Consider the following 230686-nt stretch of genomic DNA (forward strand, 5'->3'; position numbering starts at 1 on the left):
GAAATCACATTGAGACTCTAAATTTTTTGCCTTGCTTAGTAAACTAAGTTCGGCTGTTAGAACTCAATCTGTACGAGTGCCCACACAGATGATTGCTTTATATTGTTAAAGAACGTTGCGATTAAAGCGCTTTGCTTTATCTCGCTAGGGCTGCGCATATTACGCTTCCCTATTTTTTTGTCAATACTTAAATTTAAACTTTATAAAAATTCAAACTCAAGTTTTACTCGACTCACTGATTAACTCTTGCCCCGCTAAGCGTTGCGCTCTGCCGTCTCAGTGGGGTCGCATTATAGGGCGCGGCTGATTTTACGCAAGCGTTATTATCACTAATCTTGCATTTATTTCGCTTTTGTAAGATACACAAAAGAAACTGACATGTTACCCACAAAAGCCTGTGGATAACGTAGCTTTTTTCATTGTTACACTAAACTATCTGCCTCGCTTATGATAAGTTGCCCGCTGTTTTTTTAACTCGTTCATTAGGCATATAACATGATAGATATAATAAATAGTATTAGTGGGCTGCTGTGGGGTCATATCCTTGTCTACTTATTAATAGCAGCTGGACTGTTCTTTACTATTAAACTCAAGTTTATTCAATTTGTGCAATTCCCACACATGATTAAAGTCATGTTCAATTCTCGCCAGTGCGATAAAGATGGTATTTCGTCATTTCAAGCTTTTTGTACTTCCCTCGCCGCCCGTGTTGGGACAGGTAATATGGCAGGTGTTGCTGTTGCACTTTATTTAGGCGGTGCAGGTGCTATTTTCTGGATGTGGCTAATTGCTTTAATAGGCATGGCAACAAGTTTTGCTGAAAGTACGTTGGCGCAGGCTTACAAGATTCGTGACGAACATGGTAATTTTAGAGGCGGCCCAGCTTATTATATGCAATATGGTTTGGGTAAACGCTGGATGGGTATCGTATTTTCTTTGTGCCTGATACTTGCCTTTGGTTTAGTGTTTAATGCAGTGCAATCAAACTCAATCGCTGCAGCTTTTGAAGTAGCCTTTGGTATTCCTAATTATGTTGTTGGCTTAATGTTAGTTGTTGGCTCTGGCATTATTATATTTGGTGGTCTGAAAACAATATCTCGCTTTGCCGAATTAGTTGTGCCATTTATGGCGTTAGCATATTTACTTGTTGCACTTTATGTATGTGCTATAAATGCACAAGAATTGCCCGCTGTATTTATGCGTATTATCAATAGTGCCTTTGGTATTGAACAAGCTGGTGCTGGTGCAATTGGCTATGGTGTAATGCAAGCAATGATCCAAGGTATCAAACGTGGCTTATTCTCAAATGAGGCTGGTATGGGTAGTGCTGCAAATGCAGCTGCCACCGCGACACCAAATCCCCCACACCCGGCTTCGCAAGGTTATGTACAAATGCTCGGTGTATTTATTGATACCGTTGTTATCTGTAGTGCAACAGCTGCTTTGATCCTTCTCTCAGATCAATTAGTTGCAGACTCTGGTGTAACTGGTATTGCATTAACACAAGCGGCACTTGAACAGCATGTGGGTAGTTGGGGTGCTATTTTTGTTGCCATCGCTATTTTATTCTTTGCTTTTACATCGATTGTCGCTAACTACTCGTACGCAGAAACTAACTTGATGTTCTTAGAGCACAATCATGCTCATGGCATGCTTATATTTCGCCTAATTGTGCTTGGCATGGTTATGTTTGGCTCAGTGAGTGAACTTGGCTTAATTTGGACGTTAGCTGATATATCAATGGGCTTAATGGCGATAGTAAATGTTATTGCACTATTTATGCTCTCTGGTGTTGTCTTTTGGCTAGCTAATGATTACACCGCTCAGCGTAAAGCAGGTAAACTACCAACGTTTGATCCTACTCAAAATAAAAAGCTTGATGAATCAATCCCTAAAGGGATTTGGCACAAGTAAAAAATCACACCAAAGTTTAATTTATTTAAACTTTGGTGTGTACCCAAGTCACCTCAAGATGCAGGGTTCAGCGTTTCACAGGGCTTACTATTGAGGCGTTACTTCGCAATAATGGCGGTTCCTTTAAGGGGTAGTTTAAAAGCAACGCTCATATCTTGATCGTGACTTGGGTATATTTCTCCTATCAAAAACACTCATTATTAGTTTTCAAATATTTAAAGACTGATAGTTACCATATCAGTATTACCCAACTCATCTTGTACAATAATTTGTTGATCACCTTGTGCTGTCTCACTAAAAACATGAGTGGTCGTCTCATTTTCTAACGTTTGATAGTGTTGTTTAGCGTTTATATACCAACTTTTACGTCCGCTTCCACCTACCGTTTTCAATATAATACTGGGTGGTTCGCCATTTACCCCAGATTTTCGATAAATGCTCTTGTTTTCTATACCAACAATTCTGAGTGTTGCGCTTGCAGATGGCAATGCACCTATACATTGTTTATCAAGCTTTGGAATGAGGGCTGCTCTGCGTTGGTTTTTAATAAGCCATGGTTCAAGTACTTTTGGCCAAAGCGCTACTTGTTTTGCGCGCTTACCCTTTATATTGCAATCTATTGATACCCGCTGTTGGTTGATTGGATTGAACCAATAGGTAAAAAGACCATTTTGCCATGCATCAGCATCTTCACGATGCCAAGTTGGCGGCACAACCTCATCGATTACCCACGCCTGATGTTTTTGCTGACAAAACATTTTTGTTTGATCAGAATATAATGTGCCTAATGGCCAACAAATATTTTTTGCCGTTACGTTATCCGGTTTTGATATGTTTACTGTATCGAGGTCCAAATTATCAACCACTTTAAATAATAATGGCCCGGCAGTACTGCCACCATAATGACCAGGCATAGGTGTGCCATCAGGTCGACCGACCCATACGCCAATTGTATAGTGCTTATTCACTCCTATTGCCCATGAATCACGGTAACCATAGCTAGTGCCTGTTTTCCAGGCTATTTTTTTAGTTTCATACATAGAGGCCAAAGTATGAATGCTACCTGGGCGGCTAATCCCTGATAAAATAGCTTGGATCACCCACGCACTTGCAGGCGATAATAAACGCCGTGTTGATTTTGGTTGTGCTAACTCATGCTGTAAATAACGTAGTTGGTGCACCTGTCCTTCATTTGCCAATGCACTGTATTGTTGAACTAAGCCTTCTAGTGACGTTCCTCCCCCGCCCAATATGACTGATAAATTAGGCTCATTGTGAGGAATAGACAGTGCTAATCCCGCATTATCTAATTGGCTAACAAAGCGGTTCACGCCATAACGCTGCAATAGGTCAACCGCGGGGATATTTAAAGAACGTTGCAATGCACTAAGCACCGATACTGGCCCATTAAAACCACCACTGAAATTTGCAGGACGATAGTGTGCATTATTTCTAGGAGTGTCTGCTAATAATGAATGCGAATGGATTAAACCATCGTCTAACGCTAAGCCATACAAAAAAGGTTTAAGTGTGGAGCCTGGCGATCGAATAGCTTGGATCATATCTATGTAACCAAAACGTTTTGTATTAGCAAAATCAGCAGTCCCTATATACGCTTTAACCGCCGAAGTACGGTTATCCACGACCAAAATAGCTGCAGAACTTCGCGTTGGTAATTGTGTAATGTAGTTTGTAATTAAGTCATGTAAGTTTTGCTGTAACTCTCCATTAATTGTGCTTTTAATGATCAATTGTTTTGGGTGTTGATTTAATAATCGTCTTGCAAACAAAGGGGCTAATTGCGGTGATTTAAAGCGACTGCTATAAACATGCTCTAATTTTGCATCGTCAATGACGCTTTGCGGCCACACTTTAAACTCTGCAAGACGGTTGAGCACTTTATCACGTGCATGTTGCGCTGCTTGGTTATGTAAGTCGGGGCGATACCGTGTGGGCGCTTGTGGTAATACTGCCAATAATGCAGCTTCTGCGTGTGTTAACGCTTGCGCTGATTTATTTAAATAACTATAACTGGCGGCTTCCACGCCCTCTATTGTGCCACCAAAAGGGGCGTTATTAAGATACAGTTGTAGTATTTGTGGTTTAGTTAAATGCCATTCAAGCTGTAATGTTCGCAATACCTGCTGTAGCTTTCCCCAAATACTACGTGAGTGAGGGTGCAATATTCTCGCAACTTGCATTGACAGTGTTGAACCTCCTGAAATAATTCGCCCTTGTGTAATATTTTGATAAGTAGCGCGTAATACTGAAAATGGATTAACGCCATGATGATACCAAAACCAGCGATCTTCATAGTTTATTAAAGCTTCAATATATAGCGGTGAAACTTGCTGCAACGATATTGGGTAACGCCATATCCCATTATCGTCAGCAAAAGTACGTAATAGTCTATTGTTTTCATCGACCACAACGCGTGCAAATTGTTTTGCACGCGTTTTACTTATCGGTGTAATTGAATTGGTTGTAACCGCCATACTGTAAGTCCCTTGCGGTAGCTTAAGTGGATATAAATAATCCAACAGCAAAGCACTTATTGACAACAACAAAACACACCAAAAAATGAGCGCAGCAGCAGAGCCTGCGATTATTTTTTTTAGGCTAAAGCGACTAATAAAAATTTACAAACCCTCTTTTTCGTTAGCTTAATTCTCACTACTTTGCTGTACTTGGTTGACTGATAGTAATGTCATTCGTCGCCTTACCGACGCCTCGTAGTTCTGGCCTATACATGTCTTCTACAAATGATGATGGCACTTTATATATGCCCGGCGTTACCGCCCTAACTAAATAAAATAATTGTGCTGTACGGCCTTTATATAATTCAAGTGCCACTACAAACCGATCATCTCTGTATTCTTGGTGTTTAACTGGGTTTTGCTGTTGCCATTGTGTAATGCTTTGCCCGTCTATTACTATTTCATCAAGCTTAATTGCATGGGCTAGGTTTTGATTTTCGAGCTCAAAACCAGCAGGTAGTAATTCAACAACCATGGCATCAGGTGTTCTTTGATCGGCATTCACTGTTAAATTAACTAAAAATAGCTCTCCCACCTTCACTTCATTAACTTTTACTTCTTGCCCTTTAACATTAAGCCAACGACGCCCAATAGCTATTCCATTCGTACTTTGCGCAGGGGCTTTTTTACCATAACCGCTGATATTGATCGTCGCTAATAATGGCTCTTCATTTTTAGACATTACTGTAACCGAGTGCTGTAAATTTTCCGCTGTTAAGGCCTGTTTAAATACCGTTTTTTGCTGCAGAGTATGCTCATTGGCTGTCAGCGTGTCTTTCTTTGAGTTAGCACTCCCTAAAATTAGCTGTGCTGACCACAATGTGTTGTTATTTATTTGCAGCGACAAGCCCGCTAAAAATAATGCATTACGCTCTTGTGTGCTGTAATACGTTCGTTGATTTAGTAAATCGGCTAATTTAAAACTAAGTGCAATTGCTTTTTGTTGATGCTGGGCGTGTTGCTGATGTTTGATCATTAAATGAATCATCATCGCTAAATCTCGTATTTGACTTCCATAATCACTTAAGTAGTGTTCTCTTTTCGTGGGTATATTATTTAAAGCGCGAATGAATAGCGCATCACTGCGTTTTTTGTCACCCATATTAGCCAAAGCAATGGCTAGGTGCACTTGTGGTAATCCGCTTTTCGCGTCATCCGCTTGATTTTTAGCAAGACTACGCAGAGTTCCCAATGGCGCTTGGTTCACACGTGATAGAACATATGCTGCATAGGCTTTGTAAGCAAAATTACTATGCTTGGGATCATCGCTCCAAGGTTCATTGTAAAAGCTGCCGCTACGTGCAATATAGCGCTGAAGTCGTGAAAGCGTTTTACTTAAGAGTGTTTCGGGTACATTTACACCCATTTCTCGCGCATTGAGTAAAAAATCTCCCACATACGCAGTTAACCAATATTCTTCTGTTGACTTATTACTCCATAAGCCATAACCGCCATTACTGAGCTGCAAAGTAGCTAAACGGTCAATACCTTGGTTTATCATGGCTAAGCGCTCTTGCTCACTCACACCTTTAATACCCATTAATATTTGTTTCTCTGGGCTGGCAAAGATAAGTGGATAAGCACGGCTACTGGTTTGCTCTAGGCAACCGTAAGGATATTGCATCAGATGTGTTAGCTGATTTTGTAGGTTTATGTCTGCGCGATTAAAAATAGATACGCTGGCCTGCACGGTGTCTAAAATAAGCTCATCAGTTATGCGCTTATCTAGTTCCAGCTTTTCACCCTGTAATAATACTTTTTGAACTTTGGTATGTGTTGCACTATAGCTGGGGCGTGATCCTAATTGCCATTGCCGTTGTACACTTTCTTCAAGCGCATCACCTTTAACCATCACATTAAAATAGGCGTTGCCAATCGGGCTTTCAGCATCAACTTGATACGTTAATGTGGTTTTTTCTCCATTAAGTAGCCTAATATCTTTATCATCAGTAAATGGCTTTACTGCTCCATTTGCTTCAAAGCTAACGGCTAGTGTTTGTTCTACACCACTGAGGTTAGTAACATCTAGGGCAATCGTTGTGCTATCACCCATCGCTAAAAAACGTGGCATTGCAATTTGCGTAACGACTGGTGCTGCAATGGTTACTTCTTGCTCGGCACTACCAAATTCATTATCTGAAAAAGCTAAAACCATTAATTTTAAGCGTCCATTAAAATCCGGGATCGCTAAGTCTACATTTGCTTCACCTTGTTGATTCAAAGCCACTAAGCCGCTGAATAAAGAGACAATATTTACCTCTGATTGTGGGGCCTTTCCACCTCGCGTTAGGTCTGTATCGCCACCAAAACGTAAATTCGCTTTATCTGATTGACTAACTTCGATTACTTTATCGTACACATCTCGTGCATCAACGTTATAGCGACGTTGCCCAAAGAATGCATCAAACGGATCTGGGGTTGCAAAATCCGTTATACTCAGCACTCCAACATCCACAGCAGCCAAGGTAATAAAAGCGTGTTTAGATTTATTATCTGCCGCCTGCTTAACGTTAATTTTAACGGGTAAATTTTTGTTTGGAAGTGCTTTTTCGGCTACATCGAAGGTAATATCAAGTTGCTGTGACTCTCTGTCTAAGGGTAAATGCACTAAACCAAAGCTGCGTTTTGGCGTCAAACTTTGCTCATTGCTGCCCGCTTGCAACACAACAGAACTAATATAAAGGTTGTGTTGTTGCCATTCTTTCGAAAAAGGTATTTCAACGACTGCGCCTTCACTTGAAATAGACACTCGCTTCATCCAAAGTGGCTCATCACCTTCAACCATAATGATAGCTTCGCCTGCTTCTGGCGGAATTACATTCACTTTTATTGTATCACCTACGCTATACGCAGCTTTATCAAGCGCCATCGTTATTTTATCTGGTTGCGCGGCACCACTGCCGGCTTGTGCCGCTTGCCAATCTTCATACCAATTTGTACCCGCGTAAAATTGCATGCTAGAAAACAGGTTATTTGCGGGATCTTTTACTTCTAAACGATAACGTCCCCACTCAACTGGAAACCGTACTTGAGCTGTTTTACCGGCTTCAATATCTATTGACTGAGTAAGCTCAACAAACTCGTTGTCATCCCATTGGTAATGCCACCCTTCACTTTGCGTATATACCCAAAAATAACGGCGATCTTCTCTTATCAGCTTAATATCTAAATTAGTCGCTATATGCTTTTCACCATCAAGTGAGGCATTAACAATCTCAAAGCTGACTTTAGAGTTAGCTTCTGGGTTACGTTCACCAAAGCTACTACGAATGCCGAGCATCGTATTTTCTGGCCATACTAATCCTGAATAAGCCCGCGATACAGGACGCCCCCCTGATTCATACAAGCTACTAATAAACTGAACTCGCAGTGGGCTTTTTAACGTTGAAAAATCAGCGTTATAAACCAGCTTTCCTTGTCCTTTATTATCAAGTTCAACATCCGTTAAATCATTACGGGTATTAAAAGCAGTCTCTTGAATGTTACCAAATTCAAATTCTGGTAATGCTAATACAGGCCTACGCCACTTGGCTATATTTACTTGTGTTGATAAACGATTACCCGAAGCTGGAGCTCCGTATAAGTACTCGCCTAAAACAGGCAGAGTAAGTGTTTGATGTTTGTTAACAACAAGACGCTTTAATTCACTCTGAGGGTTAAAGGTTAATTTTAAACGTTCAGGTAAAAACTCTTCGACTTTAAAATTAAAAATAAATACCGATTTATCTACACTGGATACTTCAAACTGCCAGCTACCCACTTGAGCATCACGAGGAATTGACCATGCTTTATTGTAATAGTTACTTGCATCCCCCGCCCATTTAAACGTTTTAACATGCGTACCATCAGGACTCTTAATGACTGCTGATAAAATACTTGTTGGCGTTAAACGCCCATCTTTATCTCGAAGTAGTGCATTAAAGTCAATGACTTCGCCAGGTCGATATAAGTCTCTTGGAGCGTAAATAAATAATTCTTGCTCTGTGTTAGGCCGCAGGCCAATATCAAATTGAGATAAATCTAGCGCTGGTTTATTTATTTCAATCACAGAATAATGATCGCCCATCTTAGCGCTGATCAGAGATGCTGCATTGAGGTTAGTCACAAAAGAAGCCTGTCCATCAGGGGATGTTAAACTTTGTTGTAGTATTTCGCCTTCATTATTAAGTAGGCTTACTTCAACATCTTGCATTGGTTTGCCAGATTTAAGCGATGAAGTGTGAACGTCAATTTGGTTATTATAAAAACGCGCATGCATGCCAATATCAGTTACGCTAAACCACATCATTTGATGCTGCTCATATCCGCCCGCTTTCACCATGACTGCAAGGTAAATACCTGCAGGTTCTAACGCTTTAATACCATCAATATTAATACTGCGTTTTACACGGGTATTTTTTGGTGCATTTAATTCGTACCTTGCTGTATAAGCTAATTCACCAAATTGTGTGATTCGCTCTATACCCCAATAATAGCGGTGATTTGATATTTCATTCAAAAATGATTGGCTGTCTTTTTCATTGATTTTGTAAAAATTAATATCAACGGCACGCGTATTTACACTCACAACAGGGAGACCATTTCCTAAGCCTTTCGTAAGAAACGCCCCTGTAGTGTCAAAATTAATGCTTGCGGTAAGTTTATTCGTTGTAACTTGGGTACTGTAAGTTTGACTTAAACGTTCCCCATTAGCTGCAACCAATCCTTGATATACCGTAATATCATAGCTCTTTTGTGGCTCTACATACGGGAACCAAATTGTTTTTCCTGAATTAGACAGCACCCAAGCTCCATCCGCCACACCTTCTTTTTTATTACTAATATTAAAGTATTTTTGGTGGTTGTCTGCTGGGTTTAGTGGCACAGATAAAGTAACCGCAATTGAGTTTTTTCCATCTCGGCTTCGTTCTGATACATCAAGCACAGTTAAAGGTGTATTTGCGTAATCTTGTTTTACTTGCGCTAAATTAAAGGAAGGATCGTTTAGTGGTGAATTTTGTGCTTTTGTAGCACTGCTTGTTACACTGCGCGTTGGTTCTGAATCATCATTATTGCAGCCAACTAAAATAAATAGCAGCATTAATGTGAGCGCGTAGGAAACTGAATGACTTACTTTCATAAATATCCTTATAGACCACGATCACATGAATGATGTGGTAATAAAAACTACTCGTTGGTAATTTAAAATCAATGAGATCTAGGATAACAATTTGAAGTAATAACTAAAAGTATTAAGAGATAAGATTAAGATAAATAAGATTTATATAAACTATTTTTAACTTGTAATATTAAGTTAAAGCAATCTATAAAAGATAGATTGGTGCCCGAGGCCGGACTTGAACCGGCACGACTTGTTAGTCGAGGGATTTTAAATCCCTTGTGTCTACCAATTCCACCACTCGGGCATCGAGTTTGCTAATTAAAGCGTGTGGATTAAATTATATGGAGGCGGAACCCGGAGTCGAACCGAGGTAAACGGATTTGCAATCCGGTGCATGGCCACTCTGCCATTCCGCCTAAATGTTTCCAAATAATTTGGAGCGGTACACGAGGCTCGAACTCGTGACCTCGACCTTGGCAAGGTCGCGCTCTACCAACTGAGCTAGTACCGCAAAACTATTTTTATCTTCTTTAAATTACCTTGGTAAAATAATTTAAAGTGGTGCCCGAGGCCGGACTTGAACCGGCACGACTTGTTAGTCGAGGGATTTTAAATCCCTTGTGTCTACCAATTCCACCACTCGGGCATCGAGTTTGCTACTTAAAGCAAGTGGATAAAATTAATATGGAGCGGCACACGAGGCTCGAACTCGTGACCTCGACCTTGGCAAGGTCGCGCTCTACCAACTGAGCTAGTGCCGCATCATATTAATTCTAAATAAATCACATAAACTAATTTATGTAATACAATTTTTATAAGTTACATTTGGCGATATAACTAAACCACAAAGTGGTGCCCGAGGCCGGACTTGAACCGGCACGACTTGTTAGTCGAGGGATTTTAAATCCCTTGTGTCTACCAATTCCACCACTCGGGCATCGAGTTTGCTATTAAAAGCATGTGGAGTGTTGAAATGGAGGCGGAACCCGGAGTCGAACCGAGGTAAACGGATTTGCAATCCGGTGCATGGCCACTCTGCCATTCCGCCCCAACGCTGGGGTAAACCATTAAAATAAACTGGAGCGGCACACGAGGCTCGAACTCGTGACCTCGACCTTGGCAAGGTCGCGCTCTACCAACTGAGCTAGTGCCGCTTTGTTTATCTAAGGGGCTATGCCCTCTCAACACGGACGCATTCTACAGAGATTATTAAACGCGTCAATACAAAAAATGCTAGTTTTGAACTGTTTGCTTGTTTTTTATCTAAAATGGTGCGTTATTATACGTTTAGACTCAATTTTTAGTCAATTCACTCCACGCAGCAATCAAATATTGCAGCATAGAAGTCACCGTTAAAAGAGTTGCGATATAAAGTAAGCCATAACTTAGATACATCATCCAGCTATCGTACTGCCATGTTAAACCAATAATGGCTAACATTTGTGCTGCGGTCTTAAATTTACCCATATTAGATACGGCCACATTATCGCGCTTGCCTTGTTCAGCCATCCATTCGCGTAAAGCTGAAATAACTATTTCTCTACTTATAATAATCAAAGCAGGAATTGTCATATACATTGATTGATAATAGCTAGATAAGGCAACCAATGCGGTGCACACCATTACTTTGTCAGCAACAGGATCTAAGAATGCGCCAAAGGGTGTTGATTGTTCAAGCTTGCGTGCTAAATAACCATCCAAAATATCTGTGATAGATGCGAGCCAAAAAATAAAGGCCGCAGCAAAGAAAGCCCATGAATAGGGCAAATAAAATACCACCAAAAAAATGGGGATAAGGAAAAGTCTAAAGGTTGTGAGTGTGTTTGGAATATTCCACATAACTACTTGGGGATGTCTTTTTTTCTATATTCGCACGAAGGGCTAGCCCTTGTCATGCAAATGGTTAAATATCTTCTCAGCCATGTCAGAGCTGATCCCGGGTACTTGCTTTAATTGATCTATATTAGCAGCTTTTACTCCCTGCATGCCCCCTAAAAATTTTAATAATGTTTGGCGTCGAACTGAGCCGACTCCACCTATTTCTTCTAATAATGATTGAGTGCGTTGTTTTTGGCGCTTATTACGGTGTCCTGCTATTGCAAAACGATGCGATTCATCACGTATATGTTGGATTAAATGCAGTGCGGGTGCATCAGAATCCATCGGAATCGTTTTTCGGCCACCATCAATTAACAAGGTTTCTAGCCCCGGTTTTCGGCTAGTGCCTTTTGCAACACCGACTAGTAGCGGCATTTTTGTATGGGGCCAAGTTGAAAAGTACTGCTCTGCACGCGATAACTGACCTTTACCACCATCAATAAAAATAACATCTGGAATTTTTTCTTCATCTACCAGTTTGTTGTAACGTTTGTTAAGTGCAAACTCCATTGCTGCGTAGTCATCACCACCGGTGATACCCGTCACATTAAAACGCCGATACTCTTTATTGTTTGGCCCTTGCGAATCAAACACAACACAACTGGCGACAGTATTCTCACCCATGGTGTGGCTTATATCAAAGCACTCCATACGATTAATGTCATCTAAGCGCAAAGTAGCTTTGAGCTGTGCATAACGTTTATTAATTGAGTCTTGCGTACTTTGCTTAACGGTGATGCTATTGAGGGCATTTTTATTAGCTAATTGTAGGTATTGTGCTCGCTCTCCCCGAGTTACAACTTTTAAATTAACTTTACGCTCACTTACTTGACTTAATGCATCGCTAAGTACGTCTATTTCGTCAATCGCAAATGGCAGTATAACTTCTTTCGCAATACGCCCTGTTGCACCTGGCGCTAAATAATACTGCCCTAAAAATGAGGTTAAAATCTCTTGTTGCTGGGAGTCTTTTGGAACCTTTGGGAAATAGGTTTTACTACCAAGAACTTTATGATCACGGATCATAAGCAAATGAATACCATTGAGTCCATTTAAATGCGCAAAACCAACCACATCCATTTCAGCGTAATTTCCTGAAATGGATTGTTGTTCCTGCATTTTTCGTAGCAACATTATTTGATCACGTACTTTTGCAGCGAGTTCAAATTGTAATGCTTGGCTTGCGGTTTCCATTTTAGTAATTAAATCAGAAATAACTTCATGGGACTTGCCAGTCAAAAACTTGCGTACATAACTAACTTGCTGGCTGTATTCATCATCTGATACTTTATCTACACATGGCGCAGAACAACGCTTTAGCTGATGTTGCAAACATGGTCGGCTGCGAACACGGTAATAAGCATCTTCACATTGTCGAACAGGAAATATTTTTTGCATTAAGCGCAGACTTTCAGATACAGCGCCGGCACTTGGGAATGGCCCAAAATATTCGCCCTTAACTTTGCGGCTTCCACGATGAAATGCAAGCCTTGGATGCTTGTGTGCTGTCAACAATATATAAGGGTAAGATTTATCGTCACGTAATAAAATGTTATAGCGAGGCTGGTATTTTTTTATTAAATTGTTTTCAAGCAATAACGCTTCGGTTTCAGTATTTGTCAACGTAATATCAATATTACAAATATTACTGACTAAGGCACGCGTTTTACTGTCTGTTACAGTGCTACGAAAATAGCTACTCACGCGTTTTTTTAAATTTTTAGCCTTGCCGACATAAATAACATTGTCGTCACTATCAAGCATCCTGTAAACACCAGGTTCACTTGATAGCGTTTTTAAGAAGTGGGCGTGATCAAATTCGGCCATAAAGCAGATTAGTGAGAGCTGTCTATATCAATCATTTTATGTCGAATAGCTAAGTGAGTTAACTCAACATCGCCACTAACATTAAGTTTTTCAAACATCCTGTAACGATAGCTGTTCACCGTTTTAGAACTTAAGTTAAGACGTTCAGCAATATCTTGTACTTTTTCCCCTTTTGTGATCATTAACATGATCTGCAGCTCTCGTTCAGATAAACACTGGAATGGACTTTCATCAGTACGGCCTGTTACTTGCGCTAACGCAATTTGTTGGGCTATTTCTGGTGCTATATACCGTTGTCCAGCATTAACTGCACGGATGGCATTAACCATTTCATCTGAGCCTGCGCCCTTGGTTAAAAAGCCATGTGCGCCAATTTGCATTACTTTACTTGGGAAAGGGTCTTCACAATTCACTGTAAGTACAATGATTTTTACATCAGGGCAGTAGCGACAGATTTTTTTGGTGGCTTCTAAACCGCCGATGCCTGGCATATTCATGTCCATGAGCACTATATCAGGTGAGTGCTGACGGCAAAACTGCACAGCTTCTTCACCTGTTTTAGCTTCACCAACTACTTTGAACCCACGAACGTCATCAAGAATACGCCTGATACCCGTACGTATAAGCTCATGGTCATCAACTAAAAGTACGTTAATCAATGGAACACCCTCATATAACTAAACAGCATGTCATTGTGACAATTTAATTCGCCACATTAACACAGAAAAGATGAAACGATAACTCAAATATCGTTCCATTCAGCCCACGCTACGTAAAAATACTCACTTGAGTACTCTATGTAACGTGGTGGTAATTAACTTAAGAAGACGCTTTATCGCTAAAACGATCAACCCATAATGCAATAATACCATCACCTGTGACATTACAGGCTGTGCCAAAGCTATCTTGCGCTAAGTATAGGGCAATCATTAACGCGACTGCACCTTCATTAAAGCCAAGCATACTCGTTAATAAACCTAATGCAGCCATTACAGCGCCACCCGGTGCGCCTGGGGCTGCAATCATCACAACACCAAGCATCATAATAAATGGCAACATTCCAAATAGAGATGGCACATCCATATTTGGCGACAAAAACATAACTGCCATTGCACACGTCACAATCGTAATTGTCGAACCTGACAAATGGATAGTCGCACATAAAGGAACTGTGAAGTTAGCGACATCTTCTTTAACATTGTTTGCTTTACTTGCACGTAAAGACACTGGAATCGTCGCAGCGCTAGACATCGTACCTAATGCAGTAAAATAAGCTGGCAGCATGTTTTTAATTAACTCAACTGGGTTACGCTTTAACAAAATACCCGTGCCTATATATAAAACGCTTAACCAAAGCCAATGCATTACTAATGCAGCTACAAGTACTACACCAAACGTTTGCAAGGTATCAACTACTGAACCAGCAACAGTCATTTCGGCAAATACACCCGCAATATAAAAAGGCAGTGCAGGAATAATTACTTTTGCTAATAAAGCGTCTATTACATCGCGACCTTGATCTGATACTTTTCTAAGTGTTTCAAGTTGCAATTGACTCATACCAATACCAAATACAAAAGCAGTCGCAAGTGCGGTCATTACACCCATTAATGGAGGGATTTCTAAATCAATAAAACTGGCAACTTCAGTGGCCACTTCAGCTTCAAAAGTTAAACCGCCATCAAACAACGGAATAATCGCACTCACAGCCACAACAGCCAATGTTCCAGCAATAACAGTAGATCCATATGCAAAACCTACGGTTTTACCTAATAAATGGCCTGAACCTTTAGGTAAGCCGGCAATCCCTGATGCGATAAAAAATAAAATAATTAACGGGATAGTAAAGGTGATCAACTGACCAATTACTTCTTTTACAGTATAAAGGAGTTCTACACCTGTTAATGGTACATATAGACCCACTAAAATACCGGCCACTATACCGGCAATTAACTTTAAGATTAACGTCATCGTGATCACTTCATAAATTTAGATGCATAGGGTTTTATCATGTTTTAAAGGAGATGTGTCATAAAACCGCTCAAAAACAGTTTGTTTGTATAAAATAACATCGTTACACCATTGCAACATTCTTTCCTTATGTGTGTTGATTATAATTTAAAGATTTTTGCTCATTATGATCTAGTGCAACAAATTTCATATTAAGTTCCCTTATTTTTTAGTCACTAAAACAAAGGCTGGTTTTATTTCATTCAAATATAAGCCGAATAGATATATCTTATAGCCAAACTTTACTTTTATTTTTTTCGTTGCACAGTAGAGTGTGGCTATTACGGTTGATTTATTAATATATCAACCCCCGATTGAATAAACAGCACCCAAGGGAACACAATGTCTACAATTTTTGAAGATAATTCACTCACTATCGGTAATACACCATTAGTAAAACTAAATCGTGTAACCACTGGTAATATTTTTGCCAAAATTGAATCACGTAACCCAAGCTTTAGTATTAAATGCCGTATAGGTGCATCAATGATTTGGGAAGCTGAAAAATCAGGTGAATTGACTAAAGATAAAGAACTTATTGAACCAACATCAGGTAATACAGGTATTGCACTTGCGTTTGTGGCAGCATCTCGTGGTTACAAGTTAACGCTGACTATGCCTAATACTATGAGCCTTGAACGCCGTAAGCTATTAAAAGCATTGGGCGCAAACCTTGTGCTAACTGATGGCGCAAAAGGGATGAATGGCGCAATTGAAAAAGCAAAAGAAATCCAAGCAAGTGATCCTACTAAGTTTATTTTGCTACAACAATTTGAAAACCCTGCAAATCCTAAAATTCACTTTGAAACGACTGGCCCTGAAATTTTTGAAGCAACAGACGGTAAAGTTGACTTTTTCGTTGCAGGTGTAGGCACTGGCGGTACAATTACGGGTGTAAGCCGTTATTTAAAACTTGAAAAAGGCCTAAATGTAAAATCAATTGCTGTAGAGCCAACTAACTCACCAGTAATTAGCCAAACCCTAGCAGGTGAAGAAATAAAGCCTGGTCCACATAAAATCCAAGGTATTGGTGCAGGTTTTATCCCTGGGAATTTAGACCTTGAAGTAATTGATGGTGCTGAACTTGTTTCTAACGAAGATGCAATTGCAATGGCCCATCAACTAATGAAAGATGAAGGTATTTTAGTGGGTATTTCATCTGGTGCAGCTGTAGTTGCAGCAAAACGTATTGCGGAATTACCTGAGAATGCTGGCAAAAATGTTGTCGTTATTTTACCAAGCGCAACAGAGCGTTACTTGTCTAGCCCATTATTTGCAGAAGAGTTTTCTGAGCAAGAACTTGTTCAATAAACCAGTTTAATTTTAGAAAAGGTCTAGCCATTGTTAGGCCTTTTTTAATACCTAAAGTAATCCTGATTGATTATTTATAAAGCAATACTTCTCTTAGTACAACGACTGTTGAGTACTGTATTTTAACGGCTGAAACGTTTTTGCTCAGCATCTAAGCTCACATTAAGCGTTAGTAACTCGTTGCGCACCCATTGAGTATCAAGATATTGCTCCAAATGCATTTGCGCAAACTGTAAGAAGCTGCGTGCAGCATATGAAATATGCCGATCTGTACGTATTACAAAATACCAATGACTCGCCAAACTGACATCTGTTACGGTTAAAACTTTGAAACCAGCCTCTTGCGCAGGTAAAACATGACGCGACAATACCCCTATTCCCATTCCCGATGATACCGCGACTCTTATTGCCTCGTTACTTGCCATCTGTACCGTATTACTAAGTACAAGCCCACGTCTTTGCAGTTCGCTTTCAAACAACATTCGTGTGGCAGAGCCAGGCTCACGCAACAAAAACCGGTGCGATGCTAAATCAACAAGAGACAACTGCTCAGCATCCGCTAGAGGGTGATCTATTGGTGCAATAAATTCGAGTGGATTTTTTAAAAACCGAGCGGCCTGTGCATGCTCTAATGAAGGTGGGTGACTAAAAACATAAATATCATCTTCGCCGCGTTCAAAACGTGATAAAACTTCAGATCTATTACCTATTTCCAGCGGTAATTCAACATGTGGATGTAAGTTACTGTAAGGCCCGAGTAACTTAGGTAAGATATATTGAGCTGTATTGACCATCGCAATTTTACATCGCCCACGCTCGCCGCCTTTAATTTCGGACAGTAAATCACTATAGTCGTCAAAATGACCAAACACCTGCTGACATGTTCTAAATAATGCTAAACCCGCTTCTGTAACTTGCAGTTTTTGCTGTTTCATGTAGACCAATGGCTCTCCTACAGCCTCTTGTAAACGCTTTATTTGCAATGAAACTGTCGGCTGCGTTAAGTGTAAACGTCGTGCAGTTTCACTTATTGAGCCCGTTTTTACAACGCTCATAAAAACTTCAAGTAATCGAAATGAAATATGCCTGAGATCCATTATTACGCCTTTAATAAGTAATAAATATTAACCCATAGATAATATACTATACCTTCCTGTCATTCATTTTATTATTTGCTATGCAAAGTTTTCCCTACAATAGTCCTACTTCAAACCCACAGGAGAGAGTTGTGCCAGATATTGTTGTTATGTTTTTTGTTTTAGGATTAGTCGCCGGTGTCTTACGTTCGGATCTTACTATCCCTAAAGCAACATACGAGACACTGAGTTTATTATTAATGCTTACGATTGGCTTGAAAGGTGGCATGGTACTGCATGGTAATTTAAGTTGGCAACTACTCCCCGAGATGGGCTCAGTTATGCTAATTGGCGCACTCATTCCATTAGCTCTTTACCCTATTTTAAAGTATGTAGTTAAGCTATCCGTCGCGAACAGCGCAAGTATTGCAGCCCATTACGGCTCAGTTAGCGCCGGTACTTTTGCGGTAGCCCTTGCCTACGCGGAATCTGCTCAACTCGCTGTTGGGGCTGAGGTAACTCTCTATTTAGTCATGTTAGAGCTTCCTGCAATTATAGTTGGCTTGCTACTTTATAGACGCTTAGACAAACAACATAGCTCTGAAAATACATTATCACTCAAAGCTCTGTGGCATGAGACGCTAACTAATAAGAGCGTTATTCTACTGGTAGGTGGTGTGATAATCGGTATGATGTACGGTACACAGCAGGGCAGCCAAGTAACGGGGTTATTAACAAATAGCTTTAAAGTCGTACTTGCTCTATTTTTGCTAGAAATGGGTTTAACAGCGGCACAAACATTACGTCCTATTCCTTGGCACCATTGGAAGCTGGCTTTTTTTGCCATCGTTACCCCGTTAGTATTAGGTGCCGTGGGTGTGACTGTTGGCACACTTTTAGAGTTAGAGCTTGGTTCGGTGGTTATTCTTGGAAGTTTAGTGGCCAGCGCTTCATATATTGCGGCTCCTGCTGCCATTAAAGCCGCGATACCGAAAGCAGATATTGGCCTTGCTATGCTAAGTTCACTCGGTGTTACCTTCCCGTTTAATGTACTTATCGGTATAGGTTTGTATCACCAGCTTGCCGTGGCGATGCAATAACCCACGTCATTCAGTTTAAAAGAAGCACCTAAGGTGCTTCTTTTGCCTGAAAAAATAAATCTCATGCTCTAGTTTACCTGGCCGATAACAAAATAACACTTGTTTATACCCACTTTAAATTTAATCAATATTATGGATAATATTAATAGAACGACCATGGCACTTAACATCAACTTATACGCTAAACAACGCGTATCGCCACAAATCACAGCCCAACAACCATCAATACAAAATGTAAGTTTGCCAAATAGTCACGTCTCTATTTCTGAGCAGGGAAAAGACAAGCTCAATCAAGAAAATAAACAGATAAATAAAACCGAATTAGGAGAAAGTATAGCCAAGCAGCTATATGACAATGCGCAACATGGCGTTGATAAAAAAGAGGACGAAACGAGTCAAGATCCAACCGATAGAATGATTGCTAAATTAAAAGAGCAAATAGCTGAGACACAAAAAGAGCTACAAAAACTGAGTGACGATGAATCTGAGCAAGCAGTAGAACAAAAGAAAATACTTCAAAATAAAATCATTGATTTAAATGGGCAACTGCTAAGTCTGATGGAAAAAAAACTTAAGAAATCTAAAACAACTTAATTACTAAAACAAGGTGTTAGCTTACAGCCATCATAAAAAAATATAGCCCGCAGGTAATAGAATACCTAACCCAATCCACAGTGATTTAACCCCTAGAGGAGAATATTTACCTTTAACCATAAATAAGCCACTCAAAGCGAGAAAAATCAGTAATCCGGCAAATATGTCAGAAAATATTACCCACGATTCTTTTGTTTCATTTAGGTGTAAGCGATTAAATGCTTGAAATATATGCCTTGCTTCAATGCGTTCATAAGTAATAGAGCTTGTGGCTAAATTCACACTTAGGTTATTACCATTTTTCAAAAACACTTTAAATTCATCTTTTGCAGACCAGTATGAAGCTTTTACTTCGACATTAGCTTCAACATGAGATAGCACCTGTAAAATTAACTCACTATCGTTTTCTTCATGCCACTGTGTGCCCGCTGCATCAATGTGTGTCACATCGACTCTATAATTGGGGTTCCAATCATCTTTATGGTTTACAGCGATCCCCGATACTGAAAAAATAAGAATCAAGCCAACACAAAAATAGCCTACATCACGGTGCAGACTACGATTTAATTTATACCAATTTGTGGTACTACTCAAGGATGTCTACCGCACTTGGATTTAATTGATAAATAGCCATTGGTTCCGTAACACTGCTTGGATCAAAGTCGTCACCAGCTTTTTGAGCTCTGTGTGCCATAACAATTTTTGTACGCTCCAGGGTCAGTTCAATTTTTTTAAGTTCCCCCGTTGCAATTGCTTTGCGGCCTTTAGCAGTCATAGGAAACACCATGTCACCATCGTTGACTTTAATCCGTAAATTTTGAAAGCGCTGATCTGATGCCAATGACATCCAGCAACCTCTTTTTTCGCAAACACCTACAATTGTTCCTTCTATAGTAACGGGCGTGGCTAAATAATCATCCGGATCATTCATTATCGTTGAAATCTTGGTAATATTGCCCGCGTTGACCTCTCCACCAAAGTGAAGCGTGCCTGCTGATACGTTAAACGCAAATCCACTGAATAAAAGCACAGCACAAAAAATCGTTTTAGCCTTTTCAATCCAAATTTTCATTTAAAATTCCTTATCGACTTAAAATTTATAAACTAGCTAAAGTAATAAACACTTTATGCGCTTTACATATACAGAACCCACCGCACTTTAATGCAAATAAAAACCATTTTCAATAAATTAACGATAGAATAATTACTCAGCGCTTTTATTTTTAAAAAGTTTACCGTTTTCTTCCCATTCAATTGCCCACTCATGAACCCTATAAAGTTTAATTTTTGCAGTTGTCATTGCAACACCAAACGCAACGGGAACTAAAAGGTAATATAAAGGGCCCAAACCGAGTAGTATACATCCAATGATGTACACAAGTGCGCCAATAACACCGACTGATATACGGTGTTTAACTTTGTAAGTTCTACCCACGAAACGAGCAAAATAGCCTATAATCAAAGGGGATAAAAATAGCATAATCAGTAACAAACCTCCCATTTCCATAAATAAAAAATAAACCGCAATAGCCGGCAATGAGCCTGATAAAGCGCCTAAAAAAGCTAATTTTGGATTTGCATGCTCGTTAATCTCTGTAAAAGCAGCCTCCATTTCTTCAATCGAAAATCTCATTATTAAAATTACCTAATCATTCTTGACGAGTAAAAAACACTTATTATTTCATGAGTTATTTTTATAGACAATTTTTTATGTCCCTTTAAAAAAAGCTTTTTTAACCACTAGACCAACTCTGGCCATTTAATTGCCATGCTGTTTTTACTATTTTTGCAGCTGAGTTCTTCATTGCCTTGATAGTTTTTGCATCCCCAAAACTGCCCTTTAGCACTGCTGCGTAGCACCATTTCAGCGTCGCATTTATCACACGTTGGCACTAAGTGATTACAGCGTGTATTTACACATAGTTTAAAACCCGTATAGCGACTTCGAGTCATGGGACTTTGACATTGTTCGCAGGGTTTTTCTGTATGTTCACAACGTGGATAGTGCGAACATGAATAAAACACACCAAACCGCCCTGTTTGTTTTTTTAATACACCGCCATTACAGCGCATACAGTTCATATCCTCGCCGTGGAGTTGATCCACCTCAGTGCTAAATTCATGCTGTTCTATGTCATGTTCAGCTATTAATTCAGTAACAAAACAGCTGGCATTGGCCATATCGGCGATAATATACGCACGATGTTTGGCTCGCGTTAGTGCTACGTAAAATAACCGCCGTTCTTCTGCATAAGTAAACGCTTCTTTCGCTGGTAATAAAGCCTCTAAAATTGCAGGTGTGGCTTTTTCACTCGGAAATCCATGCTTGCCTTTTTGTAACCCGATAATGATCACGTAATCAGCTTCTTTGCCTTTTGAGGCATGAAAAGTCTGCGATTGAATCTTTAACAATGGGTATTTAGCGTACATGGTTTGAATATCTGTTTTACTTGGCAGTTGGAACCAAAATCGCGCTAAAAAATACACCGTTGTAGGTTTGCATGCTTTAGTATGAATTGCATTAAGCACCTCATCAATCGCGCCATTTACAAGCTCAGGTATATCACTGTGATAATTACTTTTAAAAACAGCTGGCGCGTTACTTCCTCGCTTTAATAATGACACCGCTGACTGTGAAACGTGCGTTAAAGAAGTAATCGTTTTATTAAGCTGCGCTGGGTTTTTACTAATAAAGGCAGAGGCAACCTCGCCTATTTTATTATTAAAACGAAACGTGGTATCCAAAGTGGTTTGCGAGGTAAAACCAAAGTAGTTAGCAAACTCAGTGGTTAGCTTAATATCAGCCCCACTAAAACGATAAATTGCTTGCCAGTCATCGCCTACCGCAAATACCGAGCTACCTTTGAGGCTATCGCGCAATGCTTTAACTAATCGGGCTCTTGCCTCAGATATATCCTGAAATTCATCAACCATAATATAACGCCAAGGCGATTTAAACTTACCTGCCTCTACATACTCAATTGCTTTGATAATCATATCTTCAAAGTCTATTTCGCCGCGCTGCTGCAAGTGAGCATTGTAGTGAGTGAGAATCGGCTTTAATAACGCTAGTGCCTGCGTTGTTTGCTTGACATCAAGCGAACGTTTAAGCACTTTCACTTCATCCGTAGCACTTAAATATGCGCCTTTATATAAGCTGAGTAATTGAGCAAATAATCCCGCTAATACAGTGACTCTCCCCGTCTCTTTTAAACTTTCAAGCAGTGATTCAACTGGCAGCATCTGAGTGTGCACGTTAACACTTTTTAGTGCCTGCTCAAGTTCACTTAACAACGCACCTTGTTTATGTTGCCCATAGGTCAGCGCTATACAGTGAGTGTTATTACTGGCATGGGTGGTGTTTTTCCAGTCCATTGCGTTGTGATATTGGGCTTTATCAATATACGAGGCGGTATTACCGGCCTCATCAATGCCATAATACTCAATGTATATATCGTACTCAGGTAAATAAAAGTCCGGCTTATATTGTCTACGATCAATAGTTTTAACCGCCACTTTGTAAGGCGCTTCGTATTGATAATCTATACCGTGATAAAAAAGCCAATTAGCAATGTAAAGCTCACCAAAGCTTTTTACTTTGTCACCTTTGAGGCTGCGGATATCATTATCATTTAAGTAGCTGTAATAATCACCTAAGGTTTTGAAATCAAATTCATTCTTTTCAACGTAATAATATTTACTAAAATAATCTAACACCAACTTACGGTACGTTGCACTCTTTTCAATCAGTGATTCAAAACATTGTTGCACCCATTTAGCTTTGGCTTTTTCGTCTTCAGCAAATACACTCATGCTAGGTTTAGCCTGTTCAACCTGTGAGATAATCATTAGGCCAACACTATGAAACGTCGCCGCTTTTATTTTATCCGTAGCAAGTTTTTGTTGAATACGTTCATCCATTTCATCTGCGGCTTTTCGGCCATACGCCAAAAGTAAAATATCACTGTAACGCGCCTGCTGGCTTTGCACTAAAAAACCAGCGCGCCCTATCATCACGCTGGTTTTACCTGTGCCAGCACCAGCCAATAACAAATTGTTATCGTCATCAATCACACAAGCATGTCTTTGTCTTAGCGTTAACGGGTTTGCTTCAATACAGTCAAAAAACTCGTGGTATAATTTAAGTTGTTTGGTCACGTATTTTTGTTGCAAATAGTATGTAAGGGCATCATCCCAATGAGCATATTGCTCTAATACCTTTATTTTTTTATTGACTAATTCAAGGGCTGGACTGTTTTTAACCCACGGTAGCCATCGGCTGTGCTCTTGCAGCGCAAGCTGCTTAATGCGACTCACATGAGACTGGCGCAAATATCGCTGATTAACCAGTTTGGTTACTTTATTTAAAAAGGCATCAAGCTTTACTGTATTCGCATTAACCCAATATTGTTCACACTGTGCACGTATTGCCCTATGAGTGCCATACGCACGCATTGAAAAAGTGTAGCTGTGTTGCGCTGTAGTAAAGCGAACGGTTTGACCCAAAATGCCATACGCAAACGACAGCGGTGCAACCAGCTCATTCCAACTAATATGGATGATAGAGTTACCTTGACGAATAACGAGTGTATGTTGATCAAAGGCTAAGGAAGCTTGTTTCGAAAATAAACGCCCAAGCAGGCTAAATGCAATAGAATCCATTAACTGCTGAATTCCTAATTTAAAAGAGTCAATTGCTGGTATTTTAAGTTAATCAGCAAAGTAAGTGTAAAAATAACGGTATTTATTTTGTCTGCTTTAGCGTGGATTCACCGATACAGTTTTTTATGAGGGTTTAAAAAGAACATTTTCTTCCAACCTTGGTTTTGAGTGGTCATCAACCAAGGATATGGTAATAAAGATAAAATAGAGTAATGCACATGAGGTTGCTTACCTGCGGCATTGCCTGTATCTCCCAAACTGCCAATGACTTCGTTGACCGAAACATAATCGCCAGCACTGACCGAGTAATCCTCTAAATGGGCAAAGTAATGAATTCTCCATTTAGGCCCAAGTAATGCCACCACTTTTCCACCACGTTTTAATTCACCAGAGTACACCACGACTCCGCTCACGGCTGCAACCACTGGCGTGTGTTTTTTACCAAAAATATCTATCCCTTTGTGTACGCCAGATCTCCCCCATGGTTCATACCAAAAGGTAGTGTGATTCCAGTCATTCGCCGTAGCACCTTGCACTGGAGTAACTATTTTTTCAGGTATTAATAAACCTATGGTTAATAAAATAATTAAAACAACTATAAAAATTTTTATTCCTTTCAAACTTCACTCCAGACGGCTTCTGTCAGTAACTTCATCATATGAACCTATACTAACGTAAAACACAAACTATTCAGCTTTTATATAAAATTTTAACCCCCTGTTTCTATTAGCTTATAAATACAAGTAAATTATATATTTGCACTTCAAACAGATTTAGCTACCTTTAATGTAACTGTATAAAAAAGAGTATGTTATGGACGTACGTTCAATAAAGTTCTTAATGACCTCCATTTTTGGAGGGCTGATTGTATTACTTTCGGCACTTACATTTTTAATTTTTTACTTAAACGCGGAGTTAAAAGAAATTGAAAGTGCCACTGAGAACCGCTATTTAGCTTATCAAGCTGCAGATGAGCTCCGCCAAAGCTCAGATGAACTAACTCGTTTAGGCCGAACATACACAATCACGGGGGATGAAAAATACGAAAAAATGTATTTTGATGTACTTGCTATTCGTAACGGGGATAAACCTCGGCCAGTCAATTATCATACAATTTATTGGGATCTCGTTCTTGATTATGGTAATAAACCCAAGCCCGATGGCTCAAGGGATAACCTTATTAACCGAATGAAAGAGCTTGGATTTTCTAAAGTCGAGTTGTCTTTATTAGAAGAAGCTAAAAAAAATTCAGATGGTTTAGTTCAGTTAGAAGTTGAGGCAATGAATGCGGTTAAAGGAAAATTCAAAGACTCAAACGGTCAGTTTACTCAGTTAAGGGAACCTGATCTAAACTTTGCCTCACAACTTGTCCACTCAGACGAATATCATGAATTCAAAGCAAACATAATGAAACCAGTTGATAAATTCTTTACTCAACTTGAAAGCAGAACCAGTCAGCGATTAAAGAAAATTGAAGATGAAGTACGCTCTTTACTTATTGTTGCGGTTTGTGTGGTGATTTTCTCTTTATCATTTTGTATGGGAGGGCTCTACATTGCGCGTCGTCGCGTGACAAAACCAATCATAGAACTAGGTATTGCGTTTAATGCAATTGGTGAGAGTAATAATTTAACAACCACAGTCCAAGAGCAAGGTGTGTCTGAAGTAAAAGAAGTTGCATCTATAGTAAACAGAATGCTTAGCAGTTTTAGATCAACCATACAAGCTATAGCTGTAGCAAGCACTCAAATGACCTCGGTAGCTAAGGAAGTATCGCAGTTTGTAAAAGATAACCGCAACATAGCACACGAACAAAGCGCTAAATTGGAAAGTATTGCCACCGCAGCGGAACAAATGACAGCCACTTTAAATGATGTAACCCAAAACACAGTAAGCACTGCAGATTATACTAATACAGCTGAAGACGAGGCACGTAAAGGCCTTGAAGTCATGACCCAAACAAATAAAAGTTTCGCTGAACTCTCTGAACGCTTTGAGTCAACGGCACAGATTATCGCTGATTTAACCGAGCAAAGCGGACAAGTTTCTAGCGTAGTTGAAGTTATCAAGGCAATAGCCGAACAAACTAATTTACTTGCTTTAAATGCAGCTATTGAAGCAGCCCGCGCAGGCGAACAAGGGCGAGGATTTGCAGTTGTTGCTGACGAAGTGCGATCTCTTGCTCAAAGAACACAAGAATCCACCGCAGAAATAGCCAACATTATCGAACAGCTTCAAACAAAGGCTAATACTGCAAATGGTGCTATTGATATAAGTAAAAACCAAGTTAAAGCCACTGAGTCTCAAGTATCAGATTCACAAGATGTTTTACAGGTTATTTTTAATACTGTGTCAAAAATTAGGGATCTTAGCAATGGGGTAGCAAGTGCATCTCAAGAGCAGCTTTCAGTAACTGAGAATATAAATGCAAATATAAACGAAATGAGTCAACTATCACAAGATTCTGCTCATAAACTCGATAACTTTATGACCATTGTAAAACAAATGGAAAAAACAGGAAAAGAACTACACGCAAGTGCCTCACAATTTAAAGCTTAAATGATTTATAAGCCCTGAGTTTATCGGCTCAATGCAGCAAGTAAATTTTGCTTCCTAAAAGTTATAAATAACGCCGGCAAGTAAACTTGCCGGCCTTGAAAATATAAAATAGAAATACCTAAATTATTTTTTCTCTAATCGTTTTTGCAGATTTAACGCTGCATCAGCTGCTAGTAAGCGCATAAATTCTGAGCCATTAGCCTGTTCACCTTGCCCACCACCAATCATAATTTCAGGTACTAAGCGACTGTTGCCTAGACTTTTAAATAATGCTGTTTGAATTTTAACTTCTGCTTTTAATGTTTCATCAAATACATATTTAGGATCAAGTGCCGCAGACTTCGCTCTTTGACGCGCTTCAGCAAGTACATCCATACCTAATGCTTCTAAACGTTGTTGTTTTAAAATCTCAGCCTGCTCTTTAGCAAGTTCGGCCTTAACCGCTACACGTTGCTGCGCTGAAATAATTGCATTTGCTTTTACACGCTCAGCATCAATTTGCTCTTTGATCTTTAGCTTCTCTGATTCTGCGCGCTGCTTAGCAATTGCTTGCTCACCTAAAGCCACTTCAGTTCGTGCTTGCTGCTCTGCTTTTTTAAGGTTTTGTCGCGCAAGTGCTTCATCTGCCGCCGCTTGCTTTTGTGCCTCAAGACGTGCGTTTACTTTACTTTCGTAATCAATATCGATGATACTCGCATCTACAACTGTAATCCCATACGCACCTAAAATAGGTGCATTACGCAATGCGTTACCTTCAGCATCTTTACGAATATTAATAGTTACTCGTTGTTGTTTGCTTAGGTTATTAAGATCATCTGTTTTATCACGCTCGCCTGTACTTATTATTTGCTCAGTCACAAAAATACCATTTGTAAGCTGATCAGAAAAATCTTGGCTTAATTGACCATTACCGCCAGAGTAATGCTGCTCTACTGACATCATACGCGCCGACGCTTTTACATTTTCAGTGGTTGCACGCATTAATAAATTTGAGATGAGCGTTTCTTGCGAACCAAATTCTTCATGTATTTTAAGTAGTCCGCGAAGAGTACCTGACTCACCCGCAGGTACATTACCAGGCAGTCTAAAACGTGAGACTCCTCTTGCGCCACCAGTTGTAGTATCCAAAAAGCGAATAGGAATTAACGGCACAATAGCACTGGCAGTTGCGGTGCTGTCGCCTGTAAAGTTAATTGAAATAACTTTTTTATACGCCGAAGTAGTACCAAACGCTTTTAAATAAGGGCCAGCTTGATCAATCACCGTTAAATTACCGGTAAAGGCTGATTGATGAACCAACCGTTCATCTGCTTCATTCCACGAAATAACTTGTGAGGTCAATGTTGCAATCACTACGAGTACGATGACAATGGCACTAATTAAAATTACGCTACGACGACCAAAGCGCCCCATAAAAGATCCTTTATTTGCTTGTGTAGCGGGTTGTTGCTGGCTATCCATTTTTATTACTCTCCATATTTAATTTCTTTTTAACAAAATAAATGATTTCTTGCTCGCTTAATTGCGCACAAAAACTTCCTGAACGGTGTAACTCAATAAATGTGGTCAGGATATCTTCTTTGCTCTTGCGTGCTTTATCTTCGTTTTCTTGCGTTTGATTTTTTTCGGTAAGTTGAGTTATCAAGTCATCTACTATCGTATCTTTATCAAATAACACATTGTATTCTTTAGATTTACTGACTCGTGTTCTATGTATGTTACTGTAAATAACATAAAGCGACGAGCACAATATAACAATAAGTATACTTATCCCAATGATATACAGAATCATAAAATCTACTTATATAATTTGAATTGTTGATTTTTATAACAACTATAAAACGCTGTTTACAGATGTTAAGTTAATAATTTTACAGGATAACGCAGAAAAAAACAGAATAAAAAATATTGCATCAGCTGTAGCTATACGTAACTTACCCCACAATGTAGAATTCAGCATTGGTTTAACAGCTATTTGTACGAGTTATTGCGCAAACTCGAAACAATACTCGGCGGCTTCTATTTGTTGAGTATTATAAAAATCATTGGGGAGTTGAAAATGCCTTTGGGTGTGTTCTAAATTGAGTGCCTTAATATTTGCCATAAGTGCTTGGCGTTTTTCAATCCACTGACTTGAAAATCTTGGGTTATTAATAAAGTGAGATACAGCTCTAAATTCAAAGTAAATGGTTCTGCGTATTGCTGAACTCTCCTGCCTTCCCGAACAGTGGGCGGTATTTACATGATGAATAACCACATCCCCTGCTTTGGCAGTCACATTCACGCTTTGTAGTCTAGAATCTGATAGCTGGCGTTTTATATCGCAAACACACAATTGGCTACAATGAGAACCAGGAACTACTTTTAACGCTCCTTGCTCTGCTATCGCATCGTCTAAATATATTCCAAGTGTGATAATAGGTTCTTGCGTTTTTACGGCCATATCACGGTGCCAGTCGAAACCAAGTGAGTCTAATGAATTTTTAATAACGATAGACTCATAACTAGGTAAAACCGGTTCGCCAACAATAGCCTCAACATAACTCATTAGTTTGGTGTGTGCTAATAAACAAGCAAACCGAGGCTGAAACTGAAAAAGTGAATTAATACGGTAAACAAAAGGCTCGCCTGCTTGTTGCATAATGGCAACATTATTAAGCGACCTCCCAGCTAAATGTTGTGACTTTACATCGTCAGTCAAGTGTTGGCAAAAATGCCCAAGCGCAATAACTTCACTCGGTTCTATCACTTGTTTTATTAGCACAAACCCCTGCTGTTTTAACTGTTCTGATACTAATTTAGTTTCCATCTTTCAAACCTCCTTATTCGTTATATTGTTGTGGTCAACTAATACAGCACAGTAGCTTATCTAAATTCAGGCCTAATTAAGGACTGTGTAGTATTTTTTAACAACACAAGACTCCCAACAATATATTTAGCAGGCAGTTTGGTGGACTCAGATCGCACAAAAAAGTAGATAATGAGTGGAAAAAATCACCGACTGCATAGTTAATCCATAATTTTGTTTAAATAATTTAAAAATACCAGTTAGCGTAGACTAACTGGTATTTTTTTGTGGCTAAATGATCACTGTTAACGTTATTTTATAGCTTCAGCTTTTTTCTTCGTAAAACAAATAACCCTAACAAAGTTAAAGTTAGAAAATTAAGTAAACCACCTGAATTTTTAGCTTCGGGTTCTGTTACATCAGGTTTTGGCGCAACAACTACAGGTGGAGTCGTATTTGCTGTAAATACAACTTCGCTTTGTTTGGTGGCAGTCTGGCCGTGTTCATCAGTGACTTTTAGTTCAACAGCATAAGTGCCATCTTGTATGAAGTCATGTTCAAATTTGCCAAGCTCACTCACGACATCGGCATCTATCGTCCATTCGTATGTCAACTGAGATCCATCTAAATCACTACTCAGCCCAGCATCAAAGTTACACACATATATTTCGCACGCCTCGCTAAAATTAGCTTCTGGTTTAATGAGTTCTTGCACTTGAGCATTTATTTCAATGCTTTGTGTAGTACCAAACTTATTAGTGAGTTGATAGGTGACTTTGTTCTCGCCCAGTTGAGGCATTACAGCCGTAAATTGCTCTTCATTGTAGCTATTATCAGCAAATTGCCATAAATATGAGTAACCACCAAATTTGTTGCCTGCTTTAAACTCACATTTTGCGCCTTCACATGTTGCTGTCGCTCGGAGTGTTGGTAAGCTCGCATCTAAATTAAATGCTGATACGGGCCCTACTTGCCCTGTTATATCTTTCCCTTGAAAATACAGTGTGATTTTTCCATCAATTAAGTCTGATTGATTAAATGTAGCAATAACATTTTCTGTTTTAGCGTCGGCGTTGCCATCTAAAAATGTCGCTAAACGGGTATTTCCTGCACTTGGGTATTCGTTAAGACTGTATTTTACTGTTGCAATGTTATCTGCGACTAAATCACCATTGAGCTTACTAAAGCGCTCTTCTGTTACGCCAACTTTAACTTCAATGTCACCACCAACACTGCCAACGACCTCAATAGATTCAATATCAGGCCCTTGGGTTAATAAGTATGGGGCTTCCACTACTTTTGCCGCATATAAAAGCGCTTTTAGATTATCGGGTTTTAGTGTTTCTTGGTAATAATCACATGACTGAAAAAAGTCAGTACCTAACTCAAATGTAATATGCGCAATACCCAGCTCTCCGTACGCCAAGCTATCCGACGTACCATCTGTAGCATATAAGCCTATCGATTGTTGTGGTAAGTAATTATTGAAATATGCAAGCTTTTTACCAAGCGATTCAAGCCCAGCTTGGTTTGGAGCTGGTTTATCAATATTTCCCCAAGGCCAAAGTATGAGGCGGCTGTAACTGTGAATATCAAGGTATAGGCCTTGTGTATCACTTGGCGCAGCATCATCGTCATTTGTGCCTCTCACATCAGGATATAACTTGCGTATATAATCTTCTATCGCAGCCACTTCAGGTTCAGACGCGCCGCCTTTACCGCGATATGTTGCTTGGCAAGCTTGCCCGCTAGATCCCCCTTCAACCGTATTCCAACCAAATGAATAATTACGATTGAGATCAACACCCACATTCCCCGATGGGCAATGGTTTTCGTTGTGATTTTTGCGTTGTAAGTAGCCTGCCTCAGCAATTTTTCGACCATCAGGGTTACTTTGAAATAATATATGAATTTGATGACGCTCTAAAATCCATGCGATATCCGGATTTGTTTTCGCATCATTAAGTAGCATTTTAGCAAAGTCGAGAGTGAGGCCTGCTGTCGCATATTCTCTGGCATGTAATGCGCTTTGAATAAATAACACGGGTGGATTATCAAGGTTTTTATTACCTATTTTTAATACTTTTAGATCGTAACCTGAGCCACCATTTATTTTTTGCCAACTATCACCAATGTCTACCCATTGCGTTATATCTGGATATTGCTGCGTTAACTGCTCGACGCTGGCAAGTGTTTCTTCAACTGTTGCATAACATGCAAACCCTGGGATCCCCGATGTTTGTACACTTTGAGATACATGCTGTTCCTGCATTTTTTTTACTTTACTGTGCCATAAAGCATCTGCTGGTGTCAGTTTAATACCCTTGCTTTGTAAGCGTAAAACATCCTGATTTGATAACTGTAATAAAATGCCATTTCGTTCATCAGATAAAAGTGCATGATGAAAGCTTATGCGCGTTTTTATTTCTTGTTGTTCATTATCAAACGTCGCTAAATAAACTGGATCTTGTACTCCAGCCAGCGATAAAGTACTTGCTAATAAAAGAGGGGCTACAAATAGCATTCTGAATAACCAATGTTGTTAGTATTATTTTAACTAAAATATAACATTTAAGTTAAAACTTAAATGTTTAGTTCCCAAATAAATGTTAAATGAGCTTTTTAAGCTTTAACTTCCTCTATGTATTCTAACCATTCTATCTATACTTTAATTAAACATCATATTTGCAGCCATCACTAACAATAATACTGCAAAGATTTTTTTGATCATTGGTACAGGTAGATGATGTGTTGCTTTGGCACCTAGAGGCGCCGTAAACCAAGACGTGCAAATAATACCGAATAAAGCAGGTAAATATACAAACCCAGCAAACCCATCTTCTAAAGCAAAATGACTACTGCCTGAGCTGATATAACCTATCGATCCAAATAATGCGATGACAATACCGCAGGCAGAAGCACATCCTATCGCTTTTTTCATATCGAGTGAGAAAAACGTCAATAGTGGCACTAGAAGTGCGCCACCGCCAATCCCAATCATGGCTGACAAGCCGCCTGTAATCGTTGTAAAAAAGGTTAACAGGCCTTTGTTAGGCATTTTACGCTCAACAGGGGAATCACTTTTACTGCTTAAAAACATCTTCAACGCAATCAGTGTCACGCTCACTGCAAACACAATACGCACGGTTGCCTCTGGTAATAATGCGGCTAAAAAACCACTGATAAGCGCGCCAAAAGCAACCCCTGTCATTATCCAAGGGGCAAGTTCCCAAGGTACATTACCATTTTTATGATGCGCTATTGCCGACGACGTTGAGGTGAATAATATTGACGCCAATGATGTTGCAATTGCAACGATAACAACCTGTTCAGCAGGTAAAATAGCTAAATAAAGTAAAATACTGCTTAATATTGGGACAATGACAAGCCCACCGCCAATGCCTAACAGCCCTGCTAAAAAACCTACGCCGCTGCCTAATATCGCGCAGTATAAAATTAACAACATCAATTCACTCATTCTATTCTTCTCTTATTATATTTAGGGGCTACTACATGACATAATTGCAGTGTTTTACGCAGTAACATAATTGCTCAATTGCAAAGGACTTAAGCTAAATTAAGGTTAACTTTTAAGCTCATTACATACGCCGCGAGTATATCAATATAACCACGCCCCGCTCACTCTTTTGACTAAAATGAGCCCTGAATATTCTTCATGTTTTACATGAAATAAATACACATTAAACATCTAGAAGTCTAGAAGTTCAGAAATCCTTGTGAGATTTTTAGCGTTTTATCCAATTCGATGAATCGCTATTAAGTAACATCGCAAAATTATAATAAGCAATGAATATGGCTCATGTTTTATGTGAAATAAAACCGTTTTTCTTCATGTACCGATCCACGTATAAATTACACAACGCTTAGCGCTAGACAACATACAGCCCCCCCTTCATTGGGCGTAAACAAAAAGGCTGTGACGGTTACTAACTAATTAAATCATAAAAATTGATTGGAAAGTCCAGCAAGCGTAACCCATAAACTCATTTTAAATCAGACAATTGGATACTAGATCACCATGAACAAAGACTTCACATTTACTATTAAGAGCATTTGTCTTGATGAAGATTATCACCCATCAGACAATACCCGTATCACCACTAACTTTGCTAATTTGGCCAGAGGTAGTCACCGCCAAGCTAACTTACGCAACGCTTTAAAGATGATTGACAACAGTTTTAATGCCTTAGCAAATTGGGATAACCCTAAAGGCGATCGCTATTCTGTTGAACTTGAAATTATTTCTGTTGATATGGACATTGAAGGCAGTGGCCAAACTTTCCCATCAATTGAAGTATTGAAAACGAATATTGTTGACCATAAAACAAATAAACGCATTGAAGGCATTGTAGGAAATAACTTTTCTTCTTATGTACGCGATTATGATTTTAGCGTATTGCTACAAGAACATAATAAAGATCAACCACAATTTAGCATTCCAGATAATTTTGGCGAATTGCATGGCAAGCTCTTTCAATACTTTGTAAATTCAGCTATTTACAAACAAAACTTTAGTAAACCGCCGGTTATCTGCCTAAGTGTATCGGATAATAAAACGTATCATCAGACTGAAAATCAGCACCCAGTATTAGGTGTTGAGTATCAACCAAATGAGTCGTCTTTAACTGAGCAATATTTCAAAAAAATGGGCCTGCAAGTTCGCTATTTTATGCCTGCAAACAGTGTAGCGCCTTTGGCATTTTATTTCTTTGGTGATTTGCTTAATGACTACACGAGTCTTGAGCTTATCAGTACCATAAGCACAATGGGCACCTTTCAAAAAATCTACCGCCCTGAAATATATAATGCCAATGCAGCTGCAGGAAAAGCGTATCGACCAAACCTAAAGAACTTAGATCATTCATTAACACAAATTGTTTATGATCGAGAAGAGCGCAGCAAACTCGCTAATGAGCAAGGAAAGTTTGCCGAAGAAAAATTTATCAAACCATACCAAACTGTGCTTGAACAGTGGTCTGCTAGCTACGCTTAATTGCTAGGTTGAAAATCAATCCAAATTTACGGCATTATTTATTATGAAAACACAGACTAATAACACACTATTACCCACTTCAACCGCAGGCAGTTTACCTAAACCTGCTTGGCTTGCAGAGCCAGAAACGCTTTGGTCACCTTGGAAATTACAAGGCGATGAATTAATTGCAGGCAAACAGGATGCGCTACGTTTGTCATTACAAGATCAACAACATGCAGGTATTGATATTGTGAGTGATGGCGAACAAACACGCCAACACTTTGTAACCACCTTTATTGAGCACCTCAACGGTGTTGACTTTGAAAAACGTAAAACCGTTAAAATTCGCGATCGCTATGATGCTAGTGTACCAACAGTTGTAGGCCCTGTTAGTCGCCAAAAGCCTGTATTTGTTGAAGATGCCAAGTTTTTACGCAAGCAAACCAATCAGCCAATTAAATGGGCCCTGCCAGGGCCTATGACGATGATAGATACACTCTACGATGACCACTATAAAAGTCGAGAAAAGCTTGCATGGGAATTTGCTAAAATTCTCAACCAAGAAGCCAAAGAATTAGAAGCGGCAGGTGTAGATATTATCCAATTTGATGAGCCTGCATTTAATGTATTTTTTGATGAAGTCAATGAATGGGGTATCGCCTGTTTAGAAAGAGCGATTGAAGGCCTAAAATGCGAAACAGCAGTCCATATTTGTTACGGTTATGGCATTAAAGCTAACACTGATTGGAAAAAAACCTTGGGCTCTGAGTGGCGACAATATGAAGAGGCTTTTCCAAAACTACAAAAGTCTAATATCGATATTATCTCACTAGAGTGTCACAACTCTCATGTACCAATTGAGTTGCTTGAACTCATTCGCGGTAAAAAAGTAATGGTAGGCGCGATTGACGTTGCAACCAATACCATTGAAACACCAGAAGAAGTAGCAGCCACCCTGCGCAAAGCACTTAAATATGTTGATGCCGACAAGCTCTACCCTTGTACTAACTGCGGCATGGCCCCGCTACCTCATCACGTAGCAAAAGGGAAACTAGATGCCTTAAGTGCAGGTGCAGAGATAGTCAGAAAAGAGCTTTCAGCTTAGACGCAATGATAATAGAGTTGCCTTTAGGTTTGTTCTGATCCAACGCCAGTAAATGCTCTATTTATTTAAAACGAAGCCTCATTTTTACGAGGCTTCTAAACTTACTTTGAAATAAAAATAGCCACTGCTTGGCTAAAATTAATAGCAACACAATATAGAACAGCATTTCTTCTAGCCGAATTAAGTTATTATTTTATCCCAATTACTCCAACCCCCCAGTGATATTAGCGCGTGTTGACCTTTGTTGATTGAAATTTATTCAATCTAGGGGCGATTTAATCGCGGCGCGAGGTGTGTAACCTAGACTATGCGCTTTTATGTGTAAATTCCTTCTGCTGTTTTGTTGGTTTCGCACCACTGAGCCCTACCGACTCCTGAAGAGTATGATTAGCATCATTTCATCATTCAAACCTATAAACTCCATTGCCCGTGTGCCATAATCTAAATAATTCATGAATTTAGTAACTTGGCGGCATTTAAACCGTTTCAAGCTAACTTAAAGGGTTTTTAAATGGCTTATCAAGAGCAAAATCAAGCAACTATTTACTGGCACGATTATGATACTAAAAAATTAACCATCTGTTTTATAACACTATAATAAAAAACAAAAAATAATTTATACACATATTTATACACACCACCTTCTATCTGTTTCATAATCCATTTGCTTATTCTACTATCGGCTCCAGTTTACTTTTCAAGCTGCTCGCTGTTGATTTATGCCCTGTAAATTCTCCTTTTGTTATTGGTGGCCCTGCTCCCTGATCTTTATGACCGTGTGTTTCTAAGCTTTGGTTTATGTCTTTAACCAGGCTTATTAAATCAAGGAGGACTTTAGCTACATTCACTGAGCTGTCACCCAACCAAACTGTTTTTCCTTCGACCTTTGCTAGTTCTGTCGCTTTTGCATACAGGGTTTTTAAGGTTTCTAAATTCATATTTTCAGTGGCGTGGGCGCTGAACTCTTTTTGTGTTTTTAAGTTCATGTTTTCGGTTGCTTCAATATCAACCTGTTTTTTACTGCCGAGTAGTAAGCCCTCTAAAGCTACAATTAAGGCTTTTTCGCCGACCACGGTTTTTAAGGCGCCCATTACCTCTGTGATTTGGTTGCCGTCTATTTTTATTGTGTCATGGCTGGTTATATTGGTGCTGCGTTCGTGGTAGTTTTGTTCGCTTTTGCGTGCTGTTGTTTTGCTCGTGTCACTGGTTTGGGTTATATCGCCGTCAGTGGTTAAGTGCCAATTGCCGTCACGCCCTTGTAGTTTACTGCGGTTATTTTGTTGCGAGGTTACGTCGGTGCGTTTGTGTTCTGGCACGAGACTTTGCCATGGTAATAAGTTGGTGATCACAGGATGGCTATTTAGTCCATCGATGTACTGTATTAAACACTGCATGCCTGGCATAGGTTCGTTTAATAAACCATGATCGGATGCTTGCCCTGTGCCGAGTGTTACTTGCTGAAATACGGGCACGGCTAATGGCTCGCCTGTAAGCGGATTTAATAGCTGTACATCGGCGGCTTTTAGTGGCCTAAATGGCGTACTGATTGAAGCGGCATCACTTGGTAGGTCGTATATTTTTTCTATACGCGCCAATTGCGGCAGGTGTTTACGCTCATTGAGCTCAGGAAAATAGCGCTGTATTAGGCGTTTAATGGCGTGTTTGACCATCGTATGTGCATCCTGTCGTTGATTAAGGTTACTTCTGTTATATGTCGCCCGTTTAGTTTTATGCCTGGTCTTAATTTTGGTATGGCGATTAGTTCGCCTGTGGTTGAGCTTTTGGCGGTTATTGTGTGCTCTGGAAAGTCGTTAATGATTGCCTGCGGCCAGCGGGAATCGTGCCAACTGCCTACAAATATTTTGCCGTCTGGGCGCTGCTGAAATATAAAATCATTAATGCCCCATACTTTTCCTATTTGCCGGAGTGCTTCAATGCCTGTACCGCTGTGATAAAACGCAGGCGTCACGTGATTTAGGTATTCAGCATTTTTAGGAGTTACAAACTCAATGCCGAGTTTTGTTAGCTCATCAAGCACCGCTTTGATTGTTGCGTGACGAACCGCCAACGGTGCAGCGAAACTTAACGCGCCTATTAGTTCGCGGCAGGTTAAGTACCATCGGCCGTTTGCTTGGTGCTTTGATTCTATGACACCGAGAAAATACGGGATCATATTATCTAGCGTGTACCCTAAGTGCAGTTCAACCAATCCGCTGGGCGCTTGCTCTGTGACCACTTCAAACTTTGCGCGACCGGTACTGGCAATATCAAGCTGCACAGTTTTAGTTACCACGTTGGTAACGGGCTGCCCCCCAATTTTTAAGGTATTTGATAACCGTGCGGTCATGGTCCTTCGACCTCGTTGAACTTATTTTGTACTTCGTCGTTACTGGTTGTGGCTTGCGCGGTGGCATTTTGATTTGCTTCGCCATCTAGCTGCTGTTGCTCGCGCTCGGATACAGATTGCACTTCTACGAGCTTAAATGCCACTTGCCAGCCGCGCTTATCTTCAATCTCCGTGGTTTTTAATTCACCATCAAATTTGGCTTTACGTATTTTGTAGGCTTGTGCGAGTGCATTATTAATTGTGTAAATAATACGGGCGCCGTTTTCGTCTAGCGCTTTTGCTTTGCTGATCAATAATGCTAGATCACTTTCTTGCTCAAAAGGAATTTTTGTATTTACGGTGAGTGTACCGGGCTTTACGCCTTGATCACTGCTCAGTGCAAAGCTACCAAACCCTGACATGTCGCCGCCGGCTAATTTGATGCCTGCATTTACGCGGGTTTCAAAGCCTGGCACATTCCAACCGTCTAGCGCGATGGTCATAACACCCCTTTAATTTTATTAAGTTCGCCCTGTTCGCCAACGAATAAACACAGTGCCCAATAACGCTCATCACCGCCTTTACTCGCCACTGAATCAGCTAACTTTTTAGCTGTGCTGGCTGTCATTAATTGCATATCTACCCCGCTACGTTGGGCAGTAAATTGCGCTTGATTTAGTCGCTCGTCGCGGGCTGTTTTTAACTCTGCGGTTTTGGTGAGTGCATCATCAATCGTGGTAATTAATTGCTTGCCGCTGTCATTTACTGTCGCGAGTTCGTCAGCTATTTGCTGATCACGCATTGGTAATAGGTTTTGCAGGGTGTTTATTTGCCACTCTAAGCTTTGGCCGTCATACATTGAGAGCTTGCTTTGCTCTAACGTGCTGTGACTTTTGGCGTATTGCGTGCAGGCTATAAACTCAGGGATTGGGCAATATTCGTTTATTAATTCCAGCTTACTGGCAAGTGTTGCGGGATCGGTTGCACTCACTGATAACAATAAACCATTATAGTTTGTGGGTTTATCAGTGCGCGACGCGTCTTTAATGGCTAATGCAAGCAGCTGCGCGCCCACTTGCATGGAGCAAGGGGCGGCAGTGTGGTGATAGCACAGCGCTAATTTATGCATTATCAGGCAATGGGTAACGTGCTTTTATTTCAGTTACCTTATCTTTCCACACATTGAATGACTCCGGCGTGCCATCAAATTGCGCTGCCATAAATAAAGGATCTGATTCACGTTTATAAGCGACTGCGCGCTTTTCAATATTTTGACTTAACTCAAATTGCTGCTGATTTAATACAGAGTTGATTTGTTCTTGGTCCATACCTAGCGCTTGCATGTATTCGCTGCTTGTATTGCTGTGGCTTACGCCTTTGAAAATGTATAAAAACATAGTTTTACCTTCTTAATTGTTAGTTATGCCCGCGCTAACGCGCGGCGTTCAAGCTTCAATAACCAATTACGCAAAGAAAGCGGGACGAAATCCGAGGCTGCTGAACGTAATCGAGCGACTATTAATTACGGCTAGCACGCCCAAGCCAGCATTCGAGCCACTGTCCCAGCTGCCACCACGCATCGGGAAACGATTACCATAATTTCGGCAGTAGATTGCGCCTGCTACGGTTGTGGTTGATTCAGACTCAATAAGCAAGCGACGTAAAATTTCAACCTTTTGATACGTTTCTGATTTTGTAATTGCTGCGAAATGATTGTTTAATAAATGTGGGTTGTCGTCATTGTCGTCACCGACTGGGCCATTGCGGTTTGTAATTGCACTGTTAAGCACTGGAGATCCAGCGCTGCCAGCGCCTTCTGTGTTTGCAACTGGCGAATCAAAGTACGCTGAATGCTTGATCCAGTTTTCTTCAATCACCGCTGGGTTATTATCGAGCGTAGTAATGATCTGCCCTTCGTCTAGCATCATTTGGTCTAGCCACTCCAATGCATTACCTACCAAATCTTGAATGCCCCATTCTGTGTGATCATGCGACCATGTTGCTGGGCCTTTGCCTGTGTCGGTTCTGGCAAGTCCTGATGTATCGCCTGGTATGCCGCTATCGCTACGGCGTGCGGTTTCTAATTTGTTTTCGTGGCTGCGGCCGTAGTTTGTATTGCCGCGTGGTACTGTGTCGTTAGCAAGTGACCATAGCGCGATTGCAGCCCATTCATGAATGCTCATCATGTGCCAGCCTGCACCTTTATTGTTGCACAACGCTTTTGCTACATCGTAGTTAACTGATGTACGAGGTTGTACACCGCCAACTACGGAACAGCCGCCATTCGCGCCTGATGATGCTAGGTATTTTGCAATGAGCACCTCACCCATTTGCTCGCCATTACGTTGGAACATGGTTGGCGTACCTGTGCCTAGCATTAAGTCAACGCCAAGGCGATCAAGTATTGCTTGGTTAATGTCTTCGTAGTTAAAACGCGGGATGCGCACCATGACATTTGGGTTGCCCTGTTCGTCTATTACTACTGTGTTACGACCGCCTGATGCGTCTTCGATTGCTTTGCGGTAGCCGTCTGATGCAACGATTGCCAGTTGCGCCGAGTTTGCAGCAACTTGCTGATCAAGTGCGGCCTTTTTACTGTTGTAGTCGCTGGCTAGCGCGGCTGTTTTTGCATCAATTTCGGCGGCTTTATTTTCTACCGCTGTAACCACACGGTCTGCCGCTGTTACGATTTCGTTGATTTGTTCAATGCTCATCATAGTTCCTTAGTAAATACTGTAAAATCTGACATTAAGAAAAAGTTACGCAACGTGCGGTACATGTTATTTACCTGCGCGGTTGCTGTGGTTAGCGATAGCGCGTTTAGCGCATCAATTTGCGGGCTGTAATCAAACATCCATGATTGTGCAGGGATTGTGATACGAGCCAGTGCCGCCGCTGCTGCAAACTTAAGAACAAACGATCGGTTATGTACGTTATTCACGCCTTGTCGTTTACGCTGTAATGGTAAGTAATCGACGGCTAATAATGTGCCGTCTTTTGTTACTAGACCTATCCAGTTGTAGTCGAAGTCGCCAACGTCCTGCTCAAGAATTACTGCCCAGGCGACGGTATTTGCATCCACATAGCCTTTTGCATCAATATCGCGTCTGTGTGCGATTTGTAGCGCACTGGGCATTTTTTCGTTCGGGTTACGCTGTGCACTTTCGTTTAGATTTGGTACGTTTGCTAATACCAGCTCTTTTACATCTAGCCCTTTATCCTCTAACGCGCGGGTTGTAATATAACGTTTGCCGGCGTTGGTCATAATGCCGGTGATCGCTTGGGTCATAATGGCTCCTTGGCGATACTGACACCGCCCTCTTTACTTAAAAATCCATAGTGATGATGTGCGGCAATTACATGCTGTACATCGGTGGTGATTGCTTGGTGGTCTGTATTACTAACAAGGTTGTCGCACCCTAAAAATTGATACAGCTGCTCCAGTGGTAATGTATGTTTTACGTTGTGTGTAATGGCATGCAGTGGCGCGTGGCTACTTTCATTTTGCAAATCAGTAAAACCGTGACTGTATTGCTGCTGGGCTTTATTTTTTGCTGCTAAATGCAGTGGGTGATCAATGTGGCAGCTATCCCACTGCACATGCGTTAGCCCCAAACTTAGCGATACATCCGCTTTGTTATGCACGGTTAATTCATAGCGGCGACATGTGCGGCCATAAAGTTGTATTAACTCTGGGAGTAAGTCGGTATTCCCCGCCAATGTTGAATCAGTCATATCAATGGCGATAATGTCCCAATCACGGCCGTCGAGTCGTTCGCGAACATTAAGTACTTCTAACCCAAGGCGCTCAAAAATGCTTTTAACGGAGGCGACTTCGCCGGCATCAATAGTATTCACCAATGCATGTTGTACGCGCTTACGGTATAAATCTATTGGCTCGTCGTCTAAGCGGTTCGTTAAGCGCTCCCATGCAAGGAACCCGAGTACGGGCTCTTCATTTTTCGATTCGTCTTTTTGGTTTACAGCCCATAAAACGTAGTTACGCGATTGCTCCCAATAGCCGGTGGCCGCTTTTACAAGTTTTTCGGCGTAGCCTTTGTTTAACCAGGTGGCGATTTCATTAGCCATTTGCCACCTCATTAACGGTTAATGATGTAAGCACAGGTAGCCAGTTCGCGGCGGTTATGTCGTCAATATCAAATTTAATTGATTTAAGTTCACTAAATTGTTCATGGCACTCTGCTATTAATTGGCTAATGCTGAATACCGTTTGATGCGCGACGCGTGTTGGCGCATACGCTGCATTTTGACGAAAAGCGGCGTGTATAAACGTGGTTAAATCGCTTTGAATAGCAGGGCTATTATCATGGAGTTTATACGTGGCGGTGATATTAAACCCCGTGGTCGCCATGGCGTAGACCATAAAGTCGTCCCCTAGTCCGTGGTGGCCTGCGGTACGAACATGCTGATTGATGGCACTAAGTAATGCCGTTGGTACGGGGCCAACGTCTAAATAAATATACGCATTGGCGGTGCCTGGACCACGCGGGGCGTTTACTTCAATAACGATGTTATCGATTGGTACTGCAAAGCTGGCAATAATTTGCTTGTATACAGCGTTAATATGCCAGCGCGCGGCGGTGCCAAATACATTGCGGATACGCAAACGATAATGCTCGGTGCTTTCATCGTCAGAACCTGGCTTAATTAACCAATCGTCATGGTTTGTTACTGTGATCCCGTCTTGTTGTTCTTTAAAGTAACGATAGGCATGCGCGGGTAAGTTAAAAGCTGCGCCTGTATCGAGAGCTTCAGCGTGTGCATACGCGGTGCTTTGGCCGTCGCTAAAATAAACATCTTGCATCAGAGTAAGCGTGTACGCTGTATCGCCGAGCATATCAGTCACCACTTGCGTACCGGCAACAACAGAGCTTTCTCCTTGGGTATTGAGTCGCGTAAACGTGAGTATGCCTTGTGCTTTTACGCCCGCTTGAATAAATACATTACGCGCGGGGCCATGGCGCTCAATCAATGCGGTTCGGCTGGCGGTCATAATAAATAAGTCAGGCATTAGCTGCGTTGCTATCCAATTAAATAACTGCACAACGGGTTTAGTGATCAGCGCTTCAACGGTTCGCCAGAACGGGCCAAACGGTGAGTTGTTAGCAACTTGGATGTTTTGTTCTTTTAGCTGTACTTGCCACTGTATTTGCGCGGTCTGCTCATCCAGTGGCAACCCCGCTTTTTGCATCAGTGTTTTAAAGTCCACTTTGTAGGCTCCCGTATTGGCGCGTTTGTGCGGTGATGTTTAGTGTTCCGTCGTCATTGCGGTACACATTTATTGTGCCCGGCTTGATACGGTCGTCTTGCTCGGTGAGTAATTCAATGTCCGTTAAAATCGGCGCTATGCCGTTTTTATTACGCAGGCCAATAAGCTTTACCAGTAAGCCGCTTTCTAAAATTCGGTGCTTTATGTCTTGGCCTATTACATCGGCTTTTTTTAATGTGCGTGGGCTTAACGAGTCATTGAGTACAAAGTCGTTATCTTCAATCGCTAAATCAATATGAAGTGCAATATCAAAGTTCATTAGCCTGCGAGCTCCATCATTTGTTCAAAGCTTTGCGCTATGTCGTCTGACTTAATCGTTAAGCTGTCAATGTGCACACTCTTACGGTTATCGCTGTCGCTTGAACTACTGCTGTTATGTGTATTGCTTGTTAGGTTTTGTAAAAACGCAGACTTTTGCACTTTGGCTTTATAGCTATTGCTTTGCTGTTGCTGCTCAGTACTCAATTGGTCCACTTTGTAAGCACTGGCGTTAGCTACGTTGGTAATTGCCTGATCTGTTTTTACCTCTGGCAATGGCTGTAATGGCGCTGCGCCTTGATTAACACGGGTAAGTTGCACGTGTTTACGACTGTAAACACGTGAATTGGCCGCGTTAGTAAAATTGTTAGCTGTGCTGGCAACGGTATTTTGTGGCGCAGATTGCGGTGCGAACAGTGTTGATTGTGCAATATGGCCAGCATAGTTATCGGTGGCTAGGTTGTTTTGTAATACCGAGTTAATTCCGCTGTTATTGATATTGGCCGTTTTAGCGCTTGTTGAATAAGCGGCATCGTTTGCAAACATGGTGACTGCGTTGGTTGGAGCATTCGCTACAACTGAATTTACGGCGCGGTTATTTAACGCGCTGGTTTGAGTAAGCGCGTTATGTGATTGGTTTGTAGCAATGCTATTTTGCAATGTTGAGTTAGCTGCATTGCTCATTGCTGTGCTTGTTGAATACACCGCATCGTTAACAGCCGAGTTAATGGCGCTGTTATTTAACGCGCTGGTTTGAGTAAGCGCGCTATCTGTTTGGTTTGTAACAAGGCTATTTTGCAATGTTGGGTTAGCTGCATTGCTCATTGTTGTGCTTGTTGAATACACAGCATCGTTAACAGCCGAGTTAATGGCGCTGTTATTTAACGCGCTGATTTGAGTAAGCGTGCTATCTGTTTGGTTTGTAACAAGGCTATTTTGCAATGTTGAGTTAGCTGCATTGCTCATTGCTGTGCTTGTTGAATACACAACATCGTTAACAGCTGAGTTAACACCGCTGTTATTGATATTGCCCGTTTTAACGCTTGTTGAATAAGCAGCATCGTTTGCAGCCATGGTTACTGCGTTGATTTGAGCATTCGCTACAACTGAATTTACGGCGTTGTTATTTAACGCGCTGGTTTGTGCGTTCGTGTTACTTGTTTGGTTTGTAGCAATGCTATTTTGCAATGTTGGATTAGTTGCATTGCTCATTACTGTGCTTGTTGAATACACTGCATCGTTAACAGCCGAGTTAATAACGCTGTTATTGATGTTGGCCGTTTTAGCGCTTGTAGAATAAACAGCATCGTTTGCGGCTGTGGTTACTGCGTTGGTGTGTGCATTTGCTACAACTGAATTTATGGCACTGTTATTTAACCCGTTGGTTTGTGCCCGCGCGCTATTTGTTTGCTCAATAACCTGACTGTTTTGTAATGCTGAGTTGATAGCGTTATTCGTTTGGCTTTCGTTCAACTGCGTTCGCGTTACAAACGTGGCGTCGTTCATAGCAGCATAGTGAGTGCTGGCTGTATTATCTGGTACTTGCGCGGCTTTATTGATCACGGCTTGGCCATAGTCGCGGCTGAACGCTTGATCTGCATTTTGCATAACTAAATTACTAGGCTGAGCACGGTTAATGTTTTCGTGTGTTGAGGTTGCCTCTGTTTTTATTTTTGCCTCGGTATCGTCAATCAAGCCGAGTTTTTCAAGCACCCATTTAACACTATCAATTACCCCATTAAAGGCCGCTTTCACACTATCAAATACCGCCATTAATACTTTTCCCCACGCGGTATTTTGAAACGCAGCCACTAAATCATCCCAGTAATAAATAAGCGCCCCAACTGCTGCGATGAGCGCAATAACACCTGCTACCACCCACGTAATTGGGTTTGCCCAAAGTGCCGCATTAAATAGCCACGTAGCCGCTTGACCTGCGAGCATAACCGCTTTAAATGTGCCCATGGCAATGGCCGCCGCGCCCATCGTGGCAATCAGTGATAAAAAGCCCAATACACGCAGTGCGATTAACGCCCCCTGCCATAGTTTTGTTAATACGGTTAAGCCACCTGTTAGCGCGGCACTTGAAACAAGCGCCATTTTATACAGGCCCATCGTAAAAATAATGATGCCATGAACCGTGATCAGCGCGACGATAACCACAACGAGCGTTGCAATAACGCTTGATAAAAACGGGAATCGTTCAGTCAGTGACACAATGCCCGCAAAGCCGGCGGCGAGCATTTCAACGAACGGCTCAACCACTGGCAACAAACGCTGTCCTAGTGCTATGGATGCAGCATTAAATGATCCACTTAATTTGTTCCATGGCGTTCTCATATCGTCTGCCATTTTTGCAACGTTTGCCATACCGCTTACGCTGCCTAAGTCTTGAACCTGATTGTTTAGCCCATCAATATCAGTTATTAATAATTTAATTAATGATGATGCTTCAGCAGAACCGAACGCGGTTGCTATTGCATCGATATCCGCTTGCTTGGTTAATCCATTTGTTTTTTCATTTATTTTTTGAAGTATATCTACCATCGGTAATAGCTTTCCTGAGCTATCGGTAAAATCCAAGCCGAGTGCTTTTTGCGCTTTACCTGCTCCAGCTTCAAATGCTTTATATTTTGTTGCTGATTCGCTACCACTCATAGTCGATTGCAAACGCCCCATTACTGCGATTTGTTCTGCCAGTGGCGCAGACGATGAGGCTCCCAAAGCACTGAACGCGGAAGCCATTTCTTTACCGTCAGTTTTATAATCTGTTACTGCCTTAGCGGTAATGCCTGCTATATCTTCCGCCCACTTTACTTTGCCCATTTTATCGGCTGTTGATTTAAATACGCCGTACATCGTTCCCATGTAGTCGGTCACTGTTGCGGCATCAGCTTTGGTGGCTTTCGCTAGGGTGTTTGATATTTCGGTTACTTTTGATAGTTCGTCGCCTGTAATTCCTGACATTGCTGATTGAATGTCGTAAGCACTGCGAACAAAGTCGGATGCGTTGCCGCCAAAGTTAGCGGTAAACTCTAATGAAGTTTTGTTTAATTTCTGTAATGATTCGTCAACTACGCCAAGCGATTTCACCTCACCTAATGCGGCGGCCTGATCAATTGCAGGGGCAAGTGATTTAGCCAGGGCGTAACCACCGCCAACGGCTGTGGCTGCGCCGCGCATCATTTGGTCTTGTGCAGCGGCGGTTTGCTGGCTCAGCTGATTAATTTTAGCCATCACTTTATTAACCGGACCCGTCACTTTGTCGATGATCCCGATTGAATAAGTAAGCTTGTCTAATTTGCTGAGTGTTGCCATTAATTACTCGCCGCCTAATGCTGTACAAATGCCGTTATTTACGGCGGTTACAAAGTTTTCTTGCTGTGATTTTTCTAGGTAAAGCGCCTGTGCCAAGCTCTCGTCAGTGACTGGTACATTGCCAAAATATTTAGCGTGGTATGCCAGTAACTGATCAAGCCTGCTTTTGCCTATTTGCTTGGCTCGGCTTTCGATTTTTTTACCATAAAATTAAACTCGGGTTGGTATTCTTCAACAATGGCACCCACTAAAAACAAGGCGGCACCCGGTTGCTGTACCAGCTCTTTGAGCTTTTTAGCGTCGGCTTCAACCACGGTGTTTAGCAAAAAGTTAGTTGCCGGCTGCACCTTATTGTTCGGCTGAGTCGAGTTAATGTATTTGTTGTAGTCAGCGCCATTGACGTTAAATGTAATGTCGCCAACGGGTGTTTCTAATGCAATGTGTTTCTCAAACGCCATGATCAATACTCTCTTTAATATCTGCTTGCTCTAGCAGTGTGTAGGTAAAATAAGGGCCATACTTGGCTGCTGATTGCTCACACAAAGCAATAAATTCATCAAAGTCATTTGGGTTTGCAAACACCTGGCAACCGGCAGACCATTTATCAACGTGCGTTGATGTGACCTTGCTGTTTGCGCGGTGGCAATTAATGCCAAAGTAACCTTGTTGTAGTACTGCTTGGGGTGTGACGTCCGTGTCTAACTCGGTGTCGTGGTTGTGGTCTCGTAGAACAACAACCGGTTTATGTTGTACAAGGGCGCGGTATTTGCCCTGGTGATAACCCAATGTCCACAGGCTTTTATGCTGCCCTGCAATGAGCACCGCTGTGCCATCTACGTTCATTGGGTGTTTACGCCAGTAAATACCGGCATCTGTTGTGGCTTTAAACTGCTTTAACTGCCATTCGCCCCCTTGCTGATACAACACACACATTGCGTCATTAAACGTATTAGCACGGGTGTTTGCATGGCGAATACCTATAATGTTTAGGTTTAGTTCACCTTCAAACACCTTATGCCCACACGCTTGCAGTGTGCTTAATAGTATTGCTGGGGTTATGTTGCGAATGGCTTTAGTCATTACAGGTCTCTCACTTCATCAGCGGTTAGGTACGGCACGCCGTTAATTTTGACAAAATCAGGGCTGGTGATCGGACACTTGATTGAAGTGGTGTCTTCTTCACCGCCATCAGCTTTAATGTTTAAAATCTCATCTAGCTGCGGCAAACAACCAAAGGCTTCAACGTTCTTTTTGCCTGCGGCTACTTCGGCATTAAATGCCACATCAAACGGTTCAATGCCTTTCCAACTGCCAGCTTGCTCTGCTTGGGCTTGCACTAATAACCAGTTTTCGTGATCGAGTTTTAGCGTTACTTCGCCTTCAACGTCGCCATCAATAAACCCTTTTGGAATACCACGCACTTTTTTAACGGTGCGCCCATCCGTAATTTTGCACGTGGCTTCCATAACGTGAACCATCGAGCCCCCGATAAAAATATCGAAGTCTTTACCGCCTAATACCTTTTGCATGTTCGCGCTCCTACTCTGCGTTATCTAACATGATCCCAACAATAATGGTGTTGGGTGAATCGATTGGCTTAACCTTAAGCACAACTTGCAACGTGGTCGCATCCATAAACGTGAGGTTAATACTGTCGTCTTTTGGGGCGTGAATTAAACCAGGGAACTTGTCAGCGCCAATGTTGACTGAGCGCGCCATATCACGCAGTGGTTTACCCATAATGCGTTTACCAAATTCAATACCAGTGCTGCTATTGTTTAAGCGGCGGTTTTTAACATTTTGAATACCGATGATGCGAACAGAGCGCGCGGCTTTATCGACAATGCGCCCTATTTCAATTTTTTGAAAATCACCGCCTTCAGCGTCCAGCATGTTTACATCGCCAAAATACACGCCGTCAAAATCAGGGTAAAATTGCGTACAACTAAAACGCTGTGCATCCAGTGCCGCAGTGGTTGAGTTAGTAAGTGGTTTGCCTGCCTTATCGTTTGGCAATGGCATGAGCGACATTGCGCCGGTTAATACACGCATTGGGCTATCAGCAATCGTGACAGAGCTTTTACATAAACGCCCTGTTACGCCGCCGAGTTCATCACCAAATAACAGCGGGATCACTGCAACGCGTTCGCCTACTACACCATCCGTTAAGGGCTGTAATGCAGTGACTAAATCTGACCAAGTTTGCTCAGGCGTTAAACCTGGTGCGGCTACTAAAAAGCGCACGTAACGCGATTGGCCTGACAGGATTTCAAGCGCTTTTGCTTGAAAGCTTTCGATTTCGGCTTTACCTGTGACGGGTGTACAAATAACAATGATTTCAGGGCTGATGTCTTGATCCATTGCTTCATCAATTAAGGCCATTACATTGTCACCCGCACCATGCGCGATGGCATAGCCAGTAACAAGGTCGTCGCCGTTGCGTTGCCATGCTTTCACTTGGATTTTTAATGGTGAGTCGGCGGCGCCAAACAAATCATCAAAATCACTTTGTGCATTAATGGGTAAAATGCTGCCATTGTTTTTGGGCGCTTGGCCTAAAAACAATACGCTGCGCTCTACCTGTTTTGTAGCGCCACTGCCTGTTTGAATAGCGGCAACGGATACTTTACCTTGTGCCATGGTCGTTCCTTTTGCTTTGCGCTACGCCACGTGCATAGCTTTGTTTAAAATAAAATTCATTTGCTCTTTTTGTTCGCTAACGGTTTGCCCTAAAAAAGAGCGGGCAGGCAAATCAATTTGCCATGAGCTCTTACCTGATCTGCCCTTTAATTCGCGCAGTAAAAACCCAGCTTGATTAATACTTAAATTCTCTGTTATCCATTTAATGCTGGGGCGTTTGCTGCCCTTGCCTTTACCGCGCGGTATTGTGTAACCCTCGGCTATTAATGCCCGGGCTAAATTACGCGTGGCTGGCCCTTCTTTATTCTGTGCGGCTAAACCTTTGGGTTTACCTGCATCTAGGCTGACACCCTCTTGATGAGCGCGGGCTATTTTGCCGCTGTTGCCACCTCTAAAATAAACCCCTGCGCTATTGGCGCCGTAACGTACTTTCATGTTGCGTTTTAGCTTGGTGAGCATTTTCTTTTTTTTGCCGTTGGCTCTGCCTTGCCATGTTTTGCCTACCAGATCACGCTGCCCAGTAATGCGCTCTTTACTGCTTTTGTTTGCTGCACGTATTGCACTGCGCAATAGGTTGCGGCGTTTATTGGGCTTAAGCTGTAAAAACGCTAATTGGTCTTTACTGCGCCCTTCGTCAAATTTGACGTTAAGCACGGCTTACATGACCCTCAAGTGTGAACGCTTCAGCTATCCACAAGCTTTGCTCACCAAAGTCGTAACGGTTGTCGTTTAATTCAAACGGGCCGTTGGGTGTGTGTATTAGCTCGATGTCTTCACACAATTGGTTTATTGTTAGCTCAACTTCGTTGCTGTTGTCATCGTTTACGTCGGCGCTAAATTCAATATCGGTGCTGTCATAACGCCCGCCGTTGTTTTGCAGCCAAAATGAGGCAAAAGCACAAATGAGCGCAGCCGGCGCAAAGCATGGGTTGATACTGATCACCCCTGAGTAATAAAACCGCGCGGCTAATACGCCATTGCCGTTAATGGTTTTGCTGCTTGGCTCTATGCGGCCGCCTTCTATCCAGCTATCAAACTGGGTATCTAGCGCAAGCTTATGCCCTTGATATTCGGCGCTGGCTAAATGCTGTTTAAGCGTTGCTATTTTACTCTGGCTCATATCAGCGCTACCGATAAGTTAGGACTCAGTGCTTGCAGTAAACGCATGGCGTTTAGGCTTTCGCGTTGCCAGTGATCATAATTATCAATGGCCGTTTGGCTTTGTGCTGTTGCGTTGTCTCGGTGCGTACTGCCCAGCTTTGATACCAATAAATGCGCCTTAGCTTTGCTATACACCGCATCGTGATAAAACATGACTTGTTGTGCGTTTAGTGGGGTGCCGTTGGTGAGCTGAACATCTTCTAATTCTTGGTTAATTTCACCCTGTGCACGCTTTAGCTTTTCAACAAGCAGCGCACTTTTGCTGGCGTATTCTTGGGCAACGCCGTAGTGCTCAATAAAATACGCGGTGCTCAATGCTGGGTAATAGCCATTGCCTGGCACTTCAATATTGCTGCTTTGTAAATCTGCTTGTGGCATACCGCTTAAGTTCATATTGCACCTGTAAAAACACACATTAAATTGGGTGTGGGCGCCACTTAGTCACAGGACGTCAAACAACGAATGCTGACGAAGTGCTAAGTTGCCCACCGGCGTTGGAGCTGTTATTCGCTAACGATCCCTTTTAACTGTTTCGTTAGCTTATCGACTAAACCTTTAACCCCTGCTTTGTCGTTAATCGCTTGAGCGTGCTCTGCAAATAACAGTGCATTACCGTAGTTATGCTGGGCTGCATCAACCTTGGCAGCAATGGCGAACAATTTACCGCCCACGACTTCAAGGCCGTTCCAATCTTGATTTTTTACGGTATTGATCAGGCCGCGCAGTACGTAGCTAATATCAAACAAGCCTTGCTGCTTTGATTCTGTTAAGTAGTAATTTGCATCGTCATAGAGTTGGTCGATAACGAACGCAGGCCAATGCTTGGTATTAAATACCGTTGGCAGTGGTTGCTTTTGCTCAACCATAAATGGCAGGAGCTCTAACACAGCATCCCAGCGTTTAAGATCAACCAACCAAATAAACACCCATGCTAAAACCGTGTTCGGGTGGCACTGGCCGCTTAGTCGATATTGATTGATGTACCCTAGATAATCTTGGCGCTCTAACGCTTCTGATTTGTATGTCGCTTTGTCTGCAATATCAGTAAATGTTTTTAGTTGAGCTAAGTCAGATTCGATGGCCGCTGCATAAAGCTGGTACTCGGTTTGCTTAGTGATAGTGGTTGGCGCATTGGTTTCAGTGGCTGTTGCCGCGACCGTGGGCGCTTTTTTGTCAGTGCTTGTTGGTACGCTGCTTGCTGCTTTGGCTAATGATTTTTTGACTAAGCTCATTTAAAAACACTCTTTAATTTGGTGAAAAAAAGCCGCCCCAAAACAAGGGATACAGGGCGGCTAACTGCTGCTAAATAATCAGGCTGCTATGCCCACGCGTCGCCGGCGGCATTTGGTAACTTGATGCTGGTAGACTCGAAGTACATGACTTTTTCAAGGTCTTCGACGTAGTAGCAATCGTTGCGTGATAGGTAGTCTTCAACGCGCTTTTTCTTGGCGTTGTTTTCTACACTGGTACGCGTTGAGCCCGTTTGCACGTAGTGACTTAAATTGTCAAAACTGGTGACTAAAATGCCGCGAGCGGGGAAAAACGGGATTTTGTAAGTCATCAAACCGCCGTAGGTATCAATCACCTGTTGTAATTCAATCTTGGTTTTTTCACTTGGGGTATGTGCTTGCTTGGCGTACAGCTTATTTTTATCTTGCGCTAAAAGCTCGTCGCCAATAATAGCCACCATGTTTGCACGCTTATGCTCTGGAATACCTTGCAATGCATCGTGCACCGCTTGGTCTAAGTTCTCGTAATCGCCACCGGCACCAATGCGAATTTCGCCAGCGGTTGCGCCTTCACTAATTGCACGCTCGGGTGCATCGCGGCGAATTAACTGCAACCAACCAATGTTTACATCGTTCATCATTGGGTAGGCTGTAATATCAGTTGTCTCGGCTACGTGTGTACCATTCCAACCAATTTTAATAATGTCGAGTGCGATTGCTTGGCGAACGTGGTTACGATAGCGATTATGAAAATCAGGGAACTTAGACCACTGATCCATTTTCACCCATGTAATATGAATATCGCATTCTGTTGGGTAACAACGGTATTCACGTTTATCGAGCTTTGATACATCGCGGGTTTTACGCTCTTTAGTGTCGTCAGTTTCAACGCCTGCACGACCTGTCACGCCACCGTCTACACTCATGATCACCGATTGACCAACAAGGTCATCAACCGGCACAGTGTTGATCATCTGTAAAAATTCAGCGGACTCGTAAACGGCGTCGTATAAACGCTGCTCGGTTGTCGGCTCTACATTAAATTGCTCGCTCATTGAGGTAACGCCATAATTAACGGCCATGCCTGCCATAATGGCGACGAATAAATCTCTTGTTCTAGTCTTCATCTGCTTTCCTGCGTTTTGCTAAGTTGATTTAGGGTGAGTGCGTTTACAGCAATTGACTGTATTTGCCTTCTTCGCCTTCGGGTTCATCGTCGGCGTCAGTGGTATCACCCGCAGGTGCTTTTAATGCTTTTTCAAACTTATCGGTTAGCTCAGTAAGCAGCTTCTTAGTTGAAGATAACTCGTCTTTAACTTGGCTTAGCTCTGTGCTTTGCTCGCCTTCTGGCGGCGTTTCTTCGTCTTCCACTTGTGTGGTTGAAAACGAATCAAGCTTTGTTGTTAAGCCATCGAGCTTTTTACCAAACTCGGCAAGCGGTGTGCCGAGCGCGTCTTTTAACGCGGTCGCTAATTCTTCTGGTTTCATGTCGGACTCTTCCTGATTGAATGATAATAATCGTTTAAAAAAGGGTTTTTTAGGTGGTGTGTCGATTGGCTCACATGACCCTAAATCAACGGTTAATAAGGCGACGTCCGTGTCATCTGCTTTGCTCTTACTACTGAAATGGATACGGTCGGTATAGCAACTGGCTGGGTAGTCGGTCACGGCTAAACCAGTTAGGTAGGTTTTGCCAGAGCCCATAAAGTCGCGGCTAATTTCGATACTAAAGTAAACGGCTTGGTCTGCTTTGTTCAGCTCAACAAACCCTTGATTGGGGGCAAGCACGGCGTATAAACACACAACGCCTTCTTCGTTTTCATAGGCTTGTACGCTTACTACATCGCCCAACATGCCGGGAATATCTACGTTATGTAAGTTTTTAGCGGCCCAGCCTGACCAATTAAATTCGTGATCAATATTAATGCGGGCGCCGTATTTGCGCGGGTTGTAGGTTTCTACTATGTCGGCTACGTCTTGCTCTGATATTTCACGGCCGTCAACGGTCATGCCTACAGCGGCAATCGATAACGGTTTAGTACGTAGTTGACCTGGCATAAACAACCCTTTTTAAATGTGTTTAAGTTAAGCGTTTTGCTTTAAAGTAATTGCAGTTTGCACCCTCTTTCACATCCTTTCCAACGGTTTAACTTTTTGAAATTCCTATATTTAGCTTTTAGGAATGGCTAGGTTTTTGACTGACAGATTAAGCGCTTTATAACGAATACACTGCCGCTATGGATTAATAAACGCGGTGCAATATGAAGGCGAACTACGGACCAGACATCCGCAAAAAAGCACAAGACTTGTATGTTGTTGAGGGCTACACGGTGGACGAAATCGCCGAGCTTAACGAGATGCCAAGTGCGCGTAGCGTTCGCCGTTGGGCTGAGGCGGGAAAGTGGGAGGATATGTGCCCAAGCTATAACGCCGAGATGGCGTTTAGCAAACGCATTAATGTACTGGCCGATAAAGACAATAAAACCGACGCCGACTATAAAGAGTTAGATTTTTGTACGCGCCAATTATGCGCGCTTAATAAAAGCAAACTGGCCCCCGCCCCTAAACAACGCGCCAGTAATGACGATACGACTAGCAATAATAGCGGCGGCAATCATAACGGCAATGATAAAAAATCGAAGAAGAAAAAGAAGAACGATTGCTCAGACATTACCATTGAAATGCTCAATGCGCTTAAAGACACATTACTTTACTCGCACCAAAAACATTGGTTTGATAACCAAGACCACCGCGCCCGCTTTATACTAAAACCCCGCCAAATTGGCGCAACCTTCTATTTTGCATTCGAAGCCTTTTATGATGCGATAGTAAATGGCCGCAATAAAATATTTATATCCGCGAGCCGCGACCAAGCCGAAGTATTTAAAGCCAATATTGTAGCGCTGTGCCGTGAGCATTTTAATATTGAACTAACTGGCTCGCCTATGGTGCTAAATTTAGCCGGCGGAAAAACGGTTAAGCTGATATTTAAGTCAACCAATGCACGTACTGCACAATCAGAATCCGGCGACTTATACATAGATGAAGTGTTTTGGATACCTAAATACAAAACACTGCGCGGCCTTGCACAAGCCATGGCCACGCATAAGCATTTGCGTATTACCTACTTTAGTACGCCAAGTGTTACCAGCCACGAAGCGTATGATCATTGGAACGGTAAATGGTTTCGTAAAACCAAAGCCTGTAACGATCCTGAATTTGCTATTGATGTTAGCCATAAAAATTTAAAGCATGGCTTGCTGTGTGAAGACGGTATTTGGCGCCAAATGCTCACTGTGCACGATGTGGTAAATTCAGGCTTTGACCGCATTGATATTAGTGTACTTGAAAACGAATACTCGCTAGATGAGTTTAATAACTTGTTTATGTGTAAGTTTATTGATGATGCACACAGCGCGTTTAACTTAAAACAACTGATGAACTGTGTGGGTGATTCAACCAAGTGGACCGACTTTGATTTAGAGTATGAGCGCCCCTATGGTTTAAAACCTGTCGTTATTGGGTTTGATCCTGCCCGCTTTGGCGACAAAGCCAGTGTTGCCGTACTCAGCGCCCCGATGAAACCCGGCGAAAAATTCCGCCTGCTTGAAGCAATCGATTTAAGCGGTAATGACTTTGAAGCCATGGCCGCTGAAATAAAGCTCCTCACCGAAAAATACAACGTGGTACATATTGGCGTAGATACCACAGGCATTGGTTACGGGGTGTGGGAGCTTATCACTAAGTTTTACCCTAATGCAGAGCCTATCCACTACAACCCGATTATTAAAAACCGCATGGTGATCAAGGCAATCAACGTTATTCAAAACCGCCGTCTTGAGTTTGACCAGGACGCGGTAAATATTGCCAGCTCATTTATTAATATTCGCCGCAAAGTGGTTGGCGATCAAATTACCTATGCCACAAACCGCACCGCCACCACAGGCCATGCCGATATTGCGTGGGCAATTATGCACGCCATGTTATTTGAACCACTCGACGGCAACGCCCTTAACCGTCAAACCTCTGTAGGAATTGCAGCTTAATGACCAAACCACGATTACAAGTAAGTAACGGCCAAGCGCCTAACTACAATCAACGCACCGCAATGACCGATTCATTTAGCTTTGGTGATCCTGAGCCCTGTTTAGACAACCGGCTGACCGATTACGTTGGCGTGTTTAGTGACAGTAACGGCATTTATGCACCGCCCATTAGTTTGCACGGCTTAGTTAAGTTGCTGCGAGTAAATGCCCAGCATGGGCCCATACTCTACTTTAAGCGCAACATGATCTTAAAGTGGTATAAGCCAAACCCGCTATTGAGCCACCAAGCCCTTAGTAAGTTTGCGTTTGATTTACTGTGGAGCGGTAACGCCTATTTGCAGATTATTAAAAACGCCTTTGGGCAGGTTATTAAACTGCGCCATTTACCTGCCCTCACTATGCGTTATACCGATAAACGCGGGGTGTATGCGCAATTAAGTAATCAAAGCCACGAGCCTATTTATTTTAATGCGGGTGAAGTAATACACGTAAAAGAGTATGACCCCGCCCAAGGTATTTACGGCATGCCGCAATATTACGGCGGTATTCAATCGGCTTTACTCAATGAAGATGCCACGCTATTTCGCCGCCGCTATTACAAGAACGGCGCACACATGGGGTTTATATTTTCAATGGCTGACCCGTTCATGAGCCTAGAAGATGAAAACGCACTTAAAAAAGCCATTCAAGACAGTAAAGGCGTGGGTAACTTTAGGAGTTTATTTTTAAACTTTAGGGGACAAAAAGCCGATGCTGAAAAGTCATTAAAAATAACCCCAGTGGGCGACATATCAACCAAAGACGAATTTGAGCGCATTAAAAAAATTACCCTAAACGACATGCTCAGTATGCACCGTGCGCAAGAAGCACTCAGCGGCCAATCATCTGGCGACAGCCCCGGCTTTGGTGATTTAGACAAAATCACCCGCGCCTATTACAACAATGAAGTTGTGCCACTCCAACAAGATGTATTAGGGATCAACAACTACTTGCCTACTGCACAGCACATTGATTTTAAAGAGCCTGAATATTCAGACCTAAACCCAACAACCAAGGAAAGCGCATGAGCTGGATTGATGTTATCGAATTTATTAAACAATGGGGGCGTTTATTTATGTTGAGCTTTTTAGCAGCCGCAATCCAAATGTATTTGAGCAAGCGGCAGTTTACGTTTTTTCATTATTTTATGAGTGTGCTGATTGCGATATTTGCAGCCTATCTATCAGCCATGTTTTGCGAGTGGCGCGGGTTTGATGAAAACCTAAAAACAGGCGTGATTGGGGTAACCGCCTACGCGGCCCCGCACTTGCTTGAAGGGTTCGACAAGCTAATTAAAGCCTTTAGCAAAGACCCAAAAGCATTTATTAAATTGATCAGGGGGATAAAATAATGGGATGGCTTAAAACACTGGTTTCATTTATCACAGACCCAATAGCCGATTTAACCGGCGGCTATGTTGAGCGTAAACGCATTGCGGCAGAAATGGCCGCTGATGTAGCACGCGCTGAAAACAATTTCAAAATTGCCCAGTTTAATGCTAAAGCAAAGCGCTGCATGCAAGCCGAGCAAAACGACGCTGATTATGACCTACTGGTGCTGAAGAACCGCGACAAAACCATTATGGATGAAGTGATCATTCTATTCTTTTTGGGGTTGTTTGTGTGCCATTTTATACCTGCCATGCAACCGTATATGCAAAAAGGCTGGCAAGCCATGGGCTATAACGGCGCGCCCTGGTACTTTGAATTTGTGATTGTAGGTATTGCCGTTTCAACCCTTGGGTTAATGCGATTGTTTAGAGCATTTTGGGGTGGTCGAGAAAGGAAGAAAAAGCGCTATTGACTAGCGCTAAGTTTTTCTCGGTCAACTAGTGATTATAATAAGCAACTTATATCCATCAATATAAACAATGACTTAATTAAATCTAATGTTGAGAGACCTAGTTAAGTTTTATTATGTTGTCTTTTTCAGTTCTTCAAATAAATCTAAGTCTCTAATTTCTAGATAATCTAAACTAACAACATCGAAGTTGATGAAATTTGAACCTTGTTCGTGAGGCTTTGAATACAAAAAAATAAAAGCTCTTTTATCATCAGATTTTGAAATTTTTGTTAACCGCTTAATCACAAGGTTTTTGACTGGATAATTTTCTATTTGATTTTCAGACACAAAGAAAGATGGGGCTATTAAATTGTTATTGTTTGACAATTCACTTTTGAACCCAATACGATATGTTTTTTTCTCTTTTATGTGTTGAATATAAGCTACTCCCCAGTAAATTCTATATTCATCTGGTAATGCTGATATCTGCTGTTTGTAAACCCCTTTAAACAGTTCACTATAACTGATATCTTTACCATCTATATTTACATAATGCTCTGATAACAGCTTATCTTTTCTATAACGAATAAACTTCGTAACCAAAGATCTTACTGCATAATAATCAGAGCCTGCTTTAAGCTCACTCTCTCCATGCACCCTAGGTTTACGTCTACTTATAGCTCTATTTTTATTAGGGTTTCGTTTTCCATTTTCTTTTTTTGCAAACTGGTTTAATGGCCTATGTAGATTAAAGATATCGGGCTTTTGATCACTTTTTACAACCATTGAGGCACTTGATTCATATTCTGTACCAGCACTAGCTGATGGTTTTTTTCCTATAGTAGCATCGCATTTTTCTGAGTGGTTATACCCTCTAAAGTGAGGAGATTGCCTCATATCCTGTTTTTCAGCATCCATATTCACACAGGTAACTTTTGCATCACAATATTCACTAGGACATTCAAAAGCTGATTTACTAGAAATTACTTTTGCCCAATAAAGATCATAGGCAAGTTCAGCATCAATTATATCGTCATACTCTATGCAATAGGCTTCTTCTAATGATGCCAATTTAATTCCCCTAACTTTTTACTTATTAGATTACATAACCTGACTGTAGAATTAGTCTAACTCTCAAATTCAACTAAAAAAAGGGCTACTAAAATCAATTTCAATTTCAATTTCAATTTCCATTTCAATTTCAATTTCAAGTATCTTATTTATTTGCTTTATAACATGAAACAAATTCATTTCTTAAATCACAGCATGATTCTTCATGAACAGCTATAGTTTCCCAACCACACGAATCACAATACACTGTCTGCAAATTACACTTTAAGCATGATGAAATGGAAAATAATGAGATTTTACCATTGACCTCAAGCCCAAAACCACTCTCCCAACACAATAAACCGGGTACTTCTTTTCCATATTCATATTCACTCAAACATTGTGTGCAGATTTCAGGAAAATGGCCATATGTGTGTTCATTTATAGCACTTCGATATGCCGACTCCCAATCTATATGCTCTAAGGTTATTTGTTTAGGGAATTCTTTAACTCTTTGAATAGCAGATTTTGTAAAACCACTTGCTGAAACTAAAATACCAAAATCAGCACTCGTATCTTTGAACATACTGAGAAAAGACTCAACAGCCTTCAAGTCGATTGGTCTTGAATGGTTTTTGCACTCAATCATTGTTTTAAATTTATCATTTTCAACAAGGATATCGATTTGCCTTGTACCATCTGTGAATTTGCTATCAAGATTTGTATCTGGAATAACTTTTGTATTTATTGAATAACGTTCATTATGGAATATCTTAGAAATTAGCCACTCGTATTGTCGCCCTTTATCAATCCCATCTTTTAATAACATCTTTAACCCTTAAAACTTATCTGAGGATACTTTCCTTATTTTTATGTAGAAATCTCCCCATATCGTGAATTTGTATAAATAACAAACTAACTAATTTTTTACTAGCTTTAAATTTTATATAAAGAAGTCCAATTTGATTTTTTTGTTGTCACTTTATTGTCAAACATTGTCACTTTTTGACAATACGATCTTTTTAAAATCACTTACAGATCCTTTTGCTGGGCTGGCTGGCGATTAATGGCGTGTCACTGGGGTTGTCAATTTGACGCGTTTTTTACACGAAAGCGGAAGGCGAGGAGGAGTGAATTTTTCGCCCTTTTGGTTCTCAGCAGCTGGCCTTACGAGTCAACTAAATATAATGCTTTGTGCTTTAGAGCGGGACTAACCCGCTAATTAAATTAATGATGGATGAAGTCGTAAGGAATACTGAGGTTGATAGTAAAGCCTACAGTCAATTAAACTATTTATAGGCATTTATTGTTCAATTCTACTATATGTTGCGTCTGAATTTATATGTGGCTTGTAGTCATAATGATATGTAATTATTTCACGCGCCACAGCAGGAAACTCTATAGCTTCATCTTTCTTTCCCATAAAACAAATTGCTGCTACTTTGCAGATATCTTTCTGTCGTCTTTGGATGTACACATCTGGTGGTTCAGAAATATTGCATTCACCTTCATCAGCCCAATCACCCTCAAGGCTTATTTTTTTTACATACACGTCAAAGCCCTTTTTAAAACCAAGAGCCTCACGAACTTTTAGTAAGCATATACCTTCCACTATCAGATATTTCGATTTTTCATTAATAGCTTGACTAAGGCTATCTAACTTTATACTGCCAAAGTAAGAACCCTTATTCGGGACCAAGTAATCATCAACATGAATAACATTGTACTTTAATTTCTTTGCTAGCTCTGTTGCCAAATAACTCTTTCCTGAGCCATCCTTTCCATCAATCCAAATTATTGTAACTGCCGATAAATATCTAATATGCTTAATTAGATCTTCCATGCCTTACTCACTCATAAATATTGCTGCATAATGCTCCCTGCCACTAACTACCTTAGACACACTTAAAGTGAAGAGCCTGACTTACTATCTAATAATTTTCTTCTTCTAAATCAAGATTAATATTAATGTGTTTTGACTTATCAGGGTTAAATAAACCATCAGCAATATATTCATAATAGTCTGGCTGCCAATGGATTTGACCAATTTTAACTCTTTCGCCCCATTCATCCCATTTTTTCTTATTATCTGATGCCTCATAAGCTTCACTAAAACTAATACCGTGAACTTCTTTAAATCGCTTGTTAAATTCGATATTCAATAATCGCGCTTTATCATCTTCGAGTTTTCTAATTCGTTCATCTTTTGCACCAGAGTCTTTAACCGCTATATAAATAATTAAAACAATAAATCCACAAACAACAGCTTCAATAATCCAACCCATATTTAGTCCTTTGAATTAATATAAATTATGCTCATATTTTACAGCTGCTTTATGGTTTGTCACAAACTAAATCACTGTATATAATAACAGTGTATTTTATTAACGATTGGTAGTTATTATGGCGCGGGTTACTTGTCCAAATTGTGAAGTTAAAGCAATAATTACGTCTCGTGAAAAGCAAAGCGCGCATGTGGTTAATTTATATTGTTCGTGTACTAACACTAAAGAGTGCGGGGCTACGTTCCGCATTACCCAGTCGTTTGATCACTTCTTAAATCCTCCGGTTAAAAGCACCCAAGAACTGGCCGCAGCACTTATTAAAAATTTACCGCGTGAACAACAATTAGAATTAGTTGGTTTGTAAATTAGCGTTGATATAAAAAAGGGCCACATCCAATGTAGACCCTTTTTTAAGATTTGAAGTTTTTAACTATAAAATAGTCACTTTTAAAGTTAGTCCCTTTTGTGGGGTTTACAACTAATTCTGAATTATTTCTTTTCCTGCATTTTTTCATACACCGTGATAAACGCTTTGATTATTTCATCCATATTTTCAACTGTTTTAAGCTCGCAAGTCTGCTCTGATTTTGTTATCTTTTTTTCCTCATCAGCCTTAGTTGGTGTATAACTTGTCGTAGTTTTACAAACTTGAACTGGTTTTGCTAACTCCACTAAAAACCGAATTTTTTCCGTTTCATAGAATGGTTTTAATTCTTTTTCCAACAATGTAAAAGATTCAGAAAGCGTAATACCTACTTGCCTAGAAAACTCAGCCTTATTTAACTCATTTTTTATTATTTGAAGTGTTTCATCTTTTTTAGCTAAAAGTTCCGAATTACCACTTTTTATTTCCGGAAAAGCAATCTTAGCGATTTCAAGGTAAGTCGCTAAATTCACTTCATCATCTTCCAGTAAAGCTATTGTTGAGCCTTTCAGCTCGGTATTTATGGCTTTCAAGTTATCATTTACTTTGCTTATAAGCTCTGGTGATATTCTAGCTTTCGTCTCTTTATCTATATTTAACTGACCATTTAATGCATTCTGGCAAAGCGCGAATACGCTATCTCTAAATAATTGAACTGTCTGAGTTCTTCTATATAGCTGTGTGATATTTTGGGATATAGACTTTGATAAGCTTGCTGCAATATCTGCTTTATCTTCTACTTTTGCCTCAAACAAAGCTGTGAATGCTTCTGATATTGTATTCGCGGCCTCCGGTGGGGGCTCAACGCAAACTTGACCACTTTTTAAATTGAGAATAGCAACCCTTCGGTTTGCATCTGTGGCCGATATAGCAAAGCCACTTTGTTTATCCTCATCAAGCTCTAGCTTATTGGTCAGCATTGGGTTTTCTCTTGGAGGTGTGAAATAAGAACAACCCGCCAAACTTAAAGCTAAAACAGTAATAAATATACGCTTCATAATAATCCCTTAACAGTGACGTTTTTTAGAATAATAGTCTGTATTTGCAACAGTGCAATTTTTTAAGGTATAAACTAAGCCATCATACCCAATGCCCACCAGTCGTTATCGCTAACTGCTGATGCGCTACCTTCGTTTACTAAAGTTGCTAGGTCCCAATCGCCAATGGTGATCAGGCCGTTATTGTTTTGTGTTGAAATGAGTGTTGTGCGCCCGTCTATCTCTGCATACTTATAAACTTGCGCTATAAATTCTCGGGCTTTGTTCCAATCTTCATCAGTGACTAACCAACGGCCATCTTTTAGGCTGTTAGTTTTGGCTGTTGCCTCAATCGCTAAACGTTTTTCATGCTTAAGTTGCGCTGCGTCGTCTAATACTTGTAATTGGCCGTCTCTAACTTGGTAAATTTGGCCGTTTGTCACGATCCTTTTACCGTTATTTAGATCCTTTATTAGATCATCAAGAGCATTTTTTGAAGAACCCACCATATCGAGTAACAACTCGGCGCTAGAGCCCACGGCTATAGGCGTACAGTTATTACCACTAGACCTAGACCAAGATAGGTCGGCTGCGCCGACGTTGGTGCTAGCCTTAGCTGCAATTTTCTCTGCTGTGCCCTTGAGTTGTCTTGTCCATTCGATAAGGCGCGTTTTTAAGCTGGTTGCATCCGTTACGTTATGCACGTTATTAAACAAACGTGTAAGTACGGCTTTGTAATCAATGTTGGTGACAACGCCTTTAATGCGGCGTACTGCTTCGGCGTAGTCGTTGCCCATTGGGGTATCTTCGTACATTGATTTGAAATTAGCGGCGCGGCCAATACACATGCCACCCTGTAGTTTTACGTAGTCTTTCCAGTTGGCGGTATCTGCAGCATGGCGAATAGGTTCTATTACTTCGTCTTTTACAGCGGTGCGCATGCGGCGCAATTCGCGGTAAACGGTGACGCTTGGCGAACCCTGAAACTGAAATTGTCGAATATTCCACGTGCTCGCCCACGCTAAAACGGGGTTAGCCTGCTCTTGCAGGTTCTCGCCTGTTTCAGCGTCAACGTGATCGGTCAGCATATAGCCATCAATATTTTTACTGATGTATTTAGCAATGTAGGCCGCTGCACTGCCCTTGCTTTTATCGAGCTTTACAGCGTCAAAGCGTGGGCTAAAAGTACGGTAAAATTTGGTAGGCGCTTTATGGTTTTTCGCCTTAAAATTTTTAGGTTCTCTGTTCTCAGCTTTAGCTTTTTCGGCTTCTTCTTTATTGCGCTGTATAGCTACTTCGTTAGCCTTCTTTTTAGCAAAGCCCCATGCGCTGCGCTTTTGTTTATACAGTTTAAATACGTGGGTTTTCTCAGTATGAGCACGATATTTAACACAGGCCTCAACGGTTTTGATGTGTGTACCGTGGGTATTTATATCTACAAATTTGTTGAATACTTTTGCTCGAGTAAGCTCTGGGCCATAACGATCGTAAAGCTCGGTTTTGTCTTCTTGGATAAAGTACCAACGCAAAATAGCGTTGATTTCTTGAAGCTTATTTTTTGGCATAAATAACATCATGTGCCAATGCGGGCAACCGTCGGCGTGTGGCTCAACTACGCGCACACCAAAGTATTTAAGGCCACGGCGATTAAGCTTAGAACGGGCACGCGCCCATGTTGTAGTTAAATAATTTTGTGCATCTTTAGGCGTTGAGCCATCCCACGTATTTGCATTAGCATGAAAACGTGCTGGGCATGTAATGGTGTAAAACATAGCAACATAGCCCATTTCGTCGGCTAGTTCCTCGGTTTCACGGATGCGGAGCATTAGCTCATTACGGCGGTTTGCTGGGTTTGCCATGCCGCTTTTTACGGCTTCAATTAGGTCAATTACATCGCCGTTGTCGGCTTGTAGTTCCATCATTTCTAAGAATTGACGGCCGCTGGCTTGAGCAAAGCTAAATTCACGCTGTGCTTGTTTTGATGAATATGGGCTAATACCACGGCGTTTAGGCTTTTTGCTTTTTTTGTCGTGGTAAAGGTCTTTACCCACTTGACCGGTGGCTATTTCAAGCAGCTCTAAAAACTGTTTGCGCAGGGTTTTTAATTGCCGTGCCCACCACTTGTCGCAGTGCATTTTAAGCAAGGCAATTTCAAAGCACGCTGGCGGTAGGTCGTCTTCATGCATGTTATAAAACGGCACATTCACACCAAACGATTTAGCATGATCGGCTACTGCTTCATACGTAAGGCGTACTATTTTTTCATAGCTTAGGCGCTGGTGTTCTTCGCTTACATCAAGGGCTATTTGCACACATTCCATCGCAAGCGTGCCTGCGTGTTTTTTGGTTTTTTCAATACTGCTTAAAATATGCCATGGTAATGGCATATTTTGAGTAATACTAAACAGCACGCCAAAGCGTGGTTTTAATCTGACAATAACGCGACGTAGCCATTTATTTGCACGAACCTGGCTACCCGCCTTTTTTTGGTTATAACGATCAATGTACTTACGAGCCATGCGACTTTGCAAAGGCACAGGAACGCTTTGTAAACCACGCGCTAAAAAGTTGTGGTCGTCAATATCGCTAATAGACGAAATTAAGCCCTTAGCTATACCAGATAGTCTAAGGGCATCAAGATCGAGCGGTCTAGGGTTAGCCATTTATTAGTTAAGCTCGATTAACTCAGGTTCGCCATGTACTTGTGCCGCATCAAGTGCCATAGCCATTTGGTCGTACACTGGCGCGTATACGTCATGTACATCAACAATCATTTTCACGATTGGCATCAAGTCAGTAAGGCAATTTTCACACTCCATCAGCGTGCAAACCGTTGGTCGTTTGTTTAAATTACGAATAGTAAAGTTGGCTTGTTCGATAGAGTGCTCAATAATATTTCTTACTAAATTCTGTTTTTTGAATAGATCTTGGTCTTTGATGGTGTTCATTTTTAGTATTCCTTGGGAGTTAAATTACAAATAGGTTTGGTGTGAGGTTTTCTTTTGCCGTTTTGCAAAATACAAAGTGGGCGTATTCAATTGAATCAGTTTTCCATGGGCATTCAGGGTTAAAGCCCGGGCGCTTGTGATGAACAAACACAGATTGCAGCGGCATGCTTTGCCACATTTCAAAGCGCTTTTGTGTGCCCAACCAATTAAGGCGTTGCAGCATGATCACTAAACCGTGTGGTTTAACATACGTAAGCGCGTTATTTAAAAACTCTTGAGAGATACTAAACGGTGGATTAGTGATCACAGTGTCGTATTGCTCTTGGCCTTCACAACTTAAAAAGTCGTGCCCTTTATTACTGGCGCGGCTATCTGTACGAATATCCCAACTTTCAACATTAAAATAACCATGCGTATTTAATACAGCTGGGTAGCTCATTTCATATTTATCGCAACCGCCGGCACTTGGGTCGAGTATGTCATTACCTAAATCAAGTGGCGTTTTAGCATGTGGGCTTGCAGGATTTACAGCGTCTAAAAATTCACTGATCAACCAATGAGGCGTTACGTAATAATCATCTTTGTTACTTACTGTGCCACGATTTCTTGAACTCATGATCAACCCCTAGTGTGCTTGCGCTGGTTGTTGCGGTTTTTTAGTAACGCTAAAGTCTCGTTTTTGTAAAAAGCGAGCTGGTGACATTGCATTAGCATCTACAAATGCGGTTACTATTTCTTGAAGTTGCAAAACTGCTTGGTGAATTTGAATGCGCTGTTCTTTATTAAACTCGTGATAACTTTTTTCGGTATCCGCTTTAGTTAACCCTGCCGAGTAACACACGATCACTTGCTGCTTTTTAGTTAAATGTGTATACACGTATTCAGCTGTGTGGCGATCGCTGCCCAGTAAGGCTTTAATCTTTGCAAGACCATCAGGCATAGGTTTAGCATCTACCGATTTCAGTGATACTTTTTTAGATTGCTCGCCTACTTCAGTGCTAACGCGATTTTTTAAAATTTCGATTGCTGCATTTGCCATAACTTATTCACCTCACTCTAATTTATTTAAAAACCCTCTTTGTTCTGGTATGTTGCAAGTGCGAAATATTCACAAACCAAAACAAAGAGGAAAACCTTATGTTTGATCACCAATCTGTTTCACTAATTGATAATGCAAAATTTATTAAAACAGCCAAAAAGGTACTAACAACCCTGCAAGATAAATTCCCTGAAGCAGTTCTCTTCGAACAAAAAAAAGCAGTAATTGGTACGCTTACTTTTTTAACCTTTGAAAAATACGTAGCGCTTGCGGCTGATAACGAACACTATGTAATTACTCAAAACGGCGTTGAATTTTTAAAAGAACTAGAATTAGATACTTCAATTCAAACTACCGTTGGCCTTGCAGACTAAATAGCCAACTCAGCATCAAGCAGCCCTTTTATAAAACGATTTAATGTGGCTGCTTTATCTTCGTTGCCTTTTAATGCTTTTGAATATTTGATGGCATTCACAATAGCCACGGCTTGTTCCGTCACTGGTAAATCAACAAATTTACTGAGTGGTTTAGGTTGTTTTTTAATAACGTTAAAATAAGCAGCAATAGCTAATCCTAATGTCCGACCAGAAAACCCCTCTTCGTAAGGTAATAAACCTTCAAAGATTGCTTCTAATTTTTTAATTCTTAGCTGAGTAACAGCCATTACTTGAATTTCTTCTAATCGTGCATTCAAACACTCGACTTGCTCATTATCATCAGCGGCGTTTTTAATTCGCTTTTCTACAGATTCAATATCTTTCATTATGAAATCTGGCATTTCATAATCGTCGCTTAAAACAACGTCCAATAATGGGTCTTTTTCAGTAGTCATTGCCTTACCCCTAGTTATTTACTTGCTGTTGGTACTGGGTTCTAAACGCTATTAGCTCGTTAATGCGGTAATAGTTGCTTTTGCCGAACTGCACAGGTTTTGGAAAGCTGTCTAGTTTATTAAGCTTCCAAAACTTGGCATGGGCACAACCCATAACTTCCATTGCTTCGCGGGTGTTTACTAGGCGGTCTTTTTGCTCTTCAAGCTCCGTGCGCAATTGAATGTTTTCTTGCAGTAATGCAAACAACACCGCTTTTGCGTCTGGGTGAATATCTAATAATATGATTTGTTGTTCAGTGCTCATGCTGCACACTCCTGTACCTGTTTATTTAAAATCCCTCTTTGTTCTGGTAAGTTGTAAGTGCGAAAAACCACCAACCAAAACAAAGAGGAAAAACTCATGTCAAACCGAATTTTGAGCGACTGCATAAAAGCGCTAACAAGCCGTGATACACCCATTAAAGGGATTGATGACGCACTTGAAGAGTCAAAAGCAAAAAGCTTATTTAAAGCACTCCACAAAAAAGGCTTTGTCTTTGATGAAGATGAAGTGCTCGCGCTGGCTATCGAAAACAACTGGCCTGAAAAACACGCCAAAAAGCTAGCGAAACTTGCGCAGCACATTGGTGATGGTCGCTCTGTTAAAATGCTTCGCAAAATAAGCTGGGGTGAAACCGCCGCAGAAAAAATCATAAATAATCACCGGGGTAATTAAGATCCCATTTTGAATCGTGCCAACGAACGGCTAAATCAGTCATTTGTAGTGGCGTGAATTTTAAGTGGAATGCCTCACCATTGGCGTTTAGCAGCGCTTTAAACTCTACAGCTGCTAGCGCCGCTTGCTCTGCTATTGTTAACTCACTGTCAGGTTTTAAGCTCAGCTCGTTTGGTATATCAGATGCCAACCACTCATCTATAAAGCCAAGTAAATGCTTTAAAAATCCATCTATACCGCCAAAACGGGCAGCGTATTCAGGGTCATACCTTGCTTCCCAATACTCAGCAACGGCCTGGCAAAGCTTGTCGGTAAGTGTAAACGCGTCGAACTGGCGCAGCATGTCTGTAAGCACGCTAATATCCATTACATCAATTGGGTCTACTTCAATTTCATTACTCATGCTGCATCTTCCTTTTTGCTTTTTTGATGATCGGCTAGTAAATCGTTTACCGATACTTCACCGTTAGTTAGTTCTGAAATACGCGGAATGTATTTCGCTGGCGCTTGCTTATTGGTGTTAACCCAGTGCCAAACATGACCCTGCTTTAAACCAAAAGACTTTGCAGTCTCTGTTTGACCGCCGATTATTTCTACAGCTCTTTCGATTGCACTCATACCAACACCAAATGTTAATTTAATTTGTATTCTACAAATTTATACAAATATAATTTGTTTGTCAATACGCATTTAATTTGTAATTATTAATAAAACTTGTATTTAAGCAATGTTCTTTGCTGAATACCCTTTAAATTACTAGGATGTAACGCGTATGAGTCTTGGAAAAAGAGTAAAAGAAGAAAGAAAGAAACTTGGTTATACACAGATAAAACTTTCAGAGGTTTCAGGAATTACACAGCAAACACTTCAAAAAATTGAAGATGGCACAACTAAAAACCCTCGCAATATTGAAGCACTAGCTAAAGCGCTCCAATCTGCTCCTGAATATTTACGCTTTGGCATTAGCGATAACATTAATAACAACGTTTCGCCAGGACCAACAATTAAAGCCACCGCCCCACTTATCAGCTGGGTGCAAGCCGGTGCATGGTCAGAAATAAGTGAGATTAAAGCGTATGACGCAGAGCGTTATATGTGCCCGGTTAATTGCAGTGATCTAACCTTTGTCTTAAAGGTGCAAGGTATTAGCATGGAGCCAAAGTTTGATGAAGGTGATTTGATTTTTGTAGACCCTGAAGCCGAATGCATCCACGGTTCATACGTAGTAGCCCGCCTAGACGACGACAACCAAGCTACATTTAAACAGCTAATAATCGAAGGTGGCCACAAATTCCTAAAAGCCGCCAACCCCAACTGGCCAGAACAACTAATCCCCATTAATGGTAATTGCACGTTGGTTGGTAAGGTAATATTTACGGGTAAGTCACTTTAGAACAAATAATAACAATAAATTTAAGGGACTAATGATGTTTTTTGAAAATGAAGAAATCTCTCAACAATTAACTCAGGCAAGAGCCGCGTTAACATTTAAAGACTACGGCGAGTTTAAAAATACATTCAACCTACCTGGCGTTAATAAACTATTTTTTAAAATGCTTCAAGATATTATTACCACTATAACTTGTATCCAAGAAAACCCCTCTCATTGGGATAAACGATTTCAACTTAGCATTGAAGCTTTTGGCTCAAAATTTATAGAAACGTTAAACCTCATATCAGGAGAACTAATAAATAATGGAAAACTAAACAATATTAGAGAGTCTTACTTAACACACATAGAAAATTTATATTTACACTGTTTGTATTTCACCTATGAAGCAGACTTTAATTCTGATAGTAATAATAGATTAAAACACACAGCTCTTTATCCTGTTATGTATAATGTAGAAAGCATATTAAATGACGGTTTTTTGAGCAGCGATTCTAGAGATAACATCAATAAAACCTTATCTTTTGCACCCTATAATTTACTTAAAAAACTATATCACTCTGCTGATATGAAAAATCTCGTTAACTTTGATGAAAAGCATAATGATGTTAATATATTAATGACAAAAATTGATAATAAATCTAATGAAGTAGACAAAAAAATATCTGACTTTCAAACTGAATTAGAAGAAAAAGAGACAATAGTTACAAGTCTCAAAGAAACGTTAGATAAACATGAAACTGCTTTTAACTTTGTAGGTTTATATGACGGATTTAATAAACTGTTAAAAACAAAAATTTTAGAATCTAGGATACTGTTAGGCTCATTGGTTACAATGGGTATCATTATGATAGTTCCATTATTATGCACTATTTTTGGCTGGCTACCTGAAAATATACTAAAAGACGAAGAAGCAATTTCTCACTTGTTGAAACTAGTTCCATTTATTTCGTTAGAAGTGTTACTGATTTATTTTTTTAGAGTAATACTCCAAAGCTATAAATCAGTAAAAGCCCAAATACTTCAAATTGAGCTAAGACAAACCCTTTGTCAGTTTATTCAAAACTATGCTGATTACTCTAAAGACATTAAAAAAGATGATCCCGCTGTTTTAGAAAAGTTCGAAAATCTTATATTTAGCGGGATTATCAGCGATGCTGAAAACCTCCCGAGCACATTTGATGGCATGGATCAGATAGGTAAACTATTTAGCACACTTAAAGGTAAGGGATAGCATGGAAAAGCTCATTAAAAGAATTTGTATAACCGCTGCAATAGCTGCATTAATCGCTATAGGTACTTTCATCTATCATTTTGGGTTAGGTTTCGCATCTAATATTGGTAACTGGGGTGCAGTTGGTGACTTTTTTGGCGGTGTATTAAATCCCACATTCGCCCTACTCAGCTTAATTTTAATTGCTTATACATTAATGCAAAATAAAAAAGCGCTAGAGCAAAGTGAAAAGGCAATCGAACAAGGCACCAAAGCAATAGAGCAAAATGAAAAAGCACTTCAAGTGAGTAATAAAGAGCTGGAACTTACTCGTGACGAACTTGCTAATTCAGCAACAGCATTAGAAGAACAAGCGAAATTACTCGCAGTACAAAGCTTTGAAACTACCTTTTTTAATATGTTGGAGTTGCATAATAATATACTTAAAAGCATAGAACACAATCCTAATAAATCTTGGGGATTATTTTATAAAGAATTCGGGAAAGGAACAAATGCTCACACTGAAAATATTGATTCATCAGGCAGTAGAGCTATATATTCATTAACAAAACAACTTGGTAGCCTTATTTCTAACGCCAGAACAGGTAACAATGCATTACAGGTATTTGATATCATTTTTGCATATGAAAACCAATCCTTTGGAAGCTTTTTTAGAAACCTTTACCAAGTATTAAAGTTAATACAAAGCAACACGAATGACTACGAAACTCACAAGAAATATAGCAATATTCTTAGAGCTCAGCTTTCTAATCAAGAGTTATCATTACTATTTTTTAATTGTTTAAGCTCAGAAGTTGACGGCGGGCAATTTAGAAATCTAGTTATTTACTTTAAACTTTTGGAACATTTAAATATTAAATACGATAATTATCGTAATAAATTCAATATAACAAGCCCAGATATAACTGTGACCATTGAACTTGTTGAAAAGTACCTCGTCATTGATGAGTCCGGAAAACTAAGTACCTCTGCATTTGGTGAAAACCCTCAACTTATTCAATATTGCAAGGGCAAGGGGTATTTAAATTAAAATGGTGAGTCAAGCTCTTAAAATAGGCTTTAGCTTCAATATCAACAATAAAAATATTTATTAAAGTATTTAACAACTAAAGAAGTTAATAAAAGATGGTTTTAAGTAAAACAAAGAGCTCTTTTTATAGAAGGCTATTAATCGCTAGCTTGATTGAGCGTGGGTTTAATACTATTCCTAAAATAATGAGTGAAATAGAAATTCCTCGGCGAACAGCGCAAGATACAATCTCTGCGCTGGAGGAATTAGATATCGAGTGTATTTTTATAGGTGCTCCCAAGAACGGCTACTATGAAATTCGATCTTGGGGGGCTATTGATAAAAGCTGGGTAATGAACAATACCATTAAGCTAATGGAAACACTTAGCTATTAACTTTAGAGCATTCAATATCGTTTAGTAACCTGACTAAAGCACGGCCTAATGCAGCAGCCATATTTACTGGTACGGCATTGCCTATTTGTTTATATACTGCTGATAGTGGGCCTTGAAACTCCCAATTATCTGGAAATGTTTGGATTCGTGCATATTCCCTAGATTGTAGAGGTCGGGTTTCTAATGGATGACATCTTTCAGTTTGCTTTTGGGCTGGTGCAGTGGTTAAGGTTAAGCTAGGCTCAGATAAAGATAACCTTCTTGCCATTCCTGTTTTACCACCACCTAAAAAGTAACTTGCCTTCATGTACTCTCTTTGAAGTTCATCTGGTAAGTCTCTCCAATAGCCACCCGGTGGCACATGATCCATAATTTCTTTTTTACGTTCGGGGTATGTTTGTCCTGGTGACTTTTGAACATCAGCACTAAATAACTCACCTTTATAGAATGCGTCTTTTAATGCTAATATTTTTTTATACGGCGAAGGCCAGCTAAAGTCAGCTTTATCAATAAGGTCTTTTCTAATACCCACTAAAATAAGACGCTCTCGCTTTTGTGGTACTTTGTAGAAGATCGCTTTTAAAACTTTCGGTTCTACAAGTACGTAGCCAAGCTCATCAATTACATTTTTGATTACATCGAGCGTTCTACCATCTTCATGCTTTAAAAGCGCTTTAACATTTTCTGCCATGAACACTTTTGGATTTACTTCTTTTATTGCTCTGGCCATCTCAAAAAACAACGTACCCCTTGTATCTTCAAACCCTAAACTTTTACCAGCATAAGAGAAAGCTTGACAAGGAAAGCCTCCCGTTAAAACATCAACTGGCTCTTTAATTTTTGTAAAATCTACTTGTGATATGTCGCCTTCAACAACATTCCAATTTGGTCTGTTGTGCCGTAAAGTGCTGCATGCGTGTTTATCTAACTCATTAAGTAACACGCTATTAAAACCAGCTGCTTCCATGCCTAAAGCCAAACCACCGCCTCCGGCAAAAAGCTCTATCAAATTATAGTTACGTAAAGGCTTAATTTTCTCTTCTTCATCCCACTTAGATTCAAGAAAACTTTTGATTTCTTTGAAATGTAATACTTGTTCTATCGGAATTAAATTAGTTTTAGGACAAGGGACTAGTTCACCTTTATTGATTTTTGATTCGATAGAACGTTTAGGCAGAGAAAGTATATCTGCTAACAACTCTGCACTAAAACTATTTGGGGATTTTTCTAAATTAAGCATGCACTTTACCGCTATTAAAACTACTGTGTAAGTATACAGAAAAATGTATCTAGGGCCAGATAAAACTGACCTTATTTATATTTCAATACTAAAAATAATAACTAGTTCTTAAAGTTAAGATTGCAAAAGGCCAGATAAGTTTCTGGCCTTTTATGACTTGTTTTGCACCGTACCTTAGTAAAATTAAAAAGAGTAAAGGCCAACATGCGGCTATTTTACAAGATTTAAGTCATCAAAGCCTTGGTATTTTTTGAATGAAAGTAAATAAATACTTTTCAGTAAATCTGGGGATAAGGCTTTGAGTTCATCAAAAACGGTATTACTTGCGGCAGTGATTTCGCCAGTTTCAATTACATCACTGATTACTTTAGGTATTTGTTCGCACAAGTTTTTGAATGCGTTACTTTCGCCAGTGACTATTTCATAAAATTTGTCGATAGAAGTACGTCTAATGTTTTTATTAGAGACTTGCTCGCTATCCAAACTTATCTTCCATGTTATATCTTGGCTATTTTTCGCTATAATTTCGACTAAGTAACATGTCGACTCATCATCTCTGAGAATTTTGTTTTGCATTTTAATGTAAGTTTTTTGAGCTGATGATGAATTCATTGTGTTGTGCTTATTTTTCATCTCTACAAAAAACTTTTTATCTTCATTTATTGCATCAAAGCCTTTATCAGGTATCACCCAACCATCAAAAAATTTAAATATATTTTGATGAAAATAGCCGATGTGGTTTGTATTAGATTTGTCTATCTGTCTGAGTGATTCTGATTCGATTATTTCTTCAATTGATTTGTTATAAATTTTAGAGTCGAATGTCAACTTGATAGGATCAACCAAGTTTTTATTGAATTCCTTTAGATTGATTGTGAACCTGTATTTCTCTATCGTTTCTTTGACATGATTAAACAGATCTTCATCTGATATAAATGATAAGCCATATTTTTTATTCATTTTTCATTCCTTTAGGTGTTTAATCATCACTTGAAATTTATCTTATTTATTATTGTATTTAATCACTTATCAACACGAAAGTGAAAGGATTAATCAATAACTTCATAGGGTAATAATTGAAGCTGAAATATCAGCCAGTTACTCTGACTCAATTCTTTACTAACTCAACTTTAATTGCATCTTCAATAAATTGGCAATAAAGCTCATACCCTTCTGCCTGTTCTTTAATCCAATCATGTTTATTATAAACCGCCATTACTCCACGCATTGTGTGGCCTAGCATTTTTTCAGTTACGTGTGGCGCTACGCCATTTTCACTAAGCAATGTTGATATTGATCGGCGGGCATCGTGAGGTAGAAACTTAGGCATTTTGTATTTTTCAAATAGGTGATCCCACATTCGGCAGCAATAGCGGTTAATGCTGTGGGTGGTCATTGGTTTGTTTGGTTTACTGCCCGGTATTAAATACCCGCTGCGACCATATACCATGGCAAGGGTGTCTAAGATGCCTTTCATTTTGGTTGATATTGGCCGGCGGATGGCTTTATTTGTTTTTGAGTTTTCGGGCGGTACTGTCCAAATGTTATTTTCAAAATCAAAATGCTCCCACTTGGCTAAACGAACCTCTGATTGCCGTGCACCTGTTATATAAATTAGCTGCAAACATGCTTTGGTTGCTGGCGTGGCTTTTGAGCTTTCGATTTGAATCCACAGCTTTGCAATTTCGTCAAAGCGCATGACTCGCTGACCTACCGATGATTGCTCGCCAATATCGTTTACGTTTAAGGTTAACACTGGGTTGAATGGTTTTATATCACCGCGTTTTTCAGCCCAGCCGATTATGGATTTTATGCGTACTAATATTGTGCCTGCAGTTTTTGCACTACCCTGCGCTTTTACATCATCAAAATATTTTATCCAATCTTTGATGGTCATTAAATCAAGTGGTTTGGCTTCATCATTTACAAATGGCAAAACCCATTTGCTGACTTGATGTGTATAAAGTATTTGTGTTTTTTCTTTTAGGTCCGGTACTTTTTTTTCAACCCAATCGGCTGCAATCTTTGCCATTGTGGGTAAACCTTTAGCTTCATTGCGCATAAGTTTTAGTTCTATGCGCGGGTCTTTACCTTGGCTGAGCCAGTTTTGAAAATGAGGTATGTAGTCTTGTGCTTGTTTAATGGTTAAACCAGGATAACGGCCAAGCGAGATAATGACCTGCCTGCCATCAACACGACAACGGTATTGCCATGTGATTGTGCCTTTAGCTGATACCCTTACACTTAAACTATCTCTGTGCGATAATACGCAAGGTGTTTGATTTTTATCTAGCAGCTTTCTTAATTTGGTGTCGCTGATCGCCATTTAATTTTTTATACACAGTTAGCAAAAAATTTATACACGATACTATACACACAATGCGCAGATTGCAACATACTCGAAAATACAATAACAAATGAAAGCGCAGTAAAAACCCGCATAAATAAAGGGCTAAGAGACAGAATGAGCGAACCAACATATTACGAAAACCAACCTACGATATACTGGCACGATTATGAGACCTGGGGAGCGAGTCCGCAAAAGGATAAGCCTAGCCAGTTTGCAGGGATTCGGACCGATCTTGATTTAAACATTATTGGTGAGCCGTTGATTGAATATTGCAAACCGGTGGCTGATTATTTACCGCACCCTGAGGCGTGTTTGATCACAGGCATTACCCCGCAAGTGGCGATGCAAAAAGGTTTAGTTGAAGCTGAGTTTATTGCCAAGATCCATGCTGAATTTAGTGTGCCTAATACCTGCGTAGCTGGCTATAACAGCATTCGTTTTGATGACGAAGTAAGCCGTTACAGCTTTTACCGTAATTTTTACGACCCCTATGAGCGTGAATACAAAAACAATAATAGCCGCTGGGATATTATTGATTTAGTGCGCGCTTGTTATGCGCTTCGCCCTGAAGGTATTGAATGGCCGCTCAAAGAAGATGGCAGCCCAAGTTTTAAGCTGGAACATTTAACCGTTGCCAATGGCATTGAACACGCCGCTGCACATGACGCGTTAAGCGATGTAACCGCCACTATTGCCCTAGCTAAACTAATAAAAGACAAGCAGCCTAAACTGTATAACTTCTTTTTTGGATTACGTGGTAAAAAAGCCTTAGCTGAATTAGTAGATGTGTTTAACATGACGCCACTGGTACATACCTCGTCACGTATACCTGCTACACAAGGGTGTACAAGCTGGATTGCACCAATGAGCTTTCATCCAACCAATAAAAACGCGGTAGTATGCTTTAACCTAACGGAAGATCCGCAAGTGTTACTGGATTTATCAGTTGAAGAGCTGCGTACGCGTCTTTATACCAAGCGCAGTGATCTTGCAGAGGATGAACGACCCGTTGGTTTAAAGCTAGTGCATTTAAACAAGTGCCCTATTTTAGCACCTGCTAAAACATTATTACCTGAAAATGCAGCCCGTTTAGGTATTGATCGCGAGCAATGCTTAAAAAATCTTGCGATTTTAAAAGCCAATTCAACACTGCGCGATAAAGTGACTGAAGTGTTTAACGATAAGCCCGATTACGGTAAAACCACCAATACCGATTACATGCTATACGACGGCTTTACCAGCCATGCTGATAAAGCTAAATTTGCCATTATCCGAGATGCTAGCCCTGAGCAATTAGCCGGTATGAAGTTAGATTTTGAAGATAAAAAGTTTGATAACTTATTGTTTAAATACCGTGCCCGTAACTGGCCGCAATCACTTAATCAAGATGAACTCGATCAATGGCGTCAATATTGCCAAAACAAGCTAATGCATGGTGAAGATCAACCCTCGATCAGCGCACAAGATTTTATGGTAACCCTTGAAAACCTCGCCCATGAACATGACGATAATGAAAAAAATCTGACTATTTTAAAAGCGTTGTATAACTACGCACAGAGTATGTAAGCGGTAAGCGGCTTGATCTTAATAAATAAAGCGCCTTCGTCTATATGATTTAAGGCGCTAAGCTACAATTAAAGCTATTACTTTTTATGCAGTGCTTCAATACGTGCTAATAAACTTGAAGTATCAAAACGCCCACCACCGAGTGCTTGTACGTCAGCGTAGTACTGATCAACCGTTGCTGTCATCGGTAGCGTTGCGCCATTACTTTTCGCTTCATCTAGGGCTATGCCTAAGTCTTTACGCATCCAATCTACGGCAAAGCCAAATTCGTATTCACCTGCCCACATGGTTTTATAGCGATTTTCCATTTGCCAAGAACCCGCCGCGCCTTTTGAAATGGTTTCAATTACCTTTTCACCATCAAGGCCCGCTTGTTTTGCAAAATGTAAGCCCTCTGCCAAACCTTGCACAACGCCCGCGATACAAATTTGATTGACCATTTTACATAATTGACCAGAGCCCACGTCACCAAGTAATTGGCTAAAGCGACTAAACGCCGCCATGATAGGCTGTACTTTTGCAAACACTACCGCATCACCACCAGCCATTACCGTTAATACGCCATTTTCAGCGCCGGCTTGGCCACCCGATACTGGCGCATCAATAAAGGCAATATTTTTAAGTGCTGCATTAGCCGACACTTCGCGCGCCACTTCTGCCGACGTTGTTGTATGATCCACTAAAATAGTGCCCGTTTGCATACCTGCAATCACGCCGTCTGCGCCATATACAACTGAGCGTAAATCATCATCGTTACCTACACACATAAATACAACATCTGCATTTTCAGCGGCTTTTGCAGGCGTTAATGCCACCTCACCGGTGTACTTTTTTGCCCATTGTTGTGCTTTTTCTGTGGTGCGGTTATATACCGTTACATGGTGGCCTGCAGCAGCTAAATGACCTGCCATTGGATACCCCATAACGCCTAAACCGATAAATGCGACTTTCATTGACATAAAATTGACCTATTTCAGTGGTAACTTAAAAAGATAATTTGATTATCTCAACCGAATAGACAAAAAGCGAATGAAAAAGTCTTCATTACATTTCTTCATGGACGAGACAAAACAGGAAACCTATGGATAGCATATATCAATTCAGCGCCCCACTTTATAATGGCGAAAACTTTGATCTGAGCCAATTAACAGGCAGCACTATTTTAATTGTTAATACGGCCAGTAAATGTAACTTTTCAGTGCAATTAACAGCGCTTGAAAAGCTGTACCAACAATATAAGCATTTTGGTTTTACTGTGTTGGCCTTTCCGTGTAATCAGTTTGATTACAACGAACCAATAAATAACCCTGATATTAAAGACTTTTACCAACAACAGTTTAATGTTAGCTTTCCTGTGTTTAGTAAAGTAATGGTGAATGGCCCTGAAGCTCACCCATTATTTAACTATTTAAAAGCACATACCCGAGGAATAGCACAAAACCGTGCCATAAAATGGAATTTTACTAAGTTTCTAATAAACTCTGAGGGGCAATTAGCCGTGCGCTACGCACCGCGCACTAAACCCGACACCTTAAAACAGGTAATAGAGAGTACAATTAATGACGCAACTAACAATGGCGCTTTTCAGTTCGCAAAAGTATGAACAAACATCTTTTGATGCCTGCTTAAAAAATCAAACAGACATCAAATTAACCCATTTTGAACAATCGCTCGATGCGCAAACGGCCATACTTTGCCAAGGCTTTGATGCGGTATGTGTATTTGTTAATGATGTGGTTGATAAAACCGTCATTGAACAACTCGCACACTACGGTATTAAATGTATTTTACTGCGCTGCGCGGGGTTTAATAACGTTGATTTAGCTGCCGCAAATGCGCATAACATCAAAGTATGCCGTGTGCCAGCCTACAGCCCAGAAGCAGTTGCTGAACATTGCATCGCATTAATGCTCACTTTAAATCGTAAAACCCATAAAGCATATAACCGCATTCGCGAAGATAACTTTGACTTAAACGGCTTGCTTGGCTTTAACTTATTTAAAAAAACCATTGGCGTAATTGGCTGCGGGAAAATTGGCCTAGCATTGGTTAATATACTCAATGGCTTTGGTGCAAATGTATTGGTTTGCGACCCTTATGCAACAGAGGGTAATTACACCCTATGCGATATAGACACTTTACTCACCCAAAGTGATGTTATTTCACTGCATTGCCCATTAAACGAAAGCACCCACCACTTAATTGATGAAACAGCATTTAGCAAAATGAAAACTGGCGTTATGCTTATTAACACCTCACGCGGCGCATTAGTCGATAGTAAAGCCTGTATCAGCGCACTCAAAAGTAAGAAGCTTGGCTATTTAGGACTTGATGTTTACGAGCAAGAATCAGAGCTATTTTTTAAAGACCGTCGTGACGAAATAATGCAAGACGATATATTTTCACGATTGGTAAGCTTTCCTAACGTATTAGTCACCGGGCACCAAGGTTTTTTTACCAAAGAAGCCTTAGCTGAGATTGCCCAAACAACAATAGATAATGCCCTTGAATTTACTCACAACAAGCCTCTGAGTAATGAAGTTAAATAAGGCTAGGTGCTAGGTGCTAGGTGCTAGGTAAAGGTTTAAAAACCAAAGCACAAAAAATCAACCTAGTTAGCTTTGCTCAAGCCTGTTAAATTACATAAGCTGAAGTAGCTCATATCAGCTCTAAAACTTAATTTAGAGTTCAGCTGACAGGCTGCTATGAGGGATAAGCGGCCGTTAGTAAAATAGAAGTTCAGTATCGATAACACAAGTGCTATTCGTATGATTAACCTGCTTAATTGTTCAGGCTAGTAGCAGCTGTGCGTGAAAAAATATCATTGCTTAACAGTTAAACATTAGGTTTAATAGGGACATAATAAATACTGAGCTACGCAGGGATAGCTTAGATACGATAGACACGCCAATGAAATTGGCTTGATATCGCTTAGGCCATAAAAAGCCTTTCTCTATAAGTAAAGTCCATAGCATAAACAACACCAACTCCGACACACGAGCAGGTAGCGCCTCAATCCAACAAGCAACACTGCAACACAAACTGCGTGTCGCATAAATACTAAAATGTTATAAGGCTCTCGTAATTATGAGTATTCTGTCTGACCTTAAAGAGTATTTTGAAATAGATGATGGTTATTTACCTGAAATAGCTTTTCAAGGCTATATGGAATCAGAAATTATCAGAGTTTATAATGCACTTACCTTGATCTCTGATCGTAGTTCTTTAGATTCTTTTTTATGGCACCTGCCAACCGAATCTGAAATTAAACTTAGCCAGTTTCCATGCGCAGCTGAAATGATTATAAATGGCGAAGCAGAACCATTTCGTATGTTGTTTGTAAAAATGACATATAAAGGAGTTAGCCTTCCTGATTTAGGTGCATTTTTTAGTAATAACGAATTAATATTCGATTATCGTCGAGGACCAGTGTGGTCTGAGAAAGAATTGGCTGTTTTACTTGATTTGATCAACTGTGAGATAAGGGTGAGCCCAAGCATCGTAGTTAAACATGAAGAGTGCGAAGAGCTATTCAATTTAAATTTGAGAAACGCCTTATAACAAGGCATTTAAAAGCAATAAAAACAGTGGGTTACATTTCAAGTTGAACATGGATAGAATCGAAACAATAGTTGAGTCACTTCGAAAAGATTACTCTGAATTAGAATCTACTAAATTCGAATTAGTGTTTTCCTTTCCTAGCGAGAAAATGGCTAAAGAATACTTCAGAAAAATCTATCATTGGGAACACCATGACACGATGATTAAGTATCAACTTGATAGTATGTATTTCTCAGGTTTTAAAATTAAAATAGACTTAAATACTAAACATCTTAAGTACTTAACAAAGTGCTATGTAAATTTAGCATCGGAAACCGAGGGTAATCTATATCGCTGGAAACTGTGGGTTTGAAACATAACAAGTCTATTATACTCGCCCAATAAAATGAAAACTTAAATGACACCCATTTTAAGTTTCATCAGAAGTAAAAAACAGGTCACGTTCACAACCTTAGTCCGCTTAATACAGCGTTGTAGCTGTTGAATTACTCTTTTTTAAGAAAAACAGCCTGTTTTATGGGTTCCAAATGCATAACTTAAAATGACACCCATTTTAAGTTTCATCAGAAGTAAAACAACAAACGCATCGATTGAAATCAGCAGTAAGTGAACATTTTAAACATAATCACGGTTTCATTCTCCTTAGCTCAATCCATAAACGCAGTCACCTAAATTACAGACATAAAAAATAGTGCCTTAAGGCAATAGTTGACGTTTTAATTGAGTGTGAAAAAACTAGGCCAGTAGTTTCTCGCTGTTACTGACGTTGCTACGCCGTTTTCTGTTCAAGAAAACTTAACAAACTTTAAAATGGATGTCTTTTTTGTTTTCACCTTTGTCATATGTTCAAATAACCTACAGTAAGTATAAAATTTATAGCTGGCAATAACTTACACTATTTGCTATTAATATAGCTCATAAAATAAGGATGTCTTCGGGCTAAAATAAGGAAGTGTCCTCTGATAAAGCTGTTATGTTTTTAAGAGAGTTTATAGTTAATGTTTAACAATAAAAAACTGATTACATTTTTCTTTTTTATAATGCTAGTTAACTTCAATGCAACTTATGCTAGTGATATAGAAAGTCTTCAGCTCATCCAAATACTAAAAGATGATGTTAACGATGTTGATGGTTTAGGTAATCCTAGAAGCGTTAAAGTTCTTTCAGATAATTCTAAGGTTTTTGTTTCTAGTGGAGACGATAATGCTTTCGCTGTTTTTAATTTAGACGAGAATTTTAATCTAACCTTCAGCCAAGTGTTTAAGAATGCCTCTACCAACATAAATGGTTTAGAAGGCGCCTCTGGTGTTACCTATTTTGATCACGGTAATCAGGTAGTCGTTACTGGATTCTATGACGGTGCCTTAACAAAATTTTCTAAAAGTAATAGGAGTTACCGTTTTAGTCAATTTATCAGTGACGGTCTAAGCTATGACAGAGTATTTGATAGTGATGTGCCTGTGGGTGAACTGGATAACTTTGGCCTTTTAGGCGCTTGGGATATAGTCAAGACTACCAACGAAAAGCAACTCTACGTTGCAAGTTATATGAGTAACGCTATTTCTATTTTAGATATAATGTCGGATAAAAAGATTAGTTTGAATAGAGTAGTAAAAGACGCCAAGCCACTTAGCAATGACTTGGGAAAACCTATTGCAGTAGCTTTATCTCCATTAAATAATGAATTATATGTTCTAGGTTTTGATGGTCATCAATTAACCATTTATGATAGAAGTGTCAGGGGCGACTTATTGGTGAAACAAGTATTAAAAAATGGCGTTGCGGGTGTGAAGCAATTTATTAACCCACAAAAAATGGTTGTCTCACCAAATGGAAGATTTTTGTATGTTGCTTGTTCAGGAAGTAATTCTCTTGTTGTTTTTCACAAACTGGATACTGGACAATATGCATTTTTACAGGCAATAAATAATTCGGATATTGGCGGATCTGGCCTAGAGGGAGCAAGTAGCTTAGCGATATCGTCTGACGGCTTAAAAATATATGTAGCTGGGGAGTCGGGTAGCGGCCTATATTTATTTAGCGCGAGTGCTGATGGGCGACTTAGCTATAAGAATAAATTATTAAGTGTTCATGATAATAAATTAAATAGAATTTCATCTATTACTGTTACCGATGATAATCGTCACTTATTGGTTGCGACTGGTAAAGGTAATTCGTTATTTGTATTTAAAATAAAGACACTTTAGATATCTGAAGTAAAAACAAACCTTAGTCCGCTTAATATAGCGTTGTAGCTGTAGAATTACTCTTTTTTAAGAAAAACAGCCTGTTTTATGGGTTCCAAATGCATTACCTAATGCTTTAAAAAAGCTTAGAGTTAATACAGGAGCTCGTTTTTTATTGAATTTGGCTGTTGGAGTTATTTTACAGCCTCGTTATATTGCTATATAGGCTCAGTCTACTTTCAGCTCTGGAGAATAAATGAAAAAAGGATTTTCGGATATATTTGAAACGGACTCAGTATTTAAGATTCTAATTTTATGTGTGCTAACTATAGGCTCGTATTTAATTTATAAGCTCTATCGTTTCACAAGCCAAATTAATCAACATACCGAACTTAAAATACCTAACTTATTTATTGCAACAGCCGTTGTTTTATTTATTATTTCATTAGGTAGTTTAATTTATAGTTTAGCTAATTATCATGACCTTACTATTCTAAAAAGCTCAATTGGTATTCATGCTATATCTAGTGCTTTCGATGTAACTTGGGTTATCATGGTACGTAATCGTATTAATTTAATTGCGGGCTCTAATAAAGGTGACAATCTTTGGTTAAATCCTTTTATTACATCAATTTTCCATGTTATTTATATGCAACATAAAATCAACCAAGGATTGGCTAAAAACGCAATATAAAAGGCAGAAGGGGTCAAATCTTGACTTCAGACATTAAAACCCTTAATCCCTGCAATTGACAGACTTCTGACTGTCAGCTTTGGTAAAGCTCAGTTAATCGGATCTGACAGGTTAAGTTAAAACTTCATCACATAGGTCCCTTAAATACGTCTACTTACATTTTACGGATAGCATTTATTTTATTAATCTTTTTGATCACGCCTAACTCAAAAAGCTGTTGCGCGCTGGACTTGAGCAATTGGGTTTCCTATGGCGCTATATGGTCTTTAATGATTAAGTTTACATAGGTAATTTGCAGCCGGTTTATTGCACGGCTTTTCTTTCTGCATTCAAAGCACTTGATTGCATGTGCATCAATCCAAAACTTTAATTGTTCAAACCAGTATTGCTGCTCTTTCGCAAAAAATATAAAAGCTCTATGACAATCGATACAGTGCTCTGTTATATCAACGTAGAGTTGTCTTGGGTATACACAGTAACTTTGTTTTTCAATAGCTGCAGGGATTGCTGTTTCTGGAAAGTAACGCACACTCTTATATCGCCAATGGGCATTATCGATTTCTTGCTTTGTGTAGCTATTACCAGAGGGAATTGGCTCGTTGCCATAGAGTGGATGGTTCACATAATTGGTCATACTAGCTATTTACCCAGCACAAAAAGGATAGCTAAAGCCCCTACTGCTAGCGCAATTATTAAACCTACATTAAATTTAGAAAACAAAGGTGGAGTAACCGTTGCTTCTTCTGCCAAGTCACGTGTGCTGTTATTGGCGCTTTGAGCTGTGGGTCTTGCTGGCAGTTCACTGTCAGCAAGCAGTTGAACAGTCATTACAACTTGCTCAGCTTTAACATGGTCACCATTGGTAATCGTTAAATTCTCAACAAGGCCATTACAATCAGCCATCACTTCTAGAGCGACTTTGTCTGTTTCAACATCAAATAGCACATCGTCTACATAGACTATTTGGCCTTCATTAACATAAAGATTAGTAATTTTTGCTGTTGCTACCGATTCAGGTAGGGTTGGTATTTTAATTTCTCTGTTCATAATCCCTCCTTGGATATAACGCTTAGTGTATTCATTAAAGGCTAATAACCCAGTAAAACTAAAAACTGACGGCTGACGGCTGACGGCTGACGGCTAAACTATCAACCAAACGCGACATTGGCAAACACAGCCGTCATCAATATTGGGCATACAAAACGAATATACTGTGCAAACCAATAACGTACACCACTTGTAGCTTTATGCAATTGATTACCACGGCGCCATAACCAACCCACAGTGATAAAGTAAAATAAGCCCATCAGCGGTAATTGATACTGTGTTAATACCATAATCACTAAACCGAATAACCAATCAAAGTTAAAAATAATCAACGATGATGCTGTAAGTACTGTAAGGCTTACTAAAAAAGTCGCCTGTTTACGCTCTACTTGATGGTTTTCGACGAGAAAAGCCACCGGAATTTCGGTTGATGAAATTGTTGAAGTAAGCGATGCAATCGACATCAATACAAAAAATAGTAAACCAACTAACAACCCGACTTCACCCATGGTATTAAATAACTGCGGTAAAATTGCAAAAATTAACTGCCCTTCGCCCACCAATTTACCATCACTAAATACTTGAACGCCATTGTGCTGCGCCACATAAATGGCAGGAATAATTAATAAACCGGCTAAAAACGCCACCCCTGTATCTAGCAATGCCACCGATGCGGTTAAACGCGGTAAGTTAGCATCAGGCTGTAAGTACGAGCCATAAATCATCATACAACCCACACCCAGTGACAACGAAAAGAACGCCTGCCCCATTGCCGCAATAATTAATCCTGGGTCGAGTATTTGGCTAAAGTCAGGGACTAAATACGCAGCAAAGCCATTACTAGCGCCATCAAGCGTTGCTATATAAGCAATTAATCCCACCAGTAAAACCAACAACATAGGCATTAACCTGCGAGACCAAGTTTCAATCCCAGATTTAACTCCTTTGAGAATAATGCTCGCGGTGAGTAACAGCATCAGTGGCGTAAATATAAAATTACGTGCCATCGAGTCGGTTTTTAAAAACGTGCTGATTTCAGTAAACCCTAAAAATAGGGCTATAGGCTCAAGCGCGTAGGCAAGCATCCATCCAGCTACAATGGAGTAAAAGCTAAGCATCACAATAGCGCCTGCTAAGCCTAGGTAACCCGCAGCAGCACCTACTTGTGGCGCTTGCTCTTGCCATGCATTTCTGAGTGCTTTTACAGGATTAGCTTGCGCTTTATGACCTAAATATAATTCAGTATATAAAGCGGGTAATGCCAATAAAAATATTACAATAAAGTAGACTAGTAAAAATGCGCCGCCGCCATGATTTGCAGCTTGCGTGGGGAACCCCCAAATATTACCTAATCCTACCGCAGCGCCAGACGCTGCTAAAACAAAGCCAAGGCGGCTTTGAAAACCATCACGCGATTGTGCCATACATCTACAAATCTGTTATTATTTTTCATTATTGTGAATTAAACCATATTTCACAGTCACTGAGTAATAAATTTGCCTTGGCTTAAATAACCAGTGCACATTCGCACAAAATATAAACATGTTTATTCTTTTATCTCTTTAATTGTGGATTTTATGCCGGCGTTATTTTTTCAGCAGCAACTAGTCATTACAAAGCACACGATGCAGCCACTCAATACACACACAATTTTATTATGTGATGCCCAGCATTTAAATATTGATAAGTTCGATTTAAATACGCTATTGAGCCCTTTTGAACTCGCGGTGATCACTCGTCGTAAAAGTAACAAAGCCAAGCAAGAATATTTAGCCACTCGACTGCTGCTTAAGTATTTAGTAAAGCAAAGCTCCCCAGAGTTTGCCAAGTTACCAGCTCATCATATTAGCTCTGAATTTGACGAGCCTAGCAGTAAATTACTCATACATATAACGGGCAGTAACACCGTGTTTAGCAGTTGCCTGTCGCACTCAAACGGTTTTGTCGGTGCCGCGCTGAATATTGAGCGAATTGAGTTTGGTTTTGATATTGAAAAAATAAGCACAAAGCGCCCATTTGAAAAGCTCGCAAAGCATTTTTACCACCCTGATGAAGTAAATTTAATAACGCAAAATCAACAACAAGGCGCTGAGCGATTTTTTAGAATATGGACCTTAAAAGAAGCACTCGCTAAAGCCACTTGCCAGCCGATTGCTAAATTACTGAGTCCCAATGTGTTTGATCAATTAACGCAGGCTCATTTGCGCGCTGTAAGCTGCCAATATAATGAGTTTGATGTGAGTGTAGTGAGTAATCAGAGCACTGACTGGCAGTGCTCTGTGGTAAATACTATCGACCAATTACGCGGCGTTTTGAACTTCTAATAAGCGGCTATGAATGGCTTGTACAACGCGATCCGATTCAGCTTGTTCGACCAAAAAGCATAAGTTGTGCTTACTAGCACCATGGCAGATTAAGCGAATATTAAAATCACTTAATACGTTCATTAAATTCATTTCGTGCTGACGTAATTGAATTTGTGAGCCAATCAGCGCCACTAGCGTTAAATTGTTCTCTACCGAGACATGGCAAAACTCTGCTAATTTATCTAAACAGTCTTGATCAAGCTCAGGACGCGATGCATTTGGCGCGTTATCCAATGTAATAGCCACGCTTATTTCTGACGTGGTAACTAAATCAACCGAGATATTAAACTCGCTTAAAATCGTAAACACGCGCGCTAAAAAACCGCTGGCTAATAGCATTTCTGGGCTCTTAAGCGTAAGCAATAACTGGTTTTTACGCTGTGTAACTGCACGAATACCTGGCAATTGTGATTTTTCACGCTCAATCCACGTACCACCACGCTCTGGTTCACGGCTCGAACCTACAAAGACGTTAATGTGACTACGGCTTGCTGGTAAAATAGTCGCAGGATGTAGCACTTTAGCGCCAAAAGTGGCCATTTCTGCTGCTTCATCAAAACTTAAGCGCGCAATCGGTGTTGCTTTGGCACATAAACGTGGATCTGTGCTAAATATACCTACCACGTCAGTCCAAATATGCACGCTTTTGGCGTTAATTGCCTCGGCCAATAATGCTGCGCTGTAATCTGAACCACCACGGCCAAGAGTGGTCGTTTGGCCATGCGCATCACTGCCTATAAAACCTTGTGTGACAATAACGTGCTCAGCTAATAGCGGGATCAAATGCTCTTTCGCAGCCGCAGCGGTGGCCGCTACATCTGGTGTAGCCTTTGAAAACTGGCTGTCTGTTTTTAATACTTGGCGCACATCAAAACGAATTGCGTTTAAACCATTCAAACGCAGCACCTGGGTAAATAAATACGACGATAAGCGCTCACCAAAACTCAGGAGTTCATCTTGTTGTTGTTTTGATTTAACGCCTTCACTGGCTAAAGCTTGAAACGCTTTAATAGTTTCGTCAAAGCCATGGGCTAAGTCCGCATCAAGCGATAGCTCATTTAAAATAGCTTCTTGAATGGCTAACACGCCGGTGATGTTTTCTGCGCGCTCATCCGTTGAGATATCTTTTTTACACAATGCAACAAGGTGATTAGTGACACCTGCACTGGCACTTACAGCCACTACGCGTACATTGTTATCGGCTACAATAATTTCACTGCAACGACTCATAGCGTCAAAGTTGGCCACACTGGTGCCGCCAAATTTTGCTACTACGTGATCTGTTTTTTGGTTTTGTGCTGACTGTTGCGCGTTATTAGCAGCTAATTGGGTATTCATGTCGTCTCCTTTTGTGGCATTCAAACCACGGTAATACAAGAAGAACTTGGCAAGGGGGTGCTCGATAAGAAAAGTCCACTGCCAGAAGCTCTCCACCTAATTTGGTGACAGTTTTGAGGATTCAGCCCCATAAACCGAAAAACCACTGTGACGTGCAGTTGTTTTCCTCGGCGAATATTTCCCTCCTTAATGGTCGTTGGCAGTCGTCGCCTCACATTAAGTACCTAAATACCGCACCTCTTCTGAATGTTAGATTAATTGCATTTTATAATTGCCAATTAAAATAACAAAGCCCACATAAAGTGGGCTTTGAAAGTTATCGTTTAGACGTCTAGCTGTCAAGTTGTTTTAATTAATAAAGGTCATTAAATAAAACTACCTGCTAAATATGAGCCCATATAACCGATTGTATACGCTATTAATAAATACAACGACATACGTAAATAACTTAAAAATGTGAGTGCTTTTACTTTACTCATCGCAATAATACCTGCCGCAGAACCAATAATAAGCATTGAGCCGCCCACACCAGTTGCATACGTGAACGACAACCATTGTTGCGGACTCATGACTATTTCAGCTTTAAGCAGCGCAGCAGTCAGCGGGACGTTATCTACCGCAGCAGAGAGTATACCCATTAAGTAGTTTGCATACTCTGGTGCCATTAACTCATACAAATTCGTAAACTTGCTTAGCATACCCACTTCTTTTAGCGCACCAACAAGCAGTAGTACACCCACAAAAAACAGCAGCGTGTCGTATTCAATTTCACGAATGTAGTCGATGATTTTTTTGTTGACGTCTTTTTTGCGCATTAAAAATTGCGCCGTCAAAAACATTAACGATAAACCAAACAAGAACGTTAACAATGGAGGTACGTGATACATCACACTAAGTGTCAGCGTTGCAATAATCGTCGATAAGAAAATAACGGCAATGGTTATATCCGTTTTTTCAATTCGGCGATCTTCTTGCTTAGTAAACTGCACCGCACCGTTTAACCCAAATGACAGCATAACGGCCAATAAAGCAACACTAAATAATGCAGGGGCAATTAACAGTAGTAAATTTCCAATACTGACTTTACCATCAAGGAAAATCATCAAGGTTGTTACGTCACCAGTAATTAACGACACACCACCAGAGTTAACACTGAAGATGATTAACGTTGCGTACTTAATCAGTTTTTTCGGGTCCAGTTTTAACGACATAACAACGGCCAATGAAATTAGCGTCGCGGTAATGTTGTCTGAAATCGACGAGAATAAAAATGAAAAGCCACCAATCAAGAACATTAACTTTCGCTCGCTAATCGAGCTTGGCATGATCTTGTGCACAATATTTTGGATAAAACCTTTAGAGTTTAAATAGGCAACAAAGGTCATTGCAGCCATTAAAAACAACCATAATGTGGCAATCTCTAAAATATTGTGGTCAAGTTGGTGTTGTACACTTTCGGGGGTTTGCCCGTTTAAAGGCGAGATAAATAAGATAATCCAGCATAAAGTACCAAAGAAAAGCGTGGTTTTGGCCTTGTTTACATGGATAATATCCTCTATAACGATGAGCACGAATGCAAGCGCTATCAGGGTTAGGATAATTGCAGTTACCATGGTGTTTGAACAACCTTTATAAAAATGTAAAAATTGTATACTAGGTGTCAGTAATCGACACGGCGCGCAGTCTAGCACCAAAGGCTGTGTAAAACTATTGCCAATTTAATATTATATAAGTAATTGCTGTGTCCAAATAACACAGGTACACAGCACTCATTAGATTTTTTGGAGCTTTATGATCCCAGCTAAAAAGTTGCTAAATACCCTAACCGAGCACTGGGGAATGTTAGAGCTGCTATTTAAACGTTTTAAAATGGCCGATTTTAGCCTAAAAGACGTACAAAGTGCGATCAAACAAAAACAACCAACGTGGTCAAACGAACGGATCTATAAAGAAACCAATCGGCTTTTAAACCAAGATATTATTATTCCCTTGGCAAAATCATCTCAGCTTGAAATTAACCGTGCCATTGCAGATTTCGCCACCTTTTTATTACAGGAAGAGCATTTAGGCCTAGCACAAGAAATTAGCGTATTGGTTGAAGATTTAGCACGCCTAGGCAACCGCCTAGATAATGCCGGTAGCATTGAAGACTACGATGAGATGCGCCGCTTTAGCCGCATTATGGATGATCGAGTGCGTAAAATAATGAAATTATTTGCCCACAATGAAAACGCCATTTTAAACATAGTCGAACAAGCTAAAGCCAATAACGCAGTGCAATCACTGCAAAAGCGCTATAAAGCCGTCATTGAAGCATTTGACGAGTACATAGAACCAATGCTTGAGATGGTTGATATTCGTGGCGATTTTCATGCGTGTTTTAGTACCATTGAAACACAAATAAGTACGCAAATTGAGTACATAGAGCGCTCAGGCAAAGCCTACCAAGACAAACGTATGCTAGAGCAACTGCGCACCCGCATTTTAGAGATGCACCTAGTAGGTCGCGAAAGCTTACGTAAAAGTGCCGATATGCTGATGCCACTGCGTGAAGAGTTGCGCCGCAATAATATGATCACTCGCCAAGCGGCAAAAGTGCTGGGATTGGTGCGTAAAAATGGTGTTGATAATATGCTAAGTACAGTTCAACCTCATTTTGTATCTGACACGCAACGTTTTTCACTCGGGCAACAACGCCATATCATCGCTTATATGGCCACTTTAACGGAGTTTGAGCACAGCGAATATGAACTACCCGACCAAAACGATGTGCCCGCTTTTGTTACTCCTAATATTCCTGATTACAACAATGTAAAAGCGAACTTTAAAAAGCGCTTTAATGCGAAGCGTAAAAAACCACAACCATTATTAAGCTTTTTAGGGGAAAGCTACCCTGACCTTGAAGCAGACGAAATGCTATTTTTATATCAAAAGCTAGTAAGCGACACTGATATTGAAATAAATCAAAGCGATAAAAAAATGCGCGTTAAAATCGCAGGACAACATTTTTCACTCTTTCCTTTTAATACAACACCCTTTAATTCTAACCCTGTTGCATCTTCACAATCATCAACAGGAAATGAGTAACCGTTATGACACACATAAATTTAGATGAACTAAGCCACCTACAAACGATTAATAAAAAATTAGTCTCGGGCTATCATATTAGCGAACAAGACACGGTAATGTGGCAAGAACTTGATCAACAAATTGATGCATATCGCGCATTATTTAGCGCCCTTGGCCATGATTTACAACACGATAGCCGTGGTTTTTATTACTTTGCCAGTGACGAAAGCACCCCAAATATGGGAAAAATCTCCCGCGCGATTGCCCTAACCATTTACATTTTGATTGAACACTATGCCAACTCAGGTAAAGATCCAATGCGTGCCCTGTTTGATGAAGTGAATGACCTTGAACTAATGCAAACATTAGTACAGATGAACAAACACTTGTTTGATCAACTCGAAATTTTTTCAGGCTCTGACTTACGTAAAGACGTATACTTACGCATGATACGCTTAGGCCTTGCCCGTGAAGTGGAAAATGGCTTTATGTTACAAGCACCTGCTTATCGCTATATCGATGCATTAATGGAAGTGAACGAAGAAACCTATATTGGTGAGGACGAATAATGAAAAACCTTTACGGACTCAGCAAACTCGCACTTTTAAACACCGCAGGTTATGCAAAATGTGTGATCCCACTTGATAAAAGCAGCTCTATTTGTGCCCCTAATAATACCGGTAAAAGCTCGGTCATTAACGCCCTGCAATTTCCGCTGATCAATGATTTACGCCTTACCGAATGGGATGGCCATGATTTAGACGAAACCCGTAAGTTTTATTTCTCGTCAGATCAATCTTATATTTTACTTGAAGCCGACCTCCCCCATGGCCCTGTTGTTATTGGTGTAGCAGGGCTTGGTAAAATAGCAGGTTACGCGCATCAGTTTTTTTGTTACCAAGGAAAGCTTAACCTTGAGCAGTACACTCAAGGTAAAACCATTATAAAATTCACTAAGCTATTTAATCACTTAAAAGAGCAAGGCTTTAATCCTATTGAGCTTAAAGCGCAAGAGTTAAACGCGTTATTAACAGGCGGTGCTACGCCATTTGATGGCGACATTAACTTAAAAATGATCCCGCTTAATAATGTGCAAGACTCGGCTATTTATAAAGAGATTTTCCGCCGAATTTTAAACTTGCATAAATTGGGTGCTGCAGATGTAAAACGCTTTATGTTGCGCGTGTTTGAACGCCATATGTCAAATTCAAAAGTCGATTTTTATGAAGTATGGCGTCGCTCGTTCGATAAAGTAAACCGCGCAAAACGTGAGTTAAAAGCGCTAGAATCTATGCAAGAGCCAATTAGCGCGCTTGAGTCTATGCTTGAAAACCAAACCGTGCTTAAAGGTAAACTGGCCGCATACGCACCAAAAATTGATCAAGCCTTAATTGATTTTGACACGTATCAAGAAGCGCAATTAGATGAACTTAATATCGCCCTTGAGAACATAGAGCACGAAAAGCACGAGTTTGAGCAAAAACAACAGCTTTATGTGCAGCAATCGCGTGATATTGAGCGCAGACAAACACAAATCGAGCAATGGTTTTTAGATTTTGGTGCACTAAAATCTGAATTTGAATTGGTGAATATGGCGACCTTAAAAGTGAGCCTTAGCCAGTTAAAGCAAGATTACGAGTCACTTTCGCACTCAATAAATAGTGCGCAAGGGCAAAGCTTACACACCCTTGACTACCGCATTAGCGAAACACAAAAGCAAATAAAAAGCTTAAAGCTGCAACTTAAAAACCTTGAGTTCAATTTATTCACGCGTATGCGCGAGGACTTATCGTTAAAAGATGTTGAAGAAATTTCACGTATTTTAAACCCAGATATTCTCTCGTTCGCCACCACCAGCAATGGCGATATTGATATCACCGATGAAGATGTGTTTGGCGCATTTTTAGAGCAATTATCAGATAACGTTAAAGGCGGTGTACTTACCCTGCCCGGCGCAACGATTAAACTTAAAAAGCTCTCATCTGTGCAAATGCAAAGCGGCGAGAACAAAGAGCAATTAACCGCCCAGCTAACAGCGCTTGAACATTCATTAAAGGAATTTAAGCAACAGCGCGATGTAGCTGCCAATGTAGCTGACAAACAAAAAGAAAAAGACGCGTTATACGATGAGCTCATGTCAGCCGAAAGCGCGTTAAAACGCTTTGAACAGTTTGAGGTAATGCTGCAATCTGTCGATGCACAATCGATGCTCAAAAAACAATTACTTGCAGAGCGTGATCAAGTAGACGATTACTTACAAGATATTCAAAAAAATAGCGGCTCAATTGCTGATAGACGCTCGATTATTAAATCGAAAAAAGATCTTATTTCTCGCCAAGCAGATCGCCTACGCCAAGTGAAATCTGAACGAATTGACCATACTCTTGATTTGTATACTGGTAAAATCACCCCGTACATGATTGATATTCAAATCGACTTTGATAATCTCAGTGATTTAGTACACCACTTTAATAAAAACTGCCAAGAGCTACGTAACTTTGATATTAACGTGCGTAACACTTATTTGCATATTTATAATGCGGGTATTACTAAGTTTGATAACGAAAACGACGAGTTTAGTAAATACCAAAAACTCATCGGTGCATTTCATAATATTGATAATGAACGTGACGCTGTTGAGCGCCAAGCGCGTGTTGCACTGACCGAAGTTGCAGCCACGATTAAAGGCCTGCGGGAAGATTTAGACCGTCTGCGCCGTGAAATGAACAGCTTTAATAAAGGCATTAGTCAGCACCGTATTTCTAACTTACAAGCGTTTAAAATCAATGTAATACCACGTAAAATGCTGGTTGATAGTATTGATACAATTATCAGTACGTCAAACCAGTTTGAACAAGGTGATACATTAGATTTACTCAGCCAAGAACCTTACAGCGAAAGCGCGGTTAATGAAGCAAAAGATCATTTAATTAAGCTTGCCTCTGATAAAGCGGGTTTAACATTAACCGATTTATTTGATATTCGTTTTGAAGTGGTAAACCGCGCTGGCGAAACGGAGCACTTTGAAAAAATCGATTCAGCAGGTTCAAACGGAACGCGTATCACCATTAAATTATTATGCGGCATGCTGTTTATTCGCTACCTATTGAGCGACCAAGAACAAAACTTATACCGTATTCCTATTTACATTGATGAGGCGGCCGATATCGACCCGCAAAACCAAAAAGCAATTATAGAGACCGCATTAAGCTTTGGTTTTGTGCCAATATTTGCCTCGGTAAAACCACAAATTAGCTGCGATTACATTGTGCCTATTCGCTCAGTTAAAGATGGCGCACAAAACTGGGTCGATGAAAAAGATTGGATAGAAGTAGAGCACACTACTGATGACTAATTAATCTATAATTCAGCTAATAACAACTAAACTTACAACCAAGTAACTTGAACTCTGGATAATAAGTCTATTTTCAGTCGCTAGTTTAAATGGCAAGTTTCAACGCTAACTACGTTGAATTTACTTGCAATTGGAAAGCGTCTGACGCGTAAGTTAGTAAATATCTTAACCAGAGTTCGGGTTAGGTAAACTTTAATAACACAAACATATTGAAAAATGTCATTTGTGGGATTTTTTTTATGTTATGTTATCAAATGAATAGAGTTTAAATTTGCCAAGGAGCAAACGTGATGAAAAACCTACTAATTGCAACAGCAGTGCTATTTTTAGCAGCATGCGCAAAAACCCCTGATTGGGATTACGATAAATCGGCTGATTTTAGTAATTATAAAACCTTTGCTTGGGTTCAAGATGCTAGTTTAACTAAAAATACGACCAATTATCAGATCAGTCCATTAATGGAAAAGCGCGTACGTGATGCCGTTAATACAGAGCTGACAAATATGGGCATGCAGTTGAGCGAAATAACGCAAGCTGATGTACTTATTAACTATCATGCATCGGTAGGCACAAAAATTGATGTAGACACATTTAACACCGGTTACAGCGCACGTTGGAACTACTGGGGTATGGGTTACAATACACAAACAACGACGCGTGAATATGAAGTAGGCACGTTAATTGTTGATGTTGTTGACCGTGCATCAAATCAATTAGTATGGCGCGGAGCAAAAGAAGGTCGATTAAGAAAAAATCAATCACCTGAAGCGCGCACTGACGCAATTACTAAAACAGTGGCTGATATTCTAAGTAACTTCCCACCAGATAAGCAGTAATAAAATAACTCTTCATAATAGAAAGTGCATATTATGCGCTTTCTATTATTGAAAAGAGCTAAAAACCACGTGCTTTCTTTACTTAAATACACCCAATGACATTAGCTCCCCCCTTAAACATCTAACATACACTGTGCTGTAAAGCTTTACAGATAAGTCTGCATTAATAATTAATGTGTATGAGCATTTAACGTATAAAAATAAACCCCGCATAAAATACGAGGTTATATACTTAAAGGTTAAAGTTCACCTGGTTGAAAGTTATCTACCGCAATAGCCTGTTTGCGTAAATTATTAGCTTCGTGCAACTTTACGCCTTGCTCGGCTGTTATGAGCTGCTTTTCAATCGCATTGGTAATCGCCGTTTCAATATCATCATTGCGGCTAAGGGTGCCGTCGCGTTGCCACTTTTTCAACTGCTTGAATGCATCACTGGTATTATGCATAGCAATAAAGGCATTTTCCATTACGCCAGTCCCTGCTTTATCATCCACATAACATAAATGCGTTAAACGGTTTCTGAATACTCCTGGTTGGGTCATATGCTCACACATTGCCTGAGCAAGATCATCACTCGGACGATGATAATGATTACCAAACGGAAATACGATTCGCTTTAGAGCAAAGTTAACAACTGGGTTTGAGAAGTTCTTGAAAAAGCCGTTAAACGCTTGACCTATTTCAAATAACGATAATTCAACGGCATATTTAACAAAAGGCAAATCGGCTTGTTGACGTCCTTCATCTTCAAAACGTTTTAACACGCATGAAGCTAAGTAAAGGTGGCTTAATACATCACCTAAACGTGCAGAGATCATTTCCTTACGCTTAAGCTCTCCCCCTAAAATGAGCATCGCCACATCCGTACAAAAAGCTAAACCACGACTCATTCGCCCAAGCTGCTTATAATAATCTGCGGTTGCGCCACATACTGGGGATTTAGCAAAGTAACTACGCGTTAAACCATGGATTAACGCCATACTCGCATTAGTTGCAGCAAATAAAATATGCTGCTGTAGTAAAGAATCAAATTCTTTTAACGCGAGTTCATCATCTTCCATTGCCGCAGCTTCCATTTCTTTTAATACAAATGGATGGCAACGAGTTGCTCCTTGGCCAAAGATCATTAAATTACGGGTTAAAATATTTGCCCCTTCCACCGTAATTGATACCGGTATACCCATATAGCCATGTGCTAAATAGTTATTAGGACCCACTTGTATTCCCTTACCTGAATGAATATCCATTGCATCATTCATAACTGTACGGCCCATTTCAGTCATATGGTATTTAGCAATTGCGGTCACCACTGATGGGCTCAATTTTAAATCTATTGCCCCTGCGGTCATTAAACGACACGCTTCAAGGCTATACGTTAATCCACCAATACGTGCAAGTGCTTCTTGTACACCTTCAAATTGACCAATTGATACACCAAATTGCTGGCGAACCGTTGCATAAGCAGATGTCATTCGCGCACACAAATGCCCTGTCGCGCTACTTAGTGCTGGCAATGAAATACCACGCCCTGCGCTTAGGCACTCAACCAACATTCGCCAGCCTCGACCAGCACCTTGTTGACCACCGATGATCCAATCAAGGGGAATAAAGACATCTTTACCGTACGTTGTGCCATTCATAAACGCCATGTTAAGCGGAAAGTGACGCTCCCCAGTCTCTACCCCAGGGTGATCTGTTGGGATCAGCGCACACGTGATCCCTAATTCCTTGTCTTTACCTAATAAACTATCCGGATCATACATTTTAAATGCTAAACCAAGTACTGTCGCAACAGGGGCTAGTGTTATGTAACGTTTTGACCAATTTAAACGTAGACCAATGACTTCCTGACCTTCAAACTCGCCTTTACATACAATACCTGAATCGGGGATACTGCCCGCATCAGAGCCGGCTTCTGGACCAGTAAGTGCAAAACACGGTACATCTTTACCACTTGCTAAGTTTGGTAGCCAGCGCGCTTGTTGTTCTGTGGTTCCATAATGTAATAGTAATTCGCCTGGGCCTAAACTATTTGGCACCATAACAGTCACTGCGGCCGTTAAACTCTTAGTCGCAATTTTTGCGACTATGGTTGAATTAGCGATAGCAGAGAATTGGCGTCCACCGAATTTTTCAGGAATTATCAACGCAAAAAAACCTTGGGCTTTTAGGTAATCCCATACTTCTTTAGGTAAGTCTTTATCTTTTTGCACAATTTGATAGTCATCAAGCATCGCCAGTAATGTTTCGACCTCAGAGTCTAAAAACGCACGCTCTTTTTTACTCAACTCAGGCTTTGGGTAACTATGTAAAACCTGCCAATCGGGATTGCCGCTAAAAAGTTGCCCATCCCACCATACATCGCCTGCTTCCATTGCTTCACGTTCAGTTTGCGATAACGGCGGTAACACTTTTTTAAACATTTTAAACGTTGGTCGGCTTACTAGACTTAAGCGGATATCTTTAACCGCAAAAATGACTATTACCACCACCAGTAGTAATACAAACACTGACATGGGAACGATCCTTATAAATTAATAAAAATACACTCCTTCAATTATGGCTGATCCTTGTATAAATACAATGTCGCTGTAAACATGTGTTACTCGTTAGGTTCAATGCTAGGCTTGATAAATTTTGCCTAACTTCAAGACGCTGCTATTATCCCACGTGATAAATAACAAATATAAGGGTCAACATGACTACTCCACATTTTAAGCTCAGTTTGAGCGCTTTAATGGTCGCCAGCACATTAGCATTAAGTGGCTGCAACCAAGATACAACAAACACATCAGCTCAAGCTGTCAGCCCTGCGCAAGTGACGGCACAAGACGCACAAACCTTTTTAGATGCAACAGAGCTTGAACTCAGTGCACTGTATTTAGAATCAAGCCGCGCAGAATGGATTTACGCTAACTTTATTACGCACGACACCTCCGGACTTTCGGCCGAAGTAAATCGCAAGATGACAGAAGCGGTTGTTCGCCTTGCAAATGAAGCTGCGCAATTTGATTCTCTTGAACTGGGTTATGACGCACGTCGTAAGCTTGATAAATTAAAACTCGCTTTAACTTTACCAGCCCCACAAAATGCGGAAAAAACAGCGCAACTTTCTCAGCTTGTCGCTGAACTAGGCGGTATTTACGGCAAAGGAAAATACTGTAAAGAAGACGGCAGCTGCCTAAGCTTAGGTGATATGACGTCTAAAATGGCCACTAGCCGCGATTACAACGAGCTACTTGATTTGTGGCAAGGCTGGCGTCAGGTTTCAAAACCAATGCGTCCGCTTTATGAGCAACAAGTTGCCCTTACGAATGAAGGTGCAAAAGAACTTGGTTATGCAGACACTGGCGCAATGTGGCGTAGTAAATACGATATGCCAGCCGATGATTTCGCTAAAGAACTTGACCGTATTTGGGGCCAAGTAAAGCCACTATATGATTCACTTCATTGCCATGTTCGCGCTAAGCTAGGCGAAAAATACGGCGAAGATAAAGTACCGCAAGATCAAGCTATTCCTGCGCATTTATTAGGGAACATGTGGGCGCAATCGTGGGGCAATATTTACGATGTAGTGGCACCTGAAAATGCTGATCCTGGTTATGACGTAACAGCATTATTAGCGCAGCATAAGTACGATGAGCTTAAAATGGTTCGCGGCGCAGAAAAATTCTTCACTTCAATGGGCTTTGACGCACTTCCAGACACTTTTTACGAACGTTCATTGTTCACTAAGCCTGCCGATCGTGACGTTCAGTGTCACGCCTCAGCGTGGAATATTGACAGTAAAGACGATTTACGTATTAAAATGTGTATTCAACGCACTGGTGAAGAGTTCTCTGTTATTCACCATGAGTTAGGCCACAACTTCTATCAACGCGCTTACAATACACAGCCACTTTACTATCAAGAAAGTGCTAATGATGGTTTCCATGAAGCAATTGGTGACACAATTGCCCTATCAGTTACGCCTGGATACTTAAAAGAAATTGGTTTATTAGAGCAAGTGCCTGATGAATCAAAAGACATTGGCCTATTAATGAAAATGGCATTAGATAAGGTTGCTTTCATTCCATTTGGATTATTAGTAGATCAATGGCGCTGGCAAGTATTCTCTGGTGAAGTAACACCGCAAAACTACAATAAAGCATGGTGGGAATTACGTGAAAAATACCAAGGTGTTAAAGCACCCATCGCGCGTAGCGAAACTGATTTTGATCCAGGCGCTAAATACCACGTACCGGGCAATACGCCGTACACGCGTTATTTCTTAGCACATATTTTACAATTTGATTTCCACCGTAGTTTATGTGAAATAGCAGGCAATAAAGAAGCCATTCATCGCTGTTCGGTTTATAACTCAAAAGCGGCCGGTGAAAAGCTTAATACCATGCTAGAAATGGGCTCAAGCCGCCCTTGGCAAGAAGCCTTAGCAACTGTAACGGGTAAGCCTGAAATGGACGCAACAGCACTACTTGATTATTTTGCGCCACTGCAAAAGTACCTTGATAAACAAAACCAAGGTCGCCAATGCGGTTGGTAAGCAGGTTTTAATATAATTCAATTCTAAAATGCAAAAGCCAGCTCAAGTGAGCTGGCTTTTTAGTACTTTACAGTTAAAAATTAAATTAGAACTGTAAGCTTACATTTGCAAAGTAAGCATCTGAGCCAGAATCATCCCAGTTATTACCGTAACCCGCTTTTAAACCAACATTTTTATTGAAGAAATGTTGAGCACCCAAGGTGTAATCATCGTTTTTATTAAATGTAACAAACGCTGATGTCGCTTTTGAGAAGTAGTAATTAGAGCCTAAAACCCAATCACTTGATGCATTGTCATTATCTGACACTGTTGCTTCAACTGTTAGGTAGTTACCTTGTTGAAGATCCATGAAATATTTAACATTCAACGCACGATAATCAAACTCATCATCTGCTGTAACAGTAAAACCGATATAATCAGTGCTGTTCAACTTGTGATTGTAAGCTACATCAAAAAAGAAACGATTGTCTGCATTTTCAACATCAACAAATCTTACTTTTAACAGTAAGTCAGGGTTGAAAAAGTAACCTGCTGATAATTGAATCATATCTGCGCTTGAACCAAGATCTAAATCTAGGTTTTGGTATTCAGCACCAAGTACAAAACTATCTAGAAAATACTCACCGCCCACAGTAGCTCGGTCGCTAAAATCATCATCTGAATACTTACCATATACATTACTTTGTTTATTGATGTATTCGAACTGGTCATAAGGACCTAGTGTCATTTTTGGTGAGAAATAGTATGTTGAATCAAGGCTAATTGTGTCATTACCATCTGTATCCATATATTGTAGATGGCTAACTGATTCATAAGTGTCTGCAGCAGCCGCGGCACTTGAAAGAAGAATACTCGAAATTATCACTGCTAGTTTTTTCATTATAAGATTTCCCTATTAAATTGTTACATTGCTATGTCTTTAGCCGACTGGCTAAGACGTGGGCATGCTAACGTTCCCAAACTGAACAAACACTTAACTAAGTGCTTGTTTTTAGTTGCTTAAATGTTAAGGGATGTTAAGGCTGGGATATCTATATAGCAAAAACGCGGACATTTTTGCTATACATGAAAAAACTAGTTTATTCCTTTAAAGCGCATATTGACTGATAATACGGTACACATCGTTGATGTTGTCGCCTGATTTGAAGTCTTTACTGATCGGCGTAGGGTCTGAGCCAACCCAAATTTTTAACTCGGCATCTAAATCAAAATGACCGGCACTTTCTTTACTAAATTTAGTTATTTTTGAGTAACCAATGCTGATCATCTCTATTTTAGAACCCGTTACGCCCTGCTTATCAATTAAAATGAGTCGTTTATTAGTAAAAATAAACATATCACGTACTACTTTATACGCTTTTTCAACTTGTTCACCTTCGACAAGTGTATTTGCTAATACCTTTTCTAAATCGGCATCATCAACTTCACTTGCGTTACCCATTAATCCGCTAAATAAACCCATTATATTTTCTCCTGTGTAAATATTTGGTTTTCTAATGTATGACCATTCACTAACTGTCGATAGCGCCAGCCTTGTTGATGGCAATATTGCAGTAATTCAATATCAAACAAAGACGCTGTTTTTTGATATTCAACAACATATTCCTTTGCTTGACTCATATAAACTCTATTAACTGCTGCTAAGCTTTGAATGCTTTGCTCAATATTAGGATAGTTTTCAGCAAACAGTATTGTCATGTGATGCTGTGTTTGTTCTATATTGCTGTTTGCTTGGTGTTCAGTGATTTTACCTTTATCAAGGTGTAACACTTGCCCACATAATCGCTCTAATTCTGTGAGGTCATGTGAACTTAAAATAAACGTCGCTTCCTCACTTAAGTTTGAAACAAGCTCTCTCACTTCACGTGCGTGAATAGGATCGAGTCCAGCTGTAGCTTCATCAAGCATTACAATTTCGGGTTTGCCTATTAAAGCCTGCCCTATTGTTACGCGCTTACGCATGCCGTGCGATAAATCATCACTGCGTTGTTTTGCAACCTCAGCTAAACCAACTAATTCGAGTACTCTGAGAGCTTCTGATTGACTTTGCTTAGTCGTTAGCCCTTGCAGTTGCCCATAAAATGTTAACTGATGCGCAATACTAAAACGAGGATCTAACTGGGCATCTTGTGGCAACGCTGATAACTTTCCAAACAATGCACTTGCGCCAGGGCGGTGCCCCATTATGGATAAACTGCCTGATGTAGGCATGATATAACCGCATAACAAACTAAATAAGGTTGTTTTACCGGCCCCATTTGGGCCAACTAATGCTACGGGTGCACCTTTTTTAACTTCAAAGCTCACTTGATCTAACGCTAATTTAGCCCCGTACTGTTTAGAGAGTCCGTTAGCCTGTATTAATGTACTCATAGTGAACTCCTTGAGAAGATACGCTGTGCTGCCACTAACAACACCACTGTTTGTAATAAAGGAATACCTATACTGCTAAATAAATCTGCATTCTGCCCTGCAACTTGCTCAAGCTGAACGCCGGGAAATATATAATTAAGAATAGCAAATATAGGTAGTTGCCAGCTCATAAGGCTAACGACAATATTACCCACTGCAAAAAATAATATGGCCATGATCACCGTTAATCGTGAAGATCGAGCAATAGTATTTAAAAACGTCATTAACGCAATAAATGGTAGTACGGTGACCACTAAATAGAAAAACAAAACTAGGCTGCGATTTAGCCCGCTTAACAATAGCGATGACTCTCTAAATGCAAGTGTTGCCACTGTTGCGACTAAAGTGATGGTAATTAATATTGCTAAGATAAGTACCTGACCTAAAAACCGGCCAAATAATATTTCGCTGCGCGTTGCCCGTAATGACAAAAAGCGTAGTGTACCGCGTTGTCTATCACCCACAATTTGGTCACTACACAAAAATAAGCAAAAAATAGGAAAGCTATACAAAGCAATTAGCCAATACATCGCCAACTCAGCTTCAGGCCACATTAATAGTTTACTTAAACCAATGACGCCAAATATATGTTGAGCAACTGCAGCAAGCTCAGGTGAACTCATAGTGCTTACCGCTTGTCCTACTGGGTAGCGTAAAATAAGCAACCAACAAATAGTAAATGCAGCAACGGCAAGTAAGCCACGTTTAGTTAAAAACAGTCGAGTTAGTTCAAACAAAGTAATATTTAAAAGTCGCTTGGGGTTTAATTGCGTCACACAAAGTCCTAATCGTGAAAGTGTTTTCCTTACATTAAGTGCAAACGTATTGAATTACTAGCAAAAAAAAGCCAACGTAGGCGTTGGCTTTGTAACAAAGAATGTAAATTATGTTTTTACTTAATTTAAATGTTGCTTATACAGCTCAAGTGCTTGATTAAGATCAGTGATTAAATCATCAACATCCTCAAGGCCGATATGCAGCCGGATCACAGGACCTAACTCCCACCCTGTTTGTGAACGTAATCCTTTCATTGTTAAGTTAGCCGTTACTAAACTTTCAAAGCCGCCCCACGAAAAGCCCATTTTAAAATGATCTAAGCCATCCAAAAATGCATCTATCGCCTGCTGGTTACCTTCTTTCATTACAAAGGAAAACAAGCCATTACTGCCATCAAAGTCACGCTTAAAAAACTCATGCCCTGGGCAGCTGTCAAATGCAGGATGGCGGATATGATCAACTAATGGATGACTCTCTAACCACTTAGCAACTTCGATTGCTGCTTTTTCATGCTGATTGAGTCTCACAGCCATAGTACGTAAGCCACGTAGTGCTAAGTATGCATCATCAGCTGATGTGCACTGACCAAGTAAGTAAGACTGTTCACGTAATGTAGGCCAGTATTTTTTATTCGCAACGGCTACGCCCATCATCACATCTGAGTGACCAACTATATATTTTGTTGCCGCTTGAATGCTGATATCGACACCATGCTCAAGTGGTCGATAATGCAAACCGTTGCCGTAAGTATTGTCGAGCATTGTCATCACGCCTTGTTCATTAGCCACAGCAACCATCGCTGGTACATCTTGAACTTCCATCGTAATAGAACCAGGAGATTCTAAAAACAAGACTTTGGTATTTTCTTTGATGAATGTTTTTATACCCGCACCAATTGTAGGCGGATAATACGTGGTTTCAACGCCGAATCCGGCTAAAATTTTATCGCAAAAATCGCGCGTTGGTTCATACGCATTATCAACCATTAAAATGTGATCGCCTGCTTTTACAAACGCCAAGAGTGCACTGCTTATCGCTGCTGCACCACATGGATAGAGCGCACAGCCTTCGCCCCCTTCAAGCTCTGTGATTGCTTCTTGTAACGCAAAATGTGTCGTCGTACCACGGCGACCATAAAATAGCGTTTTATCACCTCGGGTTTTTGCGGCTTGTTTTAGTTCAGCAACAGAATCAAATACAATCGTTGATGCCCGTTGTACTACGGGATTAACTACGCCGTGCGTGTACACTTTTTTTCGCCCGGTACTTACTAATAGAGTGTTTTTATTACTTTTACTCGTCATCATTAATCCTTAAAATATTTCGTTAGAACACACTACACATTGCTTAAACTTTTAAATTACGCCAATAGTCAATTATATAGCGAGAGATAGAATCAGCTCTGGGCAACTTTAAGTGTTCGCCTTCGATATCCCAACTACCAAAGTTATTAAGTTCGTCACGACTAAACCACAGCGCATCATCAAGCTCGTCTTTATCTACTTGTATTTGTTCAGTAACGGCTTCGGCAATAAACCCTAACATAATTGAAGATGGAAACGGCCAAGGCTGTGATGCGATATAACGTACATTATCTACTGCAATTCCCGCCTCCTCCATCACTTCACGCGCAACAGCTTGTTCAAGTGTTTCTCCGGGGTCTACAAATCCAGCCAAAGACGAATACATACCTGGCGCCCATGCTGCTTGCCTACCAAGTAAACAGCGTTCTATACCATCAGCAAATGTGCGCGTGACGACCATAATTACGGCAGGATCGGTACGTGGAAAGGTTGGATGTTTGCACTCTTCATTCGTGCATAAACGAGAGTGCCCTGCTTCAACTAGTATATTATTACTACCACAGCGCCCACAAAAGCGGTGCGTTGCATGCCAATAACAAAGTCCACGCGCCAAAGCAGCAATGGAGCCTTGCTTAATCTCAACGTTCACACCATAACGGCGAATATCAATAAATTCTGCATTAGCGGTTAATGGCGCTAAAGTCGTCACATCGACTGTACTTACATCGAGTGCAAAAAAACTGGTTTGCTGTTCGTCCAAGCCTAAAAATATCGCTTCGCTTAAATCTAAGTGGTTAATATCACTAAAACTTAAAAATGTGACAGTAAAGCTCTGAGCATCAAATAAAGTCTGGTTATTATGAACTAGGATCCAACGGCTTTGAAAGTTGAGTTGAGTTGCTAACCATTGTGAGTCTTTTCGCAAATTAGACGCGCGATCTAATGGCATTTGACTATAATTAAGCATGCTCATCCTTTTTATTTTTTAGATGGCTAAAACTACCATAAGCTTATATTAATTGCATTAAACAAGTCGCTAATCGCCATAGCGAACAAAGGTATATACCCAAGCCACCTCAAGATGCAGAATTCAGCGTTTCACAGGGGCTTAATATCAAGGCGTTACTTTGCAAGAACCATCACTTTTAAGAAGTAACAACGCTGATAGTAAGTGCCTGTGAAACGCCCAACGGGTTGGTTTAAAAGCGATTTATACTGCGTTACTTTTATAAGGGATTGATTTTAACAATAGAACCACTATTACTTGCAATCAATGCCTTGCCTAAATCACTTTTAATTCCAACGACGCTCGCATTTTGAGGTGGTTTGGGTATACATTTATCTTATTACAGACGAAAAAAAAGCCCTTTCGGGCTTTTGAACACACAATAAATTTATTTCATCATTACAAGGTTGCTAAATGCGCCTGTAACTTTTGATTTTCGGCTTCAATATGCTGATAAAACTCTAAATCAGCTAATTTACTTGCCGCAGCTTTATCAATCACAATGACAGCATCTTGATGAAGTTGTAGGGCAGATGCTGGGCATGCAGCCATCAATGGGCCTTCAATCATGGCATGTACTGCATCCGCTTTATTTTCACCGGTTGCAAGTAACACAACTTTTTTGGCTTCTAAAATAGTGCCAATACCCATGGTGATTGATAGATGAGGCTGATATTCATCTGCACCAAAAAAGCGGGCATTATCATCAATTGTTGCTTTGGTCAGTGTTTTAACACGTGTGCGTGAACGAAGACCTGAAGAGGGTTCGTTAAATCCAATATGGCCATTACGCCCAATACCTAGCAATTGTACGTCTACACCACCGGCGGCAACAATTTTCGCTTCGTATTCTTTGCAAGCCGTGATTGGGTTTTCTGCATCACCCGCTGGAACAAAGGTATTTTCTTTATTTATGTCAACATGACTAAATAGTTGCTCATTCATAAAGTAACGATAGCTTTGCGGGTGTTCACCGGTCAAACCAAGGTATTCATCTAAATTGAATGAGGTTGCATGTGAAAATGAAATCTCACCTGCTTTATTTTTAGCAATTAATTCTTGATATAAAGCAACCGGCGTAGAGCCTGTTGCTAAACCGAGCACTGATGTTGGTTTTTTTTGTAATTGTGCTGCGAAGATATTTGCGCCATATGCCGCTACAGCAGCTGCATCATTTAGAATTACTATTTGCATATTAGTTTGCTCAGTTATTAAATTAGTTGATGAAAAAATGGGATCTAAGCCCCAACCCCACGTGCAATCGAATTGGGCCTTAGATCAAACCAAACAGGGATACACTGTTTGGTTAATACCATTATGACAACGCTGTCATTATTACCACTTCGATTTAGTTTGTAAAGTAAAAGTGAATAAAAAAATTACATTTTACCGTTTGAATACAATTCGCGGCTAAACGCTGACAAAAATCTTGCGCTTATACATCCAATGTAAAAGTAATATTTGTACTAATAACAATGCTATTACAGCCATAACTGGTTGCCACGAAGGCGGTACTGCATTAATAAACCCACCAAATACGCTCTTACTAATAAAGGTCCAATTAACTAAACTAGATGCTAAATAAATAATAATTGAGTTCGCGCCGATAATAACAAATGGATATGCTAGCTTTTGGCCATTCGAAAGATCCACCAATGCATAAAAAATCGCTAATAGTATTGCGCTCCAGCCAACCGTTACCAGTACGAACGAACTAGTCCATAGCTCTTTATTTACAGGAAAATGTAAATCCCACAACCACCCTAAGCACACGCTGACTACACCTGCGGCAAACAAAACACCTGCGGTTTTCCACTCTCCTATCTGGTTTGCTCTAGCAATGAGTTGACCCGCAAATACGCCTATCAAAGCATTAACAATCGCTGGTAAACTTGATAGTACACCTTCCGGATCTACGGGGCGATTTTGATAACTGATCCCTGGAAGAAAATGCGTATCAAACCATGCGTTCCAACTTCCAGCAGCACTTAAATCACCCGCAGTACCTCCTGGTACAGGAATAAAGCACATTAGAATCCAATAACCAATCAGCAGGCTTATCGCGGTGATAATTTGAGTACGAAGACTGGTATGCCACACTAACATGGCGCAAAAAAACCACGCGATTGCAATTCGTCCAAGCACACTGCTATAACGTATTTCATCAAACGCCAAGGGTATGCCTGTCCCCCACCCGTGGTTATACATTACTCCCAATGCGCACAGCAAAAACAAGCGCTTTATCGCTTTACGGTAGTAGACTTTGCGTTCAAGCCAAGGAAGGTGATCAATTCGTTTTGGCGCTAAGCCCATTGCCACACCGGATAAAAAGATGAACAGCGGAAAAATTAAATCATAAAATGTAAAACCGTGCCATGCGCTGTGTAATGTGTGCGCTTCAAATACTTTCCAACCGGTCCAGCCAGTTAAAATAAATAAGGCGGCAAAAATAGACTGCCCGCCTAAAATCCAGAACATATCCATGCCACGTAAAGCATCAAGTGATGCAAGGCGCTTTCTAACTGGTTTATCGGTATTGTGTTGTGTTGTTGTCATATTTTTTACTCATAGAAACAAAAAAGCCCCGCGATGAAGCTGCGGGGTTTTTTCCAGGGAAACGTTAAATTGCAATGCCTGCAATATAAGTGCCTTTGACATATTGATGCTCATCAAGCACCACAAAGTCTGCGTCAAAGCCATCAAGTAAACGTCCCTTTTTCTTGAGGTCTAAATATTGTGCTGGATACAATGCTGCCATGCGTAAGCTTTCGCTTAAACTAACATCTAATGTATTTACCGTGTTGCGCACAGCACTTGCCATATCTAATACACTGCCCGCTAATTCACCAGTACTTGAATTGAGTCTATCGCCGGTACGAATTACCTTTCGTCCGTCGAAAAAATCAAATTCCATGTCATCAGTGCCTACTGGCGGCATAGCATCTGTTACCAGCATGATTTTGCCACGTTGCTTTGTGCGAATCGCTAATTGCGCCGACAGTGGATGAACATGATGCCCATCAACAATAAGCCCACACCAGCTATTATCATGCCACAGCGCAGCACCAACGACACCCGGTTCACGCGAGGTAAACGGTGACATTGCATTATATAAATGTGTAAACCCATCTGCGCCTGCATTCAGTGCTGCAATTGTGGTTGCATAGTCTGCATTTGTATGACCAATCGATACTTTTACACCACACGCCACTAAGCGTTCAACATCAGCAATGCTGACATTTTCAGGTGCTAACGTGACCATTTTTATGCCTAAATCTTGGCGAGCATAAATGGCAAATTCTTGTTCGCTGATTGGGCGAATAAATTGTTCACTGTGCGTGCCTTTTTTTGGAAAAGACAAATGCGGGCCTTCAAAGTGAATACCTAATACACCAGGTACGCCTTCACGTATCGCTTTTGCAGTTGCATCGGCTGCCGCTTGCATTACCTCAACTTTATCAGTGATCAAGGTTGGCATTAATGCGGTACTACCAAATTGACCGTGTGCTTTAGCAATGCGATCTAAACATTCAGTACTTTGATCAGCATTAAAAAATGCACCGCCACCACCGTTAACTTGCACATCAATAAATCCTGGAGCAACTAAGCCATCAAGCTCTATAACGGGATCTGTCGTCTCAGTTTCTAAATTAAATACGCCTTTTTCAACACTAAATAATGCATTATCGATAAAATTTTCAGCGGTAAATAAGCGAGCCGCACGATAGAAAGTTTTCATTACAGCGCTACCTTTTGATTTTGTTCAAGTACAGATTGCTGTGCAAAATAGATTGCCCCCATTTCTGGTGGTTGCTTTGGTACTTCAACTAGCTTAGCGATTGCAGGATCAAGCCATTTATTTAATGGTTCTGCAAGGCCGCCGATCATAGATAAACGCGGGGGGTTATTTTCAAGTAGCCGGTGGGCTAATTTACTTACGTAATCGGCACCCTCTTTTACAATTGCTAACGCAATTACATCGCCCTCGTGAGCTGCATCAAATACATAACGCGCCAGCTTTGCATAACTACTTGAAGGCTGCCCTGCCATTTGCTCAGCGATCCCCATTGCAGTGTCTGTATTAAAGTGGTTTTTTATAACATTACTAATTGCAGTGTGAGGACCTAGCCCGTCGATATCTACGAGTGCGGCTTTAATTGCTTCAAGCCCCATCCATGCGCCACTGCCTTTATCACCTAAAGCAAAACCATGACCGCCATAATTAACAGATTGGCCTTTAACATGTGAAAAACCACATGAGCCTGTTCCTGTAATAATCACCGCGCCATCACCACCTTCATGGGCACCTATGCATGCTGTGTGTAAATCTGTGGTCAAAAACATTTGTTTGAATGGATGTTCCCATTCACTAATTTTTTCATACAAGCTAGGTAAATTAACACCCGCAAGGCCCAAGCCGGCATACACTTGATGCACAGTTTCTAACTGCAAACCCGCATCACGCATTGCTAATTGTGTAGACACCATTATTGACTCTAATGTGCGCTCTAACCCATGTAATGGATTCGCGGGGCCACCTAGGCCGGTGCCCAATACTCCATGTTGTGCAGAGTATATAGTTGCACGGCACTTTGTTCCGCCACCATCGATACCAATAAACAATTGGTCCTTATTCGCACTCTTAGCCATCATGTAACGACCTCTAACCTTCGTTTTTATATTTGTAATAACCGCACTTTTTTTATTGTCTTAATGCGATTCACCCTCAACCCATGTTGAATTAATGTTACACAACAAATGACAGCGTTGTCATTATATTTTTTATAAAAATTCATATATCTTTTATATTTATTGCTAAAATACTGAATTAGAATGAATAATTAACGAAAATAAAATAAAAACTTGTTTGTGTTGATAACATATTAGCTAATTATTTAGTTTTACTACGTCATTTTTGAACAATAAAAGAGCTAACTGTATTACTTTTAGTACCAAATCAGTATAAAAACAATACAGTAATGTATCAGCTTACCTAAAATAATAATTTAGTAAAGTATCACAGATTATATTGGAATATTTTTTCTAACGGTTGACCGAATACAATGGCTATTTTAAAAGCGACCTCTAAAGAAGGTGAATATCTTGCGGCTTCAATCGCTGCTATTGTTTGTCGCGTTACCCCCACAATCTCGGCTAACTGTTGCTGGGTCATTTCTCCGTGTTCAAAACGTAACGCCCTAATCGTATTAGTAATTGGTAATTTTGCCATGCTAGCCTCTATACAATAACCATGCTTCAACACCTTTGCCTATCACGTCACTTAATAGTGCAACAATCACCAATTGATGCAATGGACTTATTGGCAACCCATATTGTGGCCCAATCAACATTGAAAACACCGTGTGTACAACCCCAATTTGCAAAATAAACAGCGACACACTTTTGGCCTTTAACGCTATGCTTTGCTCTCGTTCATCTTTTGCTTGATTGGCATATTTTGCATTAAATGCAGCTAATATAATGTGCATTACAATAAGCATAGCAACCGTTTGTATTGCTAACGAGATCAATAGACCACTGGCCAATGTTACGTCCATTTGTGCCTGTGGTGTCATCGACAGTACTGACTGCATATAATTAAACAATACAATTAAAGTGATAACCATCTCAAGTAATCGTGATTTTTGTGTATAACTCATAACCCACCTTTTAAAGTTAAGTAAAACAAACTTAATGTTAAATATATTTAACATTAAAACTATAAGTCTACTTTATAGCCATGTCAAATATTTTTAACATAAGGTTAGTTATTTAATACATGTGTTCTATAAAAGGAGTGAATCATCAATACAATAAAATTGCGCAGCACTTTGCTTTAATGCTTCGGCTGTTAACCTATCTGCTCCATATACATCACAAGGCACATTATACTGCAGCTTTAAATGACCCAGTAATAAAGCAAAATCACCGTCACCAGAGAGCAAGATAACTTTATCAAGCTTTTTACCGTATTCAAGCATGTCTATTGTGATCCCTACATCCCAATCACCTTTTGCACTGCCATCTCGACGTTGGATAAATGGCTTTAACTTTACTTCAAAACCAATCGCACGAAGAATATTTTGAAACTGAGATTGTTTTTCATCACCTCGATAAATTGCATACGCAATCGCGCAATCAATTTCATATTCATCACTTATTTTTGCCCAAAAAGAATTGTAATCGAAGTTTTTCCGATAGCTCTCTCTACAGGTATAATAAATATTTTGCACATCAACAAAAATACCTATTCGCGGTTTACTTGAGTTCTTACCTGTCACAAGCTCTGATTGTGTACTCGCTGGTATCTGCGTTTGCTCTGTCATGTTATTTTCCTCATAAACATCGTTACCTATTAGGGCGTGCCAAATCTTGTCGTTACTCTATCATCCTTGCTTTTTAATCGTTAGTAACCTAAATTAGTTACATATTCCAATGTAACCACTTTAGGTTACATATTGCAATGTAACCTAAAGTGGTTACTTATCTATATTGGCTATACTAACAGGTATTTTATGATTGCAGTGATAAGTGGTGATGTAATTAAATCACAGAATATTCCCCAGCATGAGTACGATGCAATGCTGTACCAGCTTGATCAAAGCCTAAGAGCTATAACTCAAACATGGCAAGGGCAAAGTACGCTTTATCGCGGTGATGCATTTCAAATTCAGCTCCAGCAACCGCAATACGTTTGCATGGTTGCCTTACTGCTATATTTAAATATAAAAGCAGCTGGGTATGAAATCCGCCAAAGTCTAGCCATTGGCGAAATTGACAACGCACGTGCAGATATCAAAACAGCGACCGGCTCTGCATTTACAATGTCAGGGCGCAGTTTAGATGAAATAAACAACCAACGGTTAATTTTAAATATAACCAATCAAAATATAGACCCTGGTCTTGCGCTAAATATAGCTTTTGTTGATACCTTGTTGACTAAAATGACGGCAAAACAGGCAAATGCTCTGTATGTGTATTTAACCGCAAAAAACAAGCAGCATAGCGAACTGGCAAAGCAATTAAAAACAAGCCGGGAAAACGTAACCAAATTACTCAATCTTGCACACTACCAATTAATTGAACGATTTTTACATTATGCTGAAGATACAATTTCGACTCTCAAAGGAGTCAAATCATGAGTTTTAGTGTATTGATGGCTGCATTAGTAATTGGCCATATATTAGCTGACTTTTACTGGCAACCGATGAGTTGGGTCAATAATCGTAACACGCGTCATTTTCGTGCTAAAAAATTGTATTTACATGTACTCGTTCATGGCGTAACGACCGCTTTAATTGTTACATGGTGGGAGCTTATTTATGGCTGGCAAGACGTATTACGTATTTGTGGCGCAACAGCTATCGTTATGGTGACCCATTATCTCATTGACCTCGCTAAATCGTATTCAAGCAAAGGAGTCGTGCCTTTTATATTTGACCAGCTTGCTCATGTAGCCGTAATTTTACTATTGGCTATTTGGCTAAGTGATAACAGTGATTTTTTTATAGCCGTATGGCAATGGTTAATTGCACCTTCCACATTATGGGTCTTGTGCGGTTATTTATTAATACTCAGTCCCAGTGCTGTATTTATCCGTATGATGTTGGAGCGAATAACCGCTGGTTTTAGTGCTACAGGCAGTTTGCCCGCTGCTGGGCAAAGTATTGGCATGTTAGAGCGCGTACTAATGCTTACTTTTATTTTATTAGATCAATTTGCGGGGGTTGGCTTTTTACTGGCTGCAAAATCGGTGTTTAGATTTGGTGACTTAAGCGCCAGTAAAGATAAAAAGCTAACTGAATATGTCATGCTCGGTACTTTATTAAGTGTCACCGTTACTCTATTTATTGGCCTAGCAATTAATTATCTCAAGGCATAAAAAAGCGCCATATGAAATGGCGCTAATTAAAACGACTCAGTATAACTTACGAGTTACCTTGTGATCCGCTATTATCTGGGCGACGACGGCGCTGACCACTGCCACTTACTGACTGGCGCTTAGCCCAAGGGTTTTGCGCTTGCTCACCACCAGCTTTATTCGCATCCGGTTTTTTACCTGAGCCACCACGGCGTGGGCCTGTGCCATTTCCACCGTTATTCGGTTTTTTACTGTTTGGTTTACTGTTATCAGACTTAGGCTTATTAAATGGCTGTTTAGCTTTTTTAGGCTTTTTAGGTGCGATTGGTCTCGCATCAAGATCTCGTTCAGGCACACCTTGCGTTGGCTCAAAACCCGGCTCTTTGGCGCGTGGAATTAGCTCACCAATAAAGCGCTCAATACCATATAAGTCAGCAGCATCATCACTTGTTACAAATGAAATTGCATGACCCGTTGCACCCGCACGGCCAGTACGACCAATACGGTGAACGTAATCTTCATAAATGTTAGGTAAGTCATAGTTAACAACATGTGGTAATTCAACTATATCTAGGCCACGAGCAACAATATCAGTCGCTACAAGTACACGTACTTCACCGTTTTTAAATCCATCAAGTGCTTTTACTCGTGCGCCTTGAGATTTATTACCATGAATAGCTGCGCCTATAATATCGTCGCGCTCTAGTTGTTTAACTAAACGGTTAGCACCGTGTTTAGTTCGACTAAATACTAATACTTGTTGCCACTCATTCGTGCGGATCAAATGACTTAACAGCGCAGTTTTACGTGCTTTATCTACAGCATACACTGATTGAGTAACACTCTTAGCGGTGGTGTTTTTGGCTGCAACAGAAATTTCAACAGGATCATTAATTAACCCTTTTGCAAGCGCACGAATATCATCCGAAAAAGTCGCTGAGAACATTAAGTTTTGACGTTTAGCCGGTAACTTACTGATGATACGTTTAATATCATGAATGAAACCCATATCAAGCATACGGTCAGCTTCATCAAGCACAAGCACTTCAAGGGTATCGAACTTCAGTGCATTTTGATTATGTAAATCCATTAACCGACCAGGCGTTGCAACTAAAATGTCAACACCTCTGCGTAAACGTTGCATTTGTGGATTTATTTTAACACCACCATACACAACAAATGAGCTAATATCAGAGTGCTTTGCATACTCTTCAACATTTTCGCTTACTTGCAATGCAAGTTCTCGTGTTGGCGTTAAAATAAGCGCACGTACTTGATTGTTTTTAGCTCTTTGACCTTTAGCCAATGACTCAATAAGCGGCAATGTAAAGCCAGCTGTTTTACCTGTACCCGTTTGTGCTGCGGCCATCACATCACGACCTTCAATGATCGCTGGAATGGCTTGAGCCTGAATTGGTGTTGGCGTTTCATAGCCCTTTTCTAAAACTGCATTAACTAAAGACTGTGATAAACCTAACCCATCAAAACTCATATAAACTCTCTTTTAAATAAGGCCAAAGCGGCCAGTTGCGCGCATTATACCGATCGTGACCAATAATGCATTGAATATTCACGTTTACAGCAAGACAGCTAATACAACAATAGTGTCATGCAGAGCAAAGCCTAAGAGTAATACCAATCTGGATAGATGTGGGGTCTATTTAATTCGTTAAATTGTTCAAATATTTATGCTGGTTGGTATAAGGCCTTATAAAACACAAAAGCGGCACAATGGCCGCTTTAGGAAAACGCTTATTACGTGAGCATTATTTAACCCCTAACTCACGCAAGCGCTCTTGTAAGTAGCTATCAGCCGTGTATCGCTCAGACAAAACAACGTCCGGGCGTGGGTGTAAAAACAAAGGAAGAGAAATACGCGACTTTGTAGACGCTTTGCCCGTAGGATTAATTACACGATGAATAGTCGATGGAAAATAACCACCCGATGCCTCTTGAAGCATATCGCCAATATTAATAATTAGACTGCCAAAATCACACGGCACGTCTAACCAACCACCATCTGTTTTTTGCACTTGCAAGCCGGGCTCATTTGACGCTGGTAATACTGTTAATAAGTTTATATCGCCATGTGCAGCAGCACGAATCGCACCGGGCTCTTCATCGCCAGTCATTGGCGGATAATGAAGAATACGCAGTAATGTTTGTTCAGAATTCGCAATCATATCTTTTAAATCAATCGAGAATTTAGCGCGCACATCAGCAGGTGCTTCAGCTTGTACCCAGCTTAATAGCTCTGCTGCAAATTCGTTTGCTAAACGGTAGTACTCACGCACATCAGCTTCAAGTTCAGCAGGAACACGACCATTTGGATAAACATGAAAGTACTCTTTAATATCTTTTACCGTAAACCCTTTTGCCACTTCTGACACTGACGGTGGGAAATAACCATCTTGCGTTTCTTTTGAAAATAAGAAGTCATTTTTTTGTTCTGAATTAAAAAAAGCCTGCCAATTTTTATAAATTGACTCAACCAATGACTGTGGTATTGGGTGATTTTTTAATACACCAAAGCCCGTATTTCTAAGAGACTCAACAAATTGAGCGGCCGCATCGCTCGCTTTATAATCAACGGTAGGTAATTGCATGTTCGTATCCAATGAATTAAGTTGTCAAAAGCCTTTGCTAATCATAGCAGTTGCTCCATTGTAGCGCTTCGCGAGAATAATAAACTAGCCTTAAAAACATAAGGACTTATGTCCGCCTTAATTTGGTAAGCGCTTATTACTTGATGTAAATCAAAATGTTGCTATTGTAGGTAAAGCACGAAACTAATTGAAATCATAAGCACAATTTTATGGTCTACTCTTTCATATCCTATTTCGATAATATCTTTCAATCCTAAAAGGTCACCTATGCGCCAAAAAATTTCTTTTAAAAGTGGCGACTTAACACTCGCCGGACAACTTGAAATGCCCACCCGTGAGATAAAATTTTACGCCCTATTCGCACATTGCTTTACCTGTGGTAAAGATATCGCTGCCGCCAGTAGAATTAGCCGAGCACTCACTCAGCAAGGCATTGCGGTATTACGCTTTGATTTTACAGGCCTTGGTAACAGTGACGGTGATTTTGCTAACAGTAATTTTTCATCAAATATTCAAGATTTAGTGGCCGCAGCAGATCACTTACGTGATCATTATAAGGCTCCCCAGTTATTAATTGGTCATAGTTTAGGTGGTGCCGCTGTACTTGCGGCAGCAGAACATATGAATGAAGTTCAAGCAATCACAACAATTGGCGCGCCATCAGATGCACAGCATGTTGCCCATAATTTTGCTGCTCATTTAGACGAGATCAACAGCGCTGGTGAAGCAAAAGTCAGCTTAGCTGGTCGAGAATTCACCATTAAAAAACAGTTTATAGACGATATTGCTAAATACGATAGCAGTCATATTAGTAAGCTTAAACGCGCGTTATTGGTGATGCACTCCCCCATTGATGCCACGGTTAAAATCTCAGAAGCTGAAAAAATATACGCTGCGGCAAAACACCCTAAGAGTTTTATAAGCTTAGATGATGCAGACCATTTACTCACCAATAAAGAAGACGCAGACTACGTGGCACACATAATTGCCTCATGGGCAACACGCTATGTAAAATATGATAAAAGTGAATACACAGCCAAGCTTAATAATGGCAATGTACTCGTTGAAGAAAAAGACCATGTATTTACTCAGCACGTCAGTACTAAAGATCACACATGGCTCGCTGATGAGCCTCTTAAAGTTGGCGGCAGTAATTTAGGGCCAGATCCTTATCACCACTTATTAGCTGGCCTTGGTGCATGCACATCTATGACGCTGCGTATGTATGCAAACCGAAAAAACCTATCGCTAGAACACGTCAAAGTTGAACTTGAGCACACTCGTGACTACCACACTGATTGTCACGATTGCGAACAAACCGGTCATCTTGAAGCAATCACACGCAAAATCACCCTAGTGGGCGATTTAACAGACGAACAACGTCAGCGCCTGTTGGAAATAGCCGATAAATGCCCGATACATAAAACCTTGCATAATAATCCACTGATCGTAAGTGAATTAGTAAACTAATAAATTTCTTACATTGCGTGTAGTGTATGTAATAGCCATTACGCGCAAACCTTCTTAGCTATTTTGTAAAAACTGTATTATCTCTTGGCTCATTCGCTCAACTAACCAGTTAGGCCCACCGTCATACATATCGTTATGGCGTGATTTTGCTATTAAAATTTGCGTAACAGGATACTGCACAAGCTCTCGGCTATTGAGCAAAACATCGCGATCAGCAGGATAATCACTGCCGCGCAGCGTTAAAACCCGAATGTTTTTATTGCGAGGTAATAACATACGGCGATGATCTAAGGTGATCACATTACTCACCTCATTTGGGTAGATAGCTGCGTAGAGTGCAGATATATCACCACCATTTGAGTGACCAAATAAAGTCAGGTGGCTAAAATCATACGCCGGATATTTAGCGGATAATTTCTCAACTAAGAATTTCAGAGTGACTACACCACGATGCCAATTTTCTATTCGCGTTGCCATGTAGGGAGGATTAGAGTTAAGCGCAGGATCATTTTTTAGTTCATGAGCTACAGCAATGCTTAAATAACCCTTAGCTGTAAAAACATCTACCGCAAACTGATAGTCAGTATGCGCAATCCCATAGCCAGCACTAATAAATGCCACTGGGCATTTTGTTTGTTGGCTGCAATGCTCGTTATATGCTGGTAATGAAATACTGATCGGGATCGCGCGGTCACGCGCTTTATCAACAATCACTTCGCTGTTTGTTGCCGAACTCGCGGTTACACTGACTATGAGAAAACAGAAGCTCACAAAGTACTTAAAAGGTAGTGGCATTAATTTGCTCGGCTTATTTTATTTAAATTACAAAGTACTTTAAGGCTTTGAATATTAATTGCAATAAAACGAAGTGCTAAGAACGATTAACAGTCTTAAAGAAAGAAATAATTATTTTAAATTTATGCGATAATAGTGCCATTGTCCTAACGTTTATTTAGAAAAGAACCTATCCATGAAATCATACAATAGCATCGAAGAACGTATCGATATTTTACAAAGCAGAATTGAAGCGTATAAAGCTGAAATCGAAACGCTAGAAACAGAGCCAAAAAATAATAACGAGCGTATTATTTTTAAATTTATTGAAACAGGTAGTACAGGTAAAACTAAAGATTTTGTACGTGAGTTAGGTATTAAATCGCCGCGTGATAGCTTGTATTCGTCAGGTGATGTATCAAAACTAATTAAAGATGGTGCAAGTGATATTACCCCTGCACTACTTGATATCGCCAGAGCACTTGCCAGCGCACGAAATAAAAATGGCCCTGCCTGCTAATTCAGCTCTAAATTAGCCGTGTAATAACGGCTAATCTACCAGTTCGATATCCAGTCCACTGAGTAAATTTAACGCTTCACAACGCTCAAACTTCGCATTACTAACATTATTATTTTTTATATCAATATTAAAATTCGTCGCGCCGACAAAGTTTGCTTTACTCAAATGTGTTTGATGAAACAGACTATCTCTAAAATCAGTGTCACTAAAATTACTAGCCGCTAAGTTAGCGTGTCTAAAATCAACATCTTTCGCAAAACAGCCAGTCATAGTCAGCTTTTTTAACACTAGCTCATAAAACGAGCTATGACTGAGCTGGCAATTTTTAAAACTCACCGATGATGTAAGTGCTAGTTGCGGCCAATTTACCTGCGCCCATTGAATACTATTGAGTTTACAATCAACAAAACTTACGTCTTCAAGCGCGCTATAACCCCAATTCAAATCGCTCAAGTTACAGTTAATAAATTCGCACTCAATAAAACGGCAATTACTAAACTGGCTGTCACTGAAATCACATTCAATAAACTGGCACTGCTCAAATTCTATGTTACTAAAACGTTGTGCGTTGACAGCACATTTTGAAAATTGCTGATCGTAATAGTCGCTTTGTGAAAATTGATCATTTACCACCATAACACCCTCCACAGATACGAAAAACCCTTAGACTCACATCTAAGGGTTTGAGATTTATAACGTATTTAAATACTTATTCTGCTGACTTTTCAGCTTTTTCAACAACACTAATTGCCAACTCTGACAATGAGTCTACATTGGCTTTGCTTGGTGCGTTGGTTAATAAACACGATGCTTGTGTGGTTTTAGGGAAAGCAATCACGTCACGAATGTTATCAGTGCCGCACAGTAGCATTGCTAAACGGTCTAAACCAAACGCAAGACCGGCATGCGGTGGCGTACCGTATTTTAGTGCTTCAAGTAAGAAACCAAACTTATCTTGTTGCTCTTGTGCATCAATGCCTAAGATTCTAAATGCCGCTTCTTGCATATCGGCGTTGTGAATACGTACCGAACCACCACCTACTTCGTAGCCATTTAATACCATATCGTATGCATCTGAAATAGCCGCTGCAGGGTTTGCTTCAAGTTCGCTTGCGTTCACATCTTTCGGCGCAGTAAATGGGTGATGAACGGCATGTAATGTGCCTTCGTCATCTTCTTCAAACATTGGGAAGTCAACAACCCAAAGTGGTGCCCAGCTATTAAGATTTGTGATTTCTAAATCAAGGCCAATCTTAATGCGTAGTGCACCCATTGCTTCATTTACTGTGTTGCGTTTATCAGCACCAAATAAAATGATGTCGCCAGTTTGTGCGTTAGTACGCGCAAGTAGTTCGTTGATCACGCCTTCATTTAAAAACTTAGCGATTGGTGATTGTACGCCTTCAACGCCTGCACCGCGATCGTTTACTTTCATCCAAGCAAGACCTTTCGCACCATAAATACCGATGAACTTAGTGTAGTCATCAAGTTGCTTACGCGAAAGTGATGCACCGCCTGGTACTGTTAATACTGCAACACGGCCTTTTTCATCATTTGCAGGACCAGAGAATACTTTAAACTCAACGTCTTTTACTAAATCAGCAACGTCAATCAGTTTCATTGGGTTACGTAAGTCTGGCTTATCAGAGCCATATAAGCTCATTGCCTCAGAGTATGGCATGATTGGGAACTCACCCAAATCGACATCTAGCAACTGTTGCCACATTTCGCGGATCATTTTCTCTGTCATACCACGGACTTGATCAGAGCTCATGAACGAGGTCTCTATATCTATTTGGGTAAATTCAGGTTGGCGATCAGCACGTAAATCTTCATCACGGAAACATTTAACGATTTGGTAATAACGGTCAAAACCAGACATCATCAACAATTGTTTAAACAATTGTGGAGACTGCGGTAATGCGTAAAAGCTGCCTTTATGAACGCGACTTGGTACTAAGTAATCACGCGCACCTTCTGGTGTTGCTTTAGTCAGTACTGGGGTTTCGATGTCTAAAAAGTTATTTTCATCAAGAAAGCGACGCACAAAGCTACTTGCTTTAGCACGTAGCTTAATACGGTCACTCATTTCTAAACGACGAAGGTCTAGGTAACGGTATTTTAAACGACGCTCTTCAGAGTTTACCTGATTAAAATCAAGCGGTAATGGCTCTGAGCGGTTGATGATAGTTAAGCCTGTGCCTAAAATTTCAACTTCACCCGTTGCCATATCTTTGTTGATTTGGCTCTCTGGGCGTGCACGAACAACCCCTTTTAACTGTACGCAAAATTCTTGACGTAACGTATTCGCTGTATCCATTAAGCCTTCAACTTCAGGATCGAATACAACTTGTACTAAACCTTCTCTATCGCGTAAATCGACAAAGATAAGTCCACCAAGGTCACGTCGTTTATTGATCCAACCACATAATTCAACTTCTTGATCTACGTGTGTTTTATTTAGTTGTCCGCAGTATATAGAGCGCATAGTATTCCTGTCAGTGTAAAGACCAATAGCCGCTTCCCCTAAAAATTGCTGTTTTGGAGGGAGATAAGCCACTATTTATAAATCATTTTAGGCTGGGTATTATACCCAAGTTACCTCAAGATGCGAGTGTCGTTGGAATTAAACTTATATGAAACGCTGCATTTTGTCATTTGATCTAACCTGTATCAATGCGACCTAAAAAACCACTTCTATGCTTTGAGTTTACAGATTTGATATACTTGCTAAAACACACAATTTTATAGCCATTTTATGTTGTATTTAGGGTGTCCGCAGTGGTCAAGTACCGCGTGGAAAGGCAATTTGTTATCTAGTCACTGTAAAAATGCTGATATGCTGCGAGAATACGCGCGTACATTTAATTCAGTTGAGGGTAATACCAGCTTTTATGCCGATCCAAGTGCCGAGTCACTGACACGTTGGATTGAATCAGTGGACAGTGATTTTAAATTTACCTTTAAATTTCACCGACGTTTTAGTCATGAGTTACAGCTTACTCATATAGATGACGCGCTCAGCGCATGGTTTACCTTATTTGAACCAATATTGCCCCACATTGGGCAAATAATGCTGCAATTGCCAAGTAGCTTTAGCCCTCAACAGCTCCCCCTATTAGCGCAATTTATTACCAAACTCCCTAAAGGCTTAAGCTACGGCGTTGAAGTTCGTCATCCTGAATTTTTTAAAAAAGGCGCAGCCGAAATTGCCCTTAATCAGCTATTAATAGCAAATAACATCAATCGTATCGCTATGGATACCCGCGCATTATTTGCAGTCAAACCAAATACCGATGCGCTCATTGATGCCCAGCAAAAAAAGCCACATTTACCTGTGCATGCCATTGCGACTGGCAGTCAACCTATGGCTCGTTTTGTGATTGCCGATTTAGATCACGACTATAAAAGCTATTACCAACCGTGGCTGAAAAAAGTGCAACAATGGCTTGAAGAAGGCAAACACCCGTATGTATTTTTTCATACTGCAGATAACCGTCAAGCACCGTTATTAGCCCGCGAGTTTTGCAAAGATTTGGCTTATGAACACCCAGTACTTAACCCCTTCATTGGTGAAAAAGAAGCCAGTCAAGCAAGTTTATTTTAAATTCCGCTAAAATATAATTAACAATAAAGAAGCATTGAATGAGTGATTTTAAACGCTATTTTACCGGCTACCCAGAGCAAATTGTCAACCAAGTCATAGAGCTTATTGATAATGATAAACACGGCGCATATTTAACCAAGAAATACCCTCGCCCTCACACCATCACTAGCGATAAATCGTTATATGCTTATGCCACCGAGCTTAAAAAACGCTATTTAAAAAACGCGCCGCCGTTTGGCCGCGCCGCATATAAAAAGCAAGGTGACATGGTCACTAATGCGCTCGGTACTCATACGTATCGTATGCAAGGTAAAACCCGTAAACATGATTTGGCCATAAACAGTGACTTACTGCGCGCGCCCGAGGAATTACTAAAAGCCCTAGTTGTACACGAACTAGCCCACTTTAAGGAAAAAGACCATAACAAAAGCTTTTATGCTCTTTGCTGTCACATGGAACCCCTATACCACCAGCTAGAACTCGATTTACGAATATTTTGTGTGTTAGTAACGCAAGGAAAGAATCCATATTTAAAGTAAACATTATTGCCCACGACAAAAAGTGGCAACTCCATTGATTTTGCTAACAAACAAATCTACTGAGTAACCGTAAATTTAGTTAAACCAATCAATTGCCCAGATTCGGTAACAACCTGTACTTGCCACTTACCAACTGAGTTTGCTGGAAAGTTTACTTTATGTGTCCATGCTCTATAACCTTGCTCTCGTCCGCCTGTAATATTTAATGCAATACGGTCAACAACATTATTGTTAAGTAGCCAAACATGAAATACTTTTTCATTTAGCCCTCTCGGCGCTTTAACCGCGGTCCAGCTATACAAACCAAGCTCATGCAATGAGTGAGTATCTAGTTGCTTGATACTCCCCACAGGTTTGCGGTGTTCCACATCAACTTGGTGAGATAAAGTGATATCGGTTAATCGCAAAGCCGCTGGCGGCACCCAACTGCGTAACTGCCATAAACCCGCACTTAAAATGCAAAGCAGTAAAACTAACAAAGGAAAACGCCACCATCGAGCATTAGGCATCAAGTTACCTAAACTAGGTAGAGTAAAAATAATTGCGGTTATTAATGCGACTCCTAAGCTTTGGCTTGTAGTGAGATTAAGTAATATTGGCAAAGTGACTAAAATAACCACAAACAATGCAAAGTTATGAAATACCGTAAAGAAAATGCTGTGTTTAGCTAATTTTTTATAATAAAGCGGATCAACAACTGATATAAACGCACAGAGTATGATTAGTGATGTAAAAATAGCTTGCGGATGATTCCAAGAAGTAACAGCAAGAAAAAAGGGTAAAGCAAAAAACAAACTTTCTTGTTGCACCATTTGCAAAGCAAAACGCATAAAATTAGGAGAAACTGCTACGCCAAAGCGCTGCTCTACTTTATCCCGCAGCCAGTTATCTACAATCAACCATACCCAACTAACTAGCAGTAGTATGGCTATAATTTGCGAGAATGACTCTTTACGCTCAACCAACACATAACTTGCTACACCACTACAAAACGCAAATACCGCCAATAAACCCGGCCGCTTTTGCATCATCATAATAAATTTTGTGATTAAATTTTTAAAATAACTCATTTAATAGAGGATCCGCATAAGTCTGTATAATTGCAGCTAGCACCACATCTTAATATATACATGAAAGTATTACATTTTTTGTTGTTAAAATTAACGAAGAAATAACTATTGCTATCAAGCTTGTTAACGATAACTACGTGAGATCTCTTCACTCACCCAATGCAGCAATTGTTTTATTGCTTTTGAAAGCACCTGGTTTTGCCGCACAATGTAACCTAAACTCGTAGTTGGAAACTGTGGTAAGGCGGTGACGGTGGTGGTTAAATTTGCTTTACTGCGCAGTGAAAACTCCGGCACGATAGCAACACCAAAACCCGCTTCAGCCCAATCAATTTGTGCATCCACACTGCCCACTTCCATCACCCGATAATTTGGTAAATTTAAAGATGGCAAAGCACTATCGAGCAAGTCTCGGGTTCGCGTATCATGGCCTAGTAAGATTAATGTTGGCGGCTCAGTCAGTGTAATATTGTTATCGTTTTTGGTTTGTTGCCATAACTTTAGATGATTACCTAATGCACACCATTTTATCTGCTGTAATTTCGTAAAATGCAGCGGCTCACTTTCTTTTTGGGCAATAACAAATCCTAAATCTGCCTCAGCACTTTTAACCAATGCTGACGCTTGCGAAGACGTTGTATTGAGCAAAGTAAAGTCAATGCCCGGAAACTGGCATTTAAACAACTGAAAAGGCTCAATCAACAATAAACGAGAAATTATATCACTGGCGGCAATTGTCAGTGTGCCTTGGCGTAGTTCATTAATCGCATTTAAGTCAGATTGGCAAACTTGTAATTCCCATAAGGTTTTTTGTCCAGACTCTAATAGCCGTAAACCTGCTTGGGTCAAACTAAAGGGATTACGTTCTATCAATTTTACCCGTGTCATTTTTTCTAGTTGCTTAATATGCAAACTAACATTGGGCTGTGTCATATGCAGTGCGTTGGCGGTTTTACCAAAATGTTTTAGTTCCGCTAATGTGACAAAGGTTTTTAACCAATGAATATCTAACATCTTGATGACCTTAATTATCTAAAATCGATATGAAATTCTTATCAGGATAATAATTATAATTAATTTCTCTTATTTAGATAGTGAGCATACCATATTCATTCAATCAATTTGGAGATTAAATTATGCCGTCAATTGTTGTTGTAGGTGCAAACTGGGGTGATGAAGGCAAAGGCCGTATCGTCGATTTTTTAGCAGAGAACGCATCTGCAAGCATTCGCTTTCAAGGTGGTAACAACGCCGGTCATACCGTTGTAAATGAGTTTGGCACGTTTAAACTACACCAATTACCAAGCGGCATTTTTAATCCAGATTGTATTGCCGTATTAGGCCCAGGTATGGTGATAAGCCCTGCTGCATTAAGCGAAGAAATCGCTGAAGTTAAAACCGCTGGCGTTGAGGTAAAGCTGAGTATTTCTGATCGTGCAACCCTTTGCTTGCCGTTACACGCCCTTGAAGACACCCTCGAAGAAGTACGTCTAGGTGACGCCGCTTACGGCTCTACTCGTCAAGGAATTGCACCCGCATACGGCGATCGCGTAATGAAAAAAGGCATTTTAGTTGGTTGGCTAAATCAACCTGAGGTTTTATTAGAGCGCATTCGGTTTATGCTGGATTGGAAAATGCCGCAGCTAAAAGCCCTATACCCAAGTTGTGATTATTCACAAACAGCAGAACAAATAACTCAGTGGCTGTTAGACGTCACTACCCCGTGGCGTGAGTTTATTTGTAATGTAACAGAGCCTTTAAAAGCCCTGCAAAAGCAAAATGCCAATTTATTGTTTGAAGCACAATTAGGTGCAGGCCGCGATTTAGTTTACGGCGAATACCCGTATACTACATCATCAAACGTTACTGCCGCCTATGCAGGAATTGGCAGCGGGCTGCCAGCTTTGCACCCTGAGCGTGTTATCGCTGTGGCTAAATCATTTAGCTCATCTGTCGGTACAGGCACATTAGTTACCGCCATGGCAGAGCAAGACAATTTTCGTGAAAGCGCGAACGAATATGGCGCAGTGACTGGCCGCCCACGTGATATGGGTTATTTTGACGCAGTTGCCACCCGTAACGGAGTTGAATTACAAGCTGCCACTGAAATTGCATTAACTAAAATTGATTGCCTATCTGGCATGAAAGATTTAAGAATATGTGTTGGTTATGCCGGCGATCACAGCGAAAACCCTATTTGGCCACAAACAGCAGCCTTAACGCCAATCTATGAAAGCATGCCAGCGTGGGATGAAGATATTACTGGTTGTCGTACCTTCGACAGTCTGCCTACTGCAGCGCAGCACTATGTAGAACGCATCGAAACACTGATGGGGGTACCTGTAAGTATGGTGTCTGTGGGCCCAGAGCGTGAGCAAATGATTATTCGCTAATATGTATAAATGGGTTTCATTTAGAAACCCATATTACTAAAGTCTTGGATCCAGATTAATTAAAAAGTGGATTCATACTTAAATCTAAAAGCGCAAGGTACACTCGCGCTCTTGTTTTTATACTTACAGCTTTAAAACTCCGTGACTTTACAGCCCAAGCTCTGCCATAAAATCGTCATCAGCGTCGATTGCTTTTGCATCATCCGCAGCTTTCGCTTTTTCAGCTTTTTGCTTTGCCTCATTTTCAATAATATCGTCAGGATCTATAGCCTCTACGATATCAAAATCATGCAATTTGATAAATTCAGTTTTATCCATCGCTAATTCTAAATAAAAGATATTTTGCTTAGCGGTGGTAAATGTCACTCGCCGTGCTTGTGGTCTATCCATAGTGGTATCAACAGATATTTGCACTTGCTTGTTGATGGCCATCATTTTAGGTTGATTTTGGGTGATAGAAGTATGTAGTTGCTCACGCACTTTTGACGTAAAGTCACCCACAATTTGGTTCATTAATTCACCAAGTACATTTGATACATCATCAGATAAATGACTGTGGGCAATCTCATTTTCAGGCATACCCATATTACGCATATAATCGTGATAAATTTCCATCGCAGCTTGCGAAGTGAAGTTTGTAATAACTAAACCAGTAAACCCACCATCGAACAATACAAAACAGCCAATGTCTGGACGCATACAGGTACGCGTTATTTTTTGTACCATTGCTGAGTAACTAATGCTGTTGCCGCTGGCTGAAGAAAGTACTCCCGTTACGGAGTGACAAAGAGTGGCCAATATATCATCTGTGCTTATTACTTTACTTTTACTCATAAACTTCTCTTTTTATACTTGTTATTCATTATTCTAGCCAAGCTACTGAAATTATCACTGACTATCCAGTATAAAATGCTAAAATAGCCCTATTATTTTTCAAGAGACTGTTTGTGTGAACATAAAAGACAGTATTTATGCCTCTGAGCAAGCCGTTAAAGATTTTAGCTTTGACCAACATGTAGTAGAAGTTTTCCCAGATATGATCCAGCGCTCTGTGCCGGGTTACGCCACTATTGTAAGCACCATGGGCAAATTAGCGGGTCAATACGCACAGAGTAATTCAAACTTATATGATTTAGGCTGCTCGCTTGGTGCGGTTACATTGAGTATACGCCGTAATATTCGTACCGATAACTGCCATATTATTGCGGTCGACAATTCAGAGGCCATGGTTGAACGGTGTAAACTGCATTTACACGGCTTTCGCTCAGAAGTCCCTGTTACAGTAACGCTTGGTGATATTAACGAGTTAAATATCGAAAATGCATCAGTCGTCGCAATGAATTTTACGCTGCAATTTATACCACCAGCACAACGCCAAGCGGTACTTGAAAAAATATACGCAAATTTAAAACCCGGTGGCGTATTATTGTTAAGCGAAAAAGTTAAAGGTGAAAATGAGCAATGCGATAATTTGTTGATTGATTTACATCATGACTTTAAACGCCACAATGGCTATTCTGAATTAGAAATAAGCCAAAAGCGCACGGCAATTGAAAATGTAATGCGTCCAGATACGCTAAACGCACACCTTACACGGCTCAGTGATATTGGTTTTAGCCAAACTCAAGTATGGTATCAATGTTTTAATTTTTGCTCATTAGTAGCAATTAAGTAATTTAGGAAATATTTAATGTCTTCATGGTTTAATCAATTTTATGCTGCCATTGCGCAAAGCCCTCTTAGCCATTGGCTCGAGACATTGCCTAGTCAATTAAAACATTGGCAAAATGAGGCCAGTCACGGTGACTTGCCTAAATGGCAAAAAGTGTTAAAAAACCTGCCAGAAGTAACAACCAAACATGTAAATATCACTGATAAAGTGCAGATTGGCGCACCCGGCGAAATGACCGACGGCGAACAAAAGCAAACAACCCATTTATTAAAACGCATGATGCCGTGGCGTAAAGGTCCTTTTAGCCTACACGGCATTGAGATTGATACTGAATGGCGCAGTGACTGGAAATGGGATCGTTTACTGCCACATATTGAGCCTCTTAAAGGCCGTACAGTATTAGATATTGGCTGTGGTTCGGGCTATCACTTATGGCGTATGCGTGGTGAAGGCGCTGAGTTTGTGGTCGGCATTGACCCTTCTGATTTATTTTTATGTCAGTTTCAAGCTATCAAACATTTTAACCCTGATGAAAACGTTCATTTATTGCCACTTGGCGTTGAAGCTCTCCCGGAATTAAAAGCCTTTGATACTGTATTTTCAATGGGTGTACTTTATCACCGTCGTTCACCCATTGATTTTTTAGCCCAACTAAAGGCACAACTTCGCCCAGGTGGTGAATTAGTACTTGAGACCTTAGTTATTGAAGGCGATGAAAATACAGTATTAGTACCGACTGACCGTTATGCAAAAATGCGTAACGTGTGGTTTATTCCAAGCACCGCGGCTCTTAAGCTATGGATGGAGCGTGTTGGCTTCAAAGATGTGAAAATTAAAGACTGTGCAATTACAACACTTGAAGAACAACGTAAATCAGATTGGATGGAAAACGAATCGCTTATCGATTTTCTCGATCCAAATGATACCACTAAAACCATTGAAGGCTACCCAGCCCCCTTGCGTGCAATTCTGACTGCAAAGGCTTAATACAAAAGGGACTAAGTTTTAGGTGCTAGGAACTACCTAGCACCTGTTAGCTAAATCTATTGTGTCATTATACGGACAACTGTCCTTGTCAATAATAGTAAACTTATATTTGAACTAGCCGCGCCCTTGCAATTGTTGTAAAATACGCGCGTTTCTAAGCAACCACATGCAACTTTTTTGAGGAAAACCTGTGAGCGAACAAAAACAGTCTCTAAGTTATAAAGACGCGGGCGTAGATATCGATGCCGGTAATGCACTTGTTGAGCGTATTAAAGGCGTAGTTAAAAAAACGCGTCGTCCAGAAGTTATGGGCGGAATCGGTGGTTTTGGCGCACTTTGCGAAATCCCAGCTGGCTATAAACAGCCAGTACTTGTTGCAGGCACAGATGGTGTTGGTACTAAATTACGTTTAGCGATCGACCTTAAAAAGCACGATACTGTTGGTATCGATTTAGTTGCTATGTGTGTAAATGACCTTATCGTTCAAGGTGCTGAGCCGTTATTCTTCTTAGATTACTACGCAACAGGCAAACTTGATGTAGATACTGCAGCAGATGTAGTAACAGGCATCGGTAAAGGCTGTGAGATCTCAGGCTGTGCATTAATTGGTGGTGAGACTGCTGAAATGCCGGGTATGTACGAAGGCGAAGATTACGACATGGCTGGTTTTTGTACTGGCGTAGTTGAAAAAGCAAATATTATCGATGGTACTAAAGTAGCTGCAGGCGATCAGCTTATCGCTCTTGCATCTAGTGGCCCTCATTCAAATGGCTTTTCTTTAATTCGTAAAGTACTTGAAGTATCTAACGCAGATACAAGTGCAGAATTTGAAGGCAAAACATTAGGTGAAACACTACTTGAACCTACACGCATATACGTTAAACCATTGCTTGAGTTATTCAAACAAGTAGACGTACATGCCCTTTCGCATATTACTGGTGGCGGTTTTTGGGAAAATATCCCACGCGTATTACCAGAATCTGCAAAAGCAGTTGTCAAAGGTGATAGCTGGCAGTGGCCTGGTATTTTCAACTGGTTACAAGAAAACGGTAACATCACTACCCATGAAATGTACCGTACATTTAACTGTGGCGTAGGCATGGTATTAGTTGTTCCGGCTGACAAGCTTGAGCAAAGCTTAACGATTTTAAAAGATCTTGGCGAAAACGCATGGCACCTTGGTGAAATCCACGATGCTAAAGAAGGCGAAGAGCAAGTAGAAATCCTAGGCGGCCGTGATTAATGGTCCCTTCTCGTCTAGTAGTCTTAATTTCAGGCAGTGGCTCTAATTTACAAGCCATCATTGACGCCTGTAATAGTGGCGAGATAAACGCAAACATAGCGGCTGTTATTAGCAATAAAGCAGACGCTTATGGCCTTGAGCGAGCGAAACAAGCGGGCATAGCAACAGCTGTGCTTAGCCATAAAGATTTTGACTCGCGCGAAGCCTACGATGCGCAATTAATGAACGTTATAGATACTTTCGCACCAAATCTAGTTGTATTAGCTGGTTTTATGCGTATTCTTACTCCTAGCTTAGTGCAAAAATTTAAAGGAAAAATGTTGAACATTCATCCTTCTTTGTTGCCTAAGTACCAGGGGCTGAATACCCACCAAAGAGCTATTGATGCAAAAGATGACGTTCATGGCGTAAGTGTGCACTTTGTTACTGAAGAATTAGACGGCGGTCCAGTCATTCTTCAAGCCAAAGTTCCAGTGCTAGCAGATGATACTGCTGACACATTAGCAAAACGCGTGCATGCACAAGAGCATATAATCTATCCTTTGGTGGTCAAGTGGTTCAGTGAACAACGACTTACTATGGAAGCAGATTATGCAGTTCTTGACGAAAAACAACTTCCTGCACACGGCGCGCACTACCCAGAATAAAAAACTAAGTGCCTTGCTATTATGTGCGGGCACTTTATTACTTCCTACTAGTTTAATTGCTGGTGACCTTACTCAATATGAAGCAAGTTATGATGTCCTTAGAAAAGGCGAAAATCATGGCAAAGCAATTCGTACTCTCAAAAAACTCGATGATGACACCTATGAAGTCACGTATCACAGTGATATTGAATGGATGATTTTTTCCGATTCACGTAAAGAAACCTCTCGTTTCATTTACGGTAATACGAAAATCACACCGCTCAACTACACGATGGAACGCAAAGGCACAGGGCCTGATAAAGATTACGCTATCGAATTTGATAATGAAAAAAAGATAGTTAACAGCAGTCAAAGCAAATACCCTCTCGATTGCGAATGGACCGATGAATTTCAAGATTCGTTGTCATATCAAGTACAAGTGCGTGAAGAACTAAAAATGGGTAAAACCAGCTTTTCATACCCGCTAATCGATAAAAAAGGCAACCGTAGAGACTACAACTTTGAAGTTGTAGGTAAAGAAACTATTTCATTACCTATCGGCAATATTGAAGCAATTAAAGTGAAACGTTTATACGATAACGATAAACGCCAAGCTCTTGCTTGGTTTGCCCCTGAAATGGATTACATGCTGGTAAGAATGTGGAAAGGCGAAAAAGGTGTAGAACAATTCGAAGTGCAGCTTAAATCGTTTACTGTAACCAGCCCTGTTGCTTTACCTGAAGAAGTAAAAGCGAAATAGCACCAGAGTAAATTTGTTTCTCTATCCAAGATGAAACGCTCAAGTATGATAATTATAACTTGAGCATTTCATCTTATACCCACATGAGTTAAATTCAAACGTTTGAACTGACGGCTAAATTAACTCACCCATTTTGAATAATGCAGACTCACCAGGCTCCATCTTTTGCCACCGCTCATCGTTTGTTAAAGGGCGAGTCGCAATAACTGTCACAACATCATTTGGCGTAGTTTCTTTTTGAAAATCCACCACCATATCGGCATCAATTAACGTAGCCTTTCCAAAGGGTGCACGGCGAGTGATCCAATGTAAATTATTAGTACAATACGCCAGTACATATACACCATCTGTAAGGAGCATATTAAATACCCCTTTTTCACGCAGCGTATGTGCTAGCTCTGCCGCATAGCGAAACACAACGGCCATATTTTCTGGACACTGAGGGTATTTTTCACGAATTTTATCCAATAACCAGCAAAATGCCAGCTCACTGTCGGTATCACCCACAGGACGATAAAAGTCAGGTTTCAAATCATGATAGTTAGAAAGCTGGCCGTTGTGTGCATAGGTGATCTCTCTACCCCACAGTTCACGTGTAAATGGATGCGTATTTTCAAGGCACACTTCGCCCCGGTTACCTTGGCGAATATGACTTATCACCGACACACTTTTGATCGGATACGCTTTAACGAGTTTTGCAATTTCAGATCGATAGCTTGGCTCAGGATCTTTAAACGTACGACATCCCTTCCCTTCGTAAAATGTAATTCCCCACCCATCCCGATGAGGACCTGTATTTCCACCACGCTCTAACAAGCCTGAAAAACTAAAACAAATGTCCGTAGGCACATTTGCCGACATCCCAAGCAACTCACACATAAAATAAATTAACCTTTAAAATTAACTTGTTAATAGCTTATAGATCTAAGCTGTACATCCGATTATTTTAGAAATTAAAAAGTACACTCACAATCGGCTCACACTGTAACACTAAGTATTGTTAAGCATTAGCAAGTGCAAGGCAAGCTTATGTTTGAGGCCTTGAGTTATACTCGTTACAAACATGTGACTAAACTCACATTATTCTCATTTAGCCACTTGATAATTAACTAATCTAACGCTACTCTAACAGAGGTGGTCTGACCTCTATTAAGGATTGAATACATGACACTCATATTTACACTTGGTTTAATCGTGCTGCTTAGCATTGCGAGTTACCACAGAGCGAGCTGGAATACTGCCCTTGGCGTTTCTATCGCAACACTTGTCATTGGTACCTTTGCAGGTGCGTTTGGCGCAATTAGCTGGTTGATCTTTTTGATCATAGCAGTGCCATTATCTGTTACTGGCATTCGTCAGCAATATATTATTAAACCTGTTTTTGCCATGTTCAAAAAAGTAACCCCTACAATGTCTGAAACTGAAAAGTCAGCCATTGATGCAGGTACTACATGGTGGGAAGCCGATCTTTTTTGCGGTCGCCCAGACTGGGATAAGTTACACCAATATCCAATGCCAAAACTAACTATCGAAGAGCAAGCCTTTATCGATGGCCCAGTTGAAGTGGTATGTGGCATGTTGGACGATTGGGAAGCAACTCATGAGTTAACCGACTTACCGCAAGATGTATGGCAATACCTTAAAGATAATAAATTCTTTGCCATGATCATCAAAAAAGAATATGGCGGTTTACAATTTTCTGCATTTGCACAGTCATGTGTATTACAAAAGCTAACCAGTAAATCGACTCTACTTTCGTCTATTGTTGGTGTCCCTAATTCATTAGGCCCAGGCGAGTTATTACAGCACTATGGTACAAAAGAACAAAAAGATCATTACTTACCACGTCTTGCAAGTGGTAAAGAGATCCCATGTTTTGCCCTAACGTCACCAGAAGCCGGCTCTGATGCCAGTGCAATTCCAGATTATGGCGTTGTCTGTAAAGGTATGTGGGAAGGCGAGGAAGTCATTGGCTTGAGCTTAACGTGGAATAAACGTTATATCACCCTTGCGCCTGTTGCGACAGTACTTGGGCTTGCATTTAAAATGCAAGATCCCGACGGTTTATTAGGCGACACTAAAGATTTAGGCATTACCTGTGCATTGATCCCAACGGATATGCCGGGTGTTGAAATTGGCCGTCGCCACTTTCCACTGAACGTGCCGTTTCAAAATGGCCCGACTCAAGGCAAAGACATTTTTGTACCGCTTGATTACATTATTGGTGGCCCAGAAATGGCAGGCCAAGGCTGGCGTATGCTCGTTGAGTGTTTATCGGTTGGCCGTGCAATTACATTACCATCAAACTCAACCGGTGGTATTAAAACAATTGCGCTTGCCAGTGGCGCTTATAGTCGTATTCGTCGTCAATTCCGTTTACCTATTGGCCAAATGGAAGGTGTTGAAGAGTCACTTGCTAAACTTGCAGGATATGCGTACAGCTCCGATGCTGCCGTTAGCATGTCTACCGGTGCTGTTGATTTAGGTGAAAAACCATCGGTTGTATCTGCAATCATTAAATATCATTTAACCGAACAAATGCGTGACTCTACCAACTATGCGATGGATGTTCACGGCGGTAAAGGTATTATGCTTGGGCCAAATAACTATTTAGGTCGTGGCTATCAAGGTGCACCGATTGCCATTACCGTTGAAGGTGCAAATATCTTGACCCGTAATATGATTATTTATGGTCAAGGGGCTATCCGCTGTCACCCATTTGTTCTGACTGAATTGGGGGCCTGCGCAATTGAAGATCGTGAAGAAGCACTTGCGGTATTTGATAAAGCATTAATGGGTCATATTGGCTTTACACTGTCTAACCTAGTACGTACTAAGTGGATGACCTTTACTGGTGCACGCTTTGCAACTACACCATTTAAAGACGAAACAGCTGAGTTTTATCGTACCGCGTCACGCTTTAGTGCATCACTTGCACTAATGTCTGATATCAGTATGGCTGTATTTGGTGGCTCATTAAAACGTAAAGAACGTATCTCTGCTCGTTTAGGTGATTTACTTAGTTACTTATATTTAGTGTCTGCAACGCTTAAACGTTATAACGACGAAGGCCGTAAAAAAGAAGACTTACCGCTTGTACAATGGAGCTGTCAAGATCATCTTTACCACTGCCAACGTGCGCTGGCTGATTTAATTAATAACATGCCATCTGCCCCGCTACGCGCGGCACTTAAGCTTCTGTTATTCCCGTTTGGTCGCCCGGTTCGTAAACCTACCGACAAACTGGAGCATAAATTGGCACAAATACTCCAAGTACCAAGCGAAACGCGTAATCGTTTAGCAAGCTACGTATACTTGAAAAATGAGCCGCTTAACTTAGTAGGGCGTCAAGAACAAACGCTTAAAGACGTACTTGCAGTTGAGCCATTATTTGACAAAGTATGCCGTGAAAAAGGCCTTAAACTGCCATTCTTCCAACTTGATAAAGTTGCACAAATGGGACTTGAAGCCGGTATTTTAACGCAAGCCGAAGCTGACAAGCTGGCAAGCGTTGAAAAAGCGCGCTTAGATGTTATTAACGTTGATGACTTTGACCCTGCTGATTTACTTGCAGGTAAAGCGGCACGTAACAGTGCCGCTAAAAAAGCAGATGCTGCTTAACCTTTTAAATTAAAAAGCAAGTAGTAACGCAGTTACACATATCCAAACCAGCGCATAATGCGCTGGTTTTTTTTTCGCTGCAAAGAGCTGCAAGCCACACCATATTAAACTCATAATCAGCAATACATAATTTTCTTGCTTAAATAAAGCCATAAACCCAGCCAGCGCTATGCTAAAAAATATCATGCTAGGAACGAACTGACTTATAAAGAAACGCCTTGCTTGGTTATTCGCTTTAAAAAATAGCTGGTACTTTTCATGCAGTTTACCGCAATCAAATTGCAAAGAACTGGTAAATAACACAATAAAAGCCAGAGCTAGAATAGTGAATATCTCCGCTAAATCAGGCCGCTCATGCAATAATGTACTTGATGCCATAAATACACACAGTAAAAGCGCACATCGCCATACTAAAACCCATGTATGGTTAACAAAGAACATCACCCAAAAGCTCAGTAATGAACTGACAGATAACCGAGCTCCTAGCGCTACCTGAGGGATAAATAAACTCAACGTAAATAGTAAAACAAACCCGAGATGATAAATCAGTGGCTGTATTTCAACAGGAACACATACTAAAATAGCACTCAATAAAAAACCGATCGTCAATGCCCGAGAGTTATATAAGCATAAAATCCCTAAACCAAATTGTAGCGACATAAACAGTATGAAGTGCGGGGCTTTTAACCACTGTGTAAGGGTTAAATCAAACGCAATAACCGCGCTTGCTACCAACCACCCATTACTTAATAGTAATAACTTAATATCCATTAACTTAAGCCAGCCAGACTTTACAATCGTTCGCTGAAATAGCCGTTGTTGACTATTTTTAATAGCGGATTTCATCGCACTAAGCATCACACTTTGCAATAGTAAGTACAGCCACGCCATTTGTGCACCGTGTTGCGGCGCATCAGCACTGTCGATGATTTTGCCCAGTCCTAAAAATAGTAGCAGTATCATGCCAAGCATGGCCGATCCTAACACCACAAAAAATAATAAGCCAAAATTTTTAAGTTGCACTAACAATTGCGCAAGTTCATTTTTATAGGCCTGATAGCGATAATCCATAAATGCGTGATATTGAGTAATTGTTTGCTTAATAGTTATGCTACTCATAAAGACATACACTCAAAGCCATGTTCGATAAACACTTCGGGTTCATGGCAGGTAATGATTATTTGCCCATCTGGTTTATCGAGTAAATAATCATCAAGTAAAGTTAATAAATAATGGATACTTGTTTGGTCAAGCGCTGCACTGGGCTCATCGAGTAATAAATAAGGTGCGCCACGCATTAAAGCCAATATCAACTGACATTTTTTTTGATTACCCGATGACAACACATCAAAGCGAGTATTTAAAAATTCATTGAAGTTAAAACCGCTAATAAGTGCTGAAGGCCAATCACACCTCAGTGCACTCACAGATAAATTAATAATCTGTTTAGCTGTTAAAAAGTCAGGTAACGCAATTCTGTCACTGGCGATCGCAACCTGATTATGAGGGTCATTGAGCGTATTTCCGGAAAATAAAAACTCACCACTTTGCCTGCCTTCAAGCCCCGCTAACATCATCAGTAGCGTGGTTTTACCTTGTCCATTAGGTGCTTCAATACACACTCGTGGGGCTGTAAATGTAATGCTGTAGTCACTATATAGCGCGTTGGTTGTAAATTGTTTATTTAAGCCAATGACTTCAATCATAAATAGTTCCTTTTGTATGAGTAAGCATTATATCGCTAGCCGTATTTAAAACGATACAACCTTTGTAACACTTTGTTGCAGTTAACAATCATTAATCACTTGCGTTTAAAAAGTGTTCAGGTAAGACTAAAAACGTCATAACAATAAATCAAGGAATGTAACCATGAAACAATCTTTAAAATTCGCAACGGTTGCCTGTGCAATAACACTTGCATTGGGCGGGTGTAGTCAATCGACTCCATCAAATAGCGCCGTAAGTACACAAGCTCCGCAAGTTCAATCTATTAAAACGTATAATGCTGACTCTTTTTTTGATACGACTTCAATCAGGGGCAATAGTTTTTCCTCAACAGGCGACAAAATTTTAGTTAGTAGTGATGAAAGTGGTATTTATAGCCTATACGAAGTAAACGCTACAACTGGCGATAAAACCCGTTTAACTAATTTTGAAGACAGCACCTACCCTGTGCGTTACTTCCCAAATGATGATCGGGTATTGTTTACCAAAGATTCAGGCGGTAACGAACGCTACCACGTGTACGTACGCGAAGCTGATGGCACAGTCAAAGATTTAACGCCAGGGGATGAAACCCGCGCAAGTTTTGCAGGTTTTACTAAAGATGGCAGCCAATTTTTTATCACCAGTAATAAACGCGACGCGAAGTTTATGGACTTGTACCGCGTTGATAGCAAAACATATAAAATAACGCCTGTTTATCAAAACACATTAGGCCTAAACGTAGGTGCAATTAGCCCCGACGGTCGCTATATCGCTTTATCTAAAAGTAATACCAATAAAGACAGCGATACCTTTATTCTTGATACCTATAAAAAATCACTCAAACCGCAATTAATTTCAAAGCATGACACACCAGCACAGTACAGCCCTGACACCTTCTCTGTTGACAGCAAATATTTATATTACTCAACAGACGCTAAAGGTGAGTTTTCACAGGTATGGCGTTATGACTTAGCCACCGGTGAACATAGCGCTGCATTAAAAGATGATTGGGATGTGAGTTTTATTTACTTCTCTAAATCAGGCCGTTATCAAGTAAGTGGTGTAAATGCTGATGCGAGCACCAAAGTAACCGTGATCGATACCCAAACAGGCAAAGAAATTGCGATGCCGACATTACCCGCAGGCAACTTACGCAGCGTTAACTTCTCAAGCGATGAAAAAACGATGGCGTTTTATCTAAACTCAGATACGTCGCCAAGTAATTTATTTGTGTGGCAAGTTGGCAGCAATCAAGCAAAACAGCTTACAAATACACTAAGTAAAGAAATTAACCAAAACGACTTAGTTGAAAGCACAATCGTTCGCTTTAAAAGTTTTGATGGCCTTGAAATACCTGGCGTTTTATACAAACCAAAACAAGCAAGCAGCACAAATAAAGTTCCTGCGCTTATTTGGGTGCACGGCGGACCAGGTGGGCAAAGCCGCACCGGTTACAGTGCCATGCAGCAACATTTAGTGAATCACGGTTACGCCATTTTTGCCGTTAATAACCGTGGCAGCTCAGGCTATGGTAAAACATTTTTCCACCTAGATGATAAAAAACACGGCACCGACGACTTACAAGATATTGTATTTGGTAAGCAGCACTTACAAGGTCTGGATTGGGTTGATGCTGATAGAATCGGTATTATGGGCGGCAGCTATGGCGGCTTTATGACCGCAGCAGCACTGGCTTTTGAACCGGAAGAATTTAAAGTCGGCATTAATATTTTTGGCGTTACAAACTGGGTACGTACCCTAAATTCTATTCCGCCTTGGTGGGAAAGCTTTAAAAAATCACTGTACGATGAAATGGGCGATCCAGCGACTGACGGTGAACGTCATCGTGCTATTTCGCCATTATTTCACGCTAAGAATATCACCAAACCATTAATGGTTATTCAAGGTGCGAACGATCCTCGCGTTTTACAAGTAGAAAGTGATGAACTGGTTGCTGCGGTAAAAGCCAATGGCGTACCCGTAGAATATGTGTTGTTTGATGATGAAGGCCATGGTTTTAGTAAAAAAGAAAACCGTATTACGGCTTCTAACGCTTACTTAAACTTTTTAGATACCTATTTAAAATAGCCCGTTAGCCCATACAAGTATGGGCTAAATTTAAGATAAAGGCTGTGTGCTTGTTAGCATGCAGCTTTTTTATTGGTGGCGTGTTAACTTTGGCTCAAATACTGCCAGTGCTATACCAAACAATGCTGCGAATAGTCCAATAAACTCAAGCCAGTTATTGCCATAATGGGGAATAGGCTGCAATTTACTTTTAAAAGTATATACTCGCGTCCCACCGTCCACATTTTCAGAGAATGATCCACCTTTATACACAGAGATAAACTGACTCAATTCAACACGTCTTGCTATCATCTCTCTGCGCTTTTCATCAACTTTAGTTTTATCTACAATAAGCGTTCGCCAATGATTAAAAATTTCTAATGGCTCATTCGGTTTAATAACACCAATAGATTGATATTCATAAAACTGTTCATTAAACACGTAGTTTTTATGCCCTGCATAAAACAACGCACAGCCAAACGATATTAAAAACATAGCACAATAAATAAATTTCCGTTGTTTGACCGCAGTATTAATGGCTTGACTTTTAATCCACTGCTCCACATCTGGTATTTGAATTAACCTTACTTTGTCATCACTGGTCATAAGCGGTTTCATAAACTCATCGATAGACATATCTAATGCTCGAAGCAAAGATCTAAATATTTCATTAGAAGGAATGGATTTATCATTTTCAAGCTTTGATAGATAACTTTGCTCTATACCCATTTGCTGGGCAAATTCAGGTTGGCTCAATTTTTTATTATTTCTTAACTGCTTTAGTTGTTGACCTAATGTGCTCATCTTAGTGCTTCCTTTTTAAAGTGAGACTAGATTCTTAGCTATTCATACAGATATAAGAAGCTGAATAATTAAGAATAATAAGGAATATTAACAGGTTAGTATAAAAGAGTCGATCTGATAGCTGATAGCTGATAGCTGATAGCTGATAGCTGATAGCTGATAGCTGATAGCTGATAGCTGATAGCTGATAGCTGATAGCTGATAGCTGATAGCTGATAGCTGATAGCTGATAGCTGATAGCCAAAGTATGTTTTATTAAAAGATTTATACAAGGATTTTATAAACTTGTTATTGAGGAAATAACAAGTGGCGGAGTGGACGGGACTCGAACCCGCGACCCCCGGCGTGACAGGCCGGTATTCTAACCAACTGAACTACCACTCCGCAGTGGTATGTGCATGGGGTAATGCACTTACTAATTTTAATCATGATATCAAATGGCGGAGTGGACGGGACTCGAACCCGCGACCCCCGGCGTGACAGGCCGGTATTCTAACCAACTGAACTACCACTCCGCAGAGATATCATTATACTTGTTATTACTTAATTTGTTGGCGGAGTGGACGGGACTCGAACCCGCGACCCCCGGCGTGACAGGCCGGTATTCTAACCAACTGAACTACCACTCCAGCATACAAATTTTGTAATATAACAGCGTTTAAATAGTTGGCGGAGTGGACGGGACTCGAACCCGCGACCCCCGGCGTGACAGGCCGGTATTCTAACCAACTGAACTACCACTCCAGCGCATATTTAAACTGTTATTTTTCTTATTGGCGGAGTGGACGGGACTCGAACCCGCGACCCCCGGCGTGACAGGCCGGTATTCTAACCAACTGAACTACCACTCCATAATAAGAATATGTTTTACAACCATATGTTGTGTAAGCGTTGGCGGAGTGGACGGGACTCGAACCCGCGACCCCCGGCGTGACAGGCCGGTATTCTAACCAACTGAACTACCACTCCAGCTTTACTTACAAGTTTTCGAAAATTGGCGGAGTGGACGGGACTCGAACCCGCGACCCCCGGCGTGACAGGCCGGTATTCTAACCAACTGAACTACCACTCCTTATTTTCGTTGCTGTCTAGGTCTCCCTTGGCAGCGGCGTGAATAATACGAACCAACACCTATTTCGTCAAGGGCTTTTTTGTTTTTTTACAGCCTTTTTAGTCATCCGACATCGAAAGGTTTAAAATTTCACCTGATTTGTCATTTTTTGAACCATTTTCACCAACTTCTTTTTTTTCATTACTTTGCGGCGTTGGATCCACTGCTGATTTTTTCTTCAAAAACGGTAAATTGATTTTTGGCAAAATTGATTTTTTCTGTACAAATACACGAATTGCTAACCCGCCTAGTAATAAAACCAGTAAATTCCCGCCAATAATTAAACTAATTAGCGTCATAGTCGACATTGCTTCGGCTTCTTTTGCCGCTTTTTCGATTTCTTGTAGCTGGGCTGCTGTCATAACCGGCTTTTCAATTTCTGGTACGGCTTCAATTGGTCGCTCTATTTCAAATTTATATGTAGGTAGAGTCGCCATAAATTCTCGGCCATTAATATTTGTACCAAAAACAGAAAGCTCAATACTGTATCGCCCCCAGTCATAATTTTTTATTGCAAGCTCTCGTGTTAATGTTTTATTGGCATCAAGCGTGAACATTTGCTCTTCATTATTGGGGTAATAAATTTTCCCTTGGATCAACACCGTCTCTGGTTGCACTATTTGGTTATCAAGGGTAATTGTTAATTGATGTTCTTGCAGATCATCTTCAGCTAACGCGATTGTATAGTTAAAAGGTGGCTCTTTTACTTCTATCATATCTTGTACAACGGTGCGTTTTAATAATGGGGTTTCAATATACAGCTCGGGTTGCCATTGCCCTGCTGGAAATACTAATTTGAATTCGCCAGTAAAAATACCATCTTTAGGGCGTTCGTCAAAACCACGCCCGTCATCTTTAAATTCTGCAACAGCTTGTGTTCCGGCACCAAAATTTGCGTAATCACTATTATTAGTACTTATAAAGTCTACATGTAAACTAACCACATCACGAAACAGGCCAACTTTAATAGGTTCACCATCATTGAGAACCTTTCCTGTGACTTTGACTGTTTCACCACGAAACAACAGCGACGGTAATGGATCAACCTGCAACTCAATTTCACCGAGCACCACTATACGGCTATTAGGTAAAATACTGCCAACCACTTGCCAAGGCCCAGCCATTGGCTTCTTAATCGTGATCAAATCATAGCTAAGTTCATCAAACCATTCTAGGTTTGCGTCATTGCGCGGCGACGTTGAATAGTATTTACTACCATCGGGTCTAACTAGTACAACAGCAGGTGAACCGGGCTTACGAAAAAACAATAATGTTATTTCATCAATTTTGTGATCAATGCGAAAACGATTTTCAAGCAATGGAATTTCATTTTGCTGCCCATCGCGCTGTAATAGCGTAATTTTATCTTCGCTTGTTGCATTACCAGTGTTCGGTAGCATGAATGCTAAACACACAGCTAACAGTATACTTCTCATGTTTTGCCTTATTCGGCGCGCCATACGCATTGGCCGCCAGCTTTATTGACTATATCTAGTCGCTCGTTATGAGCGAGCTGCTCATCGTGGGTCGCGTGTAATACAACTAAAGGGGCTCGGTTTGGGTCTAAGCGACGAATTTCTTTTTGCTGCTGTTCGCTGCCCTGATTTTTATTTTGATTTAGGTTGAGCTTTACTTGCCCACCCGTCATCGCTAAATAAACATCCGCTAAGATCTCAGAATCCAGTAGCGCGCCGTGTAACGTACGCTTAGCGTTATCGACATCATAACGACGACATAACGCATCTAGGTTATTCTTCTGTCCTGGATGCAAGTCACGCGCCATTTTGAGGGTGTCGAGAACTTGGCAGTAATCATGGGTTTTTTGATAGCCCTGATTAAGCAAGGCAAATTCATTATCCATATGACCAACATCGAACGGTGCATTATGGATAACTAGCTCAGCCCCTTTAATATAGTCTAAAAATTCTTGAGCTATTTGATGAAACAACGGTTTATCGCGTAAAAACTCATTGGTGATACCGTGAACATCAATAGCTTCTTCTTCACTTTTTCGCTGTGGGTTAATATATACATGAAAGTTATTCCCCGTAAGGCGGCGATTCACTAATTCCACGCACCCTATTTCTATAATGCGGTGCCCTTGTTTAGGGTCGATGCCGGTGGTTTCTGTATCTAAAACTATTTGTCTACGTGCCATATCGAATTTAGCCTGACTCTGGTATCTTTCTATAATCACTTTATTGTACATAAGATCAAGGGAAAACAGTGCAAAAAACCGTAGAGATTTACACCGATGGCTCATGTTTAGGTAATCCGGGCCCCGGCGGTTATGGTATTTTTATGTTTTATAATGACCACGAAAAAAAATTAAGCCAAGGCTACACCCTCACGACCAATAATCGCATGGAAATGCTGGCAGCCATTGTTGCACTTGAAAGTCTAAACCGCCCTTGCGATATAAATCTTACTACCGATAGCCAATACGTAAAGCAAGGTATTGAGTCATGGGTTGCAAACTGGAAAAAGCGTGGCTGGAAAACTGCCGCCAAAAAGCCGGTGAAAAATGTTGATTTATGGAAACGTCTTGATGAGGCCTGTGCCCGCCATAACGTTACGTGGAAGTGGGTAAAAGGCCATAGTGGCAATAAATACAATGAAATTGTTGATGATTTAGCCCGTGATGCCGCAGGCAGCAAAGATTTATTGGTCGATGAAGGTTATAACCCTGAATAATACCAGGTGGTAATTCATCGCACACTATTTTACAACTTGGTTATATGATATAAGATTTAGATATATCATATAGTGGAGTTGTAAAATGTCTATCTCAGTCGAGTCTTTTTTTCATCAACAAAGTGCTACATTTACGTATTTAGTCTATTGCCTAACGACTAAAACAGCCATGTTGATCGATGCCCCCGCTGATTTTGACGCGGCGAACGGTACATTAAGCTTTGAAACTGCTGATGACATCATTGCTCACATCAACCGTAAGCAACTGACATTAGAATGGATATTAGAAACACACGCTCATGCTGATCATATTACTGCTGCAAGTTACATAAAACAGCAGTTAGGTGCATATAATCCCTGTAAATTGGCTACCGGTAAAAATATAGTCCAAGTACAAGCTCACTTTAGCCGCCTTTACAATATTGATATGCCATGCGATGGAGTCCCTTTTAACTTACTTTTTAGTGATAACGACTGCTTTACGCTGGGCGAGCATACTGTGCAAGTACTAGCAACACCTGGTCACACACCTGATAGCGTCAGCTTTTTTATTGCCGGTAATTTATTTGTAGGCGATACCTTTTTTATGCCAGATAGTGGCACGGCGCGATGTGATTTCCCTGGTGGCAGTGCTGAGCAACTATATCAGTCGTTGCAACGCATTTTAGCTTTACCAAATGAAACGATTTTATGGATGTGCCATGACTACCAACCTAATGGCCGCGCACTTGCTAATAAAACATCTGTAAAAGAGCAACGTATTAGCAATATACACTTACAAACCACCGAACAGGATTATATTGCAACGCGTAATAACCGTGATGCAACACTCAGCGCGCCAAAATTACTACATCCGGCAATACAAATGAATATTCGCGCAGGCCAGTTGCCGCAACCTCAACAAAATAGGCAACGATATTTAACGATCCCGCTCACGGTGCTGCTTTGAGGTTTGGCGAAGGCCCACTCCTTTTACAGGTGAAAACTGTGGCCGTGCATGCCATTTAGGTTTTATCGGGGTCAGTGGTGTAACACGTTTGCGTGCTACGATCATATAAACACTCCCCATTGGCTTTAGGTATTGTTTTGTAAAGCGTCGCCATGGTGCAAACCGAGACAACCGATTACCACGCGCCAGTGAAGAATAAATAAAACGCTCATCGCTGACAATTTCAAATCCCAGTAGATTAAGCCAATCTTTTACCCGTGCAGGTGTAAAAAAGCGCCCAGTCCATGGCAATTTTTGGCCACTAAAAGGTAATAACTGCGCAAGCCCACATAAACTAAATGGGTTAAAGCCGGTGATAACCATATAACCACCAGGGATCAAGGTACGATGTGCTTCGCGTAATATATGGTGTGGATCTGAATGATATTCTAAGCAATGGCTTAAAATACATGCATCAACGCTGTGCTCATAAAATGGCAGTTCATCTATATCAGCAACCACCCCTGTAAATGGTCCAGATTCAGCGACGCAAACTTGGTGTTTAATAGTGCTTTCACTGGTATTGAGTTCACCACTTAAATTACCAAGCTTGAGCATGTGATAGCCAAACATACGCGGCAACCACTTCCCCATTTTTCGCTCTATATCGCAACGTAAGTAGTCACCATGAGGAAACTCTTGCCACGACAGTGGTTTGGGTCCTTCTTGAAAACTAAGGGCTGGTTTCATGCGCTAAGCTCGTTATAATGTTTAATATCGTCACTTTATAGAGCAATGCCACATGGTGCAAGTCAAAGCAATTAAAGCCTTTTCTGATAATTATATTTGGTGCCTAAGTCGAGCTGAATGTGATCAAGTTTGGGTTGTCGATCCTGGTCAAGCAGAGCCTGTATTAGCACATTTAGCAAAACATGGTTTAACCCTCGCAGGAATTCTAATCACGCATCATCATTATGATCACACTGATGGCATAGCCACTTTGTGCGAGGAATTTAATAATATTGACGTATATGGCCCACACAACAGTCCATTTAAAGGAATAACTAAGCCGCTCAAGGATAACGATAGTTTAACGGTTCTGGGGACTCAATTTACTATTATGACAACACCTGGACATACGCTGGATCATATTTGCTATACCCACCCCACTTTAGCTTTTACTGGAGATACGTTATTTAGTGGTGGATGTGGACGCTTATTTGAAGGCACGGCGCAGCAAATGTATCACTCTTTCGATAAACTAAAAACGCTACCCGATGACTGTAAAATTTATTGCACTCATGAATACACCCAAGCCAACCTAGCATTTGCATTGGCTGTAGAACCTAACAATCCAGATCTGATTTATTACAATGACTGGGTGAGGGCAAAGCGTCAGAAAAATGAAATCACGCTGCCAAGTACATTAAAACAAGAGCGAAAAATAAACCCATTTATGCGCAGTGATTTGTCATCAATAACAGAGTACTTACCAAAGAAATTTTGCGTAATGGCAACACAACTAGAACAAAATAATGAACCTTGGCAACGCTTTGAAAGTCTTAGAGCGTGGAAAGATCATTTTTAGTGTAAAAAATCTAAACAGATTATTTAGTTAGCTGATAAACAGCCCATTATTGCATATTTAAAACGGTCATAAAGTGGTAATACCGTGTCATAACGGGTAGTATTTGCCGAGTTTTTTACCTGATGTATTGGTATTTATGAAGAAATCCCCCCTCGTTTTAGCCTTGGCACTAACGCTAAGTGGTTGTCAGACATTGACATCAACACACTCTGATGACGTTATTGTCAATCAACAAGAGCAGCAGCTTAATGGCGCAAGCCCTAACGACATCAGCGAAGCATTAATGATTAATGCGCAATATCAACAAGTCAACGAACTTGATGAAGCGCCGCCTATTTTTGATGATGTGTGGGAACGGATCCGTTACCAATTATCGATTGAAGTGCCACAAAATCGACCTGTTGTTACTGAGCGTAATTACTATGCCCGTCATCAATCATATTTAGATCGCATTTCGAAACGAGCCGAGCCGTACCTGCATTTTATTGTTGAAGAAGTTGAAAAACGTGAAATGCCAATTGAAATTGCGCTATTACCCATTGTTGAAAGTGCTTTCGACCCATTTGGTTACTCACACCGTACAGCTTCTGGTATTTGGCAATTCATGCCACAAACAGGGGAACGTTTTGATTTAAAACAAAACTGGTGGTACGACGGCCGTCGTGACATTGTACAATCAACCCGTGCGGCACTTGATTATTTGTCGTATTTGCATAAAACCCTTGAAGGTGACTGGCTCAACGCTATAGCAGCATACAACTCAGGTGAAGGTCGCTTATTACGCGCAATTAAAAAGAACCGTAAAAAGCATTTGCCAACTGACTTTTGGTCTCTTGATTTACCCAGTGAAACCACTGCGTATGTACCAAAGCTATTAGCCTTGTCTGACTTATTAAAACGTCAAGAAGAATTTGGTCTTAAATGGGATCCGATCATTAATGCACAAGTTGTCGAAGTCGTTGATATTGGCTCACAAATTGACTTAGCACTCGCCGCAGATATGGCCGATATTAGCTTAACTGAGTTGTATCGTTTAAATCCGGGCTTTAACCGCTGGGCAACAGATCCTAATGGCCCACACTTTTTATTATTACCCTCTGATAAAGTAGAACAATTTCAGCAGTTACTCGCAAAAACTGACTTAAAAGATCGCTTACGCTGGCAGCAGTATATTGTCGCCAATGGTGATAGCTTATCGGTTATTGCTAATAAATTCTCAACCAGCGCCGCTGCAATTAAGTCACTGAATAAACTTAAATCAAATACAATTCGTGTTGGTCAACAGTTACTCGTGCCATTAAGTGATGGTGCGATTAATAGCGCGCACTTACCCAAACAAGTACGCATGGCCGTGAATAAAAGCACGAAAAAGAAGCTCTCTCACACGGTTAAAAGTGGTGATACGTTATGGGATATAAGTCGAGAATACGATGTAACCATTAATGAGCTCGCTAAATGGAACAAACTTAAAAAGAATAGCGTATTACGTTTAGGCCAAAAGCTAACTGTGTATAAAAGTGCTAAGAACACCCAAACAGCATTAATTAGCACCAACCGTACGATTATCTATAAAGTCCGTCGCGGTGACTCACTCGCGCGCATTGCATCTAAGTTTAACCTAACGATCAACGATATTATTAAATGGAATGATCTCTCAGGGCAAAAATACTTACAACCCGGGCAAAAGTTAAAGCTAAAAGTTGATGTAAAAAGCACATAACGTAAGCTAAAACATAACTAATAAAAAGAGCGCTCATGCGCTCTTTTTACTTACTCTGGAAGCTTCGTTAACCACAGCTTTAGCCAAGGCTCTGTTACTGGCCATGGCTCAAAGTTTTCACTGGCATCTATTTCTAAGCGATTACCAACAGGCTTTGCTTGTAAGTCGCGTAATAACTCATCAAAGCTTCTCCCTGCTCCACAAAATGTTTCACCATAGCACCTATCTCCCATCGCTATCACGCCAAAAGGTTTGCCTGTCAACATAGGGGAAGTGCTATTCATAGCAAAATATAACCCCGCTAAATTACTTGGCACATCACCTTGCCCTGTAGTTGAGGTAACAATTAAAATATGCGAGGCATTTTTTATATCATCAAGTGATGCTTCAGTAATTACAACGGCTGTATGACCCACTTGCTCAATTGTTTTTGCAATATCATCGCTTAAACGTTCTGCGCCGCCATTAACACTGCCTACAAAAATACTAATATGTGCCATTAATAATCCTTTTCTGTATTTGGCCAGCCAAGTTGTTGGCAAATAGTAAGCATTGCCTCACCTAACGGCGCTTTAATATTGATCAGTTGTTGAGTATAAGGGTGCACAAAATTAAGCTCAGTTGCAAATAACATTAATCGACGTAATTCAAAATGCTCTCTAAAAAACTGGTTATGCTGATTATCACCGTGATTTACATCACCAATAATTGGCAATGATAAGTGTTTTAAGTGACGGCGAATTTGATGTTTTCGCCCCGTTTTAGGAAAGCATTCCACCAGCGAATAACGTACAGTGGGGTATTTACCAATCGGGATCGGCAACGTAGCTTGATGTAAACAGTTAAACTGGGTTTGCGCCTCTTGTGGCTCCTTATTTTGATCTGCAAACTTATCAGCTATTTTATCAAGCTCTTCTTTAAGTGGCTTGTCTAAAAATACCGACTCTGGTGCAAAACCACGTACTAACGCTAAATACCGTTTAGATATTTGACCATCAATAAAAAGCTGATTTATATCACGCGCAGCTTCAGAGCTTAATGCAAAAAGCAATATACCCGAGGTAGGCCTATCTAAACGATGCACTGGAAAAACATGCTGACCTATTTGGTCTCGTAACATTTGCATTGCAAACTGTGTTTCATGCTTATCTAAAAATGAACGATGAACCAGCAGACCTGATGGTTTGTTAATAGCAATATAGTTTTCATCGCGATATAAAACCTCTAATTCACCAAATTCAATTGGCTCAGGGCGTTCATTCATGACCACTTCCTAAAATGTTATCAAGCTCAGAGAGTAATGCAGTGATGGCTGCCGCACCGGTTTTTTTTGTCAGCATTAGCTCGGCTATCGGCGCAATTGAAAAATTACTTGGTAATGGATGTTGATGAGTGACTAACATTTGCATTTTTTCAATAAATACAAATTGTAACCACTGCTCAAACGCCATTGTATCGTGACAAAAAGGCATTGTTGAGTCTAACGCTTGAACATCAATAGGTTCATTTTGCCAAAGTTGATGCTGCTTTAATAAAGCTTTAAGTTGCGTTAAATAGGTTTGGGTTAATTGGTACATAACCACCCTCTTTGATAAATATTGGTTAATTATACCCTGTTCCCTCATGGCCTGCTATGACGTATAATTTAACTAATTTTGCAGTAAAAAATCATTGGATCATTATGACCGAGCAGATCGCAACCTTAGGGCAATTACTTGATGGCGCAGGCACAAATTGGCGCGTTTTTGATATTGGTAGACATATTACCAAACTAGATAAAAAGCAATTTTTAGCTATTGAGCAAGCACAGATCCCCTATCCTTTTCCATTGGCAGGCCATGCATGGTTAGCCATTCAATTTTGGGATCGTAAAGCCAGCAGTGAACCTTATGTGTGGTTTTTAAAGTTTCCAGTTGATGAACAAAGCAAACTTGTTTGCGCAAGTCGCGATCATTTTGCCAATATGGTCATAGAAGCACTAGGTAATGACTTAACAGGCGCACACGCTGACGGCAAACTTGATAACAACCCTTATGTATTCACACCCAATGCGAATAAACTTGCTGCGTTCAATGCGCTGTTAAAAGTATTATTAAAACAACCTGCATCACAATATTACGAATATACACAACTTTATTTTAGTGGAAAATTAGGTTTTGAAAATTGGCAAAGTGTTGCGATACAAGGTATTGCTGATTTTGCACTGCGTTTAAATGACGGTAAAAACCAAGCTGCATTACAACAAGCATGGGAGCATCTGCCAGCCGATGTATTACAACCACTCAGCGCGATGCTTGAACACGTAGAAATACCACCCGCTTTTAGCGAGCAACTACTGAGCTATGCTCAGCATGCTATTGCGCAAAAAGATACTCTAGCGTTATGCTGCGCATTACGTGCGATGTCAAAAGCACAAGCCCAAACACTCACCGCACAATTAGTCGATAGCATTTTACAATCAGACATTTCCACCGAGTCGGATGTTTTATTAACTATTGCTGGACGCTGTTTTAACTTACTTACCGACGCAGAGCGCTTACATATTTTTATGGACAACTGCGCCCACCACCAAGAAATAGCAGAGCTTTTCCCAAGTATTTTTGCTGATTTAGTTGCAATACCAAGTGTTAGACCACACTTATTAGGTTTACTACGTAAAGAAAATCGCAGCGAAACCCTCGCGCGAGCAATTGGAAGGTTATTTTCTTAAATGGCAAGTTTGTGGACATTCATTCTTATTGGCAGTGTAATTTATTTTTTTTGGCTAAATCGTAAAGTTGCCGAAGCCGCTAACGCGCATGCAAAACGTCAAAGTGAGCAACTCCAAGTGCAATTAATGAGTGTCGCGTGTACTAAACGCCGCTTTGGGCTTTTAAAAAGCGGCAAACCAGGGATCAAAAGCGAGTTTACTTTTGAATTCTCCAGTGATGGTGAAAACGCTTATCAAGGTGTTTTATTTATGGAAAACGAAATGCTGCAGAGCGTTTTAGTGCCACCGCACAAGATCTAGTTAGAAAATAATCAGGAATATTTTGAGGTTTAATAGTTTGACATGAAACACAAAAAACTAAGGCGTAACATATAGTTACGCCTAAATCTTACTTCATCCATAATAAGGCATCCATACCTAAGCCGAAGCACCCTTTTTATCTTTCCCCTGAACGGGTATACATCCTCATACACCCTCACGTTGCATCAATGCAATATCCTACACATCCTAGTGTTATCCTCTTGCCACCTTGGCCATCCTGCGTCTCCAAACGCTCCTATTACTTCCTGTAATATAATCCTTTGGGTTATCCTTATCATTAGCTCCGCTAATGTTCCGCATCCTCGCGGTGTCCTAACTCATCCTTGCATCCGTGTTAACTTGTCCGTTTGCTTCCTGCTAAGCATCTTGCTTAATTGCCGTAATCCGTTTCCTTGGCACCAGCTCAATCATTGAGTCTGTATCGTCTTGATGAAGTAAAGTTTAAAGCAAACGGGACTTAACGATAGTGGCAAATAATAATTATTTTCATGTAACATTTTTGCAAAAAACACAAAGTACATTAAAAACAATGAATTAAATAAAAACAACAATACAGATACGTAAAATTAACTGATAAAGCGCACACCACTGTAAGATATATCCTACACGCAAACTTCCATTATGGCCGTTTTAATTGGGTCAATGTTATTGAGCCGATTTAAATAACAGCTCACCTTGTACGCTGTTAAAGGTAAGCGTCTGTAAACACGTGAAGCCTTCACTTTTGAAAAAAGCCGTATGCTTTCCTTGCGTTACAAACACTGCCATTCCACTTGACTCTTTATTACTTTTTACAAGGTCATCTAAACCGCGCAGCAAATAACGGCCGAGCCCTTGACCATGAAAATGCGGATCAACCGCAATAAAGGCTAAAAAGTAATAGTTACCTTGCTCAACTAAGGCATCACGAATCGTTTGCTCTTTATCAATCAACTGATTCGTTTGTAAATAGCCAGCACTGAGCATTAACTTTAAGCGCCAATGCCAATATCGTTGCGCCTGTAGTTGGCTTTGTGATTCAAAAACACTGGCTACTGCTTTTAATCGTTCATTTTTATATAAACCTATCAAGGGTTGTTTTTCTTGCCAAAATGTATTGAGTTCTTCGCGAATTAAAGAACGTAGTTTTTTCTCATAGGGCCCTTTGGCTGCTTCACTGTAATTAAGCATTTTCTGTAAAACAGGATCATCATGATAGGCTTGATAAATTAAGCTCGCTGCGATACTGATATCTTCGGCAGCAATGTATTGCACTCGAAATGTCTCACTTTGTGTTTCGACGGTCATCGTTAATCCTTATTAGCGTTTGCTTATTTTAATTTTTATACATTAAGTACTATAGGTATATTCCTATGCGCTTTAAAAGGCAAATTCAGCGGGAGTTAAACTCTAATAACTCATTATAAAGTTCTATCACTGGTTTAACGTAACCATCAAGGAGTATGATATAAATACGATACGGCACTACATATCATTACAAAAGCGACTTTAGGAAGAAGCACACCACTATTTTATGACGACACCTTTAGAACAAAACGCTCACTGGAGCGAAGTGGTTGATGAGCTAAATGTACGTTTACGCCAACAGTAAATTGTTTGGCTAGAGCCAACTTACTGTTATTATAGTCCGGTATTACACAGCACTGTGTAACGCCCTATTTAAAGAGTTTATAAACCGAATGAATGCTGTTGTTTTTGATGCGATTAAAGCCCTTCTAGATGAAGGAAAAACCCCGACTGTTGCTTTGACAAAAAGCAAACTGACACAAACGATCCCTTTACCCGTTATTATTGCTGCGGTGAGTCAATATAAAAACAACCCTGAGTCTATTCATAATTTAGCAAAACAACCTCAACAAAAAGTAGAGGCTGTAAATAATTCAAGTCAACTTGATCGCCTTGAAGCAAAGCTCGACCGATTACTGGCATTACTAGAAAATAAATAATTTGAGACCCCACCATGTTTGTTGTTGATTTAACGTTTGATTGTTACCAAGATACGACCCTTGAAAATGCTGAGCAAGCAATTAATCGCTTAGTAAATGCACTTCGTTTTAACGGTCAAATAATGGGGGAAGAGTTTCCAACCGTTTTAAAAGACGGTTATTTCATAACGCGCGTGATGTGCCCTACTAATGATGCAATGCATCCACTCAATAATAGTCCGTTTGTAAAACACAGTATTGATAAATTACACGCCGCAGGCTTGCTTGCACCAAAAGTAAAAGTGATAGGCCAAGATATCCACTCTAATGGCGCTGATGAATGCCATGAGCCATCGAGTTATATTTTATACACGACCTATGTTCACACTTGTAGCCCGCTGTATTGTGGTGATGATTTTTTACCTGTCCCCTTGTTTAAGATCCCCGCTATTGCTAACGGAGATTATAAAACACTAATCAAGTGGCAAGAAGATTGGCAAGCCTGTGACCAAATTCAAATTAATGGTGCAACACGCTGTGAGTTTCCTGCATTGGATGAAATATCAAATCTGGATAGCGACCTTTCTCGTCGTGGTAAAGACATAGCAAAACGGGTCACCTGTTTAACTAAAAAACCAGTGTATTATTATTTATATCGTGTCGGTGGCACAGATAAAGCATCTGAACTTGCGCGTAAATGCCCTAGCTGTAACAGCGATTGGAAATTACCTGAGTCATGGTTTGGTTTATTTGATTTTAAATGTGAGCCGTGTGGATTAGTCTCTAATATATCGTGGGATTTTCAATAACATTAGGGTCATTGAAAGTCGAATATACCCAAGCCACCTCAAGATGCATAATTCACATATTGAGGTGGCTTGGGTATAAACAATGCGGAGTAAATCTAACTCCGCGAATATCTATACTTTAAACTACAAGTGCTTCAATAAATGCAGCTAGGTTAGGAGCCAATATATGATGTGGCTTTTTACCTACATATTCTAAGCATACTTCACCCGTCGTAATTAACACTGAGACGAGTAAATCCTCTTGATCTGTTAAGCCTATAAATACAGTTGGGTCTTGCTTAAGCTTGCGCTTCATCAATACATGCCCGGTAATATTTTGCTGAAGTAGATCAAAATCTTCAATACTCCACGCTTGCAGTAGCTCTACTTCGTGTTCGTCTATTTTTGCAGTAATGCATCCCGCGAAAAACGTTCCATAATACTCATTCAGCGCATCTGGAAATTTAACATCAAGCGCATTAGCTAAATCAGTTAAAGAGCCTTTGGGGCTACGACATACCGCTTGCCATTGGATCAACCCTTTTGCATCAGCAGTACCAACCTCGCACGGACTTGGCCAATCACTATCGTGTTCAATGCGTGGTAATAATTGCGTCTGCTCTAACTGTCGTTTAGCAAAACATTGGTGAAGTTGCTCTAATTGTGAGGTGATAGACATACTGCGAAACTCATAAGCTTTAGGTATAATAGCGCTATTGTAACTACAAAAGAGCTAACATGACAGATTACAGCAACTCACCTGAATTAAAAGACAGTGTACTTGGCCAATCAACAGAATATGTAGATACCTACACACCTAGTTTATTGTTTCCTATTGCACGTAAACTTAATCGTGATGCACTTGATATAAATGAAGCTGCTCTCCCATTTAAAGGCCAAGATATTTGGACCGGATATGAGCTTTCTTGGTTAAATACTAAAGGTAAACCCGTCGTTGCAGTCGCAAGCTTTATATTTCCTTGTCAAAGCAGTCATATCATTGAATCAAAGTCTTTTAAACTATATTTAAATAGCTTTAATCAAACGCGCTTTGATTCGATTGAAGACGTAAAAGCTATTTTAATTGCCGATTTATCTGCTGGCGTTTCAATGCCTATCGATGTCGTTTTGTATAGCCCTAATGATTATAATTGCTTACCGTGCACACCATTACCTGGTGAATGTATTGATGAGTTAGATATTCAAATCGATAGTTATCATTTGGATGCATATTCTCTTAAACCAGCCTCCACTAATACGGTGAGTGAAACATTGCACAGCCATTTACTTAAGTCTAATTGCTTAATTACTTCGCAACCCGATTGGGCAAGTATTATTATTCGTTATACTGGTGAGCAAGTATGTAAAGAATCTTTGCTGCGTTATTTGATTTCGTTTCGAACCCACAATGAGTTTCATGAGCAATGCGTAGAGCGGATATATTGTGATTTAATGGCGCAATTAAACATCACTGAACTTGAAGTGTATGCTCGCTATACACGCCGTGGAGGTCTTGATATCAATCCATATCGCTCAACTTCTCACGATAATGTGCCGTTTGCAGTGAAAATAAACCGACAGTAATGTTTACGGGGCAATCAGAAGTTCTGGTGGCTGCATAATGATTGCACTTAATACTTGAATTCAAGAACCTAAACCCCGAGCTAGTTCGGGGTTTAGTGTCCTCAATTAGCTCTTCAATCGTTTTGTCGGAATTGGCATACCACATACGTCAACATAATCTGGGGTTTCAACAAACCATTCTTCACTGCGATTTTGGCGCGCTTTAATAAGTGACTTAAAGGCATTCGAATCCGTTTTTAACACTTTAAATTGACTTGTATCGTGTTTTGCAATGTCAGCTAAAACGTGTATATCTGCAATTGGGTTAAAGAGTTCACCTTCTATTGGTGTTCGAGATAAACGATTAAAGTGTTCCATTCCTTCAAGAACGCGTCCAAACACAGTAATGTTTCTATCTAAATAGCGCGGCCCATGACCGATAGTGACATAAAACTCTGTTCCACCACTGTTAATGTTGTTATCACGAGCCATCGCGAATACACCATTACAGTGCACTTGCCAAGTTTGTGTTTGAGCCTCATTTTGCGCAACAGCAAATCCTTTTAAAAAACCGGTTAGCGGCGCATAGCCATCGGTGATATCAAGTTCAGTTATGTTAAGTGCCGTTGCTGTAGTAAGGTAAAATTCTGCAGGGAGTGATTTGCTTGCATTTTTTATTGCTTTTTTACCGCTTGCATCACCACCTTGCGCAACAAAGCCTTCTACAAAACGATAAACACTTAGCCCTTTATAAAATCCATCACGCGCAAGTTGCTTTATATTCTCAGCATGTTTAGGAGCAAGTAAGGGGTTGAGCTCGATATATGCAGATCCCGTTGGTAACGTGATTTTTAGTATATTGTCAGCATCAACTATTCGCCACTCTTGTGCGCTGGCGCTGTTTATAACACTACTCGCTGTTGGCTGCGCAGCTGTTTTCGCAACACTGGTTTGACTTAGTATTAGTGCAACTGCAGCTAAGCATGATTTTTTCAACATATCCCACAACTTATTTTATTTTTTGTGGTGCTACATTATTTGGTTAACGCTTTTTTATCAAGCCAAAAATGTGGTTGGTGAATTGGTGCACTTAGCGGGAGTAAAGGATTTGCAAGTTCAATAATTCGGCGGTTTTTCAGATCTGCCAGTTCGATAGTTTTAGCAAAATAACGATTAAATAACTCATCAAAGGATCCATCGGCAATCGCTGCTAATAAGCCCGATTTAATTTGCTCATATAAAATGGCATCTTTATTCGCAACAAAAAAGTAAAGCGCTGATGGGTAACGTATTGCTATATATTTGTCATGAACAATATCATCACCATAATTTTGTGCTAAATCAAAAATATCATAAGGTAATGCGTCGATTCGCCTCGCTTTTAGCATTTCAATAGGATCTGCACCTTGACCATAAATTTGCGTGTGTAACTCGTTATTAATAAAAATTGCGGTATCTGGCCAGTCTTCTCTCAAACCAAATAGAAAAGTTCGTAATTGCCCTGAGTGAGTTACATTAGCAAATAATTCTTTATCTTTAATATTAACTAAAGGGATACGATAACCAAGTAACCCTTTATCTATCGGGATTAAAATTGCCTTTGCTTGCTTTTCCCACGTTGAACTTGTTGCGCCCCAAAATACGTCGATACCATTTTTTTCACCTAATAAACGTATTGCACGTGTTTGTGTAGGAATACTACCGATCTCTTCAGGTAACATCTTTATTTCTGACTTGCCCAATGCTAGCTTTAATAATTCAATCGGATACGGATGGCTTCCCGCAGAAAAGCGCACTGTTTGCTCAGTATTCGATCTAACATTAAATGTAAATAGTAAGCATACTAGTACCAGCTTTAGCATCGCGCCTTTTTACTCCCAGTCAAATTTATAAAGAATATCAACGTTCTGGTTTATATTGCTCGTAATTTCAATATATAACTGTGACATTAGTTGATAACGCATTGCAACCTCACTTAATGAGTCAAAAATCCCAACACTGTATTTAACTTTAATATCGGGTGCTAAATACCCCGATATTTCAACTTTAGTGTTATCTCCACTGCCTTTAGAGCTTAAGCTAACATCAGAAAAACCAAAACTTTCACCAACTTTAGATACAACCCCTTCGCTTCGGCTTACACCTTGTGAAAGCAAAAGTTGAGCTAACATTGCATCTGATGAGCTGTTGCCTTCATCCAATGGCTGACCATTTAGTAGATACGCTAATGATTGCGCTTGATCCATTGCAGGTTCCGAGAAAACCTTTAAAGAAGGATGCTCTACATTCCCTGTTAACGTCACACCTGCGATTACGCCATTAGCTGTGTTTTCAGGATTACGTATTGCCTTAATATTAAGATAAGGCTTTTCAATCGAACCGCTAAAACCAATTTGCCCTGTTCGAATGATCAAATCTTGGCCAAATGTTCGATAAGTGCCTTGGCGTAAGTTCAACTCACCCGTTGCTATCATTGGCGTTTGTTGATTTAAACTAATTGCTAAGTCCCCTTCTATTTTTGATTCTAGGCCAAATGAATCAATCCGCACATCATTTTCAACAATCAACTTCAAGTTTATATCATAATTGAAGGGCACAACATCGGCTTGCTCAACTTGCTTATCTACAATTATTTCATCATCACTAACTTGCACAGCCCCTTCGGGTAACTCTTCGATCTTTATACGCCCATAGGGTACAACAACTTGACCTGCTAGTTTAAAAGTATCATCTGCCAAGCTAATTTTTAAATCCGGCGATACTTTAAATAACACACCTTGCTGCGCGCGGACATAAAATTGCTTGCCTAATACACTTAAATTAACCGCTGGTTTTTCTCCTTGCCAATCAATATCACCCGTTAAATCAAGTGAGCCGCCATCACCATCCTTTAATTTTCCTTTTAACACAGCAGTCGTTTTATCAAATGCTATATTTACATTTGAATCAACTAACGAAACAGGTAGCTGTTCCCCCTGTAAATTAACCCCAGTTACATCAAGCTCTCCACTTAATAACGGTGAGTTTGTCGTCCCAGCGATTGCAACTTGACCACTAATAGCACCTTTTAACTGTTCAAGCGTCCCAATAAGTGGCTGTAAATCAGTGAGTAAGACTTTATCGATATCTAACGTTCCCGACATATTTTGCGCGTCTGTTAAATCGGTTACCTGTAAGTCTGCATTAATGTTGCCAATCACACTTGAGTTTAAACGTGCATTAAACTGCGCAGTCTGTGCATCCGCAATTGCGTTTATGGTGAATGTCTCTAGCGGTAGACGATAACGGTTTTCTTCATTGATCAATGTAGTTACTAAATCATGAGAATTGATCGTGGCTGTTAAGGCGCTTAATTCACGCCCTTGCCAGTTAGCGTTAATATGACCATTCAAGTCACCTTGTGTAATTACATTCTCTGGTAATAAATATTTGATCTGTGATAAATCAAAGTTAACCAACTTCGCACTTAGTTTACCTTGTTGATTTTTTTGATTTAACTCATCAATACATAATTTACTATTTTCACTTTGCCAACAGTGCTGCTTTACTAAAAAATCACCATTGTCGGTATTAATATTAATTGCAATAGCAGGTTTAGCACGAAAGCGTAGAACATTATCGGTTAATAGCACATCCTTTAAATTACCCTGCCATTCTTTATTTATGAATTTTCCAGCAAGTTCAAACTGCGCCTTCCCTTGCAAAGCATCTAGATCAAGTTGGAGTTGGTGGTCAGTTTTATCACCCGCGGCATTTATCGCTAAGGTTTGAATTTTATGCCCCAACACATTGGCGTTTTCAACCTTTAAACTTGCATTAGTTTGCCAATCAGCAGCGTAATTAAAATCTGTTTTTAAAACTAACTGCTCTATTGCTATGTCTGAAAAATTTAAATCACGCATTGCAATGTTTAAATTAACAATCGGTTCTAAACGCTCTCCAGCGATCACTAAGCTACCATCGCCCACCCCTGTGATTGGTAATTTATCTGGGGTCGTATTATTTAAGTGAAGTTTCCCTTTAATATTCCATCGCTTTGTCACATCGCCACTTAAGGCCAATGTGTTTTCGCCGCTAGAGAGTTCAAACTTATTGATTCGGGCATGGAGTGAGTTATTTATGTCAAAGTCAGATGCAAAGGTAAATGCCATATCATTCAAGGTGCCAGTGAGCTGTGTATCATTCATCACCAACTGCCAGTTTTCTTGCTCTATATTAAATGCCCCTTTTAATTGCCCTGATACATCACTCGTGAGCGTATCAGTAAGATACTGTGCCTTTAAGTTTTTAAGATAGCCAGTAAACTGTCCTTTAATGCCGTCGTTCCAGCTTGCTGATGCAGTCATGGTTGCTTTACTATCATTTGCAAGCAGGGCTAAATCATCAACTTTGATATGGGTTAGCCCCCCTTTTAAAACTGACTTGATTTGTACTTTTGGATAGGCGGCCAATTGGCTTTGTGCAATTAAATTAATAGCGTAGTCATCAGCGTTACCCTTACCAGATAATTGCACATCATTAATCTTTAACGTGTTATGTTCCACATCAAGCAGCCATTGTTGGATACTTGCATTGATTGAAAATGGAAAGTTCTCCGTTTTTAAATCAGCTTCAAGCTGTGCGTTCAATGGGTATTCACCCTGAGTTTGTATATCCAGTGCTAAACTATGCAAATCGCCAGATACATCCAATGCAATATGGTGTGCGGGATGATCTAGGCTAATTGTAGCCGTTATAGGTGTCTTTTCGGTTAATGTTGCATTTAACTGACTCGCGAGTTGCCACTGTAAATAATCAGCACTTAAAGACGTTAATTCAATACGTGGACCATCAATTGAAAATGCTCCATTAATATTATTAATATCATGACTGCTTTGTTCTTGAACAATATTGACATTGCTCACATCAAACCGCTCAACGACCATATTCAACGCTGAAGTAAAGTGAATATCCGGCAGTGCTGCAAGTGCAACTAAAGGTTCGCTGGGTGTTGGCTCCACTGATTTTAATATAACCTTTACTTTCGCCACACTAAGGTTATTTAACACAACAGTTGATTGTGCCGCCGAAGCTGCCAATATAAAGTTATTAACCGTTACATCAGCACTTGGGTGTTTTAATGTAAATGTAGGAACAGCTATTCTCTTCACGTAAATATCAATGGGTAGCTCAATGGTGTTGCTTTGCTCGAGCTGCACGTCTTCTGAGATTTTTGGTAATGGCTCTGTACTTGCGGCTAAAGAAACATTGATAGTTTGCGCGCTGATATTTTCAATGCATAACCCCTCACAACGCCACCAGTATAAATCCAGTTTTAGTTGCTTGGCTGTGAAATCTATACTTTCATTTTTAAATTTAACATCGAATGGATCATTGTATAAAAATCGACCTTTTTTAATATCTATCTTTAATCCATCCACCATGTTGTTTGCACTATATGCAATTAACTGGTTACCTGGCGCGGTAAAAAGCAAACAAAAAACCACTGCAACAAGAGTGCATAAAAGAGCGGTTAAGACGGCTGTAACTTTTTTCGTAATTGACATTAAATTTCTGGCCCTATAGTAATACTTAAACGCGTACTTTTACTTTCTTTCGTAAGTCCCCATGCGTGGTCAATTCGAATTGGCCCTACTGGCGTTAAATAACGAAAACCAAATCCAGCCCCCACTTCTACCCGATCAGAAAAGTCATTCGTAGCTGTACCGCTATCAACAAATAAGGCTACACGCCAGTTTTGTGCAAATTGATAATTATATTCCACGGTGCTTGAGAGTAAGTACTTGGCGCCAATCAAGCGCCCTTCTTCATCTTCTGGTGATATTGATTGATATGAAAAACCACGTACGCTTTGATCGCCACCAGCAAAAAAACGTAACGACAAGGGTACATTATTAATATCATCCACAAGCATTGCCCCTACATTTGCCCGTAAATATACAAGGTGTTTGTTAAGGTAAGTACGTAACCATGCAGTTTGAAATTGCACCCTAGCGATATTCGTTGTAGACAACACATCCTCAAGCGCAAACTCTGCTGATACCAGCCATTGCTCACCCCAATAAGGTGTTGTTCCACCTTTTGTCTCTTTTTTTGCGTAACTAATACCCGGCATAAACATTTTTGAGTTTTGTTGCTGTTCGTCACCAATTCGGTAAGTTTCATGATCTCGACGAAGAAATACTGTACGTACCCAATCATCCTCTGTTAGCCACTGCCTTTGTAATTGACCAGTCAAAATCCTACTGTAGATGTCTTCAGTCACTTCATCTTCTAATTTATAGCCCGCAGAAAAACGCCAAAGATCATCATTAGGATCATCAACCGGCACCGTATAACTAAAAGATATGTCTTGCTGTTTTGCTGAAAGGTTTAAATTGCTCTCTAAAAAATGGCCATCGTCAGTGATCCATGGTTTTGACCATTTAAACCGAACTTTAGGCCCAAAATCCGTATTAAAGCCACCACCAATTTCATAACTATTCGCTGGTTTGTGTAACACATCCACATTAATTGGCACTTGGTTATTTGCACGGTTAGCAATATCAGCATAAACCCGGACACTGGTAAAATATGGCGTACTTGAAAGGGCTAAGTTATAATCTGCAACCTTGGTTGCTTTATAGCTGCCCCCTTGAGAAAATTTTGCAAGTGAACGAATGTATTTTTCTGCAGGCGTGTTTTTTGTAATTATCAGATCGCCAAATTGATAACGCTCACCGGTATCGATTGTTAGCACGACGTCAGCACTATTACTTTTTAACGAGATAGCGAGTTTATGCGCTTGCCATTTCATATCAAAATAACCAAGTTCGAGAAGTTGTGCTTCTAGAGTTTTACGCGCAGTATCGTAATCGCTATGATTTAAAATATCGCCTTGTTTTATTTTTATACTTTCAATCGTACTTGCAAGTAAGCGGTCTGTTCTACCCGCTCCATTTATTGTGATATTAACATTACTTATACGAGTAACAGGGCCACGCTCAATAGTTGCAATGAGTTTTTGTGATCCGTGGTCAAAGTTTAATTTAACCGCAGGCTTATAGTACCCAAGCGCTCTTAGGCTTCGCTCAACTTGTTTTTTTGCATGGTTAAGCAGCGCACGATTAGCCTTTTCGCCCTCTAACTGCTTTAAATAAAGCGCTACATTATTCTTAAGGTCACCATTGATCCCATTTATTTCATAATCATTAACGACTAATGAAGCCGCAAAAATATGTGTAGTTATACAAAAACAAACAATAAAAACAATGCGTGTTACGATCCGAATCGGCAAGTAATACCCCTACTTAAAAACAATCAACCATCAAGGTTGAAATAGTAACATATCGATATGCTTGGGCGCAGTAACTCAAATGTGAAAATTAGTACGCTAAAGCGCTTAATTTTAGTTACAATGGCACTAACTAATTTGAATTATTTTTACTGGGTTTTTAAATGCACTTTCCTGATGATGACAATGGCCAACTTTTAACAGAAATAGCGGCTGCTGGTATTGATTTAGCACGCATGCACAAAATTGATTTTTATATTTTATTTGAACAAAAGAGCGATGCTGTAACATTCGCCACAGCCATAGCTGAAGATGAGCTCGCCCCTGCAACCGAATTAGTACAGTGTGAAGACACGGGTATTTGGGAAGTAATTACACAAGTTGAAATGGTGCCAGATCACACTCTACTAGGCCAAACAGAGCAGTATTTAGAAAGTATCGCCAATGGCTATAAAGGTTATGGGGATGGTTGGGGATTAATGGATGGTAATGATTAGTACGTTAGTATAATTACGAATAACCCCCTCCAAGTGTAAACTTAGATCGGTCATAAAATCAGTTAAGTGAATTAACGACTTAACTGATTCGCTTTTCTAAAGCTGCCTTGATAATCAAACAATTTATCTGCGACTTTCCAGCCATATTTTTTACTTTTTCGGGCAATCACAAAATCGGGCGCTACCAATAATGTTTCATTTTCGATGACTTGTTCGGCCAGTTTATAATCAACCGGTGTTTGCCCATTATTAGTACGTTTACCAAATTGCTTATTAAAAATGTAGCGCGCCCCCGGTTTTGAAAAATCATATATTTCATCGCAACTTGCACCATCTTCGTCAAAGTAAGTTAGCTTAATAATCTGCGTATGGTTTACCAAAGTAGATACGCTTAAGCCACTGCAACGCAGTACTAGCGCATCTTTTAAGTTCAGTGCTGCTCGCAGTTTGTCATCAGGATCTGCCATTATAGCATGGCAAGAATGGCATTCTCTGGCAGCAATATCATTTTGTGTTCCACAGTTGTCGCATTCCTTAAAACGAAACCGATAATCGCATTGCTCTTTATAGCCATGTTCATCTTCAAGCAAGCCTTTACAGCGACGACCAAAATGTTCAATGACTTTTCCTGCGCCGTCTATTTTGCCCCAAAAAATATTAGCAAACCCACACCCAGGACAAAGTACCTGCACAGGCTCATTATCACTATTACCTTTTTTACTGCCAACTTCAGGATGAAAAAGATCAAAGCCATTACCCGCATAATCAATAACTAAGCAATCACTTTTCCCTGATGATAAACGCAGCCCCCTCCCAACTATTTGCTGATAAAGGCTAACCGATTCAGTGGGCCTTAAAATAGCAATAAAGTCAACGTGTGGGGCGTCAAAACCAGTAGTAAGCACTGACACATTCACTAAAAATTTCAATTGTCTTTGCTTAAATTTTGCAATTATTTTATCTCGCTCACTATGACCGGTACCTCCCGTGATCAGTGCACAGCTTTGTCCATGTAAATAACCAACAACTTCTTGCGCGTGGCGAACCGTCGCAGCAAAAATCATGACACCTTCACGGTTTTCACTGTGTTTTACTATATCTTCACAGATCGTTTGTGTAGCGCGAGTATTCGCTTGCAATAATTGATTTAAATCTTGCTGACTATATTGACCAAATGCATTGCTCGATAACGACGAAAAATCATAATGACTGATTGCCGCATCAAGCTCTTTCGGTGGTGTTAAAAATTGGTGTTTAATCATGTAACGAAGCGGCAATTCAAAAATGCACTCTTTAAATGGACTCTCAGCATTCCCTCGCACAAAACCATGGTAATGACGATGATATACCCACCCGATCCCCAAGCGATAAGGAGTCGCGGTTAAGCCTAATATTTTTAACTTTGCATTATGACGTTTTAACGCATCAATTACTTTAGCATATTGGCTTTTATCATCACCACTGACTCGGTGACATTCATCAATAATTACTAATGAATAATGTTCATTGAGTTGATTTAAATTACGAGAAAGCGATTGAATACTTGCAAAAGTAACTTGCTCAGATAAGGATTTTTGTTTTAACCCAGCAGAAAAAACACTCGCTGCTAGGCCAAAGCTTTCATACTTTTGCGCATTCTGTTCAACGAGTTCTTTTACATGCGCTAATACGAGTATTTTCTGTTTAGCAATACGAGCAAGCTCGGCAATGACTAAACTTTTGCCTGCACCAGTGGGGAGAACAATTAAAGCAGGAGAATCTGTCTTTCTAAAAAAGGCAACAGTACGTGCAACAGCCTCTTGTTGGTAAGGCCTTAATACATAACTCATTTAATGACTGCAACTAATGAATAAGAAAGAAAACTAATATGGGAGGCACTCGGCCTCCCAAAACATTAAGCTAGGTGTTTGGTTAAATCAACATCTTGAAATGCTTTAGGGCGCTTACCTCTACCGGTCCACTCAACTATTTTACCTTCATGTTCGATACGGTACTTCGGTAATACTTTGGTACGCTTATCGCCAACGATATCTTGCAAATCCTCAAGTGTTAAACCTTTTTCTTTTAACAGGTCTAGTACGTCTTGTTTTGCTTGTTGTTGCTCAGTATGTTTTGCTATTGCAGCACCTAGTAATGCTTGTGCTTTTTCTAGCTCAATAAGGCTAGCTGATTTAATAAATGCTTTAACTTCTTTCATTTTTTACTCACTAAATTGTTAAGTTATAAAATTAGATAGATGATTCAATTAAATTATAAGCTTATTTTATATATTAGGCCAAGATGAACCCAGTATTTAATCCACTTTGTCTAACCAACTAGCAACCATGTTATTTAATATCGTTAATTCACTTATTAATGTTACAGATTTATTGTTTTTAGTAATACCTTCTTCAGCTAGCTGTATTTCACATGCCTTTATCTTACTCGCAAGTGTTTTTATTTTAACCATCACTATTGAGCCTTTTATTCGATGGAGTACTTTTTCATATTGTTTGGCGTCGTTTATCGCACACGCATGGTTTAAATCAATGAGATCCTTTTTCAACGTATCATGAAAAACATGTGCCATCGCAAGTGCATCTTGCTTATTGCCAAATACCGTTACCCAGTGCGACAATGAAACCTCGTCACTGAGAGAGTCTTTAAGCTGTTCCTCACGGCTGTTTAATAATACGTCCGGTGGTAAATATTCAACAAGCATTTCGTACAGTTGAGATAGTGAATAGGGCTTAAATATCACACAGTCCATTCCACCTGTAAGCGCTTTATTAATTATCTCTTTTGAATCATCTGCGGTCATCCCAATTACTGGAATACACTTCACTGCAACGTCGCGGTGCTGTCTAATTTTTGAGGTTAATTGAAAGCCATCTAAAATCGGCATATTGCAATCAGTGATTACCATTTGGAATGGTTTAGTATTTAGTAATTCAAACGCGGTCTTTCCGTTATCTGCAAGTGTTACTTTTAAACCAAAACTTTCGAACTGTTTTTGTATTAATAACTGATTAACTTGATTATCCTCTGCAACTAAAATATTGCCACTGAGTTTTCGTGGAAGATCTTTTTTATTCTTTTTCTGTATACCCTGAGCAAGCATTTTAAATGCTTCTTTAAGTGTCACTACATTGATTGATTCATAAGATATTTTAATTAAATTATTTTGCAAATGATAAATATCATCTTTATTTTTAGTAATTACAATTATTCGACCAGAAAATTCAGCTAATTTCCTTACTTTATCACAGCCTAAATAAACATCTAAATCATCTTCACAGACTATAATAAATACCGGCTTTTTAAATTCGTCTTTAAAGTCTTTTATATTTCGTTGTTGATAACTAACCTGGCACATATCTAGTAAATTAATTAATTTTTCATCATCTAAAAATACATGCCATAGGTCACCTTTTTCATCAATAGCTTTATTTTCATTCAGATTTACATTGTTTTTCCGTTGTAATTTTTCTGTGATATCAAATAGTATTGCATGCCATGAAGCCCCTTCATCTTCAGGTAGTGACTGAGGGTTTACAATTGCAATAAAACGGCATCGACGGATTTCATTCTTAGATTTATAACGAAACTGGCAATCGATATTTTCTCCCTTTCTCGCGCCTTCTTTAAACGCTTTAGCAATTGTTACACGATCTTGATCAACAACCGAAGGTGAAATACACCCAACAACACCTCGATGATTAATATAGTCGTCAGCGAGCCCTAATATTTTTTGGGCTCCTAGAGAAAGATAAGTAAACCTCCCCTCTGCGTTATTAAAGTATTCAAGTTGACAAAATCCACCTGGTATATTTTCAACTAGTTGAGGTAAATACTGATGAATGAGATCATTTTGAGTAAACGCTTCTTCAACTTCAGAAACCTGTGTTATTAAGGTCATCACTCCTGTTACACCTCCCTCTAAATCAAGGTATGGTTGCTTTACATAAAATATATTTACCAACTTACTATTATTATCAATAAGCTGAATGTTATATTCGCGGCAAACTTGAGAGTGTAATACCTCATTATTCTGTGTAATAAAAACATCAGCAATTAAAGAGTTAGTATTATAAGCTCGATTATTTTCATCCCATTGCTTACTAAATGCATTCTCAAAAGACTCATTCCACATTAAACGTTGATGATATTTATCTTCAACAACTATCATCAGCGGCATATCATCTATCATTTTTTGCGTATTATTGAACTGATTTAATTGCTTATGGTCTTCATGTTGACTGCTAGATAGAAGTTTTCTCACCGTTATTTTTTTAACTATAAGGTAAGTGGTCACAGCGGTGGTCAATATTAGTAAAAAACTAAAAATCATTAAAGTCACTTATATTATAAAAGAAGTCGTAATTGAAATACCTTTAACAATCCTAGCACTCAAATCTTATTTAAATGAAATAATAATTTATTTAGATATACATAATTGAGATCATAAAGGCGTTCAATCATGTATTTCTTTGTAATTACAGACAATTGTCTAAACACCCAGGGCAGGATCATACTTTGTAAACATTTATAATTTATGATCTAATACTATAAATTTCATCACTTTATATTCCTTATGTCCTTATTCCAGGGCGCGAGCACACTTTATTAATGATGTTAACCAAACAACAATTCTTCTCTAAAAGCATCGTCATAACACGCTCTTACGCACTTGCTTCTTATTGAGCTCTTATTTTTCGTATGCTGTTTTACCATGTTCCTAACCACTCGACGAAATAACGCCATATGTTGTGCACTTAACGGATCGTGAATTTGAGATGCATCTTCTTTAAACACGACATCCAATATCCAGTGTTGTTGGTTTTCTATCAACCAATGGTGCCTAATTGCTTTACTAATTAGCGCGCTATCTGTGACTGATGTCAGGTAAAAATGAGTGTCTATACTTATTCTAACTCCTTTTTCCTTTCTCTTTGTATCGCAAAGAACGTCTTAATTGACGGCGAATTCTCTTTTATTTCAAGTGTAATGGTCAAGTATTTTAGAAGAAGGAACAGGCATAAAATTAGGCTCTCAAAAGAGAGCAATAAATCAAACCTAAGGATCTGCGTCAAGCTTTTATTTACAAAAAAAATAAGCGCCTATTTAATGAGCGTATTTAATTCAAATTAGGGGGGCGGAACAACAGATGACACAACACCCAGTGAACATTGTCAAGCGCATGGTGCTTAAGTTGCAACAGTACATGGATGAAAATTTAGCTGAAAAAATAAGCAAATTCACGAATTGCTTCAAGCTTATAACGCGAAACTTGCCAAAGAGTACGCGAAGAAATCTGAAAAGATGCCGGGTGCTGGCGAGCGCTTCAATGAAGTAGAAGACATTCTTGATGAACATGATAAAGCGCTCTTGGCTACATCGCCCTCAATAAAGACTGAAAAAGCCAAACCGAAACGCCGGCCACTGCCGGCTCAGTTGCCACGAGTTGAGGTCGTTGTTGACCTTGATGAGAGTGACAAAATGTGTGATTGCTGTCAAAGCCTTTTACATAAAATGGGTGAAAGCAGCAGTGAAACACTCGAATTTGTGCCAGCGTATATCAAGGTTATCAAAACCATTCGCCCGAAATATACATACCGCCATTGTGAGCGAGAAGGCATTGAAAGTGTAGTGAAAGCGGCAAAAATGCCAGCAACACCTATTCCAAAAAGTATCGCTACGCCCAGTTTACTGAGCCAAATAATCATGTGTAAATACTAGTTTGGCTTGCCGCTTTATCGCCAAGAAACGTTATTTTCTGATATCGGTATTGGGTTGAGCAGGCAAGCCATGTCGAGCTGGATGCTACGCTGTGCTGAATTGTTGTCACCGCTCTATCAGAGCCTAAAAGAAATCTTGTTATCTCAAGCGATTATTCATGGCGATGAGACCTCGATTAAAGAATCGGCCGCAAGCGACCGAGTTTAAAGGAGCGCTAACTGAGCCCCGTGTTTTTCTTTATTGTCTAATTCGGTTAACTGATTTTACACATACGCTCTGATCGTATCTTCGTTTGCATTTCCTATCGTTTCGACAAAATAACTCTGAGTCCACAGCTTACCACCCCAAAAGTATCGCCTCTTTACATCTGGATAAAGTCGAAAAAATTCTCTCGCCAAAATACTCTTTACTATCTCCATTATTTTACTAGGTGACATTTTCGGTTCACTTCGAACTACCATATGAATATGATCTCCTGGTATTTCTTACTCAATTATATCAATGTCATAGTCGTAACCAATCTTTTGAATAATTGCTTTCATCTCAGTTCTATAAGGCTCTGAGAACACTTTATGTCGATATTTAGGTATCCACAAAAAATGGTACATGATCCTAAAAACGTGATGCGTATTTCTTTGAAGTTCCATGTGTTCAATAGTACAGACTGGGACAAGCCCAGTCTGTACTATCCAGCACGGGGGCAAGCCCCCGAGACTTTCGCTACGCTCTGTTAAACGTTATTAACGCAGAGAAAGCGACCAGCTATATGTGGCTGTATTGTTGTGGCGATGATAAGCCGGGTAAAGGCACTAATATTGTCTTGTTTGATTATCATAATAGTCGCGCGGCCCACTGTGTAGTTGATTTTCTTGACAGTTATCAAGGCTACATGCACGTTGACGGCTACAAAGCATACGAGCAAACGAAGGCAACACTGGTTGCATGTCTAGCCCATATACGCCGTAAGTTCATCGAGGCCAAAGGTAATAATAAAAAAACCGTTAAAGCGGATGTAGCACTTAACCTTATTCGCAAACTCTATGGTATTGAGCAAGCCATCAAAGGTAAATCGGTCAGTGAAAAATTCACCGTTAGGCAGCAAAAAGCCAAACCAATCGTTGATGAATTGTATCAATGGTTACTCAAACACAAAGATAAAATCCCTCCCCAAATGGCGCTAGGTAAAGCAATTACCTATGCGATAAATCAGTTTGAGAAATTCAGGCGTTACCTCGATGATGGCAGGCTCAGTATTGATAATAACCGAGCAGAGCGAGCCATAAAACCGTTCGTAATAGGGCGGAAAAACTGGCTGTTCTCAAATACCTGCAATGGCGCGCATGCCAGCGCCATACTCTATAGCCTTGTTGAAACCGCAAAGGCAAATGATCTTGTAGTGCATGACTACATCTCAACGTGCTTGCAGCACCTTGCTGAGCAGCCAGAGAACCTAGAGCCGCAGTTACCTTGGAACATTAAAAAAGCTAGGTGTCGTTAGCCGTACGCTTACGTTTAACCCTGCTAGAATTAGGTATAAAAATGCGCTAGCCGAGGCTGTTACCTTTGGTTGGGTGATACTTCGAAATGCACAGTGTAAACAAAGGATACACTGTGTACATGAGTTACTAATAGTAAATTGTAAGCGGCAATTCATTGATAAAAATAATGATATTTGCCGTTTTAAAATAGGAAGTAACACGATCTGCGTTCATTGAAAAATAAACTATGGTTATCAGTTAATTTCCGTACCTAAACTTCCATTACGTGTATTTCTAAGTGCTTGCTTAGCATTCTCATTATTTAAATCATCTTGCTTTTTCTGTTGAGTAGTCATACATATTTTCTTTTTAATACTTGACCCAACTTTAGTACGATATTCACAATGTAATTCATCATTACTTGCAACTTGATCATCATTAACGGATGTACATCCGCCTACAAAAAAAGTGCCTACTATTAATGCAATTGCCTTATACATACAATTAAATTCCTTTCATTTACTAACATTTAAAGCTTAGAAATTCTGTAAAACTTCAAATCTAGAATAATAATTTCTGACGTCTAAGCGAGTAACCTAAACTATAATTTAGGTTACTCTATTTTAATTACAAACGTATAAATTAGAAGCTATATTGGCCACTAAGATAGAATGTACGACCAAAAACATCAGTGTAACGTGGATCATAGCCTACTTGATGTCCTGCGCCTGAACGGCGAAGTGAAAGAGGAGGCTGTTTATCTAATACGTTATTAATACCAAAGGTAATTCGAGCATTCTCGAAACCTAAATAATTTACTTGGTAATCTGCGGTAGAGTAACTAGGTACACGCCTAATGACTTCATCAGAACATACTACAGCATCTGTTGGCTTACCAACACGTACAGTACATGCAGTCCCTTGATTTTGGATTTCATCTTGGTATCCACTTCTAAACTTATAGTTAAGAGTATGGTTAAAATCACCATGAGTCAGTGTATTTGATAATGTTAGTACATTTCTAAATGTTACACCCTCATTAGTTCCAAATCGCCCCATTTGAGTCAACCAATCAGATGGATTTGAGCCATCTGTACCTGGGCTTGTATATCTAGATTCTATGAAATATGTACCATGTAGTTTAGTCGCTAATGAACCAAAAGAAAGTTCATTTAAAACATTTACTGAGTAATCAATACCGCTATTATCTGATTTACCAACATTAACAGACGAACTTAAAATAGCTAACTCGTCAGCCTGAGTAGAAGGATTGTAACGTGTAGTAAATAAATCCGCATATTTAACAGGATCATCAAATATTTGGGCATCACTTAAGCTAGATACTTGATCTTCAATGTTTACTTCCCAGTAATCAAAAGTAAAACCAAATTCTGTTGATGGTGAATATACAAAACCAAGCGTCATTTGTTCTGAGGTTTCTGGTTTAAGATTTGCATTACCTGCAACGAACTTAGCATATTGATTTGAGCCATCTAAACAAAGTTTTGCTAATGGGTGATTTGATTCAGCCAGTTTACAATCATAAGCGCCACCAGTAACACCGAAGTTCACTTTTGGACGACCTAAGCTTAACATAGCTGGAGCTTTAAAGCCTGTGCCAATACTACCACGAAGAAGTACATTATCTGTTGCTTGATATCTAAAGCCAACTTTATAAGTTACATCATCCATTTTTCCAGATATTTTACCTGACGGTAAGTTTTCAGGATTTTCAGCACCACCAATTTCAAAGCGTTTTGCATATCCGTTTGTTTCACCTATTTCATCATAACGCACTGCTACTGACACTTCTAAATCTTCAATAACTGGGATCGCAAGTTCTGTAAACAAACCGATATTGTTACGATCGAAGCCATAGTCTGTGCTTGGATTAGTAAACAAAATCTTTGCAGCTCTGTTAGTTTCTGAAGATTCAGAAGTATAATCAGTTTCTCGGTAATCTAAACCGAACGCTGCATAAACTTCACCTGCTGGTAATTCAAACACAGGCATTGAACCTTTGAAACTAAACGCAAGCATTTCAGTTGTTGATTTGCTCATTGGTCCATTATACATAGTACCAGCAAGTGCGCTTGTCATCTCAGGTGTAACATCATTAGGCAACGCAAAAATATCAATATTACCGCTACTTAGCTGTCCAAGGAACTCATCTGCAAGAGGATAACCTGTTAAGTAATTCTCTTCAGCTGTATTTTTTGAGTAAGTCAAAGATGTATCAAAATCGACTGTATCAAAAAGAGTACCTTCTACTCCTACAACCGCGTGTGTAGCTTTAGATTCCCATTCGCTCGTACGGTTACCACCAGGAAGCGCACGCCAGCGGCCACGTACTTGTGTAACTTGTGCTGCTTCAGCAGGGGTTAAACTTGCATCATCATCTGATAAGCCTGTTAAGTATGGGCTTACATACTCCTTAACTAAATCGCTATCTAATGGTAATAAAAACTCACCTGTAGGATATGGTGCGATACGAATAGTTTGGTTAAATTTAGTATGAGTAAGTTCAGTAAATAGTTTTAAATCATCATTTAATTCAAAATTACCTGTTAGTAATAATGAATCTCTGTCTGATTCTGGATAAATTTCAAGTGTCTTAGTAAAGTCATACCAACAGTGAGCACCGTTTTTTGCAGTATCAACGGGGCAATTTCCGTTTTTTTCAAAGTATGGGTTAAAAGATACATTCTCTACTTCAGGGTTTCCATCCGCATCAAGAACAACATTACCTGTCACAGGATCAACTTTATTATGAAATACTCGTACATTCCCTGGTATTGCATTTGATGATGCTGCAAGTAGGTATTTCTCTGTTCCATTATGGTCAAATGATAAAATACCTGTTTTAGCAAAGTCACGATCTACTGCTGCTAATTGTTCTTTTCTGTCATGACTATATGCAAAAGTGAAATTATATCCATCTTTATCATAATCACCAAAGCCTGTTGATATATTGGCATTCCAAGAAGAGCCACCTGACTCTTGTGGTCTTGTATAGTTTACGTCGATAGTTGTTTCATTTACTTCATCTTTTAGTATGAAGTTAACAACACCTGCAATTGCATCAGAACCATAAATAGCAGAAGCGCCATCTGTAAGGATTTCTACACGCTCAATCATTGCAAGAGGTATTGTATTAAGATCTATTGTAGAACCCGAACCTCTAGGAGCTAAACGTCGACCATTTAGCAAAACTAAAGTGTAAGAAGCACCTAAATCACGGAGTGAAGCAGTTGCAATACCGCCACCGCCACCGCCAACGGAATCCGAAGGCGTTGTGAAACCCTGCATTGAAGGCAAGCTTTGTATTAGATCAGCCACTGATGTAGCACCTGACTGATCAATCGTTGCTCTGTCTACTACTTGAACAGGTAAAGCACCTTCCATATCCGTTCTTTTAATAGCAGAACCGGTAACTTCAATTCGCTCTAGTTTATCTTCATTTTCAGCTGCAAACGAACTTGCAGAAAATGCCGCTGTTGAAGCAGCACCAAAAGCGATCGCAATACGAACAGCCTTTGAAACTTTACTATTTAACATTTGATTCTCCCTGGTCATATTTTTCATATGATTATTAGTATAAAATTCAAACAAAAAAGGAACTTATTACTATTTATAATATCTAAGTACCGAAATTGCTGAAAGAGATACTAATATCAGGGACAGTGTATGGTCAACTGTTATTTAACTTTAAAATCAAAAAATTTACAGTAAAAAAACAAAAGCAGACAGTACACGATTATTGCAACGTATTGCTTACACCCTTTTTATTGATATAAATTATGAGCTCCTGTTAACGAAAGCGAAATATACGGGGGGGCGAATAAAAAACAATAAAAACAATAAAAATCAATGACTAAAAAATTAACTCAATGAACTTGAGGCATAGCATAGTAAGATATGTATAAGAAGGCTAGTGATAATTTATGCTAAAAGGCTCAAATTACGCTTAGTGTCTTTTTAGCGCGTGAACCCTCTTGTTAGTGATGTTAACCAAACAACTGTTTTACTCAAAAAAAGCTAGTTGCTTGGACTCACAATGAAAGCATGGCGAAGTTGTAAAAGTGAATATAAATTTAGCTTCTGCCCCAACTATTTTTATGTAATTTATTTTGCCATCCAACAATAAAAAATTTTATAGAATAAATTTTATTACTTATCTTTTACTTGCTATCCCACTCGACTTCTAACCAACGGAGCATTACGCCTAGCCGGATGATTAAATATACCTAATAACCATTTCCCGTTAATAGTAATTACTTAACCCTAAGTTAACTTAATACAGACTTTCACTCAAAAAGAAAACCATATTGGACTGCGCCATATCAATACCGCTTATAACATAGCCAAAATCTTCGATATCCTTCCAGTCTCGGCAACAATTGAATGGTATAATAGTAAATAATTTATGGGTGACTTTGCCTTCTTTATGAGGATCATTGATTCGAAATATTTAAGTAACGATATCAGATGCATTGATATGCTCCATAAAGAAGGAGTATAAATCAGACTTTTGGATCAAGGTAAACCTTGTTATCTTGCCCTAATCTATTACCAACAAATTAATTTCGCAAACCATTAATATAAAAGTAATAGTAGAGGTGATCTCACCAAAAGTAAGTTACTTTTTATTACAAAAAAGCTTGGCCTCAACATAAGACCAAGCTTTTTAAATAAGTATTATATTTATTAAAAAGTTAAATACTTAGAATTTTTGTGAAATACCTGCAAAGAATTGACGCCCATAAAGTCTATAGTTACTTTCATCAGTATTACCATTAGAAGCCGTTTCAATATATGGAGGTAACTCATTCGATATATTACGAATACCGAATTGGATTGATGTATTTGTATCAAAAGTATATTGGCCAGATAAGTCATGGTATACTTTTGATTCAACTTGAGCTTTGTACCCTTCAAGTTCACCAGCTGCATTGAAGTATGTTAAGTCACTATATTCAAGGCTAGATAAATAATTAGCCGAATATACAACTCGAAGATTATCTAAAGTGTAATTTACATTAACAAGTATTTTATCTTCAAAGTAAGATGTGTCGTTTTCGAAGCGACCAGCTAAATCTTCCAGAATAAATGTAGCAGTTTCCGCATTAAAATTTTCTTCGCCGCGTTCTAGGAAGTGAGTCCACGCAAAGTTCAAACCAATAGAACCCACTGGTAGATCAAAACCATAGTTAATATCTACATCGATACCTTTAGCTGTCATACCTGCTAAGTTTGTTGTTCTGCTATCAACTTGATCTATTGTTCCATCAAATGCGCGAGTTATTTTTGCGCATTGTGAATCAATTAAACCTGTAAAACAACCATTAAGAATATCAGTAGTATCAAGAGACGAAATTTTATCGTCAATGCTAATATCCCAGTAATCGACTGTGATACCTAAGTTATCTACAAAATGAGGAGCCCAAACAAAGCCTATTGTTATCGTTTCTCCACTTTCAGCTTGAATAGCGGTATTTCCACCTACACGAGTACGTATTTGTGAATCAGTACCTGAGTGTCCACCATCTTGAACACCTTGAGATACACAAAGTGATTTACCAGCAGCAGAAAGATCATTCCAGTTTGTTGAACCACAAGGATCTGAAGCTGACTCAAACGAATCAGCTGCCGGTGAATATAAGTTACTTAACGTTGGTTCTCTATAAACCTCAGAATAATTTGCACGCACTTTGAATCCATCAACAATACGCGACTCTAATTTTGCATTCCAAGTAAAGCTTGTTCCAGTAGTGCTGAAATCATCGTAACGTCCACCGACTGTTAAATCTAAAGTTTCAACAACTGTGTCAGATAGTAAAGGGATTAAAAATTCAGCGGTTGCAGCAGTATAATGACGACCTAAACCAGTTAATGGCTTACCAGTGTTACCTGTAACTGCATCAAAGAATTTACCTGAGTCACTAACTTGTTCAAATTCTGTTTGGTAATACTCTAAACCGAAGGCTGCACCAACATAACCAGCAGGTAATTCGAATAGCTCACCAGCAACGTCACCTCGTATTTGGTGGAAGGAATCATTGTATGAATCCCCCAATGGAGCCGTCACATAATCCAGCATCTCTTGTGTTACAGTTCCAGGCCCGCCAAACACATTAAGAGAAACACAACCAGGTATTGGGTTTTCTTCTGTGCCACATACTATATCGCCATCGGCATTTTTGAATGAAGGACCCATGGCGTTTGCTAAGTTTGGTCCATATAATTGACCAAAATCAGTATCGTTTAAACTATTTGCACCATAATTGTAATATACATCATATGTCCATGAATCATTAATATCACCACGAACGCCTATCACATTTTGGAAACGAACATAGTCTTGTTCAAATGAACGTCCACCCTCAAGCATACGGCGACGTGAACGTAATACATCTTCTCCAAATGGGTTATAAAAGTTATCTTTAGAAACACCGTTTACAAGATTCCCACCGGGATCTTTAACCAAATAAGCTGGATCAAAACGCGTGTCATACGGAACTGCCGCAAGCTCCTGTTTTGATTCACGTTTATTTATTCTTGTTTCAGTATATAATGTTACGTCATCAAAAATTTCAAATGAAGTGTCTACAAAAAAGTTAACTACCTCATAAGGTGTTTGCATAAGGTTAACTGGAGCATAATTATAAGTATCGTTGTTTGCACCACCACCTACAAATTCACGCATATCCCCAAGAGCTGGTTTACCATCACCACCCGTTGGGCAGCCTCCATTTGTGAAACTAGTACCAGGCTTGCTTGCCAAATAAAAATTACCACAAGGAACAGAACCTGAGCCAAGAACTATAACGTTAGCGTTATCTGGATCATCAAGCGGTGTTATCAAGCCATTTTCATAGAAACTTTTAGCTTGAGCACCAGAACCTACTTGCCAAGGATATTGAAAAAAATCTACTTCCTTAACATCACCTTGATAAATAGGGTCTTGTTTTGTGTAATCAAAACCAACAGTGATGTGACCACCATCAAACTCTTTACCAGCTACAATTTCAAAGTTTTCTTGTTTACCTGCGCTGAACATATCATACCACGAGGTACTTGCTTTAATTTCAACACCAGTAAATTCTTTTTTAGTAATAACGTTTACTACACCAGCCATTGCTGATGAACCGTAAGTTACAGAAGCGCCATCTTTAAGAATTTCAATTCTTTCAATCATCGCTGATGGGATGTTTTGGAAATCGCTTGAGACTGGCTTACGACCATTTATAAGTACTAGAGTACGAGACGAACCTAAACCACGCAGTTCAACAAAAACACCACCATTACCACCATTGTTGGTGTTTGTCGTAGCTGGTGAACCAGACATTACTGGATTAGATTGAACGAACTCACCAACGTTGCTAATACCCATATCACCGAGGGATTCTCCTGATATTGTTGTAATCGGTGCAACTCCCTCAAGGTCAGTACGACGTAAACGAGAACCTGTTATCTCAATTCTTTCAACTTTCTCGACACCGTCTTTTTTTTCTTCTGCAATTGAGCTTGCAGAAAACACTGCTGTTGATGCAGCACCAAAAGCAATCGCTAAGCGAACAGCTTTTGAAATTTTATTATTTAACATTTGATTCTCCCTGGGACCACTATCTTGTGGTTATTTTTGTTTCGTTTTTGTGAACTATCGAAACATTTAGGTTTCGAACACACAAAGATACTAAACAAAAAAACGAACACTGCCAACATCTGTTTACTTTTATTTAAACTAAAACATCAAAAAAAGGCTGATAATACACATAAAGGGGACAAATGATGTTATTTTAGGGACTATAAACAAGCCAACTCAAACTAAATGTTCTTATTTTGTTACCGTAAAAAACAAATAATCCCTATATGTGAAATTATAAGCCAAGGCTTAATTGCGCTTTTTTTAAACTAATGAAGTCTTGATTAAGGGGAGTTAATATCATTTGAGCAATTGGTTTGATCTGCTTTTCTACGTAGATTGCATAATCAAACTTATGGTCAACGAGATATAATTGAGCACCTGACGTTGTATATACATATTCAACTATTTGACCTTTACTTATCTCAAACTCTGGGTGAGTTGCTTGGTGCTTTTTAACGGCTTGTACTTGGGGGGGGATGTTTTTTTGGTAATCAGCCAAATGCTGACCGAGTTTTTTCCTGTATACGAGTTTATCGTCAAATTCTCCGGCATATAACCGGCTAATGTAGCTTTCAATAATAGGGTGTAACATTGCAACGTTAAAAGTGTCGCTGAATAACGTTTCAAAAAGCTCAGTTTGGAACTCATGTGCTAATTGTGTCCAATCACTGCGCACGGTTTCCATACCTTTAAACACCAGTTTTTTTTCGTCGCCTGTTTGTACTTGACCAACATAGCGTTTTTTTGAACCGGTGGTTTTACCACGTATGGTTGGCATAAAAAATGGGCTATAAAGTGTTTCAAACTCTATTTCCAAATAACTTTGCGTAGCAAAGCGTTGTTTTATAGTATGTTGCCACTTTTCATTAATTGTTATAGCGAGTTGCTTGCCGATTGCTTTACAACCCTGTGGATCAAGTTCATCGGGTAAACTCACAAACGTTGAATCCGTATCGCCATAAATAACCGTGTAACCAAGCTCTTCAATCCATTGCCTGGTAGTTTGCATAATTTCATGACCGCGCAAAGTAATGGAGCTGGATAAGCGTGGATCATAAAACCGGCAACCTTTGGAGCCTAGCACACCGTATAAACTGTTCATGATAATTTTAATCGCTTGTGACAGCATGGGTTGATCTGTGTTTTTTGCGTGTTGCCTTGAGGATGCTAACTTTTTAATTAGGTTTGGCAAATGGTGTTCTGTGCGGGAAAATAACGCCCCCTCAAACCCCGCGATTGCGTTATCAGGATCATCTAAACCACGAATTAACCCCAGAGGGTCAATACAGAAGGTTTGCATAATAGATGGATACAGACTTTTAAAATCAAGCACAATCACATTTTTATAAAGCCCAGGGATTGATTCCATTACAAACCCGCCAGGGCTTTCAAACGATAAGCCATGATCACCTAAGTTCGGTGCAACGTACCCACTGCGATGTAATAAAGGTAAATATAAATTAGTAAACGCAGCGACAGAGCCGCCCATTCGCTCCAATTCAAGCCCTGTTAGTTGCGTACGTACAATAGCAAATTCAATAAGCTTTAACTTTTCAAAGATACGATTAACGAGCACGCAGTCTTGTCGGTTATAGGCTGCGAGTGAGAGTTTATCTTCATTGTATTGACGAATAATTTCACTCAGGCGGTTATCGCTTTGAATTAATTTTTTTTCGCCCAGTATTTTGTGGCTTACATTTGCTAACGAAAAACTATCAAAATGGTAGGTGGCATTTTTTAAAGTATCAATACCATCTATAACGCAGCGACCGGGCAAGGTTAAGCGGGTAAAATGCCCTTTTCTGATCTGTAGTTGTCCATTACCTCGACCAAACAACAATTTAACACCAAGAGCATCCGCGCGCCTATTGAGTACATTAAAATCAAACTCAATGACATTCCAGCCAATAATAATATCAGGGTCAACTTGCTGTATCAGGCTTTTTAACTGATTTAATAAATCGATTTCATCATGGCACCAACAAATTGTTTGTTCACTGTGTTGTGGCTCGCCAACCATAATCACGCAATCAATGCCCTGACCCACTAAGCCAACTGAAAACAATACACCTTCACCACTGCATTCAATATCCAGTGACAGCGTTTTAAACTGTGGAGTATAAGAATCAGCTGCTTTTAGTTGTGCGTTATCAATTTGAATAAAACCGGCTTGCTGAGTCACATCTCCGGTAACCCATACTCCACCACGAATAAAACGCTCCATTAAAAAGCGATCGCTGTGGCGCACATCGCCTTCATATACTGTGATGTGTTCATCTAAAGTGTGGCTTTCAAACAGCTGTTTTGCTTCATATAGCGCGTGTGAGCTTGAAAAATAACAGGCTATGCATTCTTCACCACTGAAATGTTTGATGGAAACATCTTTAAACTCGGCGCTTATATTTTGTTTTAATAGCAAGTGCTGTGCTAAAGCGTGTTGCTTTCTAGGAATAAAAAATACAGCGTGTTGATTTGGTACTAACACTTTTATCGGTCCGTGATCAGAGCTTAGCCAATAGCACAGTGTGATCCCGCAATGGCGACTATACTTGTCTGCAGCATATTGCTGCCTTGAAAGTATAAAGCCTTGATAGATTGCTTGTGTCAATGTTCGATCCCAATTAATATACAGCACTGTAATTATATACATACTTTAGGTTATTCCCCCATGCTTTCTGATGCATTAAAAACGACGATAAGAAAAATTCATAAGCATGTGGCTGATAACCTCAGTGATTATCGCCCTCGAAGCAGTCAAAATTATTTAGTCGCCGAAATAGCCAAAACACTGGCGGGTGAATACCACAAAAAACAGCGCATTTGTGTTATTGAAGCCGGCACGGGTACCGGTAAATCCCTCGCGTATTGTTTAGGGGCATTACCACTGGCGCTTGCACAAAAAAAGAAATTAATTATTTCTACCGCCACCGTTGCACTACAAGAGCAGCTAATAAGTAAAGAGCTGCCATTTTTTAAAAAGCATTCAGGCTTAGATTTTAAATTTGATTTAGTGAAAGGTCGTCAGCGCTATATATGTGCGCATAAACTACATAACGCCATAAATGGTGATAATCAAACACAAATGGAGTTTATGCCAACCCTTGCTTCGCCACTGAGCGCAATGGAAACTAGATGCTTGCAACAATTATACGATGCTTACACCAAGAAAAAGTGGCAAGGCGATCGAGATAGCTGGGCTGATACTATTCCCGACCGCGTTTGGGGATTAATTGCCTGTGATAAACATGCATGCCAACGGCAAATGAAAGCGCACCAAACCTGTCCATTTCAACTCGCCCGCCAGCGCTTAATGCAAATGGATGTGTTAGTAATTAATCATTCATTACTATTGGCTGATCTAGATTTAGGGGGCGGTAAAATTTTACCTGAGCCTGATAGTTCGATTTATGTTATAGATGAAGCGCATCACCTTGCACACATTACTCGCGATTTTTCATCTGCCGCTGCAACAATTAAAGGCACCATTGACTGGCTTGATAAACTCACCAAGTTCAGTGGTAAAATGGCCAAAGTGCTCGTGGGACAAAAAGCCATTGGCCAAAACTTTAAACTGTGCGACAGTATAAATGATGCCAATAAAGACTTAAAAGTCGTGCGTGATATTTTAGATAATGCCGATTTTAACTATTCAAAAGACGATACATACCGCTTTGAGCATGGTGAAATTCCTGAGTCATTACACACTAAAGCCAAAGATATCAGTGAAGCTACGCTCGATGCCCTTCGTTGTTTAAATAAAATGCACGACACCCTGGTGCAAGATGTCAGTGATGGCGATATCAAACCTTATGTTGCCGATCCTATTATAGGTGAAAGCGGCCATTACATAAATCGCTTAGAGCAACTCAATAAACTATGGTACAGCTACGCCACTAAAGGTGAAAGCACGCCGCATGCCCGTTGGATAAAGCGCTTAGAGTACAAAAACCATCACGATCATTTATTAAGCGACTGCCCCATTGAAGTTGGCTACTATTTAAAAGATAAATTATGGAGACAATGCGCTGGCGCTGTTTTATGCTCAGCGACACTGACAGCGCTTGGATCATTTGATCACTTTGCCTATGAAACAGGATTAACTAAAGAAGAAGGCGTAAAATATTTAAAAGTGCCTTCGCCTTTTGATTACCCTAATCAAGCCACGTTACATATTCCAACCTCAAGTATAGAGCCAACTCATAAAGAGTTTAGTGATCATTTAGCTAAGGTATTACCCAATCATTTAAATAAACAACAAGCTAACTTAGTATTGTTTGCGTCTTATTGGCAAATGGATCACGTAGTCAAAGAGTTACGCACTAAAAATCTTGATATTTTAGTCCAAGGTGAAATGTCGCGCGAAGCGCTATTAAAGCAACACACTAAAAATATCGACGCAGGTAAAGGCAGTATTTTGTTTGGCACGCAAAGCTTATCTGAAGGGCTCGACTTGCCGGGTAAATACCTTGAGAATTTAGTGATCACTAAAATTCCATTCGCCGTACCCACCTCCCCGATTGAAGAAGCACAAGCTGAATTTGTACAAAGCAAAGGAGGGAACCCATTTTTATCGATTACCGTGCCTGATGCAGCCAAGAAATTAGTACAAAGCTGTGGTAGACTGCTGCGTAAAGAGAACGATCAGGGACGGATCACCATCCTCGATCGCCGTTTAGTGACCAAGCGCTACGGTAAAGCCATGCTTGATACACTACCACCCTTTAAAAGACAAATTGATTATTAATGTTTGAACTTGCACTTGACCCAACAACCTGGGCACTCCTTTGCGCCGTGGCTCTGGCCGCCGGTTTTATAGACGCAATTGCCGGCGGCGGCGGTATGCTAACTGTACCCGCACTATTAACCGCAGGCCTGCCTCCGCATTTAACATTGGGCACCAATAAACTCGCTGCCAGTTTTGGCTCACTGACCGCCAGTGTCACTTATTTTCGGAAGCAACTATTTAACCCTCGATTTTGGGCCGCATCTATTGTTGCAACTGCTATCGGTGCATTACTTGGTACGCTGATTGTTGATTACCTCAGTATTGAATTTTTAAACAAGTTACTTCCTGTTGTGATAATTATGGTAGCCTGTTACAGCCTATTTGGTAGTTTAAGCACAGTAGAACACAACCAATTACCGCCACTAAATAGAGCGACTAAAATCAAACAATGGCTACAAGGCCTAAGCTTAGGTTTTTTTGATGGATTAGCCGGTCCTGGAGCGGGGACTTTTTGGACAGCATCTAATAGCTTACTCTATAAAATGAGCTTGCTGCTGAATTGTGGTTTAGCGCGTTCAATGAATTTTGTATCAAATTTTGTCTCCCTCATTACTTTTATAGCACTTGGCCATGTTAACTTTTTATTGGGCATCACCATGGGCTTCTTTTTAATGTTAGGTGCATGGATAGGTGCTCATTCAGCCATACGCTTTGGCAGTAAATTTATTCGCCCGGTATTTAATACCGTTGTGATAATCCTAGCGCTAAAACTAATTTATGAGGCGTATTTATAAATGCGTGCAGACTCTTTTGATAAACTTTGCCAGCAAGTAACAACATTAAAGCAACATGCTGAACAATTTGATAAAGCTAAGTTATTCGCTAAAAATAGGTATATGCAGGCACAACCAAGCCTATTTGATCGGGGTGTTTTCACTACAAAAAGCATGAAATTAGTTGATTACGTGCTGGAAATTGAAGATGAAGTAAATAGCCTTCCGCCATTGGAGCGCCGCCATGCCCACAATTATGCGTTAGAGCGTATTGGCAATCAGGTACAAGCAGTATTTAATGTCATTAAATCTACGCCTATTTGGGAAAAAGAAAACAAAAGCACGTATAAGCCCCGCAATAAGCCTGTGAGTAAATCGCCACCTTATCAGCAAGCTGTAAAGCAAATTATGCAGCCTGCCCATGAGTTATACGACGAGCTTAAACAAAATCACGAATTCGAGCGCCGCTTAGTACTGATGGTCGAAGAGTGTAAGCTGCGAATGCAAAATATGGGCCCTGTAAAAGCCAAAGCCATAAACTTGGAGATACTGGCTCTGCACGCGCGCCTTGGTCGTTGTCGCAAAGCCATATCAGCCACCGAAGAAAAAATTCAAATCGTAGAGAAACAGCAACTACGCTAGAGCGTGTTGCCTTTGTAGATTGAAATTTGTTCAATCTAGGAGAAGCAACACACACCATAGGCGCCGCCTTGCCTACATACCAAATAGACTGCTGCAAAATCAATCACGAAAGGTCAACATGACCTAGCACCCGTTCCTTAGCCCTCTTAATAATATAGCGTTTGTCGATTTATCCTGTCGCGTGGTATAAACTGAAGTAGCTGAAATATAAATCTGGAGCAACACTAGTGCGATTACATGACGATATTCATAACTTTTATGAAAAGGTAGTTATAGAGGAAATAATCAAACGCGAGCTCGATAAGCAGTATAACGAAGATGTTATGGCCGACTTTTGCTGCACTGTACTAAACCAGCTTCCACCTCGATATATTCGTTATGATGTAGATATGGCGTTTTATCTACCGCAAGCCGAACGTATACAAATGGAAGAACGCGTAGCCATTGCAATTAACGTTGCCATTGAACAAATAGCAAAAAAAAAGAGTCTGCATGAGTAAAGAGTTAACCCAAGCACCTGTACATGTAAAATTAGCAGTCGACTTAATCATGCTACTAGAAGAGCACAATGTAGCAACTGAAGATGTACTAAAAGCCCTTGAGATCATAAAAAACGACTACGAAAAAAAACTAATTCAATAAGCCAGCATTAAGCTGGCTAACACCTCCTTAGCCCTACTCCCCTTTAAATATAGCAACATACGTAGGTTGGGTGTTTGATTTACTAGCGCGGTACATACCACTTGTATTAAAAGGTAAACTAATATTACCTTTAGTATCAACGATGATCACTCCCCCCGTGCCACCTATTGGTTTTAACACATCATTAATTACTTCATCACCCGCTTGATCAATCGTTTTATTTTGATATTTAACCCGAGCACAAATATCAGCAGCTACATTGTAGCGAATAAAATACTCTCCATGCCCAGTTGCAGATACTGCACACGACTCATTTTCAGCGAAAGTACCAGCACCAATCACTGGCGAATCTCCTATACGACCAAAACGCTTAGCAGTCATACCGCCTGTTGATGTACCTGCAGCTAAATTACCCTTTTTATCAAGTGCGACTGCACCAACAGTGCCCATTTTATAGTTCACAGGTAACGCATGATGTGCGGCTTGATAATTTTTACTCGTTACTTTGGCTTTATCTAACTTTTCTTTTGCTTTTAGCAATGCCTTATAACGGTTCTCTGTATCAAATAAGTTATTCTCTACCAACGGAATACCGTGTTCTTTCGCGAATTCTTCAGCACCTTGACCACTAAGCATTACATGAACTGACTTTTCCATCACCAAACGCGCTAGGTTTATTGGGTTTTCAATGTGCTTTACACCCGCTACAGCGCCCGCTTGACGGCCCCGCCCATCCATAATAGAAGCATCAAGTTCATGGCTACCGTCATATGTATAAACAGCACCGCGCCCAGCATTAAAGTAAGGTGAGTTTTCTAACACATTAATTGCTGCCGTCACCGCATCTAGGCTTTCACCGCCCAGCTCAAGCACCTTATAGCCTGTTTCTACCGCTTCTTGTAGTTTGGCTCGATAGGCCTTTTCTTGCTCTGGGGTAAAACGACTTTTTTCAATTGTGCCTGCGCCGCCATGAATAGCGATAGCAAATGGAGTTGATGTGTTCGCAATTGTACTAATGGAGTGAGTGCTTAAAGCAATGGCTGCCACACTAATAAAAGCATTTAAGAGAGGTAGTTTCATACTGGCCAGTAACATTTAAAATAAGTAATTATAATGTGAATAAATTGGCGATGAATTACAACCTTAACTAGATAAAAGGCACAAAAAAAGCGCCTAAAGGCGCTTTTTCTCAGTTTCGGTGAAATTACGCTTGTTGCGCTTTCAAACGAGCTAAACGTGCTACTTGGTGAGTAGACGTTAAAAATGAGTAAATTGGTGCTAAATAACCACGTTTACGAAGCTCTAAGAAAGCTTCATCACTTAACTCATTCAGTTTTTTCTCATCAATCAGGTAAATACCGTTGATGTCTTTTTTCTCGCCTTTAATATCAACTGTTAGTGTTTGTGCTACTAAAAGCTCTTTATCCGCAAGGTATTTAGTGAATGCTTCAGTTACGTGAGAAAACTCAATAAATGATACTAGCGCTTCTTTACGACGTTTTAAGTAATCAGTTTCTTCGCCGTTTTCAAATAATGCATTACCTTCAGCATCACCCACTAAAGGGCTAGCTTCATCAATAACGATACCGTATTGATCTTCTTCAGGGTGTTTAACTAGACCCAGTGGGTAGCGTGTTGTTGCCATAGGTGCAAACGCTGCAGTCCACTTACCATCTTGTACAAAAAGATTTTCGCCTGGCTCTAAACCAAACATAGCTACGGCCTGAAATTGACCTGTCTCGTTATTTTTAACGAAAGACATTGGGAATTCATTCGCAACTCGTGCAAACTCATGTGCAACTACAGGCACTAAGTGTTGAGTTTTTAAAAATTCTACGTTAATGCCGTTTTGAATTTTAGTGTTGGCATGTTTTTCATTGTGTAAAGGCTGTACTTGTTGCTCCGCCATGTTACTGCTCCGTTATATATAAATTAATTTTTTTGCTGTTAGTACCTAAGGCTAAAGGTTTTGACGGCAAAAAGGAAGTGAAAATTTTGTGGCAATTTGCAACATTTAACCCTATTTGTTAGCAATGCTTAAAAATCAAACTTTTTAGTACTTGAATTCAAATAGTGAGGCCATAATTAGCATTGCTAAAAAGTATTCTAGTCGAACCTATCATAATCGTTTTCTCCAGCAAAAGGGGTAAGCCCCATCTCCCTATTTACAGCGATGCTGATTTACGCTTAAAAACAACATCCAATATAGTCAGCTTAATTGGGCGTAAATAGTATAGATTTAACACGCTGTGTTTATTTTATACCGCCTAATATTCGTGCAACCAAGTGTTCATGAAAATAAAAATCAGTTACTACAGCTACTCCATACAAAAATTGACAGCGCTGCCATCGCTAGGTAATCTAAACGTCAATATTACATATTATAAACCATAAGTTGGCAGGCAAGCATGGACCCTAAAGTGGCTAAAATAATTATAGTTGGCGGTGGTAGTGCAGGTTGGATGGCTGCAAATAGCTTATTAAGTCAATTAAATAAAAACCTTGATATTACGCTAGTTGAATCAGAAACTATCGGTACAATTGGCGTTGGTGAAGGCTCTACACCCTACTTAAAGGAATACTTCAGAGCATTAGATATTCCTGAATCAGAGTGGATGCCAGCGTGTAATGCAACGTATAAAGCAGGTATAAATTTTGTTAATTGGTCTACAGTAAAAGGTTATGAAAACTATTTTCACCCTTTCTTTTCTCAATTTGATCTAAAACCCGCTAAATTCTTCTTTAATAATTGTAATAAACGAAGATTACAACATAATGCAAATGCACACCCTAACCATTATTTTGTTGCTGCGCATTTAGCATCATTAAATTACTCACCAATTGTTAAAGAAAAAGTGCCTTTCGATGTTGATTATGGTTATCATTTTGATTCTGTAAAGCTAGGCTTATTCCTAAAAAGAAAAGCACAAGAAAAAAATATTAACCACATAATTTCAAATATAACTGAAGTTAATAAAAAAGATAACGGTGATATTTCATCAATCACAACAGACTGCGGCAAGCAGATTACTGGCGATTTTTTTATTGACTGCTCTGGATTTGCTGCACTGCTAGTTAATAAAACCCAAAATCGCCATTTTGTCAGTTATGCTGATACGTTACTCAATGATTCAGCAGTTGCTATTCAAACCCCTCTTAATAGCGATGAATATGCTCCCCCACTAACAATTTCAAAAGCTTTAAAGTATGGCTGGTCATGGCAAATCCCATTAGCTAACCGTTGGGGGAATGGCTACGTATATAGTAGTCAATTTATAACGCCTGAAGATGCTGAAGCTGAATTAAGAGAAGAACTAGGCTTAACTGATACTACTATTAAAGCAAAGCACCTTAAAATGAGAGTTGGAAGGTTAGATGAGCATTGGCGTGGGAATTGTTTAGCCGTTGGTCTTTCACAAGGTTTTATTGAACCTTTAGAAGCAACTGCATTAATGCTAATACAATTAACGATCGAAAAATTCATCCAAGTTAACAGCCAGAATACGACTCCTAGTATTGAAAATATTAATACCTTTAATACTGAAATAAATACGACTTTTGACGGTGTACGAGATTATATTTTAGCTCACTATAAGTTAAACACCCGTTCAGACACACCATATTGGCGCCATTGCAGAGAAAATATAAATGAAACACCGAGCTTAGCCACAATACTTAACGCCTGGGATAGTGAGCTAAATTTTGAAGACACACTAGCAAAAAATAAATCCCAATTAGTTTACTTAAAGCCTTCATGGTATTGTATTTTAGCTGGTATGGGGCGATTTCCTGAGGTAACAAAAGCTGATTATGAAAGTAATGCCCAAAACGCTAGTGAGTATTGTAAATCTATAGTCGAATTATATTTTTTAAAAAACAAAGAACAGCTAAATACTCTTTATAACAAATAAGTTAATTATTCATATCGTTGCAGCTCGTAGATTAAAGCTCTCGAGCTGCTGTTCTAGCAAAATGTTATTGTTCTATGTTTAGCATTTTTATTTAGCTACCCTAGGCCTGAAACCCGTCTTAATTGCTCAGCATGAGTATAGAACTGAGCTTCTAATTTTAGATTCTCTTTTAGATCCGATTCTGGTAATTCATCACTTATTTGATCAAAGCTTTTAAAATAACCCAAACCAGCAAGCATACAGTACCACGATGTTTTTTGATAAGGATTTGCTTTTAAGTTTTCTCTCAGAACTTGATTAAAATCACGTCCATCATACCAACCTTTCAATATTTCACTGAGTTCATTAGATATAATCTGATTTTCTCTTACATCTATCCAATATTGTGTATCTGTTCGACTATTAAGCTTATAATGGCCCTGTAGATAATCTCGTGTACCATCTATCAATTGGTTGATGCTGGTATTAAAAGCAGGCATATAGTGATCACTAAAATTACTAGCCTCCAAGCAAGCGATAAAACTTTCGCAAGTCTGCTGGATAATATTAAGCATTGGTGCCTCTAACGGCTCTAAAAAACCTTGTGATAACCCTAACGCTAAGCAATTTTTTTTCCAATGATTTGAAATTCTTCCTGGGGTCCATTTTAAGTGAAGACTTTTTACTTTATCGTCTTTACTGATTCCTAAATGTTGCTTTAATTCTGCTTCAGCCTGCTCAGGTGTAATATATTTTGAACTATACACATAGCCATTTCCAAAGCGATTCATCAATGGTATTTTCCAGGCCCAGCCATACTTTAGAGCGGCTGAAACCGTCTCTGAAGGGATTTCCTGCATATCCTCTAATGGCGTCTGAATAGCAACAGCACTATCATTTGGTAGGTAGCATTCGTAGGATATTAGTTTCTCCCCAAGTGCACCTTGAATTAACATGCCTCGAAAACCTGAGCAATCAATAAATATATCTGCATTGATAACACCTGAATCAACAGTCGTTACACTTTCAATATTACCCGCGGGGTTAAGATTTATACTTGTTACTTTGTCTTTTATATGCGCGACACCTATCGCAACCGCATTCTTTGCTAAAAAGCGCCCTAACAATTCAGCATCAAAATGATATCCATAGTCTAGTTTATTTTTTTTGTCTTGTTTTAATATGGGAGAAAGTGAATTTTTAATTAACTTTGAAGTAACGAAATAATGATCTGGATGTGCTTGAGCTTGTTGAGAACGGCGTCTGATGTCCGCTTGCTCAAAAAAAATTGGAACATCGGGGCTATCTACCGTTGAATAGAATGGGTGAATATAGCTATCAAAACCGGTATGTGTAGACCAACCAGGAAAGCTAATTCCACACTTATATGTAGCATTAGCCTCTTTCATCCACTGCGATTCTGGTATTCCTAACTTTTCAAAGAAATCCTTGAGAAAAGGGGTTGAACCTTCCCCTACTCCGACAGTTCCTATTACATCAGATTCAATAAGCGACACTTTGATCCCCTTACTTTTCCACTGATGAGCAAATAAATTCGCTGCCATCCAACCGGCGGTCCCACCACCCACAATTAAAATATGATTTGGAGCTGCATTCATCGTATTTCCAACTATGACAATTATCTATTTAGAAAGTAAAAAGCCAGTCACTAAGGACTGGCTATATTTAATATACTAAAACTTATTAAAAGTTAAAGGTTGCACCAACATAATAGCGGCGGCCATTAGAGATTTGAGTACCACCTAAGCGTGCACCATCGGTAGAACGCTCGTAGTAATTCTCAATAATTTCATTGGTTAAGTTCAATGCTTCAAACTTAACAGAAATCTCTTCTGTAATGTTATAACTGAATTGAGCATCCACTTGAGATTGTTCATCGCGGAAGTTATTACCAATTTCAGCTTGAGATAAGAAATACTCACTACGGTAGTTGTAGTTAATTCGAGTGCTCCATGAATCTGTCTCATAAAATGCACCTAAGTTATATGAATTTTTAGAGGCATTAGGTAAACGTACAGAACGCTCACTTGAAGTAGCACCAATAACATTACCATCAGCATCATTAACAGGTACTGCTTCTGATACTTTAGCATCTTGAACATCTGTGTAAGTATAGTTTACATATGCACCAAAGCCATTACCAAAGTCATGTTGAAGTTGAAGCTCTAAACCCTCAATACCAGTACTACCACCATTAACAGGTGTGCTTAGCTGGTTGATTTGTACACCTGCAATTTCTTTAGCAATGGTTGTAGTATATATAAAGTTACTGATGTCCTTTTTAAAGCCTGTGATGCTGAATAAAGAAGCATCGTCAAAATACCACTCAGCACCAATCTCATAATTCGCAGACGTTAGCGGTGCTAGGCTAGGATTACCAGCTGAACCCGAGCTTGTCTCTGGTGTTAAATTAACGGCAGGGGCAACTTGGAAAGGCGCTGGACGAGTTAAACCACGGCTAGCGGCAACACGAATAATAATATCATCACTTACATCATATGCAGCATTAAGGCTTGGTAGCCACTCACTGTAACTGCTATCAAATGAAACATTACCACCGGTATTGATGTCATTACCTGAAGAAGTTACATCTGTTGTTACATAACGTAAACCGAAGTTACCGCGAATACCTTCAACATTGAACTTAGCCATTGCATATAACGCTGTAATTTCTTCATCAACTACAAAAGAAGATGCTGAATCACGTACGTTTGTATTACGACACATAGTAATACTTGTCTCTGTACATTCGGCAACGTTATATAAAGCTGAGTACATTAAGTCACGGTCAGGTGTGAAATAAGTTTGTGAAGGTGAGTTAGTGTTACTATGGCTAATAGTTTGCATACCGCCAGTCCAATAATCACTTGCAGGACCTAAACTGTCAGCGCCAATAGGTGCTAAACCTTGAAGATCTGTTTTCCAACGATTTTGTTCCATTGAACGGTCACGGTACTTACCACCAAATTTCAATTCAGAAATAGGGCCGAAATCCACATACCAACTGTAGTCTAACTGTAGATAGCTTTCTTTATCTGTTGTCTCATTGTACTGATCAAAGATACCACCCAACCAAAATTGGTCGCCTGGGTTTTGTAACCATGGGCTTGCTGTAGTAAAATCATTTGCAGGAGCTGTTCCACCTGGATTAGTGAAATTAAATGCCGCTTCAGGATCCGCAGCATCTACCCAGAATTCAGTAAAGAAATCACGGTTATCACCCTTACCTTCTGTTTTACCAATTTGCCAATGAAGCTTACCAGTTTCCATTGTGTAGTTACCTTCAAAGTCGATAACCTCTGTAGACATTTCACTTCCGTCACGATAAATATTATCGTAAGCCATATGACGAGCCCAACCTGGACGGTTTGGTAAACCTGTTACTGCTAATGATTCAACAATGTTGTTATTTGAAGTACCAGCATTAGTATCTTCACCTAAAAAGGCAACTCCACGGAAACCAATACCAATTAGGTTTGAGTTTACATTATCAGCTTTCATTTTTGAGCTGAAATAGTGAAGTGTCATGTCTAAATCGCTGGTTGGGGCCCACTGTGCAGTGATATCATAACCTAAACGTTCACGCTCTTGCTCAAACACTGCAGAACCCATACCCCATGGTAAAGCTCCTTTCTCTGTCGCGCCTTTAGGAGCTTCTAAAGCACCTTCGATGCGTCCAACAGAAGGACCAAACCAACCAAAATCTTCATTTGTTTCACGGCGAACGGTACGCTTTTGTAATGATGCAGCTACTAAAACACCAAATGTTTCAGAGTCATTTTTCCAGCTATAAAGACCTGACACGCCAGGATCCCATTCTTCGCCTAGGTCACCATACTGCATTTCTACAGAACCGCTAATTGTATTAGCGTCTAAATCAAGTGGTTTGCGAGTACGCATGATAACAGTACCACCCAATGCGCCTTCATCTATATCTGCTTGTGCCGATTTATATACTTCAAGGCCTCCGATCATTTCAGAAGCAAGTAATTCAAAATTGAAGTTACGTGTAGCATTAGAAAGTACAAACCATTGAGATGTACCTACTGCTTGACCATTCAATAGCGTTAAATTTTGGTCAGGCTGAACACCGCGAATAGTTACACCTTGGCCTTCACCAAATGTACGATCGATAGTAACACCTGGAATACGCGCAAGTGTTTCAGCAACATTTTTATCAGGGAATTTGCCAATATCTTCAGCTGTAATTGCATCAACAACACCGTCTGCAAAACGTTTTGTGTTCATCGATGCTTCTAATGAGCGGCGAATACCACGTACTTCAATTACTTCTAAATCTTCTTGAACTTTAGTTTCTTCAGCTGCGAATGCAGCACCAGTGAATCCGGCACTCATAATAAGGCCGATATTTACTGCTAATAAGCTTCTTTTTAAATTTTTAGCTAACACAGGATTCCCCTTGAATCATTTTGTTGGTTTTTTATTTATCACTTCTGCCCAGTGATGATGACAGCGTTGTCATCTAGTAACAAACCATACACTCTAAATTACAATTGTGCTACATCTTTTTGGTGAGTTTTTGAAAAAAAAGCAACCTAAAAAACATAACCAATTGAAAATAAATAAATTTAAAATAGAGTATTTATGATTTGTTACATTTTAACGTGACAAATATACCATGATTAAGTTCAAAAAGAGAAAATATATGGAGTGATTTAAGGTAATAAACAAGGAAAAACTGACTAAAGTGTAAAAAAAACGTTCCATTTTGATGTGCTTTCACACACAAAATGAAACATCAACTAACTAGTTGGAAGAGTGTAACTGTGTCTTTCATTCAAAAAGTCCACTGCTTCATGGTTATATGATAAATAGTTAGATTAGGGCAAATAAAATAACTCAAGGGGCGCAAATAATTATCATTACCAATGACAGCGTTGTCATTTTTAAATTATAGGTTCCTATTCGACTTATGTCTACCTTTATTTCCACAAAAAATACAACCTTTTGTTGGTCCTTTTCTGCAATTGTCTTTTCGTTATACTCAAGAGGCTTATAGGCGTTAACATAACGATACTTTATCCAATTTAAGGACACTTAACTGGTTGAATCTAAATAAAACCTCAGCATTAAAGCTGTTAATTACAGCTCAGTGGGTATGGCTACTTGATATTTACTAATTGGACAGTTGTTCGGCTGTTGTTAAAGCTTTACAGGAGGAACGTGCTTATCGGGCGTTAGCAGGACGTGGGAGCTTTGCTCGGCTTTTACTTAGTCGACTCGATTACAAACCTCGCGACGCGATCCCCCGTGAATTGAACGAGCTTTAATCCGCAAGGGTCAACACGCCCTAATAAAGAATAAAAGACCTACGAGAACAGTTATCCATTGCTGTTAATCTAAGCAGTTAATCTAAATAACCCAGAAACGCTCTGGATTTTCTGCAAAAACTCTAACGCTAAAATAGAAAAGCAGACCTGCTGGTCTGCTTTTTAATAATTAATCTAGCTCAGGCTAATATACCCAAGCCACCTCAAGATGCAAAATTCAACGTTTCATTGGGGATTAATGTCAAGGCGCTACTTTGCAACAATGGCAATCCCTTTTAAGAAGTAACAACGATGAGAGTAAGTCCCTGTAAAACGCCCAACGGGTTGGTTTAAAAGCGATTTATACTGCGTCACTTTTATAAGGGATTGATTTTAACAATAGCGCCACTATTACTTGCAATCAATGCCTTGCCTAAATCGCTTTTAATTCCAACTGAAACTCGCACCTTGCGGTGGCTTGGGTAATACAGCAAGTTAAGGGGCCCAATAAACTTCTATATTAATTGTAGGGTGATTTAAAATAGCGCGAAGTGGCATATCATTAACATCACCACCTGCTTTCGCGGCTTTATACACTGCTAGTTTCTCTTCGCCACTAATCAATAGTTTAACAACTTTCGATTGTGCAATTGCTGATAACGTTAAAGTCATGCGCTGTGTAATATCACCTGTCACATCACTTTTTATGGCATTAATTGCACACACTAATTGTGGAGTTTCCAGGCCATTTTGCAAACCATCTGCATGTGGAAACAATGACGCGGTGTGGCCATCCGGCCCCATTCCTAAAATAGTTACATCAAATGGGCGTTTCAGTTGTTGGTATGCCGCTTCACATTTTGCGATGCCCTGCTCAGCAGTTACTGCACTATTTTTCATAGTCACGAAGTTAGCTGCTGCCCCATGGTTTTGTAATAAAGTGCTTTTTATAAACACTTCATTGCTTTTGTCATGTTCTGTATCAACCCAACGCTCATCAACCATAGCAACATCAATATTTTTCCAATCTAGTTCTAGGTTTGATAAGTGCTTATAAGCAGGAGCAGGTGATGAGCCCCCTGATACCATAAGCACAGCACGTCCATCAGCCTCAATTCCGCTGATCAAACTTTGTTCAAGCGTTGCTGAGAGCTCTGCTGTTAATGCATCTTTTGAATCAAAAAATTTCTCTACAATAGTCGCCATTACTTACGCCTTATCGCCAGTGTTAAACCAAACATGATTTTTTTCAGCTAATAATTCATCAGCATCATCAGGCCCCCAACTACCTGCACGGTATAATGATGGATTCCCTTTTTCTTGCCAACGCTCAACAATAGGATCAATCCACTTCCAGGCTTGACGAACTTCATCACGGTGAATGAATAGCGATGGGTTATTGGCTGCAGCATCAAGCATTAAACGTTTGTACGCATCAGAATGAAAACCATTACTATAAGCTTGTGAAAGCTCAATGTTCATCGTTACCGGCTCTAATTGCATCTCTAAGTTATCAAGACGTTTCGACATCAAAGTTAGCTGAATAGTCTCTTCTGGCTGCAAGCGAATAACCAATCGATTAGGTTCAATTTTGCCAACATTATCACCGTATACATTGTGTGATACTTTTTTATATTCAACCACAATCTCGGCACAACGCTTTGCCATACGTTTACCTGTACGCAGGTAAAATGGCACACCAGCCCAACGCCAATTATCAATATGCGCACGAATGGCAACGAAAGTTTCTGTTTTACTTGAACCTTCATTTAGCTCTTCTAAGTAACCTGGGACAATTTTTCCATCCAAGTCACCTGGGACATATTGGCCACGAACAATATTGTCATCTACATCCGTAGACATCAGTGGTCGTAATGACTCTAATACTTTTAGCTTTTCAGTACGGATACTATTCGCATTAAGTTTATTTGGTGACTCCATAGCCACTAAGCATAGTAATTGTAATAAGTGATTTTGCACCATATCACGCAAAGCGCCGGCTTTATCATAAAACCCTGCACGGCTTTCAAGGCCAACGGTCTCTGATAAGCTAATTTGGATATTATCAATTGATTTAGCATCCCACATATTTTCAAATAATGAATTTGAAAAACGCAGTGCCATTAAGTTTTGTACTGTTTCTTTACCGAGATAATGATCGATGCGGAAAATTTGATCTTCTTTAAAAAATTCAGCAATTTTTGCGTTGATCTCTTCTGCTGAATTACCGCAATATCCGATTGGCTTTTCAACAACTACACGAGACGTCTCAGTGATCAGACCTTTACTTGATAGTATTTCACAGCAGCTACCATACACAGCAGGTGGAAGTGATAGATAAAATACACGTGATTTACTTACATCGTGCTCATCTAGTATCGCTTTTAACTTATCCCAGTCATCATCCGCTTCTGTAACGTTTGTTACGACTGGTACTAAGCACGCTGAAAATGCTTTCCAGTCTTTAGCATTAAACTCGCCTTTGCTCAAAAATTCTTTTAGCGCTTCGTGCGCTGTCTCTATATATTCTGCACGTTTACTTTCTTCACGAACGGTCGGTAAAATACGCGAACCTTGTGGTAAGTTGCCTTCTTGATATGCGCGATACATTGCAGGTAGTAATTTGCGCAATGCAAGATCACCGCCGCCCCCAAAAATTACAATATCAAAAGGATTTAGCATAATTGACTCTCTACGTTTGCTATGCCCTGTTGTCGACTGCTCATTTAACAGTTCAGGCATACATTCTGTTGTTTAGGTGATGTCAGCTTTTAGCATCATATTCGAGAAAAAGCCTGTTGAATTCGCTTGTTATTATAGCTGTTATAAAATGAGTCTTAGGGGCTCTGTATATCCTCTCACAAATATACAGGCCCTAAGAACTCCAGCGCTACCCGTTCAAAGGTATTTGGTTGCACAGTTGTAAACTGTGCGAATTTTCTACTGCGTTCGATGTTGCTTGTAATACGCCATTAAGCCATTTGTCGAACTATCATGTGGATGATTAATATGATCATCAAGTAACTCGGCTTCAATTTTTGAGGCTAGGCCTTTACCGAGTTCAACACCCCATTGATCAAAAGAACAAACATTTAATATGATGCCTTGGCAAAAAATCTTATGCTCGTATAAGGCTATCAATCGGCCAACCGCTTTAGCATCTACTTTATCTAATAACATCGATGTCGATGGACGATTACCTTGATGTATCTTGTGGTTTAATAACTGTGCTATTTCGGCTTCTGATTTACCTTTTGCGGTTAAATCTGAATGCACTTGTTGTGCATCAACACCCATCATCAACGCTTCTGTTTGAGCGAAGAAGTTAGATAATAATATATCATGGTGCTCGCCAACACTTACTTGAGGCTCTACAGATGCAATAAAATCAGCTGGGACAACGACGTTACCTTGATGCAAACATTGATAAAAAGCATGTTGGCCATTTATCCCTGTCATACCCCATATAATTGGCACAGTCGTGTATGCAACTTTGTTACCTTCAAAATTTACATGTTTACCATTACTTTCCATTTCACCTTGCTGCAAATATGCAGGCAACATATGTAACGCCTGATCATAAGGTAATATAGCCTGCGACTCATAGCCTAAAAAGCTGGTATTCCATACGCTCAGTAACGCCATGAGTAAGGGGATATTTTCTTCGAATGCTGCGCTCTGAAAGTGTTCATCAATTTCAAACGCACCTTCTAGTATTGCTTCAAATGCATCAAAGCCTAAATATAACGCAATGGGTAATCCTATCGCACTCCATAATGAAAAGCGACCGCCTACCCAATCCCACATAGTGAATACGTTTTCATTGGCAATACCAAATGCAGCGGTTTTCTCTAAATTTGTGCTTACTGCGACAAAATGCTTGGCTATTGCTTGTTTATCATTGGCTGAATCTAAAAACCATTCAACGGCCGTTTTGGCGTTGGTCATCGTTTCTGATGTTGTAAATGTTTTAGATGAGATTACAAACAATGTGGTTTCTGGATCGATGTTTTTAAGCACTGAAGCAATTTGTACACCATCAACATTTGAAATGTAATGTACTTTTAAGGTGTCATCAGCGTAGCTTTTTAAGGCTTCAGTAGCCATTTGAGGCCCAAGGTTTGAACCACCTACGCCAATACTCACTACATCTTTAACTGTTTTGCCTGTATAACCCAACCACTGTCCGTTGCGAACTTTTTCAACGAACAACTTAATTTTATGTAATTCAGCATTGACAACTGAACTGACATTTTCATCATCTATAATTAATGATGATTCTGCACGATTGCGCAGTGCCGTATGAAGGACTGCACGACCTTCGGTAATATTGATTTTTTCACCGCTGAACATTTTTTCGCGCCAGCGAGTAATGTCGCACTCTTTTGCAAGTGTAATAAGCTGTTCAAAAACATTGTTATCAACTTGTTGTTTTGAATAATCAAACAAAACTCCTGGGATTTGAGTTGAAAATTGCTCGAACCGTGTGCTGTCTTTAGCAAATAAATCTTTAAGATGTGTTTCTTTCATCTTATTTGCACTTAACTTTAATGCTTGCCAACTAGCTAACTGTGAACGACAACTCATATTTAACATCCCCTTAAACTTGCAACAATCTGATTTATAACTATCTTTATATAGAAAGACTAGAATGATAGTGTATTAACCTACAAAGTAAGTTAACGATAAGTTAAAATGACAACGCTGTCAATATTCTACTTTTAAATTTTACAATCGAGATAATAACGTACTTTTACTCTTTTGACACCGGTATCATATAATTTATCTCAATTATTTTACTGCTCTTTTCTACTAACTTTAGATACACTAACTGGTTCTGATGAAGAATTGATGACGCATACTAGTATAAATACGCGATCTGCTTTCTTCTCGCGTTCATGACAACATTAAAACAACAACCTAATAAGCAACTGTATGAAAGTAACTATAAATGATGTAGCAAAACTCGCGGGGGTTTCAATGAAAACCGTATCACGAGTAATTAATAAAGAACCTTCTGTTCGTAAAAAAACCTTCGATATAGTCATGGATGCTGTCAAAGAACTTAATTATCAGCCTAACCTAGCAGCAAGAAACCTAGCGGGTACTTCGTCGTTTACTGTCGGGTTAGTTTATGACAATCCTAATGCTTACTATGTAATTGATATGCAAAATGGTGTACTTTCACGTTGTAAAGAAGAAGGGTATGAATTAGTTATCCATCCATGCAGCTACACAGATTCTCAAATGGAAGAAGAGTTTATTACGATGATCAAACGTTCTCGTTTGGCAGGGCTCGTACTTACACCACCGCTTTCTGAGCATAGTAAAATTACCAATTTATTAGATGAATTAAAAATTCATTATGTGCGCGTTCTTTCAGGTCGCCCTACAGATGATGATCAAGATACCTGTATCTATGTAAACGATTATAAAGCAGCTTATGAAATTACCACACATCTTCTAAAGCATGGCCATACAAACATCGGTTTTATCTGTGGTGATAAAGAACATAAGTCAACCAGTGAACGCCTTGAAGGCTATAAAGCAGCACTCGTCGATTTTGATACGCCGCTCAATGCTGCTTTTTTATATGACGGAAAATATTCTTTTGAATCTGGGGTCGAGGGTGCTAAAGCATTACTTAAAGACAATAATGAATTAGCAATTACTGCTATCTTAGGCGGCAATGATGAAGTGGCCGCTGGCGCGCTCTTTGCTTCTCGTCTAATGGGGATTCAAATCCCGGAGCAACTATCTATCACAGGATTTGAGGATTCGCCATTCTCACGTCAAACTTGGCCAAAGCTCACCACTGCGCATCAAGCAAATGATGTTATTTCGCAGCACGCAGCGCGTTTATTGTTTACTAAAACGCGTGGCGCACGTAATCAAGATAAAGAAATTATTACCTCATTTACACCGTCAATCGTGATCCGTGAAAGCTCTGGACCAAAACAATAAACCTTCACTACTATAATTAAGACGCTTTTAAGCGTCTTAATTATTAACACTTTGCTATTTTATAGCAATGCCATCCCACCGCTGAGATTATAAACATCCGTAAAACCAAGCTGAGATAAGTTAGTGGCGGCTTGCTTTGAACGATTACCGCTGCGACACAGTAAGATATATTTACCTCGTGGGTTTAATTGCCCGTCAACTAACGCGTTTGCCATCCTGCTTAGCGGTATATTCATCACTCGCGCAGGCTTGATTGAAAACAATTGAGGAATATTATTTGCACCATGTTCGTACGGTTCACGAGTATCAATTAAGGTTACATCATTTGTAGCTAACATGTCTTTTGCTTGTGCCGCATTTAGTTCATACGCAGTGCTATGTTGCAAACTATCAGCATACCCACACAAGGTTGCAAATTTCGATAAGTTAGATTCATCGCTGTGACTTTTTTTACTAGCAAACTCAGCATCACTTAATTCATTAACTAACAATGCATGCAATAGCGGTGTTTGCTGTTGCTGAACTTGCCAATTAATCGCAAAACATTGTTGATAATCATGACCAGAACACATTACCGTCGCATTATCTAAACGTTGTGATAATTGGCGTAAAGAGTACGCCATTACTAAGGCATCGCCACCATCTATTGCGGTATTACCAAGTCCCGCAGGTAACAGTAAATCACCGCAAAAACAAAAACGTACTTGCTTAGATTGATTACATCGCAATAAATAACTAACACTATCTACACTGTGCCCTGGTGTCGCGACTCGTTCAATTGTGCACTCAGGTAATTCTATGGCAGTTTGATGCACAGGCCACCCTAGCTGATGTTCAGCCTCAAGGCTGAATCTCAGCGCTTGTGCGAGTAAGGTTATTGCACCACTGCGCTCTTGGTGGGCATGGGTATCTAAAATAGCTGCCACCGTTAAATTTTGTGTATGGACTATTTTTTCAAGACGTGGAATAAGCTCAATAATAGGATCAATAATGACCGCTTGCTTGTCTTGGCTAACGTAAAGCCAGCAACACGCTCCTTGATGTCTAAATTGTGTTAGCCCTAATGCACATGCTTCTTGCAACGGGAATGCTGAATCAGAAACCACTAAACAGTTGGCCTCAAGAATCGGTTTTAATGATCGAATTCTCTCACACGCAAGATCAATTTCAGCCGCCGTTGTGGCTGGGCCAAATGATAAGCGAATTGCGTTTTCACTGCGCCAATCACTTACCCCCATAGCATCTAACACAAAACTACGATTTGCACCAGAGCTGCACGCGGAGCCACCACTAATACGGATCCCTGCGGCATCAAATAAATCCATAATTTCTTTACTCGTGAGCTCGTCAATGGAAAAGTTTAACGTCGTTGGCACCGACAATTCAAAAGCATGATTAAAGGTTAAGTTACCAAAGGTATCCACCAATGCCTGATGCAGCTGTTTACGATAACTATTTAAAACCTCGATAGATTTAAATGTATTGTCTGCTTTGTCGAGCAATAACGAAAAAAGTTTATTGAGTCCGGCGATCCCAGGTAAGTTTTCTGTACCCGAGCGCATTCCACTTTCTTGTCCGCCACCAGCAATAAAAGGTGTATATGCACTGCCTTGGCGAATGTATAACACGCCAATTCCTTTGGGAGCATACAGTTTATGGCCTGAAAAAGGTGCATAGTCAATCGTTGTATCACTCAGTGCTAAGGCGGTTTTACCTAGAGCTTGGACACAATCGACCATCCAAGCGACTTCTGTATTGTGAGCACGTATCACTGCTTCAATTGCGCTTAAATCTTGATAAACGCCTGTTTCATTGTTAACGGCCATAGTACAAATCATCAGTGCATCACTGGCGTATTGTGCAATAAAATCTAAATCTAAAATCCCCTCACTCGATACCGGGATTGCCAGCAAAGTGGCGTTAATACCCAAAACAGCATTCCAATGCAATAAGGTATTTGGTACCGCTTTATGTTCTGTTGCCCCATACAGTAAAACAGGGTTTTTCTTAGTATGCTGTTTAGCCGCTATTAGGGTAGATACAACGGCCGTTTGAATACCTTCCGTAGCCCCTGACGTAAATAATATATCACCTAGCTGAGCACCTATAACATCACGCGCTTTTTGCCGTGTTTGCTCTAATAAGTGTTTAGCTTGAATACCAGTGATGTGTGAGGATGAGGGGTTACCAAAACAAATTTGCATAGTGTGTGAGACGACTTCTGCTATGCACGGAAGTACCGGCGTCGTTGCGTTTGCATCAAGGTAAATTTGTGACGATGAGTCAGTAGGTAATAATAAGTCAGACATTAAAAACGCACCATATTACTAAAAGATATATCTTATAACCCATTCTACCTAAAATTAATGGGCCGCGTAAGAATCAATTAGTTAGTCAAGTGCGTTTTCTATGCTATTTAAGACTAAAGCTGATTAGTTTTTTCGCTCTCTTGGTCTTCATATTTAGTTGACCATGCATTGAGCAACGCTTTTACCAACGATGCCAATGGAATAGCAAAAAATACGCCCCAAAAACCCCATAACCCACCAAAAAATAATACGGCTACAATAATAAACACCGGATTTAAATCAACAGCCTCAGAGAACAACAATGGCACTAAAACATTACCATCAAGTGCCTGTATGATGCCGTACACAATAAGTATAGTCCAAAAATGGGTTTCTAAACCAAATTGAAATAACGCAACAGCAGCGACAGGAATAGTCACAAGTGCAGCTCCCACAAACGGGATCAACACAGAAAAACCCACCAATACACCTAGTAATGCTGCATAACGTAAATCAAAAATAGTGAATGCAACAAACGATACCGAACCAACTATAAGAATTTCAAATACCTTACCGCGAATATAATTCATGATTTGCTGGTTCATTTCATGCCAAACCTGCAAAATTAAACGGCGCTGTTTGGGGATTAATTTTTCTGCACTTTTAACTAGCTCAAGCTTATCTTTGAGCATAAAAAAGACCAATAGTGGCACCAAGATTAAATAAATAAGCCAAGCAACAACATCTTTTAATGACGTCAGCGAAAAAGAGAGCAGCACTTGCCCAAAATCGATTGCTTTTGCTTCAACACTTGTTACAACTGATTTGACCTGTTCTTCGCTTATTAAACTTGGGTATTGCTGTGGTAAATGAAGCAAAAATGACTTTCCTTGCTCAATCATATGCGGCGTTTCTTGTACCAAGTTACTTGTTTGTTGCCAAAGTACAGGACCAATACCAATGATCAGAGTTAGCATAAGGCCCGTAAATATGAGCATTACAATAACCGTGGCCGTAAAGCGACGTAAGCCAAGTCGTTCTAAATGTGCAGCTGGCCAATCAAGTAAATAGGCAATTACCAATGCCACTAACACCGGAACAATAAATGCGCCAAAAAAATAAAACATCGCCATTAAAGCGATTAATAAAAATAGCAAGGTAACAGAGTGTGGATCTGAGAACTTCCTTTCGTACCACGTTTTTACATATTCAAACACAATTTGGCTCCACGATTAACAACCCATGCTGTTGTTCTAATTTATATTGATAATTATTTTTCTGTAAAAACCGTTCAATATCTTGAATCGGTTGTTGTTCCAATATTCTAAATTCAATAGTTTGCTGAGCTAATAATGCCTGCCGTAACCCTAATTTAAACTGAATAAATTGCTGCGGGCATTTAAATACACGTAAATCCTGCTTTAACATAGTGAATAATTATACCTGCTGAAATAAACAATTAGTCCCATAACTTAAGTAACCACACGCCTTATACCATAGCTGACAATAACAAAAGTAACTTTTCCTTAAAACAAACATCACAATGGTTTATCCTTATAGCATAGTTTGTAGTAAGGATAGGTTAATGCCTGGCACGCATAATAAAGCGCAACTACCCAGTAATCCAACTCTCAAAGAGATTAACTGGTATAAAAAACAAATAAACTGGGGAGAGCTTCCCCCTTTTTATCATCTTGTGGCATCCTCGGTGAGTGAGGCGGAAGGTATTCTTGAACACGGCTTTGACAATGCGGTGAAAAGGTTAATTGATAAACGTAATTGGAATATCGATTTACTCGATGGCCATGAGGACTCTGTTGGCGAAATTCACTGCGACAAAAAACCTCGAATTGCATTACATCAAGTATTCACAGATCGTGGTTTTGAATTATGGGCATTACCCTATGCTAAAGATGTGACCATTGATCAATATGTCAAAGACAATCGTTTTATGGAATTTAATGTATGGGATCCCCATTCAATGAAAAACCTGATCCGCATTAACCAGTTACATAAATTTATTGGTTTTTATTTTGAGCGTGGTGACAAAGCCGATAAAGCCGTCATCCTTCATGCGCATAAGGTAGTCCATAAAATTATTAATTTTTTACAACGAGAATTGAACGTAGTAAAGCTTGATGGAGTCACAATAAAAGAGTTATACCAATTATGCGAAAAAGACAGTCGCGCATGCAGTGATGAAATTGATATTGCTAAACTCATGCTCGGTGAAAATCTTAACAAGGAATAAAATGCAGCTAAAATCAGTCTTTATTACACTATTCAGTGCCTTTTTAACGTTTAGTATCCTGATCAGTGAACCATTAAAGGCGCAAACCAGCTTTAAACTTCCTGATCTTGGCACATCAGCGCTGCAAGCTTTACCGCTTGAAAAAGAACAAGCAATCGGTGCAGTAATGATGATGCAAATTCGTGGTTCATCACCGGTAGTAAGTGATCCCGTTTTAGATGAATACTTAACAACAATTGGCCGTAAATTAGTTGCCAGTGCCAGTGATGTACGTTTTCCATTTTCATTTTTTTGGATAAATAACCCCGAAATAAATGCCTTTGCTTTTTATGGTGGTCATGTCGGGGTACATACAGGTTTAATAGCACAATCAGATAACGAAAGTCAGTTTGCATCTGTACTTGGCCACGAAATAGCCCACGTAACCCAACGCCATCTAGCACGTCGGATCCAGCAACAACAAGATAATAGTGCCCTGACAATAGCGGGGATGATCGCTGGTATTCTTGCAACTGTCGTGTCTCCTGATGCTGGCCTAGCGATTATTTCAGCCAATCAAACACAAGCGGCCTTCAGCCAATTGACTCATAGCCGCTCAGCCGAGCAAGAAGCCGATCGTATTGGTATGCAAACGCTAAATAATGCGGGGTTTGACCCTTACGCCTCAAGTGAGTTTTTAACTAAGCTCGCAGCACAAATTCGTTACAAATATAAACCCCCAGCCTTTTTACTTACACACCCCTTACCTGAAAGTCGCGTGTCTGATGTACGCCTACGAGCCCAACAATTTGATAAACGTCAATTACCTGATAGTTTAAACTTCAACCTTGCAAAAAGCCGCGCTATTGCCCGCTATCAATATGAACCTGTTGCAGCTGAAAACTTATTTAGAAAACTGCTTCGTGAAAACAGTTTTTATAATACTGCCGCACTTAATTATGGTTTAGGTATTAGTTTGCTCGATCAAAAAAAGCTTGCTGAAGCTGCACCAATTTTAAATGAGTTACTAGCCAGCGATCCAAAGAATTTATTTTACATTGATACGTATACTGACTTACTTATTGCACAAGAAAAAGCGGCTGATGCCGTTAAATATTTAGCACCGCTGCATCAAAATCGTCCTAATAACCAAGTAATCACACTAAATTATGCCAATGCCGCAATAGAAGCTAAGCAATATGATGTTGCCGAACGAATATTAAAGTCATTTTTATTAGAAAAACCAAATCATAACTTAGGTAAGCAATTAATCACTGACACATTTAAAAAACAAGACAATTTAGCCGCTTACCATGAAGCAAATGCCGACGTATATGTTCAATATGGTGCTTATTTGAAAGCTGCTGACGAAGTCCAAAAAGCATTAAATTTTGTAAAACCTGAAGAATTAAATAAGCAGCAGCGTCTCAAAGCATTACTTACGCAATACCGACAAATGCAAAAAGAACTCGCGAGGCTTTAAGTCTCGCGCCGCTTGCCTTAAAATAGCCCTACTTTATCTCATTGGATTGTTACTATGCCTGTTACTATTTTTCATAATCCGCGTTGTTCAAAATCGCGTGAAACACTTGCTCTACTTGAACAAAAATCGATTCAACCAGATATTATTGAATACCTTAAAACTCCATTAAGCCAAGAGCAGATCTGCATTTTGATTAAACAGTTAGGTTTTTCTTCTGTACGTGAACTAATGCGCACCAAAGAAGATATTTATAAAGAACTTAACCTCAAAGATGAGCTCAATGAAGATACTCTAATTGCCGCTATGGTTGCGCACCCAAAATTAATTGAGCGCCCTATTGTCGTCAATAACGATAAAGCGGCGATTGGTCGTCCACCAGAACATGTACTAAGCATACTTTAATGAGTGTAACCATTGTTGTTTTGTACCACTCAAGCCATGGCTCTGTCGCAGCAATGGCTCATGAAATTGCTGAGTCCATTGAATCTCAAGGTGGTACAGCATTATTGCGAACATTTGAAGTAAGAGACCCGCACGATATCGTGATCAGTAAAGATGATTTGATTAAGTGCGATGGTCTAGCTTTTGGTACCCCGACTCGATTCGGTATGATGGCCTCACAAGCGAAAGCTTTTTGGGAAACAACCAGCGAGTTGTGGTTAAAAGGGCAATTAATTGATAAACCAGCCTGTGTATTTTCATCATCCAGTAGTATGCATGGTGGCAATGAGGCAACGTTGCTCAACTTATCATTACCCTTGTTGCATCACGGTATGATGCTAATGGGCGTGCCTTATGAAGTACCGGAACTGCTTGCAACTCAAACCGGTGGCACTCCTTATGGAGCAACTCATGTTGCTGGTGCTCAAAATAGCGCTCAATTGAGCAAAGATGAAATAAAAATTTGTCAAAGTGTTGGTCAACGCTTAGTCAAAATAACGAGAAAATTACAATGACATCGCAAAGCGATTTAAGTCCTCAAACCATACCTAAAAAAGCGATTACAGTACGCTTTCAACGCACTGCTATTATCGGCTATATTGGCTTATTAGTATTAATGCCTATTTGGTTATTTCTAATTGCACCACGAGAAGGCTATAGCAACGGGTTTATTTTTGTTGTTTATATTTTACCGCTCCTATTACCACTCAAAGGCATTATCCAGGATAAACCCTACACTTATGCATGGGCAAATTTCATTGTCATGCTGTATTTCATTCATGGCCTCACGTTACTGTGGATTGCTCAAGATCAACTGCTATGGGTATTATTAGAATTGCTGTTTGCAAGTATGATGTTTGTAGGCTGCACTTACTACGCACGCCACAGAGGCCAAGAGCTAGGATTGAAAATTAGAAAGCTAAAAGATGAATTAGCACAAGAAAAAGCTGAGCAAGAATACGATCGAAAAAATCAGTAAATATATTTCGAGTACTCTCATTAAAAACGCGCCATTTGGCGCGTTTTTAATTTTAGAAGCTAGGGCGTGTTGACCTTTCGTGATTGATTTTGCAGCAGTCTATTTGGTATTTAGGCAAGGCAGAGCCTATGTCGTGTGGTTGTTCCCCATAAATAGGCGATAACACAGTATAAATGCCAAACATGCGCTGCCCAAAAGGTTCTTCCTAGGGGCGATTGACTCTTTGTTGCCTACACGGATGTAGGTAAGGGGCGTGAGCAGGACGCACAAGCTTTGCTCGGTTTTTACTTATTCTCACATGGATGTGAGCCAGTAGAATAACGCAGGAGCAGTTATCGTGCCCGCTAGGTTACAAACCTCGCGCCGCGATTAAATCGCCCCTAGATTGAACGAATTCCAATCCACAAAGGTCAACACGCCCTAACTAAACGAGCCCGCTTAACGTTGCTAGCGCGACAATACTCGCTAAACCTAGCTGCCCTACTAAGCTAAACAATGAAAAACACCTTAATACAAACAATCCCCAAGGATGTTTAATATGTGGATATAATGCACACCGCTTTAAGCTCATCGCAAAGAAAAAACACACTAATGAAAACATCGTCAATGTTAGCGTTATTTCACTTTTACCTGACAAAGAATCATCAAAGAAGAAAAACAACTGAAATGGTAATAATAAAGTAACTATCGCATGTAGCCCGTGGACTTTCTTTATTCGCGTAAACTGACCATCTGGCGATAACTCTTTAATACCAAAATCACGTTCCAAGCATTTTACTAATTGTGTCGCTTTTATACTAACAGCAAGTCGATAACAACTTAACCCGTCAATATTTTGAGTCCTAAAATCATAACCTGATTTAAGTAATAGCACCATCAGAGGCTCATTTTTAGCAAACACAGCATAATGTAGTGCCGTATTACCTAAACTATCTTGCTGCTTTTTATCTTGTTGCTCCAAGAGCGTTTGAACCAAATTTACATACCCTTTCTCAACAGCCCACATAAAAGCCGTTTTTCCATTCTCATCAGCTAACGTCCCCGTTGCACCTTGTTCAATAAAGCGCATCGCCATTGTCTGTTTTGCAGTTTTAAAACTCAAATGAGCAAGTAAGGCCTGCTCTAATAGCATGACCGAATCAACATCCGGTGAAACTTGAGTCAGCAAAGTAAAATAGTCTTTACCACCTGCGACTTTTTTAGCCGCCAATTCACTTAGTTGCGAAACAGAATCAATTGAGTCAGGAATAAAACAGCTAAAACGCTCACGAAAATCAACTTCTTTCCATAAAGCTAACGCATCTTGCGCACTCACTTTGCTTGCTGATGATAAAGCGTGCTCAATAACCGTAAAATAGCGTTTAGAAAAAAGTTGAGAGATCAACGATATTGGCGTTTTAATTGCAGCTTGTCCGGCAACACTCGCATACTTTTCAAGACGCTGACAAAGCATAAGCACTAAGCTTTCTGGGGTATATTCATTATCATAATAATGATTTTTTGCAGCGTTAATATAATGCTGTGCTGAATCGTCATATTCACAAATATGCTGAAAATAACACTCTTCAAATGGCTCAAGTGGCGTTAACCAAGTTAAATAATAGATGGGAGGTAATACAGTGGTACAAACGCCATCGTCTTCTTCATTAGAGCGACAGGCTGGCCATGCTTCTAAAGCATCCAAAATGAATGCACCGTTTTGCTCAATAAGTCCTTTGACTAACAACGGGTATTCTTTAGGCCAAATAAGTACATTTTCCATTAAAAAAACATAACTCCAGTGTCTATCTTACTCAGGTATAAAGGTCAGTTCGCGAGTTTAACAACACCAAACTGACACTGCGCTTAATATAATAATTTATAGGCGCTTATTCTAGCACACCTTGATCGACACGCTAGCGCAAAGAGTGTGATTTTAAAAGAATAATAATGGTATTAATATAAAGCGACAAGTCACTTTCGTAACTTATCGCTTCTGGTTGGAGGCGGGATAAAAGTGCTTATTTACTACTCAGTTCGCGAGTAACTTGGTCAAGCCCTACTTCAGAAATACGTTGAATCACTTCTTTTTGTTTAGCACTCAATAAGGAAATACCTTCAGCAACGATATCATATACTTTCCAGCTACCATCTTTACCGTGGCGAAGTTTAAAGTGCAGGTCTATTGTTGGGGCTTGTGAATCTATAATTTGTGTTTTTACTGTTGTAAAATCCCCGGTGGTGACATCATTATTTTTTTCAAATTTGATCTCTTGCCCGGTATATTTCATCAGTGCACTGGCGTATGTCATTGTCAAATAGTGCTCAACCGCACTAATAAACCCTGTAGCTTGCGCCCGCTCTATGCCTTTAATATGCTTACCTAACAATTTGTATGAAACAAACTTCACATCTATATGCGGCATTAAATGCTTACTTACAATGGCTGACATCTCATGCTTTGACGCATTACCTTGGCTATTAACTTTACCTATATCACTAAATAATTGGTCCCCAATAGAGACTAATAATTGCTGTGGATCTTTTGCTGTTTGCGTCTGAGCCATCAAAGAAACGCTAAAAAGTAAAGTCAGTAAAAACACACCGCGGCTAAGTAATTTCATGTTGATTAGACCCTTAATAATTCTGATACGCTAATTTACTTGCTCACTAAGAGAATAAAAAGACACAATAGTGAACATAATTAATGCCAATCAGGCACCAATCAATTTAATTCTTTACTATCATAATGTTAGATAGAAACGACAACTACACATAAAACTAAACAAAAAACCCTAGGGCGTGTTGACCTTTCGTGATTGATTTTGCAGCAGTCTGTTTGGTATTTAGGCAAGGCAGAGCCTATGTCGTGTGGTTGTTTCCCATAAATATGCGATAACGCAGTGCAGTATAAATGCCAAACATGCGCTGCCCAAAGGGTTCTTCCTAGGGGCGATTGACTCTTTGTTACCTACAGGGATGTAGGTAAGGGGCGTGAGCAGGACGCGGAAGCTTTGCTCGGTTTTTACTTATTCTCACATGGATGTGAGCCAGTAGAATAACGCAGGAGCAGTTATCGAGCCCGCTAGGTTACAAACCTCGCGCCGCGATTAAATCGCCCCTAGATTGAACGAATTTCAATCCACAAAGGTCAACACGCCCTAGCAATATTACTAGGGCTTAACAGCGTAAAGAGGTTTACTTTAAGCGTTTACTTTAGTTCTTCACGCAGTTCTTTAGTCGCTTTAACCATGTTATCAAGTGCTTGGCGGGTTTCTTCCCATCCACGTGTTTTTAAACCACAATCTGGATTCACCCACAAACGCTCAACGGGTATTTTACGCGCGGCTTTGTGGATTAACGCTTTGATCCATGCAGTATCTGGCACGTTTGGTGTGTGAATATCGTATACACCAGGGCCTATATCATTTGGGTAATCAAAGTTTTCAAATGCATCTAGTAGCTCCATGTTTGAGCGTGATGTTTCAATAGTGATCACATCGGCATCCATATCCGCAATAGCGGCAATAATACCGTTAAATTCCGCGTAACACATGTGCGTATGTATTTGTGTTTCGTCTTTCACACCACTGGCTGACACTCTAAATGCATACGCTGCCCACTCTAAATAGTCTTGCCATTGGGTGGCTTTGAGTGGCATACCTTCACGAAATGCAGGTTCATCAATTTGAATTATCTCAATGCCCGCATTTTGTAAATCCACCACTTCATCACGCAGCGCAAGTGCTATTTGATTTGCAATGCTTGGTTTATCTAAATCATCACGAATAAATGACCAAAACAAAATAGTGACAGGGCCTGTTAGCATGCCTTTCATTTTTTTACTGGTAAGCGACTGCGCGTATTGAGTCCACTGAACCGTCATTGCTTTTTCGCGTGAGACATCTCCCCAGATCACCGGCGGCTTCACACAGCGAGAGCCATAGCTTTGCACCCAACCAAACTGGGTAAAAGCAAAACCTTCAAGCAGTTCACCAAAATATTCAACCATGTCATTACGCTCAGCTTCACCATGTACTAATACATCTAAATCAAGCGCTTCTTGCTCTTCTACTGCGTAGCGGATTTCGGCTTCCATTTGATTTTGATAGTCAGTGGCAGATAATTCACCGGCTTTAAAATCACGACGCGCTTTACGGATAGCCTGTGTTTGTGGGAATGAACCTATCGTGGTTGTCGGTAATAATGGTAAGTTAAGTGCTCCATGTTGTTTTTCAATTCGCTGAGCAAATACATTCTCACGCTCCCCCTCTTTTACGGTTAACGCACTTACTCGTTGCTGCACTACTGCATTATTGACACGTGTTGATGTTAAACGTGCTTTTACAGGGGCTGAGTAAGTAACTAAATCACGGTTATCATTGATCTCAAGTGCTGCTTTTAACAATGACAGCTCTTGGCCTTTTTGTTTTGCGAAAGCAAGCCAGGAGCGTAACTCATCATCAAGCTTTTCTTCTTGCTCTAAATCAACTGGCGTGTGTAATAAAGAACATGACGGAGCAAGCCATAAATTATCGCCGCGCTTTGTTGCAATGTCTTTTATCGTGGAAAATACCGCATCGAGGTCTGCACGCCAAATATTACGGCCATTAACTACACCTAATGATAGAACTTGATCAGCGCTCAATAACGAATCAATCTGTGTAAAATCGACCTTAGCTGCAACACAATCAAAATGTACACCGTCAACTGGATAAGCAGCTATATCATCATAGTAAGCACTCACAGAGTCAAAATAACTAGCCAGTAACAACTTTACACCTTGACCTGCAAGTGTGTTAAAACTTGCTTTTAATGCATGGCGGTAATCATCAGACAACTCAAGAGCAAGAATAGGTTCATCTATTTGTACCCACTGAACACCTTGGCGCGCTAGCTTTACTAGGACTTGTTGATACACTGGCAACAGTTTTTCAAGTAGGCTTAATTTATCAAATTCTCTGCCCACACATTTTGCTAAGTAAAGGTAAGTTACAGGGCCAACTAACACCACTTTTGCATTATGGCCTAATGCGTGTGCATGGGTTACTTGATCAAATAACTCAGTCCAACTTAATGCAAACTGCTGATCACTGCTAAGCTCTGGCACTATATAGTGATAATTCGTATTAAACCATTTCGTCATTTCACTGGCTGCACATGAACAACCTGTAGGTGCTCGACCACGGCCGATGCGAAATAACGTATCAAGATCAACGCTACCGTCTGTTTTTTGATGCCGCTTAGGTACAGCGCCGATGAGTAATGAGGTTGACAACACATGGTCATACCAAGCAAAGTCGCCAACTGGTAATAACTCAATGCCTGCATCGGCTTGTAGCGCCCAGTTTTTTGCGCGGATCGTTTTACCTTTCTCAAGTAACTCTGCTTGGCTGATTTTACCTGCCCAATATGATTCGACTGCAAATTTAAGCTCGCGTTTTGTGCCTATACGAGGAAAACCTAAGTTATGTAATTGTGCCATGTTAAAAACTCCATTTAGCTATTTAGATGGCTAAAAACTTACACCTCTCCCTTACATTACACAATTGATGCTTCCTCCTATTTAACTTGAGGTAATTTCATATAAATATTTTTATAAATCAGAATAAATATAATGACAACGCTGTCAAATTTGATGCTATAGTGAAGTTGTAAACGTTAAGTAAAACAAATGACATTCTTTAGCCATCTAGACGTTGAAGCATCTTCAATAAAGGCGTATTATGTCTGCAATCTGAGTTAACCTCACTTATACCATGAGAATTATTAAAGATGATTGATGTAAAACATTTAAAGACCATTGCGACCTTAAAAGAAACCGGCTCTTTGGTGAATACCGCCCGCGAACTATTTTTAACTCAATCAGCTTTATCTCATCAGATTAAAGATTTAGAAAACAAGCTTGATTGCCAGTTATTTGAACGTAAAACTCAGCCGGTGCGGTTTACACCCCAAGGTATGCTATTACTTGAACTAGCGAGTGAAGTACTACCCCGCGTTGAAGCGACAAAATGCCGACTAAAGGAAAGCCTTAACCAGCCGATTTCGCAGTTAAGATTAAGTGTTGAATGCCATGCTTGTTTTCATTGGCTATTACCCACGATTAAAGAATTTAATAACTTTTGGCCTGATATTAAAGTAGATTACGAACGTGGCTTTAGCTACGACGCAATCCCTGATCTATTAAGCGACGAGTTGGATCTAGTGCTTACCTCTGATATCCGTGAACCCGATAAACTTGAATACGCACATTTATTTGACTTTAAACTTAAGCTGATTGTTGCCCCCGATCATGAACTGGCAAAAAAAGCGTACGTTACTGCTCTGGATTTGAAAAACGAAACCATTATTTCATACCCAATTCCACGCGAACGCCAAGATATATTTAAGCACTTTATTCAAAATGCACGTTTTGACGGCACCTTAAAAAACGTAGAGCAAGGCTTACTTATTTTTCAACTTGTCAGTGCGGGTATGGGCGTTGCGGCATTACCAGATTGGCTAGTAACGCCTTATGAGAGCCAAGGTTTAATCAAATCGATTCCCCTTGGCGCATTAGGGCTCACTCGCCCCATGTACCTTGCAATGAAAAAGAATATGCGGGATAACCCGGTTTATCGCCACTTTTTAAATACCTGTAAGTTAAATAACGGTCGATAAAATCAAGCGAACCCAGTAGCATACGTAAAACTCTTTTACTGATGCTACTGTGATGTTTGAACTTAAAAAAATCCTCGGCGCAATGCTCATGCCACTGCCCTTGTTCGGCCTAATATGTGCTTTGTGCTTTTTGATAGCTTTGCGTAACAACAAAGTCGCCGCATTTACTGGCTTACTCGTTACTTGCGCGCTAATGCTGATCAGCACACCGTTTATGGGCCAAAAAATAGTCGATCCTTCCACGCAACTTCAATATGTATTTAATTCTAAAAATCATTCAAAAATAGACAAGATAGTGGTACTTGGCTGCGATCTAATACCAAACCCAAACCTCAGTGCGAATAGCCAGCTGGGTAATTGTGCAAAAAGTCGTTTAGTAGAAGGCATAAGGCTTGCGTATCTTTATCCACACGCACAGCTTATTGTTTCAGGTGGGGGCTACGGCAAAGTCACCAATAGTCATTTAATGCAGCAAACAGCGATTAGCCTTGGAGTAAAAGCTAACCGTATAAAGCAAAACCCAGCAGCCATGGACACCGCCGACGAAGCTAAATTTTTAGCGCCTGCACTTGTGGATTTTAAAGTTGCGTTAGTCACATCATCGAGCCATATGCGCCGTGCAAAAGATTTATTTAACGCACAAGGGGTTGATGTAATACCCGCTGCGACTGACTTTTATGATTACTCTGCTTGGCCTGTCCATAAACAGTATGTCCCTAATGTAAATGTACTCTTAGCTGTAACACGTCAATGGCACGAAGTAATTGGCCGTGGTTGGATTGCAGTGCGCCGCTGGGTTGATCCAGAGGCGCTGTAGTTTTCAATCAACAGAATTTGACTTATTTTCAAACTGGGTTGTCTATATCAATAAAGGTAACGTCAAATCCATGTTGTTGTGCTAATAGCTCACCGAGCGCTTGGATCCCATAGCGTTCGGTCGCATGATGACCCGCGGCAAAAAAATCAATGTTTTGTTCTCGTGAACTGTGAATTGTTTGCTCTGATGCCTCACCCGTTAAATAAGCATCGAGTCCTTGGTTAGCAGCTAAGTCAATATAACCTTGCCCACCACCTGTACACCACCCTATGGTTTCAATTGGTTCATCACGCACTAAACTCACTAAGGGTTCTCGATTGAGTACCTCAGCTATTTTTTGCGCGAACTGTTCACCCGTCATAGGCGTTTTTAATCGCCCTTTTACTGCAACACTATTTGCTATCGGCTCTAAGCCGTCTGTCATTTCTAAATCGAGTAATTTAGCTAATTGTGCGTTATTGCCAATCTCAGGATGCACATCTAATGGCAAATGATATGCAAATAAATTAATATCATGATTCAGTAACGCACCAATACGGCGCTTTTTAATACCCGTGATAGGCTGTGCTTCGCCTTTCCAAAAATAGCCATGGTGCACTAAAATAGTATCTGCACAGAGGGCAATTGCAGCATCAATCAACGCTTGGCTGGCGGTTACACCTGTTACTATTTTTTGAATCCGTTCTCGCCCCTCAACTTGTAACCCATTTGGGCAAAAATCCTTAATTGAGTCAGGCTTTAAGATCGCATTTAATAACTGGTTAAATTCTCGACGTTGCATTTCATATTCCACATAAACGTTAGATTTTGTGCAAATTTTGGCGGTTATCTATTCAAAATGGAAGGGAAATCGCAAAAAATTGAAAAGTAGCCCAAAAATAGGTATAAATAGGTATTCTTAATCTGTGTTTACAACGTATAGGGTCTCTGATGAGCAAACTAGACAAAACAGAAGTGTTAAATGCCTTTGAAGCAGCATATGAAGCAGCCAATGGTAATAAACCTGAAATCACCACCAAACCTGGTTGGTACAGCATCGATGGCGGCAAAAATTTGCGCCTTGCAGAAGTTGCTGAATTAACTGAGCAGTTAACTTCAGGCGGTTCGTCTGAGAAAACAGTAAAAAAAGCGCCTGCTAAAAAAACCAAAACAAAAACGACTGTTCCAGCCGTTAAAAAAGCAGCATTTACTGTTACTACAGAAAATGAAGATGGCTACACAGCTGAAGAGTTTTGGATTGTGTACTTAGCGAGAAAAGAACATGACTGCCGCCTTCCACGCGGTGTTGTGTAATTTACAGCTAAGCAAACAAAAAAACCGCTCTTAAGCGGTTTTTTTGTGCTCACAATAAAGAGTCACTTTAACTATCAACCACGTACTCAAATAGCCACACACGACAATAAATACGGTGCCAATCAATACTGGCATAATTAAAAAGTCCCAACTTTGCCCGCTGCTTATAATTAAAATAGGATTGGCCCCTGCTGCTGGGTGAACTGTTTTAGTTAGCATCATCGCCGTTATTGCAAGACCCGTCGCTGTGGCAATATTAATAGGATCTGAGCCTATATAAGTGACAAACACGACCGCGATAAAAGCAGTGATCAAATGGCCTGCAATCACATTTTTAGCTTTTGCCAAAGGGCTATCTGGTATTCCAAAAACTAATACTGCCGTGGCGCCAAAAGGTGCCATAAGCCAGACCCCATAATTATTTACACTTTCTAAATACGCTAAAACCAACAATGTAAGCGTTGAAAACACCCCTGCAATGACAGCTTGATACGATCCATCATTCATAAATATAACTCCCAACCAAAAGTAGACCGACTTGTCTACACGCAAATGATAGACAAGTCGGTCTACTCATGTCAAGCTTACTTTTTTACAAGGAGCCATCATGGATAAGCGCACCCATATTATTAATACTGCACTGACAGCCTTCTATCAAAAAGGGATTCATGCGGTAGGTATTAATGAAATACTAAAAGAGTCTGGCGTTGCAAAAAAAACTCTTTATAACCACTTTGTCAGTAAAGATGAGTTGATTTGCGCCTGCCTTGAAGCCAGGGATAAACGCTTTAATCATTGGCTCAACGATCGGTTAAAAAACTGTGATACTCCTTTTGAAATCGCATCAGCGCTGTTTGGTTCACTCTCAATTTGGATAGATAATAAGGCCATAGAGCTTGGCGACTTTAATGGTTGTTTTTTTATTAATACTGCGGCTGAATTTCCACACAGCGACCACCCTATTGCAATACTTTGCAGTGCACACAAAAAAGCTGTTTTACAATTGCTGTTCGACAAGCTATCGCAAACAACACAATTTAAAAGCAAGTCAGAAAAAGCCAAGCAGTTAGCACAATTATTAATGACATTAAAAGAAGGTATGATCTGCCAAGCAAGAGTCATGCATTCTAGCAACCAACTATTGCAAGACCCATTATTACTACGACAACTTGTACAAAGCTATATACCCAAACCGCTTCAAGATGCAGACTTCAGCGTTTCATAGGGACTTAATATCAAGGCGTTACTTTGTTGTTAAAAAAATAAAGCGGCTATTTAGCCGCTTTTAATTAGTCTATAACGCTAATAATTACTTATCTTCAAAGTAAAGTTTATCGCGTTCTTTTTTACCAACTTCATTCATTGTTGCCGCATCAAATAAACGGCCGTTGATCATGGTGTAATCAACTTTATCTGTATCACGAATATTCGTCAGCGGATTACCGTCGATGATCATTAAATCGGCTAATTTACCTACTTCTAACGAACCAATATTTTGATCAAGGCCTATGTATTTGGCCGGATCAAGCGTCGCGGCGCGAATTGCTTGCAGTGGGGTCATTCCACCTTGGGCAAACATCCAAATCTCCCAATGTGCAGCCAACCCTTCACGTTGCCCATGCGCACCTAAATTAACTAGCACACCTAAATCTTGTAGCTCTTTTGCTACACGGGCATTATTAAAGTGATTGTAGTGATGATCGGGCGCTTTAACTCGACGCATTGAACGCGGTAACAATTGATTTTTAGGTACGAATTTACTTAAGCGTGGATGATTCCATACGTCCGTTTTATCGTACCAGTAGTTTTCACCCCAAATACCACCATACGCAACACCAAGAGTAGGCGTATAACCTACATCACTTTGTGACCAAAGCTGCTTAATATCGTCATAAATGTTTGCAACAGGAAGTGAGTGCTCAATACCTGTATGGCCATCAACCACCATGGTTAAGTTATGTTGTAATAACGATCCGCCTTCTGGCACAACCATCATTTCCAGCTCTCGACCAGCTTCTATCACTTGCTGGCGTTGCTCACGACGGGGTTGGTTATATGATTTAACACTAAACGCCCCCACTTTCTTTAAACGCTCTAAATGAAATTTAGCATCATCTAACGAATCAATATGCGACGTATACCCTGGCATATTGGCGCCATATAAAATAGTCCCGGTAGAGAAAATACGCGGGCCTACAATAGCCCCTGATTTTTGCATTTCACTTGCAGCAAAAATTTCAGTGGTATCATTAGAAGGATCATGAATGGTTGTTACACCTAATGATAAACCAGCTAGGTTCTTCCAGTTTTGCTCTGGAATAATTTCATTACTCGCTTGCGAGCCGTGAGCATGCGCATCAACAAGCCCTGGCATAATTGTTTTACCAGTTACATCAATGATTTTTGCACCTTTTGGAATGCTCACATCTGCTACACTGCCCAGTGCTTTGATATGCTTACCATCAGTTAGCAACACACCATTTTCGATAACTTGCTCACCTTTCATGGTGATAATACGCGCACCAGTTAAGGCTATCATGCCTTTCGGCTCAGCTATTTTGCGAGTAAAACTGATGTTATCGCCGCTTTTAACTTTAAAATCAGTGTCATCAGCTTTATTAATATCAAACAACCCAGCTAAGCTTGCGTGGTAAAGCTCAGGGCCGAGTGTCCAATATAGTTTATTGCTATTTGCACTCCAACTGATGCTTTCACCCGCACGTACTGAGAGCTGTTCAATCGGAAATTGACTATCTTTAGGGCCTATATTAATGGTTTTACCGCTTTCAACTAGCGGCGTAACAAATACTTTAAAACGCTCAGCAAACGCAAGGTATTTTCCATCAGGCGATACTCTAAATTCAGTTGCATGCTCAGATTCATACAGTTTACTGACTTTCTTAGAATCAAGTTCAACAACACTTAATGTTGGCTTTGGCCATGGACTCATAATGAATACACGGTCGTTTTGCGCACCAAATTGTGGTTGATAGCCACTTTTTGTAATTAGCTCAGCTTTGCCGCCTTTTGTGCTCACCGCGTAAATGCCTGTGTGTAACGACCAATCAGGGTTTAATATGCCGCCACCCGATGCTTTTCTATACACAACAGTTTTGCCATCTGGGCTAAATGTTGGCTCTACATATTTGCCCGGTTCAGTGGTTATGTCATCGCCACGCCCGCTGCGAGCAGATACAACACGAACAGCACCTTGCTCATTATCGTCCCATGTTACATAAACTATTTTTTTACCATCGCGAGAAAACTGCGCAAATAACTCAAAATGATCATCTTGTTTCGTTAAACGCTTTATTTTACCTGACGCTAAATCACGTTTATAAATATGCCCAAGCGCTTCAAAAATAGCGGTTTCGCCATCTGGAGATACCTGTACATTGCGCAGCATTTTTACATCAAATTCATCGGCATCAATATTTTGTGTAAAACGCACCGCTTTTTGAATTTTTTTACTTGTTTGTACTTCAAATGGTACCGTCTCAACATCGCCATCTTTCACATCAAGCTTATGGATTGTACCACCTGCCCAAAATACCAGCTCTTCATTATCTGGTGTCCAAGCAATTGTTGGATAAACGCCATGGATAGCCCATGTTTCTTGCATGTCACGCTCAAGTTTATCGTACAACTTTGTGTGCTGACCCGACGTTAAATCATATATGTAAAGGCTCGTTTGAAAATCATCTCGCTTAATATAGGCAAGTTTTTTACCATCAGGTGACGGAGTTGGACGAATCGCCCCACCCATACCACTTATAATTGTTTCGATCTCACCAGTTTGACGATCATAACGTTTAATTTTGTAGATACCCGCAACCGAGTCTTTTGAATAATGAAACGTTTTACCTGGAGTCGAATCATGCGAGAAATAAACGTAACGGCCATCAGGCGAAAACATCGGCTCACCTAAATCTTTTTGATCGTCAGCACGTTTAGTTAACTGTACACCTTTACCACCTGCTTTGTGATAAAGCCATACTTCACCCGCACCTAATGAACGACTTGCCGTAAAATGCTTACGTGCAACTAAATAGTCGCCATCAGGGCTCCAAGCAGGACTATTAAGAAGACGAAAAGTTTCGTTCGTTACTGCTGTTTGGTTTTCACCGTTTAAATCCATTAGCCAAATGTTATCGCCGCCACCTTGATCTGAGGTAAACGCAATATGTTTACCATCTGGGCTAAAGCGTGGCTGCATTTGCCATGCAATATCAGTTGTTAATTGAGTCGCCTTACCGCCCGACATCGCCATAGTATAAATATCACCGAGCAAATCAAACACAATGGTTTTACCATCTGGGCTCACATCAATATTCATCCATGTGCCTTGTGACACACTGATAGTCGCATCGACAAATTGCCCTTGTGGTGCATCAACTTGCCACTTTTTATCATCAGTACTTTCTTGTGCCTGTGCTTGACCATAAAGGGCCAATGACATTGCTACAGCCATTGTTGTATGGAGCATTGCTTTCATTGCTATCTCGCTTGTTCTTGTTGTTTATTAATATTGATTGCAACAAAAACGATAGCAACTTACCAGCGATATCTGATAAAGCGTCTTAATTTGGCGGTTAATGCCATTTAATTGGGTCAAATTGATAGTAGCCAACTAATAAGCTGTAAATTTCTGGATCGTAGTGTCGAAGTTCACTTGGCTTTTCTAAAAAGGTTTCAGTGATCACAGCAAAAAACTCCGCTTCATTTGTTGCACCATAACTATGGATAACATGAGGCATACTATAGGCAACATGTGTTTTTAATTGATTAAAAGCACGGCTAAAAATGCGCCCCCACTCTTGATAGTCTGACTCTTTCGTGAGTAACGGAGTGCCGGTGGTTTTACCTGTTTCTTGATCAAGCTGATGAGCGAACTCATGAAACACAAGATTATGCCCATCGTTTGGTAATCTATTACCCTCAAGTACGTCGTGCCAACTAAGCACTAACGTGCCACCAGGCCAAGACTCTCCTTGACGAATAGTATTATGGTAGCTGACTAAGCCTGCGCTATCCCGGGATGTTTGTGGTGCATAATAAGCGCTGGGATAAAGCAAAATTTCTTTAACGTTTTGATAAAGTGGCCACGGTTTATTTAATACTAATAAACATGCATCAGCAGCAACAATTAATTTCATACCCTCATTGAGTTTTAAACCATCACAACCTATGAAACGTTTTTCATTCAAAAACCAAACAATATGGCGCTCTAGTTTCTCACGGTCAGCATCTGTCATCTTTTGATAAATAGGCATACAGCGTAACAACAGCGCTTTTTGTTTTTCATCTAAATGATAATCTTGATATTTTTTTTGCCACAAGCGATTTTGAATTACTGGCCAACGCCAATAAATAACCACAAACGCTACCAGTGCGAGTACTAACAATCCGTTTACCATTAAAGGGTCCTATTAACAGAGATAAACTATTAATATGTCCGCTTAGGGCAAAATTCAATCATTTCATAGCAGTTACATAAAAACCGCCCAAGAACTATAAGCGGTCTGTCGATTATTGCGCTAAACCCATAAACTTAACGATATAACGGTTGCCATGCACACGTGCGATAACCATAGCGCTCAAAATAGAAATTGTTGCAATTGCTATCATAATTGCTGTTACCAACATCAATACGATGACCACTTATATATTGATTATGCAATGATACTTGCTGGCCATTGTATAATAAAGTGAAGTGCACATGAGGGCCGGATGACTGTCCTCCTTCGCACAATGCCTGCCCCTTACTATTAGCATAACGGCCAAGCCATGCGCCTGGCTGAACATAATCGCCGCTGTTGTATTGCAAATTCGACATATGATAATAACTAGTTGAATAGCCACTTGAATGCGTCACACGGATATTACAAGAGGAAAAACGCGTAACGGTACCACCATGAGCCGCCTGCACATATGGTGTATTGCTACCCCAACCACCTGAGCCATTATTAAAATCAAGGGACGAGTATGGATACCCAGAACCGGTATTTGAATGTGCACCACCACTGTACCAATAACCAGATGGCCAAGGGAGGTTCATTGAAAAACTCGCTGCTGCTAACCGTGTATCATTATTTTGTATTGCGTTTATTGAAGGGGTTTGTAATTGCGCGTAACTATCTGGAAATAAACTATCAAAAGTAGTTAAAAATGCCGTGATTGCACTTTTCGAATTGCTTACTTCATCTTTATCCAACGTCAATTTTGAACGTTTTGCTAACACACTCACTAACGCTGCAGTGGCAGCAGTACTGCTACTTATGCTCGCGTTGCGAGTGATTTCAATACCTGTAGATTGCACATCTTGCCATTGTTTATACGCGTAGAAACGTTGAGCTAATTTAGTTACCACGTCTTCTATTTGTGCATCAAACCCTTGTTTATCTGATAAGCCTCTTAATGGCTTATTGATATCTGCATCTAGGTCAGAAAGTAAGCCACTTTGCTGCTCAATCAAGGCTAAAATAATTTTAGGATTAATGCTCGCATAACCAGCCCAATGCAATATGAGCTCTTTTTTTTCGTTAAGCGCTGGCGCATACAGGGTAAAGAAACGATCCCAATCTTCATTTAATAGGGTGTTATTAAATACAAATTGAGTATCGTCGACAGCCACCAAAGAGTTTAACTTTAGCGATTTAATTGATTGTTCTGAAAAGCTAAAATCTGCATGTCCGTGGCCTTTTGCTGATACTACAGACGAGATACCTAAAACACTCACTAATGCGATATTCATTATTTGATTTTTCATCTTTCATTTCCTTTTATATAGTAAAAAGATCCCAAAGAGGGAACAAAAGATATAGCATCAATGTTAATAAATGGTTAATTATATGTTTTTATGTTTGTATTAATAAAATTTATGTCCCTTATATAACCTCGTGTGTAGGTTGTTTTTCACTCCAATAACTTGTACAAAAAATAAACTAAAATTAAATTATTGATAAAATGTAAAAACCAATGAGTTTTGAGCGTTAACTATTATTAACTTCGACACGGTTACGGCCGTGATTTTTTGCTTGATAAAGCGCCTGATCTGCCTGCGCAAGCAAGCGGTCATAATCATTAACAGTTAATGAATCTGCAACACCAAAACTCACTGTGACTGTTAAATCACTGGCAATATTTGAAAGGTCGTAGTTTGCAATTTTCATCCGTAGCTCTTCACAAACTAGAGCAGCTTGCTGTGCAGTTTTATTAGGGAAGAATAATGTAAACTCTTCACCTCCCCATCGAGCTATCTGGCTCGTATCAACCTCACTACATTCACTCAACAGATGAGCAACGACGCAAATTACACGATCACCAATAATATGTGACCAGCCATCATTTATGCGTTTAAAATGATCAATATCCATTATCGCAATAGCCAAAGGTAAAGATTGCTGCTTGAAATCCGAAAAATTATCTGCCAACCAAGTATCAAATGCGCGACGATTTGGTAAGTCCGTTAACTGATCATGTGTGGCCTGATGTGCAAACGCATCAGCTTGCTGCTGTAGATCTTTAGTTTGCTGTATTACTCGCAGGGTAAGTTCTTTTTCAATTTTTTTAAAGTGATATAGGCGGTATTTGTATAATGCAAAAGACAAAATAACCAGCGCTAAAAAAAGCATAACTTTAAAGCTTAACTTTTGCCAAAAATAGGACTGAATTACAAATGTAATACTCTTAGAATTATTTTGCCACTGCCCATTAGGGTAACCTGCACGGACAATAAAAGTATATTTGCCCGGTGCTAAATTGGTGTATTCGGTAATTGTTAACTGCTGGCGGTTTACCCATGTGTCATTGTAGCCGAGTAGTTTAGTCTGAAAGTTTAACCGCTGCGGCATAATAAAGCTCAAACCAGCATAATTAAACGATAACCTTGAAGCCCCTGGCGGTAGTATTATGTCCTTACCATCAAAAGCCAATGGTGTACTTTTACCATCAACATACAAGCTTTCTATGACTGTTGGTAATGATATTTGCGCTGCTTTTTTTAACCGTTCAGGCATAACAGTGCTTACACCATGCGCGGTTGCAAACCAAATACTGCCATCTTGGTGAAATGCAGCTGCCGGGTTTGATCCCCCATTAGCTTGGGCGCTGAGCATGCCATCACCTTCATCATATAGTTGATACTGAAGTCGTTTATTTTTACTTTTTTGGGGGTTATCAAGTAACTCGTTAACTTGTTGTTGTTTAACCTCAAGAATACCGCGATTACTCGATAACCAAAACGAATCCCCTTGCGCAACTAACTGGAAAAGTTTATCAACCGGTAGACCTTGTTCGCGTCCTAGAATAGCGATATCGCCAGTAACAATATTAAACCGTACTAACCCCCGATCAGTGGCCATCCACATTAAATCGTTCTGGGCATAAAACCCGAATGCATATTGAGCGTTAAATTGCTTAGGAAATGCTTGCTCTTTAAACTGACCTAATACGTTATTAAACATAGCAGCGCCCACACCCGTTCCGGCCCAAACATTCCCAAGCCCATCCAAAGCTAAAGCAATTATAAACTCACCGGGCAAACCTTGCTTAGTGGTATATTGCAGTGTTGTTCCATCGGGATCAATCCGGCTAAGCCCTGTCGCAGTCCCCACCCACAGGCGCTGTTGCTTATCAAATAATAAAGCCCTAACTTCGTTACTTGATAAGCCATTATCACGACTTTTAACCGGGTAAATCTTGCCATCAATTACCCGCATTAAGCCGCTGGTATAAGTGCCTATCCAAACATGTCCGTGTTGATCTTCAGCCAAACTTAAAATAGATAAAGGATCGCCCTTATTCGCAAGTGAAATTGATTCAACCTTATCACCCAAGATTCGGTTTAATCCTGTGCTACTGCCAATCCAAACACTGCCATCTGAGTGAGGCAGTACCGTTCTGACATAATCACCACTTAGCCCACGCTTTTTTGTCCATGCTGAAAATGGCGCTTCACGTAAACGGTGTACACCACCATTAGTCCCGATCCAAATACTGTTTTCACGATCTTGAAGTAACGATAAAATACGGTTGGCGGGCAAACCTGCGTCTGAATCAAGTCGTTCTAATCCCAGTTCACTGAGTCGAAATACACCTTTATTAATAGTCCCAAACCACAGAGCATTGTGGTTATCTTGCAATACACTTGAAATAGCAATGCCATCCAGCTGTTCATCAATACTAACAAACCGGTTACTCACATATCGCCATGCTCCCTTTTCTCCAGCGACGATTAATTGCCCTTCTTGAGACATAAATAATGTATATATTGGCCCTGTAGGTAAACCACTCTTAGGGGGAATTAATTTGGCTACTTTATTTTTTATTTGATATAAACCATCACTGGTTCCAGCCCAAATAACGCCCTCGCCATCTTCAACCAATCGATAAGCACTTAAATTAATTAATACACTTTTATCTTCTTCATTCTCATCACGATAAGCCACCCCATCGCCCTCTAAGGCTAACCATATTTTGTTATCACTTGTTTTTAAAACATGATTAACCATTGCTGAGGCATTTTTCTGTGCAGACCAATGCCCTTTGCGTAGATGGCTAATGCCACCACGTGCGCCGCTAATGTAGAGGCTACCATCAGCTTGAGGAACTAAACTTCGAAGCCCTGAGTCTGGTAATCCTGTAATTTCTGAACGGGTGAATAGTTTAAACTCTCGGCCATTGAAGCGAGCAAGCCCTTCCCACGTTGCTATCCATATATAACCATCTTTTGTCTGTACAATACTGTTGATACTGTTGTGAGGTAATCCTGAACGTGTATTCCACGTTTCAGAAAAATAGTCATTAAGAGGCAAACGAGTTGCTTGCGCAGTTGCGCATTGGGGCGTTATCAACATCAATAAGAATAAACACACTCGTATCATTTTACTCAACGCCTTCGAATCCATGAATGACTACTTTGTTTGCAGCCGTAAAGTTATTGATAATGATTTGTAAACGCTTATGGATCATTATTTTTCTGTATAAGAATTATATTAACATACCACTTATTTTACTTTCATTAATTTAATTAATAACTTTATTTACTAATTCGTGTTTATAAACTGTGTAATCGCAACTTGCAGTTCATTAATAAACTTTGCAACGTGTAAACCATCCATTAGTGCATGGTGCACATCAATTGATAACGGCATTTTCCCCGTTAATTTATTTAACTTTCCAAATACCAATTTTGGAATACCTAAATTCGTCCCTTGCGTAAAAGCATGAGAAAAGCTCATAAAATCGAGCCATGGCAATACTGAGATATGAATTAAATCAGCTTGCCCTTCAGTTTGTGAAAAAGCATGTGAAAATAACGGCTGCAATTTTGCCGCTGTACTTACGTGTGTTGCATGAGTTTGAAAAGCAAAAAAACTATCTTGTTTTGTAAAATAACTAAATCTAAATGTGTCGTCTTGCGCCAGTTCGACTACGCTTGCACGCGCCGTGTTTAGTTGCCAAGGTGCATCATTAATAACTCGCTGCAACATAGGTTGATATCTATGACAAGCTTGTAGTGTTAAATAAATATAAGATTGAAAAAAAGAAATTTGCTGTGCTTTGCAATAGTTATAAAGTGGCTGCATATCTAGTTGCACACAGACATTAAAATACGGTTGAGTAAAGTCTTTAAACAGTGAAAAGTGCTGTTGCCGCGGCCAAGTGGTTAAGTCGATAGGTGTCATTACAAATTACTATACAAGTCAGAGATAATTGTATCGTGAGGGATTTGTTTAATAAAGTAAAGGCGTGCAGAGCACGCCCAAAGCTCGATTTGTTATAAACCGTTTTTAATAATTTCTTGCGCTAATTCATCCGCAATTAAATGCGTTGATTTTTGCTCTTTTTCACTGCGCGCAAAAATTTCAGTCAAGGTATTAAAAATTCCCTCAACATGTTTATTTGACGCTTCTGCGCTGTAACCTTCAGGTGCTGTTTCATAATAAACATTGATAATACCGCCAGCATTTATCACGTAATCTGGCGCGTATAAAATACCTTTTTTACGGATGATCTCACCATGGCGAGATTCAGCTAATTGATTATTTGCACAACCAGCAATAATTGTCGCTTTAATGCGTGCAATTGTCGCATCATTAACTGTTGCACCAAGTGCACAGGGTGCGTATACATCCACATCAAGATCATATATCTCATCAATGCTCACTGCTGTTGCAGCAAAATCATTGACTACACGGTCAATGGCGACTTGGTTTATATCAGTTACAAACAATGTTGCACCGGCTTCATGTAAATATTTACATAAACTATAAGCCACAGCACCTAAACCTTGTACCGCCACTTTAATGCCCGTTAAATCTTGATGACCACGTTGATGCTGTAAAGCCGCTTTAATACCTAAAAATGTACCATACGCAGTGAACGGTGATGGGTTACCGCTTTTACCTTCTAGGCCTAATACATAGTTAGTTTCTTTATTCATAATAGCCACATCACCGCAGGTAATGTTTACATCTTCTGCAGAATAATAACTACCATTTAAGCGCTCTAATTGGCGACCAAAAGCACGAAATAATTGTTCTGATTTTATTTCTTTCGCGTTGCCAATAATTACAGACTTTCCACCACCAAACGGTAAGCGTGCTACTGCATTTTTGTAGGTCATACCTTTTGATAAGCGCAGTGCATCAACGACAGCGTCATCGTCACTTGCGTAATCCCACATTCTGCAACCACCTACAGCAGGGCCTAAATTAGTATTATGAACGGCAATAATTGCACGAAGGCCTGATTCTTTATCCGAACAAAAAACCACTTGCTCATGGTTATCAAAATCAACTTGATTAAACACAGCCACTTTATCTTACTCCGAAATTTGTAACCCGTGAGAGGGTATGCGCGCTGAAATTGTCGAGACTCTATCACTTCATATTAGTGCTTGCCACTATATGAGATGATAAACCCAATCTAGATATACCAATACAATAAAAACATTAAATACACCTCACAAATAGCATATTAAATTCAAAAATTAACAGTATATGGAATAATTAATTAACTTATTTAATGTTGAAGCATGAAACTGTTGACGTGAACGTCAACTTAAATATTATTGTAAAGTAAAAATTACAAGGTCAGATCTGGAATAATCGAGGGATTTTAAATAGTTGCGAGAAGTTCGAAAGCTTACATCCAACTGGTCAGATGTGAAAGCGGTATTCAAAAGTATTTAAATACCGCCAAATATAACTCAAATATTACTGTAGTTTAGAGTTCAGCTCTTCTATTTTAGCTTTCCAAATTGCTGGACCTTGCGTATGCGCATTAGCGCCTTCACTGTCGACTGCCACTGTTACTGGCATATCTTCAACTTCAAACTCATAGATAGCTTCCATACCTAAATCTTCAAATGCCACAACACGGGCTTTTTTGATTGCTTTAGACACTAAGTAAGCAGCGCCACCTACAGCCATTAAATAAACCGATTTATTATTTTTAATAGACTCTACGGTAGCAGGGCCACGTTCCGCTTTACCAATCATGCCAATAATGCCAGTTTTCTCTAACATCATGTCAGTAAATTTATCCATGCGTGTTGCTGTTGTTGGGCCTGCTGGGCCTACCGCTTCATCGCGTACTGCATCAACAGGGCCAACGTAATAAATAAATTTATTATCAAAATCAACACCAGCAGGTAAACCTTCACCTGAATTGATCATATCCTGCAGGCGCTTATGCGCAGCATCACGGCCAGTCAAAATAGTACCTGATAGCAATACTGTTTCACCCATTTTCCACTCGCGCGTGTCTTCTTTAGTCAACGTATTTAAATCAACACGGCGTGTGCCTTCACCTACTTCAAATGTTACTTCAGGCCAATCTTCAAGCTTCGGCGCTTTTAGGTTAGCTGGGCCTGAGCCATCAAGAGTAAAATGTACATGGCGAGTTGCAGCACAATTTGGGATCATAACCACAGGCTTAGAAGCTGCATGGGTTGGTGCTGTTTTAATTTTCACATCAACAACGGTTGTTAAACCACCCAAACCTTGTGCACCGATACCTAGTTTATTGGCACGTCCAAAAATATCTAAACGCATTTTCTCTTCGGTCGTTTCAGCACCACGCTCTATAAGTTCATGAATATCAACCGGATCCATTAACGATTCTTTTGCCAGTACGGCTGCTTTTTCGGCTGTACCGCCAATACCTATACCTAGCATGCCTGGTGGGCACCAACCCGCGCCCATGGTTGGTAAGGTTTTTTCAACCCATTCAGCCACATCATCAGACGGGTTTAACATCACCATTTTGGTTTTATTTTCAGAGCCGCCGCCTTTTGCTGCAACCATCACTTCAATATTACCGCCTGCCACTAGATCAATGTGCACAACTGATGGCGTATTATCTTTTGTGTTTTTACGGCTACCAGCAGGGTCTGCAACAATCGATGCGCGTAACGGGTTATCTGGATTCAAATAAGCACGACGCGTCCCTTCGTCAACCATTTGCTGTACAGTCAAATCTGTTTTATCCCATTTAACATCCATACCTACTTTTACAAAACACGTAATAATGCCGGTGTCTTGACACAGTGGACGCTTACCTTCTGCCGACATACGCGAATTAATAAGTATTTGTGCAATCGCATCTTTAGCCGCTTTACTTTGCTCTTTGTGATAAGCTTTTTCAAGCGCTTGAACAAAGTCAAGTGGATGATAAAACGAAATATATTGTAAAGCATCTTCAATGCTATCAATAAAATCTTGCTGACGAATAGTACTCATAGAGGTTCCTTAAATTACCGTTACGTGTAAACACGCAACCTTGGTCAAACCGGTGACGGTGGTTTGTATAGCGCATAGGCGACGTCACGAAACGCTGCCAAAAAATTATAACTTATGATACCCTCCCAGCCCGTTTCGAGCCAGTTTTACAGGGTAAAAAATAGATGATAAACCAACAAAAAACCTGCATTCAATTAGACATTTCGCTCAACTGCATAGAGCTTTTCACCTATTTTGCTCATTTACCCTACGCAATACTATTAGATTCGGCCAATAGCCATCATGTGAACAGTCGCTATGATATTATAGCTATCGCACCAAAAATACGCTTAGAGGTTAAAAATAACCTCACTTATATTGATGGCCAAGTAACGTCTCAAGACAGCTTTGCTATTATGCAGCAAGAGCTTAATAAATTAGATAGCAGCAAAATTCAACCCGCCTTACCTTTTAGCGGTGGTTGGCTTGGCTATTTTGGTTATGACTTTGGCCGAGTTATTGAACAAGTTCCTGAGCAAGCCATTAACGATATTCATATGCCACAGCTTAGCCTTGGACTCTACCCAGATGCGCTTATTTACGATAAACAACGCAACAGCTGGTTTTATGTCGCCCAGCCTGATACCGACAGGCTTGCTCTGTATTTAACGCCTTTAAATGATGTACCAACACAACAGCAAGCATTTAAAATAACCCGTGACTGGTTATCTAATATGAGTCGAGATCAATACGGCGCTAAATTTTCAAAAATTCAAGCTTATTTGAAAAGTGGCGATTGTTATCAAATAAATCTTGCTCAACGTTTCGAAGCGCAATACCAAGGATCACCATGGGAAGCTTACTGCCTATTAAGAGAAGCCAATAAAGCGCCGTTTTCAAGTTTTATCAATCACCCTGATGGCGCTATTTTATCTATTTCCCCAGAACGTTTTATTGCCATCACTGACGGGCACATAGAAACCAAACCAATCAAAGGCACGCTACCACGCTGCCTTGATGAAGTAACAGATGTTCAACAAGCAACGCGCTTACAAAAATCATCCAAAGACCGCG

Annotated in this window: 202 protein-coding genes, 15 tRNA genes, 2 pseudogenes and 1 riboswitch (1 of these 220 cut by a window edge); of the genes and pseudogenes, 74 read left to right on the forward strand and 145 right to left on the reverse strand. The window is 40.0% G+C overall.

Annotated elements, in window-relative coordinates; genetic code table 11:
- Positions 1 to 495 precede the first annotated feature (495 nt).
- A complete protein-coding gene (locus HJP15_RS07165; protein ID WP_054205700.1) occupies positions 496 to 1914 on the forward strand; it encodes an alanine/glycine:cation symporter family protein in 1419 nt (472 codons plus the stop codon).
- Positions 1915 to 2129: 215 nt separating this feature from the next.
- On the opposite strand, the gene pbpC is transcribed toward HJP15_RS07165, so the two are convergent.
- The 14 genes from pbpC to HJP15_RS07235 all read right to left on the reverse strand — a co-directional run bounded on the left by pbpC (position 2130) and on the right by HJP15_RS07235 (position 15228).
- Entirely contained in the window at positions 2130 to 4409 is a 2280-nt protein-coding gene (pbpC, locus tag HJP15_RS07170) for a penicillin-binding protein 1C (protein ID WP_170173355.1), read from the reverse strand.
- A 178-nt stretch (positions 4410 to 4587) separates the two neighbouring features.
- Positions 4588 to 9570, reverse strand: a complete 4983-nt coding sequence (locus HJP15_RS07175) for an alpha-2-macroglobulin family protein (RefSeq protein WP_170173356.1) — start codon at positions 9568 to 9570, stop codon at positions 4588 to 4590.
- Between the two features lie 199 nt (positions 9571 to 9769).
- A tRNA-Leu gene (locus HJP15_RS07180) sits at positions 9770 to 9856 on the reverse strand.
- A 38-nt stretch (positions 9857 to 9894) separates the two neighbouring features.
- Positions 9895 to 9968: transfer RNA gene (locus tag HJP15_RS07185), tRNA-Cys, on the reverse strand.
- Between the two features lie 19 nt (positions 9969 to 9987).
- Positions 9988 to 10063 (reverse strand) — tRNA-Gly (locus HJP15_RS07190).
- A gap of 48 nt (positions 10064 to 10111) precedes the next feature.
- Positions 10112 to 10198, reverse strand: a tRNA-Leu gene (locus tag HJP15_RS07195).
- Positions 10199 to 10237: 39 nt separating this feature from the next.
- Positions 10238 to 10313 (reverse strand) — tRNA-Gly (locus tag HJP15_RS07200).
- An 89-nt stretch (positions 10314 to 10402) separates the two neighbouring features.
- A tRNA-Leu gene (locus HJP15_RS07205) sits at positions 10403 to 10489 on the reverse strand.
- Positions 10490 to 10526: 37 nt separating this feature from the next.
- A tRNA-Cys gene (locus HJP15_RS07210) sits at positions 10527 to 10600 on the reverse strand.
- A 30-nt stretch (positions 10601 to 10630) separates the two neighbouring features.
- Positions 10631 to 10706, reverse strand: a tRNA-Gly gene (locus HJP15_RS07215).
- Between the two features lie 139 nt (positions 10707 to 10845).
- On the reverse strand, positions 10846 to 11391 hold the full coding sequence (pgsA, locus tag HJP15_RS07220; protein WP_054205697.1) for a CDP-diacylglycerol--glycerol-3-phosphate 3-phosphatidyltransferase: 546 nt from the start codon (positions 11389 to 11391) through the stop codon (positions 10846 to 10848).
- 42 nt (positions 11392 to 11433) lie between these two features.
- Positions 11434 to 13257, reverse strand: a complete 1824-nt coding sequence (gene uvrC, locus HJP15_RS07225; protein ID WP_054455551.1) for an excinuclease ABC subunit UvrC — start codon at positions 13255 to 13257, stop codon at positions 11434 to 11436.
- A gap of 8 nt (positions 13258 to 13265) precedes the next feature.
- On the reverse strand, positions 13266 to 13916 hold the full coding sequence (uvrY, locus tag HJP15_RS07230; protein ID WP_169327077.1) for a UvrY/SirA/GacA family response regulator transcription factor: 651 nt from the start codon (positions 13914 to 13916) through the stop codon (positions 13266 to 13268).
- A gap of 160 nt (positions 13917 to 14076) precedes the next feature.
- Positions 14077 to 15228 (reverse strand): dicarboxylate/amino acid:cation symporter, encoded by a 1152-nt coding sequence (locus HJP15_RS07235; RefSeq protein ID WP_054205694.1) that lies wholly within the window; start codon positions 15226 to 15228, stop codon positions 14077 to 14079.
- Between the two features lie 381 nt (positions 15229 to 15609).
- On the opposite strand from HJP15_RS07235, the gene cysK reads away from it, so the two are divergent.
- Entirely contained in the window at positions 15610 to 16578 is a 969-nt protein-coding gene (cysK, locus tag HJP15_RS07240; protein WP_054205693.1) for a cysteine synthase A, read from the forward strand.
- 122 nt (positions 16579 to 16700) lie between these two features.
- Here the strand turns inward: cysK and HJP15_RS07245 are convergent, their stop codons facing one another.
- Complete coding sequence (locus HJP15_RS07245) at positions 16701 to 17675, reverse strand: LysR family transcriptional regulator (protein ID WP_054205692.1); 975 nt, start codon at positions 17673 to 17675, stop codon at positions 16701 to 16703.
- Positions 17676 to 17806: 131 nt separating this feature from the next.
- Between HJP15_RS07245 and HJP15_RS07250 the strand changes: the two genes are divergently transcribed.
- Positions 17807 to 18754, forward strand: a complete 948-nt coding sequence (locus tag HJP15_RS07250; RefSeq protein WP_054205691.1) for a sodium-dependent bicarbonate transport family permease — start codon at positions 17807 to 17809, stop codon at positions 18752 to 18754.
- A gap of 156 nt (positions 18755 to 18910) precedes the next feature.
- Positions 18911 to 19348, forward strand: a complete 438-nt coding sequence (locus HJP15_RS07255) for a hypothetical protein (RefSeq protein WP_054205690.1) — start codon at positions 18911 to 18913, stop codon at positions 19346 to 19348.
- 30 nt (positions 19349 to 19378) lie between these two features.
- Here HJP15_RS07255 and HJP15_RS07260 read toward each other — a convergent pair whose 3' ends face one another.
- From HJP15_RS07260 to HJP15_RS07280, 5 genes are all read right to left on the reverse strand, one after another.
- Entirely contained in the window at positions 19379 to 19942 is a 564-nt protein-coding gene (locus HJP15_RS07260) for a PepSY-associated TM helix domain-containing protein (protein WP_054205689.1), read from the reverse strand.
- Positions 19935 to 20420 (reverse strand): DUF4920 domain-containing protein, encoded by a 486-nt coding sequence (locus tag HJP15_RS07265; RefSeq protein ID WP_170173357.1) that lies wholly within the window; start codon positions 20418 to 20420, stop codon positions 19935 to 19937. The genes HJP15_RS07260 and HJP15_RS07265 overlap by 8 nt, the downstream gene beginning before the upstream one ends.
- A gap of 132 nt (positions 20421 to 20552) precedes the next feature.
- Positions 20553 to 20981, reverse strand: coding sequence for a hypothetical protein (locus HJP15_RS07270; RefSeq protein WP_054205687.1), 429 nt, complete (start codon positions 20979 to 20981; stop codon positions 20553 to 20555).
- Positions 20982 to 21088: 107 nt separating this feature from the next.
- On the reverse strand, positions 21089 to 24010 hold the full coding sequence (locus HJP15_RS07275) for a UvrD-helicase domain-containing protein (RefSeq protein WP_170173358.1): 2922 nt from the start codon (positions 24008 to 24010) through the stop codon (positions 21089 to 21091).
- A 107-nt stretch (positions 24011 to 24117) separates the two neighbouring features.
- Positions 24118 to 24630, reverse strand: a complete 513-nt coding sequence (locus tag HJP15_RS07280; RefSeq protein ID WP_170173359.1) for a M23 family metallopeptidase — start codon at positions 24628 to 24630, stop codon at positions 24118 to 24120.
- A 193-nt stretch (positions 24631 to 24823) separates the two neighbouring features.
- Here HJP15_RS07280 and HJP15_RS07285 point away from each other — a divergent pair, with 193 nt between their 5' ends.
- Entirely contained in the window at positions 24824 to 26569 is a 1746-nt protein-coding gene (locus HJP15_RS07285; RefSeq protein WP_170173360.1) for a methyl-accepting chemotaxis protein, read from the forward strand.
- A gap of 123 nt (positions 26570 to 26692) precedes the next feature.
- Here HJP15_RS07285 and HJP15_RS07290 read toward each other — a convergent pair whose 3' ends face one another.
- From HJP15_RS07290 to HJP15_RS07310, 5 genes are all read right to left on the reverse strand, one after another.
- Complete coding sequence (locus HJP15_RS07290; RefSeq protein ID WP_054205684.1) at positions 26693 to 28030, reverse strand: SPFH domain-containing protein; 1338 nt, start codon at positions 28028 to 28030, stop codon at positions 26693 to 26695.
- A complete protein-coding gene (locus HJP15_RS07295) occupies positions 28023 to 28361 on the reverse strand; it encodes a hypothetical protein (protein WP_054205683.1) in 339 nt (112 codons plus the stop codon). Before HJP15_RS07295 ends, HJP15_RS07290 begins: the two co-directional genes overlap by 8 nt.
- Before the next feature lie 192 nt (positions 28362 to 28553).
- Positions 28554 to 29378 (reverse strand): phytanoyl-CoA dioxygenase family protein, encoded by an 825-nt coding sequence (locus HJP15_RS07300; RefSeq protein ID WP_054455537.1) that lies wholly within the window; start codon positions 29376 to 29378, stop codon positions 28554 to 28556.
- Between the two features lie 295 nt (positions 29379 to 29673).
- Complete coding sequence (locus tag HJP15_RS07305) at positions 29674 to 31881, reverse strand: M14 family zinc carboxypeptidase (protein ID WP_170173361.1); 2208 nt, start codon at positions 31879 to 31881, stop codon at positions 29674 to 29676.
- Positions 31882 to 32025: 144 nt separating this feature from the next.
- On the reverse strand, positions 32026 to 32835 hold the full coding sequence (locus HJP15_RS07310; RefSeq protein WP_054205680.1) for a sulfite exporter TauE/SafE family protein: 810 nt from the start codon (positions 32833 to 32835) through the stop codon (positions 32026 to 32028).
- Between the two features lie 561 nt (positions 32836 to 33396).
- Here HJP15_RS07310 and HJP15_RS07315 point away from each other — a divergent pair.
- Positions 33397 to 34371 (forward strand): DUF1852 domain-containing protein, encoded by a 975-nt coding sequence (locus tag HJP15_RS07315; RefSeq protein WP_170173362.1) that lies wholly within the window; start codon positions 33397 to 33399, stop codon positions 34369 to 34371.
- A gap of 43 nt (positions 34372 to 34414) precedes the next feature.
- Complete coding sequence (locus tag HJP15_RS07320) at positions 34415 to 35458, forward strand: methionine synthase (RefSeq protein ID WP_054205678.1); 1044 nt, start codon at positions 34415 to 34417, stop codon at positions 35456 to 35458.
- Between the two features lie 668 nt (positions 35459 to 36126).
- Here the strand turns inward: HJP15_RS07320 and HJP15_RS07325 are convergent.
- The 22 genes from HJP15_RS07325 to HJP15_RS07425 form a co-directional block, all read right to left on the reverse strand.
- The gene (locus tag HJP15_RS07325; protein ID WP_170173363.1) at positions 36127 to 37128 is read right to left on the reverse strand and encodes a hypothetical protein; all 1002 of its coding nucleotides are present in this window, start codon (positions 37126 to 37128) and stop codon (positions 36127 to 36129) included.
- Complete coding sequence (locus HJP15_RS07330) at positions 37101 to 37805, reverse strand: hypothetical protein (protein ID WP_170173364.1); 705 nt, start codon at positions 37803 to 37805, stop codon at positions 37101 to 37103. Before HJP15_RS07330 ends, HJP15_RS07325 begins: the two co-directional genes overlap by 28 nt.
- The gene (locus tag HJP15_RS07335; protein ID WP_170173365.1) at positions 37802 to 38287 is read right to left on the reverse strand and encodes a baseplate complex protein; all 486 of its coding nucleotides are present in this window, start codon (positions 38285 to 38287) and stop codon (positions 37802 to 37804) included. Before HJP15_RS07335 ends, HJP15_RS07330 begins: the two co-directional genes overlap by 4 nt.
- Positions 38284 to 38913, reverse strand: a complete 630-nt coding sequence (locus tag HJP15_RS07340) for a hypothetical protein (RefSeq protein ID WP_170173366.1) — start codon at positions 38911 to 38913, stop codon at positions 38284 to 38286. The genes HJP15_RS07335 and HJP15_RS07340 overlap by 4 nt, the downstream gene beginning before the upstream one ends.
- Positions 38906 to 39181, reverse strand: coding sequence for a hypothetical protein (locus HJP15_RS07345; protein ID WP_170173367.1), 276 nt, complete (start codon positions 39179 to 39181; stop codon positions 38906 to 38908). The genes HJP15_RS07340 and HJP15_RS07345 overlap by 8 nt, the downstream gene beginning before the upstream one ends.
- Positions 39182 to 39247: 66 nt before the next feature.
- Positions 39248 to 40498 (reverse strand): SUMF1/EgtB/PvdO family nonheme iron enzyme, encoded by a 1251-nt coding sequence (locus HJP15_RS07350; RefSeq protein WP_170173368.1) that lies wholly within the window; start codon positions 40496 to 40498, stop codon positions 39248 to 39250.
- Complete coding sequence (locus HJP15_RS07355) at positions 40498 to 41073, reverse strand: phage tail-collar fiber domain-containing protein (protein ID WP_170173369.1); 576 nt, start codon at positions 41071 to 41073, stop codon at positions 40498 to 40500. Before HJP15_RS07355 ends, HJP15_RS07350 begins: the two co-directional genes overlap by 1 nt.
- A complete protein-coding gene (locus HJP15_RS07360; protein WP_170173370.1) occupies positions 41070 to 41873 on the reverse strand; it encodes a hypothetical protein in 804 nt (267 codons plus the stop codon). The genes HJP15_RS07355 and HJP15_RS07360 overlap by 4 nt, the downstream gene beginning before the upstream one ends.
- Positions 41866 to 43014, reverse strand: coding sequence for a baseplate J/gp47 family protein (locus HJP15_RS07365; protein WP_170173371.1), 1149 nt, complete (start codon positions 43012 to 43014; stop codon positions 41866 to 41868). Before HJP15_RS07365 ends, HJP15_RS07360 begins: the two co-directional genes overlap by 8 nt.
- Positions 43004 to 43333 (reverse strand): DUF2590 family protein, encoded by a 330-nt coding sequence (locus HJP15_RS07370; RefSeq protein ID WP_170173372.1) that lies wholly within the window; start codon positions 43331 to 43333, stop codon positions 43004 to 43006. Before HJP15_RS07370 ends, HJP15_RS07365 begins: the two co-directional genes overlap by 11 nt.
- Entirely contained in the window at positions 43333 to 46650 is a 3318-nt protein-coding gene (locus HJP15_RS21875; protein ID WP_249365811.1) for a phage tail tape measure protein, read from the reverse strand. The genes HJP15_RS07370 and HJP15_RS21875 overlap by 1 nt, the downstream gene beginning before the upstream one ends.
- Before the next feature lie 3 nt (positions 46651 to 46653).
- Positions 46654 to 46845 (reverse strand): DUF6890 family protein, encoded by a 192-nt coding sequence (locus HJP15_RS22400; protein ID WP_502706976.1) that lies wholly within the window; start codon positions 46843 to 46845, stop codon positions 46654 to 46656.
- Entirely contained in the window at positions 46821 to 47108 is a 288-nt protein-coding gene (locus HJP15_RS07380; RefSeq protein WP_170173373.1) for a putative phage tail assembly chaperone, read from the reverse strand. The genes HJP15_RS22400 and HJP15_RS07380 overlap by 25 nt, the downstream gene beginning before the upstream one ends.
- Positions 47098 to 47730: a hypothetical protein gene (locus HJP15_RS07385; RefSeq protein ID WP_170173374.1), complete on the reverse strand. Its 633-nt coding sequence runs from the start codon at positions 47728 to 47730 to the stop codon at positions 47098 to 47100. Before HJP15_RS07385 ends, HJP15_RS07380 begins: the two co-directional genes overlap by 11 nt.
- The gene (locus HJP15_RS07390; protein WP_064436118.1) at positions 47730 to 48179 is read right to left on the reverse strand and encodes a phage protein; all 450 of its coding nucleotides are present in this window, start codon (positions 48177 to 48179) and stop codon (positions 47730 to 47732) included. The genes HJP15_RS07385 and HJP15_RS07390 overlap by 1 nt, the downstream gene beginning before the upstream one ends.
- Before the next feature lie 10 nt (positions 48180 to 48189).
- Positions 48190 to 49290: a DUF2586 domain-containing protein gene (locus tag HJP15_RS07395; RefSeq protein ID WP_170173375.1), complete on the reverse strand. Its 1101-nt coding sequence runs from the start codon at positions 49288 to 49290 to the stop codon at positions 48190 to 48192.
- A gap of 21 nt (positions 49291 to 49311) precedes the next feature.
- A complete protein-coding gene (locus HJP15_RS07400) occupies positions 49312 to 49944 on the reverse strand; it encodes a phage virion morphogenesis family protein (RefSeq protein ID WP_170173376.1) in 633 nt (210 codons plus the stop codon).
- The gene (locus HJP15_RS07405; protein WP_170173377.1) at positions 49937 to 50410 is read right to left on the reverse strand and encodes a phage tail protein; all 474 of its coding nucleotides are present in this window, start codon (positions 50408 to 50410) and stop codon (positions 49937 to 49939) included. Before HJP15_RS07405 ends, HJP15_RS07400 begins: the two co-directional genes overlap by 8 nt.
- Positions 50407 to 50844 carry a head completion/stabilization protein gene (locus HJP15_RS07410; RefSeq protein WP_170173378.1) on the reverse strand — a complete coding sequence of 146 codons (438 nt, stop codon included), beginning with the start codon at positions 50842 to 50844 and terminating at the stop codon, positions 50407 to 50409. Before HJP15_RS07410 ends, HJP15_RS07405 begins: the two co-directional genes overlap by 4 nt.
- A gap of 110 nt (positions 50845 to 50954) precedes the next feature.
- On the reverse strand, positions 50955 to 51683 hold the full coding sequence (gene gpM, locus HJP15_RS07415) for a phage terminase small subunit (RefSeq protein ID WP_170173379.1): 729 nt from the start codon (positions 51681 to 51683) through the stop codon (positions 50955 to 50957).
- Between the two features lie 86 nt (positions 51684 to 51769).
- Positions 51770 to 52807 carry a phage major capsid protein, P2 family gene (locus HJP15_RS07420; RefSeq protein WP_170173380.1) on the reverse strand — a complete coding sequence of 346 codons (1038 nt, stop codon included), beginning with the start codon at positions 52805 to 52807 and terminating at the stop codon, positions 51770 to 51772.
- Positions 52808 to 52850: 43 nt separating this feature from the next.
- On the reverse strand, positions 52851 to 53738 hold the full coding sequence (locus HJP15_RS07425) for a GPO family capsid scaffolding protein (RefSeq protein ID WP_170173381.1): 888 nt from the start codon (positions 53736 to 53738) through the stop codon (positions 52851 to 52853).
- Positions 53739 to 53941: 203 nt separating this feature from the next.
- On the opposite strand from HJP15_RS07425, the gene HJP15_RS07430 reads away from it, so the two are divergent.
- From HJP15_RS07430 to HJP15_RS07445, 4 genes are read left to right on the forward strand one after another with little or no spacing between them, the layout of a single operon-like run.
- Positions 53942 to 55726, forward strand: coding sequence for a terminase large subunit domain-containing protein (locus tag HJP15_RS07430; protein WP_170173382.1), 1785 nt, complete (start codon positions 53942 to 53944; stop codon positions 55724 to 55726).
- Complete coding sequence (locus tag HJP15_RS07435) at positions 55726 to 56793, forward strand: phage portal protein (protein ID WP_064435942.1); 1068 nt, start codon at positions 55726 to 55728, stop codon at positions 56791 to 56793. Before HJP15_RS07430 ends, HJP15_RS07435 begins: the two co-directional genes overlap by 1 nt.
- The gene (locus HJP15_RS07440; protein WP_170173383.1) at positions 56790 to 57116 is read left to right on the forward strand and encodes a phage holin family protein; all 327 of its coding nucleotides are present in this window, start codon (positions 56790 to 56792) and stop codon (positions 57114 to 57116) included. The genes HJP15_RS07435 and HJP15_RS07440 overlap by 4 nt, the downstream gene beginning before the upstream one ends.
- On the forward strand, positions 57116 to 57568 hold the full coding sequence (locus HJP15_RS07445; protein ID WP_170173384.1) for a hypothetical protein: 453 nt from the start codon (positions 57116 to 57118) through the stop codon (positions 57566 to 57568). Before HJP15_RS07440 ends, HJP15_RS07445 begins: the two co-directional genes overlap by 1 nt.
- 111 nt (positions 57569 to 57679) lie before the next feature.
- Here HJP15_RS07445 and HJP15_RS07450 read toward each other — a convergent pair whose 3' ends face one another.
- From HJP15_RS07450 to HJP15_RS07465, 4 genes are all read right to left on the reverse strand, one after another.
- Positions 57680 to 58618 (reverse strand): hypothetical protein, encoded by a 939-nt coding sequence (locus tag HJP15_RS07450; RefSeq protein ID WP_170173385.1) that lies wholly within the window; start codon positions 58616 to 58618, stop codon positions 57680 to 57682.
- A 145-nt stretch (positions 58619 to 58763) separates the two neighbouring features.
- Positions 58764 to 59426, reverse strand: a complete 663-nt coding sequence (locus HJP15_RS07455; protein WP_170173386.1) for a restriction endonuclease — start codon at positions 59424 to 59426, stop codon at positions 58764 to 58766.
- Positions 59427 to 59900: 474 nt separating this feature from the next.
- A complete protein-coding gene (locus tag HJP15_RS07460) occupies positions 59901 to 60440 on the reverse strand; it encodes a hypothetical protein (protein WP_170173387.1) in 540 nt (179 codons plus the stop codon).
- An 88-nt stretch (positions 60441 to 60528) separates the two neighbouring features.
- A complete protein-coding gene (locus HJP15_RS07465) occupies positions 60529 to 60882 on the reverse strand; it encodes a hypothetical protein (protein ID WP_170173388.1) in 354 nt (117 codons plus the stop codon).
- 118 nt (positions 60883 to 61000) lie between these two features.
- Here HJP15_RS07465 and HJP15_RS07470 point away from each other — a divergent pair, with 118 nt between their 5' ends.
- Positions 61001 to 61246, forward strand: coding sequence for an ogr/Delta-like zinc finger family protein (locus tag HJP15_RS07470; RefSeq protein WP_170173389.1), 246 nt, complete (start codon positions 61001 to 61003; stop codon positions 61244 to 61246).
- A gap of 125 nt (positions 61247 to 61371) precedes the next feature.
- Here the strand turns inward: HJP15_RS07470 and HJP15_RS07475 are convergent, their stop codons facing one another.
- The 5 genes from HJP15_RS07475 to HJP15_RS07495 form a co-directional block, all read right to left on the reverse strand.
- Positions 61372 to 62304, reverse strand: a complete 933-nt coding sequence (locus HJP15_RS07475; protein ID WP_170173390.1) for a hypothetical protein — start codon at positions 62302 to 62304, stop codon at positions 61372 to 61374.
- Positions 62305 to 62378: 74 nt separating this feature from the next.
- Entirely contained in the window at positions 62379 to 64946 is a 2568-nt protein-coding gene (locus tag HJP15_RS07480) for a replication endonuclease (protein WP_170173391.1), read from the reverse strand.
- Between the two features lie 3 nt (positions 64947 to 64949).
- On the reverse strand, positions 64950 to 65231 hold the full coding sequence (locus HJP15_RS07485; RefSeq protein ID WP_170173392.1) for a hypothetical protein: 282 nt from the start codon (positions 65229 to 65231) through the stop codon (positions 64950 to 64952).
- A gap of 19 nt (positions 65232 to 65250) precedes the next feature.
- Positions 65251 to 65847, reverse strand: coding sequence for an SAM-dependent methyltransferase (locus HJP15_RS07490; RefSeq protein WP_170173393.1), 597 nt, complete (start codon positions 65845 to 65847; stop codon positions 65251 to 65253).
- A gap of 9 nt (positions 65848 to 65856) precedes the next feature.
- Positions 65857 to 66270 carry a hypothetical protein gene (locus HJP15_RS07495; protein ID WP_170173394.1) on the reverse strand — a complete coding sequence of 138 codons (414 nt, stop codon included), beginning with the start codon at positions 66268 to 66270 and terminating at the stop codon, positions 65857 to 65859.
- Between the two features lie 98 nt (positions 66271 to 66368).
- Here HJP15_RS07495 and HJP15_RS07500 point away from each other — a divergent pair, with 98 nt between their 5' ends.
- Entirely contained in the window at positions 66369 to 66644 is a 276-nt protein-coding gene (locus HJP15_RS07500; protein WP_170173395.1) for a hypothetical protein, read from the forward strand.
- On the opposite strand, the gene HJP15_RS07505 is transcribed toward HJP15_RS07500, so the two are convergent.
- Positions 66641 to 67102: a hypothetical protein gene (locus tag HJP15_RS07505; protein WP_170173396.1), complete on the reverse strand. Its 462-nt coding sequence runs from the start codon at positions 67100 to 67102 to the stop codon at positions 66641 to 66643. The genes HJP15_RS07500 and HJP15_RS07505 overlap by 4 nt on opposite strands.
- A gap of 10 nt (positions 67103 to 67112) precedes the next feature.
- Positions 67113 to 67406, reverse strand: coding sequence for a helix-turn-helix transcriptional regulator (locus HJP15_RS07510; RefSeq protein WP_170173397.1), 294 nt, complete (start codon positions 67404 to 67406; stop codon positions 67113 to 67115).
- 96 nt (positions 67407 to 67502) lie between these two features.
- On the opposite strand from HJP15_RS07510, the gene HJP15_RS07515 reads away from it, so the two are divergent.
- Positions 67503 to 67817 carry a DUF1889 family protein gene (locus HJP15_RS07515; protein WP_170173398.1) on the forward strand — a complete coding sequence of 105 codons (315 nt, stop codon included), beginning with the start codon at positions 67503 to 67505 and terminating at the stop codon, positions 67815 to 67817.
- Here the strand turns inward: HJP15_RS07515 and HJP15_RS07520 are convergent.
- Both HJP15_RS07520 and HJP15_RS07525 read right to left on the reverse strand, forming a co-directional pair.
- The gene (locus HJP15_RS07520; RefSeq protein WP_170173399.1) at positions 67792 to 68220 is read right to left on the reverse strand and encodes a hypothetical protein; all 429 of its coding nucleotides are present in this window, start codon (positions 68218 to 68220) and stop codon (positions 67792 to 67794) included. The two genes, HJP15_RS07515 and HJP15_RS07520, sit on opposite strands and share 26 nt — an antisense overlap.
- Complete coding sequence (locus HJP15_RS07525) at positions 68217 to 68435, reverse strand: YdaS family helix-turn-helix protein (protein ID WP_039037853.1); 219 nt, start codon at positions 68433 to 68435, stop codon at positions 68217 to 68219. Before HJP15_RS07525 ends, HJP15_RS07520 begins: the two co-directional genes overlap by 4 nt.
- A 154-nt stretch (positions 68436 to 68589) precedes the next feature.
- Between HJP15_RS07525 and HJP15_RS07530 the strand changes: the two genes are divergently transcribed.
- The 4 genes from HJP15_RS07530 (at position 68590) to HJP15_RS07545 (ending at position 71845) form a co-directional block, all read left to right on the forward strand.
- The gene (locus HJP15_RS07530) at positions 68590 to 69210 is read left to right on the forward strand and encodes a LexA family protein (protein WP_039037854.1); all 621 of its coding nucleotides are present in this window, start codon (positions 68590 to 68592) and stop codon (positions 69208 to 69210) included.
- A 31-nt stretch (positions 69211 to 69241) separates the two neighbouring features.
- Positions 69242 to 70441, forward strand: coding sequence for a hypothetical protein (locus HJP15_RS07535; RefSeq protein ID WP_170173400.1), 1200 nt, complete (start codon positions 69242 to 69244; stop codon positions 70439 to 70441).
- 1 nt (position 70442) lies between these two features.
- Positions 70443 to 71471, forward strand: a complete 1029-nt coding sequence (locus tag HJP15_RS07540; protein ID WP_170173401.1) for a putative phage abortive infection protein — start codon at positions 70443 to 70445, stop codon at positions 71469 to 71471.
- Positions 71472 to 71566: 95 nt separating this feature from the next.
- Entirely contained in the window at positions 71567 to 71845 is a 279-nt protein-coding gene (locus HJP15_RS07545) for a helix-turn-helix domain-containing protein (RefSeq protein WP_170173402.1), read from the forward strand.
- Here the strand turns inward: HJP15_RS07545 and HJP15_RS07550 are convergent.
- From HJP15_RS07550 to HJP15_RS07560, 3 genes are all read right to left on the reverse strand, one after another.
- Entirely contained in the window at positions 71835 to 73085 is a 1251-nt protein-coding gene (locus HJP15_RS07550) for a DNA cytosine methyltransferase (protein ID WP_170173403.1), read from the reverse strand. The genes HJP15_RS07545 and HJP15_RS07550 overlap by 11 nt on opposite strands.
- 210 nt (positions 73086 to 73295) lie before the next feature.
- Positions 73296 to 74045: an Eco47II family restriction endonuclease gene (locus HJP15_RS07555; RefSeq protein ID WP_170173404.1), complete on the reverse strand. Its 750-nt coding sequence runs from the start codon at positions 74043 to 74045 to the stop codon at positions 73296 to 73298.
- 148 nt (positions 74046 to 74193) lie between these two features.
- Positions 74194 to 75411 (reverse strand): tyrosine-type recombinase/integrase, encoded by a 1218-nt coding sequence (locus HJP15_RS07560; RefSeq protein ID WP_170173405.1) that lies wholly within the window; start codon positions 75409 to 75411, stop codon positions 74194 to 74196.
- 138 nt (positions 75412 to 75549) lie between these two features.
- On the opposite strand from HJP15_RS07560, the gene sbcB reads away from it, so the two are divergent.
- On the forward strand, positions 75550 to 77001 hold the full coding sequence (gene sbcB, locus HJP15_RS07565; protein WP_064435919.1) for an exodeoxyribonuclease I: 1452 nt from the start codon (positions 75550 to 75552) through the stop codon (positions 76999 to 77001).
- A 77-nt stretch (positions 77002 to 77078) separates the two neighbouring features.
- Here sbcB and HJP15_RS07570 read toward each other — a convergent pair whose 3' ends face one another.
- On the reverse strand, positions 77079 to 77960 hold the full coding sequence (locus HJP15_RS07570) for an NAD(P)-dependent oxidoreductase (protein ID WP_170173406.1): 882 nt from the start codon (positions 77958 to 77960) through the stop codon (positions 77079 to 77081).
- Positions 77961 to 78082: 122 nt separating this feature from the next.
- Here HJP15_RS07570 and HJP15_RS07575 point away from each other — a divergent pair, with 122 nt between their 5' ends.
- The 5 genes from HJP15_RS07575 to HJP15_RS07595 all read left to right on the forward strand — a co-directional run bounded on the left by HJP15_RS07575 (position 78083) and on the right by HJP15_RS07595 (position 83442).
- Positions 78083 to 78604: a glutathione peroxidase gene (locus HJP15_RS07575; RefSeq protein ID WP_054205675.1), complete on the forward strand. Its 522-nt coding sequence runs from the start codon at positions 78083 to 78085 to the stop codon at positions 78602 to 78604.
- On the forward strand, positions 78561 to 79550 hold the full coding sequence (locus HJP15_RS07580; RefSeq protein WP_170173407.1) for a 2-hydroxyacid dehydrogenase: 990 nt from the start codon (positions 78561 to 78563) through the stop codon (positions 79548 to 79550). The genes HJP15_RS07575 and HJP15_RS07580 overlap by 44 nt, the downstream gene beginning before the upstream one ends.
- Positions 79551 to 80088: 538 nt before the next feature.
- Positions 80089 to 80562 (forward strand): hypothetical protein, encoded by a 474-nt coding sequence (locus tag HJP15_RS07585; RefSeq protein WP_170173408.1) that lies wholly within the window; start codon positions 80089 to 80091, stop codon positions 80560 to 80562.
- Between the two features lie 998 nt (positions 80563 to 81560).
- Positions 81561 to 82769, forward strand: coding sequence for a beta-propeller fold lactonase family protein (locus tag HJP15_RS07590; protein ID WP_170173409.1), 1209 nt, complete (start codon positions 81561 to 81563; stop codon positions 82767 to 82769).
- A gap of 235 nt (positions 82770 to 83004) precedes the next feature.
- Entirely contained in the window at positions 83005 to 83442 is a 438-nt protein-coding gene (locus tag HJP15_RS07595; RefSeq protein WP_054205671.1) for a hypothetical protein, read from the forward strand.
- A 247-nt stretch (positions 83443 to 83689) separates the two neighbouring features.
- Here HJP15_RS07595 and HJP15_RS07600 read toward each other — a convergent pair whose 3' ends face one another.
- The 3 genes from HJP15_RS07600 to HJP15_RS07610 all read right to left on the reverse strand — a co-directional run bounded on the left by HJP15_RS07600 (position 83690) and on the right by HJP15_RS07610 (position 85913).
- Positions 83690 to 84076, reverse strand: coding sequence for a zinc-ribbon domain containing protein (locus HJP15_RS07600; RefSeq protein WP_249365812.1), 387 nt, complete (start codon positions 84074 to 84076; stop codon positions 83690 to 83692).
- A gap of 5 nt (positions 84077 to 84081) precedes the next feature.
- The gene (locus HJP15_RS07605; protein ID WP_170173410.1) at positions 84082 to 84489 is read right to left on the reverse strand and encodes a biotin/lipoyl-containing protein; all 408 of its coding nucleotides are present in this window, start codon (positions 84487 to 84489) and stop codon (positions 84082 to 84084) included.
- Between the two features lie 101 nt (positions 84490 to 84590).
- The gene (locus HJP15_RS07610; protein ID WP_170173411.1) at positions 84591 to 85913 is read right to left on the reverse strand and encodes a sodium-dependent transporter; all 1323 of its coding nucleotides are present in this window, start codon (positions 85911 to 85913) and stop codon (positions 84591 to 84593) included.
- Between the two features lie 153 nt (positions 85914 to 86066).
- On the opposite strand from HJP15_RS07610, the gene HJP15_RS07615 reads away from it, so the two are divergent.
- On the forward strand, positions 86067 to 86813 hold the full coding sequence (locus HJP15_RS07615; RefSeq protein ID WP_170173412.1) for a 4'-phosphopantetheinyl transferase family protein: 747 nt from the start codon (positions 86067 to 86069) through the stop codon (positions 86811 to 86813).
- Here the strand turns inward: HJP15_RS07615 and lysC are convergent.
- Together lysC and nhaD are read right to left on the reverse strand one after the other, a co-directional pair.
- The gene (gene lysC, locus HJP15_RS07620) at positions 86790 to 88193 is read right to left on the reverse strand and encodes a lysine-sensitive aspartokinase 3 (RefSeq protein WP_170173413.1); all 1404 of its coding nucleotides are present in this window, start codon (positions 88191 to 88193) and stop codon (positions 86790 to 86792) included. The two genes, HJP15_RS07615 and lysC, sit on opposite strands and share 24 nt — an antisense overlap.
- Positions 88194 to 88270: 77 nt before the next feature.
- Positions 88271 to 88443, reverse strand: a riboswitch (Lysine riboswitch).
- 115 nt (positions 88444 to 88558) lie between these two features.
- A complete protein-coding gene (gene nhaD, locus HJP15_RS07625; protein WP_054205667.1) occupies positions 88559 to 89806 on the reverse strand; it encodes a sodium:proton antiporter NhaD in 1248 nt (415 codons plus the stop codon).
- Positions 89807 to 89984: 178 nt separating this feature from the next.
- Here nhaD and HJP15_RS07630 point away from each other — a divergent pair, with 178 nt between their 5' ends.
- The 4 genes from HJP15_RS07630 (at position 89985) to HJP15_RS07645 (ending at position 95453) form a co-directional block, all read left to right on the forward strand.
- Positions 89985 to 91280 (forward strand): MksB family condensin complex protein, encoded by a 1296-nt coding sequence (locus tag HJP15_RS07630; RefSeq protein ID WP_170173414.1) that lies wholly within the window; start codon positions 89985 to 89987, stop codon positions 91278 to 91280.
- Positions 91281 to 91285: 5 nt separating this feature from the next.
- Positions 91286 to 91831 (forward strand): condensin complex protein MksE, encoded by a 546-nt coding sequence (locus HJP15_RS07635; RefSeq protein WP_170173415.1) that lies wholly within the window; start codon positions 91286 to 91288, stop codon positions 91829 to 91831.
- Entirely contained in the window at positions 91831 to 94617 is a 2787-nt protein-coding gene (locus tag HJP15_RS07640; RefSeq protein WP_170173416.1) for an Mks condensin complex protein MksF, read from the forward strand. Before HJP15_RS07635 ends, HJP15_RS07640 begins: the two co-directional genes overlap by 1 nt.
- A 290-nt stretch (positions 94618 to 94907) precedes the next feature.
- Positions 94908 to 95453 carry a DUF4136 domain-containing protein gene (locus HJP15_RS07645; protein ID WP_170173417.1) on the forward strand — a complete coding sequence of 182 codons (546 nt, stop codon included), beginning with the start codon at positions 94908 to 94910 and terminating at the stop codon, positions 95451 to 95453.
- A 239-nt stretch (positions 95454 to 95692) separates the two neighbouring features.
- Here HJP15_RS07645 and HJP15_RS07650 read toward each other — a convergent pair whose 3' ends face one another.
- On the reverse strand, positions 95693 to 97969 hold the full coding sequence (locus HJP15_RS07650; protein ID WP_054205662.1) for an acyl-CoA dehydrogenase: 2277 nt from the start codon (positions 97967 to 97969) through the stop codon (positions 95693 to 95695).
- A 182-nt stretch (positions 97970 to 98151) separates the two neighbouring features.
- Here HJP15_RS07650 and HJP15_RS07655 point away from each other — a divergent pair, with 182 nt between their 5' ends.
- Positions 98152 to 99996, forward strand: a complete 1845-nt coding sequence (locus HJP15_RS07655; RefSeq protein ID WP_170173418.1) for a M2 family metallopeptidase — start codon at positions 98152 to 98154, stop codon at positions 99994 to 99996.
- Positions 99997 to 100081: 85 nt separating this feature from the next.
- Here HJP15_RS07655 and HJP15_RS07660 read toward each other — a convergent pair whose 3' ends face one another.
- From HJP15_RS07660 to HJP15_RS07720, 13 genes are all read right to left on the reverse strand, one after another.
- Positions 100082 to 100876, reverse strand: a complete 795-nt coding sequence (locus HJP15_RS07660; protein WP_054205660.1) for a putative porin — start codon at positions 100874 to 100876, stop codon at positions 100082 to 100084.
- Positions 100877 to 101083: 207 nt separating this feature from the next.
- Positions 101084 to 101458, reverse strand: coding sequence for a PH domain-containing protein (locus HJP15_RS07665; RefSeq protein ID WP_054205659.1), 375 nt, complete (start codon positions 101456 to 101458; stop codon positions 101084 to 101086).
- A complete protein-coding gene (locus HJP15_RS07670) occupies positions 101458 to 102369 on the reverse strand; it encodes an ABC transporter ATP-binding protein (protein WP_170173419.1) in 912 nt (303 codons plus the stop codon). Before HJP15_RS07670 ends, HJP15_RS07665 begins: the two co-directional genes overlap by 1 nt.
- Positions 102366 to 103184 (reverse strand): DUF2705 family protein, encoded by an 819-nt coding sequence (locus HJP15_RS07675; RefSeq protein WP_054455523.1) that lies wholly within the window; start codon positions 103182 to 103184, stop codon positions 102366 to 102368. The genes HJP15_RS07670 and HJP15_RS07675 overlap by 4 nt, the downstream gene beginning before the upstream one ends.
- A gap of 120 nt (positions 103185 to 103304) precedes the next feature.
- Positions 103305 to 104489 (reverse strand): cystathionine beta-lyase, encoded by a 1185-nt coding sequence (locus HJP15_RS07680; RefSeq protein WP_170173504.1) that lies wholly within the window; start codon positions 104487 to 104489, stop codon positions 103305 to 103307.
- Between the two features lie 43 nt (positions 104490 to 104532).
- Positions 104533 to 105456, reverse strand: coding sequence for an NAD(+) diphosphatase (nudC, locus tag HJP15_RS07685; protein WP_170173420.1), 924 nt, complete (start codon positions 105454 to 105456; stop codon positions 104533 to 104535).
- 438 nt (positions 105457 to 105894) lie between these two features.
- Positions 105895 to 106689 (reverse strand): glucosamine-6-phosphate deaminase, encoded by a 795-nt coding sequence (nagB, locus tag HJP15_RS07690; RefSeq protein WP_054205654.1) that lies wholly within the window; start codon positions 106687 to 106689, stop codon positions 105895 to 105897.
- Positions 106690 to 106905: 216 nt separating this feature from the next.
- Entirely contained in the window at positions 106906 to 108051 is a 1146-nt protein-coding gene (gene nagX / locus HJP15_RS07695; RefSeq protein ID WP_170173421.1) for a transmembrane glucosamine N-acetyltransferase NagX, read from the reverse strand.
- 64 nt (positions 108052 to 108115) lie between these two features.
- Positions 108116 to 109234 carry an N-acetylglucosamine-6-phosphate deacetylase gene (gene nagA / locus HJP15_RS07700; protein ID WP_054205652.1) on the reverse strand — a complete coding sequence of 373 codons (1119 nt, stop codon included), beginning with the start codon at positions 109232 to 109234 and terminating at the stop codon, positions 108116 to 108118.
- Positions 109234 to 110148, reverse strand: a complete 915-nt coding sequence (gene nagK / locus HJP15_RS07705) for an N-acetylglucosamine kinase (protein ID WP_054205651.1) — start codon at positions 110146 to 110148, stop codon at positions 109234 to 109236. Before nagK ends, nagA begins: the two co-directional genes overlap by 1 nt.
- A gap of 364 nt (positions 110149 to 110512) precedes the next feature.
- Positions 110513 to 110725, reverse strand: a complete 213-nt coding sequence (locus tag HJP15_RS07710) for a helix-turn-helix transcriptional regulator (protein ID WP_170173422.1) — start codon at positions 110723 to 110725, stop codon at positions 110513 to 110515.
- A 1-nt stretch (position 110726) separates the two neighbouring features.
- Positions 110727 to 111155 (reverse strand): hypothetical protein, encoded by a 429-nt coding sequence (locus tag HJP15_RS07715; RefSeq protein WP_054455517.1) that lies wholly within the window; start codon positions 111153 to 111155, stop codon positions 110727 to 110729.
- A 126-nt stretch (positions 111156 to 111281) separates the two neighbouring features.
- Positions 111282 to 111821 (reverse strand): LabA-like NYN domain-containing protein, encoded by a 540-nt coding sequence (locus tag HJP15_RS07720; RefSeq protein ID WP_170173423.1) that lies wholly within the window; start codon positions 111819 to 111821, stop codon positions 111282 to 111284.
- Positions 111822 to 112010: 189 nt separating this feature from the next.
- Here HJP15_RS07720 and HJP15_RS07725 point away from each other — a divergent pair, with 189 nt between their 5' ends.
- Both HJP15_RS07725 and HJP15_RS07730 read left to right on the forward strand, forming a co-directional pair.
- Complete coding sequence (locus HJP15_RS07725) at positions 112011 to 112637, forward strand: hypothetical protein (RefSeq protein ID WP_170173424.1); 627 nt, start codon at positions 112011 to 112013, stop codon at positions 112635 to 112637.
- The gene (locus HJP15_RS07730) at positions 112634 to 113377 is read left to right on the forward strand and encodes a DUF3307 domain-containing protein (protein ID WP_170173425.1); all 744 of its coding nucleotides are present in this window, start codon (positions 112634 to 112636) and stop codon (positions 113375 to 113377) included. Before HJP15_RS07725 ends, HJP15_RS07730 begins: the two co-directional genes overlap by 4 nt.
- Before the next feature lie 46 nt (positions 113378 to 113423).
- On the opposite strand, the gene HJP15_RS07735 is transcribed toward HJP15_RS07730, so the two are convergent.
- Together HJP15_RS07735 and HJP15_RS07740 are read right to left on the reverse strand one after the other, a co-directional pair.
- Positions 113424 to 114848 (reverse strand): DEAD/DEAH box helicase, encoded by a 1425-nt coding sequence (locus tag HJP15_RS07735; protein ID WP_170173426.1) that lies wholly within the window; start codon positions 114846 to 114848, stop codon positions 113424 to 113426.
- 274 nt (positions 114849 to 115122) lie between these two features.
- Positions 115123 to 115962, reverse strand: coding sequence for an isopenicillin N synthase family dioxygenase (locus HJP15_RS07740; RefSeq protein ID WP_054455511.1), 840 nt, complete (start codon positions 115960 to 115962; stop codon positions 115123 to 115125).
- Positions 115963 to 116229: 267 nt separating this feature from the next.
- Here HJP15_RS07740 and HJP15_RS07745 point away from each other — a divergent pair, with 267 nt between their 5' ends.
- On the forward strand, positions 116230 to 117432 hold the full coding sequence (locus tag HJP15_RS07745; protein ID WP_170173427.1) for a bifunctional alpha/beta hydrolase/OsmC family protein: 1203 nt from the start codon (positions 116230 to 116232) through the stop codon (positions 117430 to 117432).
- Between the two features lie 54 nt (positions 117433 to 117486).
- Here HJP15_RS07745 and HJP15_RS07750 read toward each other — a convergent pair whose 3' ends face one another.
- Entirely contained in the window at positions 117487 to 118227 is a 741-nt protein-coding gene (locus HJP15_RS07750) for an alpha/beta hydrolase (RefSeq protein ID WP_170173428.1), read from the reverse strand.
- A gap of 175 nt (positions 118228 to 118402) precedes the next feature.
- On the opposite strand from HJP15_RS07750, the gene HJP15_RS07755 reads away from it, so the two are divergent.
- Positions 118403 to 118726, forward strand: coding sequence for a hypothetical protein (locus HJP15_RS07755; protein ID WP_054205640.1), 324 nt, complete (start codon positions 118403 to 118405; stop codon positions 118724 to 118726).
- Positions 118727 to 118756: 30 nt separating this feature from the next.
- On the opposite strand, the gene HJP15_RS07760 is transcribed toward HJP15_RS07755, so the two are convergent.
- Both HJP15_RS07760 and aspS read right to left on the reverse strand, forming a co-directional pair.
- Positions 118757 to 119362: a pentapeptide repeat-containing protein gene (locus tag HJP15_RS07760; RefSeq protein WP_170173429.1), complete on the reverse strand. Its 606-nt coding sequence runs from the start codon at positions 119360 to 119362 to the stop codon at positions 118757 to 118759.
- A 73-nt stretch (positions 119363 to 119435) separates the two neighbouring features.
- Positions 119436 to 121214, reverse strand: a complete 1779-nt coding sequence (gene aspS, locus HJP15_RS07765) for an aspartate--tRNA ligase (protein ID WP_170173430.1) — start codon at positions 121212 to 121214, stop codon at positions 119436 to 119438.
- A 270-nt stretch (positions 121215 to 121484) separates the two neighbouring features.
- On the opposite strand from aspS, the gene HJP15_RS07770 reads away from it, so the two are divergent.
- Both HJP15_RS07770 and HJP15_RS07775 read left to right on the forward strand, forming a co-directional pair.
- Entirely contained in the window at positions 121485 to 122333 is an 849-nt protein-coding gene (locus HJP15_RS07770) for a DUF72 domain-containing protein (RefSeq protein WP_170173431.1), read from the forward strand.
- A 38-nt stretch (positions 122334 to 122371) separates the two neighbouring features.
- The gene (locus tag HJP15_RS07775) at positions 122372 to 122872 is read left to right on the forward strand and encodes a M48 metallopeptidase family protein (protein ID WP_064435915.1); all 501 of its coding nucleotides are present in this window, start codon (positions 122372 to 122374) and stop codon (positions 122870 to 122872) included.
- Positions 122873 to 122928: 56 nt separating this feature from the next.
- Here the strand turns inward: HJP15_RS07775 and HJP15_RS07780 are convergent, their stop codons facing one another.
- A complete protein-coding gene (locus tag HJP15_RS07780; protein WP_170173432.1) occupies positions 122929 to 123942 on the reverse strand; it encodes a DUF5924 family protein in 1014 nt (337 codons plus the stop codon).
- A 123-nt stretch (positions 123943 to 124065) separates the two neighbouring features.
- Positions 124066 to 124956 carry a LysR family transcriptional regulator gene (locus tag HJP15_RS07785; protein WP_054205633.1) on the reverse strand — a complete coding sequence of 297 codons (891 nt, stop codon included), beginning with the start codon at positions 124954 to 124956 and terminating at the stop codon, positions 124066 to 124068.
- A gap of 122 nt (positions 124957 to 125078) precedes the next feature.
- On the opposite strand from HJP15_RS07785, the gene HJP15_RS07790 reads away from it, so the two are divergent.
- On the forward strand, positions 125079 to 126335 hold the full coding sequence (locus tag HJP15_RS07790; RefSeq protein WP_054205632.1) for an adenylosuccinate synthase: 1257 nt from the start codon (positions 125079 to 125081) through the stop codon (positions 126333 to 126335).
- Between the two features lie 147 nt (positions 126336 to 126482).
- Here HJP15_RS07790 and HJP15_RS07795 read toward each other — a convergent pair whose 3' ends face one another.
- Positions 126483 to 127169: a DUF3334 family protein gene (locus tag HJP15_RS07795; protein ID WP_054205631.1), complete on the reverse strand. Its 687-nt coding sequence runs from the start codon at positions 127167 to 127169 to the stop codon at positions 126483 to 126485.
- 115 nt (positions 127170 to 127284) lie between these two features.
- On the opposite strand from HJP15_RS07795, the gene cmoA reads away from it, so the two are divergent.
- The 5 genes from cmoA (at position 127285) to HJP15_RS07820 (ending at position 131623) form a co-directional block, all read left to right on the forward strand.
- Positions 127285 to 128010, forward strand: coding sequence for a carboxy-S-adenosyl-L-methionine synthase CmoA (gene cmoA / locus HJP15_RS07800; protein ID WP_169327030.1), 726 nt, complete (start codon positions 127285 to 127287; stop codon positions 128008 to 128010).
- 15 nt (positions 128011 to 128025) lie between these two features.
- Complete coding sequence (cmoB, locus tag HJP15_RS07805) at positions 128026 to 128994, forward strand: tRNA 5-methoxyuridine(34)/uridine 5-oxyacetic acid(34) synthase CmoB (protein ID WP_170173433.1); 969 nt, start codon at positions 128026 to 128028, stop codon at positions 128992 to 128994.
- Between the two features lie 190 nt (positions 128995 to 129184).
- Entirely contained in the window at positions 129185 to 130237 is a 1053-nt protein-coding gene (gene purM / locus HJP15_RS07810) for a phosphoribosylformylglycinamidine cyclo-ligase (RefSeq protein WP_054205628.1), read from the forward strand.
- Positions 130237 to 130884: a phosphoribosylglycinamide formyltransferase gene (purN, locus tag HJP15_RS07815; protein ID WP_054454225.1), complete on the forward strand. Its 648-nt coding sequence runs from the start codon at positions 130237 to 130239 to the stop codon at positions 130882 to 130884. Before purM ends, purN begins: the two co-directional genes overlap by 1 nt.
- On the forward strand, positions 130838 to 131623 hold the full coding sequence (locus HJP15_RS07820; RefSeq protein WP_405632573.1) for a DUF3108 domain-containing protein: 786 nt from the start codon (positions 130838 to 130840) through the stop codon (positions 131621 to 131623). Before purN ends, HJP15_RS07820 begins: the two co-directional genes overlap by 47 nt.
- A 114-nt stretch (positions 131624 to 131737) precedes the next feature.
- Here HJP15_RS07820 and HJP15_RS07825 read toward each other — a convergent pair whose 3' ends face one another.
- Positions 131738 to 132502, reverse strand: coding sequence for a class II glutamine amidotransferase (locus HJP15_RS07825; RefSeq protein ID WP_054205625.1), 765 nt, complete (start codon positions 132500 to 132502; stop codon positions 131738 to 131740).
- Positions 132503 to 132787: 285 nt separating this feature from the next.
- Between HJP15_RS07825 and fadE the strand changes: the two genes are divergently transcribed.
- Positions 132788 to 135244, forward strand: coding sequence for an acyl-CoA dehydrogenase FadE (fadE, locus tag HJP15_RS07830; protein WP_054454223.1), 2457 nt, complete (start codon positions 132788 to 132790; stop codon positions 135242 to 135244).
- 9 nt (positions 135245 to 135253) lie between these two features.
- Here the strand turns inward: fadE and HJP15_RS07835 are convergent, their stop codons facing one another.
- Entirely contained in the window at positions 135254 to 136363 is a 1110-nt protein-coding gene (locus HJP15_RS07835; RefSeq protein ID WP_054205623.1) for a DUF6136 family protein, read from the reverse strand.
- Positions 136360 to 136950: an ATP-binding cassette domain-containing protein gene (locus HJP15_RS07840; protein ID WP_054205622.1), complete on the reverse strand. Its 591-nt coding sequence runs from the start codon at positions 136948 to 136950 to the stop codon at positions 136360 to 136362. Before HJP15_RS07840 ends, HJP15_RS07835 begins: the two co-directional genes overlap by 4 nt.
- A 163-nt stretch (positions 136951 to 137113) precedes the next feature.
- Between HJP15_RS07840 and HJP15_RS07845 the strand changes: the two genes are divergently transcribed.
- Positions 137114 to 139039, forward strand: coding sequence for a S9 family peptidase (locus HJP15_RS07845; protein WP_170173434.1), 1926 nt, complete (start codon positions 137114 to 137116; stop codon positions 139037 to 139039).
- A gap of 69 nt (positions 139040 to 139108) precedes the next feature.
- Here HJP15_RS07845 and HJP15_RS07850 read toward each other — a convergent pair whose 3' ends face one another.
- The 10 genes from HJP15_RS07850 to dnaQ form a co-directional block, all read right to left on the reverse strand.
- The gene (locus tag HJP15_RS07850) at positions 139109 to 139822 is read right to left on the reverse strand and encodes a helix-turn-helix domain-containing protein (protein ID WP_170173435.1); all 714 of its coding nucleotides are present in this window, start codon (positions 139820 to 139822) and stop codon (positions 139109 to 139111) included.
- 307 nt (positions 139823 to 140129) lie between these two features.
- Positions 140130 to 140206 (reverse strand) — tRNA-Asp (locus HJP15_RS07855).
- A gap of 54 nt (positions 140207 to 140260) precedes the next feature.
- A tRNA-Asp gene (locus HJP15_RS07860) sits at positions 140261 to 140337 on the reverse strand.
- Between the two features lie 37 nt (positions 140338 to 140374).
- Positions 140375 to 140451, reverse strand: a tRNA-Asp gene (locus HJP15_RS07865).
- Positions 140452 to 140489: 38 nt separating this feature from the next.
- Positions 140490 to 140566 (reverse strand) — tRNA-Asp (locus HJP15_RS07870).
- A gap of 30 nt (positions 140567 to 140596) precedes the next feature.
- Positions 140597 to 140673, reverse strand: a tRNA-Asp gene (locus HJP15_RS07875).
- A 41-nt stretch (positions 140674 to 140714) separates the two neighbouring features.
- Positions 140715 to 140791 (reverse strand) — tRNA-Asp (locus HJP15_RS07880).
- Positions 140792 to 140817: 26 nt separating this feature from the next.
- Positions 140818 to 140894, reverse strand: a tRNA-Asp gene (locus HJP15_RS07885).
- Positions 140895 to 140992: 98 nt separating this feature from the next.
- Positions 140993 to 142369, reverse strand: a complete 1377-nt coding sequence (locus HJP15_RS07890) for a TIGR03503 family protein (RefSeq protein ID WP_170173436.1) — start codon at positions 142367 to 142369, stop codon at positions 140993 to 140995.
- 8 nt (positions 142370 to 142377) lie between these two features.
- A complete protein-coding gene (gene dnaQ, locus HJP15_RS07895; RefSeq protein ID WP_054205437.1) occupies positions 142378 to 143091 on the reverse strand; it encodes a DNA polymerase III subunit epsilon in 714 nt (237 codons plus the stop codon).
- Positions 143092 to 143159: 68 nt separating this feature from the next.
- Between dnaQ and rnhA the strand changes: the two genes are divergently transcribed.
- Both rnhA and HJP15_RS07905 read left to right on the forward strand, forming a co-directional pair.
- A complete protein-coding gene (gene rnhA / locus HJP15_RS07900) occupies positions 143160 to 143627 on the forward strand; it encodes a ribonuclease HI (RefSeq protein WP_054205438.1) in 468 nt (155 codons plus the stop codon).
- 85 nt (positions 143628 to 143712) lie between these two features.
- Positions 143713 to 144576: an MBL fold metallo-hydrolase gene (locus HJP15_RS07905; protein WP_170173437.1), complete on the forward strand. Its 864-nt coding sequence runs from the start codon at positions 143713 to 143715 to the stop codon at positions 144574 to 144576.
- On the opposite strand, the gene HJP15_RS07910 is transcribed toward HJP15_RS07905, so the two are convergent.
- Complete coding sequence (locus HJP15_RS07910) at positions 144547 to 145305, reverse strand: class I SAM-dependent methyltransferase (RefSeq protein ID WP_170173438.1); 759 nt, start codon at positions 145303 to 145305, stop codon at positions 144547 to 144549. The two genes, HJP15_RS07905 and HJP15_RS07910, sit on opposite strands and share 30 nt — an antisense overlap.
- A 52-nt stretch (positions 145306 to 145357) precedes the next feature.
- Between HJP15_RS07910 and gloB the strand changes: the two genes are divergently transcribed.
- Together gloB and HJP15_RS07920 are read left to right on the forward strand one after the other, a co-directional pair.
- On the forward strand, positions 145358 to 146143 hold the full coding sequence (gene gloB, locus HJP15_RS07915) for a hydroxyacylglutathione hydrolase (protein ID WP_170173440.1): 786 nt from the start codon (positions 145358 to 145360) through the stop codon (positions 146141 to 146143).
- A 136-nt stretch (positions 146144 to 146279) separates the two neighbouring features.
- The gene (locus HJP15_RS07920; protein ID WP_054205442.1) at positions 146280 to 147863 is read left to right on the forward strand and encodes a LysM peptidoglycan-binding domain-containing protein; all 1584 of its coding nucleotides are present in this window, start codon (positions 146280 to 146282) and stop codon (positions 147861 to 147863) included.
- Positions 147864 to 147913: 50 nt separating this feature from the next.
- Here HJP15_RS07920 and HJP15_RS07925 read toward each other — a convergent pair whose 3' ends face one another.
- The 3 genes from HJP15_RS07925 to HJP15_RS07935 are packed head-to-tail and all read right to left on the reverse strand — an operon-like array spanning position 147914 to position 149440.
- Entirely contained in the window at positions 147914 to 148363 is a 450-nt protein-coding gene (locus tag HJP15_RS07925) for a flavodoxin (protein ID WP_054205443.1), read from the reverse strand.
- The gene (truC, locus tag HJP15_RS07930) at positions 148363 to 149127 is read right to left on the reverse strand and encodes a tRNA pseudouridine(65) synthase TruC (RefSeq protein WP_054205444.1); all 765 of its coding nucleotides are present in this window, start codon (positions 149125 to 149127) and stop codon (positions 148363 to 148365) included. Before truC ends, HJP15_RS07925 begins: the two co-directional genes overlap by 1 nt.
- Positions 149120 to 149440 carry a YqcC family protein gene (locus HJP15_RS07935; RefSeq protein ID WP_054205445.1) on the reverse strand — a complete coding sequence of 107 codons (321 nt, stop codon included), beginning with the start codon at positions 149438 to 149440 and terminating at the stop codon, positions 149120 to 149122. Before HJP15_RS07935 ends, truC begins: the two co-directional genes overlap by 8 nt.
- Positions 149441 to 149544: 104 nt before the next feature.
- On the opposite strand from HJP15_RS07935, the gene HJP15_RS07940 reads away from it, so the two are divergent.
- Together HJP15_RS07940 and HJP15_RS07945 are read left to right on the forward strand one after the other, a co-directional pair.
- Positions 149545 to 150573: a DUF3549 family protein gene (locus tag HJP15_RS07940; RefSeq protein ID WP_054205525.1), complete on the forward strand. Its 1029-nt coding sequence runs from the start codon at positions 149545 to 149547 to the stop codon at positions 150571 to 150573.
- Complete coding sequence (locus HJP15_RS07945; protein ID WP_054205446.1) at positions 150574 to 150873, forward strand: DUF3301 domain-containing protein; 300 nt, start codon at positions 150574 to 150576, stop codon at positions 150871 to 150873.
- Between the two features lie 666 nt (positions 150874 to 151539).
- Here the strand turns inward: HJP15_RS07945 and HJP15_RS07950 are convergent.
- The gene (locus HJP15_RS07950) at positions 151540 to 152181 is read right to left on the reverse strand and encodes a GNAT family N-acetyltransferase (protein ID WP_054205447.1); all 642 of its coding nucleotides are present in this window, start codon (positions 152179 to 152181) and stop codon (positions 151540 to 151542) included.
- 392 nt (positions 152182 to 152573) lie between these two features.
- Here HJP15_RS07950 and HJP15_RS07960 point away from each other — a divergent pair, with 392 nt between their 5' ends.
- Both HJP15_RS07960 and HJP15_RS07965 read left to right on the forward strand, forming a co-directional pair.
- Positions 152574 to 152840, forward strand: a complete 267-nt coding sequence (locus HJP15_RS07960; protein WP_054205448.1) for a hypothetical protein — start codon at positions 152574 to 152576, stop codon at positions 152838 to 152840.
- Between the two features lie 14 nt (positions 152841 to 152854).
- Complete coding sequence (locus HJP15_RS07965; protein ID WP_054205449.1) at positions 152855 to 153628, forward strand: Zn-ribbon-containing protein; 774 nt, start codon at positions 152855 to 152857, stop codon at positions 153626 to 153628.
- Between the two features lie 118 nt (positions 153629 to 153746).
- Here the strand turns inward: HJP15_RS07965 and syd are convergent, their stop codons facing one another.
- Positions 153747 to 154286, reverse strand: a complete 540-nt coding sequence (gene syd / locus HJP15_RS07970) for a SecY-interacting protein (protein WP_054205450.1) — start codon at positions 154284 to 154286, stop codon at positions 153747 to 153749.
- 59 nt (positions 154287 to 154345) lie between these two features.
- Here syd and queF point away from each other — a divergent pair, with 59 nt between their 5' ends.
- Positions 154346 to 155191 carry an NADPH-dependent 7-cyano-7-deazaguanine reductase QueF gene (gene queF / locus HJP15_RS07975; protein WP_054205451.1) on the forward strand — a complete coding sequence of 282 codons (846 nt, stop codon included), beginning with the start codon at positions 154346 to 154348 and terminating at the stop codon, positions 155189 to 155191.
- 105 nt (positions 155192 to 155296) lie between these two features.
- Here the strand turns inward: queF and HJP15_RS07980 are convergent, their stop codons facing one another.
- From HJP15_RS07980 to HJP15_RS07995, 4 genes are read right to left on the reverse strand one after another with little or no spacing between them, the layout of a single operon-like run.
- Positions 155297 to 156169: a peptidylprolyl isomerase gene (locus tag HJP15_RS07980; protein WP_082355656.1), complete on the reverse strand. Its 873-nt coding sequence runs from the start codon at positions 156167 to 156169 to the stop codon at positions 155297 to 155299.
- A gap of 35 nt (positions 156170 to 156204) precedes the next feature.
- Positions 156205 to 157032: a transporter substrate-binding domain-containing protein gene (locus HJP15_RS07985; protein ID WP_054205452.1), complete on the reverse strand. Its 828-nt coding sequence runs from the start codon at positions 157030 to 157032 to the stop codon at positions 156205 to 156207.
- 9 nt (positions 157033 to 157041) lie between these two features.
- Positions 157042 to 160716, reverse strand: coding sequence for an autotransporter assembly complex protein TamB (tamB, locus tag HJP15_RS07990; RefSeq protein WP_170173442.1), 3675 nt, complete (start codon positions 160714 to 160716; stop codon positions 157042 to 157044).
- On the reverse strand, positions 160716 to 162446 hold the full coding sequence (locus HJP15_RS07995; RefSeq protein WP_082355655.1) for an autotransporter assembly complex protein TamA: 1731 nt from the start codon (positions 162444 to 162446) through the stop codon (positions 160716 to 160718). Before HJP15_RS07995 ends, tamB begins: the two co-directional genes overlap by 1 nt.
- A gap of 161 nt (positions 162447 to 162607) precedes the next feature.
- Between HJP15_RS07995 and HJP15_RS08000 the strand changes: the two genes are divergently transcribed.
- Positions 162608 to 162940: a ribonuclease E inhibitor RraB gene (locus HJP15_RS08000; protein WP_170173443.1), complete on the forward strand. Its 333-nt coding sequence runs from the start codon at positions 162608 to 162610 to the stop codon at positions 162938 to 162940.
- A gap of 71 nt (positions 162941 to 163011) precedes the next feature.
- Here the strand turns inward: HJP15_RS08000 and radD are convergent, their stop codons facing one another.
- From radD to HJP15_RS08020, 4 genes and pseudogenes are all read right to left on the reverse strand, one after another.
- Complete coding sequence (gene radD / locus HJP15_RS08005; RefSeq protein ID WP_170173445.1) at positions 163012 to 164769, reverse strand: DNA repair helicase RadD; 1758 nt, start codon at positions 164767 to 164769, stop codon at positions 163012 to 163014.
- A 65-nt stretch (positions 164770 to 164834) separates the two neighbouring features.
- Positions 164835 to 165137, reverse strand: coding sequence for an H-NS family nucleoid-associated regulatory protein (locus HJP15_RS08010; RefSeq protein WP_054205456.1), 303 nt, complete (start codon positions 165135 to 165137; stop codon positions 164835 to 164837).
- Positions 165138 to 165233: 96 nt separating this feature from the next.
- A complete protein-coding gene (locus HJP15_RS08015; protein ID WP_170173446.1) occupies positions 165234 to 167270 on the reverse strand; it encodes a response regulator in 2037 nt (678 codons plus the stop codon).
- 284 nt (positions 167271 to 167554) lie between these two features.
- A pseudogene (locus HJP15_RS08020) lies at positions 167555 to 167919 on the reverse strand (ISAs1 family transposase); the annotation flags it as partial.
- Between the two features lie 265 nt (positions 167920 to 168184).
- Here HJP15_RS08020 and HJP15_RS08025 point away from each other — a divergent pair.
- Both HJP15_RS08025 and HJP15_RS08030 read left to right on the forward strand, forming a co-directional pair.
- On the forward strand, positions 168185 to 168658 hold the full coding sequence (locus tag HJP15_RS08025) for an IS66 family transposase zinc-finger binding domain-containing protein (RefSeq protein WP_170173448.1): 474 nt from the start codon (positions 168185 to 168187) through the stop codon (positions 168656 to 168658).
- 6 nt (positions 168659 to 168664) lie between these two features.
- On the forward strand, positions 168665 to 168865 hold the full coding sequence (locus HJP15_RS08030) for an IS66 family transposase (RefSeq protein ID WP_170173450.1): 201 nt from the start codon (positions 168665 to 168667) through the stop codon (positions 168863 to 168865).
- 56 nt (positions 168866 to 168921) lie between these two features.
- Here HJP15_RS08030 and tnpA read toward each other — a convergent pair.
- A pseudogene (tnpA, locus tag HJP15_RS21880) lies at positions 168922 to 169305 on the reverse strand (IS200/IS605 family transposase).
- A gap of 92 nt (positions 169306 to 169397) precedes the next feature.
- Here tnpA and tnpC point away from each other — a divergent pair.
- The gene (gene tnpC, locus HJP15_RS08040) at positions 169398 to 170156 is read left to right on the forward strand and encodes an IS66 family transposase (protein ID WP_349304615.1); all 759 of its coding nucleotides are present in this window, start codon (positions 169398 to 169400) and stop codon (positions 170154 to 170156) included.
- 234 nt (positions 170157 to 170390) lie between these two features.
- On the opposite strand, the gene HJP15_RS08045 is transcribed toward tnpC, so the two are convergent.
- From HJP15_RS08045 to HJP15_RS08060, 4 genes are all read right to left on the reverse strand, one after another.
- Entirely contained in the window at positions 170391 to 170636 is a 246-nt protein-coding gene (locus HJP15_RS08045; RefSeq protein WP_170173451.1) for a hypothetical protein, read from the reverse strand.
- Between the two features lie 142 nt (positions 170637 to 170778).
- Positions 170779 to 173694: a TonB-dependent receptor domain-containing protein gene (locus HJP15_RS08050; RefSeq protein ID WP_170173454.1), complete on the reverse strand. Its 2916-nt coding sequence runs from the start codon at positions 173692 to 173694 to the stop codon at positions 170779 to 170781.
- Positions 173695 to 174859: 1165 nt separating this feature from the next.
- Positions 174860 to 177742, reverse strand: coding sequence for a TonB-dependent receptor domain-containing protein (locus tag HJP15_RS08055; protein ID WP_170173456.1), 2883 nt, complete (start codon positions 177740 to 177742; stop codon positions 174860 to 174862).
- A gap of 274 nt (positions 177743 to 178016) precedes the next feature.
- The gene (locus HJP15_RS08060; protein WP_502706974.1) at positions 178017 to 180434 is read right to left on the reverse strand and encodes a DNA polymerase II; all 2418 of its coding nucleotides are present in this window, start codon (positions 180432 to 180434) and stop codon (positions 178017 to 178019) included.
- Positions 180435 to 180452: 18 nt separating this feature from the next.
- On the opposite strand from HJP15_RS08060, the gene dinG reads away from it, so the two are divergent.
- The 5 genes from dinG to HJP15_RS08085 all read left to right on the forward strand — a co-directional run bounded on the left by dinG (position 180453) and on the right by HJP15_RS08085 (position 184567).
- Complete coding sequence (dinG, locus tag HJP15_RS08065; RefSeq protein ID WP_054205460.1) at positions 180453 to 182528, forward strand: ATP-dependent DNA helicase DinG; 2076 nt, start codon at positions 180453 to 180455, stop codon at positions 182526 to 182528.
- Entirely contained in the window at positions 182528 to 183304 is a 777-nt protein-coding gene (locus HJP15_RS08070) for a TSUP family transporter (protein WP_054454191.1), read from the forward strand. The genes dinG and HJP15_RS08070 overlap by 1 nt, the downstream gene beginning before the upstream one ends.
- Positions 183305 to 183925: a primosomal replication protein gene (locus HJP15_RS08075; RefSeq protein WP_170173457.1), complete on the forward strand. Its 621-nt coding sequence runs from the start codon at positions 183305 to 183307 to the stop codon at positions 183923 to 183925. It begins immediately after the preceding gene.
- A gap of 227 nt (positions 183926 to 184152) precedes the next feature.
- Positions 184153 to 184425 carry a late competence development ComFB family protein gene (locus HJP15_RS08080; RefSeq protein WP_169327006.1) on the forward strand — a complete coding sequence of 91 codons (273 nt, stop codon included), beginning with the start codon at positions 184153 to 184155 and terminating at the stop codon, positions 184423 to 184425.
- Positions 184418 to 184567, forward strand: coding sequence for a DUF2496 domain-containing protein (locus HJP15_RS08085; protein ID WP_082379041.1), 150 nt, complete (start codon positions 184418 to 184420; stop codon positions 184565 to 184567). Before HJP15_RS08080 ends, HJP15_RS08085 begins: the two co-directional genes overlap by 8 nt.
- A gap of 33 nt (positions 184568 to 184600) precedes the next feature.
- Here the strand turns inward: HJP15_RS08085 and HJP15_RS08090 are convergent, their stop codons facing one another.
- Positions 184601 to 185647 (reverse strand): isoaspartyl peptidase/L-asparaginase family protein, encoded by a 1047-nt coding sequence (locus HJP15_RS08090; protein ID WP_054454187.1) that lies wholly within the window; start codon positions 185645 to 185647, stop codon positions 184601 to 184603.
- A 124-nt stretch (positions 185648 to 185771) separates the two neighbouring features.
- A complete protein-coding gene (locus HJP15_RS08095) occupies positions 185772 to 186476 on the reverse strand; it encodes a SapC family protein (RefSeq protein ID WP_054454186.1) in 705 nt (234 codons plus the stop codon).
- 511 nt (positions 186477 to 186987) lie between these two features.
- On the opposite strand from HJP15_RS08095, the gene HJP15_RS08100 reads away from it, so the two are divergent.
- A complete protein-coding gene (locus HJP15_RS08100; RefSeq protein ID WP_212760652.1) occupies positions 186988 to 188478 on the forward strand; it encodes a tryptophan halogenase family protein in 1491 nt (496 codons plus the stop codon).
- A gap of 95 nt (positions 188479 to 188573) precedes the next feature.
- On the opposite strand, the gene HJP15_RS08105 is transcribed toward HJP15_RS08100, so the two are convergent.
- The 5 genes from HJP15_RS08105 to pgi form a co-directional block, all read right to left on the reverse strand.
- Positions 188574 to 190076, reverse strand: a complete 1503-nt coding sequence (locus HJP15_RS08105; protein WP_170173461.1) for a tryptophan halogenase family protein — start codon at positions 190074 to 190076, stop codon at positions 188574 to 188576.
- An 85-nt stretch (positions 190077 to 190161) separates the two neighbouring features.
- Positions 190162 to 192888, reverse strand: a complete 2727-nt coding sequence (locus HJP15_RS08110) for a TonB-dependent receptor (RefSeq protein WP_349304613.1) — start codon at positions 192886 to 192888, stop codon at positions 190162 to 190164.
- Positions 192889 to 194243: 1355 nt separating this feature from the next.
- The gene (gene pgl, locus HJP15_RS08115) at positions 194244 to 194954 is read right to left on the reverse strand and encodes a 6-phosphogluconolactonase (RefSeq protein WP_054205469.1); all 711 of its coding nucleotides are present in this window, start codon (positions 194952 to 194954) and stop codon (positions 194244 to 194246) included.
- Between the two features lie 3 nt (positions 194955 to 194957).
- Positions 194958 to 196430 carry a glucose-6-phosphate dehydrogenase gene (gene zwf / locus HJP15_RS08120; RefSeq protein ID WP_054205529.1) on the reverse strand — a complete coding sequence of 491 codons (1473 nt, stop codon included), beginning with the start codon at positions 196428 to 196430 and terminating at the stop codon, positions 194958 to 194960.
- Positions 196431 to 196688: 258 nt separating this feature from the next.
- Positions 196689 to 198335 (reverse strand): glucose-6-phosphate isomerase, encoded by a 1647-nt coding sequence (pgi, locus tag HJP15_RS08125; RefSeq protein ID WP_170173462.1) that lies wholly within the window; start codon positions 198333 to 198335, stop codon positions 196689 to 196691.
- 348 nt (positions 198336 to 198683) lie between these two features.
- Here pgi and HJP15_RS08130 point away from each other — a divergent pair, with 348 nt between their 5' ends.
- Positions 198684 to 199712, forward strand: coding sequence for a LacI family DNA-binding transcriptional regulator (locus HJP15_RS08130; protein ID WP_054205471.1), 1029 nt, complete (start codon positions 198684 to 198686; stop codon positions 199710 to 199712).
- Between the two features lie 59 nt (positions 199713 to 199771).
- Here the strand turns inward: HJP15_RS08130 and HJP15_RS08135 are convergent, their stop codons facing one another.
- The 3 genes from HJP15_RS08135 to HJP15_RS08145 form a co-directional block, all read right to left on the reverse strand.
- The gene (locus tag HJP15_RS08135) at positions 199772 to 202021 is read right to left on the reverse strand and encodes an aminotransferase class V-fold PLP-dependent enzyme (protein WP_054205472.1); all 2250 of its coding nucleotides are present in this window, start codon (positions 202019 to 202021) and stop codon (positions 199772 to 199774) included.
- A gap of 113 nt (positions 202022 to 202134) precedes the next feature.
- Positions 202135 to 203217, reverse strand: a complete 1083-nt coding sequence (locus HJP15_RS08140) for an AI-2E family transporter (RefSeq protein ID WP_054205473.1) — start codon at positions 203215 to 203217, stop codon at positions 202135 to 202137.
- Positions 203210 to 203428 carry a hypothetical protein gene (locus HJP15_RS08145; RefSeq protein ID WP_054205474.1) on the reverse strand — a complete coding sequence of 73 codons (219 nt, stop codon included), beginning with the start codon at positions 203426 to 203428 and terminating at the stop codon, positions 203210 to 203212. Before HJP15_RS08145 ends, HJP15_RS08140 begins: the two co-directional genes overlap by 8 nt.
- Positions 203429 to 203585: 157 nt before the next feature.
- Between HJP15_RS08145 and HJP15_RS08150 the strand changes: the two genes are divergently transcribed.
- Genes HJP15_RS08150 through HJP15_RS08170 form a run of 5 tightly spaced genes read left to right on the forward strand, consistent with a single transcriptional unit; the run spans position 203586 to position 207133 of the window.
- Entirely contained in the window at positions 203586 to 204251 is a 666-nt protein-coding gene (locus tag HJP15_RS08150; RefSeq protein ID WP_064435781.1) for a hypothetical protein, read from the forward strand.
- Position 204252: 1 nt separating this feature from the next.
- Positions 204253 to 205713, forward strand: a complete 1461-nt coding sequence (bepA, locus tag HJP15_RS08155; protein WP_054205476.1) for a beta-barrel assembly-enhancing protease — start codon at positions 204253 to 204255, stop codon at positions 205711 to 205713.
- A gap of 54 nt (positions 205714 to 205767) precedes the next feature.
- Positions 205768 to 206115 (forward strand): arsenate reductase (glutaredoxin), encoded by a 348-nt coding sequence (gene arsC / locus HJP15_RS08160; RefSeq protein WP_054205477.1) that lies wholly within the window; start codon positions 205768 to 205770, stop codon positions 206113 to 206115.
- Positions 206115 to 206669 carry an NAD(P)H:quinone oxidoreductase gene (wrbA, locus tag HJP15_RS08165; protein WP_054205478.1) on the forward strand — a complete coding sequence of 185 codons (555 nt, stop codon included), beginning with the start codon at positions 206115 to 206117 and terminating at the stop codon, positions 206667 to 206669. Before arsC ends, wrbA begins: the two co-directional genes overlap by 1 nt.
- On the forward strand, positions 206666 to 207133 hold the full coding sequence (locus tag HJP15_RS08170; RefSeq protein WP_054205479.1) for a DUF2069 domain-containing protein: 468 nt from the start codon (positions 206666 to 206668) through the stop codon (positions 207131 to 207133). The genes wrbA and HJP15_RS08170 overlap by 4 nt, the downstream gene beginning before the upstream one ends.
- 424 nt (positions 207134 to 207557) lie before the next feature.
- Here the strand turns inward: HJP15_RS08170 and HJP15_RS08175 are convergent, their stop codons facing one another.
- From HJP15_RS08175 to metE, 3 genes are all read right to left on the reverse strand, one after another.
- Entirely contained in the window at positions 207558 to 208895 is a 1338-nt protein-coding gene (locus HJP15_RS08175; RefSeq protein WP_064435997.1) for an ankyrin repeat domain-containing protein, read from the reverse strand.
- A gap of 238 nt (positions 208896 to 209133) precedes the next feature.
- Positions 209134 to 209736 carry an MlaC/ttg2D family ABC transporter substrate-binding protein gene (locus HJP15_RS08180; RefSeq protein WP_064435998.1) on the reverse strand — a complete coding sequence of 201 codons (603 nt, stop codon included), beginning with the start codon at positions 209734 to 209736 and terminating at the stop codon, positions 209134 to 209136.
- Positions 209737 to 210323: 587 nt separating this feature from the next.
- The gene (gene metE / locus HJP15_RS08185; protein ID WP_170173465.1) at positions 210324 to 212597 is read right to left on the reverse strand and encodes a 5-methyltetrahydropteroyltriglutamate--homocysteine S-methyltransferase; all 2274 of its coding nucleotides are present in this window, start codon (positions 212595 to 212597) and stop codon (positions 210324 to 210326) included.
- A gap of 290 nt (positions 212598 to 212887) precedes the next feature.
- Here metE and HJP15_RS08190 point away from each other — a divergent pair, with 290 nt between their 5' ends.
- Together HJP15_RS08190 and HJP15_RS08195 are read left to right on the forward strand one after the other, a co-directional pair.
- Positions 212888 to 213775: a LysR family transcriptional regulator gene (locus tag HJP15_RS08190; protein WP_054205483.1), complete on the forward strand. Its 888-nt coding sequence runs from the start codon at positions 212888 to 212890 to the stop codon at positions 213773 to 213775.
- A gap of 52 nt (positions 213776 to 213827) precedes the next feature.
- On the forward strand, positions 213828 to 214592 hold the full coding sequence (locus HJP15_RS08195) for a YdcF family protein (protein ID WP_054205484.1): 765 nt from the start codon (positions 213828 to 213830) through the stop codon (positions 214590 to 214592).
- A gap of 28 nt (positions 214593 to 214620) precedes the next feature.
- On the opposite strand, the gene HJP15_RS08200 is transcribed toward HJP15_RS08195, so the two are convergent.
- A complete protein-coding gene (locus HJP15_RS08200; protein ID WP_170173467.1) occupies positions 214621 to 215373 on the reverse strand; it encodes a Nif3-like dinuclear metal center hexameric protein in 753 nt (250 codons plus the stop codon).
- A gap of 149 nt (positions 215374 to 215522) precedes the next feature.
- Between HJP15_RS08200 and HJP15_RS08205 the strand changes: the two genes are divergently transcribed.
- Positions 215523 to 215885 (forward strand): hypothetical protein, encoded by a 363-nt coding sequence (locus HJP15_RS08205; protein WP_064436001.1) that lies wholly within the window; start codon positions 215523 to 215525, stop codon positions 215883 to 215885.
- Between the two features lie 30 nt (positions 215886 to 215915).
- Here HJP15_RS08205 and HJP15_RS08210 read toward each other — a convergent pair whose 3' ends face one another.
- Positions 215916 to 216392, reverse strand: coding sequence for an HPP family protein (locus tag HJP15_RS08210; protein ID WP_170173469.1), 477 nt, complete (start codon positions 216390 to 216392; stop codon positions 215916 to 215918).
- 100 nt (positions 216393 to 216492) lie between these two features.
- On the opposite strand from HJP15_RS08210, the gene HJP15_RS08215 reads away from it, so the two are divergent.
- Positions 216493 to 217110: a TetR/AcrR family transcriptional regulator gene (locus tag HJP15_RS08215; protein WP_054205488.1), complete on the forward strand. Its 618-nt coding sequence runs from the start codon at positions 216493 to 216495 to the stop codon at positions 217108 to 217110.
- A gap of 84 nt (positions 217111 to 217194) precedes the next feature.
- On the opposite strand, the gene HJP15_RS08220 is transcribed toward HJP15_RS08215, so the two are convergent.
- The 7 genes from HJP15_RS08220 to HJP15_RS08250 all read right to left on the reverse strand — a co-directional run bounded on the left by HJP15_RS08220 (position 217195) and on the right by HJP15_RS08250 (position 229633).
- Positions 217195 to 220380 (reverse strand): amidohydrolase family protein, encoded by a 3186-nt coding sequence (locus HJP15_RS08220; RefSeq protein ID WP_170173471.1) that lies wholly within the window; start codon positions 220378 to 220380, stop codon positions 217195 to 217197.
- Between the two features lie 97 nt (positions 220381 to 220477).
- Positions 220478 to 221302 carry a M90 family metallopeptidase gene (locus tag HJP15_RS08225; protein WP_054205490.1) on the reverse strand — a complete coding sequence of 275 codons (825 nt, stop codon included), beginning with the start codon at positions 221300 to 221302 and terminating at the stop codon, positions 220478 to 220480.
- A gap of 134 nt (positions 221303 to 221436) precedes the next feature.
- Positions 221437 to 222654, reverse strand: coding sequence for a M23 family metallopeptidase (locus tag HJP15_RS08230; RefSeq protein WP_170173473.1), 1218 nt, complete (start codon positions 222652 to 222654; stop codon positions 221437 to 221439).
- 223 nt (positions 222655 to 222877) lie between these two features.
- Positions 222878 to 225769 (reverse strand): ligand-binding sensor domain-containing diguanylate cyclase, encoded by a 2892-nt coding sequence (locus HJP15_RS08235; protein WP_170173475.1) that lies wholly within the window; start codon positions 225767 to 225769, stop codon positions 222878 to 222880.
- Positions 225770 to 225931: 162 nt separating this feature from the next.
- Complete coding sequence (locus tag HJP15_RS08240; protein WP_170173477.1) at positions 225932 to 226573, reverse strand: CatA-like O-acetyltransferase; 642 nt, start codon at positions 226571 to 226573, stop codon at positions 225932 to 225934.
- A 92-nt stretch (positions 226574 to 226665) separates the two neighbouring features.
- A complete protein-coding gene (locus tag HJP15_RS08245) occupies positions 226666 to 227706 on the reverse strand; it encodes a Leu/Phe/Val dehydrogenase (protein WP_054205494.1) in 1041 nt (346 codons plus the stop codon).
- Positions 227707 to 228106: 400 nt separating this feature from the next.
- Complete coding sequence (locus HJP15_RS08250; protein ID WP_170173479.1) at positions 228107 to 229633, reverse strand: fumarate hydratase; 1527 nt, start codon at positions 229631 to 229633, stop codon at positions 228107 to 228109.
- A gap of 164 nt (positions 229634 to 229797) precedes the next feature.
- Here HJP15_RS08250 and pabB point away from each other — a divergent pair, with 164 nt between their 5' ends.
- A protein-coding gene (gene pabB / locus HJP15_RS08255; protein ID WP_170173481.1) for an aminodeoxychorismate synthase component I crosses the window boundary here: on the forward strand, positions 229798 to 230686 show its 5' portion. The gene runs 458 nt beyond the window's last position; the window shows 889 of its 1347 coding nt (coding positions 1-889); it begins with the start codon at positions 229798 to 229800; its stop codon lies beyond the right edge, outside the window.

The organism is Pseudoalteromonas sp. NEC-BIFX-2020_002 (assembly GCF_013002825.1).
In the GTDB taxonomy this organism is placed as follows: domain Bacteria; phylum Pseudomonadota; class Gammaproteobacteria; order Enterobacterales; family Alteromonadaceae; genus Pseudoalteromonas; species Pseudoalteromonas neustonica.

Coding starts and splice junctions, on each gene's coding strand:
- HJP15_RS07165 (WP_054205700.1), top strand. CDS start 496: ATGATAGATATAATAAATAGTATTAGTGGGCTGCTGTGGGGTCATATC.
- pbpC (WP_170173355.1), bottom strand. CDS start 4,409: ATGGCGGTTACAACCAATTCAATTACACCGATAAGTAAAACGCGTGCA.
- HJP15_RS07175 (WP_170173356.1), bottom strand. CDS start 9,570: ATGAAAGTAAGTCATTCAGTTTCCTACGCGCTCACATTAATGCTGCTA.
- pgsA (WP_054205697.1), bottom strand. CDS start 11,391: ATGTGGAATATTCCAAACACACTCACAACCTTTAGACTTTTCCTTATC.
- uvrC (WP_054455551.1), bottom strand. CDS start 13,257: ATGGCCGAATTTGATCACGCCCACTTCTTAAAAACGCTATCAAGTGAA.
- HJP15_RS07235 (WP_054205694.1), bottom strand. CDS start 15,228: ATGACGTTAATCTTAAAGTTAATTGCCGGTATAGTGGCCGGTATTTTA.
- cysK (WP_054205693.1), top strand. CDS start 15,610: ATGTCTACAATTTTTGAAGATAATTCACTCACTATCGGTAATACACCA.
- HJP15_RS07245 (WP_054205692.1), bottom strand. CDS start 17,675: ATGGATCTCAGGCATATTTCATTTCGATTACTTGAAGTTTTTATGAGC.
- HJP15_RS07255 (WP_054205690.1), top strand. CDS start 18,911: ATGGCACTTAACATCAACTTATACGCTAAACAACGCGTATCGCCACAA.
- HJP15_RS07265 (WP_170173357.1), bottom strand. CDS start 20,420: ATGAAAATTTGGATTGAAAAGGCTAAAACGATTTTTTGTGCTGTGCTT.
- HJP15_RS07270 (WP_054205687.1), bottom strand. CDS start 20,981: ATGAGATTTTCGATTGAAGAAATGGAGGCTGCTTTTACAGAGATTAAC.
- HJP15_RS07275 (WP_170173358.1), bottom strand. CDS start 24,010: ATGGATTCTATTGCATTTAGCCTGCTTGGGCGTTTATTTTCGAAACAA.
- HJP15_RS07285 (WP_170173360.1), top strand. CDS start 24,824: ATGGACGTACGTTCAATAAAGTTCTTAATGACCTCCATTTTTGGAGGG.
- HJP15_RS07290 (WP_054205684.1), bottom strand. CDS start 28,030: ATGGATAGCCAGCAACAACCCGCTACACAAGCAAATAAAGGATCTTTT.
- HJP15_RS07295 (WP_054205683.1), bottom strand. CDS start 28,361: ATGATTCTGTATATCATTGGGATAAGTATACTTATTGTTATATTGTGC.
- HJP15_RS07300 (WP_054455537.1), bottom strand. CDS start 29,378: ATGGAAACTAAATTAGTATCAGAACAGTTAAAACAGCAGGGGTTTGTG.
- HJP15_RS07305 (WP_170173361.1), bottom strand. CDS start 31,881: ATGCTATTTGTAGCCCCTCTTTTATTAGCAAGTACTTTATCGCTGGCT.
- HJP15_RS07310 (WP_054205680.1), bottom strand. CDS start 32,835: ATGAGTGAATTGATGTTGTTAATTTTATACTGCGCGATATTAGGCAGC.
- HJP15_RS07315 (WP_170173362.1), top strand. CDS start 33,397: ATGAACAAAGACTTCACATTTACTATTAAGAGCATTTGTCTTGATGAA.
- HJP15_RS07320 (WP_054205678.1), top strand. CDS start 34,415: ATGAAAACACAGACTAATAACACACTATTACCCACTTCAACCGCAGGC.
- HJP15_RS07325 (WP_170173363.1), bottom strand. CDS start 37,128: ATGGTCAAACACGCCATTAAACGCCTAATACAGCGCTATTTTCCTGAG.
- HJP15_RS07330 (WP_170173364.1), bottom strand. CDS start 37,805: ATGACCGCACGGTTATCAAATACCTTAAAAATTGGGGGGCAGCCCGTT.
- HJP15_RS07335 (WP_170173365.1), bottom strand. CDS start 38,287: ATGACCATCGCGCTAGACGGTTGGAATGTGCCAGGCTTTGAAACCCGC.
- HJP15_RS07340 (WP_170173366.1), bottom strand. CDS start 38,913: ATGCATAAATTAGCGCTGTGCTATCACCACACTGCCGCCCCTTGCTCC.
- HJP15_RS07345 (WP_170173367.1), bottom strand. CDS start 39,181: ATGTTTTTATACATTTTCAAAGGCGTAAGCCACAGCAATACAAGCAGC.
- HJP15_RS07350 (WP_170173368.1), bottom strand. CDS start 40,498: ATGAGCATTGAACAAATCAACGAAATCGTAACAGCGGCAGACCGTGTG.
- HJP15_RS07355 (WP_170173369.1), bottom strand. CDS start 41,073: ATGACCCAAGCGATCACCGGCATTATGACCAACGCCGGCAAACGTTAT.
- HJP15_RS07360 (WP_170173370.1), bottom strand. CDS start 41,873: ATGGCTAATGAAATCGCCACCTGGTTAAACAAAGGCTACGCCGAAAAA.
- HJP15_RS07370 (WP_170173372.1), bottom strand. CDS start 43,333: ATGAACTTTGATATTGCACTTCATATTGATTTAGCGATTGAAGATAAC.
- HJP15_RS21875 (WP_249365811.1), bottom strand. CDS start 46,650: ATGGCAACACTCAGCAAATTAGACAAGCTTACTTATTCAATCGGGATC.
- HJP15_RS07380 (WP_170173373.1), bottom strand. CDS start 47,108: ATGGCGTTTGAGAAACACATTGCATTAGAAACACCCGTTGGCGACATT.
- HJP15_RS07385 (WP_170173374.1), bottom strand. CDS start 47,730: ATGACTAAAGCCATTCGCAACATAACCCCAGCAATACTATTAAGCACA.
- HJP15_RS07390 (WP_064436118.1), bottom strand. CDS start 48,179: ATGCAAAAGGTATTAGGCGGTAAAGACTTCGATATTTTTATCGGGGGC.
- HJP15_RS07395 (WP_170173375.1), bottom strand. CDS start 49,290: ATGGCACAAGGTAAAGTATCCGTTGCCGCTATTCAAACAGGCAGTGGC.
- HJP15_RS07405 (WP_170173377.1), bottom strand. CDS start 50,410: ATGAGCCAGAGTAAAATAGCAACGCTTAAACAGCATTTAGCCAGCGCC.
- HJP15_RS07410 (WP_170173378.1), bottom strand. CDS start 50,844: ATGAACTTAAGCGGTATGCCACAAGCAGATTTACAAAGCAGCAATATT.
- gpM (WP_170173379.1), bottom strand. CDS start 51,683: ATGAGCTTAGTCAAAAAATCATTAGCCAAAGCAGCAAGCAGCGTACCA.
- HJP15_RS07420 (WP_170173380.1), bottom strand. CDS start 52,807: ATGAAGACTAGAACAAGAGATTTATTCGTCGCCATTATGGCAGGCATG.
- HJP15_RS07425 (WP_170173381.1), bottom strand. CDS start 53,738: ATGCCAGGTCAACTACGTACTAAACCGTTATCGATTGCCGCTGTAGGC.
- HJP15_RS07430 (WP_170173382.1), top strand. CDS start 53,942: ATGAAGGCGAACTACGGACCAGACATCCGCAAAAAAGCACAAGACTTG.
- HJP15_RS07435 (WP_064435942.1), top strand. CDS start 55,726: ATGACCAAACCACGATTACAAGTAAGTAACGGCCAAGCGCCTAACTAC.
- HJP15_RS07440 (WP_170173383.1), top strand. CDS start 56,790: ATGAGCTGGATTGATGTTATCGAATTTATTAAACAATGGGGGCGTTTA.
- HJP15_RS07445 (WP_170173384.1), top strand. CDS start 57,116: ATGGGATGGCTTAAAACACTGGTTTCATTTATCACAGACCCAATAGCC.
- HJP15_RS07455 (WP_170173386.1), bottom strand. CDS start 59,426: ATGTTATTAAAAGATGGGATTGATAAAGGGCGACAATACGAGTGGCTA.
- HJP15_RS07460 (WP_170173387.1), bottom strand. CDS start 60,440: ATGGAAGATCTAATTAAGCATATTAGATATTTATCGGCAGTTACAATA.
- HJP15_RS07465 (WP_170173388.1), bottom strand. CDS start 60,882: ATGGGTTGGATTATTGAAGCTGTTGTTTGTGGATTTATTGTTTTAATT.
- HJP15_RS07470 (WP_170173389.1), top strand. CDS start 61,001: ATGGCGCGGGTTACTTGTCCAAATTGTGAAGTTAAAGCAATAATTACG.
- HJP15_RS07475 (WP_170173390.1), bottom strand. CDS start 62,304: ATGAAGCGTATATTTATTACTGTTTTAGCTTTAAGTTTGGCGGGTTGT.
- HJP15_RS07480 (WP_170173391.1), bottom strand. CDS start 64,946: ATGGCTAACCCTAGACCGCTCGATCTTGATGCCCTTAGACTATCTGGT.
- HJP15_RS07485 (WP_170173392.1), bottom strand. CDS start 65,231: ATGAACACCATCAAAGACCAAGATCTATTCAAAAAACAGAATTTAGTA.
- HJP15_RS07490 (WP_170173393.1), bottom strand. CDS start 65,847: ATGAGTTCAAGAAATCGTGGCACAGTAAGTAACAAAGATGATTATTAC.
- HJP15_RS07495 (WP_170173394.1), bottom strand. CDS start 66,270: ATGGCAAATGCAGCAATCGAAATTTTAAAAAATCGCGTTAGCACTGAA.
- HJP15_RS07500 (WP_170173395.1), top strand. CDS start 66,369: ATGTTTGATCACCAATCTGTTTCACTAATTGATAATGCAAAATTTATT.
- HJP15_RS07505 (WP_170173396.1), bottom strand. CDS start 67,102: ATGACTACTGAAAAAGACCCATTATTGGACGTTGTTTTAAGCGACGAT.
- HJP15_RS07510 (WP_170173397.1), bottom strand. CDS start 67,406: ATGAGCACTGAACAACAAATCATATTATTAGATATTCACCCAGACGCA.
- HJP15_RS07515 (WP_170173398.1), top strand. CDS start 67,503: ATGTCAAACCGAATTTTGAGCGACTGCATAAAAGCGCTAACAAGCCGT.
- HJP15_RS07520 (WP_170173399.1), bottom strand. CDS start 68,220: ATGAGTAATGAAATTGAAGTAGACCCAATTGATGTAATGGATATTAGC.
- HJP15_RS07525 (WP_039037853.1), bottom strand. CDS start 68,435: ATGAGTGCAATCGAAAGAGCTGTAGAAATAATCGGCGGTCAAACAGAG.
- HJP15_RS07530 (WP_039037854.1), top strand. CDS start 68,590: ATGAGTCTTGGAAAAAGAGTAAAAGAAGAAAGAAAGAAACTTGGTTAT.
- HJP15_RS07535 (WP_170173400.1), top strand. CDS start 69,242: ATGATGTTTTTTGAAAATGAAGAAATCTCTCAACAATTAACTCAGGCA.
- HJP15_RS07540 (WP_170173401.1), top strand. CDS start 70,443: ATGGAAAAGCTCATTAAAAGAATTTGTATAACCGCTGCAATAGCTGCA.
- HJP15_RS07545 (WP_170173402.1), top strand. CDS start 71,567: ATGGTTTTAAGTAAAACAAAGAGCTCTTTTTATAGAAGGCTATTAATC.
- HJP15_RS07550 (WP_170173403.1), bottom strand. CDS start 73,085: ATGCTTAATTTAGAAAAATCCCCAAATAGTTTTAGTGCAGAGTTGTTA.
- HJP15_RS07555 (WP_170173404.1), bottom strand. CDS start 74,045: ATGAATAAAAAATATGGCTTATCATTTATATCAGATGAAGATCTGTTT.
- HJP15_RS07560 (WP_170173405.1), bottom strand. CDS start 75,411: ATGGCGATCAGCGACACCAAATTAAGAAAGCTGCTAGATAAAAATCAA.
- sbcB (WP_064435919.1), top strand. CDS start 75,550: ATGAGCGAACCAACATATTACGAAAACCAACCTACGATATACTGGCAC.
- HJP15_RS07570 (WP_170173406.1), bottom strand. CDS start 77,960: ATGTCAATGAAAGTCGCATTTATCGGTTTAGGCGTTATGGGGTATCCA.
- HJP15_RS07575 (WP_054205675.1), top strand. CDS start 78,083: ATGGATAGCATATATCAATTCAGCGCCCCACTTTATAATGGCGAAAAC.
- HJP15_RS07580 (WP_170173407.1), top strand. CDS start 78,561: ATGACGCAACTAACAATGGCGCTTTTCAGTTCGCAAAAGTATGAACAA.
- HJP15_RS07585 (WP_170173408.1), top strand. CDS start 80,089: ATGAGTATTCTGTCTGACCTTAAAGAGTATTTTGAAATAGATGATGGT.
- HJP15_RS07590 (WP_170173409.1), top strand. CDS start 81,561: ATGTTTAACAATAAAAAACTGATTACATTTTTCTTTTTTATAATGCTA.
- HJP15_RS07595 (WP_054205671.1), top strand. CDS start 83,005: ATGAAAAAAGGATTTTCGGATATATTTGAAACGGACTCAGTATTTAAG.
- HJP15_RS07600 (WP_249365812.1), bottom strand. CDS start 84,076: ATGACCAATTATGTGAACCATCCACTCTATGGCAACGAGCCAATTCCC.
- HJP15_RS07605 (WP_170173410.1), bottom strand. CDS start 84,489: ATGAACAGAGAAATTAAAATACCAACCCTACCTGAATCGGTAGCAACA.
- HJP15_RS07610 (WP_170173411.1), bottom strand. CDS start 85,913: ATGGCACAATCGCGTGATGGTTTTCAAAGCCGCCTTGGCTTTGTTTTA.
- HJP15_RS07615 (WP_170173412.1), top strand. CDS start 86,067: ATGCCGGCGTTATTTTTTCAGCAGCAACTAGTCATTACAAAGCACACG.
- lysC (WP_170173413.1), bottom strand. CDS start 88,193: ATGAATACCCAATTAGCTGCTAATAACGCGCAACAGTCAGCACAAAAC.
- nhaD (WP_054205667.1), bottom strand. CDS start 89,806: ATGGTAACTGCAATTATCCTAACCCTGATAGCGCTTGCATTCGTGCTC.
- HJP15_RS07630 (WP_170173414.1), top strand. CDS start 89,985: ATGATCCCAGCTAAAAAGTTGCTAAATACCCTAACCGAGCACTGGGGA.
- HJP15_RS07635 (WP_170173415.1), top strand. CDS start 91,286: ATGACACACATAAATTTAGATGAACTAAGCCACCTACAAACGATTAAT.
- HJP15_RS07640 (WP_170173416.1), top strand. CDS start 91,831: ATGAAAAACCTTTACGGACTCAGCAAACTCGCACTTTTAAACACCGCA.
- HJP15_RS07645 (WP_170173417.1), top strand. CDS start 94,908: ATGAAAAACCTACTAATTGCAACAGCAGTGCTATTTTTAGCAGCATGC.
- HJP15_RS07650 (WP_054205662.1), bottom strand. CDS start 97,969: ATGTCAGTGTTTGTATTACTACTGGTGGTGGTAATAGTCATTTTTGCG.
- HJP15_RS07655 (WP_170173418.1), top strand. CDS start 98,152: ATGACTACTCCACATTTTAAGCTCAGTTTGAGCGCTTTAATGGTCGCC.
- HJP15_RS07660 (WP_054205660.1), bottom strand. CDS start 100,876: ATGAAAAAACTAGCAGTGATAATTTCGAGTATTCTTCTTTCAAGTGCC.
- HJP15_RS07665 (WP_054205659.1), bottom strand. CDS start 101,458: ATGGGTTTATTTAGCGGATTAATGGGTAACGCAAGTGAAGTTGATGAT.
- HJP15_RS07670 (WP_170173419.1), bottom strand. CDS start 102,369: ATGAGTACATTAATACAGGCTAACGGACTCTCTAAACAGTACGGGGCT.
- HJP15_RS07680 (WP_170173504.1), bottom strand. CDS start 104,489: ATGACGAGTAAAAGTAATAAAAACACTCTATTAGTAAGTACCGGGCGA.
- nudC (WP_170173420.1), bottom strand. CDS start 105,456: ATGCTTAATTATAGTCAAATGCCATTAGATCGCGCGTCTAATTTGCGA.
- nagB (WP_054205654.1), bottom strand. CDS start 106,689: ATGCAAATAGTAATTCTAAATGATGCAGCTGCTGTAGCGGCATATGGC.
- nagX (WP_170173421.1), bottom strand. CDS start 108,051: ATGACAACAACACAACACAATACCGATAAACCAGTTAGAAAGCGCCTT.
- nagA (WP_054205652.1), bottom strand. CDS start 109,234: ATGAAAACTTTCTATCGTGCGGCTCGCTTATTTACCGCTGAAAATTTT.
- nagK (WP_054205651.1), bottom strand. CDS start 110,148: ATGATGGCTAAGAGTGCGAATAAGGACCAATTGTTTATTGGTATCGAT.
- HJP15_RS07710 (WP_170173422.1), bottom strand. CDS start 110,725: ATGGCAAAATTACCAATTACTAATACGATTAGGGCGTTACGTTTTGAA.
- HJP15_RS07715 (WP_054455517.1), bottom strand. CDS start 111,155: ATGAGTTATACACAAAAATCACGATTACTTGAGATGGTTATCACTTTA.
- HJP15_RS07720 (WP_170173423.1), bottom strand. CDS start 111,821: ATGACAGAGCAAACGCAGATACCAGCGAGTACACAATCAGAGCTTGTG.
- HJP15_RS07725 (WP_170173424.1), top strand. CDS start 112,011: ATGATTGCAGTGATAAGTGGTGATGTAATTAAATCACAGAATATTCCC.
- HJP15_RS07730 (WP_170173425.1), top strand. CDS start 112,634: ATGAGTTTTAGTGTATTGATGGCTGCATTAGTAATTGGCCATATATTA.
- HJP15_RS07735 (WP_170173426.1), bottom strand. CDS start 114,848: ATGAGTTTTGATGGGTTAGGTTTATCACAGTCTTTAGTTAATGCAGTT.
- HJP15_RS07740 (WP_054455511.1), bottom strand. CDS start 115,962: ATGCAATTACCTACCGTTGATTATAAAGCGAGCGATGCGGCCGCTCAA.
- HJP15_RS07745 (WP_170173427.1), top strand. CDS start 116,230: ATGCGCCAAAAAATTTCTTTTAAAAGTGGCGACTTAACACTCGCCGGA.
- HJP15_RS07750 (WP_170173428.1), bottom strand. CDS start 118,227: ATGCCACTACCTTTTAAGTACTTTGTGAGCTTCTGTTTTCTCATAGTC.
- HJP15_RS07755 (WP_054205640.1), top strand. CDS start 118,403: ATGAAATCATACAATAGCATCGAAGAACGTATCGATATTTTACAAAGC.
- HJP15_RS07760 (WP_170173429.1), bottom strand. CDS start 119,362: ATGGTGGTAAATGATCAATTTTCACAAAGCGACTATTACGATCAGCAA.
- aspS (WP_170173430.1), bottom strand. CDS start 121,214: ATGCGCTCTATATACTGCGGACAACTAAATAAAACACACGTAGATCAA.
- HJP15_RS07770 (WP_170173431.1), top strand. CDS start 121,485: ATGTTGTATTTAGGGTGTCCGCAGTGGTCAAGTACCGCGTGGAAAGGC.
- HJP15_RS07775 (WP_064435915.1), top strand. CDS start 122,372: ATGAGTGATTTTAAACGCTATTTTACCGGCTACCCAGAGCAAATTGTC.
- HJP15_RS07780 (WP_170173432.1), bottom strand. CDS start 123,942: ATGAGTTATTTTAAAAATTTAATCACAAAATTTATTATGATGATGCAA.
- HJP15_RS07785 (WP_054205633.1), bottom strand. CDS start 124,956: ATGTTAGATATTCATTGGTTAAAAACCTTTGTCACATTAGCGGAACTA.
- HJP15_RS07790 (WP_054205632.1), top strand. CDS start 125,079: ATGCCGTCAATTGTTGTTGTAGGTGCAAACTGGGGTGATGAAGGCAAA.
- HJP15_RS07795 (WP_054205631.1), bottom strand. CDS start 127,169: ATGAGTAAAAGTAAAGTAATAAGCACAGATGATATATTGGCCACTCTT.
- cmoB (WP_170173433.1), top strand. CDS start 128,026: ATGTCTTCATGGTTTAATCAATTTTATGCTGCCATTGCGCAAAGCCCT.
- purN (WP_054454225.1), top strand. CDS start 130,237: ATGGTCCCTTCTCGTCTAGTAGTCTTAATTTCAGGCAGTGGCTCTAAT.
- HJP15_RS07825 (WP_054205625.1), bottom strand. CDS start 132,502: ATGTGTGAGTTGCTTGGGATGTCGGCAAATGTGCCTACGGACATTTGT.
- fadE (WP_054454223.1), top strand. CDS start 132,788: ATGACACTCATATTTACACTTGGTTTAATCGTGCTGCTTAGCATTGCG.
- HJP15_RS07835 (WP_054205623.1), bottom strand. CDS start 136,363: ATGAGTAGCATAACTATTAAGCAAACAATTACTCAATATCACGCATTT.
- HJP15_RS07840 (WP_054205622.1), bottom strand. CDS start 136,950: ATGATTGAAGTCATTGGCTTAAATAAACAATTTACAACCAACGCGCTA.
- HJP15_RS07845 (WP_170173434.1), top strand. CDS start 137,114: ATGAAACAATCTTTAAAATTCGCAACGGTTGCCTGTGCAATAACACTT.
- HJP15_RS07850 (WP_170173435.1), bottom strand. CDS start 139,822: ATGAGCACATTAGGTCAACAACTAAAGCAGTTAAGAAATAATAAAAAA.
- HJP15_RS07890 (WP_170173436.1), bottom strand. CDS start 142,369: ATGAGAAGTATACTGTTAGCTGTGTGTTTAGCATTCATGCTACCGAAC.
- dnaQ (WP_054205437.1), bottom strand. CDS start 143,091: ATGGCACGTAGACAAATAGTTTTAGATACAGAAACCACCGGCATCGAC.
- HJP15_RS07905 (WP_170173437.1), top strand. CDS start 143,713: ATGTCTATCTCAGTCGAGTCTTTTTTTCATCAACAAAGTGCTACATTT.
- HJP15_RS07910 (WP_170173438.1), bottom strand. CDS start 145,305: ATGAAACCAGCCCTTAGTTTTCAAGAAGGACCCAAACCACTGTCGTGG.
- gloB (WP_170173440.1), top strand. CDS start 145,358: ATGGTGCAAGTCAAAGCAATTAAAGCCTTTTCTGATAATTATATTTGG.
- HJP15_RS07920 (WP_054205442.1), top strand. CDS start 146,280: ATGAAGAAATCCCCCCTCGTTTTAGCCTTGGCACTAACGCTAAGTGGT.
- HJP15_RS07925 (WP_054205443.1), bottom strand. CDS start 148,363: ATGGCACATATTAGTATTTTTGTAGGCAGTGTTAATGGCGGCGCAGAA.
- truC (WP_054205444.1), bottom strand. CDS start 149,127: ATGAATGAACGCCCTGAGCCAATTGAATTTGGTGAATTAGAGGTTTTA.
- HJP15_RS07935 (WP_054205445.1), bottom strand. CDS start 149,440: ATGTACCAATTAACCCAAACCTATTTAACGCAACTTAAAGCTTTATTA.
- HJP15_RS07940 (WP_054205525.1), top strand. CDS start 149,545: ATGACCGAGCAGATCGCAACCTTAGGGCAATTACTTGATGGCGCAGGC.
- HJP15_RS07945 (WP_054205446.1), top strand. CDS start 150,574: ATGGCAAGTTTGTGGACATTCATTCTTATTGGCAGTGTAATTTATTTT.
- HJP15_RS07950 (WP_054205447.1), bottom strand. CDS start 152,181: ATGACCGTCGAAACACAAAGTGAGACATTTCGAGTGCAATACATTGCT.
- HJP15_RS07960 (WP_054205448.1), top strand. CDS start 152,574: ATGAATGCTGTTGTTTTTGATGCGATTAAAGCCCTTCTAGATGAAGGA.
- HJP15_RS07965 (WP_054205449.1), top strand. CDS start 152,855: ATGTTTGTTGTTGATTTAACGTTTGATTGTTACCAAGATACGACCCTT.
- syd (WP_054205450.1), bottom strand. CDS start 154,286: ATGTCTATCACCTCACAATTAGAGCAACTTCACCAATGTTTTGCTAAA.
- queF (WP_054205451.1), top strand. CDS start 154,346: ATGACAGATTACAGCAACTCACCTGAATTAAAAGACAGTGTACTTGGC.
- HJP15_RS07980 (WP_082355656.1), bottom strand. CDS start 156,169: ATGTTGAAAAAATCATGCTTAGCTGCAGTTGCACTAATACTAAGTCAA.
- HJP15_RS07985 (WP_054205452.1), bottom strand. CDS start 157,032: ATGCTAAAGCTGGTACTAGTATGCTTACTATTTACATTTAATGTTAGA.
- tamB (WP_170173442.1), bottom strand. CDS start 160,716: ATGTCAATTACGAAAAAAGTTACAGCCGTCTTAACCGCTCTTTTATGC.
- HJP15_RS08000 (WP_170173443.1), top strand. CDS start 162,608: ATGCACTTTCCTGATGATGACAATGGCCAACTTTTAACAGAAATAGCG.
- radD (WP_170173445.1), bottom strand. CDS start 164,769: ATGAGTTATGTATTAAGGCCTTACCAACAAGAGGCTGTTGCACGTACT.
- HJP15_RS08010 (WP_054205456.1), bottom strand. CDS start 165,137: ATGAAAGAAGTTAAAGCATTTATTAAATCAGCTAGCCTTATTGAGCTA.
- HJP15_RS08015 (WP_170173446.1), bottom strand. CDS start 167,270: ATGATTTTTAGTTTTTTACTAATATTGACCACCGCTGTGACCACTTAC.
- HJP15_RS08045 (WP_170173451.1), bottom strand. CDS start 170,636: ATGTATAAGGCAATTGCATTAATAGTAGGCACTTTTTTTGTAGGCGGA.
- HJP15_RS08050 (WP_170173454.1), bottom strand. CDS start 173,694: ATGTTAAATAGTAAAGTTTCAAAGGCTGTTCGTATTGCGATCGCTTTT.
- HJP15_RS08055 (WP_170173456.1), bottom strand. CDS start 177,742: ATGTTAAATAATAAAATTTCAAAAGCTGTTCGCTTAGCGATTGCTTTT.
- HJP15_RS08060 (WP_502706974.1), bottom strand. CDS start 180,434: ATGTATATAATTACAGTGCTGTATATTAATTGGGATCGAACATTGACA.
- dinG (WP_054205460.1), top strand. CDS start 180,453: ATGCTTTCTGATGCATTAAAAACGACGATAAGAAAAATTCATAAGCAT.
- HJP15_RS08070 (WP_054454191.1), top strand. CDS start 182,528: ATGTTTGAACTTGCACTTGACCCAACAACCTGGGCACTCCTTTGCGCC.
- HJP15_RS08075 (WP_170173457.1), top strand. CDS start 183,305: ATGCGTGCAGACTCTTTTGATAAACTTTGCCAGCAAGTAACAACATTA.
- HJP15_RS08085 (WP_082379041.1), top strand. CDS start 184,418: ATGAGTAAAGAGTTAACCCAAGCACCTGTACATGTAAAATTAGCAGTC.
- HJP15_RS08090 (WP_054454187.1), bottom strand. CDS start 185,647: ATGAAACTACCTCTCTTAAATGCTTTTATTAGTGTGGCAGCCATTGCT.
- HJP15_RS08095 (WP_054454186.1), bottom strand. CDS start 186,476: ATGGCGGAGCAACAAGTACAGCCTTTACACAATGAAAAACATGCCAAC.
- HJP15_RS08105 (WP_170173461.1), bottom strand. CDS start 190,076: ATGAATGCAGCTCCAAATCATATTTTAATTGTGGGTGGTGGGACCGCC.
- pgl (WP_054205469.1), bottom strand. CDS start 194,954: ATGGCGACTATTGTAGAGAAATTTTTTGATTCAAAAGATGCATTAACA.
- zwf (WP_054205529.1), bottom strand. CDS start 196,430: ATGCTAAATCCTTTTGATATTGTAATTTTTGGGGGCGGCGGTGATCTT.
- pgi (WP_170173462.1), bottom strand. CDS start 198,335: ATGAGTTGTCGTTCACAGTTAGCTAGTTGGCAAGCATTAAAGTTAAGT.
- HJP15_RS08130 (WP_054205471.1), top strand. CDS start 198,684: ATGAAAGTAACTATAAATGATGTAGCAAAACTCGCGGGGGTTTCAATG.
- HJP15_RS08135 (WP_054205472.1), bottom strand. CDS start 202,021: ATGTCTGACTTATTATTACCTACTGACTCATCGTCACAAATTTACCTT.
- HJP15_RS08145 (WP_054205474.1), bottom strand. CDS start 203,428: ATGTTAAAGCAGGATTTACGTGTATTTAAATGCCCGCAGCAATTTATT.
- HJP15_RS08150 (WP_064435781.1), top strand. CDS start 203,586: ATGCCTGGCACGCATAATAAAGCGCAACTACCCAGTAATCCAACTCTC.
- bepA (WP_054205476.1), top strand. CDS start 204,253: ATGCAGCTAAAATCAGTCTTTATTACACTATTCAGTGCCTTTTTAACG.
- arsC (WP_054205477.1), top strand. CDS start 205,768: ATGCCTGTTACTATTTTTCATAATCCGCGTTGTTCAAAATCGCGTGAA.
- wrbA (WP_054205478.1), top strand. CDS start 206,115: ATGAGTGTAACCATTGTTGTTTTGTACCACTCAAGCCATGGCTCTGTC.
- HJP15_RS08170 (WP_054205479.1), top strand. CDS start 206,666: ATGACATCGCAAAGCGATTTAAGTCCTCAAACCATACCTAAAAAAGCG.
- HJP15_RS08175 (WP_064435997.1), bottom strand. CDS start 208,895: ATGGAAAATGTACTTATTTGGCCTAAAGAATACCCGTTGTTAGTCAAA.
- HJP15_RS08180 (WP_064435998.1), bottom strand. CDS start 209,736: ATGAAATTACTTAGCCGCGGTGTGTTTTTACTGACTTTACTTTTTAGC.
- metE (WP_170173465.1), bottom strand. CDS start 212,597: ATGGCACAATTACATAACTTAGGTTTTCCTCGTATAGGCACAAAACGC.
- HJP15_RS08190 (WP_054205483.1), top strand. CDS start 212,888: ATGATTGATGTAAAACATTTAAAGACCATTGCGACCTTAAAAGAAACC.
- HJP15_RS08195 (WP_054205484.1), top strand. CDS start 213,828: ATGTTTGAACTTAAAAAAATCCTCGGCGCAATGCTCATGCCACTGCCC.
- HJP15_RS08200 (WP_170173467.1), bottom strand. CDS start 215,373: ATGCAACGTCGAGAATTTAACCAGTTATTAAATGCGATCTTAAAGCCT.
- HJP15_RS08205 (WP_064436001.1), top strand. CDS start 215,523: ATGAGCAAACTAGACAAAACAGAAGTGTTAAATGCCTTTGAAGCAGCA.
- HJP15_RS08210 (WP_170173469.1), bottom strand. CDS start 216,392: ATGAATGATGGATCGTATCAAGCTGTCATTGCAGGGGTGTTTTCAACG.
- HJP15_RS08215 (WP_054205488.1), top strand. CDS start 216,493: ATGGATAAGCGCACCCATATTATTAATACTGCACTGACAGCCTTCTAT.
- HJP15_RS08220 (WP_170173471.1), bottom strand. CDS start 220,380: ATGAAAGCAATGCTCCATACAACAATGGCTGTAGCAATGTCATTGGCC.
- HJP15_RS08225 (WP_054205490.1), bottom strand. CDS start 221,302: ATGGTAAACGGATTGTTAGTACTCGCACTGGTAGCGTTTGTGGTTATT.
- HJP15_RS08230 (WP_170173473.1), bottom strand. CDS start 222,654: ATGAAAAATCAAATAATGAATATCGCATTAGTGAGTGTTTTAGGTATC.
- HJP15_RS08235 (WP_170173475.1), bottom strand. CDS start 225,769: ATGATACGAGTGTGTTTATTCTTATTGATGTTGATAACGCCCCAATGC.
- HJP15_RS08240 (WP_170173477.1), bottom strand. CDS start 226,573: ATGACACCTATCGACTTAACCACTTGGCCGCGGCAACAGCACTTTTCA.
- HJP15_RS08250 (WP_170173479.1), bottom strand. CDS start 229,633: ATGAGTACTATTCGTCAGCAAGATTTTATTGATAGCATTGAAGATGCT.